Source organism: Bartonella sp. CR127HXZ, assembly GCF_042194555.1.
Lineage (GTDB): Bacteria > Pseudomonadota > Alphaproteobacteria > Rhizobiales > Rhizobiaceae > Bartonella > Bartonella grahamii.
Genome location: NZ_JBHIMZ010000002.1, coordinates 1 through 230686, shown reverse-complemented (window position 1 = coordinate 230686; position 230686 = coordinate 1). Strand labels below are relative to the sequence as shown.

Sequence of the window (230686 nt, the reverse complement as noted above, 5' to 3'; positions counted from 1 at the left end):
ACAATATCTGTCCCATCAATCTCGGCATTAACAGCAGGAAGTTCTTTTAATGCATGACAAACAGCTTTGGTAAAAAAGCCCATAAAACCAAGTTTAACACCATGTTTCTTTTCAAAAAGGTCCTTATAACGCTTGCGCAAATCCATCACCGCTGACATATCAACCTCATTAAATGTGGTTAACATTGCTGCTACATTTTGTGCATCTTTAAGACGGCGAGCAATTGTTTGACGCAATTTCGTCATACGAACCCGCTCTTCACGTGTTTCTTGGACAGGAGCTGCCGAAGAACTCGTCGCAGAAGAAGAGGGTGTAGAGGCATTTGTACTTTGTTTTAATCCACCAAGAACATCTTCTTTAAGAATTTGTCCACGTTTTCCAGAACCTGAAATATCGCTTTTTGCAACATTATTTTCAGCCATCAATTTTGCTGCTGAAGGAGAAGGAGGCATTGTACTGCTCGAAGCAGGCTTCTCTGATTCAGATGAAGCCGCTGGAACAAGTGTAGCAGAAGGTGAAGATGATTGGGAGACACCAGCTTCTCCAGCTTCCACCACTCCTAAAAGAGCATTTACTTCAACCGTATCGCCTTCTTTTGCAATGATTTCAGATAATTTTCCCGCAACAGGAGAAGGAACTTCAACGGTCACCTTATCAGTTTCTAATTCAACCAAAGGCTCATCCATAGCGACAGCTTCGCCAAGTTTTTTAAACCATTTGCCAATCGTTGCTTCGGTAACCGATTCGCCCAAAGTAGGAACACGAATTTCAGTAGTCATAATATTTTTCCATACATCAGAGTAGTAATAAATTAAGAACCTAACGCGTCTTTAAGAAACGCAGCCAGTTGTTCAAGGTGTTTCACCATTAACCCAGAGGCCGGTGACGCACTCGCAGGACGTCCTGCATAACGAGCACGTGAATATTGCGCATTAATATGCGTCAAAACCCATTCCAAATAAGGCTCAATAAATGACCAAGCCCCCATGTTTTTTGGTTCTTCTTGGCACCAAAAAACTTCCGCCTGCAAAAAGCGCGACAACACATTCACCAAAACTTTAGCAGGGAAAGGATAAAGTTGTTCAACACGAAGGAGGTAAACATCATCAATACCCTTTTTTTCACGTTCTTCATAAAGGTCGTAATAAACCTTACCAGTACAAAGAACGACACGGCGAATTTTATTATCTTTCTGCAACTTAATGACAGAATCTTTGAGACATTCTGCATCATCAAGCAACACACGACAGAAACTTGTTTCTGGCCCCATTTTATTGAGAAGAGAAACAGCGCGCTTATGACGTAAAAGTGATTTCGGTGTCATCAAAATCAATGGCTTACGGAAGTCACGCTTAATTTGTCGACGCAAAATATGAAAATAATTTGCAGGGGTTGTACAATTAGCAACCTGCATATTATCTTCCGCACAAAGTTGAAGAAACCGTTCTAAACGTGCAGAAGAATGCTCCGGCCCTTGCCCTTCAAAACCATGAGGCAATAAACACACAAGACCAGACATACGAAGCCACTTACGCTCTGCGGATGAAATAAATTGATCAAAAATGACCTGTGCACCATTAGAGAAATCACCAAATTGTGCTTCCCAAAGTGTTAATCCTCGTGGTTCAGCAAGAGAATATCCATATTCAAAACCAAGAACAGCTTCTTCAGAAAGCATAGAATTAACAACTTCATAAAGCGCTTGCCCCTTTTGTAAATGATTCAAAGGAATATAACGCGCCTCATTTTCTTGGTCATAAAGAACTGAATGACGTTGTGAAAAAGTTCCCCGTTCAACATCCTCACCGGAAAGACGAACCGGTGCTCCTTCCAAACAAAGAGAACCAAAAGCTAGAGCTTCAGCGGTTGCCCAGTCAACACCCTCACCGGTTTCAAAAATTTTAGCACGATTATTTAAAAAACGTTGAATGGTTTTGTGAACGTGAAAATCTGCCGGAATTTCGACAATTTTCTGACCAATTTCCTTTAAAATTTTTAATTCAACACCGGTTGTTCTAGAATGTTGTTCATCAGAACTACTAAAAGCTTTGAGTCCCGTCCAGCTTCCATCAAGCCAATCAGCTTTATTAGGCTTATAAGAAGCACTTGCTTCAAATTCACCTTCAAGCTTATCGCGCCATATTTTTTTTTGTTGCTCAATCTCTTCTAAAGAAATCACCCCTTCTGCTACCAATTGGTCACTATAAAGTTGAAGTGTTGTTTTATGATTACGAATTGCTTTATACATAAGCGGTTGCGTAAAGGAAGGCTCATCACCTTCATTATGCCCATAACGGCGATAACAAAACATATCAATAACCACCGGTTTATGGAAAATTTGGCGAAACTCTGTTGCTATTTTGGCAACAAAAACAACTGCCTCAGGATCATCACCATTCACATGGAAAATTGGTGCATCAATCATTTTTGCAACATCTGATGGATAAGGCGAAGAACGTAAAAAACGTGGAGATGTTGTAAAACCAATCTGATTATTGATAATAACATGAAGTGAGCCTGCAACACGATAACCTTTAAGACCTGAAAGACCAAAAGTTTCTTGGATAACGCCTTGTCCCGCAAAAGCAGCATCACCATGAATAAGCAATGGCATCACTTTTGAACGCTCACTTAATGAGAGTAAATCAGTATGTGCAAGTCCCATAAGTTGATCTTGTTTAGCACGTGCTTTTCCCATAACAACCGGATCAACAATCTCAAGATGAGATGGATTGGCCAACAGCGATAAATGAACTTTTTTACCATCAAATTCAAGATCAGCTGAAGTTCCCAAATGATATTTGACATCACCGGATCCCTCCACATCATCAGGCTTATAAGATCCCCCTTTGAATTCATGAAAGATAGCCCTATGCGGCTTGGCAAGAACTTGTGAAAGAACATTTAAACGACCACGATGTGCCATTCCTAAAATAACTTCCTGCACCCCTAAAGCACTACCACATTTGATAATCTGTTCAAGAGCGGGAATCAGCGCCTCACCACCATCGAGTCCAAAACGCTTTGTACCTTTATATTTAGTGTCTAAAAACTGTTCGAATCCTTCTGCCTGAATAAGCTTTTTCAGGATAGCTTTCTTGTCTTGTTGTGTGAAAGAAATTTTTTCATCTCGCCCTTCAATGCGTTCTTGAAGCCATGCTTTCTGAACCGGATCAGAAACATGCATATATTCCACACCGATTGTTGAACAATATGTACGGTTGAGAATTTCAAGCATTTGTGGAATAGTTGCATATTCCAACCCTAAAACATTATCAATAAAAATGGGACGCTCGTAATCAGCTGGAGTAAAACCATAAGCTTCTGGAGAAAGTTCCTTATAATCTTCTTGTTTTTCGGCCAATTGAAGAGGGTCAAGCCGCGCACGAAGATGCCCCCGTGCTCGAAACGCACGAATCATCATAATTGCATGAACGGAATCACGTGTTGCACGAATAATATCTTGCTCACTGGAAGTTTTTCCCTTTTGTGCAGCACCTGTTATTGCTTTTTCCTTTAATTTATCACCAAGATATTTTTCAAGAGAAGACCAATCACCATCAAGAGCAGAAACCAATTCTCCATTTGCCTTTACTGGCCAATGATCACTTTGCCATGTTGCCCCTTCAGCATTTCTGAGAACATCTTCTTTATTATCATGAAGTCCTTCAAAAAAAGCACGCCACTGTGAATCAACACTGGTAGGATCTTTTTCATATTGAGCATAAAGTTGATCTATATAATCCGCATTGCCACCATAAAGAAATGATGTCTGTGCAAAAAGGCTATTTATTTCGTCCTGCCTTGCCATATACCTCTCCGGAACATCTATTCCGTCTCCTTATATCTCTTTTCGACCTTTAAATGCTTACAAAACAAGCAATGATTCAAACATTCAAAAAAGTTTTACCTTTTTATACTCAAGTTTTTTCACCTGAATCTAAGAACTTTTTCTTATTCAGGTGAAATTTTCTTTTAGCCCTTCAAAACTGACATCAAAGTCTTACCTATCTGTGATGGTGAAGGAGACACTCGAATCCCTGCTGATTCCATTGCCGCAATTTTATCTTCTGCTCCACCTTTACCACCAGAAATAACAGCACCAGCATGTCCCATTGTACGTCCTGGAGGAGCTGTACGGCCAGCAATAAAGCCAACAACTGGTTTTTTACGACCTTTTTTTGCTTCATCTTGCAGAAACTGTGCTGCTTCTTCTTCAGCAGAACCACCAATCTCCCCAATCATAACAATAGACTGAGTTTCATCATCCGCTAAAAACATTTCCAACACATCAATAAATTCAGTGCCCTTAACAGGGTCGCCACCAATCCCTATCGCAGTTGTTTGCCCGAGACCTTCCTGACTCGTTTGAAAAACGGCTTCATAAGTTAAAGTTCCCGACCTCGAAACAACCCCAACAGAACCTTTTCTAAAAATAGAACCAGGCATAATACCAATTTTACATTCATTTGGTGTAAGAATACCAGGACAATTAGGACCAATAAGACGAGACTTTGAGTTTTCTAATCGCGCCTTCACTTTAACCATATCCATAACGGGAATACCTTCCGTAATACAGATAATTAAACGAACTTCAGCTTCAATAGCCTCTATAATAGCTGCCGCAGCCCCTGCAGGAGGAACATAAATAACAGAAGCATCCGCGCCTGTTTTTTCCTTTGCTTCTGCAACATTAGCAAAGATAGGAAGAGTTTCGCCTTTTGAACCTTCCCATGTTTCTCCACCCTTTTTAGGATTAACACCCCCAACCATTTGCGTACCATGATAAGCAAGCGCCTGTTCTGTATGAAATGTTCCTGTTTTTCCTGTAAGCCCTTGAACTAGAACTTTTGTCTCTTTATTCACAAGAATCGACATAGCTTAAGCTCCCTTCACGGCTGCAACAATTTTTTGGGCAGCATCATCTAAATCATCAGCAGGAATAACATTCAAACCACTTTCATTAATAATTGCTTTACCCTGCTCAACATTAGTGCCTTCAAGACGAACAACTAAGGGAACCTTTAAACCAACCTCACGAACAGCAGCAACCACACCTTCAGCAATGACATCACAACGCATAATACCACCAAAAATGTTAACCAAAATGCCCTTAACATTTGGATCGGCCGTAATAATTTTAAAAGCAGCTGTCACCTTTTCTTTTGACGCTCCACCACCAACGTCAAGAAAATTTGCAGGCTCAGCTCCATAGAGTTTGATAATATCCATTGTTGCCATAGCAAGACCCGCACCATTAACCATGCAACCAATCGTACCCTCAAGAGCAACATAAGCAAGATCATGCTTTGATGCTTCAATTTCTTTTGGATCCTCTTCTGAAAGATCGCGTAATTCTAAAATATCTGGATGACGAAACAGAGCATTATTATCAAAAGAAACTTTTGCATCAAGAACACGTAAACGACCATCTTTCATCACAATAAGCGGATTGATTTCTAAAAGGCTCATATCTTTTTTACAAAATGCCTTATAGAGAATCGGAAAAAGCTTTTCACCATCTTCTCGCGCACTACTTTGTAGTTTCAATGCATCACAAAGTCTTGCACAATCAACCGAAGTAACACCCTCTACAGCATCAATGGGAAGCGTGAATATTTTTTCTGGTGTCTCTTCAGCAACCGTTTCAATATCCATTCCACCTTCTGTTGAAACAACAAAAGCAATTCGACCAACGCTACGATCAACCAAAAGTGAAAGATAAAGCTCCCTTTCAATATCAGCACCATCCTCAATGTAAAGACGATTGACCTGCTTACCCTCTGGACCCGTTTGTTTGGTTACCAAAGTTTTACCAAGCATTTCTTGAACATTTGCAACAACTTCTTCAACAGATTTTGCAAGCCGAACACCACCCTTTGCATCAGGACCAAGTTCTTTAAACTTACCCTTACCACGACCACCAGCGTGTATCTGACTTTTAACCACATAGAGAGGTCCGGGCAATTTTTCCGCCCATTTTTCAGCTTGCTCAACAGAATAAACAGCAACACCATTTGCAATTGGTGCTCCATATTCATGAAGCAGACGTTTGGCCTGATACTCATGGATATTCATGCATTTGTCCTTTTCTTTTATGGATCATTATTAATCCTAAAGTTTTAATATTCTAAATACTTAGTTTTAATGAATTAAATCTTGTTCAATTTACTTGAGACTAGGCACAAGAGCAATACAAGCTTCACAAAGCTTTTTAACTGCATTTACTGAATGATCAAAAGCACCTCTTTCTTCTTTATCAAGATCAATTTCAATGACTCGTTCAACACCACCTGCACCAATTACAACAGGAACACCAACGTAGGTATCATTAACCCCATATTCTCCTGAAAGATAAGCTGCAACAGGCACAACACGCTTAGTGTCCTTTAAATAGGCCTCAGCCATAGAAACAGCAGAAGCTGCTGGTGCATAATAAGCAGAACCTGTTTTTAACAAACCAACAATTTCTGCACCGCCATCACGGGTACGCTGGATAATTTGATCAATTCTTTCCTGTGTTGTCCAGCCCATCTTTATAAGATCAGGCAAAGAAATACCACCAACTGTTGAATAACGCACGAGAGGAACCATTGTATCACCGTGCCCCCCTAAAACAAACGCTGTCACATCTTTAATAGAGACCTTAAATTCCTCAGATAAGAAATGACGAAAACGCGCTGAATCAAGAACACCAGCCATACCAACCACTTTATGTGTAGGGAGACCTGAAAATTTCTGCAATGCCCACACCATTGCATCAAGGGGATTGGTAATACAAATAACAAATGCTGAAGAAGCGTATTTTTTAATTCCAGCTCCAACTTGTTCCATAACCTTTAAATTAATGCCCAAAAGTTCATCACGGCTCATACCAGGTTTTCGCGCAACGCCTGCTGTTACAATAACAACATCAGCACCTTCAATTGCTTCATAAGCATTAGCACCTTTTAGACTGATATCAAAACCATCAACGGGAGAAGATTCGGCGATATCTAGAGCCTTACCTTGTGGCACACCTTCTGCAATATCAAATAAGACCACATCAGCAAGCTCTTTAAGCCCAATAATATGTGCTAAAGTACCACCAATCATACCTGAACCAATGAGAGCTATTTTTTTCCGTGCCATTTTATTTTTTCCTAACTTTTAGATAATTCAGCGCACACCCATCAGCGTCCCTATACTGAATATTTTTGACTTCAACCATATTCAAACAATATCATAAAAAGGAGTAAAGAAATGAAATTTACAAATTTTTCTCCTTACAGAAACAACAACCCTCCGCTGAAACAACTATTAGAAAATTATCACGATGTATCGATAAAGTGAATTTTAAAAAAATACAACAGAATTATTACATTTCTTTAATTTCAAAGAGTTATTGTTTTTACAGTTTACGTAAAGGTAAAAGTATAATCAATGCTTCTTCTTCAAAAGAAAATGTTCTTCCCAAAGTTTTAAATAATCGTGGCTTTGCATTTCAAAAAGACGTGACTGTGTTCTTTGAAATTCAAATGTTTCCGTAATCTGCGCATGCCCTTTATACAAATCTCCCACCTCTGCCGCAGCCGACATAAATAACCGTATGTGGCGCTCATAAAGAATATCAATAAGCAAAATAAACCGTTTTGTTTCATTGCGACATGTATCATCCATGACCGGTACATTATCAATAAAAATCGTATGATAATTCTCCCCTAATACCAAATACTCAGCCGCTGCCAAAGGCTTTGCACATAAATCTCCATAATCAAAGCGTGCACATCCTGCACCAACCCGCGGAATAGGAATAAGGCGCCCTTTTATAGAAAGCTCATCAGATATCTCCTTATGTCCTTGCAATACAAGTGCCCATGCTTGATCCATGCATTCATCTGCTTTTTTCCCTAAAGGTGCTACATACACAGGCTGTAGATTTGATTTTTCAAGACGATAATCTGTTTTTGCATCAAGATTAACAACACGAACATATGCTTTCAAAACTTGAATAAAAGGCAAAAAGAGTTCACGATTTAAACCGTTATAATAAAGGTTATCCGGCGCCACATTTGAAGTCGCAATAAAGAAAATTCCTTTATCAAACAAAGCAGAAATAAGCCGCCCCAATACCATAGCATCAGCAATATCTGTTACACTAAACTCATCAAAACAAAGTACCTTTGCTTCTCGTGCAAGATCTTCAGCAACAGCTAAAATAGGATTATCTTGTTTAAACTTTTCACCCCCAGATGCTTGACGATAAAAATTAATACGCTCATGCACATCAGTCATAAAATCATTAAAATGAGCACGCTTTTTATGACCTTTAGGCAAACAAGAAAAGAACAAATCCATCAGCATGGTTTTGCCCCGTCCTACTTCACCAAAAACATACAACCCCTGAAAAGAACCTTTTTCATCCCCTTGTTTTACAACACAAGAGATATTTTGTTTTTTCCTCTTAAATATTCTATTAAAGAAAGAGCAAAATATCCAAGTCCAAGGACGAGAGATGTTTTGTTCCGCAATTTTTTTTAATAAATGGTCAAAATATTCTGTTATAGCTAATTGAGCGGGATCAAAACAAACCTCCCCTTTAGAGACAAGCTCTTTATAACGTGTTGAAACGAGAATCATCCAAATAACCTTTTTCAAACCGTTCTCAATGAAAAATACAAATACTTTTCACGAATCTGCCCGTCTAGCTTAGTTTTTCATAAACGATCAAAAATGATTTAACGACTTAAAACAACGGGATGATCATCAAGTGTACGTCCCTCAAAACGATCAACATTTGAAGAGTAGAGAGCAAGGATAACACGTCCAGAGTTATTATAAAAATATAATCTTTTTCCTTTAACAGCCCACGATCTCACTTGGGAAGCAATTCCTGGACAGTGTAAAGGACCAGCGCGGTACCCTTGTCCAAACTTTGTTTGCGGCGTTGCGATCCGACAAACTTTACCCCCCATAGAAAGATTCCATACACCAGCAACACTTGCAGGAAATAAATCAGTAGCATTACTTGGCAATTCGAGACTAGCCATTCGTCCATCACTCTGAGAATCTCCTTTTTCATACATCGAAGCGTTTGCTGCCTCAGATATCGACGAAGAAGTAGATGACAGATCAGACACTTCCAATGTTGTCATTTGTTGAGATGGATAAAAAACTTCTAATGCGTTACTACCGTCATTACTGTCAAACCGTGTTGTTGAACATCCCCCTAAAAGCATTACAGTTGATAGTGCAACGAAAAACGAAATTTTTGAAAACGACATATCTGTACTCTCTCCCACGACAATAAATAAGTTCACAAAAAAAATTAAGTGAATATTTGTTATAGTTACAAAGATAAATTAACAAATTAAAAAAAACAGGTTAAAATCACTTATTTTTAAACGAAATAATTTATGTACCCAATTTTATCTTTATTAAAGACTAGAAATTTATAAGATTTTCAGTCATATATTTCTTTATAAGTAATCATTAGAAATAGAGAAGTTTCATGAAAACGCCATTTAGCAAAATGGACGGTCTTGGAAATCAAATTATTGTTATTGATATGCGTGAAAGCACTCATGCTCTTACACTACAAGCAATCCTTGCTTTGTCAGCAGATCCCGAAATGCATTTTGATCAAATCATGGCTATCCACACACCAACCCAGAAAAAAGCCGACTTCCGCATAGAAATATGGAATGCCGACGGATCAATGGCTAAAGCTTGTGGCAATGGTACCCGCTGTGTCGTTGCATGGCTTAAAGATCACAATTTTGGTGAAAAATTTCGTTTAGAAACTCCCACTGGAATTATTGAAGGGACATATCAAACCGATAATCTCATTTCTGTTGATATGGGATGCCCAAATTTCAATGCAAAAGAGATGCCTGTTTCACGTGAAATAGTTGATACCAATCACGTAGAAATTACGGCTGGTCCCCTAAAAGATGCTTGTCTCATATCCATTGGCAATCTCCATGCTATCTTTTTTGTTGAAAATGATATTCAACATATTCCATTAGAAAAATATGGGCCAAAACTTGAACATGATCCCCTATTTCCCGAACAGTGCAATATTTCCATTGCTTGCATAACGTCAAAGAAAAGTCTAAATTTACGGACATGGGAGCGAGGAGCAGGATTAACACAAGCATGTGGAAGTGCTGCCTGTGCAAGTGCAGTGGCTGCTTATCGTCGTGGTCTTACACAACGCCATATTGATGTAAACTTACCAAAGGGAACACTTAATATTTTTTACCGAGAAGATGATCACGTTATTATGACAGGACCAATAAAATATCAATTTAGTGGTTTTTTAAGCCCTTTAACAGGGTGCTACAAAAAGGATCACTCCTGATGGCAATAGAAATTGTAACTTTTGGTTGTCGGCTTAATAGCTACGAATCGGAAATCATTCGCAACGAAAGTACTTCTTCAGGGCTAGATCAGCTTAAAGATAGTGCTATTATCTTTAATACCTGTGCTGTCACTACCGAAGCCGTACGACAAGCAAAACAAGCTATCCGCAAAGCACGACGTGAAAATCCTCATGCACGTATCATTGTAACAGGGTGTGCAGCCCAAACAGAAGCACAAAATTTTGCCTCAATGACAGAAGTGGATCTCGTTTTAGGAAACGAAGATAAACTTCACGCCCATTCTTATCGTCAACTTCCTGATTTTGGTATTAACCATTCCGAAAAGGTGCGTGTCAATGATATTATGGAAGTACAAAAAATTGCTCCACATATGGTCAGTGCAATGCAAGAGCGCACCCGCGCTTTTGTACAGGTACAAAATGGATGTGATCATCGCTGTACATTTTGCATTATTCCTTATGGACGAGGACCATCTCGCTCTGTTCCCATGGGTGCTGTCATAGAACAAATTAAAAAGCTGATCGGTGAGGGTATCCAAGAAGTGGTCCTTACAGGTGTTGACCTTACAAGTTATGGCCACGATCTTCCTGGAAAAGCTACTCTAGGAAAATTAACTTCAGCAATTTTGCATCATGTCCCTGACTTAGCGCGATTACGCCTCTCATCTATTGACTCTATTGAAGCAGACGAAGAACTCATTAATCTTTTAGCTTATGAAACAAGGATCATGCCCCATTTGCATTTATCTTTGCAAGCAGGTGATAATATGATTTTAAAACGGATGAAACGGCGACACTTACGCGAACATGCCATTCAATTTTGCCAAGAGTTGCGTGCCAAACGTCCTACAATGGTTTATGGTGCCGACTTAATTGCTGGTTTTCCTACAGAAACAGAAGAGATGTTTCAAAACAGTCTTGTTTTAATCAAAGATTGTAATTTAACCCATCTCCATGTCTTCCCCTTTAGTCCAAGAGAAGGAACACCTGCCGCACGTATGCCACAAATCAACCGTAAAATAGTTAAGATGCGTGCTGAAAAATTACGTAAAGCAGGTGAAGAGGCTTACCAAAAGCATCTTGCTCATTTGCAAAACAGTCTACAAACAGTTCTCATTGAAAAAGATGAAATCGGACGAACAGAAGATTATACTCTTGTACAAGTTAAAGGTGCAAAAGCAGGAACAATTGTTCAAGCCCTTATCGTTGATCATGATGGCGATAAATTGATTGCTGTCCTTCCAAAATTAAACGCTGCTTGAGCAGGAAAATTCTTATGACGAAATCTTTTATTAAAAAAATATTCTCTTTTAACAAATCTCAAGAGCAGGAAATGAAACAACAGATTTCTATTCCTGATAAAAGCGATATAATGGAAGAAAATAAAGACAAAAATGAAAGGACAAAAAATAACCAAATCTCTATATACACAGAAAAAGAAGAGCAAACAAAAAATCGAGAGTTAACACTTACAAAATATGATAAAAAATCTCCATTTCTAGAATCCCATTCTGATAAAATTCCTCTTTCTGGTAAAATTATTGTCACAGACAACATCCGTGAAAAAAAGAATGAAGAAATTTTATCTGAACCTTCTGTTGAACAAAAAAAGATAGCGTGGTTTGGGCGCCTTAAAAAAAGTCTATCTCTTTCTTCACAACGCCTAAGCGGATCAATTGGCGACCTCTTTGTTAAAAGAAAACTTGATGAAGATACATTGCAAGAGCTCGAAGATATCCTTATCCAAGCTGATCTTGGAGTAGAAACGGCGACACGCATCACAAATACTTTAGCTTCCAGTCGTTACGGAAAAGATCTTTCCCCAGACGATATTCATACTATTGTAGCTGATGAGGTCAAAAAAGTTCTGGAACCTGTTGCAATTCCATTAGAGCTTGATCTCAGCTATAAACCTCATGTTATTTTGCTGGTAGGTGTAAATGGAACTGGAAAAACGACAACAATCGGAAAACTTGCAGCAAAATTAACAGCAGGGGGATTAAAAGTTATGCTTGCAGCTGGTGATACTTTCCGAGCCGCAGCTATTGAGCAATTGCATATTTGGGGTAAACGTACTGATTCTCCTGTTATTTCGACAAAATTGGGTGCAGATGCCGCCAGCTTAGCCTTTGATGCTTATGAAAAAGCAAAAAAAGCAAACAGCGATGTATTAATTATTGATACAGCAGGGCGTTTACAAAATAAATCTGAATTGATGGATGAGTTGGCAAAAATTATTCGTGTTTTAAAAAAACACACCCCCCAAGCACCCCATACAATCCTTCAAACGCTTGATGCAACTACCGGACAGAATGCACTCAACCAAGTGGAAATTTTCCGTGATATTGCTGGTGTTAATGGTTTAGTCATGACAAAGCTAGATGGAACCGCACGAGGAGGAATTCTTGTCGCTATAGCAGCAAAATATAAATTACCCGTTTATTTTATCGGTATAGGAGAAAATATTGAAGACCTTCAACCTTTTTCTGCTTCTGACTTTGCCGAAACTATCGCAGGAAAACATACATGAAACAGCCTTTATCTAACTCTAATTCACGCAATAATTCTGAAAAAAATATGAATAACAATAAGACCCCCCCTCTCTCACCAACCATAAAGTTTCTCTTAGAAATGGGTCCGTTGGTTGCCTTCTTTTTTGCCAATTATAAGGGAGAATGGTTAATAAAAAACATTGGATTTTTTCAAAATTTTAGTAAACCTATTTTCCCTGCAACAGCTATTTTTATGATAGCGATTATTATTTCTCTAAGCTTATCATGGATCCTTGCAAGACAAATTCCTATTATGCCTCTTCTTTCAGGAATCTTTGTTCTAGTCTTTGGATTTTTAACTCTTTGGCTTCACAACGATACTTTCATCAAAATGAAACCAACAATTATTAATAGCTTATTTGCGCTCATCCTTTTTGGTGGTATGTGTTTTAAAAAACCACTTTTACGTTATGCTCTTGATTCTACATTAAAACTTGATGATTTAGGCTGGCAAAAACTTACCTATCGTTGGGCATTCTTTTTCGTTTTTCTTGCCCTTTTGAATGAAATTATTTGGCGTAATTTTAGCGACAATTTTTGGACAAGTTTTAAAGTATTTGGCGTCATGCCCCTAACAGTCCTCTTTATGCTTACCCAAATGCCTATCATTATGAAACATTCAAAAGGACTTTTCACAGAAGAGGACAAATCTGATTCTTAAAAAAATTCACCACTATATATTATTCTATAGATTCATCACCAAACACTGTTCAGGAGAAAAACATGTTGATTGAACAGTTTATTTGTCGAAAAGATAACTTTGGTGTACTCATTCATGATGAAAAAAGTGGCTACACAGCTGCAATTGATGCTCCTGAAGGTGAAGCGATTCATGACGCCTTAAAACGCCGTAACTGGACACTTCAGACTATTTTTGTAACTCATCATCATCACGACCATGTAGAAGCATTGGAAGAATTAAAACAAGTATACAACGCTATGGTTATCGGACCAGAAGCAGAAAAAGAAAAGATTCACCATCTTGATCAAACACTTCAACCTGATGAAAAACTTCTCTTTGGTTCTCACCCACTTTTGGCTCTTTCAACACCTGGTCACACTTCGGGCGCATTATCTTATTATTTTCCTGAAGAAGGTTTACTCTTTGCTGGAGATACACTTTTCTCACTCGGTTGTGGACGCCTTTTCGAAGGAACACCTGCTCAAATGCTGAACTCTTTAAAAAAGCTTCGTCAACTTCCCGATAAGACACTTCTTTATTGCGGTCATGAATATACCAAAAACAATGCTCTTTTCGCGTTAACACTTGATCCACATAATCAGAAACTTCGTCAAAGAGTAGAAGAAGTTTTTTTGCTACATGCAAAAAATACTATGACTTTACCAGTAACCTTAGGGCAAGAAAAAGCTACCAATCCCTTTCTCCGCTGGGATGACAGTACACTGCGAAGAAGCCTTGCAATGGAAGAAGAAACAGATGAAAACGTCTTTGCTGAAATTCGAAGAAGAAAGGATAATTTTTAACCATGTTTAAGCTCGTGTTACATTTTTTTTTCCTTTTTCTTTTTGTAATACATACTCAACTAACAATGGCAAAGGAAATAGACAATCAATTTAATTTCCAGCATTTCATTGAAAATTACACCCTAACTGAAGACTTTCTTTTAAAAATGGAACAAATTGGAAAGGAATATGAAAATTTACTGCCAGAGTTAAAAACATCTAATACCCCATATAACAGTAGTATTAAAGAATTTACCGCTTATATTTTTGATCAACCAAAATTAATGAGTATTTTAAAAAACAATAACATCACACCTAAAGATTTTGCTGTTGGTTGCAATATGTTTGAAGGAATATTGATGGCGCTTAGCTGGGGTTTTGAATTTGATGAAAAAAAAACTGTGTTTTTAAGCAATTTGGAATTTGGTAAAAAACATATGTATAGAATATTGGCTGTTGAAAGCAAAATTTGTAACCCAACAAAGAAAAAGGAAACAGCCAATAAATTCAATTTCCCGCATGTCATCGCAAATTACATCTTAACGGAAGATTTGCTTTTTAAAATGGAACAAATTAATAAAGAAGAGTGTGAAAACTCACCACCAGAATCAAAAGTATCCAATACTGAAAAAGCATCTGATATTGAAATTGAACACGATGACAGTATTGAAAGATTAGTAGCTTCTATTTCTAATCAACCAAAATTAATGAATATTTTAAGAAAAAATAATATCACACCTAAAGATTTTGTTATAGGTCGCCTCGCCATTCAAGCAACATTAACAATGCTGTTATTTCCTCTTGAAGTTCTCAAAAAAGATGAGATTTCTTTTGATAAAAAAAATGCTGTAGTTTCAGATAATTTGGAATTTGGTAAAAAATATATGTATAGAATGCTTGTTGCTTTAAGAGGGCGTTGTAAATAGAATTCATGCTACTTTGAACAAATGATTAACTTCGCAAACGGAAAAGTCTTCACTGAAATTTGGAAAAGAAAGGATAAATTTTGATCATGTTTAAATTGGCATTGAGTTTGTTTTTTCTTTTCTCTTTTTTAACATATATTCAAATAACAATGGCAAAGGGAACAAACAATCTATTTGTTCTCTCCCTAGCAGCCATCCAAATATCACTGTAAATTATCCTTTAACAGAATATTTCCTCTTAAAAATAGAATAACTAAAACAAAGAAATTGAGGATTTACCTCCAGAGCCAGAGGTATCCAATACCGGAAATGATAACAGCATTAAAAGACTCATTGCTTCTATTTTTTCTAGATCAAAACTAACAGATCTTTTAAGAAAACATAATCTCTCACCTAAAGATTACATTATTGATCTCATGACTCTTCAAGCAACTTTGCTGCAATAATAGCCTTTGAAGATAAAGAAATCCTCTTCAATGAAAAAATACTATATCTTCAGATGATTTAAATTTCGATCAAAAATATATCGATAGAATTCGTACTATTTTAGACAATTAACTAGTTTTGCAAACGCCGGCAAATATCATCTAATTGTTCTAGTGAAGAGTAGCGTATTTTTAAATCACCACCTTTTTTGCCATGCCGGATAGTCACTTTCATTCCGATAACATCTGCAAGTAATTTTTCTAAAGATTTTGTTTCTGTATCTTTCTCAACAGCAGTTCGTTTTTTGACTTTTGGATTTGCTTGTTCATACGCAAGTATTTCCGTTTGGCGCACAGAAAGCCCTTCGCGAATAATTTTTTCGGCTAAATCCTGTGGATTCTCAACAGTGATAAGACAGCGTGCATGACCAGCGGAAAGTTGTCCATCGGTTAAGAATTGTTGTACTTTTGGTGGAAGTTTTAACAAACGAAGCGTATTAGCAACATGACTGCGACTTTTTCCAATAACTTGCGCTAAATCTGCCTGCGTATATCCATGCTCATTCAGCAAAATTTCATATCCCATTGCTTCTTCGATAGGATTAAGATCGGCACGTTGAACATTTTCAATAATTGCCAATTCCAAAGCCGTTTTATCATCTACATCGCGAACAATAACAGGTAATTTATTTAAATTAGCTCGCTGTGCAGCACGCCAACGCCGTTCGCCAGCAATTAATTCAAAACGATGAGGATGATCACGTGATGGTCTTACAATAACAGGTTGAACAACACCGTGCTGGCGAATTGATTGTGCTAAATTATCAAGTTCTGAATCGGTAAAATGGCGTCGCGGATTATGTGGATTGCACGAAATAGATTCAAGTGGAACAAATCGTTCAGAAACAGGAGAAGCTGTATCGGACTCTGTAAATTTGTCAGTATTTGATGAACGTGTAAGATCGCTGTTTAAACTGATATCCCCAATTAATGCCGCTAATCCACGACCCAGCCTTTTTTTTGATTGATCATCATTCATAATTTTGCTCTTTAAATTTTTAGTTGATTTTTTTAAGCAGCAGCACGCGCTTGTTTTTCACGTTGAATCATTTCTGATGCTAGACGCAAATAAGCTTGGCTCCCAGCACATTTGAGATCATAAAGCAATACAGGTTTTCCAAAAGAGGGCGCTTCTGATACTCTTACATTTCGTGGAATAACAGTACGATAAACCTTATCTCCCATAAAAGAACGTACATCTTCAACAACTTGATTTGAAAGATTATTACGTCCATCATACATTGTTAGAACGATACCTTGGATTTCTAAAGATGGATTAAGTACGGATCGCACTTGTTTTACTGTTTCAAGTAATTGACTTAAACCTTCAAGTGCTAAAAATTCACACTGCATAGGCACTAAAACAGAATCCGCAGCCCCCATAGCATTAAGTGTTAAAAGATTAAGGGAGGGAGGACAATCAATTAAAATATAATTGAATTTTTTTTCCATTTCCGGATCATCATAGAAAGCTTTACGTAAGCGTTGTATGCGATCTTGTGATGAAGAAATTTCCATTTCCACACCTAAAAGATCAAGTGTAGAGGGAACTATATAAAGATTAGGTACTGCTGTTTTTAAAGCCGCTTGTGTAATTGAAACTCCCGAAACTAAAACATCATAAGAAGATAAAGGACGGTTATTACGATCAATCCCTAAACCTGTACTAGCATTACCTTGTGGATCAACATCCATAATAAGGACATTTTCACCAATAGCCGCTAAAGCTGTTGCAAGATTAATTGCTGTGGTTGTTTTTCCGACTCCACCCTTTTGGTTCGCAATAGCGATAATTCGTGTTTCGCTCATTTTGCTCTACCCTCTATATGATCGAATATGAGAAATTTCTAAAATAACAGAATTTTCATCAACTTTACTTTTATGTTTTAACAGATCAAAGTGCCAATTGGCAGAGGCATTTTTTATTTCTGTAGCGTAATCCCGACCTTTTTGCAAAAGAGCGATTGTTTTTTCTGTTAATAAAGGAAAAATAAGTTGTAAAAGACTATTGAGCGGCGCTAATCCCCGTGCCGTTATAATATCAGATACGGGAATTTTTTGATATACATCTTCAATTCTAGCGTGATAAACCGTTGCTGGAAGATTAAGTTGAGCAATAACTGTTCGCAAAAAAGAAACTTTTTTCCCATTACTTTCAACAAGATTAATATGTCCTACTTTTTTTTCTTTCAAAAAGATAGCAATCACAATTGCAGGAAAACCTCCTCCTGATCCTAAATCACACCAATGTAAAGAATGAGCATACAAAGGAAAAATTTGTGCTGAATCTAGAATATGCCGTGTCCATAGATCTGGTATCGTTGTAGCAGATATCAAATTAATATGCGCATTCCATTGAAGTATTAAAGACTCAAACTGAATTAAATTTTCCATCGTTTCACGTGAAACAGAAGGAACAATATTTAATAATTGTTGATATTTTTTTTCTGTAGAAAAATCCATTAAGCTGTTTTAGCCTTTTCACGTCGTTGACGTTGAATATATGTAATAATAAGCGATAACGCGGCGGGTGTCATGCCATCAATTTTTTGTGCATCAGCAATTGAACGCGGCGACACTTCTTGAATTTTTGATTTAAGTTCATTTGAAAGACCTGAAATTGCCTGAATATCAAGAGAAGAAGGAATTTCTAAACGCTCATCTCTTTGAAGAGAGGCAATATCTTGTGCTTGTTTATCTAAATAAACCGCATATTGTGCTTCAATTTCTAAAGATTCTGCTGTTTTAGAATCAATCATTTGTAATTGTGGCCAAAAATCTGAAAGACGCTCTAAAGTCATATGAGGATAAGCAAGAAAATCATAAGCGGAACGCCGAATTCCATCATGATTAACGTGTAATCCATGAGCAGAAGCTTCATTGGGTGTTAAAAAAAGATTTTGACATATTGATCGTGCTTGATCAAGGCGTTCTTGTTTTTTCTGATAACATTCCCAACGTATTTCACTCACAATACCACATTTTTGTGCCAAAGGTGTTAAACGCGTATCAGCATTATCAGATCGTAAAGATAAACGAAATTCAGCACGTGATGTAAACATCCTATAAGGTTCACAAACACCACGTGAAACCAAATCATCAACCATAACACCAATATAAGCGGTAGAACGACTTATAAGTATTTCATCTAATTTACCTACTTTACGTGCCGCATTTAATCCAGCTAAAAGTCCTTGTGCTGCTGCTTCCTCATATCCTGTTGTACCATTAATTTGGCCTGCTAAGAACAAACCCGGTAAAGAACATAATTCTAAGCTTCTCGTTAATTGTTGTGGATTAACAAAATCATATTCAATAGCATAACCAGGTTGCAAAACTATAGCATTTTCCAACCCTTCAATGGTTTTCAATAGAGAAATTTGTACATCTTCAGGAAGAGAAGTAGAAAGACCATTTGGATAAACAGTATCATCATTTAATCCTTCTGGTTCTAGAAAGATCTGATGTCCATCACGTTCTCCAAATTTCACAATTTTATCTTCAACAGAAGGACAATAACGTGGTCCTAACCCTTCAATATTTCCAGAATATAAAGCAGAACGATAAATATTCTCGCGAATAATTTGATGTGTTCTCTCATTTGTACGTGTTATTGCACATTCAATTTGTGGTTGTTCAATTTTCTCTGTTAAAAGAGAAAAGGGAATGGGATTTTCATCTGCTTGTTGTTTTGGAAGATGATCCCAAGCAATTGTTTTTTTACTCAAACGAGCAGGGGTTCCTGTTTTTAATCGACCAAGTTTTATATGATAATTTTTTAAACGTTTAGCAAGTTGCACACTTGACTGATCTCCCATACGTCCAGCAGCCCATGTTTTATCACCAATATGAATAAAGCCATTTAAAAATGTTCCTGTTGTTAAAACAACAGCACCAGATAAAATTGTTCCTTGTTTTTTTAAAATAACACCTGATACACAATTATCTTTAACAACCAGATCAATAACTTCATCCTCAATAAGAGTAAGATTTTCTTGTTCTTTTAATAATTTTTGAATTGCTTTTTTATAAAGTTGTCGATCCGCCTGTGTCCGTGGTCCTCTTACTGCCGGTCCTTTACGTCTATTAAGTAGTCTAAACTGAATTCCAGCAGCATCTGCTGCTCTTCCCATGAGACCATCTAACGCATCTATTTCACGAACTAGATGCCCTTTTCCAAGTCCACCAATAGCAGGATTACACGACATTGTTCCCAGTGCTGATATTTTATGTGTAACAAGCGCTGTTTTGGCTCCTACACGCGCTGAAGCTGAAGCCGCTTCACAGCCAGCATGACCACCACCAACAATAACAACATCATATGATTGCATTTTATTCATTCCGTAGAAAATATTCTAAGGTTTCACGTGAAACAGAATATAAATTACATAATCTTTATAATCTGTCTATGAAATAATCAATGTTTCACGTGAATCATTATTTACCAACACAAAACTCTGAAAAAATAATATCAAGCAAATCTTCAACATCAATATCTCCTGTAATTTTTCCAAGAAAATCACTTGCACAACGGAGATGTTCTGCACGTAAACTGAGATCAAGAGAATGATAATTAAGAGAATATTCAATCTCTTTAACAGCCTCCTTTAATAATTGAAGTTGTCTTTTACGCGCCGGAACAATATTTCCAATTTCAGAAGCACGATGATGACAAAATGATTCAAGTTCTTTGATAAAATAATCAAAATTTAAACCAGTTAATGCGGAAAATTGTATAGACCAATGCTGATCATTTTTTTCATAAAGATCAAGCTTATTGCCAACACACCATATTTCAGCCGATGTTTCTGGTAAATCAACTTGCTCAGGATTTCCTATATCATAAACCAAAATAACTAAATCAGCTTCCCTAACATGCTGTTTAGCAACTTCTATTCCCATTTGTTCTATTTTATTTTCTGTTTTTCTAAAACCAGCAGTATCCGTTAAAAAAATAGGTAAACCACCAAGAATAATTCTCATTTCTAAAGCATCACGGGTTGTTCCTGCTTCTTCCGTTACAATAGCAACAGATCTTCCTGAAAGACGATTCATAATGCTTGATTTTCCAGAATTTGGAGCACCAGCAATAACAATTTTTAATCCATCACGTAAAATACTAGCACGCTCTCCTTCAGTAATATATTCACGAATAGAAGTACAAAGATCCTCAACATCTTTCCAAACTTTATCAGATATTGCGTTAGGAATATCTGCTTCATCAACAAAATCAAGTTCTGCCTCAATAAAAGCACGCGCCTTCATAAGCTTATGACGCCAATCACGATAAAGTGTCGTTAAATGTCCACTTGTACCCATAACAGCTAAACGCCGTTGGCTTTCCGTTTCTGCTTCTATTAAATCAGCAAGACCTTCTGCTTGAACAAGATCTAATTTTCCTTCCATAAAAGCACGACGTGAAAATTCACCTGCTTCTGCAATACGGCATCCAGAAAATGTCGACAATTCATCGAGAAAACGACTAACAACGGCTTTTCCTCCATGTAAATGGAATTCTGCACAATCTTCCCCCGTAAAACTATGAGGAGCGGGAAAAAAAACAGTTAAACCAGAATCTAAAAAGCTCCCATCACGAGCAGTAAGATTTCCATAATGCATAAAACGTGCTTTAGGTAAACGACCACAAAGCGTTTTAACTATATCCACAACATGAGGACCAGAAAGCCGAATGACTGCAACCCCTGAAGGTAACAATCCACTCGAAACAGCAAAGATTGTATCCACAGGTTTTATCCTAATAAAAACTTTAATGACTCTACGTATTCATTGAATCAAAAAATTCACTATTGTTTTTGGTTTGCTTTAATTTATCAATCAAAAATTCAATTGCATCTGTTACATTCATAGATGCTAAAATACGACGAAGAACAAAAATTTTGTGCAAATCTTGTCGTTCTACCAGAAGTTCTTCCTTACGCGTTCCTGACTTTAAAATATCCATAGCAGGGAAAATACGCTTATCAGCAACTTTTCGATCAAGAACAATTTCAGAATTACCTGTTCCTTTAAATTCTTCAAAAATAACCTCATCCATACGACTTCCTGTATCAATCAAAGCCGTTGCAATAATGGTTAAAGATCCACCTTCTTCAATATTACGTGCTGCACCAAAAAAACGTTTTGGACGCTGGAGAGCATTTGCATCCACACCACCTGTTAAAACTTTACCCGAAGAAGGAACAACTGTATTATATGCACGCCCAAGACGTGTAATAGAATCAAGAAGAATAACAACATCGCGTCCATATTCAACGAGGCGTTTGGCTTTTTCAATGACCATTTCTGCTACTTGTACGTGACGTATTGCAGGTTCATCAAAAGTAGAAGAAACCACTTCTCCTTTTACTGAACGCTGCATATCTGTAACTTCTTCTGGTCGTTCATCAATTAAAAGAACAATGAGATAACATTCAGGATGATTAGTGGTAATGGAATGAGCAATATTTTGAAGTAAAACTGTTTTTCCTGTCCGAGGAGGAGCAACAATTAACCCTCTTTGTCCTTTTCCCAATGGAGATATCAAATCAATCACGCGTGATGACATATCTTTCTCTGTAGGATCTTGTATTTCCATTTGGAAACGCTCATTTGAATAAAGAGGAGTAAGATTATCAAAGTGAATTTTATAACGAATCTTTTCAGGTTTTTCAAAATTAATTGTATTAATTTTAAGGAGAGCAAAATAACGTTCTCCCTCTTTTGGACTGCGTATAGGGCCTTCAATGGTATCGCCTGTTTTTAAAGAAAATGACTGTATTTGTGCTGGTGAAAGATAAATATCATCAGGACCAGGAAGATAATTAGCGTCAGCAGATCTCAAAAAACCAAAACCGTCTTGTAAAACTTCAACAACACCCTCTCCTATAATTTCTACATCTTGTAGAGCAAGTTTTTTCAAGATAGCAAACATTAATTCTTGTTTGCGCATAAGAGAGGCATTTTCAACTTCTAATGTTTCAGCAAAAGAAACAAGTTCAACGGGATTTTTGCTTTTAAGTTCTTGTAGTTTCATTTTTTGCATGAAATATGCTCTTTGTAATTAAGGAGAAGATTATCTTAAATAATTTACGGAAATTTATGAATGAAATATTCTTAAGAAGAGAAATATTTTACACTCAATTTTTTTAATCTGCAAGTACCATTTATATGAAATTTATCCCTATAATATTAAGTAATTATATGAAAAACTTGAAAAAATATAAAACACAAATAGTATTAAATTTAATTTATAACAAAAATATGAGTTAGAGTTATAGCATTAATTAAATGCTATTCAAAAGTATTTTTTACAGAAATTTATATTAATAAATTTATATTAAAGAAGGGATTATTCTTATTTATAACTGTGTTTAGTGTGGATTATTATTTATCCTCAATTTTATCCACAAAAGGAACTAAAAAAAAGAATAAAAATAACACTATCTTAAAGATATTATCCCCTCTTTTTTATAAGAGGTATAAAATTATCACGAGCATTTAATTTGTGCATAAAAACGAAGAATTTTTCCTAAATTTTAGTTTTATAAGAAACGGTAAAGGTATATACACATATCTTAACAAGGAGTTAAAATTTCTGTGACAAAAGAAAAAAAATTCTTTCATTTACACATGCTTTCTGATGCAACGGGAGAAACATTAATCTCTGTGGGAAGAGCTGTAGCATCGCAGTATACAATGAGTCAGGCAACAGAGCATATCTATCCTATGATTCGTAATAAAATACAGTTACAAAAAGCTCTTGATGAAATACAACAAGAGCCAGGTATTGTTCTTTACACAATGATCGATGAAGAATTTAAACTTCTCCTTCAAAAAAGGTGTAAAAAAGTAAAAGTTCCTTGTATTGATATATTGCATCCTGTTTTAAATGCTTTTCAGTCTTACCTTGGAATGCCAACACATTTACGTGCAAGCGCACAACATGATCTTAATGCAGATTATTTTCGCCGTATTGAGGCACTGGATTTTACAATAGAGCATGATGATGGACAGTCTTCCAATAGCTTATCCGAAGCAGATGTGATCCTTGTGGGAATTTCAAGAACCTCTAAAACGCCAACAAGTATCTATTTAGCAAATCGCGGAATAAAAACGGCTAATGTTCCTCTTATTCCTAATATTGATTTGCCAGAATCCCTTTTAGAGGCAAAAAATTCTTTAATTATTGGTTTAATTGCTTCAGCTGAAAGAATCTCACATATTCGCCAAAATCGAGATTTGGGAGAAGGTTTTGCTCTTGATAGTTATACAAATCGTATCAACATAGCTGAAGAATTAATCTATGCAAAACGCATTTGCGAACGTTTTGGTTGGCCTATTATTGATGTCACAAGACGCTCTATTGAAGAAACTGCTGCTGCAATATTTGAACTTTTATCACGATTTCGTGAAGGAAAATGAGAGAAAATTCTCATGAACGCAGATACGTTAATATTAGCATCTCTTAGTTTTTATCGTGCAAAATTATTAAAAAAAGCAGGTTTAAATTTTTTCATTGAAGGAGCTTCTTTTGATGAAAGAGAAGTAGAAAAAAAAGCAAAAGAAAAAACACCTAAAGAACTCAGCTGTTTTCTTGCGGGTGCAAAAGCAAAAAATGTTTCAGATCGTTTTCCTGATGCTTTCGTTATTGGTTGTGATCAAGTGCTTGATTTGGAAGGTAAAGTTTTTCACAAAGCAACAAATATTAAGGAAGCACATCAACGTTTATGTGAGTTATCAGGAAAAACCCATTCTCTTCATAGTGCGGTAGCTTTATTTAAAAATGGTCAAAAAATTTGGGTTGAAGCTTTTAGTGCACATATGTCCGTCCGTTTGCTCTCGTCAGAATTTATTGAACATTATTTAGCACGCGTAGGAAAAGATGTTCTAAACAGCGTGGGAGTATATCAAATTGAAGGGGAAGGGATTCATCTCTTTGAAAAAATTGAAGGAGATTTTTTTACTATTGTTGGTTTACCTTTGCTGCCTCTACTCATAAAACTGCGTCATTTAGGAATTATTGATGGTTGACTTAGTAATAAAAAAAATAAATTATCCGCGTGCTTTTGTTGTTGGTTCTCCAATTCATCATTCAAAATCGCCTAAAATTCACAATTTTTGGATTAAACAATATGGTTTACAAGGAGAATATTTTGCACAAGAAGTAACATCTGAAGAATTCAGTCATTTTATTGCGTCTTTACAAAAAATAGGCTTTTGTGGGGGAAATGTTACTTTGCCTTATAAACAGGAAGCTTTTCGTTTAGCAGATTATAAAGATGAGAGAGCAATAATGATTGGTGCTGTTAATACACTTTGGTATGAAGGAAATAAGCTTTGTGCCACGAATAGCGATGCCTATGGTTTTAGCGCTAATCTTGATGATTTTGCATCTGATTGGGGAGGGGAAACAGCTCTTGTTTTTGGAGCAGGTGGTGCCGCACGCGCTATCATATATGCCTTAAAAAAACGCGGATTTGAACAGATTTATTTGGTTAACCGTACAAAACAACGCGCCGATAATTTAGCTCAGCATTTTGGAAAAACCATTAAAGTTTACGATTGGCATAAAATCCATGAAATACTCCATCAAGCTGATTTGATTGTTAATACAACCTCTATTGGCATAAAAAATCCAGAAGAAAAAAGTGATTCTTTTTTTTGCGATTTTCATAAAGCAAAAAAAACGGCGTTAGTAACAGATATTATTTATACACCATTGATAACTCCTTTTTTACAACAGGCAAAAGCTTGTGATCTCAAGACGGTTGATGGGCTTGGGATGCTTCTACATCAGGCTGTTATAGGGTTTGAACAGTGGTTTGGAATAAGACCACAGGTAACAAAAGCGTTACGGACAGCCATTTTAGAGGATATGAGTGAAAAAAGAGAATGAAGATCATAGGATTAACAGGATCAATTGCTATGGGAAAATCAACAGTTGCTGATTTTTTCAAGCAGGCGGGTATTTCTGTTTTTAGTGCTGATGAAGCAGTACAACAGCTTTATAAAAGTGAGCCAGCTTTGTCATTCATAGAGCGTATTTTTCCAGGTGTTGTTGAAAACGGTGAAGTTAACCGTTTGAAACTTTCTGAAATTTTGATTGATGATAAGGAAAAATTACAAACATTAGAAAAAATAATTCATCCTTTGGTGCAAGAAAAAGAAAGGGAATTTATTAATATAGCGCGTGAACAGGGGAAAAAATTAGTTATTCTTGATATTCCACTTCTATTTGAAAAAAATGGTGAAAGTCGTGTGGATAGCGTTATTGTTGTTTCTGCCCCACCAGAAATACAAAAAGAACGTGTAATGATTCGCAAAGGTATGAATGAGAAAAAATTTGCCTTTATCAATGCTCAACAAATGCCGGATGAAAAAAAACGAGAACGTGCTGATTTTATTATTTATACAGGGAAAGATTTAGAGAATACACGTCAACAGGTTTTTGATGTGATAAAAAAACTAAAGAATTGAAGTCATGCGGGAAATTATTTTTGATACAGAAACAACAGGTTTAGATAAAGAAAAAGATCGCGTAATCGAAATTGGTTGTGTAGAAATGGTTGATCGTTATCTTACGGGGCGCCAATTTCATGTTTATTTAAACCCTGAAGGCGTTATTATTCCTGATGAAGTTGTAGCAATTCACGGATTAACCAATGAACGCCTAAAAAACGAGAAAAGTTTTAGTGATATTGTTGATGAATTTTTGGAATTTATTAAAGGCGCGACAATGATTGCGCATAATGCGAGTTTTGATATTGGTTTTATTAATGCAGAATTAAAACGCGTCAACAAACCGCTCATCAGTGTTGATAATATTCTTGATACACTGGCTATGGCACGGCGTAAATTCCCTATGGGGCCTAATTCTCTTGATATTTTATGCAAACGTTTTGGAATTGATAACAACCATCGTGTTCTTCATGGTGCTTTGCTTGATGCAGAGATCCTAGCCGATGTTTATATTGAACTGATCGGTGGAAAACAAGGTGTATTGGGTTTTGGTAATAGAAGGGGTGTTGATGAACATATCCAGAATGATAAAGATACATCTTATGCAGTTAAAATTCGCCCACAGGCTTTACCTTCAAGATTGAGTACGCAAGAAAAAAGGTTTCATGCCGATTTTATCAACACGATGGGTGAAAAAGCTCTGTGGAATAACTTCAAAATTCATGAATAACATCATCTTTTCTCTAAAAAAGTCACCATTTAAATTAAAGAATATGGATGTCAAAAAAAACGGTCGTTGTGGGGAGGGGAACACCACAACGACCCTGTCGCTACATCGTACCTCAGCTATCATAGGAGGAGCAAAATGAAAGCTATTAATCCTGTAACAGCAAAGAAAAGCTCTAGGTACTTAATATAAAGTGCAACGACTTCATGTCTTATGAAAAGAAAAAATGGCTTTTTAGAGGCAAAGTGAAAAAAATAAAATAAAAGTGAAAAAAATATATAAGGGTAATTTGCGTTTTTAGCTAAAATGGAGAAATAAAATTGTCATGAAAGCAACAGATCATCTTTTTTTGGTTGACGGATCAGGCTATGTTTTTCGTGCTTATTATGCTTTGCCGCCTTTAAAACGTAAAAAGGATGGACTTCCTGTAGGAGCAGTAGCTGGTTTTTGCAATATGTTATGGAAATTACTTTGTGATGCTCGTAATACAGCGACTGGTATTGTTCCAACACATTTTGCTGTTATTTTTGATTATTCATCTGATACTTTTCGGAAACAAATTTATCCTGAATATAAAGCGAATCGCGCTGAACCTCCTGAAGATCTAATTCCTCAATTCGCGCTGATACGTCAAGCAACGAAGGCTTTTAATTTGCCTTGTATTGAAAAGGAAGGCTTTGAAGCGGATGATTTGATTGCTACCTATGCAAAATTGGCAACAAAGGTTGGGGCAAAAACAACCATTATTTCTTCTGATAAGGATCTTATGCAACTCGTAAATACGCATGTATCTTTATATGATGGAATGAAAGACAAGCATATAGGTATCTCAGAAGTTGTAGAAAAATGGGGTGTTGCACCTGAAAAAATGATTGATTTACAAGCATTAATTGGAGATTCAACGGATAATGTACCGGGTATTCCAGGCATTGGTCCCAAAACTGCAGCTCAGTTGTTAGATCAGTTTGATTCTCTTGATATTTTATTGCAAAACGTAACAGAAATTAAACAAACAAAACGACGTGAAAACATTCAAGCTTATAGAGAACAAGTTAAAATTTCTCGTGAACTTGTTAGGCTTAAAACAGATGTTCCTATAGATAATGATTTAGATGATTTTATTTTGGAGCCACAAGATGGTCCACGTTTAATTGCTTTTTTGAAAGCGATGGAATTTTCAACATTAACGCGTCGCGTGGCAGAGGCAACGTCATGCGATGCGGCTGTTATTGATGCACTTGATATAGATGTTGAATGGGAAAAACTGAGCCACGGGCATGATTCTGATATCAAAAATACTGAGCGCGCATCTCTTCATAATTTTTCTGAAAATTCTCCACAAGTTTTTGCACAAAAACGTAAAGATCAAGCGCTGACTCAAAAAATTACAAGAGATGCTTATACAACAATTCTTGATGAGGAAATTTTAAAAGATTGGTTATCACAAGCACAAGAGCAGGGTTTTTTCGCTTTTAATACTGAAACAACATCTCTTGATCCGATGCAAGCAAAGCTTGTTGGTTTTTCACTCGCATTACAGCCAGAAAAAGCAGCTTATATACCTCTTGAACATTTTGATGAAGGAGAAGAGGATCTTTTGAGGGGCGGGCACATTGCCTCGCAGATTGAGACCCGAAAAGCTTTAGCACTTTTAAAACCAATATTAGAAGATTCATCGGTGTTAAAAATTGGTCAGAATATAAAATATGATTGGTTGGTGATGAAGCAATACGACATTATTATAAGCTCTTTTGATGATACCATGCTTTTATCATATGCTTTTGATGCTGGAATATTAACCCATAATATGGATGATTTATCTGAACGTTGGCTTGAGCATAAACCAATTTCCTATAAAGACTTAACGTATAACGGAAAAAAAATTACTTCTTTTGCACAAGTAGATTTAAAACAAGCAACCCTTTATGCGGCGGAACGTGCTGATATAACGCTACGCCTTTGGCAAGTATTAAAACCGCAACTTGTTGCTCGTGGAATGACAAAAATTTATGAACGTCTTGATCGACCCCTTGTAGAAGTTCTTGCAAGAATGGAAGAACGTGGGATTCTTATTGATCGGCAGATTTTATTGCGTCTTTCAGGAGAATTGGCACAAGCTGCTTTGATTCTAGAAGAGGAAATTTACAAACAAGCTGATGAAAAGTTTAATCTTGCTTCGCCAAAGCAATTAGGGGATATCCTTTTTGGAAAAATGGGATTACCTGGAGGCGCTAAAACTAAGGGTGGACAATGGTCAACTTCTGCACAGACCTTAGAAGAGTTGGCTGCTGAAGGTCATGTTTTACCGCGTAAAATTATTGAGTGGCGTCAACTTGCAAAGCTAAAATCTACCTATACAGATGCCTTGCCTTCTTATATTTTTTCAAAAACAGGGCGAGTTCACACGAATTATTCTTTGGCAATAACATCAACAGGGCGGTTATCATCATCAGAGCCAAATTTGCAAAATATTCCAGTGCGGACTGCTGAAGGACGTAAAATTCGAACAGCTTTTATTGCTCCAAAAGGACATGTGTTACTTTCTGCTGATTATAGTCAGATTGAATTGCGTATTCTTGCACATATTGCGGATATAAAAGCATTAAAAGAAGCTTTTGCTAAAGGGCATGATATTCACGCTATAACGGCATCACAAATGTTTGGTGTTGCGATAGAAGGAATGCATTCAGATATACGACGGCGTGCAAAAGCGATTAATTTTGGTATTATTTATGGTATTTCAGCTTTTGGATTAGCAAATCAATTGGGAATTTCACGCCAAGAAGCGGGTCGTTATATTCAACTGTATTTTGAAAGATTTCCAGGAATTAAAGATTATATGGAGAAGACCAAAATCTTTGCACGTGAAAATGGTTACGTAGAAACAATTTTTGGACGTCGTATCCATTATCCAGAAATAAAAGCAAAGAATGTAAAAATTCGTTCTCTTAATGAGCGAGCAGCTATCAATGCTCCAATTCAAGGTTCCGCGGCTGATATTATTCGCCGCGCTATGATACAGATGGAAAATGCTTTAAAAGAAGAAAAACTATCAGCAAAAATGTTGCTGCAAGTGCATGATGAACTGATTTTTGAAGTACCAGAAGAAGAGAGTAAAAAAACCATGGCTGTTGTTAAAAATGTTATGGAAAATGCTACAATGCCGATTTTATCTTTATCTGTACCGCTTGAAGTAAAAGTCATGACGGCTCAAAATTGGGATGAGGCACATTAATTTTTTTATTTATTTTTAAGAATGTTGATTGCGTTGGAAAGATTAAGATAGGCTTTGATAGGCAAATGATCTGAAGCAATGCGTGCAAGCGGTGAATGATGATTTTCAATACTTGTTACCAATTGGTGGGGAAAAGAAAAAACTCTATCAAGGGCTAAAAAAGGAAAGCGAGAGGGAAAACTTGGTACAACTTCAAAAGTGCTATCAAAATAGGGAAAAAAATGATTTAAAGATGAGCCTTTTCCCATCCGCCATTCATTAAAATCTCCTATGAGGAGTGTAGGCATAAGGGAGCGTTTTTGGAAAATTTCAAGGAGCATTTTTGTTTGTTGTTTACGAGAGTAACGTAATAAGCCAAAATGAGCCGCAATAATACGAATAGGGCCTGCTGCCATTTCCAACTCTACAATTACAGCCCCACGTGGTTCAATACTAGGCAGAGTGACTTGTAAAGTATCACGTACATATCCCTTTCGCAAAAAAAGAGCATTCCCATGCCAACCGTGTCCATGAGGTGACATAGTATTAAGAGGTACAGGAATCAAACCGGTTTCAGCTTTTAATAGCTGAAGATTAATCAAACCGACGCGTTCTCCAAAACGTCTATCTGCTTCTTGAAGAGCAAGGATATCAACTTGTAATTCAGTAATAACACGGACAATTCTTGTAGGATTAAAAATTTTATCAACACCTACACATTTATGCACATTATAGGAAGCAACAGTCAGATCATAATTACTATTTTGATTGATGATGTTTGATTGATGATGAGAGCGGCTGTGAATTGCATTTAAAAGGGAGCTATGGAGTTTTTGTTGGATAAAACCGGTAAACCAAGGGAATTTTTGCTTATAAGGTATTTTTGTCATTTTGCGAAAAGAATAGTCCCTAAGAGGCAAAGGGTAAAGACTTACACTAAAAACAAAAGAACCTTGTCTCTTTTAGAAACAAGGTTCTTTAATTAAGTTATGATTTCTGCAATCAATCACGGTTTGAGCCAAGAAATTGTAGCAAGAAGACAAACATATTGATGAAATCAAGATAAAGATTCAACGCGCCCATAATAACTTTACGTCCTCTGGTGTCGCTTTCATCTCCTTCATAATACATCAACTTAATGCTTTGGGTATCGTAGGCTGTTAAACCAGCAAAGATCAACACGCCAATCACAGAGATAGCAAATTGCAAAGCGCTTGATCCAAGAAAAATGTTCACAATCATGGAAAGAAACAAGCCGATCAATCCGATGAATAGGAATGAACCGATTGCCGTGAGATCACGCTTTGTCGTATAACCATAAAGTGAAAGAGCTCCAAAAGCTGCAGCGGAAATGACAAAGGTTTGCACAACACTTTCTGTCGTATAGCGCAAAACGATTGAAGACAGTGAAAGACCAACCAGAGCAGCATAACCAAAAAAGAGGCTACGAGCAGCATTTGTGCTCAATGTATTAATTTTAAAACTGAGGAATAAAACTGCTATGAGTGGTGCAAACATAACAATGTAAGAGAATGGCGATGTATAAAATGTTACTCCAAATGATGTTAAATAAACACTGCTATTGATTTGAGCTGCTGCTTGGCTCATATCTGTTGTCGTTGCTAATGATACAATTACATAAGCGGCAGCAGCTGTAATAAGCAAACCAATGGCCATTGTATTGTAGACACCCAACATATAATCGCGCAATCCCTGATCAATTGATGCATCGGCGTGAGAAGTAGGCGCCGAACGTAAATTTTTAAAATTAGCCATAATATAAAATCCTTTAGCATATGTCCCGTCAGGTATAGGGCTTTAAAAGTGTCTCTGTCATTACACAGATAAGCTTGGCATAAGCCTTAATTGGGCAAATACAAAAACCCTTAAGAATCACTGACAGAATTCCAGCATATTTGCTCTTATTATGGAGATTTATTTAAAAATTACAAGAGATTTATATGAAGAAGGAACCTTACAAATTGGTAAGGAAACGGTTCATTTTAATAAAAAATATTTCCATTTTTTGCCATATTTTTACAAGATAAAAAGACTACACTCAAAAAATTTTTATTATTCACAGAAACTATGTAATACAATCCTTTATAAAATATCCACTATTTTTGCATTTGTAAGAAGAGCGGCAAGTATCTATAATACTATTTTTCAACCTTCAATATTGCACCTGTTTTGCACGGTTAGAAGAGCTATTGAATTGGATTTATATAACATATTGATATATAGTGATAAACTGTCTTTTTGTATGCTAAATGATATTTCAAATAAAAGAGATTTAGGCTATTAAGGGCTTTTATCCAATATAAAAAACGATGATTTATATTTATAATCAATAGGTTGCTTTAACAATACACCATTGAAAATAGTTGAAAAAATGTTTTTTATTAAACAATATATAAAATAAAAAAGGAGAGTTTTTTAACGAAGCACTTAAGAAAGGCTCTGTAAAAAACAATATCTGTAAAAACTAAAAAACATATGAAAAGCAAATGTTCTAAGCAAATAATAGAACTTTAAATGCTGTAAAATATTTTCTCTCTGAATTTGATAGAGGACATATGGATAAAAAATATTGATTTCTATTTGAGTTCATTTCTTTTGCATTGACCAAGTGTAGAAGTGTAAAGTTGAAAAATAAGATTTTATAATTTTATGAAAAGAAACACGAAAAACAATTAGCTGCAAGAATTATCCAAGAAAAATCAATTTACAATCAGGCTTATGATGGTCAATAAGCTCTGTTTTCTAAGACAATGAGCATATCAATGAGAAGATGTACTGTTAGAATGACGTTTTTCTTTCATCCAAGTGCGCAATTCTTCAATAAGAATGGCAATAACACCGAGAGTTATAAAACTATCTGCAAGGTTGAAAATAGCAAAATAAAAAATATCATCAATATGAAAGAGTATATAATCAGTGACATGATGAAAGCGAATACGATCAACGAGATTGCCAATTGCTCCCCCAATAATAAGAATAAGGCCAAAGCGCATTAAAGACTTATTATGTTCAGTATTTTTCCATAGCCATAGAAGGAAGATAATCACAATGATTGTGATGGCGATGATTCCCCAGTGAGAAAAGGAAGAAAAAAACGAAAATGCAATGCCAGAATTACGCACATGATAAAGGGAAAGAAAAGGTATAAGCGAAATTTCTGTTCCTAAAGGCATATTGTGCATAACCCAGTATTTGACAGCTTGATCAAGTACTACTGTAAAAGCCAAGCCCAAGAGAAGAAAAGGGAGTGATTTACGCATCATATTTTTCCTCACATGGTTCCAGTATTAAATAGGGGCGACGGATTTCATAAAGCATAACAGCTGTTGCTACAGCTAGATTAAGCGAGTCTGCACGTCCGCTTTGTGGAATACGCGCAAGTTTATCACACCGATTTGTAAGAAGATCTGATAATCCCTGTTTTTCATTTCCCATTAAAAGGATAATAGGGCCATTTTTGAAATCAAGTGTGCGATAATCCAGAGATCCTTTGAGATGTGTTCCAACGATCATACCTTTAAAGTGAGCAGACCAGTTTAAAAAGGCGCTTTCATCAAGACGATAAAGTGGTACAGAGAAAATAGATCCCATGGTTGCACGGACCGTTTCAGGCGAGAAAGGGTCTGTTGTTTCGCCAATTAAAATAACACCTTTAGCACCTACAGCATCAGCAGTTCGAATAATGGTACCAAGATTTCCAGGGTCACGTACACGATCTAGCGCGATGTAAACATCTTTAATCTGTCCTTTTATCATTTCAAGAGAGTGCCATTTTTGCTTGAAAATACCAATAACTGTTTGTGGATTATCGCGTCGTGTAAGTGATTCCATAACCTTTTGTGAGGCTTTAATAACAAAACCACCGTTGGCTACAGCACGTGCGGCAGTATTTTCGATAGCAGCATTACCGATTTTACTTTTAGAAAAAATAAGCGTCTGTATTGTCCAGCCGAGATTGAGAGCATCAATGACCAATTTCAATCCTTCTGCCATGAAAAGACCTTCTCTATTACGGTTTTTCTTTTGGCTAAGTGCTTTAAGGTCTTTTATGATGGGGTTGCTAAGAGAGGTAATTTCTTTCACTCTACCAGTTTTGGGTCTACACATATTCAAGCAATCCAACGGCTAAAAAGAGAAGTAGAAAGAGCACGTCCTGAAACTTCTTCACGCAAAATGAGTTCTCCTGATTCGACCGTACCACCAAGATTTACAAATGCATCACGCATTAAAGCATGAAGTGCAAAAAAGGAAGCACGAATAGAATAAGCTGTAAGGACAACAGAGAGCGGTTTATCAGAGAGAAGTTTACGACAATTTGAGATCATAGCGGGTAAATGATCAAACAGTTGCCAAATTTCACCATGGGGTCCACGCCCATAAGCAGGGGGATCAAGAAGAATCATATCATAGCTTTTCTTACGACGCAGTTCACGCTCGACAAATTTCATAGCATCATCGCAAATCCAGCGAATAGAATGATCTGGTAATCCTGCTTTTTCTTGATTAGCTTTTGCCCACGCAATGGCTTTTTTAGAAGCATCAACATGGGTAACATTCGCACCCGCTCGTGCCCCAATCAAAGAGGCAATACCTGTATAGCCAAAAAGATTCAACAATTTTATAGGACGTTCGGCTTTAACAATTTGCTCTTCCATAGAGCGCCAATGAGCATCTTGTTCAGGAAAAACCCCCACATGACGAAAGGAAGTAAAACGGCCTAGAAAAAACAATCCATTCCAAGAAAGAGTCCATGTTTCATCAAGTGGCTTTTTAGGAAAATGCCAACGACCAACCCCTTCTTCATCACGGTTTCCTGTGAAAATAGCATCAACATCAGCCCATTGTTTTCGTGGTAAAGCGGGTTTCCATAGTGCTTGACCTTCTGGTCGAATAATGCGGTAAGCTCCATAACGTTCTAATTTTTGTCCATGACCAGAATCAATGAGAGCATAGTTTTCACTTACACCTGTTTCTAAAATAAGGGGCAACTTTTCCTGCGGATATCTATTGTTATGGGAGGAGGATTGAAAGCATTGTGCGGACATGTTTTGTATCACGGTATATGAGGTATGAAAATATATTATAAAGCTCTTAAGTGTTTCGTAAAAGTGCAAAAGAGCTAAAGCCAATTAAAATATGTATAAAATATGTATAAAAAAAGAAAAGAGCACTTTTAACTCTGTACTGAATATAAAATACAGAGAGAAAAGATTTTATTAAAATACCATTACACCAGATTTGTGATAGACGTTTTCAATTTCTCGATCTCTGCTTTACTTTTTTTGAGAGCTTTTTTGTATTTGTGATAGGAAAACCAACTGATCAGATTTCCTAATAAAATACCAAAACCAAAGAAAATAAAGAGCCATATAAAAAGGGGAGCATGATAAGTAAAACTTTCAGAATCTGCTCTAAAAGGATCAAGGGTTAACGGAACCATCTGACGATTAGCCACGATAAAAATAATCAAGAACGCTGTGAGAATCACACCGATACTTGTTAGAAGAATACGTTTAATTATCATAAGTTTCTCACTGATTAAGACGGTCGCGTAAATCCTTGCCAGTTTTAAAAAAAGGAATCCACTTTTCTTCAACAGAAACGGCTTCACCTGTTCGTGGATTACGTCCATTACGGGCTGAACGGCTTTTTACAGAAAAAGCTCCAAATCCACGAAGTTCAACGCGATTGCCATTTGCAAGTGCTGTTGAAATTTCCTCAAAAATAGCGTTTACAATATTCTCTACATCCCGTTGAAAAAGATGCGGGTTATGACGAGCGATAATTTGCACAAGCTCTGATTTTACCACAATAGCCTCACTTTCACACAAAAATTTTTTTGTAATTGTGCACTTCATGCATATTACAATATATAAACGGATAAAAGCAAAATAAAACCAAGAAAAAACAAATTGCAAGAAACAAAATTTGAAAATACCTTCTATAAAGGTTATACAGATTAAAAATGCGGAGTATTTAAGAGATTAGGAGAGTATGTCCGTACACAATAATTATGAAGCCTTTTCAACGCAATCATCTTTTGGAGATGTTTTTAAAAAAGCATCCCTTCATTCGCGTCGTATTAGCATATTAAAAATTTTTTTACCTCTCTTAGCGTTGATTTCAGCGCTGGTTTTTTGCTGGTTTACGTTTTTCTTGGTTCCCGTTACTTCTGATTCTATGCCTTTGAATAATGAAGAAAGTGGCGTGGTGAATTTGACAATGCTCAATCCAAAGTTAGAAGGGTATACGCGTGCTCATGAACCTTATTGGCTTAAAGCAGAAAAGGCATTTCAAGACCATACACACTCTGGAATGATTGGGTTGCAAAACATTACAGCTAAAGCATTTATGGGCCAACAAAAACAGGTTTTTCTCGCAGCACAAGGGGGGGTTTACGATAACATTAATGGTTTTTTACAGTTGGACAAGCCATTCACCATTACGACGAATGATGGGATGATGGCACAATTTATGTCAGCGAGTATTAACTTATCCGAGGGACAGTTAAAAACAGATCAGCGTGTTAATATTCAGCAAGCCGGTTTGCATCTTGCCGCAAATGCCTTACAAATTCGAGAAAAAGGAAAAAACATGTATTTCCATGGTGGTGTGCATTTAGTGCTTCAAAAGCAATGACGTAATATCAATACGAATCTTCAAAGGATATTTATAAAGAGAAGTATGTGTATATACAAACAGAAGAATTGAAATAATGAAATCGTACAAAAGATGGATAGGTGTGACCTTGGCTTTTAGCATGGGAATGTTAGGAGGAGCAGTTTTAGGATATGCCGAAGTGGCTCATTTTGGAATAAGTTTATCAAGCGACAAAGAACCGGTAGAACTTCATGCAGATTCTTTGGAAATACGTGATAAAGAAGGGATAGCGCTTTTTAAAGGTGATGTTTCAGTGGTGCAAGGTGAACGTCTTTTAAGAACGGCAAAATTAGTTGTTTACTACGATAAAGCATATAAAGAAATTGATAAAAACAAGGAAGATACAAAGGCATCATCTGTTTCTTTATTTGGTTCGTCGGGTATACAAAAAATGGAAGCTTTAGGAAAAGTTTATATAAAAATTGCTACGCAAATTGCTACGGGTGATAAAGGCGTTTTTGATGGAAAGTCAAAAATGATGAGTTTGACAGGGAGTCATGTTGTGTTAACTGACGGTGACAATGTGGCCACGGGGTGCAAACTAACGGCAAATATGGAAAGCGGAAAGGCTTTTTTAGAAGGTTGTGAGACGCCTAAGAAAAAAGGTCGTGTTTCTATTATTTTAAAACAAAATCAAAAGAATGGCCATTAAGATTTCATGTTTGGAATCAAAAGAAAAAAACAGACCGATAAATATAATCTTGAAAGTGAAGCTTCAAAAAATCCCTTAAAAGGGACCTTGATTGCCAGTAACTTGATTAAAGTTTATCGAGGAAGACGAACTGTTAATGGTGTTTCTTTTGGCATTCGTACGGGAGAAGCCGTTGGCATTTTAGGGCCCAATGGGGCAGGTAAAACAACTTGTTTTTATATGGTTACGGGGCTCATAAAATCTGATGGAGGATCCATTAAAATTGATGGATTTGATATTACGCATCTTCCGATGTATCGACGTGCGCGTTTAGGTATTGGATATCTTCCACAGGAGGCTTCTATTTTTCGTGGTCTTTCAGTAGAAAATAACATTAAAGCTGTTTTAGAGGTCGTTGAAAAAGATCGCCTTAAACAACGTGAAGAGTTAGATAGCCTTTTACATGAATTTAAAATTGATCATTTACGTAAAATGTCTGCACTTTCGTTATCTGGAGGTGAACGTCGGCGACTTGAAATTGCGCGCGCTTTAGCTTCTCGTCCCCATTTTATGTTACTTGATGAACCATTTGCAGGAATTGATCCTATCGCTATTTTCGATATTCAACAACTTATTCGTCATTTAACTAGGCGTGGCATTGGTGTTCTAATAACGGATCATAATGTGCGTGAGACATTAGGGCTTGTCGATCGCGCTTATATTATTCATACAGGGCGGGTGTTAGTTCACGGTTGTCCTAATGATATTATCAACAACGTTGATGTACGCAGAATTTATTTGGGAAATCAGTTTTCTCTTTGATTTTACAGCTTTCACGAGTTTCCATTTAAGTTTAACCAAACATTATTACTGAAAATCTCCTTATTTATGCCAAAACTTCTTTTATGACTATAACCTTAATGTTGTTATTGAGTGGTGAAAAAGACTTCATCATTAGAGGGTTAGTTTGTTGTTTTATAAGTTTAGCTTGCTCATGATTGTATCATAGAAAAGATATCACTAGATTAACTTGATAATGAGTGATAAACGAAGCTCTCAATAAATGCGTGTGTTATTGAAAGGTAAGAGATATTTATCATATTTTTCTCTGTCGAATCAAATAATATATCGATGATGCTGTTTTAGGTATTTTGATGGGAGCACCGGTTATATATTGCGGTTATTCAATAGGAGTTGTCGTATTTTATTGGTTTATATGGCCTATTTGAAAATAAGAGCTCGGCTAAAGATATCAGGATAAATCTATAAACCTTTCAAAATAATCATTAAATCTCTAAAAACCTTTATATTCTTGTTATAAGGCGATGTTCAAGCTATACAGTAATTTTCAAAGTAAAGGTCCATTTTGCTCAGTATGCTTTTCATCTTAATTTAAGGGCTCATTTTTAAAGAAAGAAAAACTCTGATGGCGAATTATACATCAACTCTTATGACAAGTTTAATAAATTTATGAATAATGACCTTTTCTAGAGTCGTGAGGAAATTAACTTTATGAACAACTTCATTTCTTTGGTTTCTCATGCCGTTAATGATGATCCGAATACTATTTATTGTTGTGTTAGAAGTGATATGAGATGTATTGAGCCATCACCCATTATAAATTGAAAAGTAAAAACACATGCGATGTTGCGAAAAGTGAAAGAACATTAAGTATCTATACCGTTTATAGGTTTATTGATGAGCATTTTAGCGTGTAAGAGGAAAATTAAAGTATGAATTTGAGTGAGTTAATAGCACCGGAAGCGATCATTCCGGCTCTTAAGGCTAATTCGAAAAAACAGGTTCTGCAAATTTTAGCCGAAAAAGCTTCCAAGCTAACAGGTCTTAGTGAGCATGTGATTTTTGATGTTGTTTTACAACGCGAGAAGCTTGGTTCAACGGGTTTGGGTGGAGGTATTGCGATTCCTCATGGAAAATTACCTGATATTAATCGGATCATTGGTATATTTGCACGTCTTGAAAGTCCTGTTGATTTTGAAGCTCTTGATGACGAACCTATAGATCTCGTTTTTCTCCTTTTAGCACCTGAAAATGCTGGTGCAGATCACTTAAAAGCTTTATCACAGATCGCACGTGTTTTGCGTCACACTGATGTTGTGCAAAAATTGCGCAATACGCATAATGCTAATGCGCTTTATGCTTTACTGATTCAAACTTCAGAATCAAATGCAGCTTAGAAGATATTATGAGTGTATAAGTTGCAAGGTATACACCACGGAACGTAGAAAATAATATAATTTTTATCTTAAAAGACTGATAACAAAAGGTTATGTCATGCAATTTTGAGAAATCGTTTCTAAGCGAACCTTCTTTTTAAAGAGCAAGTAACAAAAACGAAGTACTTGTTTTTGTTACTTGCTCTTGTATATTAAAGCATCTAATCATTATGCTTCGTGGGTTAATTTATCCTGTTGTACTGTAAAAAGCCATCATTTGAGGTGTGGAGAGATAAGGCATGTAAGTCTTCTTAATACATTAAATGCTTTTAGAATGTGTGGTAAATATTCTTAAGCAGGACTTGTTTGTAGAGCTTTTGGTTAGGTAAATCACATAAGTGGGAAGACAAGAGGAGACCGCTCGACAAGAATCCAAACTTTTTCAGTCCAGATTGGATTAAGAATCTTTGTCCTTTGAAAGCGGGAAAGAAATCAACAGAAAAATTTATTTGTGCATCGAATTTTTTCGTAAATTGAGTTTGAGTGTTTAGGGATAATATTTTAATGCTCAAGAAGAAATAAGAGTGTATCCTCAGTATAGCAAGATATTGATTTATAAATATAATTCACTATTTTGCATGTTGTAAATGGAATTAGCGTGTGGATAAAAACTGTACAAGAAAGGGTAAAAATGCTTCCTATGAATCGTCTCAAGTATCGAGGGTTGTAGCAAAACATTGGGAGCTGGAAAATAGTGTTATGGTGCCGGTTTGCTTCTTCACAAGTGGAGAGGTCAACTATTTTATAGATATGATTTAGATGTCAGCTGTTTTATAGAGCCCATGCTAAAAAACAATTTTGTACGGTAAAAATGAAAGTTATAGCTTTAGGTTGGGTGAAACAGCTTTGTGCATGGGAAGATTTATTCAGATCCACTTTAATTGATTAAAATGTTGTTAAAAAACGATAAGGTTAAAATTGCTGTAGAAAAAGATTTTATATTTTTGTTGATAAATTACTTAGAAATAAGAGAAGGAAACTTTTCAAAAGAATTCTTAGGAAGTTTTTTATAACAGAAAGGAAAATGTCGTCTAACATATTAAAATAATATGATTAAGCTATTATAAGCTACTAAAATCATTTTAGAAATTAATAATTGGAGATAAAATATATAGGGAAATAAGATCAAAAGAAACAAAGTGGTATGTGATTATTGAGATAGAATCTGAATTCTTTATGTTTTATTATTAATATCTTGATAATATTTTATTATTTTTACAAGATATTTTGAAGATTGAGAAAAAGTGTTATCGGGACGATATTGAATACGAAGTATGAATGCACTATAATGGGTGAAAGATGGAGTATTTTGTGAACATAAATGTATTGAATGCATAAAGTCGAGAAGTGATATCCGTAAGGCGATTAAGCTTTTTTGCGGGGAGTATGGGGTGTATTTTCAAAATTTTGCATCAGATTGCTTGTGACATAAAGAGTATGGTTTATTTCTTAACAGAGTGATGGTATATTTTCATCTCGTTTTGAAGTTCTATAGCTTAAAGAAATCGTTTTTTATACAAAAACGAAATGAGTAGCATAAAATGAAGATGTTATTTTTTAATGTGGTTATTGAATAAGAAGTTTATGTTTTGGTAACGATTAAAAGGTCACAATGGAACGTGGAAATCTATTCTGGTTAGTGTGAAAATATTTCGCTTATTGAAGGAATTAAGACAATAACACATGGATATCGAGGAGTTTTTGTTGAATTTTTCCAATGAAGAGAATCTTGTTAGAGACTAAAGAAGTGAGCTAAATGAAGATGTTTGAAAAGACTGTTATTGCTGCATCTGTAATGGTTTTTGTTACAGCGGGCGTGGCATATGCACAAACGCCAAGCCGTTTAAATCAATTTGAAGCGTGGGGAGCCTATTCTTATAAATCGCCCAAAAATACGATTTGCTATGTGTTATCGGTACCTTTGAAGGCTCTTCCAACGACAGTTAATCATGGTGATAACTTTTTCTTGGTTACCAAGCGTTCTCATTCACCTATTTCGTTTGAACCGCAGTTTATGGCTGGTTATACCCTTCAAGAAGGGTCGAGAGTGACAGTGACCATTGGAGGTAAGGACTTTGATTTTTTCACGAAAGATTCCTCAGCTTGGTTGGCTTCATCAGAGCTAGAAAAGCAGCTTGTTTCTGCTATGCGTGCAGGAAGCAATATGACAGTGAAAGCGATATCAAAACGAGGAACGCATACCACTTATACTTATTCCTTAAAAGGGGTTACTGCTGCATTAAATGCAGCTCAAAAGTGCCATTAAGGTTTCGATAATTTCTAAAATAGTGATGTGAATTGGAAAGCAATGGCCATTTCCTATGACCTTAGACCAGTTGGTTCATGTTTTGCGCGAGAAACAGATAATGTGGTCGTGAAGGAGAGTTCTAAGCTCTCTTTAATTGGTTTGTCGCAAGATGAGATGGTGCAGGCTTTAAAGACAGTTGGTGTACCAGAGCATCAAACGCGTATGCGTGTGCGTCAGCTTTGGCATTGGCTTTATGTGCGTGGCGTTTCAAATTTTGATGAGATGCTGAATATTTCTAAAGCAATGCAAGAAACACTTAAGTGTCATTTCTCCATTGCGCGCCCAGAAATTGTTGGAGAACAAATATCAAAAGATGGTACGCGTAAATGGCTCTTACGTTTTCCTGCACGTGGAGCTGGAAGGCCTGTTGAAATTGAAACGGTTTATATCCCTGAAGAAGGACGTGGTACTTTATGTCTTTCATCGCAAGTAGGGTGTACGTTAACTTGCTCTTTTTGCCATACGGGAACGCAGATGCTTGTTCGCAATCTGACTGCGGAAGAAATTTTGGCACAATTATTGGTTGCACGTGATTGTTTGGGTGATTTTCCTGATAAAAATACCCCTGATGGGGCAATAGTTCCCATTGAAGGTCGCAAAATTACCAATATTGTTATGATGGGGATGGGAGAACCTCTTTATAATTTTGAAGCTGTTAAAAAAGCTTTATTGATTGCTTCTGATGGCGACGGGCTTTCTTTATCAAAACGTCGGATTACGCTTTCAACCAGTGGGGTTGTTCCTGGAATTATCCGAACCGGAGAAGAAATTGGTGTTATGTTGGCGATTTCACTCCATGCAGTACACGATACATTAAGGGATATGCTTGTTCCCATTAATAAAAAATATCCGCTTGCTTTACTAATGGAGGCTTGCCGTAATTATCCTGGTCTTTCCAATGCAAAGCGAATCACTTTTGAATATGTTATGCTGAAAGATATCAATGATAGTTTAGATGATGCTAAGCGATTGATTAAGTTATTGAAAGGGATTCCTGCTAAGATCAATTTAATCCCTTTTAATCCGTGGCCAGGGAGCAATTATCAGTGTTCTGATTGGGAGCAAATCGAGCGTTTTGCTGATGTCGTTAATCAAGCGGGCTATGCTTCTCCTATTCGGATACCGCGTGGACGCGATATTTTAGCGGCATGTGGACAACTTAAATCAGCTTCAGAGCGTTTACGGAAATCTGAACGTTTGCGACTTGAAAATGCCATTGGTCATTAGTTAATGCAACTTTCTGCGATATTAAAGCCTATGCTTTTTTTTCAGTAAATCAGCATATAATAGCATGTGTGAGACAGAGATTAAGATGGATAAGTGTTAGACGAACAGTTTCAGCTTTTATATGCTCAATGGGGAGAAATATTGTATATAGCAGTCTGTTTGCGTAATTTCTAAAATAAGGAGGAAACCTCATTTAGAGGCAATATGAAGTCTTAAGGGTCTTAACTAATTTCCATATTATTATCGTACATTTTAATTCTATTTTATGACTTTTAAAAGCATCTACGGTAATATCTTTTAAAAAGTGGAGATTGTGTATTGCCTCACTCTTTTGTTTATTACGTTCTTTAAAAAGATTTCGCTTCACACACGAAAACTCCCGATTCGCTTATAACGTACAAGGGAAAGATATTGTTTGATTCAAAATAAACAGGTTTGAAATGAGAGAATCCTACAATATTTTGGTTCTCATTTAAATTAAAAACGATAAATTACATTTATAAATCAATTTTTGTAACTATAAGGAGATGGAGGGCAAAGATAGTAAAAGTACCAGCAATAAGCCAGTCGAGAAAGCGAATATAAAGAGGTTTTTTCTTGAGAATTTTGGTAAGTTTATGCGCTGTAAAAACGATAGAAATTGTAATGGGAAAAGAAATAGGGATATAAGAGAGTCCTAAAAAGAGTAGCTTTTGTGTTGCCATAGGATCATCCGCATTGATAAATTGTGGTAAGAATGTCGCGTTAAAGAGTATAACTTTAGGATTTAAAAGATTGATTCCAATACCAGCAAGATAGTTACGTTTAGCGCTTTGAGATTTAGAAGATGTCTGTTCGAAGGAAAAAGTTGGATTTCTCCGTAACGCTTGAAAAGAAAACCATAAAAGATAAAAGGCGCCAGCAATTTTTAGAAGAATAAAAGTGTGTGGCGCAGCAAAAATAAGCGCTGATAAGCCAAGTGCTACAGCGGTAACCTGAATGGCAAACCCTGTTGCACTACCCAAGGCGCACATAATTCCAGCTTTTTTGCTTTGTGTAATGGTTCGTCCTACAGAAAGCATCATATCAGGTCCTGGAATAAGTGCTAAAATCAACGATGCTAAAGAAAATTGTACAACAATAGACCACTCCGGTAGAAATGACACGTAAATCTCCTTTTATTTTTAAGCAGTATTCATTATTTACACTCTAAAGCGTTTTTATTTACGTTTTTTGCGTCTTTTTAATGTTGCTTAAAGAGAATTTATTTTTATATTTGTTGCATTGTTTTGATTTCTAGGTAGAGATAAAAGAGCAGCTCATATAGAATTTTGAAATGAAGAAGTGGCAAAATATTAGAAAAGTTGTTTTGGCTTATTCAGGGGGATTGGATACGTCAATTATTCTCAAATGGTTGCAAAGTACGCTAGGCGTTGAAGTTGTAACTTTTACAGCGGATTTGGGGCAGGGGGAAGAGCTAGAATTTGCTCGTCGTAAAGCTGAAATGTTAGGTGTTAAAGAAATCTATATTGAAGATTTGCGCGAAGAATTTGTGCGTGATTTTGTTTTTCCGATGTTTCGAGCCAATACCGTTTATGAGGGAACTTATCTTTTAGGAACATCAATTGCACGCCCACTTATTTCAAAACGCCTTATTGAAATTGCTAAGGAAACAGGAGCAGATGCAATTGCTCATGGGGCAACGGGCAAAGGCAATGATCAGGTACGCTTTGAGCTTTCCGCTTATGCTCTTAACCCTGATATAAAGATTATTGCTCCATGGCGTGATTGGGATTTTAAGAGTCGGACAGATCTGTTTGAATTTGCTCGTATACATCAAATTCCTGTAGAAAAGGATAAGCAAGGCGAAGCACCTTTTTCAGTGGATGCAAATTTATTGCATTCTTCATCAGAAGGAAAGATTTTAGAAGATCCAGCACTTCCTGCTCCTGAATATGTCCATATGCGTACTCTTTCGGTGGAAGATGCTCCAGATCAAGCAACCAGAATCACTCTTGGCTTTAAAAAAGGTGATGCTGTTTCAATCAATGGAAAAAATTTATCTCCTGCAACTTTACTTGCAGAATTAAATCATTATGGGCGCGATAATGGTATTGGTCGGTTAGATTTGGTAGAAAATCGCTTTGTGGGTATGAAATCGCGGGGTATTTATGAAACACCAGGGGGGACCATTCTTTTAACGGCTCACAGAGCTATAGAATCTTTAACGCTAGATCGTGGTGCAGCTCATTTGAAAGATGAATTGATGCCACGTTATGCAGAACTCATTTATTATGGATTTTGGTTTTCGCCGGAACGTAAGATGCTGCAGGCAGCTATTGATTTATCTCAAGAACATGTTGAAGGTGAAGTCACGTTAAAACTCTATAAAGGAAACGTAATTGTTGAAGGGCGCCAAAGTAAAAAATCACTTTATTCGAGTGAGTTGGTAACTTTCGAGGATGATCAAGGTACTTATGATCAAAGAGATGCAACTGGTTTTATTAAATTAAATGCTTTACGTTTGCGTACATTAGCAATGCGTCATCAAGGTGACAAAAAAAGAAATAGAAAATTACAGTGACAAGTGTAAAGTAGGGGAAGTACTTTTGTATGGAATGCCTAACTTAAGCATTTTTATCTGTTGGTTTTTGCAGTCCGTTCATTCAATGTTAGAGGCTTCGCTTTTGTACTAAATCAGTATAATAAGCAAAATTCATGATAATAATAGCAATGAAGGCTCTGATAATCAAAACAAGTCAATTTTGCTTTATAATATTGAATGTTTTTGATTTTTATCAGAACAAAATATGTTTATAGCGAGGGCGATTTTTGTATTGTGACTTAAGAGTATAAAGAAATTTTCATCTTTTTGCTTGCTATTATTGACGAATAAATTCAAGAACCATACACCCTATTTTGAAAGAGTGTAATTTTTAGGACAAATAATGATGCGTGATCAGTGTGATACCCTTAACCTTGCGCCTGAATTAAAAGATGCGGCTTTTCAATCGAGAACTTGGCCATTTGAAGAAGCACGTAAGATTATCAAACGGTATGAAAAGACGGGTTATCCAGACAGTGTGATATTTGAAACAGGTTATGGACCTTCTGGTTTACCGCATATTGGTACTTTTGGGGAAGTTGCACGTACAACCATGGTGCGTCATGCATTTCATATTCTTACGGAGAATAAAGTAAAAACAAAATTGCTTTGTTTTTCTGATGATATGGATGGTTTGCGCAAGGTTCCTGAGAATGTGCCTGATCGCGAGAGGATGGAACATTATCTTGGTCAACCGTTGAGCCGTGTACCCGACCCTTTTGGAGATGACTATCCTTCTTTTGGGGCAGCAAATAATGCGCGGCTACGGGCTTTCCTTGATCGTTTTGGTTTTGATTATGAATTTGCAAGTGCTACGGATTATTACCATTCTGGTCGTTTTGATGAAACACTTTTGAAAATCCTTGCCTGTTATGACAAGGTTATGGCAATTATTTTACCAACATTGGGTGCAGAGCGGCAAGCGACCTATTCGCTCTTTTTACCAATTTCTCCCTTTTCTGGAAAAGTATTACAGGTACCGATGATTGAGCGTAATGTTGAAAAAGGTACAGTTACTTATATCGAACCAGAAACAGGAGAAACCATAGAAACAGAGGTTACGGGGGGCAAGGTTAAATGTCAGTGGAAGGTGGATTGGGCAATGCGTTGGACAGCACTTGGCATTGATTATGAAATGGCAGGAAAAGACCTTATCGATTCCACAAATCTTTCTTCTAAAATTTGTAAAGTATTAGGTGGGAAGTCCCCAGAAGGATTCAACTATGAGCTATTTTTAGATGAGAAAGGGCAGAAAATTTCCAAATCCAAGGGAAATGGCTTAACCATTGATGAATGGCTTACTTATGCCCCAACAGAGAGTTTAGGGCTTTATATGTTTTCAAAGCCTAAAACAGCAAAAAGGCTTTATTTTGATGTCATTCCTAAAGCGGTTGATGAATACTATGCGCATCTTTCAGCCTATGGTCGCCAAGAATGGAAAGAGCGGTTGAATAATCCTGTATGGCATATTCATAATGGTTGTCCTCCGCAGGTTGATTTGCCTGTTTCCTTTGCGATGCTTTTAAATTTGGTAAGTGCTTCAAATGCGGAGAATGCAGAAGTTCTTTGGGGTTTTATTTCTCGTTACGCTAAAGGAGCAAATGCACAAACTTATCCAGAACTTAATCAATTAGTGAAGTTTGCCATTAGATATTTTGATGTTTTTGTTAAACCAAACAAAAAATTCCGGCTCCCTGATGATAGCGAACGAGCAACATTAGCACAAATTGATGAAAAATTAGCTAATTTACCTGAAACTGTTGATGGCAATATGCTACAAAATATGCTTCTTGATGTTGCGCGGTTAACGGAACGCTATCAAGATCATAGCAAAAAAAGCCCTGAAGGTGGGCCTGGTGTTTCCAATGTTTTTTTTCAAATGTTGTATGAAGTCCTTCTGGGACAAGAGCGAGGTCCACGATGGGGATCATTTATAGCGCTTTATGGGATTAATGAAATGCGTGCACTGATTGCTGAAGCGCTTGCACGTCCTGTGGAGGAATAATGGAAAAGAGAGTGCAGGAAGTAAAGCGACGCCGTACATTTGCAATTATTGCTCACCCAGATGCTGGGAAAACAACATTGACAGAAAAGCTTTTATTGTTTGGTGGTGCTATTCAACTTGCAGGAGAAGTAAAAGCCAAAAAAGATCGTATTCAAACCCGTTCTGATTGGATGAATATTGAGCGTGATCGTGGTATTTCCGTTGTAACTTCGGTGATGACGTTTGAATATGAAAATCATATTTTTAATCTCCTAGATACTCCAGGACATGAGGACTTTGCGGACGATACCTATCGCACACTCACAGCTGTTGATAGTGCTGTCATGGTTTTGGATGCGGCACGGGGAATTGAGCCTAGAACATTAAAATTGTTTGAAGTGTGTCGGATGCGGGATATTCCTATTGTTACGTTTATCAATAAAATGGATCGTGAGGCACGTGATCCTATAGAGCTTTTAGATGAAATTGAAGAAAAGCTTGCTCTTGATACTGCGCCTATAACATGGCCAATTGGTACGGGTAAAGATTTTGTTGGTACCTATGACCTTTATCATAATCGTTTTCGTCAAAAAGATGATGAGATAACACAGCAGATAGTTTCAAATCCCAGAGAGGTTGTCCATTTACTTCCTGAATATCAACATTCAACTTTTATTGAAGGGGTAGAACTCGCTCAAAGTGTTTGCAAGAATTTTGATCTTCAAGCTTTCCGTGAAGGTCATATGACTCCGGTTTATTTTGGTTCAGCTTTGCGAAATTTTGGTGTTCGTGATTTGATCAATGCGCTTATTGATTTTGGTCAAAGTCCTCGTGACCAAAGTGCAGATCAGCGCAATGTCATAGCCATGGAACCTAAAATGACGGGATTTGTTTTTAAAATTCAAGCAAATATGGATCCTAATCATCGTGATCGTATTGCATTTTTTCGGGTATGTTCGGGAACACTTGAACGTGGTATGAAGACAAAGTTGGTTCGAACAGGAAAACCAATGACACTTTCGGCTCCACAATTTTTCTTTGCGCGTTCACGCCAAATTGCTGATCAAGCCTATGCCGGTGATATCGTAGGGATTCCTAATCATGGAACATTGCGTATTGGCGATACTTTGACTGAAGGAGAAGATATCCTCTTTAAGGGAGTACCAAATTTTGCACCAGAGATTTTGCGTCGTGTTTGTTTGGGCGATCCAATGAAAGCAAAAAAGCTCAAAGAAGCTTTGCAACAAATGGCTGAAGAAGGGGTTGTACAATTGTTTATTCCTGATGATGGGTCGCCTTCTCTCATTGGTGTTATTGGTGCTTTGCAAATTGATGTTTTAAAAGAACGATTAAAAATAGAATATTCTTTGCCAGTGAATTTTGAGTCTGCGCGTTTTAATTTATGTCGTTGGATTTCAGCGCAGAGCAAAGATGAGTTGCAAAAGTTTCTCAGCAATCACCGCTCTGCTATTGCGTATGATTTAGAAGGTGATCCAGTCTTTTTAGCGGAGAATCATTTTTCATTGAATTATGAGGCAGAAAGAGCTCCTAAAATAAAATTTTCTGCTTTTAAAGATTACCAAGTACGCTCTTAAAATAAAGAAAAATATTTTCTACAATAATTTGATTTATAATGATAATTTATCATTTTTTATATTGGGTTAAAAATCTGAATATTATAAGTTTCTTATATTGAAACAATCAAAATCGTTTGTTTGCATGTCATAAGTAGGATTGATGTGTGCGTAAAACACTGGAAGCAAGAAATACAAAGCCTCTTATAAATCTTCTCCATAGCCAAGAGCTTTCAAAATATTGGGTGAGGGTAAAAAAGTGATGATGGTGGTTTGTAGCGTTATGATGTAACGATGGTGGTGTGTGGTGTATCTTATCCCATTCACGGAAGTTTAAGTTATACTATTCATTTATATTATTTACGGGACGACATTACGAGGTAAGCTCAAGTACAATGAAAGATGTCTCTTTAAAAACAAACATATAAAATTGCAACATAATGATATTTTTGGGCATTCTATTTTGCATAAGGGATGTAATCCTAGCAAAATAGAGGCTTGCACGATAAACTTTTGCAAAACTCTCTCCATCAAAGTAATCTATTTCCGCTGTGAAGGGTGGAAATATTATTTTTTTTCCCAAGCTTTTTATGGGAAAATATTATTTATGAAACTGATTTTTTAAATCTAAAATAAAAAATCTGCTGTATAAATATAGCTTTTCAGTTTTTCCTTGTATAAATATTGTATACAGTCAAAATAATACAAATAATCAATAAGCTGAAATTTGTTATCCCAAATATGAGATCATATGACCTATAAACCGCGTGTCTTTTCTATTTCTCCGGGAACTGCTTTTTTGCCTCACTTTGTTGATGCACTACTCTCTGGTAGCCTTATTGATAATTTCGCTTCCAGTGGAGATATTCAAACTGCCCTTGCCGATAGCCTTATTTATGTTCCGACACGTCGTGCTGCTCGCGCTTTGCGTTTAGCCTTTGTTGAAAGAAGTGATACACAATCAACATTCTTGCCAACCATTCGTGCTCTAGGAGATGTAGATGAAGACAGTTTCCTTTTTGTTGAAAATCATACCAGCACTCTCGATCCGCCTATTGGAGAAAGCGAACGTCTTTTACTTTTAGCACGCCTTATTCGTCCATGGCGTGAAAATTTACCTGCGCATCTGCGTGCCATGTTTGGCACAGAAGATGTGCTTATTCCGGCTCATAGTGCTGATGCGATTTGGCTTGCGCAAGATTTAGCACACTTGATGGACGAAATTGAAACAGAAGGAGCAGACTGGTCAAAACTTAAAAATATTGCACCTGATATGGTCGCTGAATGGTGGCAAATAACGCTCGATTTCTTGACTATTGTTACGCAAAATTGGCCAAAAATCTTGACAGAAAGACAACGAAGTAATCCCGCTGAATGGCGTAATCAAGCACTCACAATGCACGCAGAGACTTTACGACGTATGCCGCCTGATAAACCGGTCATTGCAGCTGGTGTGTCAGGTTCTATGCCCGCAGTTTCTCATCTTTTAAAGGTTATAGCTTCTCTGCCAAAAGGGGCTGTTGTTCTTCCTGGCCTTGATCTTCATATGGATGAAGAACAATGGAATGCACTATGCACAAGCCATAAAGAAAAAACAGCTTGTGATTTTTTTGATCCTGCAGAAAATGTTTTTAGCCATCCTCAATATCATTTAAAAAAACTTCTAACTCTCATGGAGTGTCAACGTCATCATGTTTGCGAAATTGGCCAACAAAGTATAACAAAGAAAAGACGAATGGCTCTTTTATCAGAAGCACTCCGACCAGCTTCTACAACAGATAAATGGATACAAATTGTCCGTGATGATTATGAAAATCTTTGTGCAGATTGGTCATTTATTGAAGCTATAAATGAACGTGAAGAAGCTCTCGCTATAGCTGTTACCTTACGTAAAGCTATTGAAGAACCCCAAAAAACTGCGGCCCTTATTACAAATGACCGTAATTTAGCACGCCGTGTTGCTGTGGAATTACAGAGATTTGGAATTGAAGCAAATGATTCAAGCGGAATACCACTTGCACAAACATTGCCTGTAACTCTCTTACGGCTTATTTTAGAAAATGTGTTGCAACCCGATGATCCCATTGCTTTTCTTTCTCTTCTTAAACATCCTCTGACAACACTCCAACAAAACCGTCATCGTTTACGCGAAATGGCAGAAAATTTTGAACTTTTTATTCTTCGAGGGAATACAGGGCGCATCAATCTTTGCGAATGTGATCAATTTCTTGAAAAATGGATTGAAACGCACTTTCATAATAGTTCTGAAATCAACGCTCTTGATCAGCAGAAATGTGAAGAAGCACGTTTCCTTTGTCATCTTTTGAGGAAAGCTGTTGAACCTTTAACATCTCTTATGAAAAAAGAGAAAGAATGCACCATCACCGAAGCTGCGATAGCAACTGTTGAGGTTTTTGAAAATTTTGGTCGCAATGAAGATAATTCTCTTGCACATCTTTATCAACACGAAGCAGGACAAGCCCTATCAAAATTTTTACGTGAATTGGTCAGTGATCAATCAGGATTAACATTTCATCTTTGCGAATGGCCCGCTATGTTTTCTGCCATAATAGCAACCCGTTCCGTCACACCTTCGCCTGGAGGACATCCACGTTTATTCATCTGGGGTACTTTGGAATCACGTTTGCAAACAGTTGATACAGTGGTCATCGGCGGTCTTAATGAAGGGTCATGGCCGATATCAACCCGAAATGATGCTTTTTTATCGCGACCGATGAAAATGATGTTAACTCTGGAGCCACCAGAGCAGCGTATTGGTCTTTCCGCGCATGATTTTCAATGGGCGATGGGAATGGATAAAGTGGTGATGAGTCGCGCATTGCGCGTTAATCATACACCCTCCATTCCTTCACGCTGGCTACAACGCATGGAAACAGTTGTAGGGAAACAGGTTTGGAAAAAAATCCGTGAACGAGGTGAAATACTACGCCATTGGGCAAAGATGCTTGATCATACAAGCATAACTTCTGAGGTGGAACGTCCTTGCCCTGCTCCACCTCTTGATATACGTCCGCGTCATTTTTCAGTCACTGAAATAGAAACATTGCGGTATGATCCTTATGCTATTTATGCTAAAAAAATCTTACGGCTCAAACCACTTAAAGAACTTATTCATGATCCTAGCGCTTCAGAACGTGGAACACTTTATCACGCTATTCTTGCAGCTTTTTGCACACAAATAAAAAATCCAAATGCTGCAAATGCACTCAATGTGCTGCTTTCTATTGGACGTAAAGAGTTTGATAAATTCAATTTTCCACCCGACATTGAAGTAATTTGGTGGAATAGTTTTGAAAATCTTGCTCCACGCCTTATTCAATGGGAACAAAGTTTAGGACTGCGAGAGCGATATTCGGAAGTGGTATCACAAAAAATCCCTATAGGAACAACAGGGGTAACCCTTTCAGGACGTGCTGATCGTCTTGATGTTTTGCCAGATAAAACAGTTGAAATTCTAGATTTCAAAACTGGTACCCCTCCTTCATCAAAACAAGTTCGTGAATTATTATTTCCGCAATTGGCTTTAGAAACAGCTTTACTCATACAAGGGGGATTCCCAGATTTTCAAGATTTTACTCCCTCAAATTTATTTTACATACCCCTTAACAAAAAAGGTGAAATTAAATCCCAATCAATTCTTTTAAAGAAAAAAGACGGAAAAACTCACCTAAGTGCTGTTAATCTTGGTGAAAATGCATGGGAAAATCTTATCGCACTCATAACTTATTATCAAAATCCACAACAAGGCTATCTCTCATATGCTGTCCCCATGTCAAAACGATATGAAGGCGACTACGACCATTTGGCTCGGTTGTGGGAATGGTCAAGTGGTTTTCATAAAGAAGAGTAATCATGACGATTTTTTCTATTCCTGAAGCCGCTCTTGATGCACAAGCAACGGCAACACATCCCCAAAAAAACGTGTGGGTTTCTGCAAATGCTGGATCTGGAAAAACCCATGTTTTAAGTGAACGTGTTATCCGTTTGCTTTTAAACGGTACGCCTCCAGCACGTATTTTATGCCTTACTTATACAAGAGCTGCTGCTGCTGTTATGCAATCACGAATTTTTCGCACGCTTTCCAGTTGGAATGAACTCGATGACGCACAGCTGCAAGAAACCTTAACACGGTTTGAAAAAAAAACTGTTAATGCGCAAAAACTAACTTATGCACGACAACTCTTCGCGCGTGCTCTCGAAACGCCTGGTGGCTTAAAAATCCAAACGATTCATGCTTTTTGTGAATCTCTCTTGCATCAATTCATGTTAGAAGCCAATATTGCAGGGCATTTTGAACTTCCCGATGATATCAGTCGAAAAAAATTACTACAAGAATCTCGTCGCCAACTTTTAGCTCGTCGTGATGTACAGCCTGCTTTACAACAGTTATTTAAAGTTATTAGCGAACATACTTTTAATCAATTGCTCTATGAAGCAACGGAAAAGCAACATAAATTATCTGATTTTTTATCTTCTCTTCTATCTGAAAATGGAGAAGAAAAATTGCGTGCACTTTTTAACTTAGCGCCAGATGAAACAAACCAATGTCTATTGGAACAAATTAAACAGACAGCGCGCCTTCCTCTTTATGCTCTTAACCATTGTGAAACCAATGGTAGTCAAAGCTGCAAGGATATGGTGGAAAAACTTTCCCAATTAGAAAAGGTGCATGATGAGACAAATATTCTCAATATTATTTCTGATATTTATTTTACAATAAAAGGTGAGCCACGTAAGTTTTCACATTTATCTCGTAAAAAGTCAGACCAAATTTGGCCTTTTATTCAACAAATGCTTGAAGATAAACAAAACAAGCTTTCTATTCTTTTAGAGAAATATCAATGTGCAAAAGTTGCTACTCTCAATATGGCTGCTTTTCAGTTATGTGCTGTTTATCTCAAAATCTACACGAATCTAAAAAAGGCTAATGGCTTCTTAGACTTTGACGATCTTATTGAGCGTACACTTCATTTATTACAGCGTAAAGGTGCAAGCCAATGGGTGCATTATAAACTTGATCGTGGTCTTGATCACATTCTACTTGATGAAGCACAAGATACTAATCCTGAGCAATGGCAAATTATTCAACTGTTGGCACAAGAGTTTTTCTCAGGTTATAGCCAACGAACAAATATACGGACTCTTTTTGCTGTTGGAGATGAAAAGCAATCTATTTATTCTTTTCAAGGCGCAGCTCCAGAAAATTTTGCTGAAAATGGACGAATCATTCAAAAAAAAGTGCAGCAAACAAATCAGCAATTTGAAAAAATACAACTGCATTACTCTTTTCGCTCTACAGCGGATGTTCTTAAAAGCGTTGATATTGTTTTTGAAACACCAGAAAACTACAAAGGACTTTCGGCAGAAAATACAAAAACGGTGCATGAAGCTATTCGTGTTCATAGTCCCGGTGAAGTTGTTATATGGGATGCTATTTCCCAAGAGACGAGTGAATTTCCTCATGATTGGCATTTAAGCGTTGATCATTTAGATACCCCTGAAGTTCGTTTAGCAGAAAAAATTGCTGAAACTATTGCCAACTGGTTACAAAAAGGTGAAATGCTTCCAGCAAAAGGACGCTTAATACGTGCAAGTGATATTATGATCTTGGTTCGTAAACGTGATCAATTTGTCTCAGCTCTTTCTCGTGCTTTTAAACACCGCAATATTCCCGTAGCAGGGGCTGATCGTTTACAGCTTACCAAACATATTAGTATTCGTGATTTAATGGCGCTTGCGCGTTTTATTTTGCAGCCACAAGATGATCTTTCTCTTGCTTGTGTTTTAAAAAGCCCCCTTTTTGCTCTTAGTGAAGAGGAACTCTATCAGCTTGCTGCACACCGCACCGGCTCTCTTTGGCAAAGCTTATTTACGCACGCATCATCGCAGGCATCTTTTAAAGATGCTTTTGAAAAGCTAAACCATTATCGCGCTTTAGTGGATAAAATACCGGTTTTCGAGTTTTATAGCCATATTTTGAATAATGATAAGGGAAGACAAAAAATTCTGTCTCGTTTAGGATCTGAAGCAAATGATGTGCTCGATGCTTTTATGGATTATACGCTCACTATTCAAAAAACAGGATTACCAGGATTACAAGCTTTTTTAGAAACATTAAGTGCAAGCGAACCAGAAATTAAACGTGAATTTGAACAAAATAATGAAGAAATCCGCATCATGACTGTTCATGCTGCAAAGGGACTAGAGGCTGCTATTGTGTTTTTGGTCGATCCTGGTAGTGCGATTTGGCATCCTCAGCATGCGCCTCACTTGCTTAAAGTTTCTTTAAACAATGCACAATGGAATGGAAAACAAGCCTTTATTTGGCGCCCCAATGAAAATTTTGATACAAAACCCTCTAAACAAGCAATTTCACATTTAAAAGAGCGTGCAGAAGAAGAATATAGGCGCCTTCTTTATGTAGGAATGACACGTGCTGAAGATCGCTTGTTTATTTGTGGATATAAAGGCCAGAAAACGCAATCTCATACATGGTTACAACTGGTAAAAAAAGCCCTCGAACCGCATGCTCTTGCTATAAAAGATTCTGCGGAAGATATTGCAGCTTGGCGTTATTGTATTACATCTCCTTCCTCTGCTTCTATAAACCCAAAAGTCCCTTGCGCTGAATGCCAAACCTTACCACCTTTGCCTGCTTTTTTCTCCCATAAAGTACCAGAAGAACCAGTGCTACCAAAACCGTTAAAACCCTCAGTCGCGAGCCTTTCCATTGAAGCTGATACAGAGCTGTCCTCAAGTCCAAAACAGCTTACCACCTCCCCTGTTTTAGGAGCAACAAATACTAACAGAGCTTTTTCCATTGAATATGGTAATATCGTTCACCGATTGTTACAATATTTACCCGATTATCCCCTACAAAAACGTCGAGACTATGCTCGAAACTATCTCAATATCAAAGCCTCTCATTGGTATGAGAGCCAAAGAAAAGATGCTCTTCGCCATGTTTGGAAAATATTAGATCACGTTTACCTCAAGCCCCTTTTTTCTGAGCATTCACGTGCTGAGGTCTCCTTAATGGGTATAGTGAAAATTCGTGGAAAAGAACAAGCAATTTCTGGTCAAATTGACCGTCTCTACATCACGCAAAACAGCATTATCTTTGCTGATTTTAAAACAGGAACCCCGCCAGAAAATGAAGCTGCTATTGCTTCCCATCACTGGTTGCAAATGGCTCTTTACCGAAAATTGTTGCAAGCTATTCATCCCGATAAAGATATCCAAGCTCTGCTTATCTACAGTAAAGAAGCCAAAATTTTTAAACTTTCTCCAGAAAAACTCGAGGCATTTCTTGGTGAAGTTGCCTTATAAGTTACTCCTTTCCTTCAAAGTATCCTTACACTTTTTTACTTTCATAAAATCGCCCAAACAAACACAATACACAATCTCTGGTGTAAAAAAGTCCTTTAATAATTTATCTTTGCAATAACTTGATATGAATTGTTATCATACCAATCTATAAAAAGTGAATATAAAGGATAAATCAATGACGTGTATAAAAGTTGATAAGGACAATTTCGAAAGTGAAGTTCTAACCTCTTCCACCCCTGTTGTGGTTGATTTTTGGGCAGAATGGTGTGGCCCTTGCAAAATGATTGCTCCAATTTTGGATGAAATTTCAATAGAAATGCAAAATCAAGTTAAAATTGCTAAGGTAAATATTGATGAAAATCCAGAACTGGCTACCCAATACGGAGTACGTTCTATCCCTACATTATTAATGTTTAAAAATGGAAATATTTCATCGAATATGGTTGGCGCTACCTCTAAAGGACGTCTTTCTGAATGGATAAAAGATGGGCTTAGTTAATTCCACATATAATCACTATAAAGGAGAGAAGCTTTGTCTCTCCTTTTGATTTTTAAACATTCTTTTTTGCATTATACTATAATAAAAAGATAATAAAATCAAAATGTTAAATGAATTTAAGAATTCATACTTTTATGCATGATTCAATTGACTATTTTTTATAAAAAATTGCCCTGTATGAAGAATATAGGCAATTCTTTCCTTATATGCGCGTCAAAAATATTGGGTGAATGATAATTTCATAGAGGTATTTTCTTCTTGAATAAGACTATTGAGATAGATAGTGCTTTCAACACATAAAAAGGCAATATCAATCTAGAAATAAGGAGATTTTAAGAAAAAACTTTGCAAATTACTTTTCTGAAGTTCACAATTTTTAAGCAGAAAGAAGTAAGCAATTCACTACAGATTATATAATGCTCTTCTAAAGGGTTACCACTTCAATTTAAAATTCTCTTGTACTATTCTCTAGAATCAAAAGATTTTTTTGGAGCCTTTACCAAAAATATGAAAGGCAAAAAACATTCTCTAAAATAAATTGATAAATTCCTATAAATTAACGGATGTCCTTTGCAATTTATGTCATTGTTATATAAAAGAGTCAGTATTTCGTCTCATCTTCATGGTTGATCCGCCATGAGGGACTTCTTTATGTTGTTCATCATTTCAAATTTCGGTACGTATTAGAGGTATTATCAATTAAAAAATGATGAGGTCCATGCTCATGTCGATGTTTTTTTAAAATGTACGAATTGCAAAAGACTGTTGCAAACGTTCAATGGAATGTTGTGCTGATCTGAGTGTTACATGACGCCCATGTTCTTTATAGTGTAAGGTGAGTGCAAAAGTGGCAAGCTCTAAAAGAGCTGTATTTCTTTCTGGCCATTCAACAAGCAAAATATTTTTCTCACGAGCTTCATGAAGCCCTAATTCATCAATTTCTTCTGCCATAGAAAGGCGGTAAAGATCAGCATGAATAATTTCAAACTGTGGAAGTTGATAGCTTTGCACAAGAGTAAAAGTAGGGCTTGGAACATCCATAGTGTTATCATTCGCAAGTGTTTGGATGATTGTACGTGCAATAGTTGATTTTCCAGTTCCAAGATCTCCTTGCAACGTTACAAGATCCCCCGGCTTTAAAGAAAGGGTTAAATGTTGTGCAAAAAGCTTTGTTGCCTCTTCATTTTCAAGAAAAAAACTAAAATTCATTAAGAGTTCCATGAAATGGATGAAAAATTTTTGTTATAATAAAGATTGAAATTAAAAAATCTTATCTCCTTTGGGAAGTGGGAAAAAACATTTAACTGTTGTTCCTTTTCCAGAACCGGTAAGAATCTCAACATGTCCACCGTGTAGTTCAACGAAACTCTTCACAAGGGAAAGGCCAAGACCCGCTCCTGCACGCCCGCCATGGTGTGAATGAGAAGAAAAACGTTTAAAAATACGATCAAGGACGTCTTTTGGAATATCAGAGCCTTCATTGTGAACGCTAAAGACAATATTATCATCTTGTTCATCGACGCAAAATTCAATAGTGCTCGCTTCCGTTGCAAAATTAATAGCATTACTCAGCACATTCACAAAAATTTGATGCAAGCGTTTTTCGTCAGCAGAAATGGAATTTAAGGAAGGAGAAATTTGTTGTAAAAGCGTAATATGGCGTCCATTAAGGCGATCTTCTATACGTGTTACTGCTTGTATCATAGCATCTGCAATATTAACCGATTTTATGTCCAACTCCATAATGCCTGCATCAAGGGTAGCAAGATCAAGAATATCGTTAACAATATTTAAAAGAGTTCCTGATTCTGAATGAATATGCCCAAGATATTCTTGTTGACGTTTATTGATAGAGCCGAAAATTTGATCACGTAAAATATCCGAAAATCCAATAATATTGGTGAGAGGTGTACGCAATTCATAGGAAACATGTTGAACAAATTCATTACGCAAACGATCAGCACTTTCTAATGCTTCATTTCTTTCTTGAAGAGCACGCGCAACATGGACAGTGTCCGTAACATTCACAAAAGTAAGCATCGTTTGTCCATCGGGAAGAGGGACCAGAGTATAGTCAATAATCATATCATTTTTAAGATCTATACGACCTGAATATGTTTCACGTTTTTCAGCAAAACCGGTAATGAATTTGGTAAATTGATCCCATTCTTGTCCTAAGGTTAAGGCTGAACAATGGCTTTGTAACTGTGTAATATGGGTCCCTTCTACCAGTAAATTATAGGGAAGCGACCACAATTTCGACAGGGCAGGATTCGATAAACGAAGGCGCCCATCAGTACCAAAAACAACCACGCCTTCGGAAAGTTTATCAAGTGTTTCACCTTGTATTTTAATAAGTGTATTATAACGGCGTTCAAGATCAATTTTTTCTGTAAGGTTTTCGTAAAGCCAAGTGACACCTCCTTGTGGATGAGGGTTCGAGATAACACGCACCGTACGCCCATCTGGAAGATTCCAAATTTGTTGGTTCGATTCTGTTTGTCGATAGGCTTTAAAAAGTTCTTCTTTCCACGCGCGCCAATCGGGGTGTTCAGCAATGAGCCCTTTTTCACGTAAACGTTCAAGAAATAATGTATGGCTTGGTTCACTTTCTAAAAAGGAAGTCTCCAACGGCCATAAAATTTTAAAAGCATGATTACAGAATTTTAATTTTTGGTTTGTATCAAAAATAGCTACAGCTGTTGAAATTTGGTCAAGTGTTTCACAATGGCTTTGAAGAACATAACTTAATTCATGAGCAAGATTTTCATATGCGCTGTCATCACGCGCAAAAGCTGCCATCCCTTCGGCTGTTGTAATACGTGTGAGATGAAAACGATGTCGTTCTCCATCAATAACTGTGTGAACATGTTCTTGAAAAATTGTTTCTGTTTCATCTGTTTTACGTTGTGTATTTTCATTGAAAAGATCCCCCACTTCATCACTGTCTTCACGAAAGTCTGTCATTTCTCTAAAGGCGCGATTTATAAAACAAACTTTTCCTTCACAATCTTTTATCCATACGGGCTCTTGAATAAGATCAAGAAGATTACGCTGCATTCTCAGTTCAGTAAGAAGGCGGGCGATATCTTTCTGTAAACGAGCATTTTCACTCTGTTGTTTTGAGATATCTTGAAAACGAGCAATAGCGACTGTTCCTGCGATAACTCCTGTAACTTGCAGCAGTACATTGTTTGTGGTGGTGATAGAAAGATCAAAAGGGTGACATTTACAACGTAGTTGAGTCAATGCATAATCAAGTTCTCGCAGAGAATTTTCTTCAACCCAGAGCTCAAAACGCTGAAAATCTTTCTGATCGATTCCTATTTTTTGCAATGCAGAAAGGGCACCAACGACACGGGGTAAGGTTGTTGGATTTTCCCAAATAAGAAGGAATTGCTCGGTTTCTTCCAGAAGCCATTCATAATATTTAAGTTTTTCAGAAAAATTTGCCTGAATTATCTTCAAAGGCTTCTGTGCAGTTTTTTTTGCACGCATAATAACAGCTAGGCACGTGAGAAGTGAAGCACAAGAAATTCCTCCACACAGCGCTAAAAGCAGCCATGGACCATCTAGTAAAGTGAAGAAAAATGGTAGATAACCTTCCAGTGGCTGAGCAACAGCGCATGTTGGAGAAAAAAAGAAAAAAAGGCAAAATATATACGCATAGATTCGAATCATTTTTTGAGCTTTTTCTTTGGGGTTATAGTCACCAAAGCTGCGCACGACATCTTTCCCTTTTTTAACCCAAGGAAATGTTTAGTAACGGTAATGGTTTGGTTTATAAGGTCCTTGTGGTGTGACTCCAATATAAGCGGCTTGTTCTTCTGATAAAACACTTAATTTTATTCCTAACCGGTCAAGATGTAGACGTGCAACTTTTTCATCAAGATGTTTAGGCAAAACAGTGACTTCATTTGTATAGTGTTCTGCACGGGTAAAAAGTTCAATTTGCGCTAAAACTTGATTAGTAAACGAGGCTGACATGACAAAAGAGGGATGCCCAGTCGCATTCCCGAGGTTTAACAAACGCCCTTCAGAGAGCAAAATGATGCGTTTTCCATCGGGAAAGGTGATCATATCAACTTGTGGTTTAATATTTGTCCATGGCAAATTTCTAAGGGCTGCGACTTGGATTTCGTTATCAAAATGACCAATATTTCCAAGAATACACATATCCTTTACTTGTCGCATATGGTCTAAACGAACAACATCTTTATTGCCTGTTGTCGTGATGATAATATCAGCACTGGAAGCAGCATCATCCAAATTAACAACTTCATAGCCATCCATAGCTGCTTGAAGAGCGCAAATAGGATCAATTTCTGTTACTTTAACACGAGCCCCAGCACCAGAAAGAGATGCTGCTGAACCTTTTCCTACGTCACCATAACCACAGACAATGGCAGTTTTACCAGCGATCATCACGTCTGTTCCACGTCGAATACCATCGACCAATGATTCTTTACATCCATATTTATTATCAAACTTTGATTTAGTGACGCTATCATTGACATTAATAGCAGGAAAAGGCAGAAGCCCTTCTTTTTGTAACTGATAAAGACGGTTTACACCTGTTGTGGTTTCTTCGCTTACACCTTTAATTGTTGCACGCTGTCGTGTAAAAAATCTTGGCGTTGCATCCATACGCTTTTGTATTTGTTTGAAAAAAATTTCTTCTTCTTCTGTTTTGGGATGCGATAGGATATCTTTATTTTGTTCTGCACGACTTCCCATTAAAATATAGTTTGTGGCGTCAGCTCCATCATCTAAAATAAGATTGGAAGGATTACCATCTGGCCATTGGAAAATTGCATCTATATAAGTCCAATATTCTTCCAATGTTTCACCCTTAACGGCGAATACAGGAATACCAGTTGCGGCGATAGCTGCTGCTGCATGGTCTTGCGTAGAAAAAATATTACTAGAGCTCCACCGTATATCGGCGCCAATAGCTTTTAATGTTTCAATTAAAACAGCTGTTTGAATTGTCATGTGCAATGAGCCAGAAATACGCGCTCCGCGCAAAGGTTGATTAGAGGAAAACTCCTTACGACAAGCCATCAAACCAGGCATCTCAGTTTCAGCAATATCAAGTTCTTTACGACCATAAGCGGCAAGTGCAATATCTTTGACAACAAAATCTTGAGCTGCCATTCTTTATTCCTTTAAAATAAGTTTTTCCAAGACGGTAGGAGAAATTAAAAAAAAATGCAAGACAAGAAGAGGACTTCTTTATGTGAAAAAGCTCTTTTAAAATCTTCATAAATTTGTGCAACAAATATGCATTTATGAATCTGAGTGATGATGTTACTGACAGAATGAGAGATCTCCATGATAAGTCTTATTATATAAACAAAACTCTATCCTTTTCACGTAACGTTAAAGCTTTTAAAAATCTCCAGAGAGAATACCTTTTAAATAATAAAAATTGTGCATTGCTTCACAGTTTTTATATCGATTTTTTATGGGATAATATCGAAAGTAGTATACGAGTATTCTACTCGCTTATGCGGTTGTTGAAAAAGGAAGTATTACCTTACTTTAATCTCATTATTAAGCTTTCTACCAAAATAATATAATGCAAAGCCATAGGTTATCATATTTATGAATAGGCAATTCAGAATCGGTTCTTTAGGATTCCAATGTTGCATCTGTTCTTGGATAAAGACAGTTTATAGGAAGTGCGTTTCTCCTGTTTTCAACGATTTTTATCAAAATACTATAGATATACGATTAAACATTTTTTGTGATACTGAATAGAGCATTAAAAATGCAAAGACATTACTCTATTGAGCACTCTGATTTTAGAACCGCGAACAACGAGCTATGAATTATAAATCAAATAATTAACTCAGTTTTGGAAAAATTTATTCTAGACGAGTAAGTTTTGGGAAAATTGACCATGTGGACGAAATCGCCAAAGATAACTTGGCAAGAATGCAGCCATTGCTCTGGGGGTAATTCCCACACCTTCTAGAGTATATCCATTCTCTATAGCCTCTTTAGAAACAATGTTATCCATTTGCAAAAAACGTATCTGATTGGCTGTTACGAGTGTTGGTACAAAAGGCAATTTACCGATAGTTCCCAAAATTCCTCCAATCAATAGACCAGCAGAAAGGGGCATGGATAGGATTGTTTTTTTACGGTGAATAATTTTGAGTATATTTTCAAGAGTATTTTGAAAGGTGATAATCTGGGGACCACCAAGATCATAATTTTTTCCCCAAGCAACCTGTCCATCTAAAGTGCGCGCGATAAACTCAGCAACGTCACCAACATACACGGGTTGCAATTTGCTTTGCCCACCCCCAAAAAGAGGCATAATTGGTAAAAAACGTGACAAATCTGCTAAGGTGTTAAAGAAACAATCCTCTGGTCCAAAGATAACGGATGGACGGATAATAATTGCTTGAGGATGCTTGTTATGAATGATTTGTTCACCCATAAACTTAACACGTGCATAAAGACATGAAGCATTCTCGTTAGCCACAAGTGTGGACATATAGATGAGTGGAATAGCAGCTTGTGCTGTTAATTCAGCAACATTGTAAGCACCATCAATTTGTGTGTTTTTAAAATTCGATTGATTTGCTTGTTTTAAGCTACCAGGTAAAAACACTGCCGCATCAGCTCCAAGCAACGCGCGTGCAACAGAGGCACGATGCTTGATATCCGTTTTAAGCATTTGGGTTTGTCCTACTTCTCCTATTTGGAGCATGTAATAAGCTTTTTGTGGATAACGAACAGCGATACGAACGCGATATCCCCGCTTAGTCAAAGTTTCAACGACATGTCGTCCTACAAAACCAGATCCGCCAAAAACAGTAATAAGTTTAGGATGTTGATAAAGTGCACAATCAAGTTGCATGATTAAAAAGTCTATCTTTCAAAGCTTTAAAATAATCAATTTCTAGCATGGAGGTGTTTTATTGTCACGTAAAATATCGCCCGCAAGATAAAGGGAACCACTAATAAGGACAATTGCCTCTTTATATTCGGCTCTAATCTTATGCAAAGCATCTTGTAGATGTGCTTGTGGAGTAGCAAAGATTCCTGCTTTTTGCGCTGATTCAGCTAATTTTATTGGAGAGATACTGGCATTATTGTTAATCAGCGGTATCGTATATATTTTATCGACAAGGTTCGCTAAGGAACGAAAATAACCGACAGCATCTTTGGTATTGAGCATGCCAGCAATCATAATAATGGGACGATCTGTTTTTTTTCTCCATTGTGTAAGTTCTGCCGCAATAACTTTTCCAGCAGCAGGATTGTGACCACCGTCTAACCATAAATCAATATTAGGAGACAGTTGATCAACCAAATGTCCTTGGATAAGATGTTGCATCCGTGCGGGCCAATAAATATTTTTCAAAGCGTCATTTATGGTTTGTTCTAAAAGTTGAAAACCTGCTTGACAAACTGCTTCAAGAGATGCGCCAGCATTGGCAATTTGGTGGTCTCCAATAAGGTTAGGAAGTGAAAGATCCATGAGACCTTGATTGTTTTGAAAAACCATACGTCCATGTTCTTTATAACTTTGATAATCTTGATCAAATAGAGAATAAGGTGCTTTATTTTTATCGGCAAGGGGTATTAAAGTAGCAAGAGTTTCTTCATAATTTTGCTTCCCGATGACTACTGGAACATTTGGTTTGATAATTCCCCCCTTTTGAAAAGCGATTTGAGCAATTGTGTTTCCAAGAAAGTTCTCATGATCATAATCAATGGGCATAATAAGCGATACAGCTGGTTTGTTAATGACATTGGTAGCATCAAAACGCCCTCCCAACCCAACTTCTAAAATGACAACATCAGCTGGATGTGTACTAAACAGCATAAAGGCAGCGGCTGTAAAAATTTCAAAAATAGTAATCGGCTCTTGACGATTTACTTTTATAATTTCACGGATTGTCTCAGCCAATTGGTTTTCTGTAACAAGTTGACCACCTCCTTTTTGACCTAACCGGCAGCGTTCATTCCAGTTGACGAGATGAGGTGAGCTATAGACATGAACGCAGTATCCTGCACTTTCTAAAAGAGCACGGCAAATCGCTGAGGCAGATCCTTTGCCATTTGTTCCAGCGATGTGAATAATAGGGGCAAGTTTTAAATGTGGATTACCAAGACGCTCTAAAAGGTGAATAATACGCTCTAAAGAAAGATCAAATTTTTTCGGATAATTTTTTAGTAAATCATCCACCACCCTTTGTATCTGGTTTTGTTGCATAAATTTAAGCTGCTTTTGTTGTAGAAAGCGATGTTTGAGAGTCTGTTGGGGATGGATCGGAAGGGTCAAAAACAGCAGGGCGTTTCATCATCAAACGTAAAAGACGCGCAATTGTTGTTTTCATTTCTAAACGTGATACAACCATATCAATCATACCATGTTCGAGCAGATATTCACTACTTTGAAAACCTTCTGGTAGGGTTTCGCGTATAGTTTGTTGAATCACACGTGGACCAGCAAAACCAATCATAGCGCCAGGTTCAGCAATGTGAATATCACCAAGCATGGCGTAAGAAGCAGTAACACCACCGGTGGTTGGATTAGTCAGCACAACAATATAGGGAAGTTTTGCTTCTTTCAACATTTCAATCGCTACGGTTGTACGAGGCATTTGCATCAACGAGAGTGTTCCTTCTTGCATGCGTGCGCCACCAGAAGCAGAAAAAAGAACTAACGGGCGCCTTTCGGCAATGGCAGTATCAAAAGCTTTAATAATAGCTTCTCCTGAAGCCATACCGAGTGATCCACCCATAAAGGCGAAATCTTGAACGGTCGCAATGATTGGTAAGCCTTCAATCGTACCACGTGCACTTAAAATATTATCATCAACACCAAGTTTAGAACGATAATCTTTTAACCGGTCAATATAGCGTTTTTCGTCACGAAATTTTAAAGGATCTGTTACAACTTTTGGATTTTCAAGAGCTGTATAAACACCATCATCAAAAAAATGCATGAGACGATTTTTAGCGCTGATACGCATATGATGGCCAGAATTGGGAGCTACAAATTGATTAGCTTCCAGATCTTTATGGAAGATCATTTCACCACTGGTAGGATCTTTAATCCATAGATTTTCTGGAATTTCACGGCGCCCCAATATAGAGTTAATTTTAGGACGAACATAATTTGTAATCCAGTTCATCTTTATAACCTTCCTTTAAATATTACACATCTTTCGCATGATTTGAAAGAATATGAACCTAAGCAGTCACATTTGCTTTACCGGTGGAACAAAGGAGTCTATTTAATACTTTTATCTGTGTACGTATAGCTTGTTTTTTAATTTTTATTTTTTTACTTTGGTATTAAAATTCACTCCTTGCGATGGTTAACAAACCCCTTATTTTTTAATAAAAATGAAAATCCAATTAATCATTCGTATCAACAGTTTTTAAGAAAAGAAACCTTATAATATAAGGCTTTAACAAGGCTAAAATAATCCATTTAAGATAATGTACATGATAACACCATATTAGCGAAACGTTATCATCAGAGCAAGATTTTTTTCAAAAGGTTTCTTTAAAGCGCGCGCTTTTCACAATTAAAATTGAATACCCTCAAAAATGCTATTATATTACTCATTCATGTGCTTGTTTTACAAAGACATTTTTCAATAATCACCAAAACTCTCTTAATGACTGTCCTCAGAAGAGTATATACTCTCCGTAAATGGTATAAAATACATTATGCTCTTCATTTTTACTGAAATAGAAGGTACAAATCGATACCATCATACTCTTTTCCAGTTTTAATGTGACGATAATGTTTGCATTGAGAGGATTCATAAAAGATATTTCACGCCTTTTTGAAAGTACCTTTATCTACACACCACCTCCGTTTATGACATATTAACAAACGATTTCAATTAATCCAATATGAATAGGATTAAAATGAGAAAGCCTCATGATATTTAGGTTTTTCACTCATGTTGTGAAACAATAAATTATCGTTATAAATCAATATATTACTTTAATAAAAGATAAAGCATAAAATTTTATATTATGCTTTTTTGGCTGGCAAGTTTTATTAGCCTTAAAGTCAAGTAACATTATTTTTGTGTAATGCGTGCCATGGTCTTTTGGGAAAGCATTTTGTGTAAATATGTCATAAAGGCGGCTGCAAAAAGCGGTGTTGTTAAATTAAGAATTGGAATCGAAACAAAAAGCGCTATTAATAATCCTGCACCAAAAACCGTTGTGTAATGAGTATGTAAAAAAGCACGTGCATCTTGCTCTGTTCGAAAACGATAAGCAGCAAACAAGAAATATTCATGACCAAGCAAATAACCATTAATAACGTAAAAAGCGATTAAATTAATACCTGGTATGAAGAATAAAATAAAAGCAATTCCATTACCAAGAAGGCTTAAAATAACAAATTTAAAGGAAATGATAAGAGAACGCTGAAACGGCAAAGCTTGTCCAATAGGCTCGTTTGGGTAATCCTCTTTTTCAATGATTTCAGCAACAGAGTCAATGAAAAAACCACCAATCATAGCTGCGATTGGTGCAATCAAAAAAGCCAACAAAAGAGCCAAACCAAGATTAAAAATGATAAGCATGCTAAAACCAATCCATCCCGCCCAACTAGGGAGTTCAGGAAAAAACTGAGCAATCCAAGGCCAAAAGTAAGACATAAAAAGTTGGTGCACACATAACCATAAAATGGCGAGAATGAAAAAAGTAATCCCCAATGCTTTCAGTATCATAATACTATATTGCGAGGTCAGAAGACGTTGTAAAGCACGATAGGCAGCAGTAAAAATCATAAATTAATAAACTAAGGAAAGAAGCAAAAAAAACAAGAAATATATTTAAAGAATGTACGGTGTAGTTTTTTCTTTTTTGAATTACAAGATTTCTTTTCAAGAACATTATAAAAAACGGCTAAGGCTTCTTTGTTTAAAATAAAGTTTGAATAGATAGAAATTTTGATTTTTAAAAATCAAGAAGAATTTAAAAAGCAGCTGTTGTAGAAGAAATTTTTAATATTTTTGTACAGAGTGTAGGTTATTGCGTTTATATGATATATGTAAAAATTAAGGAATAAGAACTATTTGGGAGGAAAGTTGTTGACTTCTATTTATTCAGTAGAGTTGTCTAATTTCGTTTATCTACGTGCTTAATTGTTTTGCACAATTCCTAATGCTCTGTACTTTTATACTATTTGGCGGCATGCTTTTGCCTCTCGCTTTTATTCAAAACATATTGAGTTCAATGGAATAGGAGTAACGTAGTAGCTTGTAGATATTCTGATTTGGGCAACAGAATGATTAATATGATAGAAGTGGAAAAAATAAGCTTAGGCGATTGACTGTCCATATCCCATGGAAGGGTAATTTCTTGAGAAGAAGCAAAGAGTGGGAGACACCACTGATGATTAAAAATGATGAGATTTTGAATTTTAAAAGCTATAAGTGCAATGAAGTAAGAATTCATTGAAGCACTTTTCATATAAGTGGTGCACTGTATCAAATAATTTTTAGATAATAACACCACTAATTTATGAAGAGAATTGATCATTTTCAACTTGAATAAGAATCCAAAATATAGAAATATTCTTTAATTTCAAAGCCTTTATTCAACATCAAAAAATTATTTACTTGCACATTATAGGCGAGACCAGTGTATGGATACAAAGCTTTCGATAAAGGACTAAAAATGCTTCTCATGAAACATCACAATGTGAGGATATCATGGATCAAATCCTAGTCTTTGTGGTCTTGGTATGCTGGAGAGAGGACACACACATTTAATTTTAAAGACCGATCACTGAGGAAAATAATAAAGGCGTCAGTTTCATAAACTTATAGACAGTGGTGCAATGAATTTTGTTTACATTCTTTATGAGCATCAGTGTGAGATATGCTTCAAATTGCATTGAGATGTTATAATACATTGATTTATACATTATTTTTCATAGTGAATAAGAGCCCCAAGTAAAGTTGTCATATTTTCTTATTAGCTGCTCTCATCATGAAACAATCAAAAGCATTTATTTGCACATCATAAATAGGACTAATATGGGGATAAAAACATTGAAGAAAGAAAATGCTTTTATAAACTCTATCCAGTGCAAGAGCTTTCTCAAAATTGATGGTAGGCAAAGTAAATAATAGCTTGTTTTTTATAAGCTGGGGAAACAGAGGTGCAATAGATCCTACTTTTTATGATGGCTATGGGTGAAATAGAATTTTTTAAAGAAACATTTCCCAACGCTCGTCACACCCATTTCCCAACAGTGCTTGTGAATGGTATAAGGGTAAAGCTCTCGTGAATAATATAAAACTTATAGGGCACCACTATCTTTACACTTAATAAAAGAGCACTGCGGGCACCATCATTCTCTCAGTATTGCTCGACAGCTCTGTTCTTGAGACGGTCCATTATAAGCGTTTTTAGTTCTTTCTTAAACGTTTTGTATTCATACGGCTATCCTTCTTTGCAACGTGCAAGAAAATGGTTTTTATTGATTCAACATGAGAGAGAGTTGAAATGAGAGAATCTTACGATATTCAGGATTCTAATTTAATATGAACAACGCTAGATGATCATTATAACTCAAAATATTGTATACTAATCGAGATAGATAGACACCTATTGTTAGTTCTATTTTATAAGGTGTTTTAATATGAATGCATTTGAAGAGTTATTATTTGAAATGGGGTATATTTTCCTCATGAGGAGTAGGTGTCTGGGGGGCAAAAAATGATACAATCATGTTTGCTAATTTTTGCGCTACGTGTTGTTTACTCATATGGGGCCATTGTTCAACTTTTTCCTTACTCACGAGATAAACTTGATTTGTATCAGCACCCATGACACTTGTGCCATCTAGTTGAAGAGAAATATCATTAGCAAGAATGAAATCAGCTCCTTTTTCAACACATTTTTTTTGCGCATTGGCAATAATATCACATGTTTCAGCAGCAAAACCAATGACCAATGAGGGGCGATTTGGAGCGTGTCCAATCATTGCTAAAATGTCAGGATTTTCGACCATATGAAGGGATGGTGGTATTTTATGAGCATTCTTTTTAATTTTGTGTAAAGACTGCGTTTGACTGCGCCAATCACAAACAGCGGCGACAAAAATGGCACCATCAGCAGGCAATGCGGTTTGAACGGCTTGTAACATCTGTTGTGCTGTTTCAACATGAATGGTTTTTACTTCTTGTGGGTCTGCAAGATTAACAGGTCCACAAATAAGTGTTACTTTTGCACCCAAATGCGCAAGAGCAGTTGCGATGGCATGACCTTGTTTACCTGAAGACCGATTAGCAAGATAACGCACTGGATCAATTGGTTCATGGGTAGGGCCAGAGGTAACGATGAAATGGCGGTCAGAGAGAGGTTTTTCATGCACATTCAAAAGAGCCTCTATGGTAGCGACAATCGTTAAAGGTTCGCTCATGCGCCCATATCCTATCTCGTCACGTTCAGCCATATTTCCGATTTCTGGTCCAATGATATGAACGCCATCTGCGCGCAGTTGTGCAACATTGCGAATAGTGGCTGGATGCGCCCACATGGACGGATTCATAGCGGGTGCAATTAAGAGTGGACAGCGTGCCGCTAAAAGGATGCAATCAGCCAGATCATCTCCTATGCCATTGGCTATTTTTGCAATGCGATTGGCTGTAGCAGGGGCTAAAATAATAAGGTCAGCATTACGTGCTAATCGGATATGTCCAATATCGTGTTCTTCTTCGCGTGAAAATAAATCAGTATATACAGTACCACTGCTTAAAGCTTCAGCAGCTAAAGGCGTAATAAATTTTTGCGCTGCTTTTGTCATCACAACTTTTAAGTGTGCTCCACGTTCTTGTAAACGGCGAATCAAATCAAGTGCTTTATAGGATGCAATACTTCCCCCAATAATAAGAAGGAGAGATTTTGATTTCAATGATTGCACTTCAACAGCACTAGTATGAGAGAGTTGTGTGGTGAGAGGAGTGGGATTGCTTAAAAGGCGTCGGACTTCTTCTTCCATAGAAACACCATTTTGCGCGGCACGTATGCGCAAAGCTTCTTTGGTTTCAGGAGACAGGTTACGAATAGTAATACTGGCCATAAAATACCTCCAAGAAATAAAATGATTGCAATGATTTCATCGTTGATATTTTTAGCATATTAAGGAAATTAGAAAAGATGAAAAAAGTAAAAAGTGAGACAAACGCAACAAAGCGCAATGATGAAAAGACTATAACGACCATAACGGTTTCTACGACTTTGTTCGACAGCAAGTTGTTTGATGGTGGCAGGAGAAAGATTAAAACCTGTTTTTCTCATTTGATCGAAATCTTCTTCTATCCGTTGGAAATTTTGAACCAATTGTGGTGTTTTGCGTGCCAGCGAAAGGAGAGCTTGCGCTCCTTCACTAAAGTCTTTTGCAACGCCTACAGGTCCCAAATTTTTACTAATCCATTCTTTGACAACAGGTTCAGAAGCTTTCCACATATTAAAAGTGGGGTCTAATGTGCGGGCAACACCTTCCACGACAACCATCGTTTTTTGCAGCAATAAAAGTTCAGGTCGCGTTTGCATGTCAAATAATTCAGTGACTTCAAACAATAAAGTGAGCAATTTAGCCATGGAAATACTTTGTGCTGATTGTCCATGTATTGGTTCGCCAATAGCGCGGTTGGCTTGCGCAAAGCTTTCAATGTTATGGTGTGAAGGAACATAACCGGCTTCAAAATGGGCGCGTGCAACCCGATGATAATCACGGGTAATAAAGCCATAAAGGATTTCAGCAAGGAAATGCTTTTCTTTTTTGCCAAGCCTTCCTGTAATGCCTAGATCAACAGCAACAATACATCCTTTTGCATCTACAAATAAATTACCAGGATGCATATCAGCGTGAAAAAAACCATCACGCAATGTATGACGAAGAAAAGATTGAATAAGCGTAATGGCAAGCGCCTGCAAATCAAATCCTGCTTCTTTGAGTTTGGAAATTTCGGATATTCTGATACCATCAATCCATTCCATTGTAAGAACATTACGTCCTGTCCGTTCCCAGTCAATACGTGGAACCCGAAAGCCTGTATCATGTTGAATATTTTCAGCCATTTCAGATATAGCCGCTGCTTCTAAACGTAAATCCATTTCAATGCGTGTTGTTTGTGCTAAAGTATCTACCACACGAACAGGACGAAGCCTTCGAGAGGCAGGGATATAGCGCTCTTGTAAGTGAGCAATGAGATAGAATCCTCTAAGATCTTTAGAAAAACGTGCTCTGATATTAGGACGAATAACTTTTACAGCACATTTTTTCGTATGACCAGTTTCATCACTGTATTCAGCTGGATGAACTTGAGCAATAGAAGCTGCAGCAATGGGGGGATAAAAATTTATGAATAAATCATCGATAGAGCGACCAAGAGAACTTTCAATTTGAGCAACAGCAGCAGTGCAAGAAAATGTTTGGACACGATCTTGTAGTTGTGACAAATCTTCCGCAATATCACGCCCAACAATATCAGGTCTTGTGGCAAGAAATTGACCAAGTTTTATGTAAGAGGGTCCAAGCTTATTAATGGCATACGAAATATTTTCAGATCGCTGTTTTTTTTTCGTTTTGCGTCGTGCTAATGCACTCGCTATACGATGACATAGCGCTGGAAATCCTTGAAGATCATCATGAGGAAGAGCACTTAAAACACCTTCACGTGCTAAAACCCATCCTGCATGCATCAATTGAAGGTAAGGGGAAATTTGCACCATTTTTAAATTTTCCAACCTGAATGCAGCGCTGCAATCGCACCGGTGAGATTGCGGTACGATACCCGCGAAAATCCTGCATGCTTGATCATATGGGCAAAATCATCTTGCTTAGGAAATTTGCGGATAGATTCAACCAAATAACGATAAGCATCACCATCATTTGCAATAAATTGACCAAGCTTAGGGATAGCATGGAAAGACCAAAGATCATAAATTTTATCCAGCAGAGGCGTCTCGACATTTGAAAATTCTAAACATAAAAAACGTCCACCGAGCTTTAAAACACGAAAAGCTTCTCTAAGAGCTTGATCAATATGAGGAACATTGCGAATTCCAAAAGCAATAGTGTAAGCGTCAAAGCTTTGATCTTCAAAAGGTAGATTTTCTGCATTGGCTTCAACAAAATCAATCAGAGGGGCAAGACCATTTTTTTGTGCGCGCTTTTTGCCAATGTTGAGCATTGAGCCGTTAATATCAAGCACTGTAGCATGGGCTTTTTGGCGTGAAGCATTGAGAATACGAAAAGCAATATCACCTGTACCGCCAGCGACATCAAGAACTTTCCAATGAGAAAGTGCTGGTGGGGAAAGCCAAGCAATCATGGAATTTTTCCACACACGGTGTAACCCTAATGATAAGATATCATTCATCTTGTCATAATTTTCAGCAACAGAATGAAACACACCATCCACCATGGATTGTTTTTGTGTTTCATCTACTCTTGTAAAACCAAAAGAGTGCTCCATGCCACCCTTGGCTCCTACACGTTCTGTTTCAACTGCCATGTGTATGACCTTCCTTATTTTTCTTTTATCGTAAATGAAATAAAGAGGGAATGTTCAAATACGAAAAAACAACGTATAAAACTGCGACATTTACACAGCTAAAAACAGAAGAGTACCTTTAGATATCAAGATTGGCAACGCTTAAGGCATTGTCTTGAATAAAAATACGTCTAGGTTCAACTTCATCACCCATGAGACGAGAAAAGAGTGAATCTGCATCGGTTGCATCATTAATTTTTACTTGTAAAAGAGAACGTGCATTAGGATCAAGCGTTGTTTCCCAAAGCTGTTCAGCATTCATTTCCCCAAGACCTTTATAACGTTGAAGAGTAATACCTTTTTTACCGTTTGTAAAAATGCTCTCTAAAAGGCTCATAGGACCAAAAATACGCTCTGTTTTATCTTTGCGACGTAAAAGAACAGGAGGATGATATATGTCGATAAAATTTTGGGAAATGCGATCAATTTGGCGTGCGTCAGTTGAATTTATAAGTCCCACATCAAGCGTAACAACATCTTTAACACCACGCAAAATACGCTCAAAACATAAGTTTCCATCTGCTGTATATTGTCCACTCCAACCTTGTTCCATATCATCAGCAATCAGATTAAGGCGGTGTGCTATAGTATCTGCTATTTTTTGCGCTTTTTCTTGTGTTGCAAAGACTTCAAGATTAAAAGCGCCAACGATTGCTGCTTGTTCAACGATATTACGGTCATAACGGGTATGAAGACCATCTAAAAGTTGACGTAATATACGAGCATCTTTAGCGAGTTGATACAAATCAGCCCCTGCACGAACTTCTCCCGTTGAAAGCTCAAGCGTTGTTTCTTCTAATCCAGTATCGATCAAGAATTCTTCAAATGCTGCTTCATTTTTAATATATTGGGAAGATTTTCCACGCGATACTTTATAAAGAGGAGGCTGAGCAATATAAAGATGCCCACGTTCAATCAACTCGGGCATTTGTCTAAAAAAGAAAGTGAGCAGCAGAGTACGAATATGGGCTCCATCAACGTCCGCATCTGTCATGATAATAATCTTATGATAACGTAATTTATCCGGTGAAAATTCATCTTTACCGATAGACGTTCCAAGAGCTGTAATAAGTGTTCCAATCATATCAGATGAGAGCATGCGGTCGAAACGTGCTCGTTCAACATTGAGAATTTTACCACGAAGGGGTAAAATTGCTTGATTTTGACGTGAGCGCCCACTTTTTGCTGAACCGCCAGCCGAATCCCCCTCGACAATAAAGATTTCTGATTTTGCAGGATCACGTTCTTGGCAATCGGCAAGTTTTCCTGGTAAAGAAGTGATATCAAGCGCCCCTTTTCGTCTTGTGAGTTCACGTGCTTTGCGTGCTGCTTCACGTGCTGTTGCAGCTTCTACCACTTTACTAATGAGAAGTTTTGCTTCATGAGGATGTTCTTCCAGCCATACTGAAAGACCTTCATTGACCAAATTTTCAACAATAGGACGCACTTCAGAAGAGACTAACTTATCCTTTGTTTGTGAAGAAAACTTTGGATCAGGAACTTTCACAGAAAGAATAGCTGTTAATCCTTCACGGCAGTCATCACCGGTTAAGTTTACTTTTTCTTTTTTAGCAATACCTGAAGATTCAGCATAGCCATTAATTTGGCGCGTAAGGGCACTTCTAAAACCTATCAAATGAGTTCCACCGTCACGCTGAGGAATATTATTGGTAAAACACAGGACCTTCTCATGATAGGAATCATTCCACCATAGGGCAACATCAACGCTCATACCATCTTTTTCACTTGCAATGTAAATAGGATTATCAAGCAGAGCTTTTTTTGATTGATCAATATATTTGACAAACTCCGTTAATCCACCTTCATAATGTAATTCAACTGATTTAGTATCAGCATGACGCTCGTCAACAAGGAGAATATAAACACCAGAATTTAGAAAGGCTAATTCCCGTAAACGGCGCTCCAAAGTTTCAAAATCAAACTCAACCATAGTAAAAGTTTCAGAACTTGGTAAAAATCTGATTTCTGTTCCACTTTCTCTATCGCAATCGCCAATAACTTTTAATGGAGCATCAGCCACTCCGTGGGTAAATGATATTTCATGAATTTTACCATTCCGTCTGATTTGCAATTTAAGCCAAACGGATAATGCATTCACAACAGAGACGCCAACACCGTGTAATCCACCTGAAACTTTATAAGAGTTTTGATCAAACTTTCCGCCGGCATGAAGCTGTGTCATAATAACTTCAGCTGCAGAAACACCTTCTGTTGGATGGATATCTGTCGGAATTCCACGTCCATTATCACGAACAGAACAAGAACCATCAGCATGGAGTGTGACGTTTACAAGAGTAGCATGACCGGCTAAAGCTTCATCGATAGCATTGTCTACAACTTCATAGACCATATGGTGTAAACCCGATCCATCATCAGTATCACCGATATACATACCAGGACGTTTGCGTACAGCATCAAGGCCTTTGAGGACTTTGATAGAAGAAGCGCCATAATCATCACTTTGTGCCGCTGAGGTTATTTCATCACTCATAAGTTAGTCCATTCCTGTGTTCAATTTACAATATTCTATCTGCTTTTTTAAAGCTTAATGTTCTGATCAGTTATTTATGGAATAACCACATTAAACATTTACCGTATATCAGAACTAGATTCAATATCTGTCGATATATAATGAAGAGAATGATGAAATGAGATTGTACTGTTATGTCGTAAAACTCCGTCATTTAGGGCGGTGATATGGTGATATAAGGAAAGTAAGCACTACCTTGATACATTAAGTATTTTTAAAGTGTGTGGTGAATATTCGGAGCAGGGTTTATTTGTATAACCTTTAGTTAAGTAAATTGCATGAGTGGATAGCCCCAAAGAATTAGTCGAGAGAAGCAGGACTGTCTAGACGTCAACGCTAGTAGGAATCCTTTTCCTTTGAGGTGTGGGAATGAGGTCAATTAAGCTTTACAATAATGATGCTATTTATTTTGTTTATTTTTGCATATGCGTAATGTTTCAAAATTAGTTATACATTTTTGTGTTAGACTAACAAAGGTCTTACTTGTTTTATCCATAAATCAATTTTCAATTCTAATGCTGCCGTATATTTAAAACAAAGGTTACGAGCTCTCTAAGCAGCTCAAATTTTTATATATTAGATTGAGGCGAAAATATTGGGTATATTGGTTTGTGGCATCTTTAAAATGTGGAAAATATAAAGGCGTAAATGTAAAAACACGTTTCCACTATCGTTCTTTTATTCAGTTTTACAACTTTTAAAAACGTCTACGGCGATGTTTTTAAAGAATGGGGGTGATGACGCATTGTCTTACGCTTTTGTTTTTCTCATTCCTGTAATGGAGGTTACGTCCCTTATTTAAAACAAAGCCCCATTGCGCTGTTATTCACGCACTTTTTTAAGAAACATCTCTCAATGTTCCTAAACTCATTTTACAACGATGTTTAAATAGTATAACGCACAATACCCTGTGAATACTACAAGATTCATGTCCCCTATCTTGCCCATATTGACAATAAGGTGCAAACCAGCAGCATCATTTTATTTTCCAGCTCTTAAATGTTGACGCAACCTTAATGTTGAGAAACCCCTCGGCATTTGAAGGGTATTTTTACTCTTTTCTTTAATAGTGTCTATATACTCCCTCTGGTTGTGATACGCAAGAAAATGGTTTTGATATTTTGATAAAATGGAGTGTGCCACTAAAGTATGTACAGCTTATTTCTTATATTTAAAAAATCAAATCGCCTTTCTCTAAAATTACATTTTTATATATTCATTTGGGAAAATTAACACCAAAAGCTTAGGCATTTTCAATGGTTTTTAAAAATAGCAAGAATTTTATTTATTAAACGCCAGATATTTTGGTGAAGAGCGTTAGATAATAATCGAGAAGAGTTGCATCTTAGCTTTAAAAATGGGGGAGAGATTTTGAAAATAAAAAAATCTATATATATAAAACATCTTCAATTGCGTTTATGGTATTTTTTATTCAATAATCCATACAATATTTTTATTCGTATTATTTTTATTCGTATTTTATTTGTAGCAGGGGGGGGGCTATTTTCCTCTTACGCAGAAGCTGAAAGGTTGCCTTCTTTTTTTGATTCGCATGAACATTTGGTACAACCTGATACGACGGATATTCTTCGTTTGCGTTTTGTAACAACTTTTGATTTTCCTCCTTTTAATTTCCTTGATCAAACGGGGCATCTTGCAGGTTATAATATCGATTTATTGCGCGCTATTTGCTCAAAATTAAAATTAGAGATGCTTTGTGAAGTAGAAGTAATTCCTTGGAAAGAGCTTGTAGAATATGTTAAAAATGGTGGTGCAGAAGTCATTATTGCGGGTTTAAAAGAAACAAGTAAAACCCAGCAAGATCTTGTTTTTACAAAGTCATATTTGCGCTTTCCAGCGCGATTTGTTGCTTCTCGACTTTTAGATCTCGATGAGCCAATAAGCGATCAATTGGTACATTTAACCAGTGGTGTTTTGTCTAAAAGTATTCACGAAAAGCTCTTTCATCATTATTTTCCTAAAGCAAAATGGCAAGAATTTAAAAAGAGAGAAGAGCTCTATAAAGCATTACAAGAGCGTAAAATTGACCTTATTTTTGATGATGGATTTGCTTTATCGTTATGGTTCAAAAAACAAAAATCTGTTGATTGCTGCCATTTTGTTGGGGGGGCATATATGGCGCCACAGTTATTGGGACAAGGAATGCAGCTTGCTGTTGCAAAAAAGAATGAAAAATTGGTTGATATACTCAATTATGCGCTGAAATCTCTAGAAGAGGATGGTAAACTTACAGAACTTTATTTGCGTTATTTTCCAATAAGTTTTTATTGATGAATAGTTTTTTAGTTAAGGGCTGTTAATCTTTCTGCGCCTAGTCGATAGGAAATAGCTTCTGCGAGATGATAGCGTGAAAGATTATCTGATCCGTCAAGATCAGCAATTGTGCGTGCAACTTTGAGAATGCGATGATAAGCGCGTGCAGAGAGGTGCATTTTTTCACTCACATCTCGTAAGAGTATGGTCGCACTTTTATCAGGAATGGCAATCTGTTCTATAATTTTGGCAGGGCAATCGCCATTGGTGCGAATATGATCAAACCCCATTGTTGCAAAACGTTTAGCTTGAATGGTACGGCATCGTGCGACGCGTTTGGCAACATCGCAGCTTTTTTCTGATTGTTCTGGTTGCATAAGGTCCATAGCTGTCAAAGCAGGGACATCAATCCGTAAATCAATTCGGTCAAGCAGAGGACCAGAAATACGGGACTGATAATCGATTTGGCAGCGTATTCCTTTAGCGCAAACATGGTCTTTTTCGCCTGCCATACCACAACGGCAAGGATTCATTGCGGCAATGAGTTGGAAGCGAGCAGGATAGCTAATATGGTGATTAGCGCGGGCGATAACCGATTCCCCACTTTCTAAGGGTTGACGAAGAGAATCAAGAACCTGCGGAGAAAATTCAGGCAATTCATCAAGGAATAACACACCATTATGGGCAAGAGAGACCTCTCCCGGTCGTCCTTTAAGTCCCCCACCAATCATTGCGGCCATGGAAGCAGAATGATGTGGGGAACGAAAGGGGCAATGAAGTGAAATGGTATTATGAACCGTTTCTCCTGTAATAGAAGCAATCAGAGAGACATCTAAAAGCTCACGGCTATCAAGAGGTGGCAAAATGGAAGGTAAGCGTTGCGCTAACATAGATTTCCCAGCACCAGGAGGTCCTACAAACAAAAGGTTATGGCGTCCAGCAGCACAAACTTCTAAGGCACGTTTGGCTGTTTTCTGTCCTTTGATTTCGCAAAGATCTGGGAGTTCAGTTTCGATAGTATATTGGCGTGGTTGTGGACGTTTTTGAATTTGGGTTCCTTTGAAATGGTTGACTATAGTGAGCAGAGTCTCTGGGGCAAGAATATTTATTTCTGCATTTGCCCAAGCAGCTTCAGGTCCACATTGGAAGGGACAAATCAGTCCTTTATCGAGTGATAAAGCTGTCATGGCAGCTGGTAAAACACCATTAACAGCGGTAAGTGAACCATCCAGTGATAATTCTCCCAAAATGATATAGTCTTGTGCTACTTCAGGAGGGAGGATTCCCATAGCAAGCATTAAGCCTACAGCGATTGGCAAATCATAATGCGAGCCCTCTTTAGGCAAATCAGCTGGTGCAAGATTAATCGTAATCCGTTTAGTAGGCATAGAAAGTCCACAAGCGTGGAGGGCTGCTTGCACACGTTCACGGCTTTCTGCAACTGCCTTATCAGCTAATCCAACAATAGCCATTCCTATTTTACCAGACGAAATCATAACCTGTACATCGACAGGGACTGCTTCTAGACCGCGAAAAGCAACAGTTGTAACACGTGCGATCATTTATTTATTTTCCCCTTTAGACTTTGTAGAGACAATCATATCTATGCATAAAAATCAAGAAGCATCTCTATGGTTTTTTTTATAGAGAGATCTATATACATAGGCAGTTTTTTAGCGTCCTCATGGAAAGTCATTTGTACAAATTTAACCATGATAGTATGGGACGCAATAAAACATTTATAATAAGCTAAATAAATATGTTAAGGAAAAAGAATGAGGCTGTTCGTGTTATACAACAGTGCAAAATTTTATGAAAATATAAGGGGAGGGTGACGTTATGTATCGCAGAGTGTTATTTGATGTGATAAAACGTGTAAAATGTGCAAAGTAATTACATTTACCTTTCTTATTTTTATATTATTTAAAGTATAGTAGATGCAAAGTGTATTATAAGGTATCTGATTTTATGGTATACCAGGCAAGAATTTTGTTAAAATCAGGGACTGTGCGCTGTGTATTTATAGGCTTGTGTTTCGCTTTTGCTTTTCCACAGCCACTTGCTGCATTTGATTTTTTCGGCATACCTTTTTTTGGTCAAAAGAAAACAAATTCTCCTTCAAATTATGCCAAAAGTACAGAGAGATTTTATAAAGTTGATGTTGTTGCACCGCCAGGCGCGCCATTAGAAGGTATAAAAATAGTTAAATCTGTTTCTTCTCTTGTTGCTGATAAAGAGAAAGCATCCGCCAGTTCTTCTGGTTTGCTAGCCAAGGCGCGCTCAGATTATCGAGCAATTCTTTCTGCTCTTTATGCTGATGGGCGCTACGGTGGTGTTATTAGTATTAAAATTAATGGCTTAGAAGTCGCTGATTTAAGTCCGGTAACTCAACTTCCAGCACAATCCAATATTGCTATTACAATTAATGCCGGTCCACAATATGTTTTTAGTATTGCAGATATTGATAAAGTAGCTCCGTTTGAAAAACGTAAAGCGCATAAAATGCCCACAATTGAAGAATTGGGCTATAAAGTTGGGGCTATTGCTAAATCTGAAACCATTTTGAAAGCAGAAAAATGGGCGATAGAAGGATGGCGTCAACAAGGTTATGCTAAAGCTAAAATTATGAAAAGTGAGGTCGTGGCTGATCATGCTGCGTTGCGTGTTGAAGGACGGATTGTTGTTGATCTTGGACAAAAGGCTCATTATGGTCCTTTAAGTGTGCGTAATATAAGTAATAAACCACGTGTAGATTCAGCTTATATCGCATGGATGACCGGATTGAAGCAAGGTCAGAAGTACGATTCCGATGCGTTAGCGAAGGCAAATGAACGTCTTGCGCGCCTTGGTGTTTTTCGCGCTATCAATATACGTGAGGCTGATACCATTAATCCAGATGGCAGTTTACCGCTTTCACTTGTTGTACAAGAACGTAAACCGCGTCGTTTTGGTATAGGCGGTAGCTATTCAACATTAGATGGTGCTGGTTTTGAAGCTTATTGGATGCATAACAATCTTTTTGGTCATGCAGAGGTTCTTAAAATTGAAACAAAGATAGGCGGTGTTGGTAGCAATAAAAAGCAATCGTATAATTTTAAAAATTTTGATTATCTTTTCGGTGGCACGTTTATAAAGCCTGGTGTACTTACGCCAGATACAGATCTCAGGTCAGAATTAAAAATACAACAAGATGTTCTAGAAAATTATACGACAAAAGCCATCAAAGGAAGATTAGGGATTACGCATATTTTCAATGGTAATCTATTGGGACAGGCTGCTGTAGAAGTTTCAAATGGTTATTCACGTGATATTTATTTTGGGAGCCGTAATTTTACAACAATAGGTTTTCCTAGCGGTTTGATTTACGATAGTCGTAATAATAAGCTTAATGCAACAAAAGGTTTATATGGTGAAGTTTTCATTGAGCCTTTTTATGAGATGCGTTTTAGCAACTTTGTTGCAAAAGTAACAGCAGAAGGTCGTTCTTACTGGGCGTTGGATGAAGGGAATCGTTTTGTTTTTGCTACGCGGGCAAAGCTTGGTACAATTCTTGGGAATGATACAGCACAAATCCCCGCGAATACGCTTTTTTTTGCTGGTGGTGGGGGCTCTGTTCGTGGTTATGCTTACCGTAATATTGGTATCAAAACAGAAAATGATGCGGTTGTTGGTGGACGGGCAGTTGTTGAGGGATCGGCAGAATTGCGTGTTTCTTTAAATGACAAAATAGGGTTTGTCGGTTTTCTTGATGGAGGTTTAGTAGGGGAAAAGGCGAATTTTGATTTTTCTCAAAAAATTAAATGGGGAGCCGGTATAGGAGGTCGTTATATGACAGGTCTTGGTCCTTTACGCGTTGATTTAGCCTTTCCTTTAAAGAGAGAGAAGGGTGATCCTCGCATTGGTTTTTATGTGGGTATAGGGCAAGCATTTTAATGAAAAAAGGTGTACATTTATCAGCTTTCTTCTTTGTATTTTTGTTTTTTGGGGTGGGTGGTTTTGTTTTTGCGCAAAGAGGAGATACTCTTCCCTCTAGCGAAATGAAAACAGATGATCGCTCATGGTTTGTTTCTTTAATTGAACGAAAGCTTTCAGCGCCCAATCGTCAAGTTCGTTTACACAATATGCAAGGGACACTGTCTTCTCAAACATCAATTGATGCTATTACGGTCAGTGATAAAAAAGGGGTTTGGCTTAAAATTACCAATGCTAAAATGAATTGGAATCGTCTAGCGTTGCTAAGAGGGCGGATGGATATTAACCAGCTTTCGGCAGAACAGGTTACATTTTTACGCAAACCGCAAGGCAATTCTTCTTTTGTTTCTTCCCTTGAGACGGGTAAGTTCTCTTTACCAAAATTGCCGCTTGCTCTTTCTATCAATACGCTTACAGCTCAACATGTGATATTTGAACAGAATCTTTTTGGTTTTTCTGCTGATATGTCCCTAAAAGGCAAATTCACTTTAGCTAGTGGTAATTTTGATGTCGATATAGCGGCGCATCGTTTAGATGCACCGGGTTCTTTTTCTGTTCTCACCAAGATATCTGATAGTAATCGTACAGCTCAAATTGATATTTCTGCTAACGAACCACAAAATGGTATTTTGGCGAATATTTTTAACATTGAACAACGTCCAGCACTAAATCTCGTCGTGAAAGGTGATGGTACTTTTGATGATTTGGTTATCAAACTTTCTTTAGAGTCTGATCATCATTCTATTTTAGATGGTAATGTTATTCTTGCAAGTGTTCCAGAAGGACACAGTTTTTCTACAAAACTAAAGGGAACACTGAGCCCTTTAATACCTTCTCAATATCGTAGCCTCTTCGAATCTGATATAACATTAAAAGCAAAGGCAAGAAGAACAAAAGAAGGTGTGACACACCTTGATCAGATGGTTATTCAGAGCAAAGCAATGAATGTTATAGCCAATGCTGAAATAACTGCCGATGGATTTTTGCGGCGGCTTTTTGTTGATGGCAAAATGGCTCTTGATAACGAACAGGAGTCTGTTCATTTACCTGTATCAGAAGTGCCAAAACCTGCCAATACTCTTGCTCTGAACATTGACTATGGTCGCGAAGGGCAACAATCTTGGAATGGGCGGTTGGTTGTAGGTAATTTAAGCAATAAAAATATTTATATTCGCGATGCAATTTTTGATATGGGAGGAGTAAGCGAAAATCTTGATAATTCAGCTTCTCGTCATGTTGGTGTTCAGGTTAAAGGGACGCTTCAAGGGGTTAAAAAGATTAAGGGAGCGTTAGTAGAAAATTTAAGCCAAGCGGTTCATGTGCATTTAGATACGGATATTGTTTCGAATAAACCAATTTTGATTCATGATTTGAGTGTTACGGCTCAGGGTTTTTCTTCTTGGTTAAAAGGGACAATGGAGGGTTTTGTTTTTAAAGGCGACCTCGGTTTAAAAGCTCAGACATTAACTCCTTTGGAAGCGTTCAGTAAACAATCACTTTCTGGTAGTGCAGATATTAAAGCCAAAGGAACAATCAATTTATTGAGTGGCATTTTTGATCTCCAATTATCAGGAATGGCTGACGATATGAAAATAGGCGTGCAGTCTTTTGATCGTTTATTCAAAGGAAACATCACTCTTTCAGGTGGTGCTACTCGAAATACGAAGGGTTTCATTTTTCGTCATTTTAATTTGAAAAATCAATATACAAACATAAAGGCTAATGGTTATTTTTCAGATGAAAGCGCTAAAATGGATCTATCTGCTGAAATATCTGATTTGTCCAAATTAGATCCAAAGATAAGCGGTGCGCTTACAATTGAAAGTACGGCGAGAGGGCGCAATAGCCATATAAAACTAAATACACGTGCCCATATTGCTGAAGCATTAATCGTAGGGAAGAAACTTCAAAATACAACATTTAACATAGATGCACTTGTAGATAATACAGCACCAGTTACTGCTTTAACGGGGGTGATAAAAGGTGAAGGGATTTTTGCTAAGAAACCTTTGCATTTATCGGCCTCTTTTAAAGATTCTCATAAAATTCGAAAACTTGAAAATATCGATATTAGAGGGGGAAGTGCAAAAATAACGGGTGCTCTTTCTCAACAACTTGGCGGTTTTTTGAAAGGAGCGCTGCATATTGATGCCGATGATATTTCCGTACTGTCAACGTTATTTTTGCAGGATGGTAGTGGAGAAGTAAAAGGAGATTTTATTTTTGATGAACAAAATGGCAGACAAAAAACCAATGTGAAGGCGCATATTAACCATTTGAATTTTTCCAAGAATAAAATAAAAAAATTGGCAATAGATGCTGATATATTCGATCCTTTTGGCATGACACAGTTTGAAGGAGTTATCAATGCAGAACATATTCAAACACCTTTGATAATGGTCAATCGTTTAAATGCTCACGCTGATAGAAATAATGGACAAACGGTTTTTACTGTCCAAGCGATGTTGCATGATACTCTCAATGCACAGCTTTCTGGTCGTTTAATGGTTGAGGAACTTCCAGAAAGTATAAAACGAGAAGTGCAAATTGAAACTGTGGATCTAAAACAACACACTTTTCATGCAAAATTGCTGAAACCATCCATAATTGCTTTTGATAAAGATGGAATGGCAATCAATGAATTAGGAATTGCAATAAATGGAGGCAACATCATCTTAGCAGGGAATATTCAAGATACCCTGAATTTGCAACTTACAATGAATGCGCTTCCTGCTACTTTAGTTAATCTGTGGAAAGCCGATCTTGGAGCAGCAGGGAGTGTAACAGGGCAGGTTATGATTCGTGGTCATTTAACAAAACCTGATATAACTTACGATATAAAAGGTGAGGGACTGACAACCGTTGCTTTTCAAGATAAAAAAATTATGCCTTTTTCTTTTTCTGCTACGGGGAAAACCTTAGATCAAAATCTTACTTTGAATGCAAATTTAACAGGAGAAGGAGTACAAGCACAAGCTCAGGGGCATGTATCTCTAGAGAAAAATAAGCTTGATCTTCATATTAATTTGCAAAATTTATCTGCACATTTGGCAAATGGTTTTATTGCAGGACAAGCGCTTGATGGGACAATGATAGGCAAAGTTGATATTGATGGAACAATGAAGGATCCATCTGCTCATTTTGAGCTTTCTAGTCAAAATTTAACCGCTATGACGCATAAAGGACCGATGTCAATCAATATAAATGCTCGTGGTTCTTATAAAAAATCGACTTTTCATATTGAAAATATGATAGCTACAGGAGATAAAGGATTAGATCTTTCCATCCATGGGCCTGTATCTCTTAATGGTTCAGAGGCAAAATTAAACGTTAAAGGGATAATGCCTCTTGATTTTGTTAATCTCTTATTAGCTAAGCGTGGTGCACATATAACGGGTACAGCAAGAATTGATACAACTCTTAATGGGGCGTTATCAAAGCCACAATTGATAGGAAATATTTCTATAGGCGACGGTAGCTTTTTTGATTCACAAACAAATGTAGGGTTGAATAATATAACGCTTGAAGGCAAATTGAACGGTGATCATATCCTTATAGAGAAAGCTTCAGCTTCTTCGTTTGAGGGGGGGAGAATTTCTGCTTCAGGTCGTATCTCTAATGATCTAGAGACAGATTTGATATTTCATCTTGATAATGCCAATTATAATGATGGTTCTATGATTCTGGCAACATTATCAGGTGAGATGACAATGACAGGTCATTTTTTAAATGATCTTGTTCTTGGTGGTGATATCATCGTTGAAAAAGCTGAAGTTTTTGTTCCTGATCATTTTAAAAGTGCTAAGTTTCTTGATATCAGAAATAAGAATTTAACTAAATCGATTCAAACAACACTTGAACGTGCTGATGTTAAGAACACGAACAAAAGCAAAAGCCGGATTGTTACACAAGAATCTTCATCTGTTGTGCTATCAAATATGCGTATTACAGCACGCAATCAATTTTTTGTACGCGGAAAAGGGTTAGATGCTGAACTGGGAGGACTCATTAATCTAGCAGGTCCATTGAATGATGTGCATCCAGTTGGTGAATTTAGAATGATTCGTGGACGTTTTGATATTCTTTCGCAACGTCTTAATTTTGATCAAGGACAAGCGAGTTTTAGCGGTAATCTTAATCCTACGGTTTATTTTGTAACCAACAATAACAGTGGTGATATTCAAGTCACTGTAACTGTAAGTGGGACGATTGATAATCTTGATATTAATTTTTCTTCACAACCGAACTTGCCTCAGGATGAGATTTTGGCGCGTTTGATTTTTAATCGCTCTCTTAATGAATTATCACCATTTCAGATTGCTCAACTTGCAGCAGCAGCGGCTGATCTTGCAGGTGCTGCTAATACATCTTTGTTGAATACTTTACGAACTAAAATTGGGCTTGATGATCTTGATGTTATCGTTAATGAGAAAGGTAATACAGGCTTACGTATTGGACGCTACATACACAATAATATTTATTTGGGCTTTGAAGCAGGGTCCGATGGAACGACGAAAGGGACAATTAATTTAGATATTTCGCGTCATCTCAAAGCTAAAGGTGCCATAGGAAATGAACAAAATTCTAGTATTGGTCTCTTTTATGAAAGAGATTATTAAAGATTGAATCTAAAAAACAAATTCTTCGTTTTTTGTCTCTCATTTCTAAATCTGAGGAAGAAAACATAGGCTAAAAGTCCTATAAAAAAAGAAGCTTTTTGTTGAGGCGTGAAGAAACATATCTAAAATACTCAATTTTTGTTTATACTATCCTCTAAAGGGATAAAATCTTCACGAAAGACAGTATGTTATTTGCTGTTATATATTTATTTTATAGAAATACTTTACCTTGTTCTCAAAACCATTCGCCTTGTATGTTACAAGCGGAGAATCCTGTGTGGATAAAACTATTGAGAAATGATTAAAAATGCCTCTTATGAATTATCTTGAGAGCTAAGAGCTGTCGCAACATTAGGGGCTAGCACTATAGTGTAAATGGTGCCGGCTTGTTACTCCATAAGCGTAAAGATGAGGGGCTTAATGGATTTATCGTTATACAATTCACGAACGTTATCGCGAAATGGACTTGGGGAGGACTTTGAGAGAGGTCTCTTTAAAACAAGCACCTGAATTTGCAATACAATGGCATTCTGTTCTTACGTGAAGGGCGTGATTCCATTAAAGAACGCGATAAACAAAAGCATGAGATAAGCGTAGAATTTATAAAATATCGATTTTATTTTCAAACGCATTTAAAGCAATATTTTTTAATAATAAAAATTATCTATTATTTTAGATTTTTGTTTATTGTGTTTTTGAATTAGATCACTTTTCTTATAACGAACAGCTCCCCAAACAGAACACTCCAAAATATAACACTATTGTGTTGCAAATTCATGTGCTTGTTTTAAAGAAACATTTCTCAGTGTGCGCTTGAGCCTATTTCATAAGATTGCTTGTGAAATGATATAAAGTACCCCTTATGAATGGTATAAAATCCATACTACCATTGTTAATAAAGGTATAAGTATTTATTAAAGATATAAGCCGGCATTATCATTCTATTTTCCAGCTTCTCATGTTGCCGACAATCTTTTCACTTGAAAATGTAGAGGTATTTTTATTGCTTATCTTAAGAGTTTTTATGCATACACCAATATCTCTTATGACGTACAACAAGTGCTTTTGATTAATTCATCATAAATATAAAGAAAATTTGCAATAAGTAAATTACATCTTATCTTTTATTTAAGATGTAAAGTAATAAATTATGATTATAAATCAAAGTATTAAAATGCAGGTCAAAAGATATTTTTTGTAAAAATGTTTATCAGAGTTATATGTCATATTTTTCTATTTAGGCGGTTAAAAGAAAGAGGAATGTCATTTTACTTTTCATCTGTTTTTTTGCATGTTGAAATCATAGCCTTATATAAGCACTAACGTTGTGCATTTATAAACTCTTCAAGAAGTTAAGGTATTGGAGGAATATCACTTTAGTTTCTAGATATAGAAAAAACAGCAAAGCTTGCTTTAAAGCAAGCTACAACAGTAAAAAAGTTTTATAATAAATCTTCTCTTATTTTTTCAATGTTTTTCTTTTATGCTGAGTGTATCTATAATTTGCAGCATAATTATAATTGTCAGCCTATCCTGTTGTACCATAAAAGACCGACATTTGAGGTGCGGTAATGTAAGGCATGTAAGTCTTTTTGACAAAGTATTTTGAAAGCACGTGGTGAATATTTAGGGTAAGCCTTGTATAAGTGAATCACATAAGTTGTTATCAAGTGGAACGAACTCAATAAAAATCTGGATTGTTTACAGATCCGATTGGGTAGAATCTTTGTTCTTTAAGATGTGTGGAGAAAAAAATTGTCAGTGCAGGGATAAACACGGATAAAGATTGTATTAATCCAGATTCATCATCATAATCCGCGGCAATTTTTTCAAACCTTGATGCTCTATCTTTTAGGATTCGCAACATTTATGAATGTTTCAACACTTATTTGAGGAAGGGAAGGGGTTTTTGAAGTTTCATTGTTAAAGTCAATTGCATTCAACAAAATGACGAGTAAAGTTTTCATCTAAATCCAAGAAGTTTATTTTCAATAAACCATAAATTCTTTGCCAATTCTTGATTGAAGTAATACTTTTGCTTGGTAACAAGACTTTTTTATAAATGGAGCATTACCTTCTATCCATTTTTATTTCAAATCTTATTTAAGAATCTAGAAATTAGGAGGTATGTTTTTGAACTGGATATTATGAAGTTTTTTATAAAACCCATGTTCTTTTGCTAGCAATTCTTTCTGAGTACCTTGTTCAATCAGTTGTCCATTTTGTATGACCACAATTTTATGAGCACGAGCAATCGTTGAAAGGCGATGAGCAATAATGATCGTTGTGCGTCCTTTGGTAAGGTGTTGAATGGCTTCATTAATTTGTGCTTCGGTGTGTGAATCAAGCGCACTCGTTGCTTCATCAAGAATCAGAATTTCGCTATCGTGAATCATTGCTCTAGCGATAGCGAGTCGTTGTTTTTGCCCCCCTGAAAGGTTACAGCCATTATCACCTATCTGTGTATCATAACCATTTGGCAAACTCATAATAAAGTCATGAGCATTTGCTGCTTTTGCTGCTTCGATAATTTCGTCATCACTAGCCCCTTCTTTTCCAAGCCCGATATTATATTTAACAGTTCCTTGAAAGAGAAAAGTATCCTGTCCTACATAGGCCATCAGGTTTCTCAGAGAGCGAAATGTTGTGTAGCGAATATCTTGATCATTAATCAATATGCGTCCTTTTGTGGGGTCATAGAGGCGCATAATAAGGTTGATAAGGGTTGACTTTCCCGAACCGGATGGTCCCACTAATGCTGTCATTTTTCCGGCTTCTATTTCTAGGTTGATATCTTTCAATATCATTTTGTTATTAGTGTATGCAAAAGAAACATGTTCGAAACGAATAGTTCCTTGCGTTTTACTCAGATCTTTAGCTTCTTTATGTTCTATAACTGTAAGGGGACAATCGAGTATTTCAAACATCGTACGGATATTGACCAAGCCAGATTCAATTTTGACACGTACATTTGCTAGCCTTTTTGCGGGTTCATACGCTAAAAGTAAAGCAACAATAAAGGACATAAATTCACCTTGAACACCTGCGCGTTCGGTTGCAAGATAACCGGAAAAACAAATAATACCTGCAATGGCAATACCCGTGAGTGTTTCCATAATCGGACTGGTAATAGCTTCGAGTGTTGCAATATTGTTTGTTTGTTTTTCAACATCACAAATGGCTTTGTCCATTCGTTTTTTCATGACTTCTTCTAGTGAAAAGGCCTTTATGATTCGAATACCAACAGCCGTTTCCTGTACGATTTTGATAATTTCACCAAGTGAAAGGAGCTCTTTTTCCATCAGGCGGCGAACGCGTTTTAAAGCCATTCGAACGCCTAAAAAAGCTAGTGGTCCTACGATTAAAGTAATGGAGATTAACACAAAGTTTTGAATGAACATGACAAGCAACAGACCACTAACGGAAAGCAAATCACGTACAAAAGTTGTGATAATAGTATCAATTATATTACGTACAGCTGTCGCATTATGAGTTACACGAACAAGAAGATCAGATGAAGTGTTATTATGATAAAAAGAGACTCCTTGTTCCATAAGTCGTGCAAAAATTTTACGCTGTTGTTCAGCAATGATACTATTGCCTGCTTTGTTTAGAAAGTAAGTTTGGGAAAAAGTTGCAACTCCTTTGAGAATAAAGATAAAAGCAATGAAGCTAGAAATCAAAACAATTATAGGAAAATTTTGTGCATCAATAATCTGATTAACAACATCACGCATAATCCATGCACTGGTTGCTGTGGTACAAGAAATGATGATCATTGAGAAAATAGCCGCACTGTACCAACGCATATGTTTACGAAAATTTTCTCGCAAAAGGCGGATAATAAGATGTTTATCAAAAGAGGAAATTTGTTTTTTAGCCATGAATTGCTTCCATATTCTCTCATTATTTTATGCAAGATTGAAACATTCTTAATTAAAAAGCCCCTTAATCTTTTTTACAAAAATAGCCTTTTCTTTCAAGGTTCATCACATCAATTTCACGACGGCGAGAGTGAAAAATGTAGTGCAAAGTTTCTGTAAAAGGTATAGTGAAAATTCGTTGTTCATCATTATTTTTAATTTTCAATAAAAGGTAACGGCGAGTTTCACCATTGTATTTACCAATTTCCATATTGTGATAGCCTTTGGCACTTGAAATAGCTCACAAAAAACATTTCTGCTTTTTTAATAATTTTTATGTATCATCTCCTTTAATAATTTTTATGTATCATCTCCGTTTGTGATGTGTAAGCAAACAATTTTGCCGCATTGCATGATAAGAGAGCTTGAAATAAGAAGACCTTACGATGTTTGAGCTTTCTCATTTAATATGCAAAATAACGAATTCTTCTTATAAATCGATAAAGCATTATTAAACTCTTAAAAGGATTTATACACATTTATAAAACCTTAAAAGCACCACAAAAACTCTATGTGGTGCTTCTAAATAATGCCATACGCCTATTTTGATGAGTTGCATGCAAATATTATTCTAATGCAAAACTATTTAGGTGCTATCACCATCATCATTTGCCGGCCTTCAAGCTTTGGCTCCAATTCAATTTTGGCAATTTCACTTGTATCTTCTTTCACACGCTGAAGAAGCTTTAATCCAAGATCTTGGTGAGCCATCTCACGACCACGAAAACGCAAAGTAATCTTTACTTTATCACCATGATCAATAAAGCGATGAACAGCCTTGAGTTTGACTCCATAATCATGGACATCAACATTTGGGCGCATCTTAATCTCTTTGATTTCGATGACTTTTTGCTTCTTACGTGTTTCAGCAGCTTTTTTTTGGGTTTGATATTTTAATTTGCCCAAATCGATGATTTTACATACGGGTGGCTCCGCATTTGGTACAATCTCAACCAAATCAAGCCCCGCATCTGCAGCCATAGCAAGAGCTTCTTGTATCGCAACAACCCCCTGATGTTGTCCCTCATCATTAATAAGCTGAACATGAGGTACTCGGATATCCTGATTTGAACGTGGTCCGTCTTTTTGGGTAGGTGTCATTTTAAACGGTTTACGAATGGTTTATGCTCCTTAATTTTGATTCAACTACAGTTAATTTAATATACAATTATGCACCTAAAAACAACTATAATTCGTGTCTTTTTCATTATTTGATTTATTACTTTTGGGAATGATTTAGATTATAAAAGTTTTTCTCTTAATTTAAAGGAATTGTTTTATGGAGGATAAAGAATCATGGATCAAAATATTCCTTGTCAGTTTTTTTCGTTTGAGAACACCGCACTTGCAGTACGTTATCGCAAAGGCAGCCATTCTCTAGGTTTAGTTTGGCTTCATGGCTATCTGTCCGATATGTCAGGGGATAAGGCGATGTTGGTTGATAGTTTTGCTCAGAAGAATGATTTGTCCTGCTTACGTTTTGATTACTCTGGACATGGAGAATCTGAAGGTGATTTTTTTCAAGGAACGATTTCACGCTGGGTTAAAGAAAGTTTAGCGGTTTTTGAAAATTATTGTGAGGGGCCACAAATTTTGATTGGCACCTCTATGGGCGGGTGGATTGCGCTAAAGCTTGCTATGATGCTAGCACAGAAAAATAAGAAGCTTGCTGGCATGATATTGATTGCTCCAGCACCTGATTTTACACAAACATTGGTGGAACCAAAATTAGGCCCAGAAGAATGGAAGATTTTGGAGGAAAAAGGCTATATTGAACGACCTGCAGTTGATGATACAGAGCCAATGCCCTTTACAAAAACATTGATTGAAGATGGACGCGAAAATTGTGTTATGAAAGGATGCATTGATGTTGGGTGTCCAGTCCATATTTTACAAGGGATGGAAGATGAAGATATTCCCTATCAGCATACATTGACTTTACTTGATCATTTACCTCTCCATGATGTAACATTGACACTTGTTCGTGATGCAGGTCATCGCTTTTCTCGTCCGCAAGATTTAGATTGCCTCGAAACGGTATTGAGATCTTTTATTAATCAGATTAATGCAAAATAAGGGGTACATTTATTGATGAAGATAAAAATATATGAGCATTTCTAAACAGCATTTTATTTTTTCTGATCGCTCTGTACCTGTACGGGTGCGGGAAAATAAGTGCGCGCGCCGTCTTACCTTACGTATTGATGCGAGCGGACGGAGGATTTGTGTAACAACACCACCAGCGATAAGTCTCTGTACGATTCAAAGTTTTATTGAAAAGCATCGGTCTTGGATTGAGGCACGTCTTGCTCGTGTACAAATCTCTCATGAAAATGCTTATCTCAAAGAGGGGGCAACGATTCCTTTATTGGGTGTTTGCCATTCCATAAAGCATAGAGAAGGACGTGGGGTGACGGAAATTATTGCAGGAGATGCAGAACAAGACCCTCAAATTATCGTTTATGGTCAATTAGAATATTTGCCAAGGCGTGTTGCTGACGTTTTGAAAAAACAAGCAGCACGTATTATAACACCTTTGGTGGCACATTATGCCCATAAAGTAGAGCGTAAAGTCAAATCAATTTGTTATAAAGATACGAGAAGTCGTTGGGGGTCTTGTTCAATAGATAAGCGTCTTTCTTTTTCTTGGCGCCTTGTTATGGCACCAAAAGAAGTTGTGGAATATGTTGTTGCTCATGAGGTTGCTCATCTTGTTGAAATGAATCACGGTCCAAGATTTTGGGCTCTTTGTGAAGAACTATGTCCTGATAGTAAAACGTATCGTGCTTGGTTGAAGGAAAATGCTCATAGATTGCACGCAATTAATTTTGATTCATATAATTTAAAGGCGTAAAAAGCTTTCCAATGAAGGCAATATTTAACGGAACTTTTTGTCGAGTGTTTTGTTGTGTGTGTACTTGCTCATGCATAATGAGGAAGCCATTGAAGCTCTCAGCACGATTGTTCTCCCCTGCTTGGTTTGCTGAGTGTCTTCAATGTTTTTGCTTTATCTTTTTTGTAATTCAGCGTAATAACCTTAAGTTCCGATAACTTATAAAAAAATGGGAAGGGGAGCTTATGCCTGTTCTTACAGATCCACTTCAGCTATTACAAAGACTTATCCGTTGTCCTTCTGTTACACCTCATGAAGCAGGGGCTTTATCAACTTTGGAACAATTTTTGAAAAAAATGGGATTTCATGTTGAGCGCCCTATTTTTACGGATAAAAATACAGATAATGTTGAAAATCTTTATGCAAAAATGGGAAATGAAGGACCCCATCTTATGTTTGCAGGTCATACAGATGTCGTACCACCAGGCGCATTGGATGAATGGACCTATTCACCTTTTGAAGCTGTCATAGATCAGGGAAAATTATATGGGCGGGGTGCTGTTGATATGAAGGGCGGAATCGCTTGTTTTATTGCGGCGTTGGCTCGAGTTCTAGAAAAACAGTCTATTAAAGGAACAATAAGCCTTTTGATCACTGGTGACGAAGAAGGTCCTGCACTTAATGGTACGGTAAAACTTCTGAAATGGGCAGAGCAAAAAGGGGAAAAATGGACTGCAGCTCTTGTCGGAGAACCAACAAGCGTAAAAACTGTTGGGGATGTCATCAAAATTGGTCGCCGCGGATCGATTTCTGGTATCATTACCGTGAGAGGTCGCCAAGGTCATGTTGCTTTTCCTGAGCGGGCAGCCAATCCATTGCCTTTAGTAAATAAGCTTATTCAAGCATTGACACTAAAAGCCTTAGATCAAGGTACAGAAAATTTTCAACCCAGTAATTTAGAGCTAACAACCATCGATACGGGGAATCCCGCGGTGAACGTTATTCCAGCGCAAACAACAATCCGTTTTAATATACGCTACAATGATCTTTGGACAAAAGAAACGCTTATGACAGAAATTGAAAAACGCCTTGCTTTGGTGCAGCCAAAAAATAAGAATGATCAATTACCCTACTATCAGCTTGAATGGATTCCAAGTTTGGGAGATGTTTTTTTGACCAAAAATGATAAACTCGTTAAAACTTTATCCAATGCTATTGAAGGTGTGACAGGGAATATACCAGAATGTTCAACTTCGGGGGGGACTTCGGATGCGCGGTTTATTAAAGATTATTGCCCAGTGGTTGAATTTGGCTTACCAGGGCAAACGATGCATATGGTAGATGAGTGTGTAGCCCTTGATGCAGTGGAAACGCTTACTACTATTTATGAGCGTTTTATTGTTGATTTTTTTGCATGAAGAAATGATTGCTGGTTCAAAAATACCTTTATCTTGTTGTGCCATAAGATATTGCCATTTGAGGTGTGGTAATATGAGACACGTAAGACTTAATATATTAAGTGGGTTTAGAATAAGTGATGAATATTCTTAAGTTGTGATTCTTGCCTGTAGAGTCTTTCGTTAAGTGAATTACATAATTGGAAAGCCAAGTGGGACCTGCTTTAAGAAGCAGAACTGTTTACAGTCCATATTGGATTAAAAATATTCGTTCTTTAAAGTGTAGAAAGGAAGTCAATACGCAATCATATATGGAAAACAGTGAATATTTATATCATAATTGTGTGATGACAGGTTGAAGCCATAAAGACACACAAAAACATGTTGCTATTGTAAAAAATTCGTACAGCATAAATGCGCTCATTCACAGCTCATGCCTTAATATGGTTTCTGCACTCTCATAAAAGGCACTTCTTGTTTCAATTAGCCTCTCTTAGAGTAAAGCCCATAGAGATGCGCTTTAAGTTTGTTTTATTTCATATATTTTCCCCTTCTTTTTTGTCCCCAAAAACTTCCATTGCAAAATCATTACGAGATAGAAGGTGAGCTTATTTAATCAGCTTTAATATTGGTTATGATAAAGATACACAGAAATTCTTTTGTAGCAGCACGTTGACCTCTTTAGACAAGGATTTTCCTAGTGTTATTCTCAATTTTTTAATAAAATAACCTTAAAGGACGCGTACAGACACTCATAAGCATGTACGCAAGTAAGATCATATGGGATTACTATCATTTCGCTCGCTAACAAAGCAATCTCGATTCATATCTGGTATATTTGCCATTTAAGTGCATTGTTTGTTTAATAAAGTTCATGATTTTCCTGTGACCTATAAATCAATACCAATCATACAGCCGCGTATCTCAAATAAATATTGGTTCAGTATTTTTTGCGACAACAGCTTTTATATGCCAGAATAGGATAAAAGTATTGTGTATATCTATTCTTTGTAATCTCTGAAACAGACATACAACCACAACCTCATTGAGGGAAAACATAAAGGTATAAAGGTGAAAATCAACGTGCTTTTTTACTCTCCTTTTTTATTCGGTTTTACGATTTTCAAAAGTATCTAGAGTAATATCTTTTTAAATAATCAGAGCTTAATGCATGGTTTCATGCTTATTTCTCTGGTCCTTTAAATGGTGCTACGATTTCATAAAAAACAATACATTATCGTATTATGCATTCACATACTTGTTTTAAAGAAATTTTCTCAATATTTGTCACATTCGTGCAACTACGGTGCTTATGAATAGTGTAATATAAAATTTTCCGTGAAATGTATAAAGTCTACAGTGCCTCACCATCTTTACGTTTATGAAAAAGAAAGTTAGACCACCATACACTTTCTAGCTCAAAATATTGCGATAGCTTTTAGTACTTAAGGGTGTTCATAAGAGTCCTTTTTACTTCTTTTTTATAGCTTTTATCCATACGCTTCTCTACTTTTAAGGTGTAAGCAAATGGTGGTAACTAATTTACTATAAATAGTTTTGAAATGAGAGAATCTCACGATATTCTAATCTCGCCTTTGCTAGGAAAAATGATAATTATGATTAAAATAAGTATGTTGTTATAAAAACTTTAGTTTGCGAGTTGGCTGATGATGTGATCAAGAACAATACGTCCTTTGGTTGTCGCTTTTAAGCGTTGGTTATCCACCATTTCTATCAATTCTTGGTGTTGTAAATCGATCAGTTTTTCCATTGGGATGCGTTTAGGGCTTAAGGTTTCATAGCGTATAAGTTCTAAGCCTTCGCAAAGGCGTAATCCCATAAGGAGCATTTCATTTGCCTGTTGTTCAGTGGTTAAATGTTCCGTTTCAATACAGCCATGTCCTGTTGTTTCTACCAAATTAAGCCACTGTTCGGGATGCTTTTCATTTATTGTGACATAACGTTCGCGGTTTTCAAGATGTGATGACAATGTTTTTGAACAGGCAGAGGAATGATTCGGTGCGTGCTCAATGAAACGTCCATGTGCTCCTGGACCAAAGCCTGCATATTGGTGATAACGCCAGTAAAGAAGATTGTGTGCTGATTCAGCACCGGGTATTGCATGGTTTGAGATTTCATAGGCGGGAAGTCCATGCAGTGCTGTTATTTCTTGGGTAAGATGATACAGATCTGCTGCTAGCTCTGATGGGGGAAGGATAAGTCTTCCTGCATCATGAAGCCGTTTAAAGGCAGTTCCTTCTTCGATCGTCAATTGATAAAGAGAAAGATGGTCCGCTGCCAAATCAATTGCTTGTACAAGTTCAGATTTCCATTGTTCAAGGGTTTGTTCGGGGCGGGCATAAATGAGATCAAAGGATAAACGTGGAAAAATTTGCCGTGCTAAAGCAATGGCACAAAGAGCTTGTTCCACATTATGGAGTCGGCCAAGTTTGCGCAATGCTTTATCATTGAGCGCTTGTATCCCTAGAGATAAACGATTAACACCTGCTGCACGGTATCCACGAAAGCGTTCTACCTCCACACTGGATGGATTAGCTTCTAATGTAATTTCAACTTTATCATCGACTACCCATTTTTTTGCAAGTGCTTGCAATAGGGCATCGACAGTTCGCGGCTCCATAAGAGAAGGAGTTCCCCCACCAATAAAAATACTTGTAATATGGCGTGGGCCTATTTTGTGGTATTGCGTTTCTATTTCGCGCTTAAAGGCGGTGACAAAACGTGGTTGATCAACACCATGGATGCGAACATGCGAATTAAAGTCACAATAAGGACATTTAGCTGCACAAAAGGGCCAATGAATGTAAATGCCAAAAGGTTCATTCATGAGAATGCTAAAAGGTTTTCTGCCAAAAGTTTGAAAGCACGTGCGCGATGTGAAAGAGGGGGAATATCATTACATTTCCAGTTGTGTTTTTGCTCTGTTGACATTTCTCCAAAGGTATTTTCATATCCATCTGGTAAAAAAATAGGATCAAAACCAAAGCCTTTGTCGCCCCGTGGAGGCCAAAAGAATGTTCCTTCAACGCATCCGCGGAAGTAATCTGCATGAGCATCAGGCCATGCAATGCAAATGACGGATATAAAACGGCATTTTCGTTGGCTTTTTTCTCGCGCTCCGACTTTTTGGAGTTCATTTTCTATTTTTTTCATAGCTTTTGGAAAATTACGTGTGCCATCGGCTTGAATTGCCCAATCAGCGGTATAAACGCCTGGCGCACCCTCCAATGCATCTACCTCTAAGCCTGAATCATCAGAAAGGGCAGGAAGTCCTGTCTTTTTTGCTGCTGAAAAAGCCTTAATATAAGCATTTTCTTCAAATGTTTTTCCCGTTTCTTTTGGTTCTGGCAAGCCCAGTTCTTTTGCCGATTGTATTATTAAATCGAAAGGCGTAATTAAAGTAGTGATTTCATGCAGTTTGCCGGTGTTATGTGTAGCAATGACAAGTTTTTTATCTGCTATGCTTCTCATATAGATTTCTCCAAAAATGAAAGGGGAACTATTTTTGTGCTAAAAACCAGCTTAAATACTCATATACACACATTCTGCTTGATTTTACATGATATGATTATTTTACACGTTTTATGATATTTTATTCCAACAAAATTTTTTATCTTGTACAAAGATAACCTTGCAAAAATATGAAAGGCATGTCTTTTTGATGATAGCACTTTTATAGTAAATTTCCAATTTCCGGCTTGCTCTAAAAGGTGAAATTTTCTACTTATAGCGGTTTTTAAACAATCCAGATTCTCTTAGTCAAATTCTCTTGGCAAGTCCCTACAGCAGACCACTTTATAGATCAACTCTTATCTTAAATATTTTTCACACACTCTAACAAAAAATACCTCCTGCGTAATTTATCAATCATCATTCTGAAAGGTAGCATTTTACGGCTCAATAGGATAATATGCTTTTATACTACTTTAGACTATTTGACCAAACCTTGGCAAAACTTATATAAGAGATGAGGATTTTAAAAGTAGTGAAACAATTGTGATGAAGCACAAAACTATTGATAATGAACTAAAATATCTTGATGAACGTTCACGTGATATTTTTCGCCATATTGTTGAAGCTTATCTTAATGATGGTGAACCTGTAGGGTCACGCAATCTTTCACGGCTTTTACGACAGACATTATCACCTGCGACGATTCGCAATGTGATGAGTGATCTTGAACATCTCGGTTTGATTTATGCACCACATGTTTCTGCGGGTCGAATGCCGACACAATCAGGTTTACGCTTTTTTGTAGATGCATTTATGGAAGCGGGTGATTTGCCAAACGAAGAGCGAGAAAATATTGAAATGCAAGTCAAAGAGGCTGGTCATGCACAATCGGTTGAACATTTTCTTGTTCAAGCAAGCCGAGTTCTTTCAGATCTTTCACGTGGGGCAGGGCTTGTTTTAGCAACAAAACAAGAAGGAACATTGAAACATATTGAATTTGTGCGCCTTGATAGGGAGCACGCTCTTGCCGTTTTGGTGACTCAACAAGGTGAAGTTGAAAATCGTATTGTTCATTTGCCAGAAGGGGTTACTCATGCACAACTGACGGAGGCAACGAATTTTCTCAATGCTCATATTCAGGGGCGAACATTGAGTGAAGCTAAAGAGGAAATTGCACGTTTATGCTCAGAAACACGGGCTGCACTTGATGATTTATCGCATCATCTTGTTGAAACGGGATTAGCTCTTTGGGGAGGAGAAGGTGCTGATCATAAAATACACCTCATTGTTCGCGGGCGTAGCAATTTACTTGAAGATGTGAAAGCAGAAGAAGATTTAGAACGATTACGCCATTTGTTTGATGATCTTGAAACGCGTGAGAGTATGGCACAGCTTCTCGATTTAACGGATGAAGGTTCTGGGGTTCGAATTTTTATTGGTTCAGAAAATAAGTTATTTTCACTTTCTGGTTCTTCTTTAGTTGTAGCGCCTTATCGTGATTCACAACAAAGAGTCATTGGTGCTTTAGGCGTTATTGGTCCTACACGGCTTAATTATGCAAGGATTGTGCCCATGGTTGATTATACAGCTCAACTTGTGTCACAGTTATTGCGTTAAAACGATGCAGGTAAGTATTTGTACTATAAAAGCTCATTGTATTATATACATCGATACCCCTTGATTTTTGTCTGTAGAATTTCGATATCGAGAATAACGAATCTTATGAAGGAATAAAATTTTTATGTCTGATGAAAAAAACAAATTTACTGACGCTTCATTTGAAAATTGTGATTTAAAAAATCCAGCTGATCGTAATACACTTAAACAGGCAGCCGATGAATTTTTAAAAACACATAAAACAGAGGAACACGAAGACGTTGAAAAAGAAAGCAATGAGGTTAGTGATCTTTTAGCGTCTTTGCAGGATGAAAATAAAGAACTGAAAGATCAGCTTTTACGTCTTGTTGCAGATATGGAAAATCTTCGACGCCGTACTATGCGAGATGTGGCGGATGCAAAGGCTTACTCCATTGCTAATTTTGCACGGGATATGTTATCGGTTTCTGACAATCTCAATCGTGCTTTGGAAGCTATTCCAGAAGGGGCGCGGGAAAGTGATGCTGGTTTGAAATCATTGGCAGAAGGTGTTGAAATGACTGAACGTGCCATGATGGCAGCATTAGAACGTCATGGGGTGCAAAAAATCCATCCAGAGGGGCAAAAATTTGATCCTCATTTTCATCAAGCGATGTTTGAAATTCCTAATGCCGATGTTCCAGATAATACTGTTCAACAAGTTGTTCAGGCAGGCTATATTATCGGGGAAAGGGTGTTACGTCCAGCTATAGTGGGTGTAGCCAAAGGAGGAGCAAAAGAAGCTTCTGTTGAAACTGATTCTGCTTAAAACACATCAATAATAAATCTCCAACATAAAATGCAGTATTCCCTGCAATTACACATATATGAGGTCTTTTCTCAAAGAGTTTTTAAAGGGTGTTATAAACACCCTTTTATCTTTGAAGTGCCCAACTTCCTTTTATAAGATACACGGCCTCGCTTGAGGGAGATGACGATGAAAATAAAACAAAGTGATCGACCTCAAAAGGAGGGATAAAAAAATCATCTTGAAAAGATAGATAAGAAGAAAGATCTTCAAGATTGATATCAAATATTCGTGCAAGAGTAATATGCGGAATAAATTGTCTTTCATCAGGCTTTAACTCTAATTTATTCCGGATATATTGCATCTTTTCATGTAAAAGATTAAGCTTTTCACAAGGTTCAATGCGAACTACAAGAGAATGGGGAGCATTTTCTGAACCAAAAACTTCAAAACCATCTATTTGTAGCATAAAAGGAGAGAGCTTTATTGTATCAAAGGCGTGCATAAGTGCATCTGCGGTAGCACTTTCAACTTCACCGAAAAAAGATAAGGTGACGTGAAAATTTTGCGGGTTGATCCATTGCGCTTTTGGTAAGCCATTTTGCAACGATACAAGTTGTTGTGTTGTTTGTTGAGGAATCTGAAGGGCACTAAATAGACGACCCATAATATTATCTCCTTATAATGAAAGATGCTATTCCAAACACAATATAGATAATAAGGGCGAGGCATGTACCATAGAAAATAAGGCAATAGTATTGAAAAAGAATGTCTAAAAAATGCTTACTATAATTATGAGCGTACAAAGCTTATTCGTTTTAAAAAATGGTTATGATATCGATAAGAATTGCGTTTTCATGAGCTGTATCACAATGATGTGCAATGGAAGATTCCTTGTGTATTATAAAGACTACAAATTTAGCAGAAAATAAGAAAAGTTGATAGATTTTTGATGTGCTAAATTATTTTGACATCTATCTTTAGCTTAAAATAAAGCATATTCTAATACAAGGTGAAGAGTTCTCTTTTTCTGTAAAGATTTAATTATACGATTAAGTCGGGTAATAGCCGTAATACGCAAAACTATTCAAATTGATCAAATAATGTTAGGAAAGGAAGGAAAAACTCCAGTATAATAAAATTACTATAAGCTTTTACATTTATGATAATTATGCCAATCCATAATGGATATGAATATTGGTATAAAAGTGGGAAGAGAAATTAAAATTCAAAATAATGATGGAAAGTTCCTATTTTCTAAGAATCATCATCCTTATTTATGGTGAGAAAGCGCTAGTTTTCTTCTCCAAAGTTGTTATTGATAAGCTTTTCAAGAGCATTAAGAGCATCTGTTGCTTCTGGTCCTGAAACACGAATGGTGAGGTTGCAACCGGATGAAGCCGCTAGCATCATAAGTCCCATAATTGATGATCCACCAACGATTTTTCCATCCTTTTCAACTTCAACAGTAACATTAAAATTGTCAACAGTTTGTACAAATTTTGCAGAAGCACGTGCATGCAAGCCACGTTTATTACAGATATTGAAATGACGACTTATACATGGGAGGGTATCTTTGGAAAACATTGGTATTTTATTATCCGCTATAAAATCATACTTGGTACATTAATATATTTACGCCCTGCTTCTTGTGCTATTCTTAACGCGTCTGATAATGAAATATCAGGACATTTGCGAATAGAAATCAGTTTAATAAGCATGGGCAAATTAACACCCGCAATCATTTCAACGCGTCCTTTTTCAATAGCAGGAACAGCTATATTCGATGGTGTTCCACCGAACACATCTGTTAATATGATTACGCCATGATCCGTATCTGTATCGGTTACTGCGGCTATAACATCACCTCGGCGCTGATCTATATCGTCATCGGGATAAACGCATATTGTTGCGAACTTTTCTTGTACTCCAACAACATGTTCCACGGCATGTAAAAATTCGACAGCCAGCTCACCGTGCGTTACAAGCACGAGTCCAATCATTTACGCAAACTCCTGTTAACTAATAAGATCCGACCATATTGGTGGGAAACACATTTTACAAGGCTTTGTCTTGCTGCCAAGAAAAATTTGCAAAAAAAAGGCAAAAATAGTGATTTTTTTATCTTTAGAAAAAAATTAGACAGATTTTTGCCATATTTTTCTAAACAAAAATGCTTCAATAGCTTGACAAATGGCTGTACAATCGGCTTCACGAAGAGAGGGAAGTTTTAAAAGAGGAATGTGCAAATTTTCAAATTGAAAAGTTTTATTTGTGGAAAAACGTTCATATTCCGGACCGAGAAAAATAACACAATCGATAGTTGTGTGCTTTTCAAATTCTATCATATAAAGACCAACGCCACGAATCTCGATACCGCCCTCTAAATTATCAGGAGTGTATCCGTGAAGCTTTCCATTTTCCGCACGCAACATTGTATAATCATCACTAATAAGCTTCGCTTCACGTTTTGACCACTCAGCACGGTCGAGCAAAGAAAGGGTAAGGGTTGATTTTCCTGATCCCGATGGACCTATAATTAACAGCCCCTTGCCGCCTAATTGAAGGCAATTTGCGTGGAGTATTTCACATTTTGTTTTCATGTCTTTTACTTTGGATAAAAGATTTATTTAGCGAGGGGAAGCATAATAATAAAACGTGCACCAGTTTTACACTTTCCAAGTGTAGGATCAATAATATTTTCGGCTGTAATTGTCCCATTATGAGCCTCGATGATTTGCCGACTAATAGAAAGGCCAAGTCCAGAGTTTTGTCCAAAAGCATCTTCGTTTGGTCGATCTGTATAAAAACGCTCAAAAATGCGTTCAATATTTTCTGAACGAATACCTGGGCCATTATCTTCAATGGTTAAAATAAGGGTTGAAGCATGACTTTTCATAGTAATGCAAATTTTGCCACGATTCCGAGGAATAAAAGAACGTGCATTTTCAAGAAGGTTTGAAATCACTTGCCCTAAACGGAGTTCATGTCCCAATACAAGATAGGCTTTTCCATGAGGACGTGGGACAATATTAAGGCTTATGTCAATGGTTTGCGTATTACGATACACTTCCTGAACAGCATGAACAAGACTTTCCAAAAGCGGTGTCATATCAACAATCTCTGCGGTTTCTCGTGCAAGCTCTGCATCGAGCCGCGATGCATCAGAAATATCTGTAATCAACCGATCAAGACGGTGCACATCATGTTGAATAATTTCAAGCAATTTCTCTTGTGCTTCTTCATTTTTAGCCAAGGGGAGCGTTTCAACAGCACTGCGTAGGGAGGTGAGAGGGTTTTTTAATTCGTGGCTTACATCAGCAGCAAAGCGTTCAATGGCTTCAATACGCATATAAAGGGCATTAGTCATATCACGAATAGAGGTTGAAAGGTGACCAATTTCATCTTCACGCATTGAAAAATCAGGAATTTCTACACGCTGATTATTGCCATTACGCACTCGATTAGCCGAGGCAGATAATTTACTTAATGGATGGGCAATCGTATGGGCCAAAAAGAGAGAAAGAACCAAAAGTACGCTGCCTACAACGGCAAAAACTTTAAAGATAACCAGTCTTTCACCTTTTACAATGTTATCAATATCAGAACCAGTGGTTGAAAGAAGAAGAGCTCCAACCACTGCGCGATAGCGTTGCACAGGAACGGCAACAGAAACAATTAATTGACCTTGTCTGTTGCGTCTTTTAGCCGTAGCAAGAGATCCGTTTAATGCGCGGTACACTTCTGGATAAGCAATACCACTGGTTTTTGTTTGTTCTCTGTCAAGAGCAATACCTTTGCCATAAAATGTGCTTGAATACCATGAAGTAAGGCGATCCCACATGCTTTGTTCTGTTTTAAGTGGGGGTAAATCATAACTAAAAACTTCTCCACTAGAATAAAGAACGCGCGAATCAAGAAGGAGAGTAGCATCACGATCATAGATACGTGCTCTTGTCGTTTTAGGTGTGATGAGACGCCGTAAAAGAGGGGCAACTTGCTCAGGGTTAATAGGGAAATCCCAAGAATCGGTTGATTGAGGGGCGGGTGTAACGCTTTCACCAGTCTGTAACTCTAAGAGTTTTTGGGGATCAATGAGGATAGAATTTGTATCTACTGTTGCAGAAGCAGCAATAGCCCCAGCAATAATTTTTCCTTGGGTACATAAACTTTTAATTTTTGCTTCAATTAAACCATCGCGAAATTGGTTAAGGTATAAAATGCCTGTAACTAAAATGGCAAGGGCAGCAATGTTTAATATAACAATGCGACGTGTGAGGCTGGAAAAAAGCAATTGTCTAAAGAGACGTTGTGTTCGGAGATGCAAACGGGCAAACATAAGAAATGGCGTTGAGGATGTACCATTAACGGTTGTTTTTTGTAAAGTTTCCAGTTGAGAATTGTCTGTCATCGATTTGATTGCCGTTCAAATTTTTGCGACAAAGTAGTTTTATACCTCGTGGAAACGATAACCTACACCATAAAGTGTTTCAATCATTGCAAAATCATCATCCACTTGTTTAAACTTTTTACGCAGACGTTTAATGTGACTATCAATGGTGCGATCATCTACGTAGACTTGATCACTATAGGCAGCATCCATTAAAGCATCACGACTTTTTACAACTCCTGGTCTTTGTGCTAAGGTTTGCAGAATCAAAAACTCCGTAACGGTTAAAATAACAGGTTTATCTTTCCATGTACAGGTGTGGCGTTCTTGATCCATCACAAGATCTCCACGTTTGAGAGAAGAGGTGGAAGAAGTTCCTGTAGAAAGTGGTTGGTTACGTGCATTAGAACGGCGCAAAATAGCTTTCACGCGTTCAATGAGAAGACGTTGGGAGAAAGGTTTAGTAATAAAATCATCAGCTCCCATTTTGAGACCAAATAATTCATCAATTTCATCATCTTTAGAGGTAAGAAAAATAACTGGAAGATCAGATTTTTGACGTAAACGACGCAAGAGTTCCATCCCATCCATTCGGGGCATTTTAATATCAAAAATAGCTAAGTGTGGAGGGTGAAGTGTAAGACCCTTGAGTGCGGATGCTCCATCTGTATAGCTTTCAACTCGATAGCCTTCTGTCTCAAGCGCAAAAGATAAAGACGTCAAAATATTGCGATCATCATCAACAAGTACAATCGTTTGTGTGATTGTTGGTGTATCTTTCATGGTTTCTTAGACCTTTCTATTGCTGTGGTAGCAAATTACCCACACTTATTTATATGGGAGTTCATATTTTTTTTGCAAAACAAATATGATACAAATTGTAGCAAAGTAAAAAACCTTTTGTCATTACTGTAAAATCTTGTTTTGCTTTCATAATTTATAATGTTTCTACGTCTATTAAGATCCCTTCGTTTGAGAGAAAATTTTCATAAAGGCTTTTTTTATCAAGGTTTATTACCAAGTTGATTATTGTATTTGTCCCATAATTGAACAGGTATAGTTTTGATTGTTGAAGTTTAGAAAATATGCCTATGTGTTTTAAGAGCAAAGAAAAGAATGTGGCAATATATGCACAAAAATTTGTTTCTGCTACACGAAAGGAGGTTGTAATGGGATTTTTTAATTTTATTAAAACTGTAGGGGAAAAGTTAGGTATTGGGGACCATGAACCAAAAGAAAAAGATTTTAAGACAGCATTTGATCATTTTCAACTCGGTACAGAAAAAGTAAATATTCAAGTTGAAGACGGTAAAGCTATTTTAAGTGGTGAAGTTCCAGACAGGGAAACACTTGAAAAAGCATTGCTGGTTGTTGGCAATTCACAAGGTATCTCTTCTGTAGATGTTGATCAATTAAAGGTTATAGATACAACGCCCAGAAAACCTTCTCGCTTTTATGAGGTTAAATCTGGTGATAATCTTTGGAAAATTGCTGAAGAGGTTTATGGAAAAGGGCAAGGTAATAAAAACACGTTTATTTTTGAAGCCAATAAGCCAATGCTAAAATCTCCCGATAAAATTTATCCTGGACAAGTTTTACGTATTCCTGAAATTGACCATAGTTAATTCATCAAAGGGGAGAATTTTTTACTGATGGCATTAAACAAAAAATAAAGAAGCGTACAAAAATTTCACGCTTCTTCATTTTAAGAGTGTGTATTATAAAAAAGGAGCTTAGTGGCTAGGAGAGGATTTAGAAGGTGATGGTGCTTTCATAGCGTTTACAGAGAAATCAACATCAATCGTTCCTGCTTTCTCAAATGTCAATTTTGCGCTAATTTTATCACCTAACTTGAATGGTTGTGAAAGCCCCATAAACATAATATGATCACCGCCAGGCTTAAGCGTGATTTCGCCATTTCCCGGAATTTCAATGCCATTGTGCATTTTTTCCATTTTCATAATATCATTAACGACAGCCATGGAGTGTATCTCTGTTTTTTTTACTCCGTTTGTGGAAATAGAAACCAAACGGTCTGGGGTATTACTGTGATTAATAATGTAGAGATAACCGCTACCAACTCTTATACCTCTAAGTGTTTCGCGTGTCCAAGGATTGAGAATTTCTATGTCGCCAAGTTGATATTGCTGAGCACCTGCAGGCAGGGTTATACCAGCAAAGAGAAGAGCACACACGATATTTATGATAACCTTTTTGTATGGATATTGTGTATTTATTATATTCTTAAAGATAAGATTTGTTATTTTCTTAATAATAGATGTCATCATTGATTTACCCTCCTTCATAAGATTCACACTTTGAATAACTTTTCATTTTAGCAGAGCTTTTATTTAAAATAAAAGAAAGAAATGCTAAAATGAAATTGATTTGAATATGAGAATAAAAATCATAGAATTCTTTGATTTTAAAGGAAGACAATAAGGTTTACAATGACAACACACCTCTTAACGCTTCCGTGTTCATCTCATAATAGTGTTTGTAAATGGTATAAAATCTATGATGCACTACTATTTTACTTAATAAATATATAACACAGAGCAATCATCAACTACTTTACCAATTTTTAATATTACGAAAGCTCTTGGTATTTTAAAGCATTTATACAGAGGCATTTTTATATATTTTCAAGTTCAAAATTATACCGTTAAGAAAAAACGCTTTAGGTGAGTTTAAAACACATCTTTCAAATAGCAGTAAACAATGAGACCGTTAAAAGGAGAATTTTTGAAAGGAGATCGATAGATAATACCTCTACTGATATGAGCATTAGATATGATGACTATTTTAGTCCAAGGAAAATTTATAATATTCGTGATATAAATTATTCGCCTTTTAAAAAGCTTTTACGTGAGTATCATTTTATTAATGATGAGAAGATCAAGAGCGAGAGTGCAATCACTCTTTTGTTTTTTTAATTTTTATAGAAAGATATATTTATTGAGAATTGCAAGAAAAATATATTATGATCTCAAGTTTCTCATAAATATGGTATTTATGGGTCATTAAAGCGCCTATTTTAAAATAAATTTTTTATTTTGGAGATGTTTCTCTCATTATTCTCTTGTAGCAATAAAAGCCTGTTCTTATATACGAGGCAGCAAGGCTTATTGCGACTTGCAATTTTTTATTATTTTATGTTGCTTGAAGCAATGTATGGGCTTTGAGTGTTATGAGGAGCTGTCTTAAAAAGATGCTTTATGAAGGTTGAGGTAGCTTGCTGAATGGAGATTATAATATGGCAAAAGTAATTGGTATTGATTTGGGGACAACGAACTCTTGTGTGGCTGTTATGGATGGCAAAAACGCAAAGGTTATCGAGAACTCAGAAGGAGCACGAACAACACCTTCCGTTGTTGCCTTTACTGATGGGGGAGAGCGGCTTGTTGGACAGCCTGCTAAACGGCAGGCGGTAACAAATCCCGAAGGGACAGTTTTTGCAGTTAAACGTTTGATAGGGCGTCGTTTTGATGATCCTATGGTTGAAAAAGATAAAGCACTTGTGCCTTATAAAATTGTTAAAGGTGACAATGGTGATGCATGGGTTGAAGAAGCGGGTAAGAAATATTCTCCATCGCAAATTTCAGCTATGATTTTGCAAAAGATGAAGGAAACAGCAGAATCTTATCTGGGTGAAAAAGTTGAACAAGCGGTTATTACTGTTCCTGCTTATTTTAATGATGCGCAACGTCAAGCGACTAAAGATGCGGGTAAAATTGCTGGACTTGAAGTTTTACGGATTATTAATGAGCCCACTGCTGCTGCTTTAGCTTATGGTTTGGACAAAAAAGACGGAAAGACAATTGCTGTTTACGACCTTGGTGGTGGTACATTTGATATTTCAGTACTTGAAATTGGAGATGGCGTTTTTGAAGTTAAATCAACCAATGGAGATACGTTTTTAGGGGGTGAAGACTTTGATATGCGCTTGGTCGGTTATTTTGCCGATGAGTTTAAGAAAGAGCAAGGAATAGATCTGAAAAATGATAAATTAGCTTTACAGCGCTTAAAAGAAGCGGCAGAAAAAGCAAAAATTGAGCTTTCTTCGTCACAGCAAACAGAAATCAATTTACCATTTATCACGGCAGATCAATCAGGTCCCAAGCACTTAACAATGAAATTGACTCGGGCAAAATTTGAATCTCTGGTTGACGATTTAGTGCAGCGCACCATCGAGCCTTGTAAAGCTGCGTTAAAAGATGCTGGATTAAAGGCCGGTGAGATTGACGAAGTTGTTTTAGTGGGTGGTATGACACGTATGCCCAAGATTCAGCAAGTCGTGCAAAGCTTCTTTGGTAAGGATCCACACAAAGGCGTTAATCCTGATGAAGTTGTTGCAATGGGTGCTGCCATTCAAGGGGGTGTATTGCAAGGCGATGTCAAAGACGTTTTGCTTCTAGATGTAACACCTTTATCCTTGGGGATCGAAACCTTGGGTGGTGTTTTCACACGTCTCATTGAGCGTAATACCACTATCCCAACAAAAAAATCTCAAGTTTTTTCAACAGCTGATGATAACCAGAGTGCTGTGACCATTCGTGTTTTCCAAGGTGAACGGGAAATGGCGAGCGATAATAAGTTATTGGCTCAATTTGATCTTGTTGGTATTCCTCCAGCACCACGTGGTATACCTCAAATTGAAGTTACTTTTGATATTGATGCGAATGGTATTGTTAATGTTTCGGCCAAAGATAAGGGAACTGGTAAAGAGCATCAAATTCGTATTCAGGCATCAGGTGGTTTAAGTGATGCTGATATTGAAAAAATGGTACAGGATGCGGAAGAGCATGCAGCTGAGGATAAAAAACGCCGTGAAGGTGTTGAAGCCAGAAATCAAGCGGAAGCTCTTATTCATTCAACTGAAAAGTCACTCAGTGAATATGGCGATAAAGTATCAGCTGAAGAAAAAGGACAGATTGAAACAGCAATATCTGATTTGAAATCTGCGCTTGAAGGCAGTGATACTGAAGAAGTAACAACAAAGATGCAAAAATTAGCTGAAGTCAGTATGAAGCTTGGACAGGCTATGTATGAAGCCTCACAAGCAGCGGGCGCTGACACTGAAACAGATGCAAAGAATGATGATGTTGTTGATGCTGATTTTGAAGAAGTTAATGATAAGAAGAAATAGTGTCAGCATGTGTGTTGATTAATTTATAAACCCGGCCTTTGAAATATAAGGCTGGGCTTTATTATTTGAGTGAGTTGCAACTTTGTTGCTAAAAATATAAATTAAAAGCAATCTTATCCATAAGATGGATGACAGAGAAATTATCAGGAATACATGATGAAGGTTGACTATTATGAAATTCTTGGCGTGACTCGTGAATGTGATGATAAAAAGTTGAAATCTGCTTTTCGTAAGTTGGCAATGCAATATCATCCTGATCGCAACGCCGGGGATAAAGAGGCAGAGCGAAAATTCAAAGAAATTGGCGAAGCCTACGAAGTCCTCAAAGATCCCCAAAAGCGTGCTGCTTATGATCGATTTGGTCATGCGGCTTTTGAAAATAGCGGTAGTCAAGGAGGAGCAAATCCCTTTGGAGGTTTTGCTGCTGGTGGTGGATTTGCTGATATTTTTGAAGATTTTTTTGGCGAAATTATGGGAGGTGCGCACCGTAAGCGTGGTGATGGTCGCGAACGTGGTGCAGATCTGAGTTATAATATGGAAATAACCTTAGAAGAGGTATTTTCAGGAAAAACTGCAGAAATTACTATTCCCAGTTCCGTTACGTGCGATGTTTGTGAAGGATCAGGAGCGAGAAAGGGTTCTAAGCCGCAAGTTTGTGGAACATGTCATGGATCTGGTCGTGTGCGTGCTGCACAAGGTTTCTTTTCTATTGAGCGAACATGTCCTTCATGTCATGGACGTGGTGAAACTATTACGGATCCATGCCCAAAATGTCAGGGGACACGACGCATAGAGAAAAAACGTTCATTGAGCGTGAATGTTCCAGCTGGTATTGAAGATGGAACGCGTATTCGCCTTTCTGGTGAGGGTGATGCTGGTATTCGTGGTGGCCCCAATGGTGATCTTTATATTTTCCTTTCCGTTAAACCGCATGAGTTTTTTCAGCGAGAAGGAGCAGATCTTCACTGTCGCGTTCCTATTTCAATGGTAACAGCTGCTTTAGGAGGAGAGTTTGAAGTTTCCGATCTTGATGGTGTTAAAGCACGTGTTAAGATCCCAGAAGGGACACAAAATGGACGTCAATTCCGCCTTAAGGGTAAGGGTATGCCCATGTTGCGTCGGCAGCAAGCAAGGGGTGACCTTTACATCCATATCACGATTGAGACACCACAAAAATTAACGCAAGAACAACGTGAACTATTGCAAAAATTTGAAAAACTTTCAAATCATGAGAATTCACCGCAATCACATGGCTTTTTTTCACGTATGAAGGAATTTTTTGAAAATATTTCTGGTTAAATATGTGAATGTTCTCAGAATAGATTAGAAAAAACTTTTGGAAGGTTATTTTAATTAAGCTTTCTATAGTCTTATTCATCTGTGAAAAGCATTTTTTTCTTGAAAAGAAAAGAGAGAAACGATTAATTTAGGGTAAGTAAGTGCCTGCCGCTGATAGTTTTTTACATTTCACGAGTTTTATGGATAAGTCTTATTTTTGAGTATCTATGATATTTTAAAAAGGGCTTATCCATACAAGAAGAACGCAATTGAGTGACTAATTTCCAGTGTCATGATAACTGCCTTTATGCATTTAGCATTTTTTGTATTTATTGTTTTACTCAAAATATCTTTTTAAAAGCCCTATACTAAAACTGTCAAATAGGTAGTAGCCTATCAAGAAGTAGCTAAATAAGCTGTTAGACAATCCATCTTTTTCAAATAAAATATCAATTCCTCATAACCAATTTTATTTTTGGCATTTTTGATAGTCTTAAAAATTGCTTGGATAAGGTTACAGAGCTAAGTCAATCTACTTCTTATCTTGGTGATCTGTTAATTTTATTATTATTTTATTATTATAAGAAAATTTTGTTTTTATCTTACAAAATCAATGGTTGTATATATTCTTATTCATTGTTAAGTATCCATAAGCATAAACTAACGAGTCGAATGTACGGCATAGCTTTAAAATTTTTTCAGAACTTTGCTTTTCAATTTTATACATAAAATCATAAAATAATAACGTTTTGTACGCCTGTTTTGTTTAATTTTTCGCTGTCAGTTTTTTGAGGAAGTTGTTTTCTTGTTTCATTTCGTTATTACTTTTCCTAAATTCCACTAAGAGATGGTAAAAAGTGATGAGGAGGCTCTATTAATGGATGATGCTAAAAACGGTGCTGTAGATGTTTTAGAAAAACAAGCAGCATTTCTATCGTCTGCTTTACCATATATGCAAAAATACGAAAATGAAACGGTTGTGGTAAAATATGGCGGTCATGCTATGGGTGATCCTGCCTTGGGGCGAGCATTTGCGCGTGATATTGCTCTATTAAAGCAATCGGGGATTAACCCTGTTGTTGTTCATGGTGGAGGACCTCAAATTGCTGAAATTTTGATGAAAATGGGGATTGAATCACGATTTGAAAACGGTTTACGCGTAACCGACGAGCGGATCGTTGAAGTCGTTGAAATGGTTTTGGCCGGTTCCATAAACAAAGAAATTGTCGCTCTCATCAATGCAGAGGGTGAATGGGCAATAGGATTATGTGGTAAGGACGGCAATATGGTTTTTGCCGAAAAGGCTTATAAAACTGTCATTGATCCTGATTCGAATATTGAACGTGTTTTAGATTTGGGATTTGTTGGTGAGCCTATTGAAGTTGATCGCACATTGCTGGATCTTTTAGCATGTTCTGAAATGATACCAGTTCTTGCTCCTGTGGCTCCAGGACGCGATGGAAAAACCTATAATATTAATGCTGATATTTTTGCTGGGGCTATTGCTGGTGCATTAGAGGCTAAACGCCTTTTATTTCTCACTGATGTTCCTGGTGTTTTGGATAAACAGGGCCAACTTTTAAAAGAATTGACAGTTTCTGAAGCAGAGAAACTTATCAAAAATGGGACAATTTCAGGAGGCATGATTCCAAAAGTAGAGACTTGTATAAAAGCCCTTCAAAATGGTGTGGAAGGTGTTGTCATTTTAAATGGTAAAACTCCTCATTCTGTTTTACTAGAACTGTTTACCGAACAGGGAGTTGGAACGCTTATTGTTTCATAAATTGTGCGGAAAATTGGAGGAGAAAGCCTTTCATGACAAATATAAAACAGCTTAAATATCCTTTATTAAGTAAGCCAGAATTGGCAATATTTGCTGCAACAATATTGTGGGGTATTACATTTTTAGTCATTCATATTGCGGTACGCTATAGTGGTCCCCTGTTTTTTGTTGGATTTCGTTTTATTATTGCATCTCTTATATGTGGAGCAATTTTTTGGCGCTCTATAAAAGGTATAACGGTTTATGAAGTTTTCGCTGGGATGGCGATTGGTTTAGCCATGTTTTTAGGTTATGCTTTTCAAGCAGCTGGACTTCAAACGATTATTAGTAGTCAGTCGGCTTTTATTACAGCGCTTTATGTACCGATGGTTCCAATCTTGCAATGGATTGTTTTTAAAAAACCTCCCCGTTTTGCTTGTTGGGTTGGTATTGTTTTCGCTTTTATTGGGCTTGTTCTTGTTTCAGGACAAAAGCCGGGGAATTTTGATTTTTCAAAAGGCGAAATTTTGACTTTGTTAGGCGCTTTAGCGATTGCTGGAGAAGTCATACTCATCGGAATTTTTGCCAATAAGGTTGATAGTCGGCGTGTGACCATTATTCAGTTATTTTTTAGTGGTTTTTTTTCATTTTCTTGTATGCCTTTGATGGGTGAAAGCATTCCTGAATTTTCGTGGGTATGGTTTAGTATTGGCATCGGATTGGCATTAATGAGTGCCATCATTCAATTGGCTATGAATTGGGCACAAAAGTCTATTTCTCCTACACGTGCAACACTCATTTACGCAGGTGAACCGGTATGGGCTGGTATTGTTGGGCGTTTGGCTGGAGAGCATTTATCCCCGTTAGCATTATTAGGTGGCTTGCTTATTCTGATTGGGATCATTGTGGCTGAATTACAACCTTCACAATGGCGTAAAAAAAATAAAGCAATTGAAAAAATTGATTAGCTATGCACCTTTGCTATTATGATTTTATTACATGAGATTTTTGCTTGCAAAGTTTTCATTTTTGAGGCTTTTTTAAAATATGAAGATAAGGAGGCTTTATAAGCTATTCCAGCTTTTGTATAGCAAATTGGAGTAATAATATTTATCTGTTTGCTTAACCTCTGAAACGGGAAGCCAACCTTCATTGAGTCAAAGCATGAAGTGGTAAAGACAAAAAACAACACTCATCTTTACTGTTATTGTTAAATTTAGCTTTACAATTTTCAAAAACATCCATGGTAATTTTTTTGAATAATAAAAATTACGCACCGTTGCACGTTATTCCTTTTGTTATTTCATGGGATCACGCTTTTCACGTAAAATAGAACGCCTAAAGCAGCTTCCCATAATGTTGTATATTAACGCGTTTTTTAAAAAGACAATTTTCTTAATATACATCATATTCATTGACGGTCCGCGTGAAGTATAGAAAAACCACAGAGCATCATCGTTTTACTTAAATAAAAGGCACTAGCATTTTCTTTGTCAGTTCTCAATATTACGACAGCCTTTGGCATTTAAAAGAGAGAGGCATGTTTACTCATTTCTTAAACGTTTTTATCCATATACTAGCCCTGTTTTATAATGGGGAAGCAAAAAATTTGATTGATTCATTATGAAAAGATTTAAAATGAGAAAGGCTCGCGATATTCAGAGTTTTAATTTAAATTGAAAAACAATAAACGATCATTATAAATTAATGCATTATCCAATGAATCGAAGAGGATTGGTGTTTTTTATCTTTAATGGACGGAGGAAGGAGTTGTATAAAAAGTACATAAAAAGATCACTCAATAGAGCATATTTCTAAAGTTTTAAAAATTGAGAAGAAACTCCCTCGATATTCATGTTATTTTATATAAGATTGCTAAAAAAGCAGGTTATTGCGTATAAATAAAAAAGCACTTCCTGCGAATTTTATTGCAAGCTTAAGTGATATACACGCCCATCATATAAATATTATAACATATTGATTTATAATTAATATAGAATTATTCACATTGAATTAGAATCCTGAATACCGTAAAACTTTCTCACTTCAAATCGTTTTCATATTAAATCAATCCAAATCTACTTGCTTACACGTTACAAGAAGGTGGTCCATGTGGGTAAAAACTGTACAAGAAAGGCATATCTCTTATAAACTCTTTCAAGTGTAAAGGATTGTTGCAACATTGGAGGTTGGCAAAATGTGTGATGGTGCCGGTTTATCCAGCATATGAGTCATAAAATAAGATGTGAAAATATCATTTTAGTACCGTTGGATTTAATTTAGCAAATAAAAGCCTCATTTTTTAGGTTATGAAAAGTTGTGTTTTGAGAAGCTTTTTAGGTTTATATTCTTTTGATAGAAGCCGGAGCATAATTGGTCTTTGCGTTTTGTATTATTCTTTGCTAAATCGCCTTATATGACAATAGATCGTAATTATATTCGTAATTTTTCCATCGTGGCGCATATTGATCACGGCAAATCCACTTTAGCTGATCGTTTGATTCAAATAACAGGTGGACTTGATACACGTGAGATGAAAGAACAAGTACTCGATTCCATGGATATTGAGCGTGAACGTGGAATTACTATTAAAGCACAAACGGTACGTTTACACTATAAGGCAAAGAATGGTGAAACCTATATTTTAAATCTTATGGATACACCTGGTCATGTGGATTTTGCTTATGAGGTTTCGCGTTCATTGGCAGCTTGTGAAGGTTCTCTGTTGGTGGTGGATGCAAGCCAAGGTGTAGAGGCGCAGACGTTAGCAAATGTTTATCAAGCCATTGATAATTCCCATGAGTTGGTTGTTGTACTCAATAAAGTTGATCTTCCAGCAGCAGAACCTGAGCGTGTTAAAGAACAAATTGAAGATGTGATAGGCATTGATACATCTCAAGCAGTAGAAATATCAGCAAAAACAGGTTTGGGTGTTCCTGATGTTTTGGAGGCAATTGTTACACAATTACCACCTCCACATACAGGCGATGTTGCAAATCCCTTGAAAGCAATGTTGGTTGATAGCTGGTATGATGCATATCTTGGTGTCATTGTTTTGGTACGAGTGATAGATGGTATTTTAAAAAAAGGCCAAACCATTCGTATGATGGGTACGGGAGCAAAATATCCAGTTGAGCGCGTTGGGGTGTTTACACCTAAAATGGTACAAGTTGATGAGTTAGGACCAGGCGAGATTGGTTTTATCACTGCCTCTATCAAAGAAGTAGCAGATACACGGGTTGGGGATACGATTACTGAAGAGCGCCGTCCTTGTGAAAATGCTTTGCCTGGTTTTAAGCCGGCGCAACCAGTTGTATTTTGTGGTCTTTTTCCAATTGATGCTGCCGATTTTGATGATTTACGTGCAGCCATGGGCAAATTACGCTTAAATGATGCGAGTTTTTCTTTTGAAATGGAAACATCCGCGGCTTTGGGATTTGGTTTTCGCTGTGGCTTTTTGGGACTTCTTCATCTTGAAATTATTCAAGAGCGATTAGAGCGTGAGTTTAATTTGGATTTAATCGCGACTGCACCTTCGGTTGTTTATCGCATGAATATGAATGATGGTTCTGTTAAAGAGTTGCACAATCCAGCGGATATGCCTGATGTGGTTAAAATTTCTTCAATCGAAGAACCATGGATTCGGGCGACAATCATGACTCCTGATAATTATCTTGGGTCAATTTTAGAGCTATGCCAAGAGCGGCGGGGGATACAAGCTGGTTTGTCCTATGTTGGAACCCGTGCTATGGTAACGTACGATTTACCACTGAATGAAGTTGTTTTTGATTTTTATGATCGGCTAAAATCAATCTCAAAGGGTTATGCTTCTTTTGATTATCAGATGGCAGATTATGCAGAAGGGGATTTAGTTAAAATGTCTATTTTGGTAAATGGAGAGTCTATAGATGCATTGTCTATGCTTGTGCACCGCACGATTGCAGAAAAGCGCGGGCGTTCCATGTGTGAAAAGCTGAAAGATCTTATTCCCCAGCATATGTTTCAGATTCCAGTTCAAGCGGCTATTGGTGGTAAAGTTATAGCGCGCGAAACAATTCGTGCTTTGCGTAAAGATGTAACAGCGAAATGTTACGGGGGTGATGTCACGCGTAAGCGCAAACTTTTGGAAAAGCAAAAAGAAGGCAAAAAGCGGATGCGTCAATTTGGAAAAGTAGAAATTCCACAATCGGCATTTATTCAAGCACTCAAAATGAACAAATAATGAAAAAAGGAGTATTTCTCTTATTGATTGCGCTTTTGCTTTTATTAATTGATTCAGGTGCTTAAAGAACACTTTTAAATAGAATTGCGCTGTGCTTCATGTTTTTGTGTATTGCGTAATGATGTCATGCTTCTCACGTAAAACAGAATGCTTTAAACGAAATACATTTATGTTGCATATTGGTGTGCTTGTTTTAGTGAATCATCACTCAATGCATCAAATTCCATTTCACAATGGAGGCTGTGAAAAATATAAAGTAACATACACTGTGAATGATATAAAATCCATTTGGCATCACCGTCTTTACGCGTCATAAAGGTGCAAAGCGCATCTATCATACTCTTTTTTAGCTCAAAATATTATGACAGTCCTTATCATTTGAGAGAATTTTCATTAAAAATATTTTTACTCTTTTCTTAAAGTGTCTCTTGCCCACACACCAACTGCGTTTGTAACACGCAAGGAAATGATAGTGATTAGATTCACTATGAAAGGATTTGAAATGAGAGAATTTTTGTATTCGAGGTTATTATTCAAGTAAAAAAACGATGAAATATTATTGTGAATTAATCTTGTGTCTAAGAACGTAAAAGATCATTAATGGATGTTTTTTCTCGTGTTTTTTGATCAACGCGTTTTACAATAACAGCACAATAAAGGCTTGGTCCTGCTTCACCATTTGGTAAAGGTTTTCCAGGGAAACAACCTGGCACAACCACTGAATAGGCTGGTACTTCACCGATAAAAATTTCACCTGTTGTACGATCAATAATCTTTGTAGATTTTCCAATAAAGACTCCCATTCCCAAAACAGCACCTTCACGGATAATACAGCCTTCAACAATTTCAGAGCGAGCACCGATAAAGCAGTGATCTTCAATGATTGTTGGGTTTGCTTGCAGTGGTTCCAAAACACCTCCAATACCAACACCGCCAGAAAGATGGACATGTTTACCAATTTGTGCACAAGAACCAACGGTGGTCCATGTATCAACCATTGTACCCTCATCGACAAAAGCACCAAGATTAACAAAGGATGGCATCAATATAACGTTGGGTGCAATGTAAGCAGAATGACGTACAATGGCTCCAGGAACGGAACGGAAAGCAGCACTTTTAAAATCGGTCTCTTGCCAACCAGAGAATTTTGAAGGAACTTTATCCCACCAATGTGTTCCATTGATTCCACCAGTAATAATTTGCATAGGATTAAGCCGAAAAGAGAGCAAAACCGCTTTTTTCAACCATTGATGAACATGCCATTGTCCATTTTTTTGTCGTTCTGCAACACGGATTTCACCGTTATCAAGAAGGTTCAATGTATGTTCGACACTCTCACGGATTTCGCCTTTTGTGGTAGTATCGATAGAATCGCGATCGTCAAAAGCTTGTTGAATAATCATTTCAAGTTGTGTGAGATGGGGCATGACGAGAGTTCCGTTAAACAAGTTGAAAGCTTCAAGGTTTATTCTCTATGAACTACGCGAAGAAATGTGTTCAGTCAATAAAACGATGAGGAAGTAGGACAGGTGCATGAAAAAAGGCTGTAAAGAAAAAAGAAAAGGAGAACAAGAAAATTGGACACCACTTCTCCATACGAAGGATGCTCTACAACAAATACATAAAATCTCTAATTCAGCACAAATGCGTTCGTCTACTTATCGTTTAGCCTATATCGATCAAGATTTTATGATGCGTCCAGAGTTGCGCTCACAACGTATTGGTCTTGAATTTTTAAAGCCGGAAATAACCCTTAAAGAATATGATATTCAATCAACAGTTGTTTTGTTTGGTGGTGCGCGTATTCCTGAATCTGGGCAAGCGGCGTGGGCTGCAAAAAATGAAATACAAAAGAAAAATTTGCGTGCTATGTCACATTATTACGATGAAGCGAGAGAATTTGCGCGTTTGTGCTCATTTTATTCTGCTACGACAGAATATCGTGAATTTGTGGTTGTTACGGGGGGCGGACCAGGAATTATGGAGGCGGGAAATCGTGGTGCTTGTGATGTTGGTGCCCCAACGATTGGTTTGAATATTATTTTACCACATGAGCAGGAACCTAATTCGTATGTGTCGCCGCATTTGTGTTTCAATTTTCATTATTTGGGGATGCGCAAAATGCATTTTTTAGTACGAGCGAAAGCATTAGCTATCTTCCCTGGAGGATTTGGGACTCTGGATGAATTGTTTGAGACGTTAACTTTAGTACAGACGGGGCGTATGAAACAGGTACCAATTTTATTGTTTGGCAAAGAATTTTGGAGCAATACTATCAATTTTGAGTATCTATCTGAACAAGGTACAATTTCTCCTACTGATGTTAATTTTGTGAAATTTGTCAATACAGCAGCAGAAGCTTTTGAAGAAATTCGTTCTTTTTATAAACTGCCTTAATGACTTTTAAGACGTTCACTCTTGAAGGATAATTAATACTCTACTTTGGTTAAATAAAGTCCTGAAGGAGGAGCAACAACACCACAATGTTTACGATCTTTAGCATGAAGAGCTGCTTCGAGATCTTGAGCTGTCCAACGTCCAATACCCACTTCCATGAGGCTTCCTGCGAATGAACGGATTTGATGATGAAGAAAAGAACGGGCTTGCGCATAAAGGAAAATTTCTTCACCTTCTCTTTGAATATCGAGGCGGTCAAGGGTGCGAATAGGGCTTTTTGCTTGGCAATGTGCGGAACGGAAAGTGGTAAAATCATGTTTTCCTACAAGCTTTTGAGCAGCTTCATGCATGGCTTCAGCATTAAGAGGCTTTGGCAACCACCACACGCGTTTGGCATTTAAGGCTGGTGGAGAGCGACGATTAAGAATTTTAAAAAGATAATGGCGTTTTACAGCGGAAAATCGTGCATCAAAGTCATCAGGGACATTTTGTACGTTTAAGATTGAAATCGCTTCTCCCTGTTTACGTAAAAGAGCATTGAGCGCATCACGTACAGTATGGGGATGCCAGTTTTTTATGAAATCAACATGCGCAACTTGTCCCGTAGCGTGTACGCCCGCATCGGTTCTTCCTGCTGTTGTTATGGTCAATTGTTGTCCACTAAAGGAAAAGAGTACCTTTTCAAGAGCTCCTTGTACAGTGTGAAGTTTTACTTGACGCTGCCAACCAGCATAATTTGAACCATCATATTCAAGAGTGAGTTTAAAACGTGGCATCTTAAAAAACAGCAGAAATATAAGCACCTCGTAAAAAGGTTGCGCTATCAAGGACTTTACCACCCGATCTTTGGAGAGAGGTTATTTCTATCCGCCCTTGTCCACAATGGACAATCAAAGAATCTGGTTCGATCCGTCCAATTTCAAGAGAAGGACCTGTTGTTAAGCGACTATCAAGAATTTTTACACGTTCTTCTCGTCCCCCAATATTCATATTGCACCAGCAACCAGGAGAAGGAGAGAGCGCGCGAATATGCCTCTGAATAAATTCTGCAGGTTTTGTCCAATCAATGCGGGTCTCTTCCTTTTTGATTTTGGCAGCATAGGTGATGCCTTCCTCTGATTGTGGGGTTAGTTTAAGTTGGTCTTTTTCAAGAGTTGATAGGGTTTCTATCATAAGTTCTGCGCCAATATGTGAAAGTTTGTTTGAAAGCTCAGCAGTGGTGGTGTTATCAGTAATGGGGATGGAGCGAGAAAGAGCGATAGGTCCCGTATCAAGTCCTTCATCCATTTTCATGATCATGATACCTGTTTCTTTATCGCCAGCCATAATTGCACGCTGAATAGGTGCAGCACCACGCCAGCGTGGTAAGAGTGAAGCGTGGGCATTAAAACAACCAAAACGGGGTGTTTCAAGAATAGCTTTGGGTAAAAGGAGTCCATAGGCAACAACAACAGCAACATCAACAGAAAGTGCTGCAAATTGCTCCTGTTGTTCGATTGTTTTGAGTGTTTGTGGCGTAAAGATGGGAATAGATTTCTCTTTTGCTACATTGTGAACAGGTGAGGGGATTAATTTAAGTCCTCGACGTCCTGCTGGGCGAGGGGGTTGACTATAAACAGCAACAACATCATGACCTGCATCCAATAAAGCACGTAAAATAGGAACAGAAAAATCTGGTGTCCCCATAAAACTTAATCGTAAAGCCATTACAAAACTGCTTCCTGCATGTTTTTTTCTTTTGCGCGTTTTTTAAATTTTCGTATCACCATATCGCGTTTGATCTTTGAAATGTAATCAATAAAAAGGCGCCCATTTAAATGATCAATTTCATGCTGCAAGCAAGTTGCCAAGAGATCGTCTGCTTCAATTTCTGTTTGTTTTCCTTCACGGTTCTGGTAGCGAACACAAAGGCGTTTAGGACGTTCAACCTCTGCAAAATAGTCAGGAATAGAAAGACAACCTTCTTTATAAATATTACGCTCATCTGAAAGCCATAAAATTTCAGGGTTGATAATAACAAATGGTTTTTTCTGCTCATCTTCAGAATTTCCAGAGACATCTATAACCAACATACGTAGCGGTATACCAATTTGAATAGCAGCAAGACCAACGCCCTTAGCACTATACATGGTTTCCAACATATCATCCGCAAGTTTTTGAAGAGCTGAATCGACCTGATCAACGGGCTTGGACACTTCCCGTAAAATCGGATCAGGTAAAGTAACTAAAGATCTCATTGGCATAAGTAGAGATTAATCAATGGTTTGTTATTGGTCAATATTGAATAACGGATTCTTGCGTTTTTTTACAATAAGAGCGTTATATTACAATTTATGTTTGATTCGTTTTTTTCCATACTCGCTGGAGAGTTTTTTTCTAAACTAATGCTTTTGCTTTTATTTATACTTGTTTGTTGGGCATTTTTTATGTTGATACATTCTCATCGAAAAAAAGCATTTTTGGAAAATGAAATTGCTGAACGCGCACGTGAGGCACAAATGCAGATGGCTACCTTGCTGAAAACACAAGCTGAAATGCAAGGGAGAATGCAAACGATGGCGGAAATTTTTGGTCAACGGCAGGCTGAATTGAATAAATCACTCAGTGAGCAACTCAATGGGATGACAACAAGCTTAGGCCAAACACTTCAGGTACAGACCAAATCCACTTATGAAAATTTGAATCGTTTGCAAGAGCGTTTAGCAGTGATTGACGCGGCACAAAATAATATTCAATCGCTTACGGGACAAGTTGTTCAGTTGCAGTCCATTTTAAGCAATAAGCAGACACGTGGTACTTTCGGTCAGGGGCGGATGGAAGCAATTATTGCCGATGCCTTACCAACAAATGCTTATGTTTTTCAGGCTGTTCTTTCCAATGGAAAACGCCCAGATTGTCTCATTCATATGCCCAATAAAGCCCCTTCTCTTGTTGTTGATGCTAAATTCCCTCTGGAGGCTTGGAATGCTATGCGTAAGGCAGAATCAGCGCAAGAGCGTCAAGAGGCAGAACGCCAATTTCGTACCGATATGGAAGTCCATATTCGTGATATTGCACAAAAATATTTGATTCCTGGAGAAACCCATGACACTGCTTTCCTTTTTGTGCCATCTGAATCGATTTTTGCAACAATTTATGAGGACTTTGAGGCATTGGTACAAAAATCCAATAGAGCTCATGTGATTATTGTTTCACCATCTTTGTTGATGCTCTCTGTCCAAGTGGTACAAACCATTATGAAAGATGCACGGATGCGTGAACAAGCGCACTTAATTCAATCAGAAGTAGCAAAATTGATGGAAGATTTTGGACGAATGGATATACGTGTTCGTGCGTTACAGAAGCACTTTCACAAAGCAGGTGAAGATATAGAGGGAATTTTGATATCGTCTTCCAAAATTATGAAACGGGCAAATCGCATTGAAACTGTCGAATTAAAAGAGAATCATTCTGAACCAACAAAAATGACAACATTGGCTCAGTCGCAAACATTGCGTTTTGCTGACGAGGAATAAAGCAAAGCAAGCTTCTTAAATATCACAAGTCAGATCATGTTCTTTATTGATTGGTAATATTTTTTTAGTATCTCTATCTTGTTTTATTTCTTAAACGAGAGGAATAGGAATATGCGACACCTTTTGTTTTTAGGGGCACTGGTGTTTCTGCTAGATGGGTGTGCAACAACCACTCCCATACACACGAACAATGCGTGTGCTATTTTAGCACAAAAAAATGGTTTTTTTGACAATTGGGGTAAGGCTTCTAAACGTGCAGAAATGCGCTATGGGATTCCTATGTCTATTATTCTTGCAACCATTAATATGGAATCGAGTTTTCGTCACAATGCACGTCCTCCACGTAAAAAACTACTTGGTTTTATTCCATGGAAGCGTCAATCGACAGCCTATGGTTATTCTCAAGCGCTTGACAGTACATGGGCAATGTATCTTCGCTCTACGGGCAGATCTTTTGCATGGCGTACGAATTTTGCAGATTCTGCTGATTTTATTGCTTGGTACCATCGCCAAAGTGTTCAACGCAATGGGGTGAGATTTGATGATGCATATAGCCTTTATTTAAATTATCATATGGGACATGGTGCTTATGCGCGTAGTGGCGGGCATGTCTCTGCGGCACTTTCACAGGCAGCACAGCGCATGGCAAGGATATCGAGGCTCTATGAACAGCAATTAAAGAGATGTGGATGGCGTTAGGGAAGATTTTTGAAAATCTCAATTAGAGAATTGTTTTGGTAAAATTATTTGAGAGCCAAATTTCTTATGGCGTGATAAGGCTGTATCGTTTTTCTGATTGTTAAATGAAATAAATTGTTATTTTTTAGAATAAACCAAAGAGACAGAAAGCTTTTGCAATGCACAATATTTTGAGAGCACTCTCAATATTTTTACCTCTGTTGTTTAAAAAATTTACAATGAAAACTATCTTCTATTTGGTTCTGACATTTCTCACAGGGCTAAGTACCAGAGATTATTGAATAAAAATTTTAAAATTTAATATTATTTTTTATTTTCATTATGCGTATTGCTGACTGATTATTACATGAATATTTTCTTTGTTAGCGTATAAAAGAGCAATCAAAAGAAATGCAATTCGAGCATCATATTAAAGTAAGAATCTCGAATGGCGTAGGGTTTTATCATTTCAGATCTCTTGAGGTTGAATCAATAAAAACCATTGGCTTGCACATAACAAGCGCAATTGGCATGTGGATAAAAACTGTGAAAGAAAAGACTAAAAATGTTTCTTATGAACATTCTCAAATGTAAGAATTATTGGCAACATTGGGAATTAGCACATATAATGATGGCGCACGTCGCTTTCACACCTCAACCTTTTTTGTGACGTGCAAGAAAACAAAATTAATTGATTCAATATGTTATTTGAGCGTTAATACACCTTAGTATTGAGTAGGTAGATGCTACTCAAAGTAGGCAATTTTTTAATTGGCAGGACATTTGATCAAGCTAAAAATACTCGAAAAAAGTTCTGATTCGCAATAATTGAGAAGAATATTTTAATATTTTATTCCCTCATCTTTGTTTAGGTACTTCGTACCTTTTAAAAAGATATCGATAACCAACATATTATGATTTTGTGGAAATATTGTGATAAAGGTAATTCAAATTTTGTCCTTTAAAACAAGGCGTAAGTTAAACAGCTCTTTTTCTGTTTCTGTGCAAAGCATAAAAAATTATCTACTTTCACGGTTACGACAGTAAAATTTTATAATCCAACAAATGATTAAAAACGTGTTATAATACCGCTAAAATGCAAGCAACAGGCGCTATTGGAATGATGATTAAATAGCGCATAAACCTTTTAAATTGATGCACACATTCTCTATTATAATTGATTCCCTTGATAGAATAGCTGGTCCTTTTGGTGGAGCTAAGCGGGATCGAACCGCTGACCTCTTGCATGCCATGCAAGCGCTCTCCCAGCTGAGCTATAGCCCCTATAAAAACAATTTTTCCCAAAAGGAAAGTATACAGTTTCAGCTTTTCTAGAACGATCAAAATTGAAGATCAAGAAGAATTTACATTCAATGGAAAAGATGTCCTCTTTTACTTCTCTTAAGCATCGTCATCATTAGAAACACCGCCTCCGAGAATATCAGTAACGTCATCATCTTCATCGTCATCATCATGAGATAAAAATGTATCATCGTCATCACCAAGATCTACATCACTATCTTCTAAATCAGGAAGATCGTCATCTTTAGAATCCTCATCATCCTCTTCAAGAAGCATAAAAGCAGATTTTTCAAGTGCTGTATCAAGCTCTTCAGTATCAACGTCTTCTTCATTGTTTGCCTCAGCTGCTGCAACTTCAAAGTAAGAACGCGGATAAGAAATTCCTGTATAGGGCGACACAATAGGATCGCGATTTAGATCGTAAAATTTTTTTCCCGTTTCTGGATCAACACGTTTAGTTCCAAGTTCTTTTTTTGCCATAAACCGTGCCTCTTTGATTAACTATTATTCCATTAAAAGATAAATCCTATGGTGCTTAATCGAAAAATAATGCCTTTGTCAAAGATAAATACACCGTTTCACAGTGATTTTTTCATGACGTCTTTTAAAGCATGTGCTAAAGGATGCACAATTTCATAAAAGTTAGATAGAATTAAATAGAATTTCCATGCAAAAAGCAATCCCTATAACCACCTATAAATCGAGTAGTCTCTCTGGAAAAATTAAAATACCAGGAGATAAATCAATCTCTCATCGCTCTCTTATATTGGGAGGATTAGCAAGTGGTGAGACACATATTCATGGATTACTTGAAAGCGCTGATGTACTCAATACAGCTGCTGCTATGCAAGCTATGGGTGCCTGTATTATTAAAAAAGATGGCTTATGGACCATACGAGGAACAGGGAATGGTTGCCTTTTAGCTGCACAAAAACCTTTAGACTTTGGAAACGCTGGAACAGGTGCTCGTTTGGTTATGGGAATGGTTGGTCCATATCATATGAAAACAACCTTTATTGGTGATGCTTCTCTCTCTAAACGTCCAATGGGACGTATCCTTGATCCACTGCGTCTCATGGGGGTTGAAATTGAAGCAACGCACGACGATCACCTTCCTTTAACGCTTTATGGTCCGAAAATGGCTAATCCGATTCGTTACCGTGTTCCAATAGCTTCCTCCCAAATTAAATCAGCAGTCCTGCTTGCTGGACTCAATACCGCCGGCATTACAACTGTTATTGAACCAGTTCTGACACGAGACCATACGGAAAAAATGTTAAAAGCATTCGGTGCACAACTTGAAATAGAAAAAGATAATGAAGGTGCGCGTTTGATTCATCTTAACGGTCAACCCCATCTTACTGGACAAACGATTCATATTCCGGGTGATCCTTCTTCTGCTGCTTTTCTAATTATCGCAGCCCTTCTTGTAGAAGACTCTGATATCACCATTGAAAATGTTTTGATAAATAACTCTCGAATAGGACTTATCGAAACATTGAGGGAAATGGGTGCTCAAATTGAATTTTTGAACCGACGTCAAACAGGTGGAGAGGATGTTGCTGATCTACGGATAAAATCATCGGTTCTTAGAGGTGTTACGGTGCCCAAAGAACGTGCTCCATCAATGATTGATGAATATCCTGCTTTGGCAGTAGCAGCAGCCTTTGCAGAAGGCAAAACAGTGATGTTAGGAATTGAAGAATTGCGTGTAAAAGAATCAGATCGACTGTCTGCTGTTGCTCAAGGACTCGAAATTAATTGCGTAGACTGTGAAGAAGGTCAAGATTTTCTTATTGTTTATGGGAAAGGTTCTGCCAAAGGTTTGGGTGGTGGACATGTCTCCACACATCTTGATCATCGAATTGCTATGTGTTTTCTCATTTTTGGGCTTATATCAGAAAAACCTGTTACCATTGATGATAAACGAATGATCGCTACGAGCTTTCCAGAATTTATTCCTTTTATAAAACAACTTGGGGGGAAAATTGCTTGAAGCCTTTTGTTATTGCCATTGATGGACCTGCAGCCTCAGGCAAAGGAACCTTAGCACGCAAAATTGCTGCACATTATCGTCTTCGCCATCTCGATACGGGTCTTACTTATCGTAGTGTTGCTCATACGCTTTTACAACAAAATTTAGCTCTTAATGATGAAAAAAATGCTATTATTTATGCTAAAGAACTTGATTTTAATACCTTAAATCCTGCCCTTCTTTCTTCTCATGAACTTGGTGAAGCGGCTTCAAAAATAGCGATTAACCCTGCTGTACGCAAAATTCTTGTCGAAAAACAACGCAACTTTGCTAAAGTTTTGCCTGGCTGTGTGCTTGATGGACGTGATATCGGAACTATTGTTTGTCCTGATGCCGATATCAAGTTTTATGTTTTAGCCAATGTTCAAACGCGCGCCAAACGTCGCTACCAGGAGATTTTAAAAAAGGGGGTTCAAGCAAATTATCATGAAATCCTAGCTCAACTTGAACAGCGCGACAGTCGCGATATAACCCGTAAACAAAGTCCACTAAAACCAGCAAAAAACGCCCACTTGCTTGATACGTCAGAATTGAGTATAGAAGCAACATTTGAAATTGCATGTAGTTTTATTGATCCAATCATAAAAATGCATATAATTGGATAAATTCGTTAAGGTGACTTCCAGCCTCGCGCTAACTTTTTTCCTTTATTCAAGGAAAAAGGCAGGGAGTTGCTTATGTTAACACTAACCTAGCGCTCATACCTTATAACACAAGGTATATATTAGGAGTTCTTATGTCACAATACAATCCCACAACAGCGGATTTTGAAGCCCTTTTAACAGAATCTTTTCAAACCAATGATCTTAATGAAGGATCTGTTGTTAAAGGTCGTGTTATTGCAATCGAAAAAGACATGGCCATTATTGATGCTGGTCTTAAAGTTGAAGGACGTATTCCTCTCAAAGAATTTGGAGCTAAAGCAAAAGACGGTTCTTTGCAAGTTGGCGATGAAGTTGAGGTTTACATTGAACGCATTGAAAATGCGATGGGCGAAGCTGTTTTATCCCGTGAAAAAGCACGGCGCGAAGAAAGTTGGGTCCGTTTGGAGGAAAAATTCAATGCTGGTGCACGCGTTGATGGAGTGATCTTTAGCCAAGTAAAAGGTGGTTTTACAGTCGATCTTGATGGTGCTGTTGCTTTCTTGCCGCGCAGCCAAGTTGATATTCGTCCCATTCGTGATGTTTCACCTCTCATGCATAATTCTCAGTCCTTTGAAATCTTGAAGATGGACCGTCGTCGTGGCAATATTGTGGTCTCACGTCGTACTGTTTTAGAAGAAAGTCGCGCCGAGCAACGTTCAGAAATTGTACAAAATCTTGAAGAAAACCAAATCGTTGAAGGTGTGGTGAAAAATATCACAGATTATGGTGCCTTTGTTGATCTTGGTGGGATTGATGGTCTCTTGCACGTTACAGATATGGCATGGCGGCGTGTTAACCACCCATCTGAAGTCCTCACAATTGGTCAAACGATTAAAGTCCAGATTATTCGTATCAATCAGGATACACACCGTATTTCTCTTGGAATGAAACAGCTTGAAAGTGATCCTTGGGAAAGCATTAGTGTTCGGTATCCGATTGGTAAAAAAATTACGGGTGCTGTCACCAACATTACTGATTACGGTGGTTTTGTTGAAATTGAGCCAGGAATCGAAGGGCTGATCCATGTTTCTGAAATGAGCTGGACGAAGAAAAATGTTCATCCTGGGAAAATTCTGTCTACATCACAAGAAGTAGAAGTGGTTGTTCTTGAGATTGATCCTTCTAAACGGCGTATTTCTCTTGGCTTAAAGCAAACATTTGAAAATCCATGGGAAGCTTTTGCCAATAAATTTCCTGTCAATTCGCAAATTGAAGGAGAGGTTAAAAATAAAACAGAATTTGGTCTGTTTATTGGGCTTGAAGGCGATGTTGACGGTATGGTTCATTTGTCTGATCTTGATTGGAACCGTCCTGGTGAACAAGTCATTGATACTTACAATAAAGGCGATATCGTTAAAGCTGTGGTCCTTGATGTTGACATTGAAAAAGAGCGCATTTCTCTTGGAATTAAGCAGCTTTCCAGCGATAAAGTTGGAGAAGCAGCTGCTTCTGGCGAATTGCGAAAAGGTGCTGTTGTAACATGCGAAGTGATTGCTGTTAACGACAATGACATTGGTGTGAAATTGATTGACCACAACCTTGAGACAACCATTCGGCGTGCTGATCTCGCGCGTGATCGTGATGAGCAACGTCCTGAGCGTTTCGCAATTGGGCAAAAGGTTGATGCTCGCATCACAGCATTTGATAAAAAAACACGTAAAATTTCAGTATCGATTAAAGCTTTAGAAATTGCAGAGGAAAAAGAAGCTGTTGCACAATATGGTTCTACAGACTCAGGTGCTTCTCTTGGTGATATTCTTGGTGCTGCTTTGAAAAAACAAGAACAAGATTAATCATCAATCATTAAAGTTGACGGTGTTATTAAGGTCACTCATTTTAGGAGTGACCTTTTTATTTTCTAAAAAAATTGTCTGCTTATTTTCTAATTATTGCGTAAAAAATTATAAATGCTTGTAACTAAAAACAAAAAGTTTGTTTTTTTGTCTATCAACGGTTCACTATTCAGATAAAATGCTTACAATTTAAATAAAAAACGATGTAATTGAATAACAATGGGACACTATGACGTGCATAATACCTTTCATAAAGTGCTTTTTTTCTCAAAAAGAGAAAAAAACCATTTTATTAATACGGATTTTCCTCTTCGTGCAATTTATAAGGTACGGGAAGATCTTTATAACTTAGGGCATGATATAGCTTCTGGTAAAGAAATTTTACTCCCTGAATATGAAGGAGTAGAAGATTTTCGCAAGAGATTGAATGAAAATGCGAAACTTATTCTTAATGCCTTTCATACCAGTGATTTTGCAGCCCGAAATGATGAGACTATCGCACCGTCTGCTCAATGGCTCATTGATAATCATTACACCATTGATAAAACTATACAAAAGCTACGTCGTAATCTACCTAAGTCCTTCATAAAGCAACTTCCTCTTTCTACACACAAAGCGGGAATACCACGAATTTTTGCTTTAACTTGGCTTTATATTGCGCATACTGATAGCAGCTTTTCACAAGAAACACTCACTGCTATGACCAATGGATTTCAAGAAGTTTGTGCGCTCACAATTGGTGAATTGTGGGCTCTTCCTTCTGTTATGCAAATGCTGCTCATTGAAAATGTCCGTCGTCTTTCAGTACGTATCGAAAAAGCGCGACATATGCGCCATCTTGCTAGTCAAGTGGCTGATAAAATTTCTCTTGTAAAAAATAAAACAAATCTACACTCTCTCTTTACGCAGTATAAACCATTTACTGTTGATCCAACGTTTTCAGCACATTTATTCTATCGCCTACGCAGTGCATCTGTCGATTCAACCGTAGCATTAAATTGGCTTGAAAAGCAATTGAAAAGCCAAGGCAGTAGCTTAGAAATTGCAACAGCTGATGAACATACCCGACAAGCAGCAGATGGTGTGACCATGGGAAATATTATCCGTGCTCTTAAAGCTATAGATGATGTTGATTGGACAGCATGGTTTGAAACAGTGAGTTGTGTCGATTCTATTTTGCGTAAAAATAGTGATTTTTCTGAAATTGATTCTCACTCACGCAATATTTATCGACAAGTCATTGAAAAAGTTGCACGCTTTTCGCCTCTTAGTGAGCTGGAAATTGCACATAAAGTTGTAGAAATGGCAAATTCCACTTCTAAAGATATGCCTCATCATTCTTGTGTGGGGTGGTACCTTGTTGATGATGGTCGTGGCATATTTGAAAAGGCTTGTGGATATATCCCGCCCTTTCTCATAAAATGGACACGAGCTTCCTGTTGCTCAAAATTGAGAGTCGTCGCTATTCCTGTCTATTTTCTGACGCTCGCTCTTTTGCTTGTAATTTACGCCCTTTTACAAATATCTGGCATGACATCATGGATGTCTTTTTGCTTTACTGTATTAGCGCTTTTTCCTGCTATCGATGCTGCTTTTGCTTTATTTAACACTGTTGTTTCATGGTTTGTCCCATCAAGACAACTCATTGGCTATGAATATAAAGAAGGTATTCCAAAACATGCACGGACAATGGTTGTTGTACCTACTTTGATGACATCACGCGATGATATTGATGAACAAGTGCGCAATCTTGAAGTGCACTATCTTTCCAATCCTAAAGGTGCCATTCATTTTGCGCTCATTACAGATTGGGTGGATGCTCCATTGAGAGAAACGCAAGATGATCTTGATTTATTGCACTATGCGCAAAAGAGTATTGATAAACTCAATAGTCGTTATCATCGTGATGAACTTCCTCTTTTTTTCCTTTTACATCGCCGACGCCTTTATAATACAAGCGAAAAATGTTGGATGGGATGGGAACGAAAGCGAGGAAAACTTCATGAACTCAATCGGCTCTTAAGAGGCGATAAAAACACAAGCTTTTATCCTCCCAAGCCACACCTTCCTATGGATTGCCGTTTTGTTATGACGCTGGATTGTGATACACGTCTTACTCCAGAGAGCGTCGCGAAACTTGTTGGAAAGCTTAACCATCCACTCAATCATCCCATTTTTGATCCGCAAAGTGGAAAGGTTGTAAAAGGCTATAGCGTTTTACAACCACGCATTATTCCTTCTCTTACAACAGGAAAAAAAACATCAATTCTCCAACGGGTTTTTTCTATCAACCGTGGCATTGATCCTTATGTTTTTGCCGTTTCTGATACTTATCAAGATCTTTTAGGAGAAGGTACCTTTATCGGTAAAGGTCTTTATAATATTGATGCATTTGAACAAGCGCTTGATGGCAAAATTAAAGAAAATACTATTCTTAGTCATGATCTCTTAGAAGGAGGTTATGCTCGTACTGCTCTGGTAAGTAGCATAGAAGTCATTGAAGACTATCCAACCGCTTATAATATTGATGTTATGCGTTATCATCGCTGGATTCGCGGTGATTGGCAGCTTTTGCCTTATCTTTTTTTCCACCGTCAAATAAGTTCCGTGACGCGTTGGAAAATGCAGGATAATTTACGTCGTTCTCTTACTCCACTTATGTGGTTAATCGCAGCATTTGCAGGATGGACTTTTTTGTCTTTCAAGAGTGCAATCGTCTGGCAAATATTCTTGTTGTTTAGCTCCTTCATTTCTCCCATTCTATGTGTATTAAAAACGCTTGTCTCGTCCAATATAGATCATTCTTTGCGTGGACATTTTCAATTAATTTGGAACAAAACTGCTCTTACAAGCGCTGATATATTTCTTAAAACAACGTTTCTTGCTCATTCGGCGTATTTTATGACCGATGCGATTATTCGTACACTCTATCGTATGACGATTTCAAAACAGCATCTTCTTGAATGGAAAACTTCTGCCGCAACAAAATCAATGCCCAATAGTTTGCGCTTCTATGTTTTTATAATGGCACCAGCATCGCTTATTGGTGTCCTTACTGTAGCACTTTCTCTTTTTTCTGATAGTTTTGCAAGCTTGATTGCTTTTCCTTTTGGGATAGCATGGTTTTTTTCACCCTTCATTGCTTGGATTGTGAGTCAACCTTCAACCTTTCAAGATAGTCTTGATCTTTCTTCAAAAGATGAAAAAAAACTTCGCTCTATTGCACGGCGTACATGGCTTTATTATACAACCTTTGTCAATGCACAAAACAACTATTTGCCTCCCGATAATTTTCAAGAAGATCCTGAACCTCTTGTTGCTCAACGTACATCTCCTACGAATATTGGCGTTTATCTCCTTTCTATTATTGCTGCACGTGATTTTGGCTGGATTGGTTTTGAAGAGACCATTACCCGTATTGAATGTACATTACGCTCTCTTACAAAAATGGAAAAGTTCCGTGGTCATCTCTATAATTGGTATGAAACGGATACACTCAGGCCTCTTTTACCTACTTATGTATCAACCGTTGATTCAGGAAATCTTGCCGGTCATTTGATAACACTCTCTTCTGCCTTAAGTGAATGGGCTGAAAAACTGCCTCTTTTTTTTCAAAGTGATCGAGAAGGCTTATCGGATGTTCTTGCTATTCTTGAAGAAACTGTCAAAGAAATTCCAGATCATCAACCCAATTTACGCTCGTTACGTCAAAAAATCGAAGAAAACATCATTCGTTTTCATGACTCTGTCTTCACTTTTGTAAAACAAGAAAATACGATTCCTTCTCACATCATAGACCTTTCACATGCAGCCCACGATATTGTGCACTTAGTCAGTGAACTTGACCACAAAATTCAAACGATAGAATCTGCTCGTGCGCTTTCTTGGGCTAAATGCCTTATCGATACCTGTAACGCTTATCATCATGATGCGACTGCTCATTGTGATACTGAAAAATTACGTAAAAAACTAAACAGGTTGGCTATAGTAGCACGGCAAATAGCCTTTGATATGAAATTTGACTTTTTAGAACAGCCTAAACGGCATCTCTTATCCATTGGATATCGTGTTCAAGAAAACAAACTCGATGAAAATTGTTATGATCTACTTGCTTCAGAAGCACGTCTTGCAAGTTTTTTTGCTATCGCAAAAGGAGACATAAAACTTAAACATTGGTTTCGTCTTGGTCGACTCCTCGTACCCATAGGTTGGAAAGGTGCGCTCCTATCATGGTCTGGATCGATGTTCGAATATCTTATGCCATCTCTCGTAATGCATGAACCTTTAGGATCTCTCCTAGATCAAACAAATCGATTGATTATTCATTGTCAAATACAATATGCTCATAAACGGGAATTGCCATGGGGTATTTCAGAGGCCGCATTTAACGCTCGCGATCATTTAATGAATTACCAATACGCTCATTTTGGTGTTCCAAACCTCGGACTCCAACGTGGTCTTTCACGCAATGCTGTCATTGCTCCCTATGCCAGCCTTCTAGCGGCACAATATGCTCCTGCTTGCGCTGTCGCTAATTTAAAACGACTCCGTGATCTTGGAGCTTTAGGAACATATGGTTATTATGACTCTGTCGATTTTACCCCTTCACGCGTGAAAACAGGGGAAAAATACGCTGTTGTACGCAATTATTATGCGCACCATCATGGCATGTCTATCCTTGCTCTTAACAATGTTATTTTTCAAGGGCGAATGCGTGACCGTTTTCACCGTGATCCCATTATTGAAGCAACGCAATTGCTGTTACAGGAAAGAGCGCCTCATCTCATTCCTATTATTCATACCAAAGCTGTTAATCGTATGCGCAATAAGTCTCAAGCACTTGACGCCGCTCCTTTGCGCATTATTACAAACCCGTTGCTCAAACCACGAGAAACGTTACTTTTGTCTAATGGCTTTTATTTTACCATGCTAACAGCGAATGGTTCTGGTTACAGTCGGTGGCACGATTATGCGATTACGCGTTTTATTCCTGATGCAACAGAAGATCAACAAGGTACTTTATTCTTCTTACGCGATACGCATAGTGGACGGTGGTGGTCTGTTACTAGTGAGCCAACACGTGTTATTGAAGAAGAAGCTGTCAGCATTTTTACAGATGAAAAGGCTGAATATACAAAAATGGTTGATGGTATAAAATCAACACTTGAATGTCTTATTACATCTGAAGGATGTGGCGAAGGTAGACGTATTCAACTGATGAATACGACAAATAAAGAGCGCCTCATTGAAGTGACTTCTTATGGTGAATTAGCGCTTGCCACAATGGATACAGACGAAGCTCATCCTGTTTTTTCCCGTATGTTTATAGAGACAGAAATTGCTGAGGAAGGTAAAACAATTTTTGCCAAAAGGCGCAAACGCTCACCTAGCGATCCTGAAATCTATGTTGCCCATTTTGTCTCTAGTACAACAGATATTCTCCAAGAGACAGAAGCTGAAACGGATCGCTCTCTGTTTATTGGGCGGGGTCGATCTATTCATCGGCCCGCTGCATTTGACCAAAATGCTCGTTTCAGTAACAGTCAAGGTTGTGTTCTTGATCCTATTATGTCATTGCGATGCCGTATCAAAATTTCAGCATATGGAAAAGCAGAACTTATTTTTTGGACTTTTGCTGCTCATACAAAAGAAGCGCTGCATAATCATATTAAACATTATCGACAACCCGATATGTTTCAAAAAGAACTTTCAAGGGCATGGACGCGCTCACAAGTCGCACTGTATCAGAGCGGAACCCAGCCTAAAGAAGCTATTGTCTATCAAAAATATGCCACATCGCTTATCTACCTTGATCGAACATGGCGTCTTTCTCCTGAAATATTAGCAAAAACGCTTGGAAAACAGTCCGATCTTTGGCCTATGTCCATTTCAGGAGACAATCCACTCTGTCTTCTTAGGTTAAATAACGAGGGAAATATCTCTGTACTGCGCGAGCTCCTTAAAGCACACGAATATTGGCATATACGCGGACTCATTGTTGATTTGGTCATTCTTAATGAACAAACATTTTCCTACATACAAAATACACAACGCGCTCTTGAGTGGGTCTGTGAATCTTATTATCACCACACGCAAAAAGCAGATGAACGCCAACATATTTTCATGCTTCGACGCGATCAAATGAGTGAACAGAGTTTTAAAACGCTTCTTGCATCAGCGCGCATCGTTCTTGATGCCCAAAATGGCTCTTTATCTGAACAGCTTAAACGACTTGATGAGAGTGATTTTGATCTTACAGTTCATAAAAATTATCATGAATTGCATGATCAATTAGATTCCCCAAAGTATAGCGAAGGAAGGCAAGTTACAATACAAACTGAACAAAATTTTTTTGCTTCCATTGGTCTTATTAGCCAACAAAAACCCTCCTCCTTTCCCATAAATGGAGAAGATCTAAAATATTGGAATGGTTACGGTGGTTTTAACCAGTATAACCATTATGTAATACGTCTTCATGGACGTACAACTACACCGCACCCGTGGATTAACGTCATCGCTAACCACAAATTTGGTTTTCATGTCTCTGCTGAAGGTGCAATTTTTACTTGGGTTAATAATAGCCGCGATTATAAATTAACTCCTTGGGCAAATGATCCAACATCTAACCGGCCAGGAGAAGCACTTTATCTGGTTGATCGCCAGTCTTTAAAACGTTTTTCACCCGTTTCTGCTGTAGAATGTGATGAAAATATTGTCTATGAGGCTTGTCATGGTTTTGGATTTTCAACTTTTAAATCGACACATTCAGAAATTGCATTAGAACTGACTCATACACTCGATCCGGAAAAATCAGTTCGCTTTTCACGTCTTACCCTCACGAATGAAGGGAAAAAACTACGCAGTTTACGCCTTTATAATTATGTTGAATGGGTTTTGGGAAATACCTGTACAAAATATGCCCCCTTCATTATTTCCTCTTATGAGGACAAAAGGGGTGTACATTTTATTCAAAATCCTTATCACATTGAAAAATCTCAACAAGTCACATTCTTATCGGCATCTGAAATGCCAACCAGCACCACAACCAATCGTGCTGAATTTATTGGTGCAACGGGAACCGTAACGCATCCAACTGCGATCCGTAAAGCTGGTGCTCTTTCGAATATCATTGAAGCAGGATGTGATCCTTGTTCAGCATTCGCCTATGATATTGATCTTCAACCAGGGCAAACAAAAGAAATCATCTTCTATCTTGGCAGTGCTGAAAATAGGCAAGAAGCTGAAAAATTACTCAATCAAGTACATGCAAGTGATTTTGAAATTCTGCTCACAAAACAAAAACAGCAATGGAGTGATTTTGTTTCTCCTTTCCAAGTCAAAACACCTGACGCTTCTTTTAATCTTATGGTCAACCATTGGCTTCCTTATCAAATCTACGCATGCCGCATCATGGCACGTGCAGGCTTTTACCAAGCGAGTGGTGCATTTGGTTTTCGTGACCAGTTACAAGATAGCCTGTCTTTGTTATTGCTGGAACCACAATTAGCACGTGAACAATTATTAAATGCAGCAGCGCACCAATTTCTTGAAGGGGATGTGCAACATTGGTGGTTGCCTGACACAAATGCTGGTGTTCGTACATACATTTCTGATGATATCGTTTGGCTTGCATATGCAACAGCTCTTTATGTCACTACCACTGGTGATGACGCTTTTCTTGATACGCTCATTCCTTTTATTGAAGGTGATGTTCTCAAAAGTGGGCAACAGGATGCTTATTTTCAACCTATCCAATCCTCAAAGGTTGCAACAGTTTATGAACATTGTGCTTTAGCTTTAGACCTTGCCATTAAACGCTGCGGGCCCCATGGTCTCCCTCTTATTTTAGGTGGGGATTGGAATGATGGCATGAATTTGGTAGGTGTGGAAGGAAAAGGCGAAAGCATTTGGTTAGGATGGTTTCTTGGGTACACATTACAAGCATTTATTCCTTTGGCCAAAAAACGTGGTGATAACAGCCATATGCAAATATGGAGTACATACCTTGAACGCTTAACAAAATCCCTAGAGGAAAACGGTTGGGATGGTGCTTGGTATCGACGTGGTTATTTTGATGATGGAACACCTCTTGGTTCTAAAATTAATGATGAATGCCAAATTGATACCATTGCTCAATCTTGGGCTGTCATTTCTCAAATGGCGTCGCCTGAACATCAAAAGCAAGCAATGACATCAATGTTGGAACATCTCTATGATAAAAAAGGCGGACTCATTCGCCTTTTTTGGCCACCTTTTGATAAAAGCACACTTGAGCCCGGTTATATAAAAGGTTATCCTCCGGGAATCCGAGAAAATGGTGGTCAATACACGCATGGTGCCATTTGGAGTATTTTAGCATTGGCTGAAATGGAACAAAACGATAAAGCTTACGCTTTATTTTCTATGATTAACCCGATTACCCATGGACAAGATCCTGAAACTTATCGTGTTGAACCTTATGTGATGGCCGCAGATATTTATTCTGTTGAACCACGATGTGGTCAAGGCGGTTGGACATGGTATACAGGCTCAGCCGGTTGGTTTTATCGTGCTGCAACACAAGCTATTCTTGGAATACAGCGTCAGGGAGATCTGTTGTTTTTACAGCCACATTTACCCTCTATTTGGCCAAAATATGAAGCAACAATGAAGTTTTATGATGCCGTTTATACCATTAAAGTAAAATGGGGACCTAAAAATATGCTCCATGTTAATGGCAAAAAATATACCGAAGTTCATGCGGGGATAAAGTTACACAAAACAGGTCAGCATGAAATTATACGTATTGTTAAATCTTAGAGATGAAAGATGAAAAAGAGAGCAGACTTTTTTATTCTTGCCCAAAACTGTAGAGTTGTTATATTGCACCGCCTATATTGTCCGTGTTGGTGCATAATATTTTAGATTTTATGAAACTGAAAGAAAAAGGTTATGAATCATCCGGATATTGCTAGACGTGTTTACAATCATACTTGGAAACTTGATCCCATTATTCGTTCACTTCTCGATACGGATTTTTATAAGCTTCTTATGGTACAGATGATTTGGGGGTTGTATCCTAATGTTAATGTTACTTTTTCCCTCATAAATCGCTCTAAAACAATACGTCTTGCCGATGATATTGATGAGAGTGAATTACGTGCTCAACTTGATCATGCTCTTAGTTTGCGCTTTACAAAAAAAGAAATGATCTGGCTTGCTGGTAATACATTTTATGGACGCAAACAAATTTTTGAACCGGATTTTCTTCAGTGGCTTGAGAATTTTCAACTCCCAGAATATGAACTAACCCGCAAAGATGGCCAATATATGCTTCATTTTTATGGTTCGTGGGCTCATAGCTCTATGTGGGAAATTCCAGCCCTTGCTATTATCAGTGAATTACGTTCACGTGCAGCTCTCAAAAAACTAGATCGTTTTGCTCTTGATGTACTTTATGCGCGTGCTAAAGCAAAAATGTGGAGTAAAGTTGAACGTCTCAAAAAATTGCCTGATATTAAAATATCTGACTTTGGGACAAGGCGTCGCCATTCTTTTTTATGGCAGCGCTGGTGTGTGGAAGCATTAAAAGAAGGCATTGGTAATTCTTTTACTGGAACTTCTAATGTTCTTCTTGCCATGGATACGGATTTAGAAGCTCTTGGAACCAATGCACACGAATTGCCCATGGTTATTGCGGCTCTCAGCAACAACGATGATGAATTACGCAGAGCTCCATATCAAGTCTTGCAAGATTGGAACCGTTATTATGGTGGAAATCTTCTCATTGTTTTACCTGATACCTTTGGTACAGAAGCATTTTTACGCAATGCACCAGATTGGGTCGCTGATTGGACAGGTTTCAGACCCGATAGTGCGCCCCCTATTGAAGGTGGCGAACGTATTATTCAATGGTGGAAAGAAAAAGGAAAAGATCCACGCGAAAAACTTTTAATTTTTTCTGATGCTCTTGATGTCAATACAATTGAAAAAACCTATCATCATTTCCATGGCAGAGTGCGCATGAGTTTTGGATGGGGCACGGATCTTACCAATGACTTTACAGGCTGTGCACCTCAGGAAATCGAAACTCTTGATGCTCTTTCCCTTGTTTGTAAGGTGACCTATGCCAATGGTCGACCAGCCGTAAAGCTTTCAGATAATCCTGAAAAAACGATCGGTGATTCAAAAGAAGTACAACGTTATCTCAATTTTTTTGGTAATAAAAAGCGAATTGCTAGACCTATAAAGACGTAGTTTCCGGTTCTTTAAACGAGTATATTGACTCATCATATTGTTTATAAGATTGATTTTTGTCCTGCCCTAAGGATGAGGGTTCTTAACCTTTGCTGGTCTGTAAATAGTTCGGTTGTTTTTTGAGCAGATTCTACTTGGCCTACCACGCATACGCTTCACTTACATAAGGATTCGACAGATCAGACTTAAAAATATTCACTACGCATTAAAAAAATACTTAACTTGCTAGGGAAGTTTAGCCAAGGAGGCTTCCTTATATCATTGTCATAAATAACGGTGTTATACGGCACGACAAGATACTGTTGTTTTGCATGTTGAAAGAGCGTGCGTGAATATCATAAATTTTTTTCATTTCAACCCTTTTAAATCAAGCACACTCATCTCCTTACATGTATGAAGGTTTTCAAGTTTTAAGGGTTATTGTTGTAGCTCGACAGTAGGTTTGTACTAAGTGGGAAGAGATAGGATTAAGTAGGAATACGTGGTAATTTGTTGTTTTTATGTACAATTTTGACCATTAAATGCGCGTTTTATCAAAATAGATTTTGACGCCTAAAATTGCAAAAATTACCGAAAATCAGAAAAAAATGCGTTTCCATAGTAAAAATGAGAAAAGGCTTTTCCCCCCTTTGAGAACATCTTTAAAACTCTTTGAAAAAAAAATAAATTGGTACAAAATCTAGTGTAAAAATATACAAAACCCAATGAAAAGCTACAGTTGTAACATTAGGAATTGCTAAGGCAACATTGGAGGATGACAAATAGCACGGTGACTATCGGTGTGCATTTTGTAAGGCAAGGATGATGGTGCTCAAATGAATTTTATACACTTTACAGGAGATTTTACTTTATCCATGTATGGTCTGCCATCATGAAATGCGTAAAGCGTTGAGAAATGTTCATTAAAATAAATGTGTAAATAACATGATTGGGGAGCCCTTTTGTTTTACATGAGGGGCATGACCTCATTAAAAAACAGAGAATGCAATAATATTTTTATTTCGAATAAGCTTTATACAAAGACAGAGAATTTATTTATTCACATATTATAATAAGAATGCGTGTATGCATAAAACCATTTGAAAAACTCTGTTGTTTCTTATGAATTATTCTTAAGCTAAGAACAGATGTAACATTAAAGATTGATATAATAGACCGGCTTCTTAACTGTATAAGTATAAAATGATGATGTTTAATAAGCTTTGTATTATATCCTCATTAAGAGATATGAAAACAAACGAAACGTCTTTTTAGAAAGAAATGGCTATCATATCAATGACTTTTCAATGACGTATATATAGAGATTCATACAAACATGTCTTATAAAAATAATGACTCTCTTCCATGAATGTGGTTTATCCAAGTGAGAACATTTTGAGTGTGCGTAAACAGTCTTCTTTGTTCATAAAAATTATTTCACAAACATATTATTAATTAATTTCTTTCAAAAAGCTTGCTATTTCATATGCATTTTGGATATGGAGAGCTTATATTCAAAACTTAAAAGTCCTCATAGTTTTTACAAATAAGTCGAAGCTAAAAAGAGTATCTCATAAAGCCTTTTCTATCATTATGAAGATGGACGTGTTAAAATATAAAGGGCAATCAGCAATAATATAACCGCAACAAGTAAGGAAATCCATGAAGGAGGGTGTACCATTACGAAAAAGGATAAAAATCCTCCTGTCATACTCATTATTGCAAAAATTTTAATGAATGGAGAGATTGCTTTTTTTTCTTCCCATCGCTTAATAGGGGGACCAAAAATGCGATGATTATTCAACCATTGATGAAAACGTGGAGAAGAACGCGTAAAACACCATGAGGCAACTAACAAAAAAGGCACAGTTGGCATAATAGGTAATACTACACCGATAATACCTAATATAACCATTGTCCACCCTGCTATATAATAGCAGATACGCAAAGGGTGAGATATCTTCAAATCTTTTTTCATTTTCTTGTATTTTTTTCCTCTACGCAAAACCCTCTACAAAAACATTATATCTGTTTTTTCTGTTTACATGTCTGAGTGCACAATTACGTTCTACCCCTTCATGCGTAAGCGTCTTTGCTGTTATAAGTTCCTTGAAAATACCGAATAGCTTACGCAATATGATAATCATTTTAAATGATTTCAAGAAAAGAGAAGAGATTTTAGAAAATCAAAAAAATAAAAAGGCTGCAGAATAAATCAATGCAGCCTCTTAATTAAGAATGCAGCGTTGGGGGGAGAAAATGTACCGCATTCACTTGCTAGACATTAGGAGGAAAAATAACCTAGCGCCTCGAACTCTAATTAAAATAGAAATGAGAAACAATATATAAAAATGCATGGCTGATATGCATGAATTTTAACACTTTTAAGTTTCTTGAACTGTGTTTTGACGAAAAAAAATCATCATGAAAATAGCCATAAAAATCAACGTCAAGATCAACACAATTGTGGAAGCAGAATCAGAGCCGATAAATAAGCTGAGATAAATCCCTAAAAAACCAGAAAAAGCTGCAACAAGTATCGCGATCATTAACATAAAAGAAAACCGCTTTGTAACAAGATAGGCAATTGCTCCTGGTGCTATCAGTAAAGAAATAACGAGCACGATACCTACAGCTTTCAAAGCCGCAACAATTGTAAGAGAAATCATCGTTAGAAGGGTATAGTGAAGTAGAGATATTGGTAACCCCATTGCATGTCCTTGAACTGTATCAAAAATATACAACATAAAGTCGCGCCATTTTGCTGCTAAAATGAAAGTGACAACAGCAGAAATGATCGCCGTTTGTGTTATATCAAGCCAGTTAACACCTAAAAGATTACCAAATAGAATATGATTCAAATCTAAGCTACTATAAATAGACGTGGCTAAAACAAGCCCCAAACCAAACATCGAAGAAAAGACCACACCCATCACCGTGTCCTGTTTGATACGGCTATTGCTCCCTAAAAAACCCGTTAATAGTGCACACACCATTCCTGCAACAAAAGCACCGCAAGTAATCAGAGTCATTGTAATATTCTCTGGACGCATATGCTGAAACCAAGCAAATGGCAAAGAAGTCAAAAATGCGATTACCCATGGTGTTGTCATATAACCAACAACAACACCTGGAAAAACTGCATGAGAAATGGCATCGCCTAACAGCGCCCATCCTTTCAAAATAAGAAAACAGGAAAGCATCGCCATGGGAATAGAAAGAATCATGACAATAAGCATACCCTTAAGCATAAAAGAAAACTGAAACGGAAGTAGTAATTGATCAATCATGATAATATTACACCCTTTTTGGCCGCATTTATGCGTAAGCGTGCAGCAATATACCCATGTTTAGGAGCAAAAATAAAAGCCAAAACAAATAAAGATGCTTGAAAAAGCACAACAACCCCCCCCGTTTGTGCATTTAAAAAATAACTCACATAAACACCCAAGACACTTGTGAATGTTCCAATTACAACTGCAATAACCAAGATATTCACGAAACGATCACTTAAAAGATAGGCTGTTGCCCCAGGTGTCACAACAAGACAAATGACTAAGAACGCTCCAACGGTTTGCATAGCAGCAACAGTACAAGCGGCAAGTAATGTGAAAAAGAGAATCTTTAAAAACTTTACATTTAATCCAATGGCATGCGCATGTGTTTCATCAAATAACGAAACAAGAAGATCCTTCCATTTCAAAAGCAATATAAGCAACGAAAAAAAGCCGATAAAAGCCAATTGTAGAATATCTGATGAACTAACGGCTAAAATATTTCCCAAAACAATCGTATCAATATTAACAGCCATTGGTTTTAACGATTTGAGAAACAACCCAAAGGCAAAAAAGGAGGAAAAAATGAGCCCAATAATGGTATCTTCTTTAAGCTTTGTCCGGTGGTTAAAAAAGAGCATTGCTGCTGCTGCAAGACCACCAGAAAAAAAAGCGCCGAGTGAAAAAGGTAACCCTAAAAGGTAAGCTCCTGCTACACCAGGAACAATCGAATGGGAAAGAGCATCACCAATCAATGACCAACCTTTTAACATCAAAAAAGCCGAAAGAAAGGCACAAACACACCCAACTAACCCAGAAACCCACATTGCATTCACCATATATTGATAGCTCAGTGGCTCAAGCAACCAAGAAATCATGCAACGTGCTCCACTCTTTCAATATCTTCACAAACTGCAGACTGCTTTCTTCCCATGAAACCATCATTTTTTTTTGTGCTAGGAAGATCAAAAATATGGTGGTGCAAAGATCCTCCAAAAGTTTTTTCTAGATTTTCTTTTGTAAAGATTTTTTCTGTTAACCCAGAAGCTAAAACGGTTCCTTTTATTAAAACTGTATGATCACAAAATTCGCGAACAGAACCCAAATTGTGAGTTGAAACCAAGATCACTGCTCCTTCTTTACGAAGATCTTGTAACAAAGCAATGATTTTATCTTCTGTTGTAACGTCAACCCCTGTAAACGGCTCATCTAATAAAATAGCTTTTGCTTTCTGTGCAAGAGCGCGCGCTAGGAAAACACGCTTTTTCTGTCCACCAGAAAGTTCTCCAATCTGGCGCTTGGCAAAAGCCAACATATCAACGCGCTCTAAGGCAATACGAACGGCTTCATAATCTTGTGTACGGGCATAGCGAAAGAAATTCATATGACCGTACCGCCCCATCAATACAACATCTTCGACCAAGACAGGAAAATTCCAATCAACATCTTCACTTTGAGGAACATAAGCAATAAGGTTTTTTTTCAAAGCTATATCAACGGGCAAATCAAACATGCGAATTTTTCCCTTTGAGGGGCGTACAAACCCCATAATCGCTTTAAATAACGTTGACTTACCGGATCCATTAACACCAACTAATGCCGTAATAGAACCCTTTGGACTTTCAAAATTCACTTCGCGTAAAGCCGTATGTCCATTACGATAAGTTACCGTTACTCCTTGGGCAAATATTCCAGATTCCGTCATTGGCTTTTTACTCCCTCTAATAAAGCATTGCTAATACGCCCACTCGTGACACGTAATAAATCAATATAAGTGGGTACCTCACCATTTTTCTCACTTAAAGAATCAACATAAAGAACGCCACCGTATTTAGCCCCTGTTTCTTTAGCAACCTGCTTAGCAGGCGCAGGGGAAATAGTGCTTTCAGAAAAAACTGCATGAATATTGTATTTGCGAACCATATCAATAACATGCTTGACCTGCTGTGGTGTTCCTTGCTGGTCAGCATTGATGGGCCATAAATAAAGCTCTTTTAGATTAAAATCACGCGCCAAATAGCTAAATGCCCCCTCACTGGTCACAAGCCAACGCTTATCTTGCGGTACGGCTTCTAATTCAGCCTTAATTGGATCAATCGTTGCACGAATTTTCTGTTTATAAATTTCAGCATTCTCTTTATAAATAGCAGCATGTTCAGGATCATATTTTACAAAAGCATCGCGAATATTATCAACGTAAATCAAAGCAGAGGTTGGTGACATCCACGCATGAGGATTGGGTTTACCGCTAAAGGGGCCCTCACCAATTTTAATGGGTACAATACCTTTTGAAACAACAACACTTGGAACATCCTTGATATTTTGAAAAAACTTTTCAAACCAAAGCTCTAACTCTAATCCATTCCACAATACAAGGTTAGCTCCCTGAGCACGCATAAGATCGCGAGGGGTGGGTTGATATTCATGAATTTCCGCACCTGGTTTTGTAATGGATTCAACATCAGCAGCATCACCTGCTACATTGCGTGCCATATCAGCAATGATAGTGAATGTCGTAACAGCTTTAAATTTACCAGCACACAAAGCAAAATTGGGTGTAAAAAAAATAACACTTCCTAAAACTATGCTGAAAAACGTTCTTACGTTCATTGATTCTCTCTTTCCTTTATATGCCTTCTTTTTATTGCAAATAATTTGCATTATCATTTAGCAATAGCAGTTATCTTTTACATTTGCAATGAAGGATTAAGAGAAAAAATAACTTTTCAAGATGTTTAAAAACAGCTTTTTTCATATTGAAAAAATTGATGATTTAAGCAGCTTGTTTTGGTAAGGAGATCCGCTTTCAAGAAGCTCTATAGCTCTTGAATGCCAAACAAAAAGGGAGCACTTAAAAATGCTCCCACTTCATGTAAAATATCTCATAAAAAATGAGAATACTCAGTAGCGCAAATATGCACCTGTCATTTTGGTAACATTATCCACGATCTTTAAGGCAAGCTTTTCTAAATCTTCATCTGTTAGAGTCCGTTCTATGGGCTGAATAGTTACTTCAATTGCAACAGATTTTTTATCTTCGCCAAAGCTTAAATCTTCAAAAATATCAAAAATCTGCACTGAATGAATAAGTTTTTTATCGGCTCCACTTGCCGCACGAATAATAAGAGAAGAGGCAACAGTTTTATCCGCTATAAAGGCAAAATCACGCCGCACCATTTGAAAAGGTGAGAGTTTCAAAGGAAGACGGCTTTTGGTCGTTTTTTTCTTTGATTCTGGAATTCTGTCTAGAAAAATTTCAAAACCGCATAAAGGGCCACTAACATCTAACTTTTCTAATGTAGCAGGATGAAAAACACCAAAAAAACCAAGAATAATCTTTGATCCAAGTTTTATGACACCTGAACGACCAGGATGATACCAATCGGGCGCTCCTACTTCAATCTGCACTTTCCCAACATCCATATCGCATGCTTCTAAAATAGCTAAAGCATCTGCTTTGGCATCAAAAACATCAACGACGGTTGCATTTCCATTCCAAAAACGACCAGCCCCTTTAAATTGCTCTGTTCCGCGACGAATCCCACTAACAACACGGTGTTGTTTATCAGGGGTATCGCCTTCATAAATATTGGAAACTTCAAACAAAGCAAGATCTGGAAAACCACGATCAGCATTTCTCTGTGCCGCCATAATCAAACCAGGTAAAAGGGAAGGACGCATCATTGACATATCAGCAGCAATAGGGTTAACTAATTTAAGCTCTTCTTGACCTCCTCCAAAAGCAAGAGCTTGATTTTCAGAAATAAAAGACCATGTTACCGCTTCTTTCATACCACGTTGCACTAAAGCCAAACGTGTAGCACGTGAACGAATTTGTGCGCATGTTAAAATTTGATCTTTTCCTTCTGCGAAGTTTTCCAAAGGAATAGGTTTAATTTTATCTAGCCCATAAATCCTCATGACTTCTTCCACCAAATCGGCTTTCCCCATAATATCAGGGCGCCATGATGGTACTTTTACTGTAACGACATCTCCTTTTCCTTCAACGAAAAATCCAAGTTTTGTTAAAATAGAGATGACTTTTTCAGGTTCTATTTCCAAATTTGTTAAACGTTTAATTTCAGAAAAAGGAAAAGCGATCTGTTTGATTTCTTGTTGCTGATAGCCAACGATCCTCTTCTTAGATACTTCACCACCACAAAGACGTAAGACCAATTCTGTTGCAATCTCAAGCCCTGTTTCTATAAAAGCCGGATCAACACCTCGTTCAAATCGATAACGTGCATCACTGATAAGACCTAATGCTCTTCCTGTTTGTGCAATGCTTTGCGCATCCCAAAGCGCTGATTCAATAATAACACGACGTGTTGTCTCATCACAACTCGTTCTTTCACCGCCCATGATACCGGCAATCGAAACAATCCCCTCTTCATCTGCAATGACACAATTCTTAGCGCCCAAATGATAGATTTTTCCGTTCAGTGCTTGAAGCTGTTCTCCCTCACGAGCACAACGTACACACAAATTACCTTTAATTTTATCTGCATCAAAAACATGGAGTGGACGACCAAGGTCAAAACTTATGTAATTGGTCATATCAACAAGCGCATTAATCGGTCTCAAACCAATTGCATTCAAACGCTGTTGCATCCACTGAGGTGATGCACCATTTTGAACATTGCGCACTTCACGCCAAGCAAAACCTAAACATAATGATGAATCTTGCGAAAAATCTAATGAAACATCGAGAGGTGTTTCAAAGGAAGGCTCAAATTTTGACAAGGATAATTCTTTTAATTTTCCCATTCCAGCGGCAGCAAGATCACGGGCAATACCACGAACACCTGTACAATCAGAGCGATTGGGGGTCAAACCAATATCAATGATCGGATCATCTAAACCAGCATAAGTTGCAAATGAATCTCCAATAGGTGCATCTTCTGGAAGTTCGATAATCCCGTCATGTTCATTTGATAATTCAAGCTCCGCTTGCGAACACATCATCCCAAAACTTTCAACACCGCGGATTTTTCCTACAGATAATGTCACATCGAGTCCTGAAATATAAGTGCCTGGTAGTGCCAGAACACCAACAAGACCTGCACGCGCATTTGGTGCTCCACAGACAACTTGAACAGGTGTAGAAGTCCCTGTATCGACGGACAGAATCTGGAGTTTATCTGCATCAGGATGCTTTATTGCTGTTAAAACTTTTGCAATCACAAAACCTTTTAAAGAAGACCGATCATCAACGTAATCAACCTCAAGACCTATAGCTGTTAGTTTCTCACAAATTTCATCCAAAGATGCACTTGTCTCTAAGTGATCTTTTAACCACGACAATGTAAATTTCATTTTAAAACCTCACATGAAAGCGATGACTAAGATCACATATTTCTATTAGGAAAAAAAGCAGGCATATCAAAGCAACGAAAGCCATAATGGTCTAACCAACGCAGATCAGCATCAAAAAAAGCTCGTAAATCAGGCATACCGTATTTCAACATGGCAATACGATCAATGCCCATTCCCCATGCAAAGCCTTGATATTCATCGGGATCTAAACCAACATTTTTCAACACATGAGGATGCACCATTCCGCATCCTAAAATTTCCAACCAATCCTGTCCTTCTCCGAACTTTACTTCTGAACCAGAACGATCACATTGAATATCCACTTCCATAGATGGTTCGGTAAAAGGGAAAAAAGAGGGACGAAAACGCATTTTTACAGAGGGAACTTCAAAAAATTCTTTACAAAAGGTTTCATGTAGCCACATCATATGGGCAATGGTGGAGGTTTTATCAATGACAAGACCTTCTACCTGATGGAACATGGGCGAATGCGTCGCATCCGAATCCATGCGGTAAGTTTTTCCAGGAATAATGATCCGTATCGGTGCTTTTTGTTTTTCTAGTGTGCGAATTTGTACGGGTGATGTATGGGTCCGCAATAATTTTCGTTCTCCCATTTTATCGACATCAAAAAAGAAGGTATCATGCATTTCGCGTGCTGGATGCCCTTCAGGAAAATTCAATGCCGTAAAATTATAATAATCTGTTTCAATATCAGGTCCCTCTGCAAGAGAAAAACCCAACTTCGTATAAATGGCAATAATTTCCTCAATCACCTGTGAAATAGGATGAATGCGTCCCCGTTCTATAGGTGAAGAGCGAACAGGCAAGGTAACATCAACCGTTTCACGAGAAAGACGGGCATCCATTGCCTGTCTTTTCAGAAGATCACGCTTTTGCGCCCATAATTCTAAAATACGATTTTTTAATCCATTAAGAACTGGTCCAACTTTATGGCGCTCGCTAGCATCCATCTTCCCTAATGCTTTTAATTTTTCAGAGATGCTACCTTTTTTACCCAATGCTGCAATACGCACTGCTTCAAGTGCCTGTTCATCACCCGCTGCCTCTAAGGCTAAACAAATTTCTTGTTCCAGACGCTCAATATCGTTCATATTTTTGCCTATTTTTTTAATAAAAAAAAACCCGCACTCGCAACAGCCAGCACGGGACCTCGAATAAATAAATGCTTTAAGAGAACACGACTGGCTTACTTGACAGCGCCTTCAAAAGCATTAGGTGTCGTATCTTTTAAATATTCCAAAGCCTTTTTTGCCGAAGCTACTAAAGCAGAAAATGCTTCTGCTTCGTGGATTGCTATATCTGAAAGAACCTTACGATCAACCTCAATACCGGCTTTTGATAAGCCATCAATAAAACGTCCATAAGTTAAACCTTCTGCGCGAACAGCCGCATTAATTCTCTGAATCCACAAAGAACGGAAAGTACGTTTCCTATTTTTGCGATCACGATAAGCGTATTGCTTTGAACGATCAACTGCTGCTTTAGCTGCACGAATGGTATTTTTACGACGACCGTAAAAACCTTCAGCCTGTTTAAGAACTTTTTTGTGCTTAGCGTGTGCTGTCACACCTCTTTTCACACGTGCCATATTATAATCTCCTCAAAATCAAAAGCGTAAGGTTTAAACACCATTCGGCAAATAATGCTGAACGACTTTTTTAGCATCTTGTTCACACAAAACCATTGTTCCACGTGCATCGCGAATAAATTTATTCGAACGCTTAATCATACCGTGGCGCTTACCGGCAGCTGCTACTTTAATTTTGCCTGACGCAGTGATTTTAAACCGCTTTTTAGCGGATGATTTGGTCTTCATCTTGGGCATTTTGCTACTCCGTACATTAATTTATTCAATCAAACATTTTATTCACTCAAGCGGACCAACGCTTGAACAAGCATTTAAACAGCCACGGCATGCCCTGCCGGGCAGTTCTAATAGTGTTTCCATAAGCCACTATACACAAAATAGCAAGACCGTATTACAAAAAAATCGGAGCTCCATTGCCTTGAAGCTCAACTAAAGGTGCCGGAATAGCATTTGTTTTGATAGCTGCTTTACATAGATCAGCAATAATGCATTGCCTACATTGTGCTTTACGTGCTTGGCAAACATAGCGTCCATGTAAAATCAGCCAATGATGCGCATGACGAAGATAATGGATTGGTATAATCTTTAATAATTTTTTCTCAACAATCTCTGGTGTTTTGCCAGGCGCTAAACCAAGACGATTGCTTAAGCGAAAAATATGTGTATCTACTGCCAATGTAGGCTGACCAAAAGCAACATTCAAAACAACATTAGCCGTTTTGCGCCCCACTCCAGGAAGGGACATAAGTGCTTCACGCGTATCAGGTACTTGACCGCCATAACAATCAATTAAACAGTTACAAAGTGCATAAACATTGCGTGCTTTTGCTCGCCAAAGACCAATTGAACGGATATGATGTGCTATTTCTTCTTCTCCTAATGCAACCATTTTTTCCGGTTGATCAGCAAGGCGAAATAATTCTTTTGTCGCTTTATTAACGCTTACATCTGTCGCTTGAGCCGAAAGCACAACGGCAACCAAAAGCGTAAAAATATTTGTATAGATAAGATCACTCTTAGGCGCTGGGCGTTGCACAGAAAAACGGCGAAATATTTCTGCAATTTCATTTTCATTATATAATATACCAGATAAATTTCGCACTTTTGACAATTTTATGGTACCTTGAGGCATTGAACTCTCTTAAATCTTCTCTCTTGAAGTTATCATTCACGCTCGCCATATGAGAGGAATGCAGCGAGCACTTTTATAGAGTTTGGTCAAGTAAAGCCGTTTTAAAGAGGATACTCATGAATGACACATGTGACGCCTTTCTCCAATCCCTTTCTTTTAGGGTTTGAAACCGTAGAAAAAATATTGCAACGTATCGGTAAAGCTGATGAGGCTTACCCAGCCTATAACATTGAACGTTTGCATAAAAATGATGATGCAAATCATATCCGGATAACTTTGGCTGTTGCTGGATTTAAGATTAACCATCTTAATATTTTGCTCGATGATAATCAATTGGTTATTCATGGTAAACAAACGGACAACCAAAATCATCAATATTTATATCGCGGTATAGCTGCGCGACAATTCCAGCGAACCTTTGTTCTCGCGGAAGGGATGCATGTTACAAATGCAGAGTTGAAAAATGGTCTTTTATCAATTAATCTGTATCAACCAAAATTAAAAAAAGAAATAAAACAGATTCCAATTAAAGTCAGTAGTGGTGAGTCATAAAAGTTAAGGCGTAAAGGAACAGTGAAATGGGAGAACATAAACAAAACTTGTCGTTTCAGAACACATCCTACTCTGATGCGGGACAGATTGCCTATTTAAAAAAAGTTTGTACAGATGATCTGGCTAAAAACTTTCCAGATCTTCCACCAATGACCCCAGGAATTACGATATGGGCTCTCTTTGGTGAAACAGGTTATCCTATCATTTTATCCGATGAGCGTTCTATCGCCCTTGCTGGAGCCAATGAGCATGAACTACAAATTGTAACTCTGCACTAGATTACCTTACGAGAAAACGCTGTACTCTTTATAAATTCTATCTGTTTTTTCGTAAAGGGTGTAATGTGAGTTATAATGAGATAAGTATAGGTTTATATTCATAATTAATTTTTACAACTGGAATGAGAGTCCCGAATATCATAAGGTTCTCTCATTTGAAATCCTCTTGTATTAAAACAATTAAAGTCACTTGCTTGTATGTCACACGCAGGGAGAGCCGTGTGGATAAAAACACTTGAAGAAAGGAATAAAAATATCTAAGAAAGGAATAAAAATATCTCTTGTGAATTGTCTTAATTAGCAAGGATGTTGGCAATATTGGGGATGAGAAAAATGTATGATGGTGTCAGTTTGCTTCTTCATAAGTGTGAAGATGTCCCCTATAGATTTATATTATTCACGGGAACTTTTATACCATTCATAGGCGCTATCGTGAAATAGGCTCGAGTGTGCATTGAAAGATGTTTCTTTAAAATGAGTACATGAAGGCTATACAAGTGTATTTTGTTTGGGGTTTTCTGTTCTTCGTGAGGAGAGTAGCTCCATTGAAGAGTATAAAAACAAAAGCATGATATAATGCGTCATCGTTATTTAAAAGATATTGCTATGAATGCTTTTGAAAGATGTAAAGCTGAATTGTAAGGAGATGATAGATTTTTACCATGATGCCTTTATATTCTTTCCAAATTAGGCTGTCTTCTTGTTCCAGAAATTACGCAAACAGATAGATGCAATATACTTACCAAATCTGGCATACAAAAATCTGGTACAGTTCGTGCCACACTGAAGCGTTTTGATATTTGTCTCAAACGTGGAATTGCACAGGGATTAGATGTTGATTAACAGGTAATAAAAAAACAAAGGCTTTATGAAAAAGTTTATGCAGAGCTTTTAATTTTGTGCTTCAAATGCCTCAGTACAAGGTATTTTTCTCTTTTGAATATTAAAGCTCTTGTTTTTATAATGAAGTTACAGCACAACAAGCAAAATGGAATTATTTGAGGGGAAAAAAATAATGCCTTCTTACCGTTCAAGAATATCGACCCACGGGCGTAATATGGCAGGAGCCCGCGGACTTTGGCGTGCAACAGGGATGAAAGATACTGATTTTGGTAAACCCATTATTGCGATTGCGAATTCTTTTACACAATTTGTACCAGGGCATGTCCATTTAAAAGATCTTGGGCAATTAGTCGCACAACAGATAGCGGTTGCCGGTGGTGTTGCGAAAGAATTTAATACCATTGCTGTAGATGATGGAATTGCGATGGGGCACGATGGAATGCTCTATTCTTTGCCCTCACGTGAAATCATTGCTGATTCTGTAGAGTACATGGTTAATGCACATTGTGCGGATGCACTTGTCTGTATTTCTAATTGTGACAAAATTACGCCTGGTATGTTAATGGCTGCTTTACGGTTGAATATTCCGACAATCTTTGTTTCAGGCGGTCCTATGGAAGCAGGTAAGATTAAATGGAAGGATCAAGATCTAAGGGTTGATTTGGTCGATGCCATGGTTGCAGCAGCTTCAGAACAGAATTCAGAAGAAGAAGTTGCTGAAATGGAGCGTGCTGCTTGTCCTACATGTGGTTCGTGTTCAGGAATGTTTACAGCCAACTCCATGAATTGCTTAACGGAAGCATTGGGGCTTTCGCTTCCCGGAAATGGATCAATGTTAGCAACACATGCAGATCGACGGATGCTTTTTGAAGAAGCTGGAAAACAGATTGTTGCATTGGTTAAACGTTATTATGAAAAAGATGATGAAACAGTCTTGCCGCGCTCTATTGCTTCACGCAAGGCTTTTGAAAATGCAATGACCGTTGATATTGCTATGGGGGGATCAACCAATACAGTACTGCATCTTTTAGCCGCGGCGCAAGAAGGTGAGGTGGATTTTACCATGACGGATATTGATCATCTTTCACGTCGTGTTCCTGTTTTATGTAAGGTTGCTCCTGCTGTCGCGAATGTACATATGGAAGATGTTCATCGCGCTGGTGGTATTATGGGGCTTTTAGGCGAACTGGATGCGGCGGGACTCATTGATACGTCAACTTATACGGTTCATGCAAAAACAATGAAAGAAGCTCTTTACCGTTGGGATGTGAAACAAACTAATGAACCAACAGTCCGTACATTTTATCGTGCTGCTCCTGGTGGTATTCCAACACAGACAGCTTTTAGCCAATCTTGTCGCTATGAGACCCTTGATCTTGATCGTGAAAAAGGTGTGATTCGCGATAGGGAACATGCATATTCACAAGATGGAGGATTGGCAGTTCTTTATGGAAATCTTGCAAAAGATGGCTGTATTGTAAAAACAGCAGGCGTTGATCAATCAATTTTAACTTTTAAAGGTCCGGCAAGAATTTTTGAAAGCCAAGATTCAGCTGTGTCAGCTATATTAACTGATAAGATTAAAATAGGTGAAATTGTTTTAATCCGTTATGAAGGTCCACGTGGTGGACCTGGAATGCAAGAAATGCTTTATCCAACAAGTTATCTCAAATCTAAAGGATTGGGCAAGGTTTGTGCACTTGTTACGGATGGACGTTTTTCAGGGGGAAGTTCAGGGCTCTCGATAGGACATATTTCACCAGAAGCTGCTGAAGGAGGAGAAATTGCGTTGGTGGAGGAGGGGGATATCATAGAAATTGATATTCCAAATCGTAGAATTCATATGTTGGTGGATGACGTTGAGATGAAGCAGCGCCGTGCTAAGATGGAAGCAAAAGGAAAAGGTGCTTGGCAACCGATTGAGAAGCGTCAGCGTAAAGTTTCAAAGGCTCTCAAAGCCTATGCAGCGATGACCACATCTGCTGCAAAGGGTGCAGTACGTAATATTTGATGAGATGAATGACGCGTCTTATAAAAGAGAGATAGTATTCTGATTTTTTGCATCTTTTACACGATATTCTAAGCTAATTATTTTATGAGTTTATGAACTTATCAGAATATTTCGAGCCATGATAAGTATGATTAAAAAGCTATCAATACAACTAAAAGCTGCTGCGGATTGCTTATTTCAGCAGCTATGTAAGACAGATAAAGATAGATATGGTATGATTACGCTTCATATCATATTTCAATTTTATACGAAATTACGATTTCCTGTTCTTATATTTATGAAAGATATTTATTGTACTGGTGGCATTATCTTTTTGTACCGTAAAAACACTGTCATTTAGGGCTGTGATATACGGCATCTTCCTTAATATATTAAGTGTTTTTTAAGTGTGTGGTGAATATTCTTAGACTTGTTTATCAAGCTTTGGGTTTAAGTGAATCACATGAAGGAAGTCAAGGTAAATCCTTTAGAATCTAGACTGTTTGCAGACTTGATGTGAATGAAAATCTTTATCCTTTGAGGTGTGGGAAGGAGTTCAAAGGATGTTTAGGAAAATAAAATGCTGCTGTGATATATCTGATTATATGGTTCATATGAAAACAGTAAAAGAGCTTTTTATAACTTAAAATGTGAAGAAAATACGAGACCCATCATCCATGAATTTATTATGCAAAATGGGGTGGCATCCCAACACCGACAGCTTTAAACTAAAACTGTTGCTATGATAACAATAATATTGATTGTGAAAAAGCATAATTCATTAAATATTGCGTATTTGCAAGGTGGAGGAGATTTCATGACAATCTTCACAAAAAACGACTATCTTGTAAAAATAGTCGATATTGACTAATTTTTTGTCTACGGGCCAATATTGATCTAAGGAAATATGGAATATAATGCATAGGATTTTGCCTCTATATGCATTACACTTATCAAAATATATTGTGTAGAAAAGCGATGGGAATACGGTAAACAACAGTTTGTGCTGTGGCATATCAAAAAGTGATACTTTATCTCCTCTTAAGAAAGCTTTTTAATAAAAAATAACATCCGTTTTCTATAAGAGGTTATTCTTTTCAAGCTGTTTGAGGTGGTAAATTGCTTCTAAAGCTTGTTTAGGAGAGAGTTCATCGGGATGGATATTTTTTAAAGCTTCGTGAAGTACACAATGTTTGTTTCTTGCTTCATTGACGGGAGATGTTGCTTTAAGAGAAAAGAGTGGTAAATCATCAATGAGTTTATGCCCTTTTCCAGCCATTTCACCTTGTTCTAATTGATGGAGTACATCTGTTGCTCGTGTAATAACGGCTGGGGGAAGTCCAGCAAGCTTTGCGACTTGTACACCATAGGAACGGTCAGCAGCTCCTGGTGTGACCTCATGAAGAAAAACTACATCACCATCCCAATTTTTGACTTTCATGGTTACATTATGCAGTCTGTCAAGTTTTTCGGTAAGTGCAGTCATTTCATGAAAATGGGTAGCGAGAATAGCACGACAATGGTTAACTTCATGGAGATATTCAACAGCAGCCCAAGCAATAGAAAGTCCATCAAAGGTTGATGTCCCACGTCCTATTTCATCAAGAATAACAAGGGAATGGTGGCTAGCATGATTGAGAATTGTTGCTGTTTCAACCATTTCCATCATAAAGGTTGAGCGCCCCCGTGCAAGATCATCGGAAGCCCCAACACGACTAAATAGGCGGTCAACAACACCAATATGTGCTGAAGTCGCTGGAACGAAGGACCCCATTTGCGCCATAATAGCAATAAGAGCATTTTGCCGCAAAAAAGTTGATTTTCCTCCCATATTAGGCCCTGTCAACAGCCAGATTGCTGCATATTGCTGATTTTCTTGCACAGAGAGATCACAATTATTGGCAATAAAAGGTTCTGCTGCTTGTTTGCGGAGTGCTTGCTCGACGACAGGATGGCGTCCTGCTGTGATATGGAAGGTAAGTGAAAGATCAATTTTAGGTCGGCAATAGCCTTGTTCTTCAGCAAGATATGCTAAGGCGACAGAGACATCTAAAATAGCAAGTGCTTCAGAGGCTTTACGAATAAAATCAACTTGTTCGGTAATTTCCTGAACGAGAATATCAAAAATCTCTAGTTCAAGTGTCAATGCGTGATTGGCAGCATGGGCAATACGGCTTTCAAGGTCAGCAAGCTCTGTTGTCGTAAAACGCATAGCGTTTGCCATTGTTTGCCGATGAATAAAACGTGCTTTAGCTTGTGGATTATTTGTAAGAGCAGATGCTTGTATACTGGTTACTTCAATGAAATAACCTAGAATATTATTATGCTTTATTTTAAGCGTTTTAATATCTGTTTCTTGGGCATATTGCGCTTGAAGTTCAGCAATGACACGGCGCGATTCATCACGTAAAGCACGCATTTCATCGAGCTCTTTATGATAATTTGAACGAATAAAACCACCATCACGTTTAAGGAGTGGGAGATCATCAGCTAATGCTTGTTCTAAATGAAAGTATAACGCTGTGGGTAAGTTTGAGAACACCTGTTGTACATCACTTATTTCTTGAGGCAGAAGCTCATTATTAAGAAGTTGATGCAATTCACGAATGATTTCAAAGCCGCGCTGGATTGTCGCCATATCACGGGGACCTCCTCGTCCAAGAGCCAAACGTGAAACGGCGCGGGGCATATCTGGTCCCCCTTTTAAAATAAGCTTTATCGCTTCTGCAAGAGAAGGATTACGTAGAAAAAAATCGATAGAATCCAAACGTGTATCAATAGCCGAAGGAGTGGTGAGGGGAGCAATAAGGCGATCGATGAGAAGGCGTGATCCTCCTCCTGTTACAGTGCGATCAATAGCTTTTAATAAACTTCCATCCCGTTGACCTGATGTCGTACGAATAAGTTCAAGGCTTAATCTGGTTGCGGCATCAATAAAAAGAGTCGCACTTTCATTTTGGCGCTCAGGCTGCATGAGGGGAGGACGATGCGTGATTTGTGTTTTTTCGATATAACGAATAGCAGCTACAATTGCAGAGAGTTCGGAACGTGAATAATCGGCAACGCCTTCAAGAGTTGAGAGTTTAAAATAATTGCAAATATCGCGTTCAGCGGTCAGTGCATCAAAGAGACAAGCAGGTTGAGGTGAAACGATACGATCAAGAACATTAAAAAGTGATTTGTGAGATTTATCATGAAAGAATGAATCAGCAACAATGATTTCTTGTGGATCCACACGCATAATATCTGCCAAAAGTTTTTCTTGGCGGCTTTCTGTTACACGAAATATGCCTGTTGAGATATCAATCCAAGAAAGAGCAAATTCCTCTCCATCGCTTGTTTTTATACGGGAAAGTGTCATCAAATAATTTGCGCGTGTTGGATCAAGGAGTTTTTCTTCTGTTATCGTTCCAGGTGTTACAAGGCGAACAACATCACGCCGAACAACAGATTTTGAGCCACGTTTTTTTGCTTCAGCAGGATCTTCTATTTGTTCACAAACAGCAACTCGGTAACCACAAGCAATCAGTTTTTGTAAATAATCATCAGCAGCATGAACGGGAACACCGCACATAGGAATATCTTGTCCTAAATGTTTTCCGCGTGCTGTGAGTGTGATTCCTAAAGCCTGAGCAGCTTCAATCGCATCATTAAAAAATAATTCATAAAAATCCCCCATTCGGTAAAAGAGAAGAGAATCATGATGTACGGCTTTGATTTCTATGTACTGCTCCATCATAGGTGTCAGACGTTCTTGAGAGGAAGCAGATGAGGAGGCAGGCTGTGGAATTAAATTATTTTTATGGTTGTCTTTTTTATCCATTTGTACGAGGCCTGTTTCCTTTAAGTGAAGTTTTTACTCTTTTTTGTTTACTTCAATATCTATTTATCTCTAAATTGCAACGCATCATCAGATTTGCTAAGGCAAGAATAGCGAGTTCTAATACATGAATCAAATTCAATGACTATACGCATTATCAAGCAAAATTTACACTGTTTTTGGAGAAAATAAAGTGAAATGAAAGAGAGCAAGCAGGATCAGAAAATGTCTCAAACTGTTTACAGTGCGAGCGAACGAGAAGCTCTAGATTTTCATAGTCGTGGTCGACCAGGAAAGCTTGAGATTGTTGCAACAAAGTCTATGGCAACACAGCATGATTTAGCACTTGCTTATTCACCAGGTGTTGCAGTTCCAGTTAAGGCAATTGCTCAAAATCCAGCGTTAGCTTATGATTATACAGCAAAAGGAAATCTTGTTGCTGTTATTTCAAATGGAACCGCTATTTTAGGGTTAGGTAATTTAGGAGCCCTTGCCTCTAAGCCGGTTATGGAAGGCAAAGCAGTGCTGTTTAAGCGTTTTGCGGATATTGATTCCATTGATTTAGAAATTGATATAAACGATACAGAAAGTTTTATCAATTTGGTGCGTCATTTAGAACCTTCTTTTGGTGGAATTAATCTTGAAGACATTAAGGCGCCAGAGTGCTTTATGATTGAAAGCCGCCTACGCGAGGTGATGAATATACCTGTTTTTCACGACGATCAACATGGTACAGCAATTATTGTTGCTGCTGGTGTTCTCAATGCTTTGACTTTAACAGGGCGCAATATGCAAAATACGCGGTTAGTCTGTAATGGTGCTGGTTCTGCAGGAATTGCTTGTATTGAACTGATTAAAGCGATGGGCTTTCGTGCCGAAAATATCATATTATGTGATACAAAGGGTGTGGTCTATGAAGGTCGCAAAGAGGGAATGAATCAGTGGAAATCTGCGCATGCTATTCAAACAGATAAACGTACGCTTATAGAAGCAATGGAAGGTGCAGATATATTTTTTGGGGTTTCTGCTAAAGGTGCTCTTACTCCTGAAATGGTAAGATCTATGGCACCACAGCCGATCATTTTTGCTATGGCTAATCCCGATCCAGAAATTACGCCGGAAGAGGTTATGCAAGTGCGTCATGATGCCATTGTCGCAACAGGGCGTTCCGATTATCCAAATCAGATTAATAATGTTCTCTGCTTTCCTTATATATTTCGTGGTGCACTTGATGTGCGTGCAAGAGTTATTAATGAAGAAATGAAGATTGCTGCGGCAAAGGCTCTTGCCAATTTAGCGCATGAAGAAGTGCCTGACAGCGTTGCAGAAGCTTATTGTGGAAAGCGATTAAAATTTGGTCCTAATTATATCATCCCTGTTCCTTTTGATCCGCGTTTATTGACGGTTGTTTCAATAGCGGTAGCAAAAGCAGCAATGGAAAGCGGTGTTGCGCAAAAGAACATAGATGATTTAGAGGCCTATGAGCGCGATTTGAATGCGAGACGTGATCCTACTTCCTCGATGATGCGTGGGGTTTATAACCATGTTCGTCAAGCGCCAAAACAAATTGTCTTTGCAGAAGGTGAAGAAGAGCAAATTATGCGGGCAGCCGTTTCCTATGTTCATCAAAAATTAGGACAAGCGATTTTGGTTGGTCGTGAAGAGCAAGTAAGAGAAACAGCTGTTATCGCTGGAATTGATCTGGAGCGTGAAGGTATTTCTATTATGAATGCTAAGCTTTCTCGCCGTACAGATGATTATGCGAATTATCTTTATAAAAAGATGCAGCGTCAAGGTTGGCTGTTGCGTGATTGTCATCGTCGTATCAATAATGATCGCAATTATTTTGCTGCGTGTATGGTGGCACTAGGAGATGCTGATGCAATGGTTACAGGGGTGACACGCAATTATGAAACAGCGCTGATCGATATACGTCGTGCAATTGATGAAAAACCAAAAGAACGATTGATTGGTATCTCAATGGCTATTTGCCGAGGACGAACTGTGTTTATTACGGATACAGCTGTTTATGAAAATCCTAATGCTGAAGAACTTGCGGATATAGCGGAACAAACCGCTTCGTTTGTACGTGGATTTGGATATCAACCACGGGTAGCATTTTTAGCATTTTCTACGTTTGGTTATATGAAAGGGCAAATCACACAGCAAATTCAGGATGCGATTAATATTTTGCATGAACGCAAGGTTGATTTTGAGTTTGATGGAGAAATAAGTGCTGATGTAGCACTCAATTCCAAATTGATGCAGCAATATCCATTTATGGGATTAACAGAGCCCGCTAACATTTTGGTTATGCCTGGATATCACGCGTCTTCCATTGCAAGCAAAATGTTACAAGAACTTGGTGGAGCAACCATCATTGGTCCTATTTTAATTGGGTTGGAAAAATCTGTCCAAATTGTACCGTTTAGTGGAAACGATACAGATGTGGTCAATATTGCAATGCTCGCGGCTTATCATGCCGCAAAAGCCGTCTAAAGGAAAAAAGCCCCTAATATACCAATAATATATCAAGGGGCTTTATGATAGCAAAAGAATAAATTTTTTAAGAGGGCTGTATTTGATTGTCTTTTTGTTCTTCAGCGAGACGCTTTTGGAAGAGGGCTGCAAAATCAATAGGATCAATCCATAAAGGTGGAAAACCACCATTTTGAGTAGCATCAGATATAATTTGGCGAGCAAATGGAAATAAAAGACGGGGACATTCAATAAAGACCAATGGCATAACATGTTCTTGTGGAATGTTTTCAAGGTGGAAAACACCACCGTAAATCAGTTCCACATGAAATAAGATTTCAGTATTATCATTGGCTTTGACGGAGAGAGACAAAACGACATCATAATTGTCATCACCAATTGGGTTAGCATTGACGTTAATATTGATATCAATTTGTGGTGATTTTTCATGCGTACGCAATGAACGAGGAGCACCTGGGTTTTCGAATGATAAATCTTTTAAATATTGAGTTAATACAGCAAAAACCGGCTCTCCACCACTGTTATTCATTTCACCTTCGGCCATACGACGAACCTCTCTCATTATAATATGTATATTTATTTTAGATCTAAAGACCAAATTGGTTATCACGCCTTGAAAAAGGTTGCAAGAAATGCGCTCTTTATCTTGAATATTTTTTTAGTTTGTTACAGATTTTTTAGGCATTTCAATGGTTATCATCATTTTTGCGCCATGGAGATTCTGTCGTATCATGAATTGTGTAATCTTCTGCGTTAAGATCAATTATTTTTTCAGCATCATTTTTTCTTTTAGTATTGGGATTCATTTTGTTTTGTAATGATGTAAAGAAATGCCAAACAATAGAGCGAATTGGTTTAATAAGAAGTAATATTCCCAAGAGATCACTTACAAAGCCAGGAAGAATAAGTAAAATTGCACTAAACATGATGAAAACATCATTAATAATATTATTCTCTAATGTACGCCCTTGGATAAGTTCAGTTTGTATGTTTTTTAAAAGGCAAAACCCTTGAACTCGCAATAAAACGACCCCAACTATGGTTGTGAGAATAACCAAACTCAAAGTTGCCAAAATACCAATTTCTTGACCAACAAAGATAAAACCAGCGATCTCGATTAAAAGAATGCAAAGAAAGATAACAACAAAAAAACGAGGACTTATAGAATAAAGTTTTATCACATGCAAATTTCCTTCTGGATGAGGTGGGGAGAAATTCTTAAGAGCACTCCATTTAATATAAAATCTATAAAAATATTTGAATGGTAGGATTCCTTATTTTACATATTTATTGATAAATGGTATTGACTGCAATGTTTATTAGAGATTTAAGCTTTGGAGATTGACAGCGCCCATGGAATTTGACGTTATACTTGTCATAGCTCTTGTTGTTATGGTTGTTATTTTTGTGCAACTCCGTAATGTATTAGGGAAACGAATTGGGTTTGAAAAGCCCCCCTTTGATCCTTATTCGCGTCGTTCTAAAAAACAGGTTGAAGCAGAAACGGCTGATAATATTGTTTCGTTCCCTCATCAGAAAAATTCACAAAAAGACGACTTTAGTGAAATTGATAAAATTTCACCGGAGGGGAGTATTTTGAATAAAAATTTGCGGGAATTGCATAAAATTGATCCTCAATTTTCTCCTCAATTTTTTATAAAAGGTGCACAAATTGCTTATGAAATGATTGTAACAGCTTTTGCCAAAGGTGATCGCAATCAACTTAAAAGCTTGCTTTGTCAGGATGTTTTTGAGAGCTTTTGTACGGCTATTGAGCAACGAGAAAAAAATAAAGAGAGAATAGAGTTCACTTTTGTTGGAATTAATAAGATCGAATTTGTTGCGGCGGCAATACAAGAAAAGGATGAACTTTTAACGATACGTATTGTCAGTGAGATGATTTCTGTTACTTATAATGAACAGGGTGAGCGTATAGACGGTGATCCTGATGCTATTGTAGAAATCAGGGATATTTGGACTTTCGTTCGCAATAGTTTATCGTCAGATCCAAACTGGAAGCTTTTTGCTACAGAAAATGAAAATTAAAATACTTTTTGTTTTTCTTCCATAAGTATTCAATGATTTATGAGAAATTAAAATGTCCTCAAGTAAATGGAGACAAAAAAGAGATTTATTGGCTTCACAGGATCGCCTTTTATGGGAGATGGTTTGTCGTACGATAACACCGCTTCACGGTAAGATGCTCTCTTCTGCTTCAGAAACTATTGCAAATATTAATGATAAAAAACAGCCTGTAACTCAAATCTCTTCATTGTCTCAGGAAAATCAACAATCCTCGACATTTATTAAAAAAGAAAAGAGGGCAGTTACACAAGTACAAAAGATTCATTTCTTTGATCATGTTGCACATCGTAAAATTTCCCAAGGTCGTTATCCTCTTGAGGCGCGCCTTGATCTCCACGGTTATATGCAGGAAGAAGCTTATTTTTTCTTAAAAAATTTTCTACAATCCTCTCAGCAGAGAGGATTGCGTTATGTCCTTGTGATTACAGGAAAAGGACGATCTGTTGGGAGCGATGGAGCTTTGTATAGATTTGTTCCGTATTGGTTATCAACACCAGCTTTTCGATATTATGTCCATGCGTTTGAGCAAGCAGCGCGTCAGCATGGCGGAGAAGGTGCACTTTATGTTTGGTTGCGCCGTTTCGTGTCGGGAAAAGGAAAGTGATGTTATTGTGGTCGTTCTAGGTTTAATATTTATTTATACGTAATAATTTATAGTTTTCGTATATTTCGTAAGAGCCTTGAATACAATATCCCCTTATTTATAATTTTTTATAAAAAATTATAAATATATCATTTTACATTCTACGTATTGCTTCACGCTTTTATTTATCGCATTCTTTGATGGGGCACATCCCTCACGCAAAACAGAATGACATTGGATTGCATATATGCACAGGCTTGTTTTAAAGAAACATTTCTCAACGCATCCAAGCCTATTTTGCGACGGCATCCGTGAAGGGTATAACGATAAATCCATTAAGACTCTTATCTTTATGCTTAATAAAAGAGCAAGCTGGCATCATCACACACTTTGCTAGCTCCCAATGTTGCAACAACTCTTGAAGCCCTTGGCACTTGAAAGCATTTGTAGAAGGCATGCTTTTCTTTAAGTGTTTTTACTCTCCCCAGTTCTCATCTCATTCGTGACGCCCAAACGAAAGATTTTGATTGATTCAATATAAGAGGGCTTGAAATGAAAGAGATATTGATGGATCTCATTTAGGTTGCAACGCGATAAATTGTTTTTATAAACCACAGCATTACTCTATTAAATACACGAAGAATAAAAACATGAGAAATTGTCTTATTCAAAAGATATTGCTATGGATAGTGTTAAAAGTAGTACAACTAAATTAAAGAGGATCTTGGAAATAAACAGGAATATAACTTTACAACACATAATTGTGCAATAGCACAAAAGATACAATTTCGTTGAATAGTTTCATGAAGAAATTTTTTCACTCATTAAAAGCTCTATTAAATTTCTTTCTCATAATAATTCGATAATTAAAATTTCATAACGAAGCGCAGAAGGTGTAGAATATGAGATTCAATCGAGGATATTACACTCTTATCCGACGTCTTTCAGATATTGGTTGAAATGCTAACTTAGCATGAAAGGCACAATAGGGGCTATTTTCATCAGAATCTGCACCACAAAAATGAAAATCTGCTGATAATGGATCGCCAACCGGCCATCTACATGTATTTTCACTCAATTGTAAAAGATTAAGTTGACGTGATATAGGCACAACTACATTGGATTTTGTGGACATATCAACTTCTTTTATATCTTCCGCTACAAATTCTGTCTTTAAAGCTGTTTCTTCAATACTTACAGATGATGTGTTCATTGGCGATACCGTGGATGTGTTGCGACGCACACGTGGAGATGATGGGCTGCTTCCCACGGGGGGTTTTTGCGTACGCGCGCTTCCTTGTGCTGTCTTACCGCGTCCTGGTAACTTTAATCGGTGTACTTTGCCGATGACTGCGTTTCTGCTGACCCCACCTAATTGAGCAGCAATTTGACTTGCACTTAACCCTTCACTCCAAAGCTTTTTAAGAAGCTCAACGCGTTCACATGTCCAACCCATACCAGCACTCCATTCCGATTACGTCACTAAGATGCTCTCCCCTTTGCATCTTCAAATGTTTTAATAATATTTTCACTACGCTGAATGAAAGAATTTTACACTCTAAGCGAGCATAAGAAAATCATCCAACCTGTGGACTTACAAACTAAAACACATCATCTTGCTTATTATATTATAAATTACAATATGCACTCACTCTATGACAAGAGTCTTTACCTCTTGAAGAGTTTATTTAGAATGTTTTCCCCAACTTGCAAATCAATCATAGGTTAAACTTTCACTTTTGTTTAAGGCTTTTTCCCAAAATGCTTATTTATAGAACCTTCATTGACTTTTTTTCAATTGGTGTAATGATCTATTCCATAGGTGTAATCATTAATCGTAATGAAATGTTGAAAGCACCGTAACAAAATGTACCATGTTGTTTTATTTGTAGTGTTGCTTTGTATATATATTGAAAAGGTTAAAATATAAAGGAAATTATGATGGATGCCGTCTCTATACAACCACTTTATGAATGCTTCGCACGACGAGATTTGCATTTTGAACAGGGGCATGGTGTATGGCTTATTTCCGATAAGGGAGAACATTATCTTGATTTCACATCTGGCATTGCTGTTAATGCATTAGGGTATTCACATCCAAAATTGGTTGATACGCTCAAAATGCAAGCTGAAAAACTTTGGCATGTTTCTAATATTTTTCAATCCCCTGAACAAGCAGCTCTTGCCACGCGGCTTTGTGCAAATAGTTTTGCGGATAAGGTTTTTTTCTGCAATTCAGGCACTGAAGCATTGGAGTGCGCATTCAAAACGGCACGTCATTATTACTATGCTGCTGGTCATTCAGAACGCATTGAAATAATTACTTTTGAAGGGGCATTTCATGGACGTACACTTGCAGCACTTGCTGCGACTGGGCATGAAAAATATCTTGAAGGCTTTGGACCTAAAGCTGGTGGATTTATTCAAGTACCTTTTTGTGATGAAATCGCTTTGCGTAACGCTATTAATAAAAATACCGCCGCTATTCTTATTGAACCTATTCAAGGAGAAGGAGGAATACGAACGGTTTCTCATGAATATTTAAGATTTTTGCGCAAAATATGCGATGATAATGGTCTGTTATTGATTTTGGATGAAGTCCAAACGGGTATAGGACGAACAGGGAAGCTTTTTGCTTATGAATGGAGTGATGTCTCGCCTGATATTCTTACCCTCGCAAAAGGATTAGGAGGAGGATTTCCATTAGGTGCTTGCCTTGCAACGGATAAAGTTGCAAAAAGCATGACACTTGGGACCCATGGTTCAACCTTTGGAGGAAATCTTCTTGGAATGGCTGTAGGAAATAGTGTTCTTGATATTTTGTTAGAGCCAAATTTTCTCAACCATGTTCAGCGTATGGGAAATAAACTAAGAAGTGGACTTTTGCACATTCTCAATATCTATCCTGATATTATCTGCGCAGTTCAGGGGATGGGCCTAATGGTGGGTATTCAGTGTGTTGTGTCTTCTAATCTTGTCGTTAATGCTTTAGAAAATGAATATCTCTTAAGTGTTGCTGCCAACAACAATGTTGTGCGCTTATTGCCTCCTCTTATCATTAGGGAAGAAGAAATAGATGAAAGTTTGCATCGTATTGAAAAAGCAATAGCGTATCTTTCGCAAGTAAACAAAGAAAGACAAATATTACACACATGACAAATGCTCTTCGTCATTTCACGGACTTATCCATTTTAACGCCAGCAATAGCACGCGCACTGATCGATTATGCAAAAATCCTTAAAGCATCTTTTAAAGCAGGGAAAGGTTCAAAACCTTTTATAGGTAAAACACTTGCGATGATTTTTGAAAAACCATCCACACGAACCCGTATTTCATTCGATATCAGTATGCGCCAGCTTGGGGGAGATACAATCATGCTCACGGGGTCAGAGATGCAGCTTGGTCATAGTGAAACTATAGCTGACACGGCTCGTGTTTTATCCCGTTTTGTGGATATCGTGATATTACGAACAACAAAACATCAACGTATGCTCGAATTGGCACAATATGCACAAATTCCTGTCATTAATGCCCTTACAGATGATACACATCCTTGCCAAATTTTAGCAGATATATTAACCTATGAAGAGCATCGGGGGCCAATTGCTGGCAAAATATTCGCGTGGATGGGGGATGGTAATAATGTGCTCCATTCCTTAATTGAGGCCGCAGCTCTTTTTGATTTTCATTTGCGTATTGCTACTCCAAAGGGCAGTGAACCACAAGAAAAATTTATACATTGGGCACGTGAACGAGGAGCGCACCTTACACTAACTCATAGTCCCCAAAAAGCAGCTCAAGATGCTGATTGTATTATGACCGATACATGGGTCTCCATGGGACAAGAATTTCGTGCTCGCAGTCATTCTATTTTTCAGCCTTATCAAGTCAATGAAGCTCTCATGAAATTAGCAAAATCTGATGCTCTTTTTATGCATTGTCTTCCTGCTCATCGTGGTGAAGAAGTGGTTGATTCTATTATTGATGGACCGCACTCCGTTGTTTTCGATGAGGCTGAAAATCGTCTTCATGCTCAAAAGGCAATTCTTTCTTGGTGTTTACAAGATGCGTTTTTCTCTCCACAATAGCTCCTCTACAACAAATTATATAAAAAAGGCAAAGCTATGAGTAAACAAGCTAAAGATGAAGCCTCTCTCAATAACAACTTCTTGCATGAAGATGATACTGTTGTTCCCTTTCAAGTCGAAGAACTTGATATTCGTGGACGTGCCGTACAACTTGGAGAAACTTTAAATTCTATTCTTAACAGACATCAATACCCTGAACCGGTTTCCTATCTTCTAGCAGAAGCTTTACTTTTAACTGTTTTGCTTGGAACTTCTCTAAAGCTTACGGGAAAATTTATTTTACAAACTCATTCAGATGGACCGGTTAATATGTTGGTATGCGATTTTTCGCCTCCTTCCAGTTTACGTGGATATGCTCGTTTTGATAAAGAACAGCTTAAACAAGCCATGGACAATAATCAAATCTCTTCAGAAACCCTTTTAGGGAAAGGCACTTTAGCCTTCACAATTGATCAAGGTCCCCATATGCAGCCCTATCAAGGGATAGTTGCATTAGATGGATCAAATTTACAAGAAACTTCTCGTATTTATTTTGATCAATCAGAACAAATTCCTACCGATATCCGTTTGGCTGTTGCTATATTAATTAATCGTGACCAACAAGGAAAAACGCAGAAAAGCTGGCGAGCTGGAGGTATTTTGATCCAACTTTTACCCCAAGAATTGTCTCATCATAAAATAGATACCCCTCATCAAACGCGAGAAAAAACGAAAACCCATAGCCAATTGGATAACCAATGGCAGGAAGCTAAAATACTCATGGCAACGATTGAAAGTTCAGAATTAACAGATCCCCAAGTTGGTAGTAAACAGCTCTTGTTCCGTCTTTTTCATGAACAAGGTGTTAGAGTTTTTAATCCTTTTTCTCTTGTCGATCAATGTTCTTGTTCACACGAAAAAATTAAAGGAATCCTAGAAGGATTTTCGATTGATGAACGCAATAAAATGGTTAAAAATAAATATATTTCAGTCACATGTGAATTTTGCTCAAAAACGTATTGTTTTACACCACAAGAATTTTAGAAGAAAAAACATAATCAAATATTTTTCATAAAAAAATGATGATTGCAACAAAAGCCTATTTTATTTGCGTCATAAAAGTTTACCTATAAGCTCATATGAACTTCTAGAATATTTCTTGTCTTAGAGTTTTTTAATGTATACGAGTGATCTTTCTGTTGAAATCAGTAATCACGTCACCGAGTGCTTAAAAAAGAGTTCTCTGTAAAATATATTTTCTCCTCTCGAAAAAGCTTCTTGTTTATTTTTTCATCTCAAAAGCTTATTTCTTACAATGAATTCTTTTATAATATTCATTGATAGATTGATCATGTACTTATAACTTATCTTCTCTGTTAAATGAGATTTTTTGATTGTAGTCATATTTTCTTACTCGAATTTATCTTATTAAAAGTCAAAAAAGCTTATTAGTTGTAATCATAAGATAAATTATCGAAAGAATAAGAATGTATAGACTCAATATGGGCTTTATGGAGTCTATTACGAACAGATAGTGTAATGGGAATAAATATACCAATAACGCTGCGAAGGAATGGATTTGTTATTTTATAAAGATGAAAATAGTGGTGAAGTCCCCTCATAACAATGTGCATTTCAGATAAAAAAGCGGAGACAGAACACTATATGATTTTGAAAATAATAGTTGGTTGCTTTCACTAATCTAACGATGTTTCTATAGCAATATTGTTTTGTCCAAATAATCAAAAATAAAGTTCCAAAACAGATATTTAATCGCTAAAAAAATGAAAACTACTTAAATTTTTGTTATATTTGGGAGGTTTGCTCTACAGATATTTCTTTGCACATGTTTTTGAATCAACAATGGTAATGCTCTTGTCAAATTTTCCTAAGAAGAATGAGGATCCGTATAAATAAAGTAGCATACATAGCATGATAAAACGTTATGTTTTTACAAACCTGCATTATTGTATTTTTCAACTTAAAATATTGCCAATTATTTTCACGTTTAGACAATTCATAAGGGGTATTTTTAGTCTTTATCTTAAATGTTTTTTTGATTCAACATATAGAAATTTTAAAAAACACTCATAGTATACGGTATTTTCAGTTAATAGATAGAAATGGTAAATTACTATTTATAAATCAATATTTTGATATTTTATTTTTCTTCTGTCATGATCGCTTGTTTAATTTTTGGTAGAATTTTTTTTTGATAAATTTGCCATGTTAAGGGACCAACATGTTTGGCAATGATGATGCTCTCTTTATTCAAGAGAAAGGTTTCTGGGGGTCCATATATTCCCCAATCAATAGCTGTATATCCTGAAACATCAAAGCCAATAAATTTAAAAGGATTACCAAAACTGTTTAAAAAGCGCAGGGCGTTTGTTTTGTTATCTTTATAATTAATACCAATCAGATCAAAACGTCTATCTTGTGCAATTTTCATAAGAATAGGATGCTCTTCGCGACAGGGCAAACACCAAGAGCCCCAAAAATTGATCAACGTGACACGTCCCTTAAACTGTTTTGAATTGAGATAACTTTCTTTATCAAGAAGAGGAAGATGAATATTGGGAGCAGGTTTTTCAGCTAATGCGTTTGGGAGAAGAGAAGAATCTTGAAGGTTTTTTTTATCCATAAAGTTGAAAAAAAGCACCACGAGAAGAAGAAAAAGCACAAATGGTCCAAAAAAAACAAGCAGAACAGGCAAAGATATATTTTTTTTAAGTTTTGGAGGGATGTTTTTCATTATACTTTTCTTTTTGTGACAACTCTTTTTTGTTTAGCTGTTGGAGAATTTTTTTTTGGTATAGCGCTTTGCAAAGAATATATCCAATAAGACATAAGAGGGATATTGCAGAAAGCACATAGCTTAAAACAACAATTTGCTCGTGTTTAAGGGTGCTAAGGAAAAAATCAATTTTCTGAGATAGATTTCCTAAAAGTCCGCCCTGGATGCCATTTAGGTCGAGCATGATGAAGAGTCCTGTTGTTGTGCACGACGGGATTTTTTAATCTGAAGTATTCGAATATAATGATTATTGATTTCATTTCGCATAGCCATCAAATAGAGTGCAATAAACATAAAGATAAAACAAAATAGCATTGTTATAAGGGGCCATAACATAGCATTGTCGATTGTTGATCCTCCAGCACGTAACAATGATGCTGGTTGATGCAATGTATTCCACCAATTAACGGAAAATTTAATAACAGGAATATTAACAAATCCAACAAGTGTAAGAATTGCAGTAGCGCGAGCGGCTTTTACTTGGTTGTCAAAAGCACGTCCAAGCAGGATAATGGAAAGATAGATAAAAAGCAGAATTAAAACTGATGTTAACCGTGCATCCCAGACCCACCATGTTCCCCATGTAGGTCGCCCCCAAAGTGCTCCTGTCATGAGAGCCAATGCGGTAAAAATCGCTCCAATAGGCGCTCCACATTTAAGTGCCACATCAGCAAGATGATATTTCCAAATCAGATTTCCTAATGCTGCTGCACTCATCGTTACATAACAGAATGTAGACAACCACGCAAAGGGTACATGAAGGTACATAATCTTAACAGTAATGCCTTGTTGATAGTCATCAGGGGAATACATCACCAGAATAAGTCCTAAAATAAGGAAACACAATGTTATGCCGGCCAACCAAGGTAAGACGATACTGCTTATTTTCATGAAAAGGATGAAACTTGCAGGGAGTGACCTGATTTTATATGGACGAGATAGTTCATTCATGAAATTCATAATAGGCAGAGTTTTGCTATGCGGCAATCATCTTTTATTATTCTGATAAAAGTTTAAGCGTTATCGCAGCAACAAAAGAGCCAAAGAGACTCAAAAGAAGTGAAAAAGCGCTGAGAAGAGCCAAGGACGTGAGAAAAGAAATATTTGGATTTATTGGGGCTGTAGCAGCCGAGACACCAAAAATCATAATTGGAATGACCCACGGCAAGATAATGATAAAAATAAGCAGAGTACTGTGCAACAATGAGGTTGCCAGTGCCGCGCCTATGGCGCCAATAAAAATAATGGCTGGTGTTCCGCATAAAAGGGTAAGTATTGTTGTAAAAGTTATTGTTACATCTAAATGGAGCATGAGGGCTAAAATAGGTGTAGCAAAAATAAGAGGAAGCATTGTTCCTACCCAATGGGCAAGACATTTGGTAAAAACAATTAGTGTAAAACTTTGTCTTTTTCCTGAAAGGATAAATTGGTCGAGATTACCATCATCGCGATCGATTTGGAAAAGTTTGTTTAGATTGAGGAGTCCTGCAAGAAGGGCTCCAAACCACAATATACCTGGCCCTATTTGTGCAAGAATTTTGGGATCTGGTCCAATGGCAAAGGGGGTTATGACAACAACAGCGATAAAAAATAATAGTCCTGTTAGTGAAGAGGCTTGTGGCGCTAATAATAGTTTAAGGTCACGCCAGAACAGTGCTTTCATTTTATTCTCTCCTAGAGAGGTAAAAATTTTTCCAGAGCGATTTTATGGTTTTCTGGAATACCTAGGGAATTATGAGTTGCAGCGATAATCATACCACCTTGATTGAGATGACGCTGGAAAATACGAGCAAGGAGTTTTTGAGCATGGTTATCAAGTCCAGATATTGGTTCATCTAAAATCCAAAGAGGACGATAGGAGAGCAAAAGGCGAGCAATAGCTACGCGCCTTTGTTGTCCAGTTGACAGAGCTTTAAAGGGTAAATGTTCAAGGTTAGAAAGACCAATATCGGCAAGAACCTCATGCACAAAGCGTAAATGTTGACCGTAAAAATCTGCCCAAAATTGCAAATTGTCAATGACAGATAAGAGAGGTTTCATAGCATTTTGAGGACCAAGATAATGACACGCAGTTGCAACAGGGTATATTTGATTATGGTCTTTAAGTATTATATGACCTTCAGCAGCTTCAAGAAGACCGACAATGATTCGGAGTAATGTAGATTTTCCGATACCATTAGGACCGGTGATTGTCATCAGTTGCTGTGAAAATAAACAAAAAGAAAGACCTTTAAACAGAATTTCCTCGTTTCTGTAAGCGGCTAAATCTTTGCCTGATAACACCATGTGATTGCCTATTTTGTTTTTATTTTCATATTCTTTATTGCATTATAGAATAAAAAACACATTTTTTGTGCAATTGTACCTAGAATAGTTCTAGAAATAGTTCTATAAGAGATACCTTACATCAATATCTGGTGTAAAATGGTTTCTGGCGCTGATTTCCGCATTTGCCTACGAGAGGGTGGAGGGGGAAATGGATGGCGGAGGTGATTGCGTCTGCGCTCAAGCTGCGACCTTGACTCGTAGTTTGTGTTGTTCATTCCTGGAAATTGGGTGGTTATAGTATGAGGGTGGACAGTCATGACTCAAATTGATAGCTTTAATTGTCGCAGAGTATTAAATGTTGGTGGCAAAGAATATACTTATTATAGCTTGATCGAAGCGGAGAAGAATGGTCTTGAAGGTGTTTCTCGGTTACCGTTTTCGATGAAAGTTATTCTCGAAAATTTATTGCGATTTGAAGATGGTCGCACAGTTAAAAAAGAGGATATCCTCAATGTTGCTAAGTGGTTAAACGACAAAGGGAGCGCTGGGGCAGAAATTGCTTACCGTCCTGCACGTGTTCTTATGCAGGATTTTACAGGTGTTCCAGCAGTTGTTGATCTTTCTGCAATGCGTGATGCTATGGTTAAACTTGGCGGTAACGCTGAAAAAATCAATCCTCTCATTCCCGTTGATCTCATCATTGATCACTCAGTTATTGTTGATGCTTTTGGCAATTCCATGGCTTTTAAGGAAAACGTTGAGCATGAATATGAACGCAATGGTGAACGCTATCGTTTCCTTAAATGGGGGCAGCAAGCCTTTCAAAATTTTCGCGTTGTTCCTCCAGGAACAGGGATTTGTCATCAGGTTAACCTAGAATATTTAGCACAATGTGTATGGATGAAGAATGAAGAGGGCTGTGAGACGATTTATCCTGACACCTGTGTGGGAACTGATTCGCATACGACTATGGTTAATGGTTTAGGGGTTTTAGGTTGGGGTGTTGGTGGTATTGAAGCAGAAGCAGCAATGTTAGGCCAACCTGTTTCTATGTTGTTACCTGAAGTGATTGGTTTTCGTCTAACAGGTAAACTTAAAGAAGGTGTAACAGCCACCGATCTCGTATTGACTGTGACTCAAATGCTACGCCGGAAGGGTGTTGTCGGTAAATTTATTGAGTTTTTTGGTCCTGGTTTGGAGCAGATGACGCTTGCTGATCGGGCAACGATTGGAAATATGGCACCTGAATATGGAGCAACGTGTGGTTTTTTCCCAATTGATAAGGAGACAGTGCGTTATCTCAATATGACAGGGCGTGATGAAAATCGGATTGCCTTAGTAGAAGCTTACACCAAAGCACAAGGGATGTGGCATGACGAAATGGTGGCTCATCCCATTTTTAGTGATACAATTGAATTGGATATGGGAACTGTTGTTCCTTCTATGGCTGGTCCTAAACGTCCTGAAGGACGTATTGCATTGGAAAACGTTGGGCAGGGTTTTGAGAAGGCATTGGTCGAAGACTATAAGAAGACTTCTGAACAAAATAAGCGTTATCGGGTCGAGGGTGAAGAATATACGCTTGGTCACGGTGATGTGGTGATCGCTGCGATTACGTCGTGTACGAATACATCGAATCCAAGTGTTCTTATTGCAGCGGGTCTTTTGGCAAGAAATGCAGTGGCAAAAGGTCTCAAGAGCAAACCATGGGTAAAAACTTCTCTTGCACCAGGTTCACAAGTCGTTGAAGCTTACCTGCAAAACTCGGGTCTGCAAAAAGATTTAGATGCATTAGGATTTAACTTAGTAGGATTTGGGTGCACAACATGTATTGGGAATTCTGGTCCTTTGCATCCAGCTATTTCCAAAACGATTAATGACAATGGTATAATTGCATCTGCAGTTCTTTCGGGAAATCGTAATTTTGAAGGGCGTGTTTCCCCTGATGTGCAAGCGAATTATTTAGCTTCACCACCGTTAGTTGTTGCACATGCGCTCATCGGGACGGTGTGTAAAGATTTAACCAAGGAACCTCTTGGTGAAGATTCAAATGGCCAACCCATTTATTTGAGAGATATTTGGCCAACCTCTCAAGAAATACAGGAGTTCATCGAAAAAAATGTCACGCGTAAGGTTTTTGCTGAAAAGTATGCAGATGTTTTTAAGGGAGATGAAAATTGGCAAAAAGTTCAGATTCCTACGGGTTCTACCTATTCTTGGGATGAGCAATCCACTTATGTACGCAATCCACCTTATTTCGATGATATGCAGAAAATACCTGATATCTTACCAGATATTAAAGATGCACGGATTTTAGGTTTATTTGGTGATAAAATCACGACGGATCATATTTCTCCTGCTGGTTCTATTAAAGCAGCTTCTCCTGCCGGAAAATATTTAATGGATCATGGTGTTAAAGTGGCTGATTTTAATCAGTATGGAACGCGTCGTGGGAATCATGAAGTTATGGTGCGTGGGACCTTTGCCAATATTCGCATTCGTAATTTCATGTTGGGGGAAAATGGTCGAGAAGGAGGTTATACGGTTCATTATCCGTCAGCGGTAGAACAAGCCATTTACGATGCAGCAATGGCGTATAAACAAGAAGGTACTCCACTTGTTGTTTTTGCTGGTATTGAATATGGCAATGGATCATCGCGCGATTGGGCAGCCAAAGGTACCAATCTTCTTGGTATAAAAGCAGTGATTGTACAGTCTTTTGAAAGGATTCATCGCTCTAATCTTGTTGGTATGGGCATTGTTCCCTTTGTCTTTGAGGAGGGTGTAAGTTGGAAATCTTTAGGCTTAAAGGGAGATGAAAAGGTGACAATTGAAGGAATTCATAACTTGAAACCTCGTCAAAAGACAGTAGCGAAAATTACTTTTTCTGATGGTACGATAAAAACCGCTCCGTTATTATGCCGTATCGATACTGAAGATGAGCTAGATTATTTGCATCATGGGGGAATTTTGCAATATGTCTTGCGTAAGTTAGCTGTTTAAATTCTTTTGTTTGTTAAGGAATATCTATTATTAAGCTATAAAGTTGCGGATCAAAGAGTTTGGCTTCGTTTTTTTATGACTATCTTTGAAAATCTAATTGACGTTAGCTTTGGGATTGCGCTATAAGCCACACAGTTATAGGCAGCTTTATAGTTTTGCTTGGGTTGAATTTATTTATATTGGTAGAGTTGTTCTTTAGACTCATTTTACCAAGGTGTTGAAAGAGAGATTATATTTATGGCGAATACACCTTCTGCTCGAAAAGCGGTGCGCAAGGTTGCGGCACGCACACAGGTTAATAGGGCCCGTCGTTCGCGCGTTCGTACCTTTATACGTAAGTTTGATGATGCTTTAGCGGGTGGCGATAAGGCATCTGCAGAGATTGCATTTAAGAATTTTGAGCCTGAAATTATGCGTGCGGTTTCTAAAGGGGTTTTTCATAAAAATGCTGCTGCGAGGAAAGTATCGCGTTTAGCTAAACGTTTGAAGGTTCTCAGCGTTTAAGCTTTTTCTCCTTTATTGAGAATCAAGCCAGTATCCATGAGGATGCTGGCTTTTTGTTTATTATTTCAAAAAGTTTCTATCGAAAATAAGAATCGATAATGATTCTCCTCTTGAAAAAGGAGAGAAAGTTTATAGGGGGGAGTATGGTTATCCACAAGCTTTGTGGATTTTTACAGAGTCTTTTTTGTCAAGCATTTTATTTTTTTTTTTTAATCTGAAGAGATTTTTTAATTGTTGGTAAATTTAGAGAAAAAAAATGAATTGAATCAATATTTTTTTCATTCCTCATTGATACAAGCATTTTTTTCTGGTTTTTTGATTTTATTTTGACCTCTTGCATTTTACCTCTGCTGTTTTGTATGGTTCTTATGAAGACTAAAAAGCATGAAGGGGTCACACCAGCACATTGTTCTATATTTTGTTGAGTACAAGATGTTTTGACTTAGGCTTTTCGAAGCTTTTGTTCTGGAAAGGTTTTCTGACGATTTTTTAGTTTTCTGAATAGATATGTTTACCATTTTAGAAGAGTGGGTCATATCATGAGTGCAAGTAAATCTTATTGGTCATCTTTGTTAGTGGGGTTGTGATGAGGCTATCCTAGGGGAGGGTGAGTAATCTTATTTGGGGTAGGGCGTTTTGCCTTCGCTAGATTTATTTTAGCTGTTTGGCAGGACAAAATTTTATTTTTATCAGGATGGAAGATGGTGGATAAATTGAACTCTAAAGCTAGTTCCTTTAAAAGGGTTTCGGTGAATATCCTGTCAGCAGAGAACATAATAAAGAATAGGATGACGGAGAGTGATGAGGATGTTCGTAGAAATGCTTCTATAGGGCATTCTATTGTTTCAGAGGAGGAAAGTGCGGCGGCTTTTATACGTGTTATGGCGCAATTAAAGGTGCAGGTTGGTGTTGAGGCTTATACCAGTTGGTTTGGACGTGTGAAGCTTGCTGAATATAGCCATACTCTTGTAAAGCTTTCTGTTCCTACTGCTTTTTTACGTTCATGGATTAATAATCACTATGGTTCTCTTTTGACTCATTTATGGAAACAAGAGAATTCAGCAATTCTTCGTGTTGAAGTTATTGTTCGTGGTATGGAACGCGTTTCAAGAGACGTCGTTTGTAAAAGAAGTGTTCCTTCTGTTGTGCTAGAGGAGCAGGCGACTTCATCTTTTGTTGAAAGTTGTGCAGAGCATTCAGTTAAGAGTTCTCAAACGGGAGTTTTTGGATCTCCGCTTGATTCGCGCTATACTTTTGAAAGTTTTGTTGAGGGGGCTTCTAATCGTGTTGCTTTAGCAGCTGCGCGTTCAATTGCGGAGGGGCATAAAAGTGCTTTGCGTTTTAATCCTCTTTTTATTCACGCATCTGTTGGTTTAGGAAAAACACATTTGCTTCAGGCAATTGCTGCTTCTGCATTGAAGCGTTTAACGTCTGCGCGCGTTATTTATTTAACTGCTGAATATTTTATGTGGCGTTTTGCAACAGCTATTCGTGATAATGATGCTCTTTCTTTTAAAGAACAGCTTCGTGATATCGACCTTTTGATTATTGATGATATGCAGTTTTTGCAGGGTAAGTCGATACAACATGAGTTTTGCCATTTGCTTAATATGTTGCTTGATAGTGCAAAACAAGTTGTTGTCGCTGCAGATCGTCCGCCAGCAGAATTAGAATCGCTTGATCTTCGCGTTCGTTCTCGTCTTCAGGGAGGGGTAGCCCTTGAAATTGAAGCACCAGATTATGAAATGCGTTTGCAAATGTTGCGCCAGCGGTTGAAGGTGGCACAACAAGATGATGGCATGGTATCAATTTCTGATGATATCTTGGAATATATTGCGAAAACGGTTTTAGGGTCGGGGCGTGATATTGAAGGTGCATTTAATCAGCTCTTGTTTCGTCAATCTTTTGAGTCTGATTTATCTTTAGAGCGGATTGATGAGTTATTAGGTCACTTGACACGTCCTGGTGAACCTAAGCGCATTCGGATTGAAGAAATTCAGCGTACGGTAGCACGTCATTATAATGTTTCTAAACAGGACTTGTTATCTAATCGTCGAACACGTACGGTTGTGAAGCCACGGCAAGTTGCAATGTATTTAGCAAAAGTATTAACTCCTCGCTCGTTGCCAGAAATTGGGCGTCGTTTTGGTGGGCGTGATCATACAACAGTTTTACACGCTGTGCGTAAAATTGAAGATTTGGTTTGTGGTGATCAGACCTTGGCTAAGGAACTTGAATTGCTTAAGCGGTTGATTGGAGAACAGGCTGTATAGTGTTTATTGTTTCTTTCTTTGGAGAAACTTTAAAGAATTTAATGAAAAGATTTATTTTTTCTTATGCAGGAGTGGCTTGCCATTTTAAGAGAGGTTTAATAAAGTCTAGCAGGCGATTCTTTGAAGAGGATCTATTTTTAATGCTAAGGAATTCTTATAGTTTTTAGTAAATCATACGGGGCTTTTATGCGTATTACAGTTGATCGCAGTCAATTTCTCAAGTCTCTTGGTCGGGTTCACCGTGTGGTAGAGCGCCGTAATACTGTTCCTATTTTATCGAATGTGCTGATTGATGCAGAAAATGGTTCTGTGCAGTTAAAAGCAACAGACCTTGATTTAGAGGTTACGGAATCTTTTGCAGTTAATGTTAAACAAGCTGGAGCAACAACTGTTCCAGCACATTTGCTCTATGATATCATTCGAAAACTTCCTGATAGCAATGAAGTTGTATTATCCGTCGATGAGAATCAGGCAGCTACAATGTCCGTTGTTTCGGGTTGTGCACATTTTCAGCTTCAATGTCTTCCGAAGGCAGATTTTCCAGAGTCGCTTCCTGGGCAGTTTGGTTATCGTTTTTCTCTATCGGCATCAAGCTTAAAACATTTACTTGATTGTACGCAGTTTGCTATTTCTACTGAAGAAACCCGTTATTATCTTAATGGTATTTATTTACATGTTATTAATGACGGTGTTTTGAAATTGCGTTTGGTTGCAACTGATGGTCATCGTTTGGCACAAGTTGAGATGGAAGCTCCTTCAGGAGTTGAGGGAATGCCCGGTGTTATTGTCCCCCGTAAAGCTGTAGGAGAATTGCAAAAACTTCTTTCAGAAGAAAATGATAGCGATGTATGTATAGAGCTTTCAGAGACAAAGATTCGTTTTTCTGTAGGTTCTGTGATTTTTACATCAAAATTAATTGATGGAACATTTCCGGATTATCAACGTGTTATCCCTCTTGGAAATGATAAAGAATTAATTGTTAATAGGCAGGACTTTTCTTCTGCAGTTGATCGTGTTTCAACGATTTCAAGTGATCGGGGGCGTGCAGTTAAATTAACGATTGAGCACGGACAGTTAAGGCTTGTTGTTAATAGCCCAGATTCGGGCAGTGCAGAAGATCAATTATCAGTAACTTATGCATCTGAACCGCTTGAGATAGGATTTAATTCACGTTATCTTTTGGATATTGCTGGGCAGCTTTCAAGTGACGAGATGGTTTTTATGTTGGCTGAGGCTGGAGCACCAGCTCTGATTCGTGATAATGATGATGTGGATGTGCTCTATGTACTGATGCCTATTCGCGTTTAGGGGCAATTGTTTTGCAATGCATGGCCAGTCATGTGCACAAAGTGGCAGTGAGGCAGCTGAAGCTTTTACGTTATCGCAATTATCCTTTTTTCAATATTCATTTTTCTGGTCAGCATGTGGTTTTTACCGGCCATAACGGTGCTGGTAAGACGAATCTTTTGGAGGCGTTATCTTTTCTTTCTCCTGGTCGTGGTTTGCGGCGTGCTGCTTATTCTGACGTTAGCTTTGTAGATGGTGACGGTGGAGGATTTGTTGTATTTGCGCGTCTTGAATGCGCTCTTTATGGTGAAGTAAAGATTGGTACAGCTTTGGAGGTTAGCGATAACAGTCGAAAAGTCCATATTAATGGTGTAAATGAGTCGGGTGATTGCCTAACAGATTATTGTCATATTAGTGTCCTAACACCATCCATGGATGGTCTTTTTACAGGTCCTTCGCTTGAGCGCCGTAGTTTTTTGGATCGTATGGTTTTGGCGATTGATCCCTTGCATAGGCGCCGCATAGCCGATTATGATAGAGCTATGCGCGCACGTAATCGTTTGTTTTTAGATGGAAATGAAGATTATGCTTGGTTTGATGCTTTAGAAAAGCAGATGGCAGAACTGGCGACAGCTATTTCTGCGGCGCGTGTTGATGTTATTCGTCTTTTAAATGATATGTTTACACAAATGCCATCACAGATACCTTTTCCACGAGCTTTTTTGCAAATTGATGGTTTTTTGGAAACAGCTCTTAGTGAAATATCAGCAATTGAAGTTGAAGAGCAATTTTGTGATCGATTGCGGCATAATCGCGCAATGGACCGTGCTGCTGGGCGGACGTTAGAAGGACCACATCGCGCAGATTTGCAGGTTTTTTATGCTGATAAAAATATGGGAGCCGCATCGTGTTCAACAGGTGAACAAAAAGCGCTGCTGACAGGTTTAGTTTTGTGTCATGCACGTCTAACAGGTATGATGTCGGAAAAAGCTCCTATTCTTCTTCTTGATGAAATGGCTGCTCATCTTGATTCGCATCGACGTGCTGCTTTATTTGATATTCTTGATGATTTAGCTGTACAAACATTTATGACAGGAACAGATCGTCTTTTATTTGATGACTTAAAAGGACGCGCAGAATTCTTTGAGATTAAGGATGGGGCTTTATTGTCGTAAAAACATGCTAAATATTTTTTTAATAAGTGATAGGTCTAAAAGAAAAGGCATGCTATGTCTGAGGTGATAACGATTTTAAATGGTCCTAATTTAAATTTTCTAGGTCAACGTGAGCCAGAAATTTATGGAACTGAGACTCTGGAAGATATTGAAAAAAGATGCAGAGAATGGGCAAAAAAAAATGATATCGTAATAAATTTTTATCAAAGTAACTGTGAAGGGCAGTTGGTAGCATGGATACAAGAAGCAATAGAGGCAAGTTCTGGATTGATCATTAACCCAGCGGCTTACAGTCATACATCTGTTGCACTTCTTGATGCCCTAAAAATGTTTTCAGGGCCGAAAGTAGAAGTTCATTTATCTCATATTTACCAGCGTGAAGCTTTTCGTCACCACTCTTATACATCTGCAGGTGTAGACGCTATCATAACTGGGTGTGGAGGTGATGGATATTGGTTTGCACTTGAATATATTGCAAAACAATTAAGCAAAACAATTAAATTGTGATAGGTAAAGAATAAGCGTTTGATAAGAGTAATATAGGCATTGAATTCACTTGATAATTATTTTCAAATCTGTACAATATGAGGTATATATATTTTATGACAATTTTTGGTGCATATGACGGGGGTAAATAGAGATGAAAAGCTTTGTTCGACAATTAGAAATGCTTGTGATTTTAGGGGGAGCACTGCTTTTATCTGGTTGTAAAATTGATGTTATACAGCCATCAGGTTATGTTGCACGTCAACAGCTCATTTTGATAGTTGTTTGTGTGGTGGTGATGCTTTGTGTTGTCATCCCAGTTATGGTGAGTGTGGTGTTTTTAGCTATAAAATATCGCGCATCGAATATGAAAGCGGACTATTCTCCTGATTGGGCGCATTCAAATAAAATTGAAGCGTTGATGTGGGGTATTCCAATTGTAATTGTAATGGTTTTAGGTTCATTAACAGCTTATTATACTTATAAGCTGGAACCTACAAATCCTCTCCCAGTGGAAGTTGTAGGTGAAGGAAAGCCATTACAGATTGATGCCGTTTCTCTTGATTGGAAATGGCTTTTTATTTATCCTGAATATGGTGTTGCATCGATTAATGAGATTTATGCGCCTGAAGGACGTCAGGTTTTATTGCAATTGACGTCAGAGAATTCTGTCAATGCTTTTTGGGTCCCCAAACTGGGTACAGTTCTTTACGCTATGCCGCAGATGAATGCTAAGTTGCATTTGGTCGCTGAAGAGCAAGGAGTATTCAAAGGAACCTCAGCAAATTACAGTGGTGATGGTTTTTCGAGTATGCGGTTTAAGTGGCATTCTGTGTCTTTGCAGGACTTTGAGGATTGGATTGTAAAAGCTCGGGCTAATGGTCGAGTACTTGATCGTGCATCTTATCGTCAACTTTCTATTGCGCCTCGTATGGGTGATATTGCTGCGAAGAAAAAAGATGCTGAAGTTCGTTATTTTGCACCTGTTGAGAAGCGCCTTTACTATCGTGTTGTTAATCGATGTGTCGATGAAAATACGGTATGTAATGAGGATTTAATGAAACGTGCTGCTGCTCAGACTCTATGGGGTGCACTATGTTCAGTATTTGATCCTGATGTTATTTAAAGGGTCAGTAAAGAAAGAGCCCTTTTAACATAAGGTTTCTTTTAAACTTGAATTTCATTTGAAATGGGTTGAGAAATGTTTGGAAGACTTACAGATCCTACGGCAGGTGCTTTTCATGCACTTGCACATGAGCCGATCGTTTTATACACGTGTATTGCGATTGTTGTGGTTGGTTTAATTGCTGTTGTTGCTCTAACAGCACTTGGGTGGTGGGGGATTCTATGGCGAAATTGGATTACAACTGTTGACCATAAACGCATAGGCATTATGTACATAGTTCTTGGAATTATTATGCTTGTTCGCGGTTTTGCGGACGCACTCATGATGCGAACACATCAAGCTTTAGCTCTTGGGAGTGAAAGTGCAGGTTATTTGCCCCCTGACCATTTTGATCAAATTTTTTCGGCGCATGGCACTATCATGATTTTTTTCATGGCTACGCCTATTTTATTTGGCCTTTTTAATTATCTTATACCGCTTCAAATTGGTGCGCGTGATGTTGCTTTTCCCTTTGCAAATAATCTAGGTTTTTGGATTACGGCTGCAGGGGCAATATTGATTAACATATCCCTAGGTGTTGGGAATTTTGGTCGTGGTGGCTGGTTGATGTATCCACCTTTTACAGAATTGCAAACGAGTCCAGATACAGGGGTAGACTATTATTTATGGTCACTTCAACTTTCTGGTATAGCGACAACAATGGGGGCGGTCAATTTTGTTGCGACTTTGATTAAGATGCGTGCTCCTGGGATGACGATGATGAGAATGCCTGTTTTTTGTTGGAGCGCTTTTGTTAGCAATGTCCTTATTTTAGTTATTTACCCTGTCTTAACTGTAGCATTTGCACTCTTGGCATGCGATCGTTATTTGGGCATGAATTTCTTTTCCAATGTTGGTGGCGGAAATCCGATGGTATGGATTAACTATGTTTGGGTTTTTGGTCATCCTGAGGTTTATGTTTTGGTTGTTCCTGCTTTTGGAATTGTTTCTGAGGTTGTATCAACTTTTTCTTCAAAACGCCTCTTTGGTTATACTTCGATGATATGGGCCATGTTGGTTATTTTGATTCTTTCGCTTCTTGTTTGGGGACATCATTTCTTCACAATGGGTGGCGGTGAAGCTGTGAATACTTTCTTTGGTATTGCGACAATGATTATTGCCGTTCCAACAGGTGTAAAAGTCTTTAATTGGCTGCTAACTATGTATAAGGGGCGGATTCGCTTTGAGCCTCCAATGCTTTGGTGCATGGGAATGATCTTTACATTTGTTGGTGGTGGATTAACTGGTGTTTTGTTATCTATTGTGCCAGCTGATTGGCAGTTTCATAATTCGTTGTTTTTGGTAGCGCATTTCCATCATACAATTATTGGGGGTGTCGTTTTTGCGTACTTAGCGGGGATTGCATTTTGGTTTCCAAAAGTTTTTGGTTATAAACCAAATCGGGCATTGGGTATTGCATCTTTCTGGTGTTGGTTCATTGGTTTTTACCTTGCCTTTTTCCCAGTCTATGCACTTGGTTTAATGGGTGGGACACGTCGTCTCCAGCATTATATGGAACCTAGTTGGCAACCGATGTTTATGATTGCTGCATTGGGCGCTTTTATTATTTTGCTTGGTATCCTTTGTTTTGTGCTGCAAGTTGTTTTGGCGATTTGGTACGGTATCAAACATAAGGGACGTTTACCTGTAACATTAAATGATTCTTGGGGTGATGCACGGACTCTTGAATGGTCTATCTCTTCACCGCCTCCTTCTTACAATTTTGCAATAGTTCCGAAAATACAGTCTGATGACGCTTATTGGAATATGAAGAAAAGTGGTTATCAACGTCCTACCAGTGGATTTACAAAAATTCATATGCCGTCCAATACATCGGCTGGAATTATTGCGGGATTCTTCTCGTTAGTTGTTGGTTTTGCGCTTGTCTGGCATATTTGGTGGCTTGTTGCGGTCGGCTTGATTGGTTTTATTGCAACGCTTGTGTGTCATTCATTAACAGGTGACCATCATGGTTATTATATTCCGGCTGAAGAAGTACAAAAAACTGAAGATGCCTTTACAGCTGTTCTTAAAGAACAAGGAGTGACAGTATGAGTGCAGTAACAATAAATAATGTGAGTGCTGTGGATGAACATCACCACGATAATAGTTCGGTAATGACGTTTGGTTTTTGGGTCTATATTCTTTCAGATTTGATCCTGTTTTCGACACTTTTTTCAAGTTTTGCTGTTTTTTCTGCTTCTTATGGTGGTGGTAAGGCGGGCAATGAGTTTATTGATTTAAAATTTGTTTTGGTTGAGACTGCTTTCTTGTTGTTTTCATCCGTCACTTATGGTTTTACAATGGTACAAGCACATAAAAATAACATCAGTGGTGTGCGTTTATGGATGGCTATTACCTTTGTATTTGGCTGTTGCTTCATTGGTATGGAACTTTACGAATTTCATGAACTTTTGGGTGAGGTCTTTTATTACGATCCAAATGCTTATGCTGGTATTGATTCTGCAACAGGTTTACAGCTTTTTGGTCGGGAGATTCTCTCTGCTTATTGGTCAGCATTTTTTGCTTTGGTTGGCACCCATGGACTTCACGTAAGTGTTGGTCTTCTTTGGATGGTTGTGATGTTTTTTCATCTTCGTCGTAATGGCTTGGATCAGAACAATAAGACACGTTTAGCATGCCTTTCCATTTTTTGGCATTTACTTGATATTGTATGGGTTGGTGTTTTCACCATGGTTTATCTATTAGGAGCGTTGTGATGAGCATGCAAAATGAAACACATGGTCCCAGTACTGGTTCATATTTAGTCGGTTTTATTCTGGCTGTATTTTTCACTTTGGGTTCTTTTGTTCCTGTGATGTATGGAATGATGGAAAGTTGGGCAGTTAGTACAAAGGTTGCGTATCTTATTGGGATGGCGATTATTCAGATTATAGTACAAATTGTTTTCTTTTTGCACTTGAATTCTGGTCCAGATGCCAAGTGGAATTTAAGCGCGTTGTGGTTTGCTGCTATTTGCGTTTTTGTTATTATTGGGGGAACTTGGTGGGCTATTTCTCATTTGAATTATAATATGATGGGTGGCTCAGGACGTGTTATTGAACCGGAAATATCAAGTAGAGATGATTCTTCAGTATCTGAGCAGTTATCAAACAAAGATATATCCGTAAGAAAACAGCCAGAAAAGATACAGGGCTCAGAAATGCCCATGGGGCAGGGGTTAAGTACGCAAACTCCTGTAGATCAAGTTCCTAGTTCAGAAATGCCCATGGGGCAGGGGCTAAGTACGCAAACTCCTGTAGATCAAGTTCCTGGTTCAGAAATGCCCATGGAGCAGGGGCTAAGTACGCAAACTCCTGTAGATCAAGTTCCTGGTTCAGAAATGCCCATGGGGCAGGGGCTAAGTACGCAAACTCCTGTAGATCAAGTTCCTAGTTCAGAAATGCCCATGGGGCAGGGGCTAAGTACGCAAACTCCTGTAGATCAAGTTCCTAGTTCAGAAATGCCCATGGGGCAGGGGCTAAGTACGCAAACTCCTGTAGATCAAGTTCCTAGTTCAGAAATGCCTATGGAGCAGGGGTTAAGTACGCAGTCTCCTGTGGAGTAATTGTTAGAAATACCTGTGGAGCTGATGCGGCGTGTATCAGCTCTTACAAAAAATTCGTAGGATATTAAAGAGGGGTTAAGTGCAAGATATCAGTGGAATGAGTATCATGATTTTGAATGTACTTTTATTTTAAAAGAGAAAGTCCATGGAGTATTGAGTCAAGCTTTAATTTTTGAGACAAATAGCTATTTGTAGAATATACAAAAAGTGATGTCTATGCAATTTACTACAAAGAAAGAGAATGTGAGAAACAAGTTTTTATGCTGTGTGAGATAAGAGCTACGAAGCGGTAACGTTTTTATAATTTACAGAATTTATATTAAAGATAGCATTAAAGTTATTTGTGATAATAATATGCACTTGAAATCAAAAGTTTAGAGAATAATCAGAAAACTTAATGAAAACCGCTGCAATGACAATTATTGGTGCTGGTTCTTTTGGTACTGCATTAGCGATTGCTCTTGCCCGTAATGGTCATAATGTTTTACTTTGGGGATATAATCCTCAACATATCAAAGAATTACAGGAACAACGTTGTAATCAAGTATATTTACCCGATATTCAATTTCCTGAAAATTTATTACTTGAAGCTTCGCTTGAAACTGCAATAGCAGCAAGTCACAATATATTAATCGCTGTTCCAAGCCATGTATTTCATCAAGTTTTGTATAATATTCAGCCTTATTTAGATCAGCATTCACGCGTTATTTGGGCAACAAAAGGTTTAGAACATGGTACCGGACGTTTCTTACAAGAGGTTGCTCGTGAGATTTTAGGTGAAAAAATTCCTTTAGCAGTTTTTTCTGGACCAACTTTTGCTCAAGAACTAGCTATTGGTTGGCCTACTGCAATGACGATAGCAGCTTCTGATGTTGAGTTTGGTAAAGAATTACAGCAATTTTTTCATTGTGACAAAAGTTTTAGAGTTTATAAAAGTTCAGACATGATTGGTGTTCAATTAGGGGGAGCAGTCAAAAATGTTATTGCTATTGGTGCAGGAATATCAGACGGTATGGGGTTTGGGGCAAATGCACGAATAGCTCTCATCACACGAGGACTAGCTGAAATCAGTCGTTTAGGGGGGGCTATGGGTGCTGAGCTTTCCACATTTATGGGAATGACAGGCTTAGGTGATCTGGTTTTGACATGTACTGATAATCAGTCGCGTAATCGTCGTTTTGGAATACTTCTTGGTAAAGGAATAGATATAAAAGAAGCGGAAAAACAAATTGGTCAGGTTGTGGAAGGGTACTTAAATACCAAGGAAGTACATACGTTGGCGCAACGTATTGGGGTAGAAATGCCCATTGTAGAACAAATTTATCAAATTCTCTATTGTGGTAAAAACATAACTGAAGCGGCGCACACATTACTAAGCCGTACTCTCAAGGATGAAATACAATGATATCCTGTTTTTTAATAATTCCAATCGTAAAAAAATAGAAACATGCTATGAAGACATATAAAATAGATTGTATTGATGGTTGTATAAGACAGTCATATTCTAGCAAATTATAGATTCATATCATTCGATTATTTATGAAACATGGCTGAAATATAAAAGTTTTGGCTTTTGTCTAAGAGCTATCTCTTTGAAAATAAATTATCGTTTCCACTTACACATGTTTATGTAATGTAATGAACAAGATATTTTGATTTTCTCTTAAATTCATCTCACAATGATATTTGCAAACAGAATAATACAAGACTCATTAGGTGGAAGCATTTTTTTTATGTAACGTATAAGCTAAAAATATCATTGCTATTATCCAATTTTCAATATTATTTGCTGCGTGTAACAGCGTTTATATCTCGATAGAGGCAGGGATATTGTGTGTTTCTGTTTGTGTAATTCGTTAAAACAAGAAGACAATCTAATTTGGGAAGAAGATGAAATTTTAAAGATAAAAACCAGTTCCCATCTCTACCATCATTTTTAAATTCAGTTTTACGCTATCTAAAGCATATCTTTTAAATAATGGAGATTACCTCACACCTTGATGTGTCAGGTAAAATAGAACGCCCAAAACAAAACACTATTGCTGTTGTATATTCACGCGCTTGTTTTAAAGAGACCTCTCTTAAAACTCCCAAGCTCAATTCGCGACGGTGACCGTGAATAGTGTAACGATAAAGCCATTGTGCACATCCTCATCTTTACGTTTATGAAGGAGGAAGCCGAGCATCATCACACATCCTACCAGCCCCCAATGTTGAGACAGCTCTTGGCACTTGAGGCTGTTCAGTAGAGATGTTTACGCCTTTATTTTCTCACATGACAATTCTTTTTTTATATGCAAGAAATGACTTTTGGAATTATAAATTTGAAAATCTAAAATTGAAAAAATGTTATTGTACTTGTTTATGGCTGTCATTTAAACTGAAAAAATAATGTGATTATAAAGATAAAAAATTGATTTATATGAATAATTCATTTTATTTTTGTATTGAATTAATTAAAAATATGTGTTTGCTTGTCACAAGCGGGTTAGTATGTGGATAAAAATTATTAAAAATACTTCTAATGAATCATCTCAAGTATCAAGGGGTGTTTCAACATTAGAACATGGCAAGTAAAATGATAGTGTCGGTTTGTCATTTGTATAGACATTAAAATGGTGGAGAAAAAAGGATTTATGTACTTCACGGGGATTTTATCTGTTCTACAGATACCATTGTGAAATGGAATTGCGTGTATTGAGGGATATCTTTTAAAAAAATGCATGAAGGAGCAACAGCCGTAGTGTTTTTGAGCGTTCTGTTTTACCTGATATATCAGAGAAATGCTTTCATTAAAGAACGAGAAAAATAAAGGTGTGAGGTAAAGCGTAATCTCCATTATTAAAAAAATATTGATGTGGATGCTTTTAAAACTGTAAAGCCTCATTAAAGAATAATAGTAAGATTAATGATTGATTTCTTTACGCCTTCATATTCTTCCTAAATTAGATTGTCTTTGCGTTTCAAGAATAAATAAAACGGTAGGCAATATTTTTTTCAATCTGGTATACAAAAGCTGAAGCTAAGGATTTTAATAATCCTCTAATCTCTGTTTCAAACTGCGATGGCATGAGGGCTGAGGATTGATTTGTAAGCAACAGCAAAAGCGTATGCTTTAGTAAGGTAAATAACGTCATAAAATACAAAATTTTTCAACCATGGATTGAAGAAATATTCGGATTTTTATAAAATACTTTGCAAAACAAGGCATCTGGTTTTGTATTATACTTATTCTTATAAAGACCTGCACACGTGCCTTACGTCATATTTTCTAAGTGCGATAATTTTTATTCTTCTTGAGTATCGTCACTTTTTTTCAGTTCTTCAAGTATTGGCATAGACATGATGTTATAGCCTGAATCAACATAATGGATTTCACCTGTAACACCTGATGATAAGTCAGAGAGTAGATAAAGAGCAGATTTTCCAATTTCATGAATATTTACGGTACGACGTAATGGGGCATTACGGCGTTGATGTGAAAATATTGCACGTGCAGCTGCAATGCCATTACCTGCTAAAGTTCTAACAGGACCAGCGGAAATCGCATTGACACGGATATTTTGAGGACCAAAGTCTGCTGCTAAATAACGTACCATAGCTTCTAAAGCTGCTTTAGCAACACCCATGATGTTATAATTAGGCACAACTTGCTGTGAAGCACCATAGGTAAGAGTTAAAAGTGTTCCTCCATTGGGCATAAGCTTACCCGCGCGTTGGGCAATTTCAGTAAAGGAATACGCTGAAATAACCATCGTGCGTTGAAAGTTTTCACGTGTTGTAACATCAACGTAACGCCCTTTTAGCTGAGTTTTATCTGAAAAACCAATGGCATGGACAATAAAATCAATTGTTTTCCATTCTTTTTCAAGTTGCCCAAAGACGTAGTCAATATTTTCAATATTTTCAACATCACACTCTAGCACTAATTTGCAGCCAAGTTTATCTGCTAGAGGTTGAACACGTTTTCCAAAAGCATTTCCTTGATAAGTCAATGCTAATTCAGCTCCTGCTTGTGCGAGCTGACAGGCAATGCCCCAAGCAATTGAATGGTCATTTGCAATTCCCATAATAAGGCCACGTTTGCCCTCCATCAAACCTTTCATATTATTCTCCGTAGACCGTACTTTTTTCAATTACTAAGAACTTTTGTTTATTCATAGCGTTGGAAAACAAGCGTTGCATTGGTACCGCCAAAGCCAAAAGTATTTGACAATACGGTATTAAGTTGTTGATGATCGCGTCGTTTACGAACAATTGGCATATCGGCAAAAGCTGGATCAAGTTCTTCAATATGAGCACTTTCACAAATAAAATTATGCTTCATCATTAACAGTGTGTAGATTGCTTCCTGAACACCAGCTGCACCCAAGGAATGACCAGTCAGAGATTTTGTGGCGGAAATTGGTGGGCATTGATCACCTGCTCCGAAGATACGGCGGATCGCTTCTATTTCAGGGGGATCACCAACAGGTGTTGCTGTTGCATGGGGATTGATATAATCAATCTTATTTTTGACGGTCGCAAGTGCCATGCGCATGCACCGCTCTGCTCCCTCACCTGATGGAGAGACCATATCGTGTCCATCGGATGTAGCGCCATAACCAACAATTTCTCCATAGATTTTTGCACCACGTGCTTTAGCGACTTCTAGTTCTTCAAGAACCAAAACGCCAGCGCCACCAGCAATAACAAATCCATCACGATTAGTGTCATAAGCACGCGAAGCTTTTTCTGGTACATCATTATATCTGCTGGACATAGCACCCATAGCATCGAATAAAACAGATAATGTCCAATCCAGATCTTCGCAACCACCAGCAAAAATGCGATCTTGTTTTCCATATTGTATTGTTTCATAAGCATTGCCGATACAATGATTGGATGTAGCACACGCGGAAGAGATTGAATAGTTTACGCCTTTAATTTTAAAAAAAGTTGCAAGTGTTGCGGATGCCGTAGAACTCATCACTTTAGGCACAACAAAAGGACCGATGCGTTTTGGACCTTTTTGGCGTGTAATATCAGCAGCCTCAACGATTGACTGAGTTGAAGCACCTCCAGAACCCATAATAATACCCGTGTGTTCATTCGATACTTCATGCGGTTCTAGACCCGCATCAGCAATTGCCTGATCCATAGCGATGTGATTCCATGCTGTTCCACGCCCATGAAAACGTAGAGCACGTCGATCTACGAGTTCTTCTATATTAATATCGGGTTTGCCGTAAACTCTGCTACGAAAGCCTAATTCGGCATATTGAGGCGCGTAAGAAATTCCGGATTTTGCTTCACGTAAACTGGTTAAAACAGCTTCAGGTCCATTTCCAATCGCGGAGACAATTCCCATTCCGGTTACAACAACTCGACGCATTCATACCTCCTCGTTCCATACAGAATAGTGAAAAGTTCTTTCTGACGGAAATAACGTTCAATCTTCTTTGAATAAAGCAACGCGTAAATCATTCGCCTTATAAATAGTCTCTCCATCTGCTTTTAGCCACCCATCAGCTATTCCTAAGACTAAATTTCCACGTCGAATACGCTTAAAATCTATTTCATATTCAAGAATTTTGGTTTGTGGAGTTACCATCCCTGATAACTTTACTTCACCTGTTGATATCGCTCTTCCTTTTCCTGGTTCGCCTAGCCAACCAAGAAAAAAGCCTGTTAATTGCCACATACCGTCTAGTCCGAGACATCCCGGCATGACGGGATCGCCTATAAAGTGACAATTAAAGAACCACAGGTCTGGTGTAATGTCAAATTCGGCGCGAACCATTCCTTTATCGTATTTACCATCAGTTTCACTAATTTGAGTGATTCGATGAATCATCAACATTGGCGGTGCTGGCAATTGCGCATTACCTCTACCAAACATTTCGCCGCGAGCGCAGCTTAGAAGCTCTTCATAAGTGTAGCGAGACTTTTGTTCAGCCATTGTTACTCCATTTATTTGCATATATCTTTATTTCTGCGCTTTTCCCAACCTACTTTTAGAGCAAATTTCAAAGAGAGGGAAATGATTTTATATCATTTTTAATGACAAAAGCCCTTTTTTATGTATTCTACACAGGTAATTATTTAAAAATGGAATACAAGATTACACCATACTATTCCCATTTTTTTGTATTTTGATCTTATTTAGCAGGAATATATTTGGGTTTGTAATATGTCAGTAAGTGCAGACGACTTAGATATGAATGAAGAACAACAGTTCACAAAAGAGTGTGGAAAATTCACAAAAGAGTGTGGAAAAATTGTGCAATATTATTCCATTTCTATGTTAGAAAAACGTTTGCGTCAAAATGGTCTGCGTCCAACACGTCAGCGGTTGGAGCTTGCACATATGATTTTTTCTCAAGGAAATCGTCATATTACTGCTGAAGAGCTCTATGAGGAAGCGGGGAGGGCAGGTGTACCTGTATCTTTAGCAACGGTTTATAATACGCTTCATCAATTTACGGAAGCGGGATTGTTACGGATTATTGCCGTAGAAGGCTCAAAAACTTGGTTTGATACCAATACCTCTGATCACTACCATTTTTATATAGAAGGCGAAAATCGTATTCTTGATATTCCTTACAATTTGGAAGAAGCTCCCATTATTAGAAATTTGCCTAAGCCACCAGAAGGTATGGAAGTTTCACATGTTGATTTGATCGTACGATTGAAACCCAAAAATCAATCTTGTGATAGGCAGTGAGGATATTCAATGAGGAATAAAAGTTAAACTTGATAAGTTTGAGTATTCACCAACCTTTTACTTTTTCATCAGGATAGATTCCCCATAACTGGGGTTGCTGAAGCCATCCGCGCGTATTATTAATGTTTAGTTCGCACCATTGTCCATCACATTGGCGGATATTACCAATGACATTAGGTTCTACTTCCGCCACAAGTTCTGCGTTGTCGGTGGGGTTTTTTCGTAGCATCAGCCTTTTTGTTTTATCTTTTTGCCATGGAATAGTTATAGCAGTTCGCTTTCCCGATAAAAGCGATTGATACACCCACCCCTCATCGCCTTCTGCATCACGAATTTTGCGCCATTGATCATATTCTTGAATGATTTCAATAGGCAAGCCCTTCTTTTTGTAGGTAAAAATGATAGAATAGTTGCTTCCTGGTCCGACGCGTACATTAACGCTGGTGGGTTTAATCGAAGCAAATCGCGGAAGTGGTAAACCGCTGGGCCCTAAATTTTGATTAAATGTTTGTGCGTGCAACAAATGAGGTGAACCCAATACAATGACTGTTGCTATTAAGATACATGATGCGAGTATTGAAACGCGAAACCAACGAGAATTTTGCACACTGAACTCCTTTATTTCGTCATATATTGGAAATTTAAAATCTGAAAGATAAGACTAGAAACTGATAAAAATTATGACATATCGCTCGTTAAAGAGATCTAAACAATGAAAAAATTGTTACGAGAATAGCAAAATAAGGAAAACAAAAGTTTGTATTTTTTAGTGCTTATCTTGTTTATGAGGGGATAAATATAAATAAACACTGGACTTTTATGTAGCTGTACGCGTGATAAAACAGTAAAGTATACTGGGAGCATAGCATTTTTTGTACAGGAAATTAGGGCTAAAGTATTGCATCTCTTTTCTGAGTTTGTTTCTCGAAGTAAAAGTACATGTATGCATATTATGAACAAAGAGCTGTTCAGTAAAGGGGTTATCATGTGGCTTGAAAAGAAGTTTTGAATGGACAAAATAATACGATGAATAAAACATTTAAGCTTAAAAATATGAGCAAAATTATGGAGTAGATTGATATATGAAGGGCTGATTTTAACAGGACAGTTTTTCGTGATAATCCATTTTATAAAATTTGCTATACTATAATCTTATGTCATGATAATGCTTATCCGTATGGCAGATAAGCTGGATTCATCATACCATTTACCAGCTCTCAATGTTATGCAGTTCTTATTATTTATGGCGTTCATAAGAAGCATTTTTATTTTTTTCTTAAATAGCTTTTATTCTATTTGCATACTAACCCTGCTTATGATGTACAAGAAAATAATCTTGATTTATTCAATATAAGAAGGTGTTGAGAAACTTCACGTTATTCAGAATTATTACTTAATATGAAAAACGATTACTTATAACGATAAATCAATGCGTTAAAAACTTTAACTCGTTATTTAAATTGTAAAAATATTTCCATCAAAAATGGTAATAAAAGGTACATTCATTCATCCATATTAAAATACAGTGTTTTCTCTGTTTATTGTCAATTTTCTTTTTCTCTAACTCAGTATAGAAGAAAGTTGAATGAAATAGAGGAGCTTATTCAATACACTTATGGGGGGCATTACATAAGTGATGAATAGAAGAAATTTATCAAGAAAAAAGAATCTGTAGTGCCGTGGTTGAAATTCGTCATCGTTTAGAGAGACAGAGTCAAGAGATATAAAAAGTTATGGAATTATATCGTTTTGTTACATAACTGAAGGGAAAGAGGATTATGCATTTGATATCATATTTTTACACACAATCGCATATTGCGATAGTTATTTTTGTTTTGCAATCTGACCTAGGATGTTCGAAAGATGTAGAATATTTAATGACAAAAAAAGAAAATCATCATGAAATTTGTACATAAAGAAACAGTTATTTAAGAGATATCCGGAAGGAGAAAAATTATAGCGAAAAGTGATAATAAAACACCTTACACTCAATTCACATAAGAATAAGTCGCTTAAATATCTAAAGCGTAGTTTGTTATCTGTTTTTTGAAATATAAGAGTGAAAAAAACACCCCTATGACAGAAACCTTATTATTTTCAGATAACTAACATATTAGATAACATTGTACACAAAAAACCGTACACAAGCAATTTATTGCAATCGCCTATGAAGATAAAATTTTCTGGAAGCTTATTATCTACTACTTATGCAATTACATAAAGTATATTACTTTACCGCAACAGTTCGTCCGTTACTAACAAAACCTTCTCTTTGCGCACGCTTACGAGCAAGCTTACGTGTACGACGAATAGCCTCAGCTTTTTCACGAGCACGCTTCTCAGATGGCTTTTCATAATAACTACGCATTTTCATTTCACGGAAGATACCTTCACGCTGCATCTTTTTTTTCAACGCACGGAGCGCTTGGTCAACATTATTATCACGAACGAGTACTTGCACTATCTATCCTGCTTTTTTCAGTGTCATAAATGATAGGAAAAACCTACATCCTTTTAAAGGCATATCCAAAAGGACAAGCACCTATATCATATAAATAAGACATTTGTCTATATGCTTTTTAAAATTCTATTCTTTTTGCAATAAAACGCTTTTTATAATGAATGATAGAATTTACGGTTATAAATTTATGAAAGTCCTTGTATTTGATCATTTTCGTCAAGATGAATTTTTTCAGCCGTGGGATAATGGGGTAGTCCCGGCATGGTCATAACATCTCCACAAATGACAACAATAAAGCCAGCTCCTGCGGAGAGACGAACTTCACGTACGGGAATTTCAAAATCAACAGGAGCACCATATTGCTTGGGATCAGAAGAAAAAGAATAAGGTGTTTTTGCCATACAAATAGGGTAGGCACCAAAACCTTCTTTTTCCCAAGATTCAAGTTGTTTGAGAATAGGGGCTGGGATGATGGCGCCACGCCCACCGTATAGCTTTGTTATAATACAATTAATTTTTTGAACGAGTGGAATATTATCTTGATATAAAACTTTAAAATGAGAATGTTTTTCTTCAATCAAGGTAACGAGTTCTTGTGCAAGTTCTATAGCGCCTTTTCCACCTTGTTCCCAATGCTTACAGATAATAGCTTTGTGTCCAGTTGTTGCAACTATTTTTTGTAATGTTTTTATTTCAGCATCGCTATCGCTGTCAAAATGATTGATAGCCACAACACAAGGAATACCGTAGTGCTCCATATTCTTTATATGTCGTAAAAGATTGGCTGTTCCTTTTTCTAAAGCGGTGATATTTTCTTCTGTCAGGTTATTTTTATCTACACCACCATTCATTTTTAATGCACGAATAGTTGCGACGATTACTGTAGCATTTGGTACAATACCTGCTTGCCTACATTTGATATTGAAGAACTTTTCTGCTCCAAGATCTGCTCCAAACCCTGCTTCTGTGACAACATAATCAGCAAGTTTTAAAGCAGTTTTTGTTGCTATAACTGAATTGCAACCATGAGCAATGTTGGCAAAAGGTCCTCCATGAACGAGAACAGGGTTATTTTCAATTGTCTGTACGAGGTTGGGTTGTATAGCATCTTTGAGAAGAACTGCCATTGCACCTTCTGCATTGAGATCAGAAACGGTGATGGGCGTTTTATCATAACGATAAGCAACAATAATTTTTTTGAGTCTTTGTGTAAGGTTTTCTAAATTTTCAGAGAGACAAAGAAGTGCCATAATTTCTGACGCAACAGTAATATCAAAACCTGTTTGGCGTGGAAAACCATTTGTTATGCCCCCTAATGAAATAACAATATCGCGCAATGCACGGTCATTCATATCAAGAACGCGTTTCCAAACAATGCGACGTGGATCAATGTTTAGAGTATTTCCCCAATAAAGATGATTATCTATCATTGCGGCAAGAAGATTATGAGCAGCTGTAATAGCATGAAAATCACCGGTAAAATGTAAATTAAGGTCATCCATTGGAACGACTTGTGCATAACCACCACCAGCAGCACCACCTTTTACACCAAAACAGGGACCCAAAGACGGCTCTCTCAAGGTAGCTATTGTTTTTTTACCAATAAGATTAAGAGCATCACTTAGTCCAACTGTTGTTGTTGTTTTGCCTTCTCCGGCAGGTGTGGGATTGATAGCTGTGACGAGGATAAGTTTACCATCTGGATTTTTATCAAGCGATTTTATGTATTCAGAAGAAATTTTAGCTTTATCATGGCCATAGGGAATGAGATTTTCATGTGAGATACCAATTTTTTTTGCAATTTCAATAATATGCTGCTTTTTAGCAGTGCGAGCAATTTCAATATCTGTTTTAGGCATGGAAAAATTCTTTAAACTTAGCTTTTATTAATGTTCGAGATCTGTACCCCATGGATTAATTAGAAGAATTCATAGAGAACAGAAAGTGTTAGGATATCATAGAAGTCGATGATATGCTATGCAAGAGATAATGCTAAAGAAGCACGAGAAGAGTTTCATTGTTTTTTAGGAAAAAGAGTTTCTTTGCTTTTAAGCAGTAAAAATATGTTTAATTCAATTAAAAATATCTCGAAAAGAAGCTTTGGTTTGCAACAAAATGCTAATGATATTAATGGATACCATAAGTGTTTTATGGCGGCACATCTGAAGTCCCTATTAAGATGGGATTGCTAGGAATAAAATATCCAGAAACATCTAGTTATGGAAAAATTAGAAATAAGCACGCAAAAAATTATCTAACTGATTAAAGAGTATAATCCGGAAGAGACTAAAAACAAGCGCATAGATCGAAAAAAGAAAACAACACACGCTGCTTATGCAATCGTTATGATTATTAGCTAATAAAAGCACCTTGGAGCTGAATTGAAGGACTCATAACATCTTATTCTAGCAAAATGGCTAAAGAAACGACTCACAACAGAATGAAGTAACAAAATACAAAAAACAAAGATAGGCAAAAATAAATCACAAAATAAAGAATTTAAAGAGCCTGAATTTATAAGAAGATATTATTGATAGATGGCGCACCCGAAGAGATTCGAACTCCTGACCCCCAGATTCGTAGTCTGGTGCTCTATCCAGCTGAGCTACGGGTGCATACATTTCAGTTTTTTACATTATCTATGACAAAGGGTTCCTAATCGTTTCATTAAAGAAATGCAAGTGAAACTTGGATAGTAATAAAAAAAACTCTCTTTTTTATGAGATATTTTAAAAAAGGATATAATATATTATGGTTTCAGTTGGTTTTGATATAATCATTTTTTGTTGTGACTGTACAAAGCAATATGAACGATAGTTAACTTGACGTTTTAATCTATGAAAGATAGTCAAGCAAAGATGAGATGTGTTTTTTGCGGTGGGGGGTAAGATATATATACACCCGCTGTTTGGTTTTTGTGTAAAACACCGATATTACTGTTGAAAACTATTTCAGATGAACATGACACAGCAAGGGTGGATGTATGGCGTTATTAAAAAAGAGCTTTCCGTTGGTGTTTTTAATCGTCGTTTTAACGGTTACTTATTGGGCTGGAAAAAAGAGTGCAGAACAACCCATTTCTATGGTGGATAAAACAAGAGTATCGTATAAAGCTTCAAAGGAAAAAATGGGAAGACCACCGGCGAATGTTGTCGTTGATCTTGTAAAAGTTCAAGATTTTTATGAACAACTTAACGTTCTTGGGAGTGGAAAAGCTCTTGCAGAAGTCGATCTTACCCCTTTATCCTCAGGTGTTATTGATAAGCTTTTTGTATCAGCTGGTACAAAAGTACAAGTCGATGATGTGATTGCAAAGCTTGATTCTAAAAAAGAGGAAATAGCGGCTGCAAAAGCAAAAGTACAACGTGATAATAATGCATTAACGCTTTCGCGCATTCTTAAATTACGCGCCAGCAATACAGCAACGGAAGTTCAAGAAATTACAGCACGTTTAGAGTTGGATAACGCAAATTTAGTGTTGCGTAATGCTGAATTAGATCTCGATCGGCGAACAATTCGTGCACCGATTCCTGGAGTTGTTGGTATTTTGCCCGTTGATGTGGGGAATAACGTGACCCTTAATACCGTAATAGGGCGTATTGAGAATAGAGAACGTATTTTGGTCGATATATGGGCCCCTGAACGATATGTGTCGCGCATTCATAAAGGAGATGAGGTAACGGCAACATTAACTGCGCAGCCAGATAAATCTTTTGTTGGTCATATTTATGCGATTGATAATATTGTTGATCCAGAAAGTCGCACGCTTCATGCTCAGGTTGAAATCAATAATGAAAAAGATACGCTCATGTCTGGTATGTCCTTTTCTGTTGTATTGCAATTTCATGGTGGTTCTTTTCCTGTCGTTAATCCTCTTGCGGTTCAATGGAATAGTAAAGGGTCATTCGTTTGGCGTGTGAGAGAAGGAAAAGTAGAGTCTATTCCCGTATCAATTATTCAGCATAAAGCGGATCAGGTTTTCGTGAAAGCTTCCCTAGAAAAGGGTGATCAAGTTGTCATTCAAGGGGTGCAAATGCTTTATCCAGGAAGTAAAGTAACTATTGATGATCCAAAGTCCCACCAACAGCAATTATCAGCGGTTTATGGAACGGATATACAATGAGCCAAGAATTGAGCACAAAACAGCCTATGTCAAAGGTGGAGCAAGGTGGTCTCATTGCCTTATTTATTCGCAGACCGGTTTTTACTTTTGTTTTAAATGCTATGATCATCATTGCAGGATTTGCAGCATGGTTGAATGTTGATGTAAGAGAATTACCCGATGTTGATACTCCAGTAACAACGATTGTGACGATGTTTTCTGGTGCGTCAGCAGAAACCATTGATCGTGAAGTAACAAAAGTTATAGAAGATGCTGTTTCTCGTGTTTCAGGTGTTAAGACAATTTCTTCAACATCTTCTTTTGGACGCTCTCGTGTGCAGATTAATTTTAATGTCGGTGTTGATTTGAATGTAGCGGCATCTGATATTCGTGATGCTCTGTCTCGTATTGCTTATTCTTTACCAAAAAATGCAGATACCCCTCTGATCATTAAAGCAGATTCGAATGCTGCTGCCATGATGTATTTGGTTGTGACGTCACCAACAATGAGTATTGATGATTTAACAACGATTGTAAATGATCAGATTGTTGATGCAATTTCTGCTGTTGATGGTGTTGGTGATGTACAGGTTGATAGTGCTCGCACAAAGATTTTTCAGATTGATATAGATCAAGCAAAACTTGCAAGTTATGGATTAACTGTAGCAGATATTTCACGTGTTCTTGCTGATATGACAACGGATGTGCCAGTAGGATCATTACGCAATTCTAAGCAAACTTTAGTTGTCCGTGCCACTGCACGTCTAACAACACCAGAATCTTTTGAACAAGTTGTTTTAAAGCCTCATGTGCATCTTGGCGATGTTGCGCATGTTACTTTATCGCCGGATATAGAAACGGTTATTCTTCGTATCAATGGAAAGACAGGTATTGGATTAGGTATCGTGCGGAAAGCACAATCCAACACGCTTAATATTTCTCAAGGTGTAAGAGCCGTTGTTGATAATCTCAAAAGTATTGTTCCTTCTTCTGTACATATAGACGTTATTAATGACGATGCAATTTTTATTAAAAGTGCCCTTCATGAGGTTGAGGTTGCGTTGGTCATTGCTATTTTGAGCGTTATTTTAGTCATTTTTCTTTTTCTCAGAGACATTCGTGTAACACTGATACCTGCTTTATCTCTTCCTGTTGCCTTAATTGGTACCATTGCAGCTATTTATCTTGTGGGATTTTCATTAAATATTCTCACATTTTTAGGACTTGTTTTAGCAACAGGGCTTGTTGTGGATGATGCCATTGTTGTTCTGGAAAATATTGTTCGATGGCGCAATATGGGGTTAGGTTCCAGAGCTGCAGCGGTGTTAGGAACACGTGAAGTTTTTTTTGCTGTTGTCGCAACAACATTGACTTTAGTGGCTGTATTTGTTCCTATTTCCTTTCTTCCTGGGCAAGTTGGAGCGCTTTTTAGAGAATTTGGTTTTGTTTTGGCAATTTCTATTTTGCTTTCTTCAATTGTTGCCTTAACGCTTTGTCCCATGTTGGCTTCACGTTTTCTCAAAGAACATATTGAGGAGAAAGAAGAAAAGTCCCATCATTTTACTTTTTTATATAAATTAGGTACTTTTCTTCATAAGGCATATACTTACAGTTTGCATCAGTGTTTAGAAAAGCCTTGGTCTGTTATTTTTGCTTCACTTATTTTTGCGGGTCTTTGTGTCGGAGGCTATATGAAGCTGAAACAGGAATTAACTCCAGCAGAAGACAGAGCTCTTATCTTTTTGGTTATTAATGGACCACAAGGTATTTCAACACAATATTTGAACGAACAGGTAGAGCAAATTGAAGCAAGTCTACAGCCATTACGTGATGCAGGGGAGATTGCTAACAGTTACTCTATTGCGGGTATTGGTGGTTCACCCAATACTGCTTTTTTGGTTTTATTGCTTTCATCTTGGGATGAACGTTCACGTAGTCAGCAAGAAATTGTGAAGGATGTTAATGCAAAGGTTAGACAGTTTCCCGCAGTTTTTGTGTTTGCTGCGGAGGGAAATTCTCTAGGTGTGAGAGGAACTGGGCAAGGATTACAATTTGCAATTCTTGGCAACGATTATGCAACACTACAACCCATTGCTGATAAGCTGGTGAGTGCTTTACAAGATGATCCGCGTTTTATTCGACCACGTCTTACTGTTGATGCAACACAACCACAATTTTTTATTGAAATCAATCGAAAAAAAGCCTCCGATTTAGGGATTGATATCACCAATTTGGGCGATACATTACAAGCAATGTTGGATGGTAAAAAGATTGGTTCCATTAACGTGGATGATCATTCTTACGATGTTAAATTGATATCGCGTAAAAATTCTATGAAGAGTCCCAGTGATTTAGAAAATATTTTCTTAAAGACTAAAGACAATCGATATGTTCCTTTATCGGTTATTGCGCATTTACATGAAAAAGCTATCGCTCCCCAATTAAAACGGGAAAAACGCATGAGCGCTGTTATTTTAAGCGCAAATCTTGCTCCAGGTATCGCTTTAGGGGAAGCTTATCAAACTGTACAGAAAATTGCTTCTCCTTTGTTATCAAAAGGAATCTACGTGGTTCCCTTAGGAGAAGCTGAAACGCTTAATGAAACATCTTCCAATTTTATGATTGTTTTTGGCATTGCTTTTTTGATTATTTTATTGATTTTGGCTGCCCAGTTTGAAAGCTTTATTTCAGGATTCATTATCATGGCTACGGTCCCATTAGGGATTGGTTGTGCTGTAATTGCTATGCTATTAAGTGGTGTGAGTCTTAATATTTACAGCCAAATTGGACTAATTTTGTTAATTGGCGTTATGGCAAAAAATGGTATTCTCATTGTTGAATTTGCAGATCAATTACGAGATCAGGGAAGAAGCGTGCGTGAAGCCGTAGAAGAAGCAGCAAATATTCGACTTCGTCCAGTTTGTATGACAATGATTTGTGCCATTTTAGGAGGTATTCCTTTGGTTTTAGCCAAAGGTGCTGGCGCAGAAGCTCGTATAGCTTTAGGTTGGGTTATCGTTGGTGGCTTAGGTTTAGCAACTATTTTTACGCTTTATGTCACACCGGTTGTTTATCTTTTTTTGGGGCGTTTTATAAGACCAAAAGCAGAAGAAGATTTACGCTTAACAAAAGAACTCAATCAAGTTAAATGATGTATCTGATAGAAAAGGTTTGAAAGTTTATTCCTGTAAAAATATCATTTTCGGATCTTATCCTTTTATTTTGTATATTCCTTCATTTTTATGTGAGCAGTGAAAATAGCGAGCAATAAAGGAGACGCTTTCTGCTTTGTTATGGTTTGGGCATAGATTTCATTATCAATAACCGTATAGGATAAGCTTATGGGAGATAGCTTTTCGATTCGAAATGAAAAGGCTTTTGAAGCCACATTAAAAGCTTTAAGAAACCATGCCGCAAAGGATGGGGTCTATGATATTCGTCGACATTTTGTAGAAGATGAACAGCGTTTTTCCCATTTTTCCCTCAGACTTGATGATCTTCTTTTTGATTTTTCAAAATGTGGTGTGACATTTAAAACATTGCAACTTCTAGATGATTTAGCTGTCGCAGCAGATGTGTTAGGCCGGCGTGATGCAATGTTTTCTGGTAAGGCGATTAATACAACTGAAAAACGCTCAGTTCTTCATATTGCGTTACGTTTACCTGCTGATGAAATTTTCATGTTGGATGGTCATAATCTTATTCGCGATATTCAAGACGTCCTTGAAGATATGGAAAGATTTTCTGAAAAGGTACGTGATGGCAGTTATAAGGGAAACAGCGGCGAGAGAATAAGTGATATTGTCAATATTGGTATTGGTGGTTCTGATCTTGGTCCTGAAATGGTCACATATGCTTTAAAACCTTATCATGATGGTCCACAGTGTCATTTTGTTTCTAATGCTGACAGTGCCCATATTTCTGATACTCTCTCTATTTTGAATCCAGCAACAACGCTGTTTGTCATTGCTTCTAAAACTTTTACAACGGCTGAAACAATGGTAAATGCTCAAGTTGCACGTCAGTGGATCTGTTCACATTTAGGAGAAGAAGCCGTTGGTACGCATTTTGTTGCTGTTTCAAGTGCGCTTGATAAAGTGGCAGAATTTGGCATAGATTCCACAAGAGTTTTTAAATTTTGGAATTGGGTTGGAGGGCGTTATTCAATTTGGTCAGCCATTGGACTTGTTGTTATGTTTGCAATAGGTGGTGAAAATTTTCGCCAATTTCTCAACGGTGCATTGCAAATGGACCAACATTTTAAAACTATGCCTTTGCATAAAAATATACCTATTCGTTTTGCTCTTTTAGGATTCTGGCATCGTGTTATTTGTGGTTATTCATCACGTTCTATCATTCCTTATGCACAGCGTTTAATACATTTTCCAGCTTATTTACAACAGCTTGATATGGAATCAAATGGTAAGCAAGTCTCGCTGGATGGAAAACCATTAAGTTTTTCAAGTGGTCCGATTGTTTGGGGGGATTCAGGAACAAATAGTCAACATGCTTTTTTTCAGCTTCTGCATCAAGGAACAGATATTATTCCTGTAGAATTTATTTTATTTATAAAAGGGCATGAGCAAAATTTACATTCTATGTATGAGATGTTGCTAGCAAACGGTTTAGCACAATCAAAAGCATTGATGAAGGGGCGTAGTATTGAAGATGCTCGGCATATCTTGATAAAAAATGGAGTTGATGAGGGTGAAGCAGATCATTTAGCACTTCATAGAAGTTTTAAAGGAAACCGTCCCAGCATTACGTTGGTTCAAGATTTATTAACACCTTTTTCACTCGGTCGTCTTATTGCGCTTTATGAACATCGCATTTTTGTTGAAGGGATTTTAATGAATATTAATTCATTTGATCAATGGGGGGTTGAACTTGGTAAAGAATTAGCAAATGAGTTACTACCAATTCTTCGTGGAGAAAGTCAAGCGGATAATCGCGATAGTTCAACATTAGGGTTGCTAGCACATATTCAAGAAAGACGTGCAAAATAAATATAATTTGACAGCAGATTTTGTACTAACTAAGCAAAAGTAGAATGAGAGAGAAATATGAGATAATTCTTTGATTTTACTATGCATTCTCTTATTATCTGAACTATATTTATGTAACAGAAAACCAAAAAGTGAAAAAATTGTAATAATGAGAATTTATTCGCACAAACGATAAAGAGCTTTGAAAAGTCTTGAAGATCTTTTGAAAAATGGATTGATACAAAACCTGCTGACAAACTACACTAGGTAAAAATATACAGAATCCACCGGCAAGCTACGATTAAAGACATTTTAATAATATCGCTTTATAAACTTTGGCGGAGAGAGAGGGATTTGAACCCCCGATAGAGTTGCCCCTATGCCGCATTTCGAGTGCGGTGCTTTCAACCACTCAGCCATCTCTCCATAATAAAGTGAAACAAAAATCGGCACTATTTGAGTGTATAAGGGGTAGATAACCTTCAATTGTTTTTGGTACAACCTTTTTTTCTTTTTTATGGGACTTTATTGACAGAGAATAGAAATTCCTTCATATATACGGAACATGAGCGTGGGGAAATCTGCGCATATTTGTGTTGAAGAAGGTTTTATCCTTCTTTAAAATCTATTACGACTGATAAAAAGCAGCCTATTTTCCCTTATTTCAAGGCAGAAATTAAATAAGAGCTGGAGTGAACGGAAGGATAAAAAATGTTCGCAGTCATTAAAACTGGTGGTAAGCAATACCGCATTGTTGCTAATCAAGTGGTGAAAGTTGAAAAAGTTAGTGGAAATGCGGGTGATGTTGTTGAATTCAATGATATATTGATGGTTGGGCAAGAAGGTAATGCGGTTATTGGTACCCCTGTCGTTGCTGATGCATTGGTGACAGCTGAGATTGTAGAACAGGCACGTGGGCGCAAGGTTATCGCATTTAAGAAGCGCCGTCGTCAAAATTCTAAACGCACGCGGGGTCATCGTCAAGAATTTACGAAGCTTCGTGTTTTAGAAATTTTAATGGGTGGTTCAAAAACTAAAAAAGCAGCTGCAAAGCCGATAAAAGAAGAGGCAACTGCACCAAAAGAAACAAAAGATGCTGCTTCTGTTGAGAAGACGGCTAAAAAAACAGCTGAAAAAAAGACTGCGTCACAGAAGAAAGCGTCTGTAGCATCAAAGAGTAAGAAAGATTAAAGGAGAGCGTCTATGGCACATAAAAAAGCTGGTGGTTCCTCGCGTAATGGTCGCGATTCAGAATCGAAACGTCTAGGCGTTAAAAAATTTGGTGGTGAGACCGTTATTGCTGGAAATATTATTATTCGCCAGCGTGGTACACGTTGGCATCCTGGCAACAATGTCGGCATTGGAAAAGACCATACGCTTTTTGCATTATCAAATGGAAAGGTTTCTTTTCAACGCAAAGCGGGTGATCGTTCCTATGTTTCAGTCATTCCTATGGTGGAGGTAGCAGAGTAATCTGTAACACTCTCTAGCAATCAACGGGATTCCATTGAATTGTAGTTGTGGTTTTATAAGTATTAAAAGGGAAAGATAGAATTTCATCTTTCCCTTTTTGTTTTGGTACTATAATAAATGTAGAAGATGTACGAAAAAGGTGGAATTGGGGAAATGACTTTTCTCAATGAGGGGAGGAACTTGTGCGGTGTTATGTTAGTATTTAGTACTGAACGTATTGATATTATGATAGAATTTGTTGATAAATTTCTGTATAATAATAGTAAGGAGAGACTTTCTTTTTATGCATGAAGAAGTGTTTAGTAATTTCTTTATAAGAGAAGCAGTTTGTTTTCAGGAAATTATGAGAAATTTAATGAAAGCATTATTTATGTAATCATTTTGATAAAGATGGATCTTTTTATTGGCATTGTAGTATTGATGAGTTGTCATACTGTTTTTAGGTGGTGGTGTGGATAGGTGGGGCTATTCATTTAAAAGGATATAGGGATAAAAAATCCATAAGATGGCAGTCAAAACTACTTTGAAAGTGATGTGCATTAAGGAGTTTTCGGTAAATCGAGAGTGAAATTATATTTTTAAGGAGGACGCTGTTTAAAGATATAAAAACAACCAATGTGCAATCAGCGCTCTTCAAGAATATTTTTTCTGATTTCACTATTATTGTATTGTACATTTTTGAAAATAAACAAGCATAAAAGCTGGGGTTAAGGCAATAACTGCTTTTCATTTTTTACTTTATTTATCTTATTTGTAGCGTTTTTCTTGATTTTAGTAGTTGATGATGGTGCTTGGGTGATGCTCGTACTTTGCAAATATGCGACAGAGAATATTGTGTGTTTGCGATATTGATTGAAGTAAAGGAGTATCTTAAAATACATAGATGTTATATATCAATAAGTTAGCATCATAGGATGAGCTGCACGGAATTTTAAAGATGATAAGTTGCATGGAGCAATTTATAATTATGTAATGAATTTATAAAGAGGGATAATAGGTTAAATAAACTTTGAGGAATCAGTTAAAATATTAACTGAAGTTACAGATGATTGGGAAGGATGCTTTCTTTTAGGGAGAATAATGAAAAGTTATGTTGAATAACTTGGGATAATGAGAGCGTTTTTAAAACATAGTTTTTTAGGTGATTGGTGCTGTAAAAATCGGGGTTTTGTCTTTGTAAAGTAAAAGAGTAAGAGGCAGACTTGCTTATGATGCTTTTAAGCACCTCGCTAGATGACGATATCCAATTGTATTATCGGTTATATTGAGGTATTTAAGCACCTCACTTAGCTACATTTCGTAAAATATAAAGAGAGCTGTGGTGGTATTTATAGCTTGTATTTTGGGAAATGCAGCTTTGAAAAGGAATTTATCAGAGATATTGGTGTTCAAATGTGAGGCAATTTGAATTCATGATAAGATGTGAGAAAGCAGAAGCAATGAATGTAGATTTTATCGAGAGTGAAATCTTGTCTATAAGATCTGTACAACTTGCAGCTGCTTTTGATCATAAAAATGATGCAATTTATGCTGCTGCTGAATTGCTTGTGCAGGTTGGTGCGGTTGATAAGTGTTATCTGGCAAGCATGCTCGCATGTGAAGAAACAACCAATACTTGGCTTGGAAACGGTATAGCCATTCCCCATGGTATGGCTGAAAATCGTGATTTAATTATCAAGGACGCTGTTGCTGTTATACAGGTTCCTGCTGGTGTTGAGTGGCAGGATGGCAAGAAAGCACATTTGGTTATTGCTATTGCAGCGTGTCCAGATCGCTATAGAGAAATTTGTAAAAAATTGACGTCTCTTTTATTTGATAAAAAACAGCTTGAAGTACTTGCAACAACTATGGACAAACAGCAAATTGTTACAACTTTGTTTGATCAAGATATGAAGATAGAAAAAACTTTTATTGGTGACCTTTCGGTGTGTCAGGAATGGACTTTAGATTATCCAAGTGGTCTTCATGCACGACCAGCTTCTCTTTGGGTTGATTTTGCGAAAAAGGCTCAAAATTCTATCAGAGTTCGTCATGGTCAATATGCCGTTGAAATGAAAAATTTGGTTGGTTTATTGCAATTAGGAGCAAAAAACGGTGATGTTCTGATTTTTTCTACAGATGCTGCAGAAGGAGCACAACTTCTCAATGATGCCATTGCTATTGCAAAAAAAGTGAGTATTAGTGAAAAATGCCTGATGAGAGCAATGGAATCTCAAACAAAGGCTTTTCATGGTTGGTATCCACGCTCTATGCAAAAAGGCATTTCTGGTGTTGGAGCAAGTTCAGGATTAGCATTTGGTAAGATTTTTGTTTTAAGGCAAAATGATATTTCCATAATAGACCAGCCAATTGATTTTGCAGCTGGTGCGGCATGTCTTGAAAATGCTCTTACAAAAACAAAACATAAAATGGCATCTGTGATTTCTGATATTACAGTGCGTATGGGAGCAGATTCTGCTGCGATTTTTTCTGCGCAAATGGTTTTGCTTGAAGATGAAAATTTAATAGCTCAAGCTTGTCGTTTTATAGCAGAAGGTCATGGTGTCGCTTGGTCTTGGGATAGAGCGGTTCGTCAATTTTCAGATATGTTTTTTAAGGTAGATAATCCTTTGTTAGCAGCACGTGCTGTTAATTTAGTTGATGTTGGTCGACGTGTTTTAGGTGAAATCAATCCATCCTATAGATCGTTCTTTTTAAATGATATTCCACATGGTGTAATTCTAGTTACAAATGACCTTTCTCCTTCTGATGTAGCACAACTTGATTGTACAAAGGTAAAAGGATTAGCAACAGCATGGGGAGGTCCATTATCTCATACAGCTATTTTGGCGCGTACTCTTGGTATTCCAATGGTTGTTGCTGCAGGTGGTGATATTTTAGCGATACAGTCTGATATTCAGGCTATTATTGATGGCGATAACGGGTTTATTTACCTTGATCCTACGCTTGAAGACGTTGAAGATGCTCAAAGGCATATTGATACTATTGTGCAAAAACGTGTCAGTGAAATAAGTGCGTGTAGATTACCAGCGCAAACAACAGATGGTCAAAGAATTCGTATCATGGCTAATGTCAACTACGCAAATCAGGTTCCTGTTGCGCTTGATTTGGGGGCTGAAGGTGTTGGACTCATGCGCACGGAATTTTTGTTTTTAGAGAATCCTCATATTCCGGATGAAGAGCTACAATTTAATATATATCGGGAGATGATTACAGCTGTAGGAGATAAGCCATTAATTATTCGTGCACTCGATATTGGTGGGGATAAACAGGTTACGCATTTACATTTATCTAAAGAGGACAATCCTTTTTTAGGTGTTCGAGGGACGCGGCTTTTGTTACGTCGACGTGATCTTTTGGTGCCTCAATTACGTGCTTTGTATCGAGCAGCAAAAGAAGGCGGAGATCTATGGATTGTGTTTCCGATGGTAATGTCTGTTTCAGAGATTGTTACTATAAAAAAGATTGCAGAAGAAATCCGCAATGATATTGATGCACCAAAATTAAAACTTGGTATTATGATCGAAATTCCAGCAGCCGCCATTATGGCAGATGTGTTGAGCGCCCATGTTGATTTTTTCTCAATTGGAACCAATGACCTAACACAGTATACAATGGCTGTTGATCGGCAAAACCCGTACCTTGTGTCTGAAGCTGATAGCCTTGATCCAGCAGTTTTGCGTATGATTTATCAGACTATTCAGGGAGCTTCACAACATAAGTGTTGGGTTAGCGTATGTGGTGGTATGGCTGGAGATCCTTTTGGTTCAATGATTTTGACTGGGTTGGGAATTAATGAGCTTTCTATGATATCTTGCGATATTTCTCCAGTAAAGGCGTGTTTGCAGACTCATAGTTTTGAAGATATGAAAATTTTAGCACAAAAAGCATTACAATGTGAAACTGCACGAGCTGTACGTGCTCTAAGCAAGGATATAAGGTGATAAAGAACATTAAGGGGAACGAGCTAACTCATTTTGCAGAGTAATCAGATCGTTAGTGCTGTAAAACATTATTCTTTTATACGTTACAGGGAGGAGTAGCGTGTGAAAAACACTTTAAGAAAGAATAAATGCCTTTTATACATTCTCTCAAATAGCAAGGGATGTTGCAACATTAGGGGATAAATAGCGTAATGGTACTTGGCTTGTACTTTTTATTTAAGGAAAGATGATGCTATTCAATAGATTTTATACCATTCATAGACACCGTATGAGATAGATGTGACAATCTTTTTATTCCCATTATTGTATTATACAAACCTATCCACGGAAAAAGTTTTTTCTTAAAAAGAAAGGATGTGCTTGTTATTCAACAGATATAAGCTCTTACTTTAATAAATGAATTTGTTTTTTGAACTTTGAATGTATAATTTAGGCTTGCACGTTATTTCTTTCTGGGTATAGTGCGAGACTTCTGGAGAGGTGGCCGAGTGGTTGAAGGCGCACGCCTGGAACGCGTGTATATGGGAAACCATATCGAGGGTTCGAATCCCTCTCTCTCCGCCATTAATTTAAAACGAATTTTCATATGCTTGATATGACATAGCTTAAAAAGCTCAGGATTTTTTACTGTTTGCAATTGACCAGTTTGCGCCGATCTGTATCTGTCATTATGTATACCTAGAAATTGCAGTTGAATTTCCATGAATTTTATAACTTCTAAGTTACTCTCCTCTCGATCTTTAGATAACCTGATCTAGCATAAACGATCTCTTCAAATATCATTAAGGGATTTTTGCCATTATCACTAACTTCTGATAGAGTTTCAGAATTAATGGTGATCATAGTGCTATTTGCAATTCCGATTAACGGGCTAAATGCGTTTTATTCACATGAGAGCTAACGAACACCTCAGCTTTTCTCACGCAATGTGCTCATTTCAAATTAATTTCATGAATATTTGTACAAAATCTTTATCTATATAATAATCAAAAAAGGCTGACGTAATATAATAATTGAAGATCATTCATGCGGCACTTTCTTTTATTTCTAAGCTTTGTATGTAAATAGATAGTCCGTGTAAAATAAATAAAGGGGCGCAAAAACCTACAAATATACACAGGACGTATAATGTAGAAAATGAAAAAAAATTTCCGGCATATAAAAGCACAATGGAGAATAAAGCTGTTATGATGCGCACACTGGCATCGCCTGCCAAAATCACCTCGGCTAAATTTTCACTAGGTGTGATAGCTTGTCCAATTGTTATTCCCGATACCCTAAAATAAAATTGCCCAATACCTAATAAAAAGCCCATAATATAAAGGGAATATTGAGTAAAATTTAAATATAAAACAAAAGAGATTGCGATCACTGCAAAAGCCGGTGTTCCCCATACAAAAAAACGAATTAAAGATGGAAATTTTCGTAAATAATAGGATGAGATAAGACCATTGACTACAAAACCCAGTGCTGACAAAGCAAAAATAGTATTTTGAATAGCTGTAAATTTTGTATTATCTGATGTTATAGATGCAAGAACAAGTGGCAATAGAACAATAGGCCCCGTATAGAGAAAATTATTCAAAATACGATTAATCGTTAAAAAACGCAACGCAGAAACCCGCCAAAGGCACCTAAAACCAACTCCATAAGCTTTTTGAGATGGCTTTTTTAATAGCTCTTTTACTCTGTTTATTTGTTGTATAGATTTTATACGAAACCATAGGCTGGCATTCAAAAGATAAATAAACACAATAAAGGCTATGGCTATTTTGTGCCCCAAATGCGCAATTATAAAATATATAAGCAATGGGGATATAATAACAAAAAACTGACAGCAACTAGTATAAAATGCAAAAATTCCAGCTTTTTGTTTGGGAGCTGGAACCAGCTGATTCAAGGCACTGTTGTTATTTGGATTATCAGCCCCCATCAAGAGAGCAAGTAAAAAAAATACAAATAAAATAAGTACCGGATTGTTCATAAATAATAAGAACGATAATAAACAAGCGCAAATAATTTGACTATAAAACCCAATTATAAAGCCTTGATAGCGCACCAACACATTTCCCAAACATAAGCCTGCAATTCCAATTGCGATTAAATTAACAACATTTAAAGTAGCAGATGCTTTTCCAGTTGTATCTTGGAATTGTAACAAAGAAAGGCCAATAGATAATACACCACTAGCACAAAAACTCGTCAAACAACCAATCAAAATCATAAGAAAAACAGAATTACGCAATAGCTTTCTCACTCTTAAACAGAGACTCGAGCCATTTTATGATTTTCTCCATTGTCAAATATGGTTCGGTACTAAATTCCAGTTTTTCATAAAATTTTAGTTCAAATGCGTTGTAGGTACTTATTTTTTGCGAGTCATCTGTCAGCATGAATTCTATACTTGATAACGTTGCGCCCATAGATTGAGACAAATAATAGGAAATTACTTTCCAATAATTTTCCAAGACATATTTCAAGTGACAACCATCTAAAATATATTTCGAACAATGGTGCAAAGGATAACAAATACAAATAGCATCTGTTTCATGTGCGGGACAAGAAGAAATATTAATATTTTTATCATTTCATAATATTATAAAACTTTCAGTGAGCAGATCTTCTAAATTTAGTCTAGTCACAACAAGATTGGGTGCTAATTTTTGGGTAACATGAGACCAAGCCAATCTTACTACTAAAGTTCCCAAAACCTTTAAGTCAGATTCTGGATAAGCTTTTTTTAAATTCCCCACCCATATGGTTCTATGACATATAATAATCGGCTCATCTCGTCTGAATGAACAGGATGTAATTCTAAACCAATATTATCACAAAGTTTTGAACTCTTGAATTGCCCGTATCCTAATCTGGTATTCTTAAATCATTATAGCAGCTAAAGAGTTTTTAAGTATTCCAGCTTTTATTAAACTTTGTAATAATGTATTGGAATCTCCCCTTCACGGACTTCGACAATTATTGTATCACCACTATAAGAACAAAAAAATTATCTTTGAATTTGCTTACTTTTAGAAAGAAAAATGAGCAACACTCTTCCTTAACTAAAAGAAACATGCTCTCTACTTTTTTCTTTATGATGATCAAAAAACTATACTGTTACAATTCGATCATCAATTATTAGGATAAATATTCTGCGTTTAGCCTAATAAACTGTTATGATCAATGTTTCTCTCTGTTCTAAAAATCAGTGCTTTTCCTCCTAGAGATACTCGTAATTGCTGTACAATCTTTCCAAAAAGGCACTCCTTCAACATTGCTATTAACACGATCATTCGGAGAAGTTTTATACATACACATGGCTTATACGGAATGCTATGTATTTTTTTAACTTATTCAACTAACCAACATCTTTTGATGGGCAAAATAAATCACGAAATTTGTGTGCTGTCACAATTCGAAAAACAATCATATATCTCCCTCTAATGATAGACGATGTCATTAGAAGAAAGCCTTAATGATATTGGTAGAATAAATTAACCAGAAAAAATTGCAGCGCTGATAGAACCAATTTTATTTCATATCTTGCAACTATATCTAAATTTTAATCATTTTTGTTAAAGATTCTTATGCAACTTTTTCTACGTTCAGCATTTTTTTTCCACTTGTTTGCAACAAAAGATTAATAGCTAAATTCACCTGTGTCATAATAGCTCTTCTTTTGGTAAAATAGGACATCTTCAATCTCGATATATAAATATTTTAATTCTTTAATATATTCTCTTCACATGCTTTAGATTAACAACACACCAAAACCCAAAATAAAAAATATTTATTTTACTTAAGTTATTGAATATTATTTAAAAAGTATGGAAATAGAGTGATGCAAGAGTTAAGAAATTATTTAAAAGTTCAAATCCACCTACATTAGAGCCATCACGTATGGTAATAGCAGTTGTCATTAGGTATACTAAGTATGCTTGATAACTTTTCTGCTTCATGCCTGTAGGGAGTTCCAGATAGAGATAATACCAGAATCCATCCGCGAATGCTCGACAATAAAGCTGTAAACAAAATTATTTCCTTGTTGTTTAATCCATTAAGCTTGATCAATTTTTAATATTTGTCTATATTTTCAATTAGTTACGCTGATGAATCTATGTTTTCTTTCCAATTATTGTATTTTATAAGAAATTGCTACGAATGATCCTCTCCAAAGCTGATAATTCATCATCACTGTGTCCCCAAATTGCTATAATAGCTGGGCAGGTATTTAAATCGATGGTTAGGGGTAGGGGCTCATTTTCTTTAAAAAGGAGCTTAAAATGAACCACATTTTCCCAAGAATGAAGCTTTTGCTGCCATAAGTTAACATCTTTTATAATATGACCGTCGATCTTGTTGATAAGAAAGATAATACGCCCCTTTTTCTTAAAGTGGCTTGGTTTTTGCGAAAACACTCTTGCAATAAGATTAACGGAGCTTTCAAGTAAATCATCTTCATAGCAATGTGCGAACAAGGTGGGTGCAATTCCCCCGTGGAGGCGGGCTCCTACTTCGATCATCACTGGACCACGAGCTGTTTGCATGATTTCCATATGCGCGGGTCCATATTCAATCCCCAGCGCGCGAATGCATTGTTTTGCATAAGAGATAAGAGGGGCATAAGAAGGATCTTGAGCATCAAGCACATCAAGCGATTCATAAACAAAAGCACTTCCATTATGAATACCTTTTTTATATCGTGATAAACTACATATTTTTATAGCCTCTCCCTTTACAACGGCGTCGACGATGTATTCCTCTCCCTTCAATCTTTCTTGGAGCAAATAAGCCTCGTTAGGTGCGCCAAAAATATTTTTTTGCGTCCAGTCGATTCGAGAGGACCATGCCGCCACTTCCTCACGGCTGGAGAAAAACAAAATGCCATCACTCCCAGCAGAATCATTTGGCTTTACCACATAGCCGCTATGACTTTCAAAATCATCGATAGCACAATCGCCTTTTGTAAGAATCTTCGACCGAATGTAAGATAAACCATTTTCACAAAGGCGCCTTTGCATTACTGCCTTTTTTCGTCGCCAATCGGTGGTTGAGGGATTATTCCTAGGGCAATTATAATAAGCCGCCAATTGATCTGCACAATAAATACCCCCTTCGGCGCCTGCCACCACGGCCTCTATCGCACCGATAGGAAAGCGTGTCTTGATCTCATCTACATTATGAAGTTTCGCTTCTGCCATACCCTCTCCCTGATAAGAAAGCATATAGTGTGAAAAAGGAGCTTGTTGAGAGACAACACCATAACAAGTATAGCCTAATTTTTGCAAAGCAGGGCCATAGAGGGCTCCCGTGGAGAAAGGGTCGACAATAAGAATGGATTTGCTCATGCTGTGGCCTGCCGCGATAAAAAGAAAAGGATATAAATAAAGATTATCATTCCTATAAGGGGTAGAAGATAAACAGCTGCTTGAGGGCCCATAAGGGCAGAGCTTGTAAGAAGACCAAGGATAACATAACCTGCCGATTGGGAGAGAGTATAAAGCATGCCGCTATAGCTTCCCACCAGCTCTGCTTGAGCTTCTGTTTTAGTCGCTTCAATCGTATGTTTTCGGGCATTAATTCGCATGGTATTCATTGAAAAGCCAATAAAAAAGCAAAAGACCACAGCCAAATAGGGCGATTGTGTGGTGCTAAAAATAAGATCAGCCACGCTCAACATAAGGGCTGGGAGAATAAATTCAAAGCGAGGGATTTTGATAAAAGAAGCCAAAAAAGCGCCCAAGCCCGCGACCGCACTGCAAAGCCCATAATATTCAGAGCCAAAATTTTTCACACTTTGAAAAAGAATGGTTGCCAGCGTATTATAAGCGCAAATATGAAAGCCAATAAGTCCTATGCAGACGCATAAAAGTTTAAGCTCTTGGGAGAGTCCATTCGCTTGCGGTGTAGGTACGGGCTTCTTATCGGTTGCAAGTGCTGTGGTATCGGTAGCTTTATATTCATCGCAAAAGATGATATATCCGGCTATAAGGCTTATAATGATGTCAAACACACAAAGTGCCACAATCAAACCATTATAGCCAATTTCAGCTGCTGCTCCTTGAGGGCTGGTCGCTTCTAAGAGATAACCACTCAGTGCTGCTCCCAAAAATGCGCCAATTTGCACAACTGTTTGCATAATGCGGGAAGCCTTTTGGGCGCTAATATAACCACCAAGTGCGAGTTTAGTATTATAAGTCTCGAGAGTGCTTAAGGTAATCAAAGAGAGATAGCCGATAGAGATAGAGACAGCGATAAAACCAAAGGGGGAATCGGCATAATGGAAAAGTGCAATCAATAAAAGAAGGCTATAGATAATGATCCGCCTTTTGTATAAATCGACTAACCGCAGTGAGGCTTTAATGCGCACAAGTCCGCTTTTTTTTAAAAGGTAAGGCGTAAGGGTGCCCAAAGCCATGGTTATGCCTAGGAAAATCGATGAGGATGTTATGCGATAAGCATTCCAAAGATTACTTAAGAATAGAACCATATCAGAAAGATATAGTAAGACAACAAGCCCATAAAACCGAAACATCAGTTGTTTGTGCACATCATCCCCCCATTTTGAAATCTCTTAAAACACGCAGTATTATAAATCAGCACACATGTTTACAAGGGATGAGCGTATATACGTATTACTGGGCATGTCAAGTTTTTTCAGTAGGGAAAATTTGAACGCTGATGTTTATGGTAGTGATAGCTTATTTTCAGGAGAATGAGTAGGATGGAGACTGGTATTTTTACTGCGTCTCTTGGCAGGTGGCTTGCCAATAAGGAACTATGTCCTAGAGGTATATTTTGCGCTTTCAAGTTGATTTTGTTTATACTCAAGGTTGAGGTTTTGTTATTGACGGTTGTTAGATGTTGTTGTGACAATAAACTTCGTTATCTATCAGAAACATTTATGGCATTAGCGCTAAGGTGTGCGGTTGTATTAAAACCTTTATATGGTAGTCTTTTTCATAGAGAAGGTATTATTGGTTCAGTTTTAGGAGGCTTTGTCACGGCCGATTTGGGCGTCGTCGTTGTTTGAAGTCTTATTATAATATTCTTAGTTTCAGTTTATGAATATACCGAAAAATATAGTGAAACATTTGATTCAAACGCTTTTGCAAGGCATATTTCAATATCTCAGCGATGTTTTCTGAGAATTGCTCTGCTGCTTTTTGACGGAATCGGATATCGAATGCTTATAGCGTGGGCAGTGGTTTGAGAAAATATAGAGTTGATTTCGTTAGATTCCTATGTAGCGCAATCTAGTATCAGCCCTTAGGGGCAATAATATACTTAGATCGAACTCATTTCTATACGCTTACACGACGTTATAGGAGTAATCCTCAGAAACTCTACTAGAATTCGTTAAAAAATGGCAGGTTATGTAGCGTGAACAAAAAATATATTTTTCAAAAATACTTAATCTCATTTTCAGTTGTCTAAAATATAATCTTATCTTAAAAATAAGTCTATATACCGCCATTTATCATAAAGTTAATAAGTTATACAAATGCGGGAGTATTGTGTTTTTCTGTTTAGAGACGAGTAAAAAAACATCTTATTAAACATTAAGAGATTTTAGACATAAAACAATTTAACTTATGGAGAGTATATAGACAAAATGTATCTTGATAAAAAAGTTTATAATTCCATGTGGTCTCCAAAGAAATTTTCCGGTTCTTTTATTGTCTTATGCGGGTTTGATGGGAGTGGAAAGACAACACAAACAAAAGAAATTGCTCACCATTATTCAACAGAAAAACATATAACACAAACTTTTCAACCCAGTTATTGGTATAGAAATAATCCAGAAATTAGAGATTACTTAGATAATGGAAAAGCAATTGATCCGTTGCTTTTAGCACTCTTATCAGCGACAGATAGACGCAAACATACGCTTGAAATTATTGAACCTTCCTTAATGTTATCGCAAAATTTATTAATTAGCGATCGATATGTTTATTCTAGTCTTGCTTATTTTTATGCTCGAGAGCTTTCTGTTGAAAGTGTAGTTAAATTAAATCAATCTATTCCAAGACCTCATATTACATTTTATCTTCATTTACCGCCCACTACTATACTGGAGCGGTTGCAGAAAAGGGATGGTTTAAACTTAAAATACGAAGAACAACTCTCTTTTATTGAAAAAGTTTATGAAGTATACGAAGTTTTATCAGAAATAGATGAGCGGTTTATAACAATTGATGGAACTGCTTCTGTTTCTTTAATTCATCATCAAATACGACGTCATATAGATGAAGTTTGTTTTTGATTATGAATAAAATCATTTATTAATCAATTTATCCACGATAAATCCTTCTTATGTATTCGTATTCTAAATCTGAAACTTTAGAGATATGATTGCAATAATTTAACTGCTCAGGAAAAATATCACGTTATATATTTTAATTGGAAAATTAACTGTAATGGGCTTGTTTTAAAAGATTTAGAGAAGGGGAGTAGAAAAGTTATCAATATTTATCGTGAGAATAATAGTATGTTTATTCTTTTAGAGACGAAGTGTGGTGATAGAATAACGACATGGAGGGATGTACTCGAGCATATTTTAGTGCATAAATGTTTTGTTTTCATAGAAGAATTAATCATACAACAGCACAAAGATTTTAAAAGCTTCAAAAAAGGAATTTTGCTTTCTTAAATTTAATGATCTAAAATGAAAACCGTAGGAATGCATGTTTTTAAACAGGATGTATCATGCATATCGACGGGTATTTATTTTAGAGGATAATTTATGTTCACTTCAAATTTGAAGGAACGCATTGCTTTATTTGAAAATAGAACTTTTCTCTATTTTACTTTGAGTGGCTTATTTGCTACATTTGGAAATGGACTAAATTATATTGCATTGTCGTGGCTTGCTTACAATCAGACGAGTTCAATCCGTGGTGTAGCGTTGATGATGCTTTTTCTTTGGACGCCTAGCATTATTTTTGCCCCTATTTTGGGCATATTGGCGGATAAATATAATCGTAAAACGCAAATTATTATTTCAAATCTTGTGAGAGGTTTGGTAATCGTTGGCTGGGTAATGCTATGGCATTTTGGTATAGAAATTGAATTGATGGTCTTATCTGCTCTTTTGGGTATTTTTATCTCTTTTTATATGCCATCAGCTATTTCTTTAATTCAAAGTATTGTGCTGAAGGAACAGCTCATCAATGCAAATGCGACTATCGATATGATTTATGAACTTGGCACTATCGCAGGTATGGGCTTAAGTGGATTGATACTGTCCTATGCAGGAACAAAAGGAACTCTTCTAATAGGTGGTATATTCTTTATTATTGCTGGTTTATTTAATTTTGCAATGAAGGTACCTAAAAACCGAAGATCTAAAAATCAAAACCAGCAAAATTGGTGGGAAAATTATACAGCAGCACTTCATTATTTTAAACAGAATCCGGCTCTTTTTGTACCTTATGTAAGCCAGATGATTATTATGACTCTTTTGATGACCATTCCTGTTATTCTCGTTCCTTATATACAAGAGGTTTTGCATGCGGATAGCAGGACCTTTGCAATATTTGAGGTGCTTTATTCTATGGGCGTATTGACAGGTGCGGTTTTTTCACCACTTCTTTGTAAAGTTTTATCCATAAGGAAAACATTAGCCATTTTATTAGCTTTTATGGCTATTGGTCTCGCTATTCTCTCTGTTAATACACACAATTTTGTTGTTTTTCCTGTTTACTTTATGATTGGATTTGGACTTTCGAGTTGGGCTCTTTCGATTTCTTTATCACAACTCTCTTGTGATCCTGAATACCAAGGAAGATTGCAGGCAAGTTTTAATGGTATCTCTGGATGCTTGATCCTCGCAGTCTATCTCATTATGGCACGCGATAACAGTAGCATATCACCTCAATCGATATATTTTTTTCAAAGCATTTTTGCACTTGTTGGAGTATTCATAGTGCTGTTTTATAAACATGAAAAACAATAAATTACATTTATAAGTGTGGTAATACACGCTATTTTATAAACATTTACGCTACAGCATATTTCATATTTTGCTTTTACAGGGAAGTGAGAAAATGTAAAAATTGGTGCTTAATGAATAAAGCATAAATTGATGTATGCTAGAGAATACTCTCTATTTTTTGATAACGACCCACAAGAATTGCTGCGTTTCTTTAATTCATCTCACTGTTGTTAAGAAGACGAAAACGCAACATTTTAAATCTTCTTGAAAGTTTTTTTGTTTAAGCGCAGTAGAAAGTAAAGCGATAAGGTAATATCTTATCATACGGGGAGAGTGTTGCATTATTTTTGTTTTTCAAAATCCATATGAAAAATTGTATCAATTTCATCTTCATTGGAATGGGTATTTCTACGACGATGTAAGGTTTGCACAATCTCTTTTTTTAAAACAGCATCTGTTTCACTTAAACGGTGAATACTGAGTTCCAATTCAAGAGATAACGCCAAATCCACGCACAATTTAAGCTCTTCTCCAATGTCGAAACCGTGTTGATAGTCGTCATAAAGACCAACCAATGTATCAGATAATTCTTTATCGCATAAAGAGGTCATGCTTAATTCCTCCGCGTTGCGGTTTCCCATACAGCTTTTTTAAGTATCACTCCACTATTATCACTTAGAATTGCCATGTATACGAACCTCATGGTTTTGTCAATTTTCTGCAAAATACGCGCTTTTAAATCAATGTCTATTAAAGACTGTATTACTTCAAGATTTTGAAGCGCCAATTGTAAATATGGATGGTAATGTGTTTACTATAGAACTTATAGCATTTAAAATACATTGCTAAAAGGCTTTTAATATGCATAGAGGAGGAGCATTCTGACGATAAACCAAACACCCTGAAATCTCTATTGCCAATTACAGCTAACTTAGCACCATTAATATATAAAATAAGCAAATATGGTTTGTAAACGTCTAACTTTTTAATAACGAGTGATGATCTCATTTTTTGTAGAATACCAATTATTTTACCTGTTTTATATTGATTTTTAGACATTGATAAACTTTTTACCTTATGTTGTAATGTAAAAACTTTGGGAAGTGTATTTATAGATTCTTGCAAAGAGGTTTAAGCAGGTTTACTAGGCTGTTGAGTGAGAGAACCTGTGTTGGGCTTTTTGCTTCTGAAAAATATGACTGTGACTTTTGAGAAAGCAGTTGGCAAGAATTTGCTTGGCGTGCAAACTGATAGAGTTGGCAGTGGCGCATTTAGCTTTTTCATTAGGCTGTGTCCAAATGTTTTTGACTCTGGAAAATAGCCTCTGATAGGCTTGAGTTTTTCCAAGGTTATATTACAGGGACGCAGTTCAGTAAAATACCACGGCGATTGCATTTTTTGTGTAATTGTCATAATTTTCGCTCCTGCTTAGACGGATGCTGTAACATCCATTTTTGTGGGGTTATGTATGTAGATCTTTGCCTAACATAAGGGGCAGTAACAAGAGGTATAAATCAATATAATTATTTAGTCAACAATTATATTGATTTTGGAGTATTTTTTTGGCTCGTCCGGAAGCAAAACCTAAAACTGAGTTGGCAAAACGTTTTCGTGAAGTGCGTCACGCTCTTGGTTTTACGGAGCGTAAGCAGTTTGCGGAACATCTTGGTATCACTGCTGGCTCTATAGGAACTTATGAAACTGGTATAAGTGAGCCTACAGCCTCTGCGCTCTCCAAATATCAAGAAATTTGTGGTGTTTCATTAGATTGGCTTGTAACGGGCAATGGCGAGATGTTTTCAGATATGGCAAAGGCGAAAGCAGCTGGTTTTAAACCACAAGCGATTCCTGCTGGGCTGATGAAAAAGCTTGGACATTTGGTTTATACGACCTATCATGATGCAAAAATAGATCTTTCTCCTGAAGATGTTGCGGAATTAGCAGCAGAGCTTTATGGAAAATTGCAAGAGCTTATTCAAAACCTCAATGATATGGAAGAAGTCGAAGCCACTTTGCCACTTTTAAAATTGCATTTAAAGCGTAAAATCGAAACTGAAAAGCACATCTAGAAACGTCATAAGATACGAATGAACAGCCTTTTTAAAAAATAAAACTTTTTTGATTTTTTACGGTATAAACAGGTTTTAAATAAGAAAATCTCACGATTTTTTTTGGTCTCTTATTCAACATGAAATAATGATAAATTACCGTTATAAATTAATGTATTGCTCTAATAAAGATAAAACTGCTTATAAAAAGAATTACAGTTAGTAATACAAAAAAATTATACAACAGTGAAAATACAATGACGATGTTTTGTTCCTATAAAAGGGTTACAGACATATAAGAGAGAAGAAGGAAAGACTATTTATAGGCGCGCTTTTGTCTTTTTATGAAGATGATGAGATGAGCACGTTGAAACTTTTTACAGAGCGTACATCATTATATTAAGAAAGATTTCTTTTAAAGATATGTATCATATATTGAAACAGCTTACCTCGCAGAAAAGAGTGAGGTCATTATGGTAATCGTCATCCATTACATTATGCTATAAGTTAAAAAAATCATAAATTTGTGCTTATAAGAACAGCTAATTTATTGAGAAGTATTTTGACAAATTTATAAAAAATTATTTTTATACTCTTGCCATTCTACTGAGGCGCTTTATCTAAAAAGTAGAATTGCTCTTTAGTAAAACTATCTTTGTTAAGAGGTAAATCGCGGTGTTTTTGAATGGAGATTACGTTATGTTTTCAAAGTCTTGTGTTTTGGTTTATTTTTTAGCTTGAATCCCTCTAGCTCAAAGGGTTGGGGACTTTTCTAGATTCAATATCTTTTCAGAGATTTTAGGGTGATGCTGTGATGGGGATCGCTATCGCGGGGGATGGTTTTTGTCTTTAATTTATTCGTTTTTTGGGGCGCAAACAGGGGTTTTGCCGTGAGGTTTTTGCGCGTTGTAATGATATTGGACTCTGTTGGAGGAGGTTCTTATGAAAAAATTATATTCAACATCAAACTTGGTTAAAGCTGTTTCGTTGGGAACAGTAATGACTTCACTGTTATCAAGTGTTTCGCCGGTTTTTGCTGCGAACCTTGCGATAACAGGAGCGTTTAATCCAAGCTCAAGTGCTCCTGGTGTGGCTTATGCACATGGCAGTCATGGCAGTATTGTTTTAGCTGGTGATGATAATTTCTGTGGTGCAGACACTGTTATTGGTCGTGGTGGTATACAACAGGCGAATGCTGCTAATCCTATAACTGCAGAAGAGCAATATAATAGATTTATCACGGATCAAAAATTTGTTGATCGTAATCCTTATGGTACAACCACTGAAAAGGTTACTTGGGGTGGTAATAGTTGGACAAATCCTCGTGGTGGTTATATGGGGGCGCTGACTGGTGGTGTCGAATCCGCTATGCCTGAGGCTTATGGTGTGTACTCTTTTGCAACTGGTTGTGGATCTGCAGCGACGGGGAATTATTCAACGGCATTTGGTGCTGGTGCAACCGCAAAAACTGGTGGAGCACAAGCTTTTGGTGTTTCTGCGCTTGCAGCTGGAAAAGTAAGTGTTGCTATGGGTGTGGGATCAGAAGCATCGGGGGAAGCTACAGTTGCTATTGGTGGACTTGCAACCGCTTCTGGTAAAAATAGTGTTGCTTTAGGGACTAAGACAAAAGCAGATAAGAATTATGCAATTGCTATAGGTTCAGAAGCTGAAGCTTTGGGGTCAGGTGCTATTGCAATAGGGAGCAGGGATTCTGACAGAACTCCAGAAGCTAACAGAAAAGTAACAGCAAAGGGAGAAAACGCGATTGCTATAGGTACGCATACCTACGCTGAAGCGGAAGATTCTGTTGCTATTGGAGCAAATGCACAAGTAAAGGTTTATGACGGTGTTGCTATAGGTGGGGGCTCTCTCTCTGATAGAGCTAAGGGGACTGTTGGTTATGACCCTTATCTGAATGGTGATTCAACAGAAACCGGTCTGGCATGGAAAAGCACTGCAGGTGCTTTCAGCGTTGGTGAAGTTGGTGGCAATGGTAACGGTAAGCTAACACGACAAATTACAGGGGTAGCAGCTGGTAGTGAAGATACCGATGCTGTGAATGTGGCGCAGCTGAAAGCTATGAGAGACGTCATAGCAGGAGGAGGAGCTTGGAAACTTTCTGCTAACGATACAAATCCTACAGATGTTAATCCAAGCAATACAGTCGATTTTTCAGTGAAAAATAACAACGAAGTGGGAAAAGACAACTTAAAGATAGAAAAAGGTAGTGCAAATAATAAGCATAACGTCAAATTTGCTTTGAGTGATACTCTTCAATTAACGAGTGTCACTACAGGACAAAGTTCTATGAGTAACAATGGTTTTATGATCACTAATGGGGCAAAAATAACTATAGATGGTATTGATGCTGGCAAGCAACAGATTACAGGAGTAGCAGACGCGACTGCAGATGATCATGCAGTGAATTATAAACAGCTGAAGGAAGTAAAAGATGGTTTCAAAACAAGTTGGCAACTTTCTGTTAATGGTCAAGATGCTACGCATATTGGTCCAAACGGTGCAGTAAATTTACAATCAGCTGGTAACACAAGTAACCCGAATATTCAAATTATCAAAAACAGTGACAACACTGTAGAATTTGGTTTGTCTGATAAGATTAATGTAAAAAATGTCACAGCAGAAACAAGCGTTATGAATGCTGATGGCTTTATGTTTACTGATGGTAATGGGCCAAGCATAACTGTTAATGGTATTAATGCAGGCGATCAAAAGATTACAAAAGTGGCAAGGGGAACTGAAGATACCGATGCAGTAAATTTTGCACAATTGAACGAAATCAAAAATGAAATGGCAGGAGATAGTCTTGTTAAATGGGACGAAGGACAGGAACTTATCACCATTGGTAAGGAAAAAGGCGGCCTGTCAATTACTGTTCAAAATAATAAAGGCGGTGATCGGGCTATTAGGGGTGTTGCATCTGGGGCGGTTAATGAGAATTCATCTTATGCAATAAATGGTTCCCAGCTTTATGCTATGGGTAGAGACATTGCTAGGTATTTTGGTGGTGGTGCTAGCTATGATGGGGCATGGACTGATCCTACTTTCATAGTTGTGCAGCCTGACGAGAAGGGTGCTCTTCTTGGGAAGGAACACCATAATGTCGCTGATGCTTTAGGTGGTGTCAACAATTCCATCGTGGATATTTACAATCAGATTAACGATGCGACAAAAAATAGTCTTGTTAAATGGGACGAAGGACAGAAACTTATCACCATTGGTAAGGAAAAAGGCGGCTTGACAATTAGTGTTCAAAATAATGAAGGCCGTAATCGGGTTATTAAGGGTGTTGCATGGGGGATGGTTAATAAGAATTCATCTGATGCAATAAATGGTTCCCAGCTTTATGCTATGGGTAGCGACATTGCTAGGTATTTTGGTGGTGGTGCTAGCTATGAGAATGGGACATGGACTAATCCTACTTTCAGTATTTTGCAGCCTGATGAGGATGATATTTTTACTAGTACGTCATACAGTAATGTCGCTGATGCTTTTCGTGGTGTCAATAGTTCCATCACGAATCTTCATAATAGAATCTTTGATATAACAGAAAATAGTCTTGTTAAATGGGACGAAGATGGGAAATTCATTACCATTGGTGCTGAAAAAGACGGTATCGAAATCAAAGTTGCGAACTCTGAAGGCGAGAATCGAATTATTTCTGGCGTTGCAGTTGGAAAGGTCAGTTCCGATTCGACAGAAGCAATAAATGGCCATCAGTTATTTAGTTATATTACTAATATAGTGGATTTTTTTGGTGGTGAGGAGACAGATGTACTTAATGGTATCAAACCAACTTTTACGGTTCAGAAAACGAAACATAATAATGTAACTGATGCTTTCGCTGCTGTCGATAGCTCTATCACAGATATTTATAGTCAGATTAACAATGTAACAGGAAATAGTCTTGTTAAATGGCATGAAGATCAGAAGCTTATTACCATTGGTAAAGAAAAAGGCGGTACAAAAATCGATATCGCAGGTACTGAGGGAGAGCGAACCATTGCAGGTGTGAAAAATGGAAAGATTTCAGAAAATTCAACAGAAGCAATAAATGGTTCCCAGCTTTATGTTATGGGTAGCAGAATTGCTAGGTATTTTGGTGGTGGTGCTAGTTATGAGAATGGGACATGGACTGATCCTACTTTCAGTATTTTGCAGCCTGATAAGGATGGTATTTTTACTAGTACGTCATACAGTAATGTCGCTGATGCTTTTCGTGGTGTCAATAGTTCCATCACGAATCTTCATAATAGAATCTTTGATATAACAGAAAATAGTCTTGTTAAATGGGACGAAGATGGGAAATTCATTACCATTGGTGCTGAAAAAGACGGTATCGAAATCAAAGTTGCGAACTCTGAAGGCGAGAATCGAATTATTTCTGGCGTTGCAGTTGGAAAGGTCAGTTCCGATTCGACAGAAGCAATAAATGGCCATCAGTTATTTAGTTATATTACTAATATAGTGGATTTTTTTGGTGGTGAGGAGACAGATGTACTTAATGGTATCAAACCAACTTTTACGGTTCAGAAAACGAAACATAATAATGTAACTGATGCTTTCGCTGCTGTCGATAGCTCTATCACAGATATTTATAGTCAGATTAACAATGTAACAGGAAATAGTCTTGTTAAATGGCATGAAGATCAGAAGCTTATTACCATTGGTAAAGAAAAAGGCGGTACAAAAATCGATATCGCAGGTACTGAGGGAGAGCGAACCATTGCAGGTGTGAAAAATGGAAAGATTTCAGAAAATTCAACAGAAGCAATAAATGGTAGCCAGATTAATCAGATATCTGGAGATATTGCGAATTTCTTTGGTGGGAATGCAAAATTTATTAACGGTGCTTTTGTTAAACCAAGATATAATTTAACTACTATTGAAGCAGATGGCTCAGTAAGACAGAAGGAATATAATGATGTTGGATCGGCTTTAGATGGGCTTGATAAAAATGTCAGGATTGTTAATGCAAATTTGATTAGTGGGTTTAGTGATGTTGCTAAATATTTTGGTGGTGGCGCTGGATATAATGAAAATGGAGAATGGCACGCTCCTACTTTCAAAGTTTATCAGATCAACGATAATGGTGCTGTCTCTAAGAAGCCTTATGACAATGTTGCTGATGCTTTTGAAGGTGTGAACAATACTTTCACAAATATTCACAATCAAATTTCTGATATAACAAAAAATAGCCTTGTGAAGCAAGAAGGAGGTGCGTCAGGTGTTATCACTATAGGTAAGGATACAGCTGGGACTGAGATCAATATTGCAGGATATGGTAAAGTAGAACGTTCTATTTCTGGTGTTAAGGCAGCAGAGAAGGGTGATGAAGCTGTTAACAAAGATCAACTTGATAAAAGTATAGAGAAGATTTCTAAAGATATTGAGACAGCAAGTGCTGCTGCAGTTCTCTATGATAAGAATGACAATGGTAATGTTAATTATGGTAGTGTAACTTTGGGCGGCGATAAGAACAACGGACCAGTTGCTCTTCGTAACGTGAAAGATGGTAGCATTTCTGAAAATTCCAACGATGCAATCAATGGTAGTCAGATTAATAAAATATCAGCAGATATTGCAAAGTTTTTTGGCGGTGGTGCAAAGTTCATTAACGGTGCTTTTGAAGGGCTGAAATATACTTTATCGGCTATTGTAGATGGTAAGGTAGGGAAGGCTAATTTTTATGACGTTGGTTCAGCTTTAAAAGGTCTTGATAGTAATGTTCAAGATGTAAATAAGCGCTTAACAAATGTATCCAATGAGTTTAATCAGAAAATTGAAGATTTCTCAAAAGATGCTTTACTGTGGGATGATGAAGAAGAAGCATTTGTTGCACGTCATGAAAAAGATGGCAAGAAAACAAACAGCAAATTGAAATATCTTTTAGATGGTGAAATTGCTAAGGGTTCAACGGATGCCATTACGGGTAACCAGCTTTATTTCATGAGCAACCAGCTTGCTAATTATTTCGGTGGTGGTGCCAAATATGAGAATGGCAAATGGACAGGTCCTACTTTTAAGATTGTTCAAGTCAATGCTGATGGTACGACTGTTGAGAAAGAGCACCATAATGTCGCTGATGCTTTTGGTGACGTCAATAAAAATATGTCAAATATTAATAACCGTATTGATGATGTCATCAACAAGGTCGATTCAGATGCTTTAAAGTGGAACAGTGATAAAAAAGCCTATGATGCAGGTCGCGATGGTAAGCCGAGTAAGATTATCAATGTAGCTGATGGTAAAATTGCAGAAGGTTCGAAAGATGCGGTTAATGGTGGTCAACTTTGGGAAACCAATGAACGTGTTACGAGTGTTGAAAAAGATGTGAAGCATCTTAACAACAGAGTCGATAATATTTCCACTACGGTTACGAATATTGGTGAAACGGTTTTCAATATTGAAAACAAAGTTGATAATATTGATAATAAAGTTAACGATATTGCTGAGGACGCTGTTCGTTATGACAGAGATGAAAACGGCAAAAAAACCAATAAAATCACATTAGCGGGTGGTGATCCTAGTGAACCTGTTATGATTGATAATGTAGCTGATGGTAAAATTGAAAAAGGGTCGAAAGAAGCTGTAAATGGTGGTCAGCTCCATGACTATACCCAAGAACAGATGAAGATAATTCTTGATCAATCCAAACACTACACAGATCAACGGATAAATAATATCACGATTGATGCGATTGATGATGCTGTTGATCGGGCTAAGCAATATACAGATATGAAGTTTGATGTTTTAAACTATAGTATTGAGAGTGTGAAAAAAGAGGCAAGACAAGCAGCTGCGATTGGTTTAGCAGTTTCTAACTTACGCTACAATGATACACCTGGAAAATTAAGCGTTGGATTTGGTACTGGTTTATGGCGTAGCCAATCTGCATTTGCCTTTGGTGCAGGTTACACCTCAGAAAATGGAAAGTACCGTTCTAACATATCCGCAACAACTTCTGGAGGTCACTGGGGTGTAGGTGCGGGATTCAATATGACATTGAACTGATAATAAACAAAATACATAAAAAACACTTTTTCACCCCTGTCTCATGAGGCAGGGGTGAATTGTTTTTACGGATGAAAAAATATATATATATAAATTGATAAGCGCTATAATGATAAATACAGGTTTAAAAAACAGAAAAACCGTACACTTTCAACAAAGTAAACTTCTTATTTCAAAATAAGATAATGAGTTTTTTCATAAATTATAAGTTCATTATTTTCTGCTGTAATTTTTAAATATAAAAAATCTGTAGCACCCTACAGATAAAAAAACTCTCACCTTCTAGAAATCTATTAAAAAATTTTCTAATAAGATAAAAGTATATATTTAAATGTATTTCAATTTTACCGGAGGAAGTTATAGAAACAATATACTAAACTAACTCCACCCCTTGCAAAAAACAGCCAACAAGTTTAAAAGTTAAAAAACAATCACCACAAAAAATTTACCTTCTTAGGAAATGTAAAAGAGCGAAGCACGTTAACCATAAAACCTAAAAACACAACCTCTCTATCTTTTCAATCAGGTACTAAATTTTTATGTTTAGAAAAAGCTGATTTTAAAGAGTTTTATAGCGCTTAAATGTGTCTTTTTTGTGTTTATAGTTATTTTTTCATTGGGGAGTTCATTATGAAAAAATTATATACAAAATTAGCAGGGAGCGATTTAAAATTTTCTCGTTTTTCTTTTGTTAAAGTTCTTTCATTGGCTGCAGCGGCTACATTTTTATCGAATGTTACACCTGTTTTTTCAGCAAATTCTGATTTTAGAAACACATTTCT

159 protein-coding genes, 4 tRNA genes and 2 pseudogenes (1 of these 165 cut by a window edge) are annotated in these 230686 nt (G+C 37.3%); 80 read left to right on the top strand and 85 right to left on the bottom strand.

Features of this window, described 5'->3' with window-relative positions:
- The 7 genes from odhB to ACFIKY_RS02280 all read right to left on the bottom strand — a co-directional run.
- Nucleotides 1-779, bottom strand: partial view of a 2-oxoglutarate dehydrogenase complex dihydrolipoyllysine-residue succinyltransferase gene (odhB, locus tag ACFIKY_RS02310; protein WP_375644341.1) — the 5' portion only. Its footprint begins 433 nt before the window's first position; 779 of the gene's 1212 nt are visible here — the first part of the coding sequence; the start codon lies at nucleotides 777-779; its stop codon lies off the left edge, out of view.
- Nucleotides 780-811: 32 nt separating this feature from the next.
- Nucleotides 812-3811 (bottom strand): 2-oxoglutarate dehydrogenase E1 component, encoded by a 3000-nt coding sequence (locus tag ACFIKY_RS02305; RefSeq protein ID WP_375661334.1) that lies wholly within the window; start codon nucleotides 3809-3811, stop codon nucleotides 812-814.
- Nucleotides 3812-3975: 164 nt separating this feature from the next.
- On the bottom strand, nucleotides 3976-4878 hold the full coding sequence (gene sucD, locus ACFIKY_RS02300) for a succinate--CoA ligase subunit alpha (RefSeq protein WP_375625535.1): 903 nt from the start codon (nucleotides 4876-4878) through the stop codon (nucleotides 3976-3978).
- A 3-nt stretch (nucleotides 4879-4881) separates the two neighbouring features.
- Nucleotides 4882-6078 carry an ADP-forming succinate--CoA ligase subunit beta gene (gene sucC / locus ACFIKY_RS02295; RefSeq protein ID WP_375635346.1) on the bottom strand — a complete coding sequence of 399 codons (1197 nt, stop codon included), beginning with the start codon at nucleotides 6076-6078 and terminating at the stop codon, nucleotides 4882-4884.
- Nucleotides 6079-6168: 90 nt separating this feature from the next.
- Nucleotides 6169-7131, bottom strand: a complete 963-nt coding sequence (mdh, locus tag ACFIKY_RS02290; RefSeq protein ID WP_375635347.1) for a malate dehydrogenase — start codon at nucleotides 7129-7131, stop codon at nucleotides 6169-6171.
- Between the two features lie 288 nt (nucleotides 7132-7419).
- Nucleotides 7420-8619, bottom strand: coding sequence for a cell division protein ZapE (gene zapE, locus ACFIKY_RS02285; protein ID WP_375646928.1), 1200 nt, complete (start codon nucleotides 8617-8619; stop codon nucleotides 7420-7422).
- Between the two features lie 98 nt (nucleotides 8620-8717).
- Complete coding sequence (locus ACFIKY_RS02280; RefSeq protein ID WP_015857108.1) at nucleotides 8718-9263, bottom strand: AprI/Inh family metalloprotease inhibitor; 546 nt, start codon at nucleotides 9261-9263, stop codon at nucleotides 8718-8720.
- Nucleotides 9264-9490: 227 nt separating this feature from the next.
- Here ACFIKY_RS02280 and dapF point away from each other — a divergent pair, with 227 nt between their 5' ends.
- The 6 genes from dapF to ACFIKY_RS02250 all read left to right on the top strand — a co-directional run bounded on the left by dapF (nucleotide 9491) and on the right by ACFIKY_RS02250 (nucleotide 15305).
- Complete coding sequence (gene dapF, locus ACFIKY_RS02275; RefSeq protein WP_375655546.1) at nucleotides 9491-10342, top strand: diaminopimelate epimerase; 852 nt, start codon at nucleotides 9491-9493, stop codon at nucleotides 10340-10342.
- A complete protein-coding gene (gene mtaB / locus ACFIKY_RS02270) occupies nucleotides 10342-11625 on the top strand; it encodes a tRNA (N(6)-L-threonylcarbamoyladenosine(37)-C(2))-methylthiotransferase MtaB (protein WP_375661333.1) in 1284 nt (427 codons plus the stop codon). The genes dapF and mtaB overlap by 1 nt, the downstream gene beginning before the upstream one ends.
- Before the next feature lie 14 nt (nucleotides 11626-11639).
- Nucleotides 11640-12893, top strand: a complete 1254-nt coding sequence (ftsY, locus tag ACFIKY_RS02265) for a signal recognition particle-docking protein FtsY (RefSeq protein ID WP_375635350.1) — start codon at nucleotides 11640-11642, stop codon at nucleotides 12891-12893.
- On the top strand, nucleotides 12890-13576 hold the full coding sequence (locus tag ACFIKY_RS02260; RefSeq protein WP_375635351.1) for a septation protein A: 687 nt from the start codon (nucleotides 12890-12892) through the stop codon (nucleotides 13574-13576). The genes ftsY and ACFIKY_RS02260 overlap by 4 nt, the downstream gene beginning before the upstream one ends.
- A gap of 62 nt (nucleotides 13577-13638) precedes the next feature.
- Nucleotides 13639-14400 (top strand): hydroxyacylglutathione hydrolase, encoded by a 762-nt coding sequence (gloB, locus tag ACFIKY_RS02255; RefSeq protein WP_375644346.1) that lies wholly within the window; start codon nucleotides 13639-13641, stop codon nucleotides 14398-14400.
- 65 nt (nucleotides 14401-14465) lie between these two features.
- Nucleotides 14466-15305 carry a hypothetical protein gene (locus ACFIKY_RS02250; RefSeq protein WP_375644347.1) on the top strand — a complete coding sequence of 280 codons (840 nt, stop codon included), beginning with the start codon at nucleotides 14466-14468 and terminating at the stop codon, nucleotides 15303-15305.
- 558 nt (nucleotides 15306-15863) lie between these two features.
- Here the strand turns inward: ACFIKY_RS02250 and ACFIKY_RS02245 are convergent.
- From ACFIKY_RS02245 to rho, 6 genes are all read right to left on the bottom strand, one after another.
- A complete protein-coding gene (locus ACFIKY_RS02245) occupies nucleotides 15864-16769 on the bottom strand; it encodes a ParB/RepB/Spo0J family partition protein (protein ID WP_375635354.1) in 906 nt (301 codons plus the stop codon).
- A 32-nt stretch (nucleotides 16770-16801) separates the two neighbouring features.
- Nucleotides 16802-17599 (bottom strand): ParA family protein, encoded by a 798-nt coding sequence (locus ACFIKY_RS02240; RefSeq protein ID WP_375644349.1) that lies wholly within the window; start codon nucleotides 17597-17599, stop codon nucleotides 16802-16804.
- A 6-nt stretch (nucleotides 17600-17605) separates the two neighbouring features.
- The gene (rsmG, locus tag ACFIKY_RS02235; RefSeq protein WP_375635355.1) at nucleotides 17606-18253 is read right to left on the bottom strand and encodes a 16S rRNA (guanine(527)-N(7))-methyltransferase RsmG; all 648 of its coding nucleotides are present in this window, start codon (nucleotides 18251-18253) and stop codon (nucleotides 17606-17608) included.
- The gene (gene mnmG / locus ACFIKY_RS02230; protein ID WP_375661332.1) at nucleotides 18253-20121 is read right to left on the bottom strand and encodes a tRNA uridine-5-carboxymethylaminomethyl(34) synthesis enzyme MnmG; all 1869 of its coding nucleotides are present in this window, start codon (nucleotides 20119-20121) and stop codon (nucleotides 18253-18255) included. The genes rsmG and mnmG overlap by 1 nt, the downstream gene beginning before the upstream one ends.
- Nucleotides 20122-20227: 106 nt before the next feature.
- A complete protein-coding gene (gene mnmE, locus ACFIKY_RS02225; RefSeq protein WP_273787546.1) occupies nucleotides 20228-21535 on the bottom strand; it encodes a tRNA uridine-5-carboxymethylaminomethyl(34) synthesis GTPase MnmE in 1308 nt (435 codons plus the stop codon).
- 31 nt (nucleotides 21536-21566) lie between these two features.
- Nucleotides 21567-22832, bottom strand: a complete 1266-nt coding sequence (rho, locus tag ACFIKY_RS02220; protein ID WP_015857121.1) for a transcription termination factor Rho — start codon at nucleotides 22830-22832, stop codon at nucleotides 21567-21569.
- Nucleotides 22833-23386: 554 nt separating this feature from the next.
- On the opposite strand from rho, the gene ACFIKY_RS02215 reads away from it, so the two are divergent.
- From ACFIKY_RS02215 to polA, 6 genes are all read left to right on the top strand, one after another.
- Entirely contained in the window at nucleotides 23387-24211 is an 825-nt protein-coding gene (locus ACFIKY_RS02215; protein ID WP_375635358.1) for a pyruvate, water dikinase regulatory protein, read from the top strand.
- Nucleotides 24212-24223: 12 nt separating this feature from the next.
- Nucleotides 24224-24820: a Maf family nucleotide pyrophosphatase gene (locus tag ACFIKY_RS02210; RefSeq protein WP_273787544.1), complete on the top strand. Its 597-nt coding sequence runs from the start codon at nucleotides 24224-24226 to the stop codon at nucleotides 24818-24820.
- Complete coding sequence (locus ACFIKY_RS02205) at nucleotides 24813-25685, top strand: shikimate dehydrogenase (RefSeq protein ID WP_375635359.1); 873 nt, start codon at nucleotides 24813-24815, stop codon at nucleotides 25683-25685. The genes ACFIKY_RS02210 and ACFIKY_RS02205 overlap by 8 nt, the downstream gene beginning before the upstream one ends.
- The gene (gene coaE / locus ACFIKY_RS02200; RefSeq protein ID WP_012754436.1) at nucleotides 25682-26266 is read left to right on the top strand and encodes a dephospho-CoA kinase; all 585 of its coding nucleotides are present in this window, start codon (nucleotides 25682-25684) and stop codon (nucleotides 26264-26266) included. Before ACFIKY_RS02205 ends, coaE begins: the two co-directional genes overlap by 4 nt.
- Before the next feature lie 4 nt (nucleotides 26267-26270).
- A complete protein-coding gene (gene dnaQ / locus ACFIKY_RS02195; RefSeq protein WP_375661331.1) occupies nucleotides 26271-26978 on the top strand; it encodes a DNA polymerase III subunit epsilon in 708 nt (235 codons plus the stop codon).
- Nucleotides 26979-27300: 322 nt separating this feature from the next.
- A complete protein-coding gene (polA, locus tag ACFIKY_RS02190) occupies nucleotides 27301-30210 on the top strand; it encodes a DNA polymerase I (protein WP_375644355.1) in 2910 nt (969 codons plus the stop codon).
- Nucleotides 30211-30215: 5 nt separating this feature from the next.
- Here the strand turns inward: polA and ACFIKY_RS02185 are convergent, their stop codons facing one another.
- The 7 genes from ACFIKY_RS02185 to ihfB all read right to left on the bottom strand — a co-directional run bounded on the left by ACFIKY_RS02185 (nucleotide 30216) and on the right by ihfB (nucleotide 36020).
- Nucleotides 30216-31079 carry an endonuclease/exonuclease/phosphatase family protein gene (locus ACFIKY_RS02185; protein WP_375644356.1) on the bottom strand — a complete coding sequence of 288 codons (864 nt, stop codon included), beginning with the start codon at nucleotides 31077-31079 and terminating at the stop codon, nucleotides 30216-30218.
- A gap of 112 nt (nucleotides 31080-31191) precedes the next feature.
- Entirely contained in the window at nucleotides 31192-31965 is a 774-nt protein-coding gene (locus ACFIKY_RS02180) for a Bax inhibitor-1/YccA family protein (RefSeq protein ID WP_012754440.1), read from the bottom strand.
- Between the two features lie 1004 nt (nucleotides 31966-32969).
- Nucleotides 32970-33473: a signal peptidase II gene (gene lspA, locus ACFIKY_RS02175; RefSeq protein ID WP_375635362.1), complete on the bottom strand. Its 504-nt coding sequence runs from the start codon at nucleotides 33471-33473 to the stop codon at nucleotides 32970-32972.
- The gene (locus ACFIKY_RS02170) at nucleotides 33463-34317 is read right to left on the bottom strand and encodes an RNA methyltransferase (RefSeq protein WP_273787537.1); all 855 of its coding nucleotides are present in this window, start codon (nucleotides 34315-34317) and stop codon (nucleotides 33463-33465) included. The genes lspA and ACFIKY_RS02170 overlap by 11 nt, the downstream gene beginning before the upstream one ends.
- A 2-nt stretch (nucleotides 34318-34319) precedes the next feature.
- A complete protein-coding gene (locus tag ACFIKY_RS02165; RefSeq protein ID WP_375661330.1) occupies nucleotides 34320-35255 on the bottom strand; it encodes a class I SAM-dependent methyltransferase in 936 nt (311 codons plus the stop codon).
- A 182-nt stretch (nucleotides 35256-35437) separates the two neighbouring features.
- Nucleotides 35438-35734 carry a lipopolysaccharide assembly protein LapA domain-containing protein gene (locus tag ACFIKY_RS02160; RefSeq protein WP_375635364.1) on the bottom strand — a complete coding sequence of 99 codons (297 nt, stop codon included), beginning with the start codon at nucleotides 35732-35734 and terminating at the stop codon, nucleotides 35438-35440.
- A 7-nt stretch (nucleotides 35735-35741) separates the two neighbouring features.
- Nucleotides 35742-36020, bottom strand: coding sequence for an integration host factor subunit beta (gene ihfB / locus ACFIKY_RS02155; protein WP_012754445.1), 279 nt, complete (start codon nucleotides 36018-36020; stop codon nucleotides 35742-35744).
- A gap of 184 nt (nucleotides 36021-36204) precedes the next feature.
- On the opposite strand from ihfB, the gene lptC reads away from it, so the two are divergent.
- The 6 genes from lptC to rlmN all read left to right on the top strand — a co-directional run bounded on the left by lptC (nucleotide 36205) and on the right by rlmN (nucleotide 43273).
- On the top strand, nucleotides 36205-36849 hold the full coding sequence (lptC, locus tag ACFIKY_RS02150) for an LPS export ABC transporter periplasmic protein LptC (protein ID WP_375644358.1): 645 nt from the start codon (nucleotides 36205-36207) through the stop codon (nucleotides 36847-36849).
- 76 nt (nucleotides 36850-36925) lie between these two features.
- Complete coding sequence (locus ACFIKY_RS02145) at nucleotides 36926-37522, top strand: LptA/OstA family protein (RefSeq protein ID WP_375635366.1); 597 nt, start codon at nucleotides 36926-36928, stop codon at nucleotides 37520-37522.
- 6 nt (nucleotides 37523-37528) lie between these two features.
- On the top strand, nucleotides 37529-38323 hold the full coding sequence (gene lptB / locus ACFIKY_RS02140; RefSeq protein WP_375635367.1) for an LPS export ABC transporter ATP-binding protein: 795 nt from the start codon (nucleotides 37529-37531) through the stop codon (nucleotides 38321-38323).
- A 911-nt stretch (nucleotides 38324-39234) separates the two neighbouring features.
- Entirely contained in the window at nucleotides 39235-39699 is a 465-nt protein-coding gene (ptsN, locus tag ACFIKY_RS02135) for a PTS IIA-like nitrogen regulatory protein PtsN (protein ID WP_012754449.1), read from the top strand.
- Between the two features lie 1801 nt (nucleotides 39700-41500).
- Nucleotides 41501-42004 (top strand): invasion associated locus B family protein, encoded by a 504-nt coding sequence (locus ACFIKY_RS02130; protein ID WP_026500150.1) that lies wholly within the window; start codon nucleotides 41501-41503, stop codon nucleotides 42002-42004.
- 42 nt (nucleotides 42005-42046) lie between these two features.
- Nucleotides 42047-43273: a 23S rRNA (adenine(2503)-C(2))-methyltransferase RlmN gene (gene rlmN, locus ACFIKY_RS02125; RefSeq protein WP_012754451.1), complete on the top strand. Its 1227-nt coding sequence runs from the start codon at nucleotides 42047-42049 to the stop codon at nucleotides 43271-43273.
- A 497-nt stretch (nucleotides 43274-43770) separates the two neighbouring features.
- Here rlmN and ACFIKY_RS02120 read toward each other — a convergent pair whose 3' ends face one another.
- A complete protein-coding gene (locus ACFIKY_RS02120; protein ID WP_375661329.1) occupies nucleotides 43771-44418 on the bottom strand; it encodes a LysE family translocator in 648 nt (215 codons plus the stop codon).
- 170 nt (nucleotides 44419-44588) lie between these two features.
- On the opposite strand from ACFIKY_RS02120, the gene ACFIKY_RS02115 reads away from it, so the two are divergent.
- From ACFIKY_RS02115 to trxA, 6 genes are all read left to right on the top strand, one after another.
- The gene (locus tag ACFIKY_RS02115) at nucleotides 44589-45836 is read left to right on the top strand and encodes an argininosuccinate synthase (protein ID WP_375635369.1); all 1248 of its coding nucleotides are present in this window, start codon (nucleotides 44589-44591) and stop codon (nucleotides 45834-45836) included.
- 364 nt (nucleotides 45837-46200) lie between these two features.
- A complete protein-coding gene (locus ACFIKY_RS02110; protein ID WP_375635370.1) occupies nucleotides 46201-47862 on the top strand; it encodes a lysine--tRNA ligase in 1662 nt (553 codons plus the stop codon).
- Nucleotides 47862-49436, top strand: coding sequence for a peptide chain release factor 3 (locus ACFIKY_RS02105; RefSeq protein WP_208438469.1), 1575 nt, complete (start codon nucleotides 47862-47864; stop codon nucleotides 49434-49436). Before ACFIKY_RS02110 ends, ACFIKY_RS02105 begins: the two co-directional genes overlap by 1 nt.
- Nucleotides 49437-50166: 730 nt before the next feature.
- The gene (addB, locus tag ACFIKY_RS02100; RefSeq protein ID WP_375635371.1) at nucleotides 50167-53286 is read left to right on the top strand and encodes a double-strand break repair protein AddB; all 3120 of its coding nucleotides are present in this window, start codon (nucleotides 50167-50169) and stop codon (nucleotides 53284-53286) included.
- Between the two features lie 2 nt (nucleotides 53287-53288).
- Nucleotides 53289-56765, top strand: coding sequence for a double-strand break repair helicase AddA (addA, locus tag ACFIKY_RS02095; protein ID WP_375635372.1), 3477 nt, complete (start codon nucleotides 53289-53291; stop codon nucleotides 56763-56765).
- Nucleotides 56766-56940: 175 nt separating this feature from the next.
- Nucleotides 56941-57264: a thioredoxin gene (trxA, locus tag ACFIKY_RS02090; RefSeq protein ID WP_375635373.1), complete on the top strand. Its 324-nt coding sequence runs from the start codon at nucleotides 56941-56943 to the stop codon at nucleotides 57262-57264.
- Nucleotides 57265-58002: 738 nt separating this feature from the next.
- Here the strand turns inward: trxA and tsaE are convergent.
- The 11 genes from tsaE to gyrB all read right to left on the bottom strand — a co-directional run bounded on the left by tsaE (nucleotide 58003) and on the right by gyrB (nucleotide 76347).
- Nucleotides 58003-58473: a tRNA (adenosine(37)-N6)-threonylcarbamoyltransferase complex ATPase subunit type 1 TsaE gene (gene tsaE / locus ACFIKY_RS02085; RefSeq protein ID WP_375626156.1), complete on the bottom strand. Its 471-nt coding sequence runs from the start codon at nucleotides 58471-58473 to the stop codon at nucleotides 58003-58005.
- Nucleotides 58474-58524: 51 nt separating this feature from the next.
- Nucleotides 58525-60990 (bottom strand): PAS-domain containing protein, encoded by a 2466-nt coding sequence (locus ACFIKY_RS02080; protein WP_375635374.1) that lies wholly within the window; start codon nucleotides 60988-60990, stop codon nucleotides 58525-58527.
- Between the two features lie 33 nt (nucleotides 60991-61023).
- On the bottom strand, nucleotides 61024-62421 hold the full coding sequence (gene ahcY, locus ACFIKY_RS02075; protein ID WP_375635375.1) for an adenosylhomocysteinase: 1398 nt from the start codon (nucleotides 62419-62421) through the stop codon (nucleotides 61024-61026).
- A gap of 718 nt (nucleotides 62422-63139) precedes the next feature.
- Nucleotides 63140-64138 (bottom strand): complex I NDUFA9 subunit family protein, encoded by a 999-nt coding sequence (locus ACFIKY_RS02070; protein ID WP_375635376.1) that lies wholly within the window; start codon nucleotides 64136-64138, stop codon nucleotides 63140-63142.
- A gap of 42 nt (nucleotides 64139-64180) precedes the next feature.
- Nucleotides 64181-65500, bottom strand: a complete 1320-nt coding sequence (locus ACFIKY_RS02065) for a bifunctional folylpolyglutamate synthase/dihydrofolate synthase (protein WP_375661328.1) — start codon at nucleotides 65498-65500, stop codon at nucleotides 64181-64183.
- Between the two features lie 4 nt (nucleotides 65501-65504).
- On the bottom strand, nucleotides 65505-66425 hold the full coding sequence (gene accD, locus ACFIKY_RS02060; RefSeq protein WP_375635378.1) for an acetyl-CoA carboxylase, carboxyltransferase subunit beta: 921 nt from the start codon (nucleotides 66423-66425) through the stop codon (nucleotides 65505-65507).
- A gap of 906 nt (nucleotides 66426-67331) precedes the next feature.
- The gene (locus ACFIKY_RS02055; protein ID WP_375635379.1) at nucleotides 67332-68051 is read right to left on the bottom strand and encodes a sulfate transporter family protein; all 720 of its coding nucleotides are present in this window, start codon (nucleotides 68049-68051) and stop codon (nucleotides 67332-67334) included.
- Between the two features lie 1883 nt (nucleotides 68052-69934).
- Entirely contained in the window at nucleotides 69935-71356 is a 1422-nt protein-coding gene (coaBC, locus tag ACFIKY_RS02050; RefSeq protein WP_375661327.1) for a bifunctional phosphopantothenoylcysteine decarboxylase/phosphopantothenate--cysteine ligase CoaBC, read from the bottom strand.
- 68 nt (nucleotides 71357-71424) lie between these two features.
- Nucleotides 71425-73011 carry a 2-polyprenylphenol 6-hydroxylase gene (ubiB, locus tag ACFIKY_RS02045; protein ID WP_375644366.1) on the bottom strand — a complete coding sequence of 529 codons (1587 nt, stop codon included), beginning with the start codon at nucleotides 73009-73011 and terminating at the stop codon, nucleotides 71425-71427.
- Nucleotides 73012-73013: 2 nt separating this feature from the next.
- Nucleotides 73014-73796 (bottom strand): bifunctional demethylmenaquinone methyltransferase/2-methoxy-6-polyprenyl-1,4-benzoquinol methylase UbiE, encoded by a 783-nt coding sequence (gene ubiE, locus ACFIKY_RS02040; protein ID WP_375635382.1) that lies wholly within the window; start codon nucleotides 73794-73796, stop codon nucleotides 73014-73016.
- Nucleotides 73797-73914: 118 nt separating this feature from the next.
- Complete coding sequence (gyrB, locus tag ACFIKY_RS02035; protein ID WP_375635383.1) at nucleotides 73915-76347, bottom strand: DNA topoisomerase (ATP-hydrolyzing) subunit B; 2433 nt, start codon at nucleotides 76345-76347, stop codon at nucleotides 73915-73917.
- Between the two features lie 1410 nt (nucleotides 76348-77757).
- On the opposite strand from gyrB, the gene ACFIKY_RS02030 reads away from it, so the two are divergent.
- Complete coding sequence (locus tag ACFIKY_RS02030; protein ID WP_375661326.1) at nucleotides 77758-78678, top strand: transporter substrate-binding domain-containing protein; 921 nt, start codon at nucleotides 77758-77760, stop codon at nucleotides 78676-78678.
- An 11-nt stretch (nucleotides 78679-78689) separates the two neighbouring features.
- Here the strand turns inward: ACFIKY_RS02030 and ACFIKY_RS02025 are convergent, their stop codons facing one another.
- A complete protein-coding gene (locus ACFIKY_RS02025; protein ID WP_375635385.1) occupies nucleotides 78690-80222 on the bottom strand; it encodes a YifB family Mg chelatase-like AAA ATPase in 1533 nt (510 codons plus the stop codon).
- 406 nt (nucleotides 80223-80628) lie between these two features.
- Here ACFIKY_RS02025 and ACFIKY_RS02020 point away from each other — a divergent pair, with 406 nt between their 5' ends.
- The 3 genes and pseudogenes from ACFIKY_RS02020 to ACFIKY_RS02010 all read left to right on the top strand — a co-directional run.
- Nucleotides 80629-82593, top strand: coding sequence for an autotransporter assembly complex family protein (locus tag ACFIKY_RS02020; RefSeq protein ID WP_375661325.1), 1965 nt, complete (start codon nucleotides 80629-80631; stop codon nucleotides 82591-82593).
- The gene (locus ACFIKY_RS02015; protein ID WP_375661324.1) at nucleotides 82593-87251 is read left to right on the top strand and encodes a translocation/assembly module TamB domain-containing protein; all 4659 of its coding nucleotides are present in this window, start codon (nucleotides 82593-82595) and stop codon (nucleotides 87249-87251) included. The genes ACFIKY_RS02020 and ACFIKY_RS02015 overlap by 1 nt, the downstream gene beginning before the upstream one ends.
- Before the next feature lie 307 nt (nucleotides 87252-87558).
- Nucleotides 87559-87838, top strand: a pseudogene (locus ACFIKY_RS02010) (integrase arm-type DNA-binding domain-containing protein); the annotation flags it as partial.
- Nucleotides 87839-89362: 1524 nt separating this feature from the next.
- On the opposite strand, the gene ACFIKY_RS02005 reads toward ACFIKY_RS02010, so the two are convergent.
- The 3 genes from ACFIKY_RS02005 to infC form a co-directional block, all read right to left on the bottom strand.
- The gene (locus ACFIKY_RS02005) at nucleotides 89363-91135 is read right to left on the bottom strand and encodes an ABC transporter ATP-binding protein (RefSeq protein ID WP_375635388.1); all 1773 of its coding nucleotides are present in this window, start codon (nucleotides 91133-91135) and stop codon (nucleotides 89363-89365) included.
- Between the two features lie 64 nt (nucleotides 91136-91199).
- Nucleotides 91200-91385, bottom strand: a complete 186-nt coding sequence (locus tag ACFIKY_RS02000) for a hypothetical protein (RefSeq protein WP_375635389.1) — start codon at nucleotides 91383-91385, stop codon at nucleotides 91200-91202.
- A gap of 371 nt (nucleotides 91386-91756) precedes the next feature.
- A complete protein-coding gene (gene infC / locus ACFIKY_RS01995) occupies nucleotides 91757-92275 on the bottom strand; it encodes a translation initiation factor IF-3 (RefSeq protein WP_026500140.1) in 519 nt (172 codons plus the stop codon).
- Between the two features lie 195 nt (nucleotides 92276-92470).
- Here infC and ACFIKY_RS01990 point away from each other — a divergent pair, with 195 nt between their 5' ends.
- The 3 genes from ACFIKY_RS01990 to dapE all read left to right on the top strand — a co-directional run bounded on the left by ACFIKY_RS01990 (nucleotide 92471) and on the right by dapE (nucleotide 95425).
- A complete protein-coding gene (locus ACFIKY_RS01990; RefSeq protein ID WP_375635390.1) occupies nucleotides 92471-93250 on the top strand; it encodes an alpha/beta hydrolase in 780 nt (259 codons plus the stop codon).
- 31 nt (nucleotides 93251-93281) lie between these two features.
- Nucleotides 93282-94028, top strand: a complete 747-nt coding sequence (locus tag ACFIKY_RS01985) for a M48 family metallopeptidase (RefSeq protein WP_375635391.1) — start codon at nucleotides 93282-93284, stop codon at nucleotides 94026-94028.
- Nucleotides 94029-94252: 224 nt separating this feature from the next.
- On the top strand, nucleotides 94253-95425 hold the full coding sequence (gene dapE, locus ACFIKY_RS01980) for a succinyl-diaminopimelate desuccinylase (protein WP_375635392.1): 1173 nt from the start codon (nucleotides 94253-94255) through the stop codon (nucleotides 95423-95425).
- Nucleotides 95426-97052: 1627 nt separating this feature from the next.
- Here dapE and hemW read toward each other — a convergent pair.
- Both hemW and rdgB read right to left on the bottom strand, forming a co-directional pair.
- The gene (hemW, locus tag ACFIKY_RS01975) at nucleotides 97053-98252 is read right to left on the bottom strand and encodes a radical SAM family heme chaperone HemW (protein WP_375661323.1); all 1200 of its coding nucleotides are present in this window, start codon (nucleotides 98250-98252) and stop codon (nucleotides 97053-97055) included.
- Nucleotides 98249-98896, bottom strand: a complete 648-nt coding sequence (gene rdgB, locus ACFIKY_RS01970; RefSeq protein ID WP_375652573.1) for an RdgB/HAM1 family non-canonical purine NTP pyrophosphatase — start codon at nucleotides 98894-98896, stop codon at nucleotides 98249-98251. Before rdgB ends, hemW begins: the two co-directional genes overlap by 4 nt.
- A 528-nt stretch (nucleotides 98897-99424) precedes the next feature.
- On the opposite strand from rdgB, the gene hrcA reads away from it, so the two are divergent.
- Together hrcA and grpE are read left to right on the top strand one after the other, a co-directional pair.
- Entirely contained in the window at nucleotides 99425-100495 is a 1071-nt protein-coding gene (hrcA, locus tag ACFIKY_RS01965; RefSeq protein WP_375635395.1) for a heat-inducible transcriptional repressor HrcA, read from the top strand.
- A 124-nt stretch (nucleotides 100496-100619) separates the two neighbouring features.
- The gene (gene grpE, locus ACFIKY_RS01960) at nucleotides 100620-101282 is read left to right on the top strand and encodes a nucleotide exchange factor GrpE (protein ID WP_375635396.1); all 663 of its coding nucleotides are present in this window, start codon (nucleotides 100620-100622) and stop codon (nucleotides 101280-101282) included.
- 106 nt (nucleotides 101283-101388) lie between these two features.
- On the opposite strand, the gene thpR is transcribed toward grpE, so the two are convergent.
- From thpR to ACFIKY_RS01930, 6 genes are all read right to left on the bottom strand, one after another.
- Nucleotides 101389-101928 carry an RNA 2',3'-cyclic phosphodiesterase gene (gene thpR, locus ACFIKY_RS01955; protein ID WP_375635397.1) on the bottom strand — a complete coding sequence of 180 codons (540 nt, stop codon included), beginning with the start codon at nucleotides 101926-101928 and terminating at the stop codon, nucleotides 101389-101391.
- A gap of 626 nt (nucleotides 101929-102554) precedes the next feature.
- Nucleotides 102555-102848: an HPr family phosphocarrier protein gene (locus ACFIKY_RS01950; RefSeq protein ID WP_012754483.1), complete on the bottom strand. Its 294-nt coding sequence runs from the start codon at nucleotides 102846-102848 to the stop codon at nucleotides 102555-102557.
- Nucleotides 102849-102865: 17 nt separating this feature from the next.
- Entirely contained in the window at nucleotides 102866-103264 is a 399-nt protein-coding gene (locus ACFIKY_RS01945) for a PTS sugar transporter subunit IIA (RefSeq protein WP_375635398.1), read from the bottom strand.
- Nucleotides 103265-103399: 135 nt separating this feature from the next.
- Entirely contained in the window at nucleotides 103400-103864 is a 465-nt protein-coding gene (locus ACFIKY_RS01940) for an HPr kinase/phosphatase C-terminal domain-containing protein (protein ID WP_273722417.1), read from the bottom strand.
- Nucleotides 103865-103887: 23 nt separating this feature from the next.
- Nucleotides 103888-105672 (bottom strand): stimulus-sensing domain-containing protein, encoded by a 1785-nt coding sequence (locus ACFIKY_RS01935; protein WP_375661322.1) that lies wholly within the window; start codon nucleotides 105670-105672, stop codon nucleotides 103888-103890.
- A 39-nt stretch (nucleotides 105673-105711) separates the two neighbouring features.
- Nucleotides 105712-106434, bottom strand: a complete 723-nt coding sequence (locus ACFIKY_RS01930) for a response regulator transcription factor (RefSeq protein WP_005774392.1) — start codon at nucleotides 106432-106434, stop codon at nucleotides 105712-105714.
- Nucleotides 106435-106820: 386 nt separating this feature from the next.
- Between ACFIKY_RS01930 and lysM the strand changes: the two genes are divergently transcribed.
- On the top strand, nucleotides 106821-107276 hold the full coding sequence (gene lysM / locus ACFIKY_RS01925) for a peptidoglycan-binding protein LysM (RefSeq protein ID WP_012754487.1): 456 nt from the start codon (nucleotides 106821-106823) through the stop codon (nucleotides 107274-107276).
- Between the two features lie 108 nt (nucleotides 107277-107384).
- Here the strand turns inward: lysM and ACFIKY_RS01920 are convergent, their stop codons facing one another.
- Nucleotides 107385-107939, bottom strand: coding sequence for a copper chaperone PCu(A)C (locus ACFIKY_RS01920; protein ID WP_375635401.1), 555 nt, complete (start codon nucleotides 107937-107939; stop codon nucleotides 107385-107387).
- 968 nt (nucleotides 107940-108907) lie between these two features.
- Here ACFIKY_RS01920 and dnaK point away from each other — a divergent pair.
- From dnaK to lepA, 5 genes are all read left to right on the top strand, one after another.
- Nucleotides 108908-110800 carry a molecular chaperone DnaK gene (gene dnaK, locus ACFIKY_RS01915; RefSeq protein ID WP_375635402.1) on the top strand — a complete coding sequence of 631 codons (1893 nt, stop codon included), beginning with the start codon at nucleotides 108908-108910 and terminating at the stop codon, nucleotides 110798-110800.
- 156 nt (nucleotides 110801-110956) lie between these two features.
- Entirely contained in the window at nucleotides 110957-112099 is a 1143-nt protein-coding gene (dnaJ, locus tag ACFIKY_RS01910; protein ID WP_012754490.1) for a molecular chaperone DnaJ, read from the top strand.
- 856 nt (nucleotides 112100-112955) lie between these two features.
- Nucleotides 112956-113861 (top strand): acetylglutamate kinase, encoded by a 906-nt coding sequence (gene argB / locus ACFIKY_RS01905; protein ID WP_012754491.1) that lies wholly within the window; start codon nucleotides 112956-112958, stop codon nucleotides 113859-113861.
- A 32-nt stretch (nucleotides 113862-113893) separates the two neighbouring features.
- Nucleotides 113894-114808: a DMT family transporter gene (locus ACFIKY_RS01900; RefSeq protein WP_012754492.1), complete on the top strand. Its 915-nt coding sequence runs from the start codon at nucleotides 113894-113896 to the stop codon at nucleotides 114806-114808.
- Nucleotides 114809-116256: 1448 nt separating this feature from the next.
- Nucleotides 116257-118062, top strand: a complete 1806-nt coding sequence (gene lepA, locus ACFIKY_RS01895; RefSeq protein ID WP_012754493.1) for a translation elongation factor 4 — start codon at nucleotides 116257-116259, stop codon at nucleotides 118060-118062.
- Between the two features lie 167 nt (nucleotides 118063-118229).
- Here the strand turns inward: lepA and ACFIKY_RS01890 are convergent, their stop codons facing one another.
- A complete protein-coding gene (locus ACFIKY_RS01890; RefSeq protein ID WP_375635403.1) occupies nucleotides 118230-118400 on the bottom strand; it encodes a hypothetical protein in 171 nt (56 codons plus the stop codon).
- A 240-nt stretch (nucleotides 118401-118640) separates the two neighbouring features.
- The gene (gene dapD / locus ACFIKY_RS01885) at nucleotides 118641-119489 is read right to left on the bottom strand and encodes a 2,3,4,5-tetrahydropyridine-2,6-dicarboxylate N-succinyltransferase (protein WP_375635404.1); all 849 of its coding nucleotides are present in this window, start codon (nucleotides 119487-119489) and stop codon (nucleotides 118641-118643) included.
- A gap of 106 nt (nucleotides 119490-119595) precedes the next feature.
- Between dapD and ACFIKY_RS01880 the strand changes: the two genes are divergently transcribed.
- Entirely contained in the window at nucleotides 119596-120459 is an 864-nt protein-coding gene (locus ACFIKY_RS01880) for an LOG family protein (protein WP_375635405.1), read from the top strand.
- Between the two features lie 32 nt (nucleotides 120460-120491).
- Here the strand turns inward: ACFIKY_RS01880 and truA are convergent, their stop codons facing one another.
- From truA to def, 3 genes are read right to left on the bottom strand one after another with little or no spacing between them, the layout of a single operon-like run.
- Nucleotides 120492-121235 carry a tRNA pseudouridine(38-40) synthase TruA gene (gene truA, locus ACFIKY_RS01875; RefSeq protein ID WP_375635406.1) on the bottom strand — a complete coding sequence of 248 codons (744 nt, stop codon included), beginning with the start codon at nucleotides 121233-121235 and terminating at the stop codon, nucleotides 120492-120494.
- A 1-nt stretch (nucleotide 121236) separates the two neighbouring features.
- The gene (fmt, locus tag ACFIKY_RS01870; RefSeq protein WP_375635407.1) at nucleotides 121237-122166 is read right to left on the bottom strand and encodes a methionyl-tRNA formyltransferase; all 930 of its coding nucleotides are present in this window, start codon (nucleotides 122164-122166) and stop codon (nucleotides 121237-121239) included.
- The gene (gene def / locus ACFIKY_RS01865) at nucleotides 122166-122702 is read right to left on the bottom strand and encodes a peptide deformylase (RefSeq protein ID WP_375635408.1); all 537 of its coding nucleotides are present in this window, start codon (nucleotides 122700-122702) and stop codon (nucleotides 122166-122168) included. Before def ends, fmt begins: the two co-directional genes overlap by 1 nt.
- A 90-nt stretch (nucleotides 122703-122792) precedes the next feature.
- Between def and ACFIKY_RS01860 the strand changes: the two genes are divergently transcribed.
- Both ACFIKY_RS01860 and ACFIKY_RS01855 read left to right on the top strand, forming a co-directional pair.
- Nucleotides 122793-123974, top strand: a complete 1182-nt coding sequence (locus tag ACFIKY_RS01860) for a DNA recombination protein RmuC (protein WP_375635409.1) — start codon at nucleotides 122793-122795, stop codon at nucleotides 123972-123974.
- A 111-nt stretch (nucleotides 123975-124085) separates the two neighbouring features.
- Nucleotides 124086-124673 carry a hypothetical protein gene (locus tag ACFIKY_RS01855; RefSeq protein WP_375635410.1) on the top strand — a complete coding sequence of 196 codons (588 nt, stop codon included), beginning with the start codon at nucleotides 124086-124088 and terminating at the stop codon, nucleotides 124671-124673.
- Nucleotides 124674-125860: 1187 nt separating this feature from the next.
- Here ACFIKY_RS01855 and ACFIKY_RS01850 read toward each other — a convergent pair.
- Nucleotides 125861-125936: transfer RNA gene (locus ACFIKY_RS01850), tRNA-Ala, on the bottom strand.
- A 117-nt stretch (nucleotides 125937-126053) separates the two neighbouring features.
- Complete coding sequence (locus ACFIKY_RS01845) at nucleotides 126054-126434, bottom strand: TIGR02300 family protein (protein ID WP_375635411.1); 381 nt, start codon at nucleotides 126432-126434, stop codon at nucleotides 126054-126056.
- A 187-nt stretch (nucleotides 126435-126621) separates the two neighbouring features.
- On the opposite strand from ACFIKY_RS01845, the gene aroA reads away from it, so the two are divergent.
- The 5 genes and pseudogenes from aroA (at nucleotide 126622) to pncB (ending at nucleotide 140662) form a co-directional block, all read left to right on the top strand.
- On the top strand, nucleotides 126622-127950 hold the full coding sequence (gene aroA, locus ACFIKY_RS01840; RefSeq protein ID WP_375635412.1) for a 3-phosphoshikimate 1-carboxyvinyltransferase: 1329 nt from the start codon (nucleotides 126622-126624) through the stop codon (nucleotides 127948-127950).
- Nucleotides 127947-128594: a (d)CMP kinase gene (gene cmk, locus ACFIKY_RS01835; protein WP_375635413.1), complete on the top strand. Its 648-nt coding sequence runs from the start codon at nucleotides 127947-127949 to the stop codon at nucleotides 128592-128594. The genes aroA and cmk overlap by 4 nt, the downstream gene beginning before the upstream one ends.
- A gap of 131 nt (nucleotides 128595-128725) precedes the next feature.
- Entirely contained in the window at nucleotides 128726-130426 is a 1701-nt protein-coding gene (gene rpsA, locus ACFIKY_RS01830; RefSeq protein WP_026500132.1) for a 30S ribosomal protein S1, read from the top strand.
- Nucleotides 130427-130655: 229 nt separating this feature from the next.
- A pseudogene (locus tag ACFIKY_RS01825) lies at nucleotides 130656-139225 on the top strand (GH36-type glycosyl hydrolase domain-containing protein).
- A gap of 132 nt (nucleotides 139226-139357) precedes the next feature.
- A complete protein-coding gene (pncB, locus tag ACFIKY_RS01820; protein WP_375632143.1) occupies nucleotides 139358-140662 on the top strand; it encodes a nicotinate phosphoribosyltransferase in 1305 nt (434 codons plus the stop codon).
- A gap of 1570 nt (nucleotides 140663-142232) precedes the next feature.
- Here pncB and ACFIKY_RS01815 read toward each other — a convergent pair.
- The 10 genes from ACFIKY_RS01815 to nth all read right to left on the bottom strand — a co-directional run bounded on the left by ACFIKY_RS01815 (nucleotide 142233) and on the right by nth (nucleotide 151976).
- On the bottom strand, nucleotides 142233-142619 hold the full coding sequence (locus ACFIKY_RS01815; protein WP_375635415.1) for a YbaN family protein: 387 nt from the start codon (nucleotides 142617-142619) through the stop codon (nucleotides 142233-142235).
- A gap of 406 nt (nucleotides 142620-143025) precedes the next feature.
- Entirely contained in the window at nucleotides 143026-143931 is a 906-nt protein-coding gene (locus ACFIKY_RS01810; RefSeq protein ID WP_012754509.1) for a metal ABC transporter permease, read from the bottom strand.
- Complete coding sequence (locus ACFIKY_RS01805) at nucleotides 143928-144794, bottom strand: metal ABC transporter permease (protein ID WP_012754510.1); 867 nt, start codon at nucleotides 144792-144794, stop codon at nucleotides 143928-143930. The genes ACFIKY_RS01810 and ACFIKY_RS01805 overlap by 4 nt, the downstream gene beginning before the upstream one ends.
- Complete coding sequence (locus tag ACFIKY_RS01800; RefSeq protein WP_375635416.1) at nucleotides 144791-145621, bottom strand: manganese/iron ABC transporter ATP-binding protein; 831 nt, start codon at nucleotides 145619-145621, stop codon at nucleotides 144791-144793. Before ACFIKY_RS01800 ends, ACFIKY_RS01805 begins: the two co-directional genes overlap by 4 nt.
- The gene (locus ACFIKY_RS01795) at nucleotides 145618-146526 is read right to left on the bottom strand and encodes a metal ABC transporter substrate-binding protein (protein WP_375635417.1); all 909 of its coding nucleotides are present in this window, start codon (nucleotides 146524-146526) and stop codon (nucleotides 145618-145620) included. The genes ACFIKY_RS01800 and ACFIKY_RS01795 overlap by 4 nt, the downstream gene beginning before the upstream one ends.
- A gap of 291 nt (nucleotides 146527-146817) precedes the next feature.
- Nucleotides 146818-149232 carry a phenylalanine--tRNA ligase subunit beta gene (gene pheT / locus ACFIKY_RS01790; RefSeq protein ID WP_375635418.1) on the bottom strand — a complete coding sequence of 805 codons (2415 nt, stop codon included), beginning with the start codon at nucleotides 149230-149232 and terminating at the stop codon, nucleotides 146818-146820.
- 32 nt (nucleotides 149233-149264) lie between these two features.
- A complete protein-coding gene (gene pheS / locus ACFIKY_RS01785; RefSeq protein WP_375627962.1) occupies nucleotides 149265-150347 on the bottom strand; it encodes a phenylalanine--tRNA ligase subunit alpha in 1083 nt (360 codons plus the stop codon).
- Nucleotides 150348-150442: 95 nt separating this feature from the next.
- Complete coding sequence (gene rplT, locus ACFIKY_RS01780) at nucleotides 150443-150844, bottom strand: 50S ribosomal protein L20 (protein WP_375635419.1); 402 nt, start codon at nucleotides 150842-150844, stop codon at nucleotides 150443-150445.
- 33 nt (nucleotides 150845-150877) lie between these two features.
- Nucleotides 150878-151081 carry a 50S ribosomal protein L35 gene (rpmI, locus tag ACFIKY_RS01775; RefSeq protein WP_012754516.1) on the bottom strand — a complete coding sequence of 68 codons (204 nt, stop codon included), beginning with the start codon at nucleotides 151079-151081 and terminating at the stop codon, nucleotides 150878-150880.
- A gap of 154 nt (nucleotides 151082-151235) precedes the next feature.
- Complete coding sequence (gene nth / locus ACFIKY_RS01770; protein ID WP_375635420.1) at nucleotides 151236-151976, bottom strand: endonuclease III; 741 nt, start codon at nucleotides 151974-151976, stop codon at nucleotides 151236-151238.
- A 120-nt stretch (nucleotides 151977-152096) separates the two neighbouring features.
- Here nth and ACFIKY_RS01765 point away from each other — a divergent pair, with 120 nt between their 5' ends.
- From ACFIKY_RS01765 to ilvD, 3 genes are all read left to right on the top strand, one after another.
- Nucleotides 152097-152528: an Hsp20 family protein gene (locus ACFIKY_RS01765; RefSeq protein ID WP_012754518.1), complete on the top strand. Its 432-nt coding sequence runs from the start codon at nucleotides 152097-152099 to the stop codon at nucleotides 152526-152528.
- A 26-nt stretch (nucleotides 152529-152554) separates the two neighbouring features.
- The gene (locus ACFIKY_RS01760) at nucleotides 152555-152806 is read left to right on the top strand and encodes a DUF1150 domain-containing protein (protein ID WP_012754519.1); all 252 of its coding nucleotides are present in this window, start codon (nucleotides 152555-152557) and stop codon (nucleotides 152804-152806) included.
- 1015 nt (nucleotides 152807-153821) lie between these two features.
- Complete coding sequence (ilvD, locus tag ACFIKY_RS01755; protein ID WP_375627959.1) at nucleotides 153822-155660, top strand: dihydroxy-acid dehydratase; 1839 nt, start codon at nucleotides 153822-153824, stop codon at nucleotides 155658-155660.
- Between the two features lie 1057 nt (nucleotides 155661-156717).
- On the opposite strand, the gene mutS is transcribed toward ilvD, so the two are convergent.
- A complete protein-coding gene (gene mutS, locus ACFIKY_RS01750; RefSeq protein ID WP_375661321.1) occupies nucleotides 156718-159462 on the bottom strand; it encodes a DNA mismatch repair protein MutS in 2745 nt (914 codons plus the stop codon).
- Nucleotides 159463-159657: 195 nt separating this feature from the next.
- Here mutS and ACFIKY_RS01745 point away from each other — a divergent pair, with 195 nt between their 5' ends.
- Nucleotides 159658-161958, top strand: a complete 2301-nt coding sequence (locus ACFIKY_RS01745) for an NADP-dependent malic enzyme (protein WP_375661320.1) — start codon at nucleotides 159658-159660, stop codon at nucleotides 161956-161958.
- A gap of 67 nt (nucleotides 161959-162025) precedes the next feature.
- On the opposite strand, the gene secB is transcribed toward ACFIKY_RS01745, so the two are convergent.
- The gene (secB, locus tag ACFIKY_RS01740; RefSeq protein WP_375635423.1) at nucleotides 162026-162502 is read right to left on the bottom strand and encodes a protein-export chaperone SecB; all 477 of its coding nucleotides are present in this window, start codon (nucleotides 162500-162502) and stop codon (nucleotides 162026-162028) included.
- Nucleotides 162503-162644: 142 nt separating this feature from the next.
- Nucleotides 162645-163139 carry an FxsA family protein gene (locus tag ACFIKY_RS01735; RefSeq protein WP_375635424.1) on the bottom strand — a complete coding sequence of 165 codons (495 nt, stop codon included), beginning with the start codon at nucleotides 163137-163139 and terminating at the stop codon, nucleotides 162645-162647.
- Nucleotides 163140-163311: 172 nt separating this feature from the next.
- On the opposite strand from ACFIKY_RS01735, the gene ACFIKY_RS01730 reads away from it, so the two are divergent.
- Nucleotides 163312-164004: a Tim44/TimA family putative adaptor protein gene (locus ACFIKY_RS01730; protein ID WP_012754525.1), complete on the top strand. Its 693-nt coding sequence runs from the start codon at nucleotides 163312-163314 to the stop codon at nucleotides 164002-164004.
- A 52-nt stretch (nucleotides 164005-164056) separates the two neighbouring features.
- Nucleotides 164057-164647, top strand: a complete 591-nt coding sequence (locus tag ACFIKY_RS01725; protein WP_012754526.1) for a Smr/MutS family protein — start codon at nucleotides 164057-164059, stop codon at nucleotides 164645-164647.
- Between the two features lie 901 nt (nucleotides 164648-165548).
- Here the strand turns inward: ACFIKY_RS01725 and ACFIKY_RS01720 are convergent.
- Nucleotides 165549-166082 (bottom strand): GcrA family cell cycle regulator, encoded by a 534-nt coding sequence (locus tag ACFIKY_RS01720; protein ID WP_375635425.1) that lies wholly within the window; start codon nucleotides 166080-166082, stop codon nucleotides 165549-165551.
- 485 nt (nucleotides 166083-166567) lie between these two features.
- On the opposite strand from ACFIKY_RS01720, the gene ACFIKY_RS01715 reads away from it, so the two are divergent.
- From ACFIKY_RS01715 to ACFIKY_RS01705, 3 genes are read left to right on the top strand one after another with little or no spacing between them, the layout of a single operon-like run.
- Nucleotides 166568-167782 (top strand): aspartate aminotransferase family protein, encoded by a 1215-nt coding sequence (locus tag ACFIKY_RS01715; RefSeq protein WP_012754528.1) that lies wholly within the window; start codon nucleotides 166568-166570, stop codon nucleotides 167780-167782.
- A complete protein-coding gene (gene argF / locus ACFIKY_RS01710; RefSeq protein WP_375635426.1) occupies nucleotides 167779-168714 on the top strand; it encodes an ornithine carbamoyltransferase in 936 nt (311 codons plus the stop codon). The genes ACFIKY_RS01715 and argF overlap by 4 nt, the downstream gene beginning before the upstream one ends.
- Before the next feature lie 36 nt (nucleotides 168715-168750).
- Entirely contained in the window at nucleotides 168751-169737 is a 987-nt protein-coding gene (locus ACFIKY_RS01705; RefSeq protein WP_375635427.1) for an Hsp33 family molecular chaperone, read from the top strand.
- 1117 nt (nucleotides 169738-170854) lie between these two features.
- Here ACFIKY_RS01705 and ACFIKY_RS01700 read toward each other — a convergent pair.
- From ACFIKY_RS01700 to ccmA, 5 genes are read right to left on the bottom strand one after another with little or no spacing between them, the layout of a single operon-like run.
- Nucleotides 170855-171448, bottom strand: a complete 594-nt coding sequence (locus ACFIKY_RS01700) for a DsbE family thiol:disulfide interchange protein (RefSeq protein WP_375635428.1) — start codon at nucleotides 171446-171448, stop codon at nucleotides 170855-170857.
- A complete protein-coding gene (locus ACFIKY_RS01695; protein WP_375635429.1) occupies nucleotides 171423-171674 on the bottom strand; it encodes a hypothetical protein in 252 nt (83 codons plus the stop codon). Before ACFIKY_RS01695 ends, ACFIKY_RS01700 begins: the two co-directional genes overlap by 26 nt.
- Nucleotides 171662-172441: a heme ABC transporter permease gene (locus ACFIKY_RS01690; RefSeq protein WP_375635430.1), complete on the bottom strand. Its 780-nt coding sequence runs from the start codon at nucleotides 172439-172441 to the stop codon at nucleotides 171662-171664. Before ACFIKY_RS01690 ends, ACFIKY_RS01695 begins: the two co-directional genes overlap by 13 nt.
- Before the next feature lie 46 nt (nucleotides 172442-172487).
- Complete coding sequence (gene ccmB, locus ACFIKY_RS01685; protein WP_375635431.1) at nucleotides 172488-173153, bottom strand: heme exporter protein CcmB; 666 nt, start codon at nucleotides 173151-173153, stop codon at nucleotides 172488-172490.
- A gap of 11 nt (nucleotides 173154-173164) precedes the next feature.
- The gene (ccmA, locus tag ACFIKY_RS01680; RefSeq protein ID WP_375635432.1) at nucleotides 173165-173776 is read right to left on the bottom strand and encodes a heme ABC exporter ATP-binding protein CcmA; all 612 of its coding nucleotides are present in this window, start codon (nucleotides 173774-173776) and stop codon (nucleotides 173165-173167) included.
- 297 nt (nucleotides 173777-174073) lie between these two features.
- Between ccmA and acnA the strand changes: the two genes are divergently transcribed.
- The 11 genes from acnA to gpsA all read left to right on the top strand — a co-directional run bounded on the left by acnA (nucleotide 174074) and on the right by gpsA (nucleotide 188624).
- Complete coding sequence (gene acnA / locus ACFIKY_RS01675) at nucleotides 174074-176761, top strand: aconitate hydratase AcnA (protein ID WP_375661319.1); 2688 nt, start codon at nucleotides 174074-174076, stop codon at nucleotides 176759-176761.
- Nucleotides 176762-176998: 237 nt separating this feature from the next.
- On the top strand, nucleotides 176999-177265 hold the full coding sequence (rpsT, locus tag ACFIKY_RS01670) for a 30S ribosomal protein S20 (RefSeq protein WP_375635434.1): 267 nt from the start codon (nucleotides 176999-177001) through the stop codon (nucleotides 177263-177265).
- A 701-nt stretch (nucleotides 177266-177966) separates the two neighbouring features.
- On the top strand, nucleotides 177967-179538 hold the full coding sequence (gene dnaA, locus ACFIKY_RS01665; protein ID WP_375635435.1) for a chromosomal replication initiator protein DnaA: 1572 nt from the start codon (nucleotides 177967-177969) through the stop codon (nucleotides 179536-179538).
- 186 nt (nucleotides 179539-179724) lie between these two features.
- Nucleotides 179725-180846 carry a DNA polymerase III subunit beta gene (dnaN, locus tag ACFIKY_RS01660; protein ID WP_375635436.1) on the top strand — a complete coding sequence of 374 codons (1122 nt, stop codon included), beginning with the start codon at nucleotides 179725-179727 and terminating at the stop codon, nucleotides 180844-180846.
- A 20-nt stretch (nucleotides 180847-180866) separates the two neighbouring features.
- On the top strand, nucleotides 180867-182000 hold the full coding sequence (gene recF / locus ACFIKY_RS01655; protein WP_375635437.1) for a DNA replication/repair protein RecF: 1134 nt from the start codon (nucleotides 180867-180869) through the stop codon (nucleotides 181998-182000).
- A gap of 54 nt (nucleotides 182001-182054) precedes the next feature.
- On the top strand, nucleotides 182055-182507 hold the full coding sequence (gene aroQ / locus ACFIKY_RS01650) for a type II 3-dehydroquinate dehydratase (protein WP_375635438.1): 453 nt from the start codon (nucleotides 182055-182057) through the stop codon (nucleotides 182505-182507).
- A gap of 133 nt (nucleotides 182508-182640) precedes the next feature.
- Complete coding sequence (cyoA, locus tag ACFIKY_RS01645) at nucleotides 182641-183612, top strand: ubiquinol oxidase subunit II (RefSeq protein WP_273787465.1); 972 nt, start codon at nucleotides 182641-182643, stop codon at nucleotides 183610-183612.
- A gap of 75 nt (nucleotides 183613-183687) precedes the next feature.
- Nucleotides 183688-185706: a cytochrome o ubiquinol oxidase subunit I gene (cyoB, locus tag ACFIKY_RS01640; protein WP_375619283.1), complete on the top strand. Its 2019-nt coding sequence runs from the start codon at nucleotides 183688-183690 to the stop codon at nucleotides 185704-185706.
- Nucleotides 185703-186371 carry a cytochrome (ubi)quinol oxidase subunit III gene (locus ACFIKY_RS01635; RefSeq protein WP_375635439.1) on the top strand — a complete coding sequence of 223 codons (669 nt, stop codon included), beginning with the start codon at nucleotides 185703-185705 and terminating at the stop codon, nucleotides 186369-186371. Before cyoB ends, ACFIKY_RS01635 begins: the two co-directional genes overlap by 4 nt.
- The gene (gene cyoD / locus ACFIKY_RS01630; protein ID WP_375661318.1) at nucleotides 186371-187219 is read left to right on the top strand and encodes a cytochrome o ubiquinol oxidase subunit IV; all 849 of its coding nucleotides are present in this window, start codon (nucleotides 186371-186373) and stop codon (nucleotides 187217-187219) included. The genes ACFIKY_RS01635 and cyoD overlap by 1 nt, the downstream gene beginning before the upstream one ends.
- Nucleotides 187220-187616: 397 nt before the next feature.
- Nucleotides 187617-188624, top strand: coding sequence for an NAD(P)H-dependent glycerol-3-phosphate dehydrogenase (gene gpsA / locus ACFIKY_RS01625; RefSeq protein ID WP_375635441.1), 1008 nt, complete (start codon nucleotides 187617-187619; stop codon nucleotides 188622-188624).
- A gap of 566 nt (nucleotides 188625-189190) precedes the next feature.
- On the opposite strand, the gene ACFIKY_RS01620 is transcribed toward gpsA, so the two are convergent.
- From ACFIKY_RS01620 to fabA, 4 genes are all read right to left on the bottom strand, one after another.
- Complete coding sequence (locus ACFIKY_RS01620; protein ID WP_375635472.1) at nucleotides 189191-189340, bottom strand: hypothetical protein; 150 nt, start codon at nucleotides 189338-189340, stop codon at nucleotides 189191-189193.
- Between the two features lie 1166 nt (nucleotides 189341-190506).
- Entirely contained in the window at nucleotides 190507-191325 is an 819-nt protein-coding gene (fabI, locus tag ACFIKY_RS01615; protein ID WP_375635442.1) for an enoyl-ACP reductase FabI, read from the bottom strand.
- 47 nt (nucleotides 191326-191372) lie between these two features.
- A complete protein-coding gene (fabB, locus tag ACFIKY_RS01610) occupies nucleotides 191373-192593 on the bottom strand; it encodes a beta-ketoacyl-ACP synthase I (protein WP_375635443.1) in 1221 nt (406 codons plus the stop codon).
- A 57-nt stretch (nucleotides 192594-192650) separates the two neighbouring features.
- Complete coding sequence (fabA, locus tag ACFIKY_RS01605; protein ID WP_012754549.1) at nucleotides 192651-193160, bottom strand: 3-hydroxyacyl-[acyl-carrier-protein] dehydratase FabA; 510 nt, start codon at nucleotides 193158-193160, stop codon at nucleotides 192651-192653.
- A 231-nt stretch (nucleotides 193161-193391) separates the two neighbouring features.
- On the opposite strand from fabA, the gene irrA reads away from it, so the two are divergent.
- Nucleotides 193392-193925: an iron response transcriptional regulator IrrA gene (irrA, locus tag ACFIKY_RS01600; protein ID WP_375635444.1), complete on the top strand. Its 534-nt coding sequence runs from the start codon at nucleotides 193392-193394 to the stop codon at nucleotides 193923-193925.
- A 46-nt stretch (nucleotides 193926-193971) separates the two neighbouring features.
- On the opposite strand, the gene ACFIKY_RS01595 is transcribed toward irrA, so the two are convergent.
- The 4 genes from ACFIKY_RS01595 to ACFIKY_RS01580 form a co-directional block, all read right to left on the bottom strand.
- The gene (locus tag ACFIKY_RS01595; RefSeq protein ID WP_026500127.1) at nucleotides 193972-194532 is read right to left on the bottom strand and encodes an SH3 domain-containing protein; all 561 of its coding nucleotides are present in this window, start codon (nucleotides 194530-194532) and stop codon (nucleotides 193972-193974) included.
- A 1620-nt stretch (nucleotides 194533-196152) separates the two neighbouring features.
- Complete coding sequence (rpsU, locus tag ACFIKY_RS01590) at nucleotides 196153-196386, bottom strand: 30S ribosomal protein S21 (RefSeq protein WP_012754552.1); 234 nt, start codon at nucleotides 196384-196386, stop codon at nucleotides 196153-196155.
- Between the two features lie 185 nt (nucleotides 196387-196571).
- The gene (locus tag ACFIKY_RS01585) at nucleotides 196572-198245 is read right to left on the bottom strand and encodes a formate--tetrahydrofolate ligase (RefSeq protein ID WP_375635445.1); all 1674 of its coding nucleotides are present in this window, start codon (nucleotides 198243-198245) and stop codon (nucleotides 196572-196574) included.
- A gap of 679 nt (nucleotides 198246-198924) precedes the next feature.
- Nucleotides 198925-199001: transfer RNA gene (locus tag ACFIKY_RS01580), tRNA-Arg, on the bottom strand.
- 368 nt (nucleotides 199002-199369) lie between these two features.
- Here ACFIKY_RS01580 and ACFIKY_RS01575 point away from each other — a divergent pair.
- From ACFIKY_RS01575 to pgi, 3 genes are all read left to right on the top strand, one after another.
- Entirely contained in the window at nucleotides 199370-200509 is a 1140-nt protein-coding gene (locus tag ACFIKY_RS01575) for an efflux RND transporter periplasmic adaptor subunit (RefSeq protein WP_375652597.1), read from the top strand.
- A complete protein-coding gene (locus ACFIKY_RS01570) occupies nucleotides 200506-203640 on the top strand; it encodes an efflux RND transporter permease subunit (protein WP_375635447.1) in 3135 nt (1044 codons plus the stop codon). The genes ACFIKY_RS01575 and ACFIKY_RS01570 overlap by 4 nt, the downstream gene beginning before the upstream one ends.
- A 189-nt stretch (nucleotides 203641-203829) precedes the next feature.
- A complete protein-coding gene (gene pgi, locus ACFIKY_RS01565) occupies nucleotides 203830-205494 on the top strand; it encodes a glucose-6-phosphate isomerase (protein WP_375644403.1) in 1665 nt (554 codons plus the stop codon).
- 315 nt (nucleotides 205495-205809) lie between these two features.
- On the opposite strand, the gene ACFIKY_RS01560 is transcribed toward pgi, so the two are convergent.
- Nucleotides 205810-205899, bottom strand: a tRNA-Ser gene (locus ACFIKY_RS01560).
- A gap of 285 nt (nucleotides 205900-206184) precedes the next feature.
- On the opposite strand from ACFIKY_RS01560, the gene rplU reads away from it, so the two are divergent.
- The 4 genes from rplU (at nucleotide 206185) to ACFIKY_RS01540 (ending at nucleotide 211454) form a co-directional block, all read left to right on the top strand.
- Nucleotides 206185-206664, top strand: a complete 480-nt coding sequence (gene rplU / locus ACFIKY_RS01555; RefSeq protein ID WP_375661317.1) for a 50S ribosomal protein L21 — start codon at nucleotides 206185-206187, stop codon at nucleotides 206662-206664.
- Between the two features lie 12 nt (nucleotides 206665-206676).
- Nucleotides 206677-206946: a 50S ribosomal protein L27 gene (gene rpmA, locus ACFIKY_RS01550; RefSeq protein WP_375661316.1), complete on the top strand. Its 270-nt coding sequence runs from the start codon at nucleotides 206677-206679 to the stop codon at nucleotides 206944-206946.
- Nucleotides 206947-208358: 1412 nt separating this feature from the next.
- On the top strand, nucleotides 208359-210890 hold the full coding sequence (ptsP, locus tag ACFIKY_RS01545) for a phosphoenolpyruvate--protein phosphotransferase (protein WP_375661315.1): 2532 nt from the start codon (nucleotides 208359-208361) through the stop codon (nucleotides 210888-210890).
- Nucleotides 210891-211364: 474 nt separating this feature from the next.
- Nucleotides 211365-211454: transfer RNA gene (locus tag ACFIKY_RS01540), tRNA-Ser, on the top strand.
- Nucleotides 211455-211914: 460 nt separating this feature from the next.
- On the opposite strand, the gene ACFIKY_RS01535 is transcribed toward ACFIKY_RS01540, so the two are convergent.
- The 3 genes from ACFIKY_RS01535 to ACFIKY_RS01525 form a co-directional block, all read right to left on the bottom strand.
- The gene (locus ACFIKY_RS01535; RefSeq protein WP_375661314.1) at nucleotides 211915-213135 is read right to left on the bottom strand and encodes an MFS transporter; all 1221 of its coding nucleotides are present in this window, start codon (nucleotides 213133-213135) and stop codon (nucleotides 211915-211917) included.
- 1894 nt (nucleotides 213136-215029) lie between these two features.
- Nucleotides 215030-216235 (bottom strand): ATP-grasp domain-containing protein, encoded by a 1206-nt coding sequence (locus ACFIKY_RS01530; RefSeq protein ID WP_375661313.1) that lies wholly within the window; start codon nucleotides 216233-216235, stop codon nucleotides 215030-215032.
- Entirely contained in the window at nucleotides 216232-217422 is a 1191-nt protein-coding gene (locus tag ACFIKY_RS01525; protein ID WP_375661368.1) for a hypothetical protein, read from the bottom strand. Before ACFIKY_RS01525 ends, ACFIKY_RS01530 begins: the two co-directional genes overlap by 4 nt.
- Nucleotides 217423-217602: 180 nt before the next feature.
- Here ACFIKY_RS01525 and ACFIKY_RS01520 point away from each other — a divergent pair, with 180 nt between their 5' ends.
- The 3 genes from ACFIKY_RS01520 (at nucleotide 217603) to ACFIKY_RS01510 (ending at nucleotide 220845) form a co-directional block, all read left to right on the top strand.
- Complete coding sequence (locus ACFIKY_RS01520; RefSeq protein ID WP_375661312.1) at nucleotides 217603-217920, top strand: hypothetical protein; 318 nt, start codon at nucleotides 217603-217605, stop codon at nucleotides 217918-217920.
- A gap of 582 nt (nucleotides 217921-218502) precedes the next feature.
- On the top strand, nucleotides 218503-219153 hold the full coding sequence (tmk, locus tag ACFIKY_RS01515) for a dTMP kinase (RefSeq protein ID WP_375661311.1): 651 nt from the start codon (nucleotides 218503-218505) through the stop codon (nucleotides 219151-219153).
- Between the two features lie 480 nt (nucleotides 219154-219633).
- On the top strand, nucleotides 219634-220845 hold the full coding sequence (locus ACFIKY_RS01510; protein ID WP_375635455.1) for an MFS transporter: 1212 nt from the start codon (nucleotides 219634-219636) through the stop codon (nucleotides 220843-220845).
- A gap of 320 nt (nucleotides 220846-221165) precedes the next feature.
- Here ACFIKY_RS01510 and ACFIKY_RS01505 read toward each other — a convergent pair whose 3' ends face one another.
- Complete coding sequence (locus tag ACFIKY_RS01505; protein ID WP_375635456.1) at nucleotides 221166-221435, bottom strand: hypothetical protein; 270 nt, start codon at nucleotides 221433-221435, stop codon at nucleotides 221166-221168.
- Nucleotides 221436-221955: 520 nt separating this feature from the next.
- Nucleotides 221956-222237, bottom strand: a complete 282-nt coding sequence (locus ACFIKY_RS01500; RefSeq protein WP_375635457.1) for a hypothetical protein — start codon at nucleotides 222235-222237, stop codon at nucleotides 221956-221958.
- Between the two features lie 149 nt (nucleotides 222238-222386).
- Here ACFIKY_RS01500 and ACFIKY_RS01495 point away from each other — a divergent pair, with 149 nt between their 5' ends.
- Together ACFIKY_RS01495 and ACFIKY_RS01490 are read left to right on the top strand one after the other, a co-directional pair.
- The gene (locus ACFIKY_RS01495; RefSeq protein WP_375644410.1) at nucleotides 222387-222893 is read left to right on the top strand and encodes a helix-turn-helix domain-containing protein; all 507 of its coding nucleotides are present in this window, start codon (nucleotides 222387-222389) and stop codon (nucleotides 222891-222893) included.
- Nucleotides 222894-223814: 921 nt separating this feature from the next.
- The gene (locus ACFIKY_RS01490) at nucleotides 223815-229904 is read left to right on the top strand and encodes a Vomp family autotransporter (protein ID WP_375661310.1); all 6090 of its coding nucleotides are present in this window, start codon (nucleotides 223815-223817) and stop codon (nucleotides 229902-229904) included.
- The last annotated feature ends 782 nt before the right edge of the window (nucleotides 229905-230686 follow it).

Coding starts and splice junctions, on each gene's coding strand:
- ACFIKY_RS02305 (WP_375661334.1), bottom strand. CDS start 3,811: ATGGCAAGGCAGGACGAAATAAATAGCCTTTTTGCACAGACATCATTT.
- sucD (WP_375625535.1), bottom strand. CDS start 4,878: ATGTCGATTCTTGTGAATAAAGAGACAAAAGTTCTAGTTCAAGGGCTT.
- sucC (WP_375635346.1), bottom strand. CDS start 6,078: ATGAATATCCATGAGTATCAGGCCAAACGTCTGCTTCATGAATATGGA.
- mdh (WP_375635347.1), bottom strand. CDS start 7,131: ATGGCACGGAAAAAAATAGCTCTCATTGGTTCAGGTATGATTGGTGGT.
- zapE (WP_375646928.1), bottom strand. CDS start 8,619: ATGATTCTCGTTTCAACACGTTATAAAGAGCTTGTCTCTAAAGGGGAG.
- ACFIKY_RS02280 (WP_015857108.1), bottom strand. CDS start 9,263: ATGTCGTTTTCAAAAATTTCGTTTTTCGTTGCACTATCAACTGTAATG.
- dapF (WP_375655546.1), top strand. CDS start 9,491: ATGAAAACGCCATTTAGCAAAATGGACGGTCTTGGAAATCAAATTATT.
- mtaB (WP_375661333.1), top strand. CDS start 10,342: ATGGCAATAGAAATTGTAACTTTTGGTTGTCGGCTTAATAGCTACGAA.
- ftsY (WP_375635350.1), top strand. CDS start 11,640: ATGACGAAATCTTTTATTAAAAAAATATTCTCTTTTAACAAATCTCAA.
- ACFIKY_RS02260 (WP_375635351.1), top strand. CDS start 12,890: ATGAAACAGCCTTTATCTAACTCTAATTCACGCAATAATTCTGAAAAA.
- gloB (WP_375644346.1), top strand. CDS start 13,639: ATGTTGATTGAACAGTTTATTTGTCGAAAAGATAACTTTGGTGTACTC.
- ACFIKY_RS02250 (WP_375644347.1), top strand. CDS start 14,466: ATGGCAAAGGAAATAGACAATCAATTTAATTTCCAGCATTTCATTGAA.
- ACFIKY_RS02245 (WP_375635354.1), bottom strand. CDS start 16,769: ATGAATGATGATCAATCAAAAAAAAGGCTGGGTCGTGGATTAGCGGCA.
- ACFIKY_RS02240 (WP_375644349.1), bottom strand. CDS start 17,599: ATGAGCGAAACACGAATTATCGCTATTGCGAACCAAAAGGGTGGAGTC.
- rsmG (WP_375635355.1), bottom strand. CDS start 18,253: ATGGATTTTTCTACAGAAAAAAAATATCAACAATTATTAAATATTGTT.
- mnmG (WP_375661332.1), bottom strand. CDS start 20,121: ATGCAATCATATGATGTTGTTATTGTTGGTGGTGGTCATGCTGGCTGT.
- rho (WP_015857121.1), bottom strand. CDS start 22,832: ATGCAAAAAATGAAACTACAAGAACTTAAAAGCAAAAATCCCGTTGAA.
- ACFIKY_RS02210 (WP_273787544.1), top strand. CDS start 24,224: ATGAACGCAGATACGTTAATATTAGCATCTCTTAGTTTTTATCGTGCA.
- ACFIKY_RS02205 (WP_375635359.1), top strand. CDS start 24,813: ATGGTTGACTTAGTAATAAAAAAAATAAATTATCCGCGTGCTTTTGTT.
- coaE (WP_012754436.1), top strand. CDS start 25,682: ATGAAGATCATAGGATTAACAGGATCAATTGCTATGGGAAAATCAACA.
- dnaQ (WP_375661331.1), top strand. CDS start 26,271: ATGCGGGAAATTATTTTTGATACAGAAACAACAGGTTTAGATAAAGAA.
- polA (WP_375644355.1), top strand. CDS start 27,301: ATGAAAGCAACAGATCATCTTTTTTTGGTTGACGGATCAGGCTATGTT.
- ACFIKY_RS02185 (WP_375644356.1), bottom strand. CDS start 31,079: ATGACAAAAATACCTTATAAGCAAAAATTCCCTTGGTTTACCGGTTTT.
- ACFIKY_RS02180 (WP_012754440.1), bottom strand. CDS start 31,965: ATGGCTAATTTTAAAAATTTACGTTCGGCGCCTACTTCTCACGCCGAT.
- lspA (WP_375635362.1), bottom strand. CDS start 33,473: ATGATGCGTAAATCACTCCCTTTTCTTCTCTTGGGCTTGGCTTTTACA.
- ACFIKY_RS02170 (WP_273787537.1), bottom strand. CDS start 34,317: ATGTGTAGACCCAAAACTGGTAGAGTGAAAGAAATTACCTCTCTTAGC.
- ACFIKY_RS02165 (WP_375661330.1), bottom strand. CDS start 35,255: ATGTCCGCACAATGCTTTCAATCCTCCTCCCATAACAATAGATATCCG.
- ACFIKY_RS02160 (WP_375635364.1), bottom strand. CDS start 35,734: ATGATAATTAAACGTATTCTTCTAACAAGTATCGGTGTGATTCTCACA.
- lptC (WP_375644358.1), top strand. CDS start 36,205: ATGTCCGTACACAATAATTATGAAGCCTTTTCAACGCAATCATCTTTT.
- ACFIKY_RS02145 (WP_375635366.1), top strand. CDS start 36,926: ATGAAATCGTACAAAAGATGGATAGGTGTGACCTTGGCTTTTAGCATG.
- lptB (WP_375635367.1), top strand. CDS start 37,529: ATGTTTGGAATCAAAAGAAAAAAACAGACCGATAAATATAATCTTGAA.
- ptsN (WP_012754449.1), top strand. CDS start 39,235: ATGAATTTGAGTGAGTTAATAGCACCGGAAGCGATCATTCCGGCTCTT.
- ACFIKY_RS02130 (WP_026500150.1), top strand. CDS start 41,501: ATGTTTGAAAAGACTGTTATTGCTGCATCTGTAATGGTTTTTGTTACA.
- rlmN (WP_012754451.1), top strand. CDS start 42,047: ATGGCCATTTCCTATGACCTTAGACCAGTTGGTTCATGTTTTGCGCGA.
- ACFIKY_RS02115 (WP_375635369.1), top strand. CDS start 44,589: ATGAAGAAGTGGCAAAATATTAGAAAAGTTGTTTTGGCTTATTCAGGG.
- ACFIKY_RS02110 (WP_375635370.1), top strand. CDS start 46,201: ATGATGCGTGATCAGTGTGATACCCTTAACCTTGCGCCTGAATTAAAA.
- ACFIKY_RS02105 (WP_208438469.1), top strand. CDS start 47,862: ATGGAAAAGAGAGTGCAGGAAGTAAAGCGACGCCGTACATTTGCAATT.
- addB (WP_375635371.1), top strand. CDS start 50,167: ATGACCTATAAACCGCGTGTCTTTTCTATTTCTCCGGGAACTGCTTTT.
- addA (WP_375635372.1), top strand. CDS start 53,289: ATGACGATTTTTTCTATTCCTGAAGCCGCTCTTGATGCACAAGCAACG.
- trxA (WP_375635373.1), top strand. CDS start 56,941: ATGACGTGTATAAAAGTTGATAAGGACAATTTCGAAAGTGAAGTTCTA.
- tsaE (WP_375626156.1), bottom strand. CDS start 58,473: ATGAATTTTAGTTTTTTTCTTGAAAATGAAGAGGCAACAAAGCTTTTT.
- ahcY (WP_375635375.1), bottom strand. CDS start 62,421: ATGGCAGCTCAAGATTTTGTTGTCAAAGATATTGCACTTGCCGCTTAT.
- ACFIKY_RS02070 (WP_375635376.1), bottom strand. CDS start 64,138: ATGCAACTTGATTGTGCACTTTATCAACATCCTAAACTTATTACTGTT.
- ACFIKY_RS02065 (WP_375661328.1), bottom strand. CDS start 65,500: ATGCAACAAAACCAGATACAAAGGGTGGTGGATGATTTACTAAAAAAT.
- accD (WP_375635378.1), bottom strand. CDS start 66,425: ATGAACTGGATTACAAATTATGTTCGTCCTAAAATTAACTCTATATTG.
- ACFIKY_RS02055 (WP_375635379.1), bottom strand. CDS start 68,051: ATGATTTTTACTGCTGCCTATCGTGCTTTACAACGTCTTCTGACCTCG.
- coaBC (WP_375661327.1), bottom strand. CDS start 71,356: ATGGCCAGTATTACTATTCGTAACCTGTCTCCTGAAACCAAAGAAGCT.
- ubiB (WP_375644366.1), bottom strand. CDS start 73,011: ATGGTGCAAATTTCCCCTTACCTTCAATTGATGCATGCAGGATGGGTT.
- ubiE (WP_375635382.1), bottom strand. CDS start 73,796: ATGGCAGTTGAAACAGAACGTGTAGGAGCCAAGGGTGGCATGGAGCAC.
- gyrB (WP_375635383.1), bottom strand. CDS start 76,347: ATGAGTGATGAAATAACCTCAGCGGCACAAAGTGATGATTATGGCGCT.
- ACFIKY_RS02025 (WP_375635385.1), bottom strand. CDS start 80,222: ATGATCGCACGTGTTACAACTGTTGCTTTTCGCGGTCTAGAAGCAGTC.
- ACFIKY_RS02020 (WP_375661325.1), top strand. CDS start 80,629: ATGGTATACCAGGCAAGAATTTTGTTAAAATCAGGGACTGTGCGCTGT.
- ACFIKY_RS02015 (WP_375661324.1), top strand. CDS start 82,593: ATGAAAAAAGGTGTACATTTATCAGCTTTCTTCTTTGTATTTTTGTTT.
- ACFIKY_RS02005 (WP_375635388.1), bottom strand. CDS start 91,135: ATGGCTAAAAAACAAATTTCCTCTTTTGATAAACATCTTATTATCCGC.
- ACFIKY_RS02000 (WP_375635389.1), bottom strand. CDS start 91,385: ATGGAAATTGGTAAATACAATGGTGAAACTCGCCGTTACCTTTTATTG.
- infC (WP_026500140.1), bottom strand. CDS start 92,275: ATGACACCTACCCAAAAAGACGGACCACGTTCAAATCAGGATATCCGA.
- ACFIKY_RS01990 (WP_375635390.1), top strand. CDS start 92,471: ATGGATCAAAATATTCCTTGTCAGTTTTTTTCGTTTGAGAACACCGCA.
- ACFIKY_RS01985 (WP_375635391.1), top strand. CDS start 93,282: ATGAGCATTTCTAAACAGCATTTTATTTTTTCTGATCGCTCTGTACCT.
- dapE (WP_375635392.1), top strand. CDS start 94,253: ATGCCTGTTCTTACAGATCCACTTCAGCTATTACAAAGACTTATCCGT.
- hemW (WP_375661323.1), bottom strand. CDS start 98,252: ATGAATGAACCTTTTGGCATTTACATTCATTGGCCCTTTTGTGCAGCT.
- rdgB (WP_375652573.1), bottom strand. CDS start 98,896: ATGAGAAGCATAGCAGATAAAAAACTTGTCATTGCTACACATAACACC.
- hrcA (WP_375635395.1), top strand. CDS start 99,425: ATGAAGCACAAAACTATTGATAATGAACTAAAATATCTTGATGAACGT.
- grpE (WP_375635396.1), top strand. CDS start 100,620: ATGTCTGATGAAAAAAACAAATTTACTGACGCTTCATTTGAAAATTGT.
- thpR (WP_375635397.1), bottom strand. CDS start 101,928: ATGGGTCGTCTATTTAGTGCCCTTCAGATTCCTCAACAAACAACACAA.
- ACFIKY_RS01950 (WP_012754483.1), bottom strand. CDS start 102,848: ATGTTTTCCAAAGATACCCTCCCATGTATAAGTCGTCATTTCAATATC.
- ACFIKY_RS01945 (WP_375635398.1), bottom strand. CDS start 103,264: ATGATTGGACTCGTGCTTGTAACGCACGGTGAGCTGGCTGTCGAATTT.
- ACFIKY_RS01940 (WP_273722417.1), bottom strand. CDS start 103,864: ATGAAAACAAAATGTGAAATACTCCACGCAAATTGCCTTCAATTAGGC.
- ACFIKY_RS01935 (WP_375661322.1), bottom strand. CDS start 105,672: ATGACAGACAATTCTCAACTGGAAACTTTACAAAAAACAACCGTTAAT.
- ACFIKY_RS01930 (WP_005774392.1), bottom strand. CDS start 106,434: ATGAAAGATACACCAACAATCACACAAACGATTGTACTTGTTGATGAT.
- lysM (WP_012754487.1), top strand. CDS start 106,821: ATGGGATTTTTTAATTTTATTAAAACTGTAGGGGAAAAGTTAGGTATT.
- ACFIKY_RS01920 (WP_375635401.1), bottom strand. CDS start 107,939: ATGATGACATCTATTATTAAGAAAATAACAAATCTTATCTTTAAGAAT.
- dnaK (WP_375635402.1), top strand. CDS start 108,908: ATGGCAAAAGTAATTGGTATTGATTTGGGGACAACGAACTCTTGTGTG.
- dnaJ (WP_012754490.1), top strand. CDS start 110,957: ATGAAGGTTGACTATTATGAAATTCTTGGCGTGACTCGTGAATGTGAT.
- argB (WP_012754491.1), top strand. CDS start 112,956: ATGGATGATGCTAAAAACGGTGCTGTAGATGTTTTAGAAAAACAAGCA.
- ACFIKY_RS01900 (WP_012754492.1), top strand. CDS start 113,894: ATGACAAATATAAAACAGCTTAAATATCCTTTATTAAGTAAGCCAGAA.
- lepA (WP_012754493.1), top strand. CDS start 116,257: ATGACAATAGATCGTAATTATATTCGTAATTTTTCCATCGTGGCGCAT.
- ACFIKY_RS01890 (WP_375635403.1), bottom strand. CDS start 118,400: ATGATAGATGCGCTTTGCACCTTTATGACGCGTAAAGACGGTGATGCC.
- dapD (WP_375635404.1), bottom strand. CDS start 119,489: ATGCCCCATCTCACACAACTTGAAATGATTATTCAACAAGCTTTTGAC.
- ACFIKY_RS01880 (WP_375635405.1), top strand. CDS start 119,596: ATGAAAAAAGGCTGTAAAGAAAAAAGAAAAGGAGAACAAGAAAATTGG.
- truA (WP_375635406.1), bottom strand. CDS start 121,235: ATGCCACGTTTTAAACTCACTCTTGAATATGATGGTTCAAATTATGCT.
- fmt (WP_375635407.1), bottom strand. CDS start 122,166: ATGGCTTTACGATTAAGTTTTATGGGGACACCAGATTTTTCTGTTCCT.
- def (WP_375635408.1), bottom strand. CDS start 122,702: ATGCCAATGAGATCTTTAGTTACTTTACCTGATCCGATTTTACGGGAA.
- ACFIKY_RS01860 (WP_375635409.1), top strand. CDS start 122,793: ATGTTTGATTCGTTTTTTTCCATACTCGCTGGAGAGTTTTTTTCTAAA.
- ACFIKY_RS01855 (WP_375635410.1), top strand. CDS start 124,086: ATGCGACACCTTTTGTTTTTAGGGGCACTGGTGTTTCTGCTAGATGGG.
- ACFIKY_RS01845 (WP_375635411.1), bottom strand. CDS start 126,434: ATGGCAAAAAAAGAACTTGGAACTAAACGTGTTGATCCAGAAACGGGA.
- aroA (WP_375635412.1), top strand. CDS start 126,622: ATGCAAAAAGCAATCCCTATAACCACCTATAAATCGAGTAGTCTCTCT.
- rpsA (WP_026500132.1), top strand. CDS start 128,726: ATGTCACAATACAATCCCACAACAGCGGATTTTGAAGCCCTTTTAACA.
- pncB (WP_375632143.1), top strand. CDS start 139,358: ATGAATCATCCGGATATTGCTAGACGTGTTTACAATCATACTTGGAAA.
- ACFIKY_RS01815 (WP_375635415.1), bottom strand. CDS start 142,619: ATGAAAAAAGATTTGAAGATATCTCACCCTTTGCGTATCTGCTATTAT.
- ACFIKY_RS01810 (WP_012754509.1), bottom strand. CDS start 143,931: ATGATTGATCAATTACTACTTCCGTTTCAGTTTTCTTTTATGCTTAAG.
- ACFIKY_RS01805 (WP_012754510.1), bottom strand. CDS start 144,794: ATGATTTCTTGGTTGCTTGAGCCACTGAGCTATCAATATATGGTGAAT.
- ACFIKY_RS01800 (WP_375635416.1), bottom strand. CDS start 145,621: ATGACGGAATCTGGAATATTTGCCCAAGGAGTAACGGTAACTTATCGT.
- ACFIKY_RS01795 (WP_375635417.1), bottom strand. CDS start 146,526: ATGAACGTAAGAACGTTTTTCAGCATAGTTTTAGGAAGTGTTATTTTT.
- pheT (WP_375635418.1), bottom strand. CDS start 149,232: ATGAAATTTACATTGTCGTGGTTAAAAGATCACTTAGAGACAAGTGCA.
- pheS (WP_375627962.1), bottom strand. CDS start 150,347: ATGAACGATATTGAGCGTCTGGAACAAGAAATTTGTTTAGCCTTAGAG.
- rplT (WP_375635419.1), bottom strand. CDS start 150,844: ATGGCACGTGTGAAAAGAGGTGTGACAGCACACGCTAAGCACAAAAAA.
- rpmI (WP_012754516.1), bottom strand. CDS start 151,081: ATGCCCAAGATGAAGACCAAATCATCCGCTAAAAAGCGGTTTAAAATC.
- nth (WP_375635420.1), bottom strand. CDS start 151,976: ATGCCTCAAGGTACCATAAAATTGTCAAAAGTGCGAAATTTATCTGGT.
- ACFIKY_RS01765 (WP_012754518.1), top strand. CDS start 152,097: ATGACACATGTGACGCCTTTCTCCAATCCCTTTCTTTTAGGGTTTGAA.
- ACFIKY_RS01760 (WP_012754519.1), top strand. CDS start 152,555: ATGGGAGAACATAAACAAAACTTGTCGTTTCAGAACACATCCTACTCT.
- ilvD (WP_375627959.1), top strand. CDS start 153,822: ATGCCTTCTTACCGTTCAAGAATATCGACCCACGGGCGTAATATGGCA.
- mutS (WP_375661321.1), bottom strand. CDS start 159,462: ATGGATAAAAAAGACAACCATAAAAATAATTTAATTCCACAGCCTGCC.
- ACFIKY_RS01745 (WP_375661320.1), top strand. CDS start 159,658: ATGAAAGAGAGCAAGCAGGATCAGAAAATGTCTCAAACTGTTTACAGT.
- secB (WP_375635423.1), bottom strand. CDS start 162,502: ATGGCCGAAGGTGAAATGAATAACAGTGGTGGAGAGCCGGTTTTTGCT.
- ACFIKY_RS01730 (WP_012754525.1), top strand. CDS start 163,312: ATGGAATTTGACGTTATACTTGTCATAGCTCTTGTTGTTATGGTTGTT.
- ACFIKY_RS01725 (WP_012754526.1), top strand. CDS start 164,057: ATGTCCTCAAGTAAATGGAGACAAAAAAGAGATTTATTGGCTTCACAG.
- ACFIKY_RS01720 (WP_375635425.1), bottom strand. CDS start 166,082: ATGGGTTGGACATGTGAACGCGTTGAGCTTCTTAAAAAGCTTTGGAGT.
- ACFIKY_RS01715 (WP_012754528.1), top strand. CDS start 166,568: ATGGATGCCGTCTCTATACAACCACTTTATGAATGCTTCGCACGACGA.
- argF (WP_375635426.1), top strand. CDS start 167,779: ATGACAAATGCTCTTCGTCATTTCACGGACTTATCCATTTTAACGCCA.
- ACFIKY_RS01705 (WP_375635427.1), top strand. CDS start 168,751: ATGAGTAAACAAGCTAAAGATGAAGCCTCTCTCAATAACAACTTCTTG.
- ACFIKY_RS01700 (WP_375635428.1), bottom strand. CDS start 171,448: ATGAAAAACATCCCTCCAAAACTTAAAAAAAATATATCTTTGCCTGTT.
- ACFIKY_RS01695 (WP_375635429.1), bottom strand. CDS start 171,674: ATGCTCGACCTAAATGGCATCCAGGGCGGACTTTTAGGAAATCTATCT.
- ACFIKY_RS01690 (WP_375635430.1), bottom strand. CDS start 172,441: ATGAATGAACTATCTCGTCCATATAAAATCAGGTCACTCCCTGCAAGT.
- ccmB (WP_375635431.1), bottom strand. CDS start 173,153: ATGAAAGCACTGTTCTGGCGTGACCTTAAACTATTATTAGCGCCACAA.
- ccmA (WP_375635432.1), bottom strand. CDS start 173,776: ATGGTGTTATCAGGCAAAGATTTAGCCGCTTACAGAAACGAGGAAATT.
- acnA (WP_375661319.1), top strand. CDS start 174,074: ATGACTCAAATTGATAGCTTTAATTGTCGCAGAGTATTAAATGTTGGT.
- rpsT (WP_375635434.1), top strand. CDS start 176,999: ATGGCGAATACACCTTCTGCTCGAAAAGCGGTGCGCAAGGTTGCGGCA.
- dnaA (WP_375635435.1), top strand. CDS start 177,967: ATGGTGGATAAATTGAACTCTAAAGCTAGTTCCTTTAAAAGGGTTTCG.
- dnaN (WP_375635436.1), top strand. CDS start 179,725: ATGCGTATTACAGTTGATCGCAGTCAATTTCTCAAGTCTCTTGGTCGG.
- recF (WP_375635437.1), top strand. CDS start 180,867: ATGGCCAGTCATGTGCACAAAGTGGCAGTGAGGCAGCTGAAGCTTTTA.
- aroQ (WP_375635438.1), top strand. CDS start 182,055: ATGTCTGAGGTGATAACGATTTTAAATGGTCCTAATTTAAATTTTCTA.
- cyoA (WP_273787465.1), top strand. CDS start 182,641: ATGAAAAGCTTTGTTCGACAATTAGAAATGCTTGTGATTTTAGGGGGA.
- cyoB (WP_375619283.1), top strand. CDS start 183,688: ATGTTTGGAAGACTTACAGATCCTACGGCAGGTGCTTTTCATGCACTT.
- ACFIKY_RS01635 (WP_375635439.1), top strand. CDS start 185,703: ATGAGTGCAGTAACAATAAATAATGTGAGTGCTGTGGATGAACATCAC.
- cyoD (WP_375661318.1), top strand. CDS start 186,371: ATGAGCATGCAAAATGAAACACATGGTCCCAGTACTGGTTCATATTTA.
- gpsA (WP_375635441.1), top strand. CDS start 187,617: ATGAAAACCGCTGCAATGACAATTATTGGTGCTGGTTCTTTTGGTACT.
- fabI (WP_375635442.1), bottom strand. CDS start 191,325: ATGAAAGGTTTGATGGAGGGCAAACGTGGCCTTATTATGGGAATTGCA.
- fabB (WP_375635443.1), bottom strand. CDS start 192,593: ATGCGTCGAGTTGTTGTAACCGGAATGGGAATTGTCTCCGCGATTGGA.
- fabA (WP_012754549.1), bottom strand. CDS start 193,160: ATGGCTGAACAAAAGTCTCGCTACACTTATGAAGAGCTTCTAAGCTGC.
- irrA (WP_375635444.1), top strand. CDS start 193,392: ATGTCAGTAAGTGCAGACGACTTAGATATGAATGAAGAACAACAGTTC.
- ACFIKY_RS01585 (WP_375635445.1), bottom strand. CDS start 198,245: ATGCCTAAAACAGATATTGAAATTGCTCGCACTGCTAAAAAGCAGCAT.
- ACFIKY_RS01575 (WP_375652597.1), top strand. CDS start 199,370: ATGGCGTTATTAAAAAAGAGCTTTCCGTTGGTGTTTTTAATCGTCGTT.
- ACFIKY_RS01570 (WP_375635447.1), top strand. CDS start 200,506: ATGAGCCAAGAATTGAGCACAAAACAGCCTATGTCAAAGGTGGAGCAA.
- pgi (WP_375644403.1), top strand. CDS start 203,830: ATGGGAGATAGCTTTTCGATTCGAAATGAAAAGGCTTTTGAAGCCACA.
- rplU (WP_375661317.1), top strand. CDS start 206,185: ATGTTCGCAGTCATTAAAACTGGTGGTAAGCAATACCGCATTGTTGCT.
- rpmA (WP_375661316.1), top strand. CDS start 206,677: ATGGCACATAAAAAAGCTGGTGGTTCCTCGCGTAATGGTCGCGATTCA.
- ptsP (WP_375661315.1), top strand. CDS start 208,359: ATGATAAGATGTGAGAAAGCAGAAGCAATGAATGTAGATTTTATCGAG.
- ACFIKY_RS01530 (WP_375661313.1), bottom strand. CDS start 216,235: ATGAGCAAATCCATTCTTATTGTCGACCCTTTCTCCACGGGAGCCCTC.
- ACFIKY_RS01525 (WP_375661368.1), bottom strand. CDS start 217,422: ATGTTTCGGTTTTATGGGCTTGTTGTCTTACTATATCTTTCTGATATG.
- ACFIKY_RS01520 (WP_375661312.1), top strand. CDS start 217,603: ATGAGTAGGATGGAGACTGGTATTTTTACTGCGTCTCTTGGCAGGTGG.
- tmk (WP_375661311.1), top strand. CDS start 218,503: ATGTATCTTGATAAAAAAGTTTATAATTCCATGTGGTCTCCAAAGAAA.
- ACFIKY_RS01510 (WP_375635455.1), top strand. CDS start 219,634: ATGTTCACTTCAAATTTGAAGGAACGCATTGCTTTATTTGAAAATAGA.
- ACFIKY_RS01505 (WP_375635456.1), bottom strand. CDS start 221,435: ATGACCTCTTTATGCGATAAAGAATTATCTGATACATTGGTTGGTCTT.
- ACFIKY_RS01500 (WP_375635457.1), bottom strand. CDS start 222,237: ATGACAATTACACAAAAAATGCAATCGCCGTGGTATTTTACTGAACTG.
- ACFIKY_RS01490 (WP_375661310.1), top strand. CDS start 223,815: ATGAAAAAATTATATTCAACATCAAACTTGGTTAAAGCTGTTTCGTTG.